This window comes from Streptomyces sp. NPDC091282 (genome assembly GCF_044757385.1).
In the GTDB taxonomy this organism is placed as follows: Bacteria; Actinomycetota; Actinomycetes; order Streptomycetales; family Streptomycetaceae; genus Streptomyces; species Streptomyces gramineus.
Genome location: NZ_JBIVUX010000003.1, coordinates 348,014 through 569,854, shown reverse-complemented (window position 1 = coordinate 569,854; position 221,841 = coordinate 348,014). Strand labels below are relative to the sequence as shown.

The window sequence follows — 221,841 nt, the reverse complement described above, 5'->3', positions numbered from 1 at the left end:
CCGCGCGCTGCTCGGGCAGCAGCCCGGCGATCCGCACGTAGGCGCCGCGCAGCTTGAACGAACCGGTCCGCTGGAGGTTCTCGCACTTGAGGTACACCGGGGAGCCGACCAGCTGGGACAGGTGCCTGCTGGTCTCCATCGCGGTCACCCGCGCCACGCCCGTGAGCATCTTCTGGGCGCCTCGTACGTCGTCGAGGGTGACAGGGCGCAAGGAGTCAGCCGTGCTGTAGCTCATGACTCAAGTCTCGCAGTTCACAGGCCAAAGCCCTGGGTGTGACCAAGCTCCGAGACCGGTTTGCGCAGCGCCGGTACGGCCCGACCCCTGTCCGCGTACTCTGTCCCCCACACCAGCACTCTTCCTGAAGTGAGCCCCCGGCCATGCCCACAACACCTGAAATGTCGATGGACATGACGACCGTCGGTGACACCGGTCTCCTCGACACGCTGCAGCACGAGGTGGCGGTGTTCGCGCGCCGTGCCGAACAGACCCGGCTCGGCGGCGTCGGGCAGGTGCGCAACTCCATGGACCGCGCCGCGTATCTGCTGCTCAACCGCCTGGACAAGGAAGGCCCCATGGGGGTCAAGGCGCTCGCCGCGAGCATGGGGATCGACTCCTCCACGGTCACCCGGCAGGTGGCTCCGCTGGTCGACACCGGGCTCGTCAAGCGCACCTCGCACCCCGAGGACGGACGGGCGGTGGTCCTCCAGCTGTCCCCGCGCGGACTGTCACGGCTGGACGAAGTACGGTCCTCGCGGCGGCAGTTGATGGCGGAGCTGACCCGTGACTGGGAGCCGGAGGAGCGCGAGACGTTCTGCGCGCTGCTGACGCGCTTCAACACCGCCCTGTCCGCCCGGATGACCGTCCAGCCGGCCTCGGACACCCCGCCGGCCACCTGACCCCGCCCGGCGCCTCGACCACGCGCCGAGCCCCGTCACCCGCTCCCGCTTCCGCTTCCGCTCCGAGCCACTTCGGCTCCCGGTCCCGTCCCGGCTCCGGGCCGCTGCCGAAGGTGTCCCCGTTTCCGTCCCGATCCGTCCCGCCGGACATCCGGTACGCGCGCGTGCCGCCCGGCTCTTGACGTGGGGGCACCCCTGGCCTCATATGAGACCGGGCCTCGGTCGCATCCGAATCCGTGTCCGTATCCGGCCCCCCGTCCGGACCTGGACGCGGTGGGGCCCGTGGAGGGGGAGGTACGGTGCGAGATCGGCAGGCGTTCCAGGACGCCCGCCGGGCCCGGGAGTTCGAGGCGTTCGTCGCGGGCGCGGCAGGCCGGCTGCTGCATGCCGCGACCCTGCTCACCGCGGAGGCCCCGGACGCCAACCCGCGCGCACGGCGCCTGCTGGCCCTCGCGCTCGCGCACACGTACGCGAGCTGGGACCGGCTGCGCGGCGAGGACCCGTACGACCGGGCCCGCCAGCACCTGGCCCTGCGCTTCGCGAACTCCGTCTGGCACCGGTACGCCGGGCCGCTGAGCCGCACCCGCCCGCACCCGGACAGTGCCCTCGCCGTCCTGACGGCCCAGGAACGCCTGATCCTGGTGCTGCGGCTGTACGAAGGGGTCGCCGAGGAGCAGACCGCGGCCCTGCTGGGCCTGCCCACGGAGCGCGTGCACGCCATCTGCGACCGGGCCACCGCCACCCTGCTGCACCCGCCGGCGAAGGCGGCGCCCACTGTCATGGGAGCGAAGGTGGCACCGTCGTGAACCGCGTCCAACGCGAGGCCGCCGCCCGGCGGATCATGGACCAGCGGCCGCCGCGGGTGCCGCCCGACCTGCACGGCGAGGTGCTGCGCCGGGGCGGCCGCCTGCTGCGCCGCCGGCGCACCGCCCGCCGCGTGCTGTGGCTGCTGCTGAGCGCGGCGGCGGTGGCGTTCATCTGGTGGGCGGCGGTGGTCCGGCCGTGGGCGCAGCCGCCGTCCACGACGACTCCGCCCATCGTCGGCTGGTGACCGGGACCTAGCCGAGCGCCTGCTGCAGGTCCTCCAGCAGGTCGTCGACGTTCTCGATGCCCACGGACAGGCGCACCAGGTCGGCGGGCACCTCCAGCGCGGAACCGGCCGCCGAGGCGTGGGTCATCCGGCCCGGGTGCTCGATCAGCGACTCGACACCGCCCAGGGACTCGCCGAGCGTGAACACCTTGGCGCGGTCGCAGACCGCGACCGCCGCCTCCTCGCCGCCCGTGACCTGGAAGGAGATCATGCCGCCGAAGGCCTTCATCTGCTTGGCGGCGGTCTCGTGACCGGGGTGGTCGGGCAGGCCCGGGTACAGCACGCGCGTCACGCGCGGGTGCCGGGTCAGCATGTCGGCGATCCGTGTGGCGTTCTCGCTGTGCCGGTCCATGCGGACCGCGAGCGTCTTGGTGCCGCGCAGCACCAGCCACGAGTCGAACGGTCCGGCGACCGCGCCCATCGCGTTCTGGTGGTACGCCAGCTCCTCGCCCAGCGCCTGGTCCGACACGATCAGCGCGCCGCCGACCACGTCCGAGTGACCGCCCATGTACTTCGTCAGCGAGTGCACGACGACGTCCGCGCCGAGCGAGAGCGGCTGCTGGAGGTAGGGCGTGGCGAAGGTGTTGTCGACGACGAGCCGGGCGCCCGCGTCGTGGGCGACCTGCGCGACCGCGGCGATGTCGGTGATGCCGAGCAGCGGGTTGGACGGGGTCTCCACCCAGACCGCCTTGGTCTGCGGGGTGATCGCGGCGCGCACGGCCGACGGGTCGCTGGTGTCGGCGACCGACCACTCCACGCCCCACCGGGAGACGACCTTCGCGAACAGCCGGAACGTGCCGCCGTAGGCGTCGTTCGGGATGACCACGTGGTCGCCCGGGCTGAGCAGCGTGCGCAGCAGGGCGTCCTCGGCCGCCAGTCCGGACGCGAACGCGAGTCCGCGGCGGCCGCCCTCCAGCGCGGCGAGGTTCTCTTCCAGGGCGGTCCTGGTGGGGTTGGCGCTACGGCTGTACTCGTAGCCGCCGCGCAGACCGCCGACGCCGTCCTGCTTGTAGGTCGAGACCTGGTAGATCGGCGGTACGACCGCACCGGTGAGGGGGTCCGCCGTGTTGCCCGCGTGGATGGCGAGGGTCTCGAAATGCTGACTGATGTGCCTGTCGCTCATAGGTCATGAGCCTAGTGCTCACCTCCCGGCTCACGCGTCCCGAAGGCCCGCGGCCCTGGCATGTACCGCGCACCTCGGCCTGCGGGAAGGTGCCGCCGCCGTTCCTCCGCCCCTCGTTGTCCACAGGCCGCGACGACCGGTTGGCCAATTGTCGGCGCCGTCTGGTTCGCTTGACGCATGGCGATTCTCTGGGCCCTGATGGCGCTGCTCCTGCTGAGCTTCGTGCTGCTCCCCGTCCTGCGGCGGCGGCGCGGCATGATCGAGCAGGTCCACCCGAGCCACCCGGACGCCGCCGACCCGGCGGACTACGGATTCGTGCGCGAGGAGGACCTGGACATCCGCATGCCCGGGCCCGACCACGACCTGCTCGACGTCCTGGACGTGGTGCAGCGCACGCACGACTACCACGCGGCGGCCCAGCTGCTGGCGGGCACGGAGATCGCGGGCGAGCTGCGCTGGCAGCGGGTGCAGGCCTTCGCCGGCGCGGCGGCGCTGGAGCTCCAGCAGCGCCCCGGCGGGGTCAGCGAGACGCCGGGCGGGCAGTGGCTGCGGGTGTGGCGGGCCGAGCAGCCCAAGGACGCGGGCGGCGCGGCCGTGCACGCGGAGTTCCTGGTGCAGCAGGCGTGGCGGACGTCGACGCCGGGCACGGACGACTTCCGGATCATCATGGAGGAGGCCAGGGACGCTTGCGGGCAGGCAGCGCTGCTGTCCCCCGGCGACCCGGTGCCGTACGTCATCGAGCTGTCGGTGGCCCGCGGGCTGAAGTACACGCAGCAGGAGTTCGAGCAGCTCTGGCTGAAGATCCTGGACCGCGCGCCCGCGCACATGGGGGCGCACCTCGCGGCCCTGCACTACTGGTGCGAGAAGTGGCACGGCTCGCGCGAGACGGCGTACTCCTTCGCCGAGGCCGCCGCCGCACGCGCTCCGCGCGGCTCGCTGCTGGCCGCGATGCCGCTGTTCGCGGTCTTCGAGCACCTCCCCGAGGTCAACCTGGTGGCGAGCTTCTACCAGAGCGAGGTCGTCACCAAGGCGGTCCACGGCGCCCTGCACGCGGTGCACTCGGCCCGCGAGGACGACCCGATGCTCGCCCACGTCCGGCACCTGCTGGTCTTCTTCCTGGTCCGCTCCGAACGCTGGTCGGAAGCCATGGCCGAGCTGATACACGTCGACGGACACGTCGGAGCCCTGCCGTGGACCCTGTCCGCGAACCCGGCCGCCGAGTTCGCCCTGTACCGCGCACTGGCGGTCGCGGGCTACGAGGCGAACGGCGGCAGCCCGGCCACCCTGCCCGGCTGAGCAACCGGCCACCCACGGCCCTCGGAAATTCGGTGGCCGCCTGAACGGGCCCGCCCGCACCCTGTACGCCATGGAAGAACCGCAACGCAGGATCCGCGCGGCCCACTCGGAATCCACGATCACCGTCTACCAGGCGTACTCCCCGGAGATCGGCGGCCCGGCCGTCCGCGACGGCCGCTTTCCCGGTGCGTGGAAGCGGGACCGGATGACGTGGATCAAGCCGTCGTTCCTGTGGATGATGTACCGCTGCGGCTGGGGCGCCAAGGAAGGACAGGAGACCGTCCTGGCCGTGGAGATCAGCCGTGCGGGCTTCGACTGGGCGGTGCGCAACGCCTGTCTGTCGAGCTACACCCGCGGGGTCCACCCCGACCGGGCCACCTGGCAGCGGCAGTTGAAGCACGCGCCGACCCGGGTGCAGTGGGACCCGGAGCGCGACCTGCACCTGCGGCCCCTGCCGTACCGGTCCCTGCAGCTCGGCCTGTCCGGCGAGGCCGCACGACGCTACGCGGACGAGTGGACCCTCGCCATCCGTGACGTGACCCCGCTCGCCCACGAGATCCACGCCCTCGTCAGCGCCGGCGACCTGACCTCCGCAGCCCGCCTGCTGCCGGAGGAACGCCCCTATCCCGTCGAGGAGGAGTCGCTCGCCCGCCTCGACGGGTGAAGGGCCGGTCCGCCCGGCAGACCGTTCCGGCCCTCAGCGGGCGGAAGGTGTCGATCGCGGTAACGACTCGGCAGGTGCCCTGAGCCGACGCGGCCGGGCAGGCAACCGCCGTTCGGATCAGCCGGGGCGGCCCTTCGGATGATTGCCGGGCGCCTCGTGGGCCGGGCGGCTTCCGCCGGGATACCTCGTCCCAGCAAGGGACGAACCCCGTACGCCGTGAGGAGCTTGGGGATGTACGTAGCAGTCCGGCGGTACGAAGGAGTGACCGATCCGGCCGAGGCGGCACGTCTCGTGGGCGAGGGGTTCGTGCCGCTCATGCGTCAGGTGTCCGGCTTCGTGGCCTACTACTGGATCGACGCGGGAAACGGTGTGATGGTCTCGACGAGCGTCTTCAGGGACCGGGCCGGTGCCGAGGAGTCGATCTCGGTCGCTGCGGACTTCGTACGGGACAACCTCGCGTCGCTGCTCCCCAACCCGCCCGAGGTCATGGCCGGCGAGGTGGTGGCTTCCGCGTGACCGCGTTCGGTCCGGCCGGGCCGGTCCCTCCCCTGAGGCCGGTTCTCCGAACGAGGCCGGACGTGAGAGTTCGAGACGCCTTCACGGACCCCGGCCGGTGAGCCGGTCCCGGCACCCTGCCCCTAGTCGAACGCCACGACCAGGCGGACACCGTCGCCGCCGAAGCGGTCGGCGAGGGCCTTCATGACGGCGAAGACGTGTGGCCAGTGTGTCTGTGGGCCCAGGACGGCGCCGGCCGTCAGCGGCTCGTAGGCGCAGATCAGTTCACCGGTGGTCCACTCGACGCGTTCCGCCGTGGTGTCCGGGGCGCACGGGGGTACGCCGACGGCGGCCGGCACGTCCGGCGGCCAGGGCCGGGAGACGAGTCGGGTACGCCGTAGCCACGGTTGCGACCGCTGATGCCAGGTCACACGGCCGACGTGGTGCTCGGGTGCCGTCGCCGGATCGACGGAGGCGATCTCGGCCCAGCTGATCCAGCTCACGCCGTCCAGCTCGCCCCGGTCGATCCAGGGGCCGAGCTGTGCGCGTATGCCGCTCGACGCGTCGGCGGGAAGACCGCGACCGGGTGCGAGCGGCCGGAACCCCGCGTGGTTGCGGACGCCGAAGAGGAGGCCGAAGGACGTGTAGTCGGTCTCGTCGTACAGCGGCCACAGGTCCATGGCGGTCACCCACGGCTCGCCGTCGTAGTCCTCGGTCCCGGCGTAGGGATGACGGAACTCGATCCCGCCGTGGATGTCCGTGCCCATGGTGAGGGACCTTAACGATCCTGGCCCGCAGGTCGCACCGTACTTTCGGCCGTCGCCGACCTGGTTCGCCATGAAGCACCGCACAGAGGACAATGGGTACTCCGCGCCGGGTGAGGTGGTGGCGATGCCCGCTTGGCATCTGCGTGACTATCACGACGACGATCTCGACCAGGCCATCCAGATCTGGGACCAGAGCCGGCAGGCCGACGAGCACCGGGTGTTCCCCGTCTCCGAGGTGATGGCCGCGGCGAAGGCCGGGCAGACGGCGGTGGTCGCGGTGGTCGGCGGGCAGCTGGTCGGCATGGCCGTGGCCCAGGCCGCCGACAAGCGGGGATGGATCCTGCTGGTGGCGCTGGCCTCGCGCTGGCGCGAGCGCGGGATCGGCAGCGCGCTCCTCACCGAGCTGGAACGGCGGCTGCGGGCGCTGGGGGTGCGCCATGTCAGCGCGCTGCTGCCGGCCGGGGCCGCCGGGACGAAGGCCCTGGAGAACTCGGGCTACCGGTCGCGGTCCGGCCTGACCTACTACGAGAAGCAGGAACCGCCCGGCACCGCGAACGCCGACGTCCTCGCCGCGCTGGGCGGCCGCATGCTGCCCGAGGGGCTCTGGGACGCCATGGCCGGCATGGAGCGCGAGAAGGAGATCGTCGAACGCCGTGTCGTGCTGCCGCTGACCGAGCCGGCGCTGGCGGACCGCTACGGCGTCGTCCCGCCCAAGTCGATCATCCTGTTCGGGCCGCCGGGCACCGGGAAGACCAGTTTCGCCAAGGCGGTGGCCTCGCGGCTCGGCTGGCCGTTCGTGGAGCTGTTCCCCTCCCGGCTGGCGGCCGACACGAACGAGGGGCTGGCCGTGGCGCTGCGGGAGGCCTTCGCGGACCTGGCGGAGCTGGACTCCGTGCTGCTCTTCATCGACGAGGTCGAGGAGATCGCCGGTGTGCGCTCCGGGAAGGCGGTCGACCCGGGGCACGGCGTGACCAACGAGCTGCTCAAGCTGATCCCCGTCTTCCGCGAGCACGACGCACGGCTGCTGGCCTGCGCCACCAACTCGGTGCGTTCGCTGGACGCGGCGTTCCTGCGACCGGGCCGGTTCGACTACGTCATCCCCATCGGGCCGCCGGACCCCACCGCCCGCGCGGCGATCTGGGCCCGCTATCTCACGGCCTCGGACAGCTCGGTGGATCTCGGCCGACTGGTGCAGGCCAGCGAGCTGTTCACCCCGGCGGACATCGAATTCGCCGCCCGCAAGGGGGCCCAGGCGGCGTTCGAGTACGAGGTGACGCATCGCGAGGGGCGCGCGGCCACCACCGAGGACTACATGGCGGCCATCGGTGAGACCCGGCCGACTCTGACCCCGCACACGATCGAGGAGTTCGCCGAGGACATCGACACCTACAGCCGGCTCTGAACCGTAGGGTGGGCGCGTGTCCCGTCGCAGAGGCGGCCGTGCCGCGGACGTCCCCGGCATCGTGGCCGGGCGGTTGCCCGGCTACCGGATCGCGTCCGTGGTGCCGCTCGGCGAGGGCCTGGACAACCTGGCGTACGAGGTGAACGGCGAGCTGGTCGTGCGCTTCGCCAAGGAGCCCGACCCGGTACGGCGCGGCGCCCAGGTGGACCGCGAGGCGCGCCTGCTCGCCGCCGTCGCCGGCATCTCGCCGCTGCCCGTCCCCGAACCGGTGTTCACGGTCGCGGAGCAGGGATGCATGGCCTACCCGAAGCTCCCGGGCGTCCCGCTGCTGGAGCTGCCGCGGCACGGACGTGCGGCGCACGCCGCGTCGATCGGGGCCGGGCTCGGCGACTTCCTCGCCGCGCTGCACGCGGTGCCGGCCGGGCGGCTGGCCGGTCTGGTGGACGCGGACCGCCGGCCGACCGCCGAGTGGCGCCGGCAGGCCGCTGCGGACCACGCGTCGGTGGCCGGGCGGATACCGGCGGAACACCGGCGGCCCGTCGAGGCGTTCCTGGCCGCCGCGCCGCCGGACGACGACCACACCCCGGTGTTCTCCCACAACGATCTGGGCATCGAGCACGTCCTCGTCGACCCGGTCACGTGGACGGTGACGGGCGTCGTCGACTGGAGCGACGCGGCGGTCGTCGATCCGGCCCGCGACTTCGGGCTGCTCCACCGCGATCTCGGCCCGGCTGCCACCCGCGCCGCCGTCCACCGCTACCGAACCGGCACCGCGGACCCGGCGGCTCTCGTCGAACGCGCCGTGTTCTACGCCAGATGCGGCGTCTTCGAGGACCTGGCCCACGGCATCGGGACGGGACAGCACCGGTACGTCGACAAGAGCCTCACCGCACTGGAGTGGCTGTTCGCGTCCTAGGAGCCGACCTGGCCGGGGCCCAGGTGGTGCCATGCGTGAGAGCAGCCGTCGGCGCAGAAGCGCGCCCGTCGGCGGGCGTCGGCAACGGCCAGCAGAGCGACGAGCAGCCGGAACGCCCTGGGAAGGTCGTAGGAAGGGAGTCCGGTCATGTGCAGCCGCCACCGTGTCAGCATCACCGCCGGTGAGTACGTCGGACGCACGCCGGAGCGCGCGATGGCCTCGGGGACGTCGGCCTCCGTGGCACTGGCCTGCACACAGAACTGCTCCAGAGCCCTCAGCACAAGACGTCGGTCGTCCTCCGCGAGGCCGGCGAACCATGCCACGCCGTCCGCCGTAGGACGCAGTCCCTGGGCGAGCTGGTTGATCATCAGCTCGTGCTGGTGCATGTCCGCCTCCCGCCGGACCGAGCGAGCCGTTCGCACCGTCATGGTGCCCGGTGATGGTCTCCGGCCGCTCGACGTTTTCCGTCCGGCGGGCCCGGCGGGAGGAACGGCACGCGACGGCCTTCCGGTTCAACGAGCCGGTGGAGACGGGCTCCGAGGAGGACGTCGTCCGCGGCGACCTCGGCGACCTCGGCGACCTCGGCGACGACAGCTTCGAACCGGCCAGCGCCGGAGTGGTCCTCCCCCGCTGACGGCCACCACCCGATCGCGGGACCTTCAGTCCCCGCCCCGATGCCGGGACACCTGTTCGCGGGCCGTGTGCCATCGGGATCTGGCCTGGGCGACCACGAGGTCCCACTCGCGGCGGATCTCGTGGTCGGACGGGCGGTGGCCCTGGCGGATCCGGCCGAGTTCGTCGCGTACCTCCCGGCCCAGGGCCGCCGACGCGACGAGGACGAGGGCGACCGCGAACAGGGCGGAGACCATCGCGAAGACGGCGCCGACCACGCCGTAGCGTTCGACGGAGGAGTTGAACAGGCGCGGCATGTACAGCTTCGCGCCGGTCGAGCAGGCCGCCGTCAGGACGGCGCCCGCGACGGCGAAGGGCAGCAGGTCCCGGCGGCCGATCCGTCGCGCGGACAGGATCCGGCCGCTCCAGACCAGGAAGGCGGCGGTCACCGGTACCTCGCACAGCGAGGCGGCCACCCGCGGCACGGTCCCGCCGCTAGGCGCGGAGAGCAGCGCGGTCACCACCGCGTAGCCGCCGAAGCCGAGGATCCACCACAGGCCGTTGCGGGTGTTGCGCACGCTGAGCGGCTTGAGTTCCCAGGTCTGTTCGAAGAGCCGCTGGGCCGCTCGCGCGAAACTCAGCACCGAGATCACCAGGAACACGGCCCCGAAGACGCCGACGCTCGCGCTGGTGCCCTCGGCGGGCGAGAAAAGGGAGTTGACGGCGGTGGCACCCGCTCCGGTGAGGTGGTAGCGCCTGATGATCCGTGCCGCGGCGTCGGCGTGCACGAAGGTGCCGAGGACGGCGCCGAGCAGGATGGAGAGCGGGATCAGCGTCGTCAGCGCGCTGGAGGCCAGGGCCATCGAGCGGTCGAAGCCGACGATCCGCTGGAACCGGTTGACGACCCGCAGCGCGAAGGCGGGACGAAGCCAGAACGTCAGTGTCCTGACGAGGCGTTCGCGGTTGATCCCCGCCGTACTGCCCTCCGTGAAGATCAGGAATCGGGTTCGGGAGCCGGGTTCTCGGCCTCCGCGGCGACCAGAGCCTAGGGGACGGCCACCGGTCGGCCGGAGAGCGACACGGGAAGCGTCGGCCCGGGTCCCGGACGGGATCCGCCGCCGCGGACGCCTCGGCCGGGCGGACGGCGCTACGCTGCCGTGCCATGCAGGGGACGCGCCTCGACACCGGCCGGATCCGGGCGGCTCGCCGGGTGATCGACCCGGTGTTCCTGGACACCCCGCTCTACCGCTGCGAGGCGCTGGAGCCCGGCCTCGGATGCGCGGTGAGCATCAAGCTCGAAACGGCGAACCCGGTACGCAGCTTCAAGGGCCGCGGTACCGAACTGGCCGCGAGCCTCCTCGCGGCCAGTGGCTCGACGGCCGTGGTGTGCGCCAGCGCGGGCAACCTCGGCCAGGCCCTCGCCTGGTCCGGGCGGAACCGGGGACTCGACGTGACCGTCGTCGCGTCCCGCTCGGCGACGGCGGCCAAGCTGGACCGGATCCGCGCGCTGGGCGCCCGGCTCGAACTGGTCGACGGCGACCACGAGTCGGCCCGCGACCGCGCGGCGGCCATCGCGCGGTACGACGGCGTCCGGCTGCTGGAGGACAGCCTGGACGTGGAGACCTGTGAGGGCGCGGCCACCATCGGCCTGGAACTGGCCGGTGCCGTACCGTCGTTCGACGCCGTCCTGATCGCGCTCGGCGGCGGGGCGCTGGCCACCGGGGTCGGTCACGTGCTGAAGGCCCTGGCGCCGGAGGTCGAGGTGATCTGCGTCCAGCCGCTGGGCGCACCGGCGATGACCCGCTCGTGGCACGCGCGGCGCGTCGTCACGACCGGCCCGGTCCGCACCATCGCCGACGGCGTCGCGGGCCGCCGTCCCCTGAAGGCCGTCCTGGACGACCTGCTCCTGGTCGCCGACGACGCGGTCCTGGTCCGGGAGGCGTCGATCGTCGCCAGCATGCGCATGCTCCTGGAGCACGCCGGGCTGGTCGTGGAGCCGTCGGCCGCGCTCGGTGTCGCGGCGGTCCTCGAGGACCGCGACCGTTTCGCCGGCCGGCACGTGGTCACCGTCGTGTGCGGCGGCAACGTCGACGCGGACGCCTACCGGGGCTGGGTCGGCGGCTGACGCGGACACCTACCGGGGCTGGGTCGGCGGGTGACGCGGCCACGGGTCCCGCCGCCGGACGTCGGGCCGGCCGGTGTCACACGGTCGGCCTCCCGTGAACTCGTCCGCCGCACGGCGCTAGCCCGGATGCCCTGTCCGGGATGCGTGCCGGGGGCAAACCGCCACAGGATCCGGTCATGCGGACATCAACTCTCATACGCTCCAGTTCCTCGTCGGCGCGGCGCGGTGGCGCACGTCATGTCATATCCGCGGCCGTCGCCTGCTCGGTCGTGCTGGCCGCGACCGCGGCGTGCGCCGGACCGGGCGGCCACAGCAGTCACGTCGGCGCCCCGGGCGTGAACATCCCGTCCGTGTCGCACTCGCCCGCCCCGAAGAAGGCTCCGCCCCTGCCGGGCGTCGGAAGCGTCATGTCCAAGCGCGTACCGGCCCAGGCCCAGCAGGCCGTGGTCGTCTACGGCGACGGCCGGGACTCCGACGAGGGCACCGTCGTGCTCTACCAGAAGCAGAACAACGCCTGGAAGATCAAGGGCAGTTGGCCCGCGCACAACGGCAGGGCGGGCTGGACGACCGCGCACCGCCTGGACGACGACCGCAGTCCCGTCGGCGTCTTCTCCCTGACCGACGCGGGAGGGTCGCTGGAGGATCCGGGCAGCCACCTGCGCTACTGGTACGACGACAACGCCTTCACGTCGATGATCGACGAGGACGTGGACGAGGACACCGCCCACCAGTTCGACTACGTCATCGCCATCGACTACAACCGGCTCAAGGGCGTACCGCCGTTCGACTGGACCCGTCCGCAGGGAGTGGAGAAGGGCGGCGGCATATGGCTGCACCTGGACCACGGTGACGGCACGTCCGCCTGTGTCACCGTTCCCGAGTCCGGCATGAAGACCCTGCTGCACACCCTGGATCCGCGCCTTCACCCGGTCGTGGTGATGGGCGACCGGGCCCGGCTGAAGGCCTGACCCGCGGCCCGCGGAGCCACCGCGGGCGGCCGCCCGTCCGGCGAGGGCCGGCCCTCGCCTTACCGGTGAAGGCGAGCAGCAGGACGGCCCGCCAGGCGCCCTCCCGGCCGAGTCCTCGGGTCGTTCCGGACCCGCGGGTGCTTCCGTCTCCGTCCGCCACGGTGGGGATCGTGGCGCCGGGGCACGCGGCCGGGGGCGTGGTGACGTGCCCCCGGCCCCGGCGCGGGCCGGCCGCGGTCAGCTCTCGGCGCGGGCCGGCAGACGCCAGCCCGGGCGCGGGAAGTGGCAGGTGTAGCCGTCCGGGTAGCGCTCCAGGTAGTCCTGGTGCTCGGGCTCGGCCTCCCAGAACGGGCCGACCGGCTCGACCTCGGTGACGACCTTGCCCGGCCACAGTCCGGACGCGTCCACGTCCGCGATCGTGTCCTCGGCGATCCGCTTCTGCTCGTCGTCGACGTAGTAGATCGCCGAACGGTAGCTGAGGCCGATGTCGTTGCCCTGGCGGTTCTTGGTGCTCGGGTCGTGGATCTGGAAGAAGAACTCCAGGATCGCCCGGTAGTCGGTCTTCTCCGGGTCGAAGAGGATCTCGATGGCCTCCGCGTGCGTGCCGTGGTTGCGGTACGTCGCGTTCGGCACGTCCCCACCGGTGTACCCGACCCGGGTCCCGGTCACGCCCGGAAGCCGGCGGATCAGGTCCTGCATCCCCCAGAAGCATCCGCCCGCCAGCACGGCCCTCTGCGTCTGCCCAGCCATTACGGACCCTCCAATTTCTCTCAGCTCGGTCACTCGGGCTGTTCGGCCCGTCCATCGCCGGCCTCCCGCGCCCACTCCCCACAACACGCGAGGGCCCCGGGCGATTCCGCGTCCCGTCCGCAAGGGTCCGGTGGTGATCGCGTACGGCGGCGCACCGGGCGCGATCACCTGCCCGCCGGGGCTCCGGCGGGCCGCCGCTCCGCACCACCGCCGCCGGCAAGCCGCCGCGAAAGGGGTTGCGTCCGCCGGGCAGCACGGGCTGAATGGCTCCCATGGCCGAGATCCGAGGCTCCTGGGACGAGTTGTTCGCCGCCGTGCCCACCATGCTCTCCGGGCTGCTGGACGAGGGGGACGTGGGAGGTGCCGTCGCCGTCTTCGTGGACGGACGGCCCGTGGTCGACGCGTGGGGCGGGTTCGCCGACGCGGGCCGGACCGTGCCGTGGGAGCGGGACACGATCGTCAACGTGTACTCCGTGACCAAGACGATGACGGCCCTGTGCGCGCTCGTCCTGATCGACCGGGGCGAGCTGGATCCCGACGCGCCGGTGGCCCGGTACTGGCCGGAGTTCGCCGCGGCGGGCAAGGCGGGCGTGCTGGTGCGGCACGTGCTCTCGCACACCGCCGGGCTGCCCGACTGGGAGGGGCCGGTGGAGGAGCTGTACGACTGGACGACGGCCACGGCGCGGCTCGCCGGGCAGGCTCCGCAGTGGGAGCCGGGGACGGCGGCCGGGTACCACTCCCTGACCCAGGGGTTCCTCGTCGGCGAGGTCGTGCGCCGGATCACCGGGCTCAGCGTGGGCGAGTTCTTCGCGGCCGAGGTGGCCGGACCGCTGGGCGCGGACTTCCACATCGGGCTGGGCGGCGAGGACGACCGGAGGGTGGCGCTCACGGTGCCGCCGCCGGGCCGGGACGAGGACTACGCGGCCGGGGCCCGGGACGGCGACGCGTCCCGTGCCGGTGTGGCCGTCCTGCGCGTCCGGGACGGCAACTCCCTCGCGTGGCGGCGCGCCCAGATCCCCGCCGCGAGCGGGTTCGGCAACGCCCGCTCCGTCGCCCTCGTGCAGTCCCTGCTCGCCTGCGGCGGAACGGTCGGCGGAGCGCGGGTGCTGTCGCCGCAAGGTGCCGCAAGGGCGCGGGAGGAGCAGTTCGACGGTGTCGACCGGATCCTCGGCATGCCCTCCCGGTACGGCCTGGGCTACGGCCTGTTCGGCAGCGCCCTCGGCTGGGGCGGCTGGGGCGGCGCGCTGGTCTGGGTCGACCCGGACGAGCGGATGGCGATCGCCTACGTCACCAACCAGATGCGTGAGCCGGCGGCCGACAACCGCGCGGTCGAACTGGTGATGGCCGCGCAGGACGGGATCAAGGGCCTGCGGGGGTGACCGGGTGCGCGCGGCGAGGGCTCAGCCGCCGCTGCCGTAGGGGCGGGTGAGGATTTCCAGGCGGTGGCCGTTGGGGTCGTCGAAGTAGGTGCCGCGGCCGCCGTCGTTGGTGTTGATCTCGCCGGGCCGGCTGTGGTGCGGGTCGGCCCAGTAGTCCAGGCCCGCGTCCCGGACGCGGCCGAAGATCTCGTCGAAGTCGTCCTCGGAGACCAGGAAGGCGTAGTGCTGCGGCGGGATCTCCCCGGGGCTCTCCATGTAGTCGAGGGTCACGCCGTTGGGCAGCGCCACCGGGACGAACGGGCCGTACTCCGGGCTGACGCGGAGACCGAGGATGTCGGCCAGGAACCTCGCCGACGCGTGGGTGTCGTGTGCGGCGACGATGGTGTGGTTCAGGTTCACGGTCATCGTGGGACCTCCTCCTCTCCAACGTACTCCCGACAGCAGCTAAGGTAAGCCTTGCCTTACTAAACGATGGCTCGTCCTGCCGACGGCCGCCGACCCGGCGGCCCGCACCCTGGTGCCTCCGCTGGAGATCCCGGTGGGTGCGCACCTCCCTGGTCGGCGGCCCCTGTCTGCTCCGGCTGCTCGGCCGGGGGCAGCGGCGGTGACTCAGATGGTCGCCGTGTCGATCACGAAGCGGTAGCGGACGTCGCTGTTGACGACCCGCTCGTACGCCTCGTTGATCTGGTTCGCGTCGATCAGTTCGATCTCCGCGCCCAGCTGGTGCTCGGCGCAGAAGTCCAGCATCTCCTGGGTCTCCTGGATGCCGCCGATGCCGGAGCTGCTGAGGGAGCGGCGGTTACCGAAGACGGAGGAGAGCAGGATGTGCACCGGCTCCTCCGGGATGCCGACGTTCACCATCGCGCCGTCGGTGCGCAGCAGCGACAGGTAGGCGTCGAAGTCGAGCGGCGCCGACACCGTGTTCAGGATGATGTCGAACGTGCCCTTGAGGTCCTCGAAGGTCTTCGGGTCGCTGGTCGCCCGGTAGTCGGTGGCGCCCAGCTTCAGGCCGTCGTCCTTCTTGCGCAGCGACTGGGACAGGACGGTGACCTCCGCGCCGAGAGCGGCGGCGATCTTGACGCCCATGTGCCCGAGACCGCCGAGCCCCACCACGGCGACCTTCTTGCCGGGACCGGCGTTCCAGTGCTTCAGCGGCGAGTAGGTGGTGATGCCGGCGCACAGCAGCGGGGCGGCGACGTCGAGGGAGAGGCCGTCCGGGATGCGGACGACGTAGTTCTCGTCGACGACGACCTTCTGCGAGTAGCCGCCGTAGGTCGGCTGCCCGTCCTTGCCGACGCCGTTGTAGGTGAAGGTCGGGCCGCCGCCGGTGCAGTACTGCTCGAGACCGGCCTTGCAGTTGTCGCACTCGCGGCAGGAGTCGACCATGCAGCCGACGCCCACGCGGTCCCCCACCGCGTAGCGGGTGACACCCGGGCCGACCTCGGAGACGACGCCCGCGATCTCGTGACCGGGCACCATCGGGAAGATCGCCGTACCCCAGCCCTCGCGGGCCTGGTGGATGTCGGAGTGACAGATACCGGCGAACTCGATGTCGATGAGGACGTCGAATTCGCCGACCGCGCGCCGCTCGATCGTGGTCCGCTCCAGCGGGGCCTTCGCGGCGGGCGCGGCGTAAGCAGCAACAGTGGTCATGAGGGGGGTTCTCCTAGGGGTGTGGTCGTGTCCGGTCACCTTCTTCCCCGGGCACGCATCCAGCCTCCTCCACGCTACGTCCGCCACCCAGCCCCCGCCTCTGCGTACGTCCGCCGTGCCTACCACTGGCGGGGTCAGGTTCGCGTGCGTACGACCGTGAATACTGGACGTATGGAAGAGCAGTCCCCGACCTCCCCCGCCTCCCCGCCCCTGGACCGGCGTGCCGAGCTGAGCGAGTTCCTGCGCACCCGGCGGGCCCGGCTGCTCCCCGGCGACGTGGGGCTGCCGGACTTCGGGCGGCACCGCAGGGTGCCGGGGCTGCGGCGCGAGGAGCTGGCGCAGCTGGCCGGGGTGTCGGTGGCGTACTACACGCGCCTGGAGCAGGGCAACGGGCGGAACGTGTCGGCGGAGGTGCTGGACGCGATCGCGCGGGCGCTGCGGCTCACCGACGCCGAGCACGCGCACCTCATGCACCTCGCCAAGGGCAAGCAGCACAAGAAGAGGACGTCGGCGCGGCCGCAGCAGGTGCGGCCGGCGCTGGGGCAGCTGCTGGAGGCGATGGAGGGCGTGCCGGCGTACATCAGCGGGCGCCGCTCGGACATCCTGGCGTGGAACGGGATGGCGGCCGCGGTCTTCGGGGACTGGTCGGAGCTGCCGGCCGCGGAGCGCAACTGGGCGCGGCTGGTGTTCCTGCGGCCCGAGTACCGGGATCTCTTCGTCGAGTGGGAGCAGAAGGCGATCGACATCGTCTGTCTGCTGCGCATGGACGCGGGCTGTTTCCCCGACGACACCCGGCTCTCGGCGCTGGTCGGCGAGCTGTCGGTGAAGAGCGAGGAGTTCCGGCGGCTGTGGGCGACGCACGACGTCAAGGAGAAGAGCCACGGCCTGAAGCGCCTGCACCATCCGCTGGTGGGTGAGCTGTCCCTCAGCTACGAGTCGTTCCGGATGCCGGACGACCCGGACCAGTCACTGGTCACGTATCACGCGGAGCCGGGCTCCGCGTCGGCTCAGGCGCTGCGGCTGCTGGCCAGCTGGGGCACGGACGCGACCCGCGTCGCCGCGCCCTGAGCCGGCCCCCGAGGCGCGGAACGGCCCGCCGGAAGCATGGCTTCCGGCGGGCCGTTCGCCGTGCGGGGTGCTCAGCGGCCGCGGCTCACTTGGCGTAGTACGCGTTGTAGACCGAGAGCGTGGACTTGTTGCCCTTCTTGTCGGCGATCTTGGCGTGGAACGAGACGGCCTTGCCCTTGGCCGGGTTCTTGACGGTGATCCTGCCGTGGACGACCGTCAGCTTCTTCCAGGTCTTGCCGTAGTCGTACGACACGTAGACCGCGAGGGACTTCAGGTTGCGGCCGGCGGCGGCGCCCTCGACGGTGACCGGGAAGGAGACCGTCGAGCCCGCCGCGACACGGCTGTCCGAGCCGGTGGCGGCGCCGAAGCGGACGGTCGACGCCGGGAGCAGGACCGGGGCGGGGCCGGTCGCCTTCTTCGAGCGGAAGGTCCAGCTCGCGTCGATCCGGGTGGAGGCGGCGGCGACCTTGACCGAGCGGATGACCGAGGTGGTCAGCCGGTACTCGGCGTCGGCGGACGGCACGGTGAAGACGCCGTCGCCGAACAGCGGGTCCTTGTTGGAGCCCGCCTTGGCGCCGTTGCGGTACAGGGTGGTGTTCACCGACAGGAAGTCCGAGGAACCGGCGTGCCTGCCGCTGTCGGAGAACAGCGGGACGACGCCCGAGATCTGGTTCCCGTAGCGGTACAGGCCGAACTCGGCGGTCAGGTGCGGGCCGAAGACCGCCCTGTTGAAGGTGTTCCGGTAGCTCCGGCCGGCCTTGTAGGGCTGCGGGTCGCTCGTGTAGAAGGCGTCGGCGACCGGCAGCCCCTGGGCGTCGTGGCCGCTGAACTGGGCGAAGTCGAAGCCCCACCGGGCGCCGTCGACGGTGGAGACGTGGACGGTGCGGCTGCCGGGCAGCTTCTGCTCCGTGTAACCGCCCATCACCATGTCCTCGCCGACGATGCCCCACGGGCTGACCGCGCCGGTCTTGCCGGAGGCGGCGGCGCCGAGGCTGTTCACCACCGTGGCGAACTCGCCGGCCTTGAAGTGCCGGACCTTGTCGCCCTGGATCCTCTTGACCTGGGCGCTGGTGGCGACGTCGTACTCCTCGCCGGCGCCCTTGGTGAACTGGCCGCTCCAGGTCTGGAACAGACCGCTCGCGACCTCGCCGCCCAGCGGCGCCATCCGGATCTTGTCGAAGGTGTCGAGGCCGATTCCGAACCCGACGCCGACCGGGTCGTACATGTAGTCGATCGTCGCGAAGCCGGGCTTGGCCCGGGCGTCCGGCACCGTGATGTCGGCGGCCCTGGTGGTGCGGGCGTCGAGGGTGAGGGTGAGGTTCCTGGTGACGCTGAGCCTGGGCTGGACCAGCCAGTCGACACCGCCCTCGAAGGTGGTGAGGTCCTTGGCGATCAGGGCGTCGAGCAGGTACGTGCCCTTCGGCACCCGGATCGTGACGGTCCCGGAGGCGTCGGCGGGCACCGCGTAGTCCCGGCCCTCGCCGAGGCCCGAGGAGCCCACCAGGTCGGTGCTGTAGACACCGGCCGGGGTGCCGTCGCGCCCGATGTGCCTGAGGGTGACGCTGTACGACTGGACCTCACGCTGGACCGCGGCGGCCGTCCGGACGCTCTGGCCGTCGCCGGTGGCCGTGACGTAGGCCGAGTAGGCGCCGTCGAGGGTGCCGCCCAGCCGGGTGTCGACGGTGACGCCGACGGCGGCCGTGGAGCCGGCCGGGACGGTCACCTTGTCCGCGCCCAGCTTGAAGAAGCCGGCCGGGGCCGCCGCGCCCCGCGGGCCGGTGCCGCTCACCGAGAGGCCGAGGGTGACGTCCTTGGTGCCGAGGTTGCGGTAGGTGAGCTGCCGGGTGACCGGGGTGTCGTCGGAGTGCGGCCACTGCTGCACGCCGAAGTCGACCGACACCGGGTCGGCGACCACGGTCTGCTTGACGGCCCTGTCGACCTGGATCCGGCCCGCACCCTGCTCGAACGGCGTGTACCTGCCGCCCTTGGCGGAGCCGGTCAGCGCGGCCTTCAGCTGCTGGTAGCCCCAGTCCGGGTGCTCCTGCTTCAGGATCGCGGCGGCGCCGGCGACGTGCGGGGTCGCCATCGACGTGCCCGAGATGGTCAGGTAGCCGGGCGGGTTCTCGCCGACCTCCCGGTCGATGACGCTGCCCTTGGCGGCGGCCGCGGTGATGTCGACTCCGGGCGCGGTGACGTCCGGCTTGATGGTGCCCTCGGCGGTGGGTCCTGTGGAGGAGAAGTCGGCGAGCCGGTCGGCGCCGTCGACGGCGCCGACGGTGAGCGCGGCGGCCGCGCTGCCCGGTGAACCGACCGACTCGGGGCCCTCGTTGCCCGCGGCGATCGCGAACAGGATGCCCTTCTCGGCGGAGAGCTTGTTCACCTCGGCTTCCAGCGGGTCGATCTGCGGGGTGTCGTAGCCGCCCAGGCTGAGGTTGACGACGTCGGCGCCCTGGGCCGCGGCCCACTCCATGCCGGCCAGGATGCCGGAGTCGTCACCGGAGCCGGTGTCGTCCAGGACCTTGCCGTTGAGGATCTTCGCGCCGGGTGCGACGCCGGTGTACGTGCCGTGCGACCTGGCGCCGGTGCCGGCCGCGATGGACGCGACGTGCGTGCCGTGGCCGAAGTGGTCGAAGGCGTCGGCGGCGGCGGTGAAGTTCCTGGACCCGATCACCTGGTCCTTGAGGTCCGGGTGGGTCGTGTCGACACCGGTGTCCAGGACGGCGATCTTGACGCCCTTGCCGTTGTACCCGGCCGCCCACGCCTTGGGGGCGCCGATCTGCGGCACGGACTTGTCGAGGCTGGCCTTGCGGACGCCGTCGAGCCAGACGTGGGCGATGCCGGAGGCGGCCCTGTCCCCGTCGGTGACGGCGTCCCACAGCTCCGGCGCGTCCTTGACCGGGGTCTGCACGGCGTCGGCGTCGAGCGTGCGCAGGCTGTGCCGCAGGGTGCCGGCGTCGCGGACCTCGGCCCTCGCGGTGCCGGCGGCGCCCCGGTAGCCGACGATGACCTTCAGGCCGCCTCGCTGCGCCTTGCGGGTCGCGGCCTTGTCCAGCTCGGTGACGTCGAAGAGCCGCCGGTCCAGCGTGCCGGAGGCGACCAGCCGAAGGGCGTCACCGGGGACGACGAGGGTGTGCCCGCCGGCCTTGCGGATCTGGAAGGGTATGTGGTCGCGTCCCGCGGCCCGCTCCAGGCCGACGACCCGGCCCTTGGCGTCCAGGGTGATCCGGTCGCCGGTGATCAGGGTGACGTGGTGCCGGCCGGCGACCGAGGCCGCCGCGGCGGCGGCCGGGGCGCGCCCTTCCGGCTTCGCCGACGCCGGGCCGGTCATGCCCGCGGCGAGGGCGACGGCCGCCGCCGTGGCCACCGTGGCCGCGGCAGCCCTTCTCAGTTGTCTGCGCAAGACTCCCCCTGGAGACGGTGTCCCGGGCGAATTCCCCGTTCACCCGGCCGAGGGAAGCCTCGTACGCACGTACGCCGACCCCCCGGAACACGGAGTATGCCGGGGGGTGATCAGCGGGCTCAATAGATGAGAGACCGGTAAGAGAAGGGCCGCGGAAGTGTTACCCGCCGGGGCGGACACTGTTACGCAACTGCGCGGTCAGGCAAGGGAGTTCAGTGCTAGACGCCACCAGGTGACGCGCCTCACGCGCCCGCGTTCTCCTTGACGGTGATCTTGCCCTTGCGGATGGTGGCCAGGCGCGGGGCCTTCTTCGCGATCGCGGAGTCGTGGGTGACCATGATGAAGGTCAGCCCGTGCTCCTTCCACATGCGCTCCAGCACGTCCATGATCTCGTCGCGCATGCTCTCGTCGAGGTTGCCGGTGGGCTCGTCGGCGAGCAGCACCTTGGGCTGCTTGACGAGGGCCCGGGCGATGGCGACGCGCTGCTGCTGGCCGCCGGACATCTCGGAGGGCAGGTGCCCGAGGCGCTCGCCGAGGCCGACCGAGGTCAGCGCCTCGGCGGCCCGCTCGCGGCGCTCCTTCGCCTTGACGCCGAGCGGGACGAGGGCGGTCTCGACGTTCTCCTGCGCGGTGAGCGTCGGGATCAGGTTGAACGACTGGAACACGAAACCGATGTTCTCGCTGCGGACCCGGGTCAGCTTGGTCTCGGAGAGCCTGGCCAGGTCGGTGCCGTCCAGGACGACCTCGCCCGAGGTCGGCCGGTCCAGGCCGCCGAGCATCTGCAGGAGGGTGGACTTGCCGCCGCCGGTGGGGCCCTGGATGACCAGGCGGTCGCCGTCCGCGATGGTGAGGTCGACGCCGTCGAGGGCACGGACGGTGTCCTTGCCGCGGGAGTAGAGCTTGGTGACGTTTCTGAGTTCGTACATGGGGACTCCTGAGAGGGTTCGGGGTGGGGCGGTTCGGTAGCCGCCCCCGGCGCCGCGTGCGGACCGCTACTCGACGCGCCGCAGCGCGTCCGCGGGCCGCAGCCTCGACGCCCGCCAGCCGCCGAACGCGCCCGCGATCAGGCCGCCGGCCACCGCGAGGCCGACCGCCACCGCGATCGTCGTCACGCTGACCGGTGCCGTCAGGGCGACCTCCAGGGTCTTCGCGGTCTGGCGGCCGGGACCGCCGCCGAAGCCGCCGCCACCGCCGCCGAAGCCGCCACCGCCGCCGGGACCGCGGACCGCGCTGCCGCCACCGCCGCCGCCGCCGAGCGAGGCGTCCAGCGTCGGGCTTATCTCGGTGACGACGTAGGCGCCCGCGAGACCGAGCGCGATGCCGAGCGCGCCGCCGACCAGGCCGTTGACCATGGCCTCACCGATGACCTGCCCGGTGACCCGGCGGGACTTCCAGCCCAGCGCCTTCAGCGTGCCGAACTCGCGGACCCGGCGGGAGACCGCCGAGGAGGTCAGCAGACCGGCGACCAGGAACGCGGCCACGAGCACCGCGATGGACAGCCACTTGCCGACGTTGGTGGCGAGCGAGGACGCCGTGGACAGGGAGCCGGAGACGGTGTCCGCGAGGTCGGCGGACGTGGTGACCGTGGTACCCGAGACGTTCTTCTGGATGGTCGACTTGACGGCCGCGATCTGCTGGGAGTCGGTCGCCTTGACGTAGATCGTGGTGACCTTGTCCTTCTCGTCGGCCAGCGTCTGCGCCTGCTTCAGCGGCATGTACAGGTTGGCCGCCGCGTCACCGCTGTCGGCGGTCGCGATGCCGATGATCGTGTACTTGACCTTGTTGACGGTGACGGTCGAACCGACCTTGTACTTCTTCTCCTTGGCGAACGCCGAGTCCGCGACCAGCACCTTGGCGTCGGTCTCGGTCGTCTTGAAGGTACGGCCGCTGGTGATCTTCGACGAGGTCAGCGGGCCGATGTCCGTCCGGCTGACGTCGGTGCCGTAGACCGTGTACGAGTTGACGTCGAAGTTGGCGCCGCCGCCGCGGACCTCGCCCTGCGGCTGGCCGCTGCCGCCGCCGTTGCGGCCGAATCCGCCGCCGTTGCCGCCGGAACCCGGGTTCTGCTGGAACTGGCCGCGGGTGAACTGGCCGCTGATCTTCACCACGTTGAGGTTCAGGCCGCCGACCGCGGTCGCGACGCCCTTCTGGTCGCCGACCTTGGTGACGGTGGTGGAGGCGAGCGTGGTGAAGCCCTGCACCATGACGCGGTCGCTGCTCTGCGTGCCCGACGAGCCGTTGTTCTGCGCGTCGAAGTTGAAGCGGGGGCGCTGGGAGTCGCCCGTGGAGGCCGAGGCGGCCTTGGTGACGGTCATGTCCGTACCCAGGCCGTACAGCGACTGGAGGACCTTGTCCTGCGCCTTCCCCATGCCGTTGGACACGGAGTTGACCACGATGACCAGTGCGATGCCCAGCGCGAGGCCGGAGGCGACGACGAGAGCCGCCTTTCTGCGGCGGCGCAGTTCGCGCCTCAGGTAGGTGAAGAACATGACGGCAAGGTAGGGACGCACCGTGATGGCTCGATAAGGCCGAAATAAGAGAAGCATGAGAACGCTGTGGCCGGCGCAGGAAAAACCGATGCCGCCCCTGGGGGCGGCATCGGCGGTGCTGTGCGGCGGCTGTGCGTCAGACGGCCGAACCGGCCTTCCAGGCGGACCAGTCGAGGTTCCAGCCGTTGAGGCCGTTGTCCGGGGAGACGGTCTTGTCCCCGGTGTTGGAGATGACCACCACGTCACCGACGATCGAGTGGCTGTACATCCAGTAGGCCGGCGTGCTGGTGTCGTCGGCGCCCTTGGTGTCGGACAGGCCGACGCAGCCGTGGCTGGTGTTCACGGCACCGAAGATGGACTTCGCGCCCCAGTAGTTGCCGTGCAGGAAGGTGCCGGAGCTGGTGAGGCGGATGGCGTGCGGCACGTCCTTGATGTCGTACTCGCCCTTGCCGTCGCTGTCGGTGAAGCCCACGGTCGCGCCGTTCATGCGCGTCTCCTTGAACTTCTCGGACATCACCATGACGCCGTTGTACGTCTTGTTCTCGGGCGAACCCGCCGAGATCGGGATGGTCTTGATGGTCTTGCCGTCCTGGGTGATCCGCATCTCCTTCGTCTTGGCGTCGACGTAGGAGACCTGGTTGCGGCCGATGTGGAAGGTGACCGTCTTCTGCTGGACGCCGTAGACACCGGAGGCGCCCTGCACACCGTCGAGCGCCAGCTTCAGCGTGACGGTGGAGTTCTCCTTCCAGTAGTCGTCGGGACGGCAGTCCATGCGCTGGGTGGAGAACCAGTGGCAGGCGACCTCCTGGCCGCTGCTGGACGTGACCGTGATGCCCTTCTGGACGGCGGCCTTGTCGGTGATCTGCTTGTCGAAGTTGATCGAGACGGGCATTCCCACGCCGACGGTCGAGCCGTCCTCCGGCGTGAAGCTGCCTATGAAGCTGTTGGCCGGGGAGACCGTGGTGAAGGACGCGTTCTCGTGGGCGACCAGACCGGCGGAGTCCTTGGCCTCGGCGGCGACCTTGTAGGTGGTGGACCGCTCCAGCTGCGCGGAGGGCTTCCAGGTCGTCTTGTCGGCGGACAGGGCGCCCGCGACCGCGGTGCCGTCGGCGGTGGTCATGGTCACGCCGGTGAGCGTGCCCTTGCTCACGGTGACGGCGGCGGAGTTGTTGATGGACGCGTTGTCCGAGCCGTCCTTGGGTGTGATCGTGATGTCGGCCTTGGACGACTTCTTCGCCGCCGCCTGGTCCGACTGGGCCTGCGAGCTCTCGCCGCCGCCGGACGCCTTGTCGTCGCCGCCGGAACACGCCGTGAGCACCAGCACACCGCCGAGCAGTGCGGACGCGGCCATCAGGCCCTTGCGCCGCTTACTGTCCGTCATCACACGCTTCTCCATCGTTGCCGAGTACGCGAACACACCGGGAGTCCCCGTCAAGAACCTTCAACGCTACGGCCGCTTGATCCCGTTCCACATGCCGGGGAGGTGTGGGGCACACCACGTCCGCCGGGGCGGGCGGTGCGGCGGGGGCCGGTCCGTGCACTGCCAGGACGACGAGACCCCGGACGGCGGTCGCCGTCCGGGGTCACTGGTTCCCCGGAACGCTCAGCCGATGCGGTCCTCTTCGTCGTCGTCCTCGCCATCATCCCCGTCGAGGTCCCAGTCCGGTGAATCAGGGTCGTAGGAAACGTACTCGCTGGACCAGGAGGCCTGCTGGAGTTCGACGCCGGGCACCTCGCCGACCAGGTCGAACGGGTCGACGAGGTAGGCGAGGGCCTCGGCGGTGTCCTCCGTCACAGCGGTCTCGGCGTGCGCACGCTCCTCGCCGGGCAGCTCGGGATCCTCGGCGATCCGCCGCAGTGCGGTCTTCGTGATCTCGTCGGCGTCCTCGACCTCGAGGACCAGCTCCACGCGAAGGCGCACAAAACGTGATGTCTCTGGAGTGCTCATGCCGGGAGCGTACGGCCGAAACCTCCCGTGACTTTCCCGTGACCCGCGATTTTCACTAACATCGCCTCACACGGCCAATTCGCCAGCGCCACAAGGGGATCGATATTCCGTGTCATCCGCTCGCCGCCCGTTGCTGACCGCCACCGCCGCAGGCACCCTCCTGTGCGCGCTGTGGTTCGTCCCGTCCGCCAACGCGTCGCAGAACACCCCGGCGAGAACCGGCACGTCGGAGGGGACGACGGCGCAGGTCACCCAGCAGGCCCGGGCGCTGACCGAGGCGACCGGGGACACCGGGCAACTCGCCGACACCGGAAGCCCGGACACCACGCCGTACGTCGTCGGCGGCACCCTCTTCCTCGCCGTCGGCGCCGGGTTCGTGGTGTATTCGGTGCGCCGGGAACGGCTGGAATTTTAAACACTTGACCGGTCCTTGACCCAGGGCCGACAGTCCTGTCATGAAGAGATCATCGGGCGGGCCGATGTGCGCCCTCGCCGTCGGCGGCGCGCTGTCCCTCGCCCTCATCACGGGCTGCTCCGACGGGAGTTCGAAGGACCCGGCCACGTCCGCCGGTCCCGCCGCCGCCGTCAAGGCGCTGAGCGCCGCGGAGTTGAAGCAGCGGATCCTCGCGCAGGGCGAGGTGGACGGCTACAAGGTCAACGCCGTCGGGGCGGCCGGGCCGACCCGGAGCCGGATCAAGACGAGCGAGGAGAAGTGCCGTCCGCTGGCCTACGTCCTCACCGGCCTCGCACCGGCCGACGCGGCGGCGGAGATCGGCCGCACGGTCCGCGAGGACAAGAAGGACCCGACCGACGACGCGACCTCGCTCGACGACATGGCCGACGGGAAGTTCGAGGCCGCGATCAAGGACTCGCTGGACCTGGACATCACGTCCCTGGACCTGTCGTCGTACGACGGGAACGGCGCGCGGCAGGCCATGAAGGACCTCTCGGCGGCCGTCGAGGACTGCGCGGCCGGCTTCACCGGCGGCTCCGCCGGCGACGAGCAGAAGGTCACGAAGGTCACGGCGACCGAGCCCACCGGCATCGGTGACGAAGCGGTCGCGTTCACCGCGGTCACCGACATGGACGGCGACAAGGGCCCGCTGCACGTGGAGGTGGTGCGGCACGGCAACACGCTCGCGACGTACTTCTCGATGAACATCGGCGCGATGATGTCCGGCAAGCCCTATACGGTCCCGGCCCCGGTCATCAAGGCCCAGTCGGCGAAGCTGAAGTGACGCGGGGAACCGCGCGACCAGCCTCCGCGCGCCCGTACCAGGCGGTCTAGCGCAGTGGCCCGGTCACCTTCTCGGCCGCCGCCACCAGTGCCCCGCCGCGCACGAACTCCTCCGCCGCGGCGAGGTCGGGAGCCAGGAACCGGTCGGGTCCGGGCCCCCGCACCCCGGCGGCGCGCGCCGCCTCGATCACGGCGGCGGAGGCCGGCGCAGGGGTCAGCCCTTCGCGCAGCTCGACGCCCCGGGACGCCGCGTACAGCTCGACGGCGATGATCCGCGCCAGGTTGCCCACGGCGGTCCGCAGCTTGCGCGCCGCCGACCAGCCCATGGAGACGTGGTCCTCCTGCATCGCGGAGGAGGGGATCGAGTCGGCCGACGCCGGGACGGCGAGCCGCTTCAGCTCGCTGACCAGCGCCGCCTGCGTGTACTGGGCGATCATCAGGCCGGAGTCGACGCCGGCGTCGTCCGCCAGGAACGGCGGCAGTCCGTGGCTGCGGTTCTTGTCCAGCAGCCGGTCGGTGCGCCGCTCGGCGATGGACCCGAGGTCGGCGACCGCGATGGCGAGGAAGTCGAGGACGTAGGCGACCGGCGCGCCGTGGAAGTTGCCGTTGGACTCGACCCGCCCGTCGGGGAGGACCACGGGGTTGTCGACGGCCGCGGCCAGCTCCCGTTCGGCGACCAGGCGCGCGTGCGCGAGCGTGTCCCTCCCGGCGCCTGCGACCTGCGGGGCGCACCGCACCGAGTAGGCGTCCTGGACGCGCGGCGCGTCGTCCTGGTGGTGCCCGGTGAGCTGGGAGCCCTTGAGCACGGCGAGCATGTTGGCGGCGCTGTCGCCCTGGCCGGGGTGCGGGCGGATCGCGTGCAGCTCGGGGGCCAGCACCTTGTCCGTGCCGAGCAGCGCCTCCAGGCTCAGCGCGGCGGTGACGTCGGCGGACTTGTACAGCATGTCCAGGTCGGCGAGGGCCATGACCAGCATGCCGAGCATGCCGTCGGTGCCGTTGAGGAGCGCGAGGCCTTCCTTCTCGCGCAGTTCGACGGGCGCGATGCCGTGCGCGGCGAGCAGCTCGCCGGCGGGGCGGACGACGCCGTCCGGGCCCTCCGCGTCGCCCTCGCCCATCAGCGTGAGCGCGCAGTGGGACAGCGGGGCCAGGTCGCCGGAGCAGCCGAGGGAGCCGTACTCGTGCACGACCGGGGTGATGCCGGCGTTCAGCACGTCGGCCATGGTCCGAGCGACCTCGGGGCGCACACCGGTGTGTCCGGAGCAGAGGGTCTTCAGCCGCAGGAACATCAGGGCCCGTACGACCTCGCGTTCCACCCGCGGGCCCATGCCGGCGGCGTGCGAGCGCACGATGTTGCGCTGCAGCTGGGCGCGGAGCTCCGGGCTGATGTGCCGGCTCGCGAGCGCGCCGAAGCCGGTGCTGACGCCGTAGACCGGCTCGGGCTTGGCCGCCAGCGCGTCCACGATCTCGCGGGCCGCCGCGAGTGCCGCGACCGCCTCCGCCGACAGTTCGACGCGGGCGCCGCCGCGTGCCACGGCGAGAACGTCGGACGCGGTGACGCCGGACGTCCCCACCACCACAGTGTGCATATCCATATTCAGGAGCGTACGCAGTGAAAGCGGCAGCTGTCACTAGTGGAGTACGGGGTTGCCCCTTACGTCCTCGTCACGTCGAGGTCACGGCCGTACGGGCGCGGCCGTACCGTCACCGCCGCGCTCACGGCCGGCGGCCCCGGAAGCTGCGCCGCTCGGCGTGTTCCGGCGGCGGCGCGTCGGCCAGCCGCAGGACCGGGTCGTCCGGGCCCTCCCGTCCGGCCACCACCGGCCGGTCCGCGCGCAGCGCCTTGGCACGGTACTGCGCGGCGTCGGCGAGCCGGAACAGGCGGCGGGCCGAGCGCACCGGCCCGATCGGGTCCGCGGTGGAGGCCACCCCGCACGCCACGCCCTCCCCCAGTTCCAGCCGCCCGGCCCGGCGGCAGAGCTGGCCGGCCGCCTCGACCACGTCGTCGGCCGGCGGACCGACCGCCAGCAGGCAGAACTCGTCGCCGCCGAGGCGTGCGGCGAGGGCGCCGGGGAGCATCGCCCCGCACAGCGACAGGACCGAGCCGAACCGTTCGAGGAGACGGTCGCCGACGGCGTGACCCTGGGTGTCGTTGACCCGCTTGAGGCCGTTCAGGTCGCAGACGACGAGGCTGACCACGGTGCCGTCCGCGCGGTGCCGGTCGATCGCCTCGTCCAGGTGGGCGTCCACGGCCCGGCGGTTGGCGAGCCCGGTGAGCGCGTCGGTGAACGCCAGCCGCCGGGCCTCCTCCAGCCGCTCGGTCTGGGCGATGCCGGCGGCGACGACGGAGGCCAGCACGGTGGCGAAGTCGGCGTCGCCGCGGGCGAAGACGGGAGCCCGGACGGCGCGGGCTATGTACAGCTCGCCCCAGGCCCTGCCGTGCAGCAGCACCGGCGCGACCAGGCAGCAGCCGCGGCCCCTGCGGCGCAGGGCGTCGACCCGCCGGTGCGAGTAGCCGGGGCGGCCGGCGGCGGTGCCCTCGGCCGTCTCCACCCAGGCGTTGGGGCCGCCGCCGCCCGCCCAGCGCTCGTGCAGGAACTCGGTGATCTCCGGGAACTGGTGCACCGGGTAGGCCTCGGCCTCCGGGAACTCCTCCTCGTCGGGGGCGCGCCGCCCGACGTTCACGAGGACCCGCAGCCGGCCCAGGTCGCGCTCCCAGACGGAGAGCGCGGCGAAACTGCCGTCCAGGGCCCGGCACGCACCGGCCGCGGCGGCGTGCCAGCACTCCTGAGGGGTGTGCGCCGCAGCCATGCCCTGGGCCAGCGCCACGACGGCGGCGAGCCGGATGTCCTCACCCATTACTCCAGGTTAGGGAGGATTTAACGCATTCGGGACGTTGGTGCGGCGAACAGGTGTCGCAGCGGGCCGCCCCGACGCGGGCCGCGGCCGGGCACGGACGCCCGCCTCACTCACCCGGCCACTGCGGCCTGCGCTTCTCGTTGAAGGCCGCGACACCCTCCGCTCGGTCCCCCGAGAAGGCCACCGACCGCCAGGCGGCGTCCTCGACCTCCAGGCCCGCCCGCAGGTCCAGCCCCTGCCCGAGCCGCAGCGCCCGCTTCGCCGCCCGCAGGCCCACCGGCGAGTTCGCCGCCATCCGGGCCGCCAGCGCCAGGGCCTCCTCCCGGTCCCGGCCGTCCGCCACCAGCCGGTCGACCAGGCCCAGCTCGTGCGCCTCCGGCGCCTCCACCCGGCGGGCCGAGAAGATCAGCTCGGCCGCACGGGCCGCGCCGACCCGGCGGGGCAGCAGCTGGGTGCCGCCGCCGCCCGGGATCACGCCCACCGACACCTCGGGCAGGCCCACCACGGCCGTGCCGTCGGCCACGATCACGTCGCAGGACAGCGCCAGCTCGAAGCCGCCGCCGAGCGCGTAGCCGTGCACGGCGGCGACGGTCGGCATCGGCAGCTCCAGCACGCCGGTGTACGCGCCGCGCGACAGCGGCCGGGCCCGGACCAGCTCCGCGTCGGTCATGGAGTTGCGCTCCTTGAGGTCGGCGCCGACGCAGAACGCCCGCTCGTGCGAGGAGGTCAGCACCACCACCCGGGCCTCCCGGTCGGCGCCCAGCGCGGCGCACGCGGTCACGATCGAGCGGGCCATCTCCGCCGACACCGCGTTCATCGCCTTGGGCCGGTCCAGCACCAGCTCCGCGACCTGGCCGTGCCGTCGTACCAGCACGAACTCCCCGTAGCGCTCCTCGCTCACGACACATCCTCCGGTTAACGCGGGTTAACAGCCTGGGTCCGATCATCGCAGTCGAGCCGCGAACGGGAAAGAGCGGCCGTCCGGTTCCCGTACCGAGGCCCGGCAACCCGTTCGAGTGACATCCCGCCCAACTCCCACCGCACCGCCCAGGGGAGCGCATAACGTGCGCTCGCCACGGCGCATCGGGGGCGCGAGCGCAGCGGGGAGGGATCGTGATGACCGAGACATCGACGCGGCCGACGGAGGATGCCGGCCCCACGTCCACGGAGCAGGCACCGGAACCGGCCCCCGTCGAGGTGCGGGCGGGCGGGCGCGGCGGGGCCGTGCGGGCGGGAGCGTTCGGGTACCGGCGGCGGGGGCGGCACCGTCGTCCGCGGCCCCGCCGGGTCCTGCTCGTCGCGGGCGGGATCGCGCTGGCCGCCGGGGCGCTGAGTCTGGTCCGGGTGGGTGTCGAGCCGGCGCCCGGCGGTCCCGGCGCGGCCGAGGCGGTGCCGCGGCCGGCACCGGGCACCGGTGCGGGCCCGTCGGCCCCCGTCGCCGCCGTCACCGTCGCGAGCGCCACCACCATCCCCCGGACGATCCCCTCCCCGACCCCGCCGCGGGACGGAGCGAGCGGCACACCGGCCGCGGCCCCCACCGCCGGATCCACGCCCGGCGCGGCCCCGCCCGCCGCGCACGCCACCCCGGGCACGACCACGATCCCCGAGTCCCCGAACCCGCCGGCACCCCCGGCCACCCCGCGTCCGGGCCCGACAGCGACCCGGACGGCGCCTCCCGCGACGCCCGCTCCCGCACCCGAGCAGTCCGCCCCCGCCGATCCGGGCCTGTGCGTCCCGATCATCGGTCTGTGCGTCACGCCCTAGGGAGGGTCCGCGGGCGCGTGTGCCGCGCGGGTCACGGCGTGACCGGCGGGGCCTCCCTGCGGGTGAGCAGCCACGGCTCCACCACGCCCAGGCCGCGCACCGGGCGCTGCCACATGGGCTGGAGCGCGAAGCGGTACGTCGGCGGTTCCTCGCCCTCTTTCTCGGCGGTGGCCGCGGCTTCGGCGGCCTCCGCCTCCGAGGCGGGCGCCTCCCCGGAGCGGATCAGTTCCTCGGCGAACGCCGAGTCGACGAGGACGGCGTCCCGCGGGGCTATGGAGGTCAGCCGGGAGGCCAGGTTCACGGTCGTACCGAAGACATCGCCCATGCGGGTGGTCACGGTGCCGAAGGCCATGCCGACGCGCAGCTCCGGCATCGTCTCGTCGTGCGCCATGGTCTCCACCAGGCGCAGGGCGATGTCGGCGGCCGTACCGGCGTCGTCGGCGGCGTACAGGACCTCGTCGCCGAGGGTCTTGATGAGCCGGCCGCCGCGGGCGGCGACCAGGTCGGCGGCGGTGGTCTCGAAGGCCTCGACCAGTTCGCCGAGTTCCTCCTCCTCCATGCGGCGGGTCAGCCGGGTGAACCCGACGAGGTCGGCGAAGCCGACGGCCAGCCGCCGGTCGACCATCTCCTCGTCGTCGGCCGACTGCACGACCCGGCCGGCCGACGCGGCGAGCTGCCGGCGCCAGACGTAGACCAGGAACTCCTCCAGCTCGGGCAGGAGCAGTTCGACGATCGGGTAGGTGACCTCGGTGCGGGTCATGCCCGGCTCCGGGGGCTCGGTCAGGCCCTCCAGGAAGGAATCCATCTGCCACTCCGCCAGACGGGCGGTGGTCTGCCCGGTCGAGCGGGCCACCTGCACGGCCATGGCCTCGCTGAGCAGGCCCGCCTCGACGAGACCGGCGAGCCGGCGCAGGGCCAGCACGTCGGCCTCGGTGAGCGCCTTGGCCTGCCCGATGTCGGCGAAGCCCATGGCCCGCCAGAACCTCGACGCCAGCTCCATGGAGACACCGGCGCTGCGCGCCGCCTGGAACGGGGTGTAGCGGCGCTCGGCACCGAGGATCAGGCCTTCGAGGCGCAGGGCGAGCGGGTCCTCGCCGGAGTCGGCGGCGTCCGCGCCCTCGCCGGAGCCCGTGTCGTCGACGGTCACGCCTGCTGCCCTTCCGATCTGCCGCGGTCGCATACCGACCGGCCTCAACTCTACGGCAGGTGTGCGGTACCTCACTTCGTGAGGTGGGCGGATGTCGGGGGTGCGGGGGGCCGTCGGCCGGATGTCGGCTGCGGGACGGTGGGGGCTTGGCGCGCAGTTCCCCGCGCCCCTGACAGGGGCGGCGGTCGGATGTCGGCTGCAGGATGGTGGGGGCTTGGCGCGCAGTTCCCCGCGCCCCTGACAGGGGCGGCGGTCGGATGTCGGCTGCGGGGCGGTGGGGGCTTGGCGCGCGGTTCCCCGCGCCCCTGACGGGGGCGGCGGTCGGGTGTCGGCTGTGGGGCGGTGCGCAGTTGGTCGCGCCCCTGACGGGGTCAGGCCGGGCGTAGGTGGACGATGTCGCCTGCTCCCACCGGCTCCTGGACGCCTTCCTTCGTGGCGATCACCAGCCGTCCGTCGCCGTCGACGGCGACCGCCTCGCCCACCAGCGACCGGTCGCCCGGCAGCTCGGCCCGGACCGTCCGGCCCAGCGTCGCGCAGCCGGCCGCGTAGGTCTCCTGGAGCCCGCTGGCCGCCGGGTCGCCGTCCGCCGCGCGCCAGCGGCCGTACCAGTCCTCCAGCGACCGCAGCACGGCCCGCAGCAGCGGATCGCGGTCCGTGCTCACCGCCCCGGCCAGCGCCAGCGACCCGGCCTGCGGCACCGGCAGCTCCGCCGCGCCGAGCGAGACGTTGATGCCGACGCCGACCACCACGGCGTCCTCGCCGGCCCGCTCCGCGAGGATGCCGCCGGCCTTGCGCTCCTCGCCGCCGACGGTGACCAGCAGGTCGTTGGGCCACTTCAGGGCCGTGTCGACACCGGCCACCCGCGCCAGGCCCGTCGCCACCGCCACCCCGGTCAGCAGCGGCAGCCAGCCCCAGCGGGCCACCGGCACGCCGGACGGCCTCAGCAGCACCGAGAAGAACAGGCCCGAGCGGGGCGGCGCCGTCCACCTGCGGTCCAGCCGTCCCCGTCCGGACGTCTGTTCCTCGGCGACGAGGACGGTGCCCTCGGCGGCGTCCTCCGCCTCGGCCCGCGCCACCAGGTCGGAATTGGTGGAGCCGGTGCGCGCCACCACCTCGATGTCGCGGTAGAGGCCGCCCTCCCGCACCAGGGACCTGCGCAGTCCCGCCGCGCCGAGCGGTGGACGGTCCAGGTCGGACCAGCGATTGTTGTTCTCGTCTGCTGCATCTCGCGGCGTCATGCAAGCCACCCTAGGTGTGTCGTACGCCGCACTGCCGTTTGGTAGGTGCCCCACTACGCTACGGATGAGTAACCGTCCCCCCTTTTGAGCAGGCAGGGAGCCGCATCCCGATGTCCGAGCCGGAAGAGATCGACATCCACACGACCGCGGGGAAGCTCGCGGATCTCCAGCGCCGTGTCCACGAGGCGACACACGCCGGTTCGGAGCGTGCCGTCGAAAAGCAGCACGCCAAGGGCAAGTTGACGGCCCGTGAGCGGATCGAGCTGCTTCTCGACGAGGGCTCCTTCGTCGAACTGGACGAGTTCACCCGCCATCGCTCCACCGACTTCGGCCTGGAGAAGAACCGCCCGTACGGCGACGGCGTCGTCACCGGGTACGGCACGGTGGACGGCCGTCCGATCGCCGTCTTCTCCCAGGACTTCACCGTCTTCGGCGGCGCCCTCGGCGAGGTCTACGGCCAGAAGATCGTCAAGGTGATGGACTTCGCCCTGAAGACCGGCTGCCCGGTCATCGGCATCAACGACTCCGGCGGCGCCCGGATCCAGGAGGGCGTCGCCTCCCTCGGCGCGTACGGCGAGATCTTCCGCCGCAACACGCACGCGAGCGGGGTGATCCCGCAGATCAGCCTCGTCGTGGGGCCCTGCGCCGGCGGCGCCGTGTACTCCCCGGCCATCACCGACTTCACGGTCATGGTCGACCAGACGTCCCACATGTTCATCACCGGCCCGGACGTCATCAAGACGGTCACCGGCGAGGACGTCGGCTTCGAGGAGCTGGGCGGCGCCCGTACCCACAACTCGTTCTCCGGCGTGGCCCACCACATGGCCGGCGACGAGAAGGACGCCATCGAGTACATCAAGCAGCTGCTGTCGTACCTGCCGTCCAACAACCTCTCCGAGGCCCCGGTCTTCCCCGAGGAGGCCGAGCTGTCGGTCACCGACGAGGACCGCGAGCTGGACACCCTGGTCCCGGACAGCGCGAACCAGCCGTACGACATCCACACGGTGATCGAACACGTTCTCGACGACAGCGAGTTCTTCGAGACGCAGGCCCTGTTCGCGCCGAACATCGTCACCGGCTTCGGACGCGTCGAGGGCCACCCGGTCGGCATCGTCGCCAACCAGCCGATGCAGTTCGCGGGCTGCCTCGACATCAAGGCGAGCGAGAAGGCGGCCCGCTTCGTCCGCACCTGCGACGCCTTCAACGTCCCGGTCATCACCTTCGTCGACGTCCCCGGCTTCCTCCCCGGCGTCGGCCAGGAGCACGACGGCATCATCCGGCGCGGCGCCAAGCTGATCTACGCGTACGCCGAGGCGACGGTCCCGCTGATCACGGTCATCACCCGCAAGGCCTTCGGCGGCGCCTACGACGTCATGGGCTCCAAGCACCTGGGTGCCGACCTCAACCTCGCCTGGCCGACCGCCCAGATCGCCGTCATGGGCGCCCAGGGCGCCGTCAACATCCTGCACCGCCGCACCATCGCCGAGGCGGAGGCGTCCGGCGCGGACGTCGAGGCCGTCCGCGCCCGCCTGATCCAGGAGTACGAGGACCACCTCCTCAACCCCTACACGGCCGCCGAACGCGGGTACATCGACGCGGTGGTCATGCCGTCGGACACCCGTCGGCACGTCGTGCGGGGCCTGCGCCAGCTCCGTACCAAGCGCGAGTCCCTGCCGCCGAAGAAGCACGGCAACATCCCCCTCTAAGGAGCCGCTGTGACGATCAAGGTCATACGGGGCAACCCGACCCCGGAGGAGCTGGCCGCCGCCCTGGCGGTGGTCAGGGCGCGGGCGGCGGCCGCGGCGGCCGCCCCGTCCGGCGGCCCGGCCGCGCGGGCCGCCTGGTCCGACCCGTCCCGCATCGCCCGGCAGCGGCTCCCGCACCCGGGCCCGACCGCCTGGACCCGCACCTACTGGCCGGGCTGAGCCCCGGCCCCGCATCCCGGGGCGCCGATCTGAGTACGGCTACTCAGGCGCCCGGCCCGGCCGGGCGCCACGCTGGTGGCATGCTCTGGTCGGACCCCGAAGACGAGCCGCCGAAGGACCTGCAGGACATGCAGCACACCCTCCGGCGGCTCGGTGTCTTCCTGGCCGTGGTCATGCTGCTGCTGATGATCGTGCTGGGCGTCCGATAGCAGCCACTAGGCTGACGCCATGCGCCGACTCGTCCTCGCCTCCCAGTCCCCCGCCCGGCTGAATCTCCTGCGCCAGGCGGGTCTGGCACCCGAGGTGATCGTCAGCGGTGTCGACGAGGACGCCGTCACCGCCCCCACCCCGGCCGAACTGGCCCTGGCCCTCGCGGAGGCCAAGGCGTCCGTGGTCGCCGCCCGCCCCGACGTCCAGGGCGCGCTCGTGATCGGCTGCGACTCGGTGCTGGACCTCGACGGCCGGGCGCTCGGCAAGCCCGCGGACGCCGCGGAGGCGACCGCCCGCTGGCAGGCGATGCGCGGCCGGGCCGGGACCCTGCAGACCGGGCACTGCGTGTGGGACACGGCGAGCAACCGGCACGTGTCGGCCACCGCCTCCACCGTCGTCCGGTTCGGCCGGCCCACCGACGCGGAGGTCGCCGCGTACGTCGCCTCCGGCGAACCCCTCTACGTGGCGGGCGCGTTCACCCTGGACGGCCGCAGCGCGCCGTTCATCGACGGCATCGAGGGCGACCACGGCAACGTGATCGGCATCAGCCTGCCGCTGGTGCGCCGCCTGCTCGGGGAGCTGGGCACCGGCATCACGGAGTTGTGGGCGCCGGCGGAGTGACAGGGCCGACGGCCGGCGTGTCCTTCCTCGGCCCGGGTTCCGGTTCCGGCCCGGGTTCCGGTTCCGGCCCGGGTTCCGGTTCCGGCCCGGGTTCCGGTTCCGGCTCGGGCCGCGTGCCGTCGCCCTGAGGGCCGGGACCCGCGCCGCCTCCCGCGGCCGCCCCGGCGCCCTCCGCACGGTCGTACGTCATCAACAGCAGCACGACGAGGGCGAGGACGAGGATCATGAACAGGAACGCCTGCCAGCCGATCAGCCCCCAGGCCACGGCGCCCAGCAGGCCGTGCACGACCGCGACGCTGATCAGCAGGATCCGGCCGAGGCCGGCGGGCGCCCGGTCGCGTATCGCCACCAGCAGGGCCACCAGGGCGCACAGGGCGAAGTAGAGGCCGAAGACGACGGCGCCGATCTTCGCCGTCATCGACATGTGGTGGGGGTCGAGCCCGGCCAGGGACATGTCCTGACGGTCGACCACCACTCCCATGAACCAGTTGAGCGCGGCGACGCCGAACGCCTCCGCCAGGAGTACGACCGCCACGACCCACGCCACCGGTCTGCGCACCACCGGCCCCCACCCACTTTCGGTCACGACCCGCCGAGAGCCGCTGTTACTTGAAGTACGTTCAAGACATCGCGAACGCTACTAACGGGTAAACCCGGGGACAAGGGGCCGGGCGTCGGCAAAGATTCGTTGGGCCATTCGTAGGGACTCGACAAAGAAACACTGTGGGGCGCGGCACGCTCTCACAGAGACCTTGAGCACATCGCGGGGCTAGGGTTTTCCGAAGGAGTCCTGCGTACCTCGGTGCGACAAGGGCTTTCGCGGGTCGGGCGAGCCTCGCATCACGCTCCGTGTGGGCAAGCTCACCATTGGGGACGGGTCGATGTGCCGTGTCGGCCTTCCCTAAACTCGGCTTGTTTCAAGGAGGGAGCCTCAATCGTGCGCAAGGTGCTCATCGCCAACCGTGGCGAAATCGCTGTCCGCGTGGCCCGGGCCTGCCGGGACGCTGGGATCGCGAGCGTGGCCGTCTACGCGGATCCGGACCGGGACGCTCTGCATGTCCGCGCCGCGGATGAGGCGTTCGCCCTGGGCGGTGACACCCCGGCCACCAGTTACCTGGACATCGACAAGGTCCTGAACGCGGCACGCGAGGCGGGGGCCGACGCCGTCCACCCGGGCTACGGTTTCCTGTCCGAGAACGCGGAGTTCGCCCAGGCCGTGCTGGACGCGGGCCTGACGTGGATCGGACCGCCGCCGCAGGCCATCCGCGACCTCGGTGACAAGGTCGCCGCCCGGCACATCGCCCAGCGGGCCGGTGCGCCGCTGGTCGCCGGCACCCCGGACCCGGTCTCGGGCTCGGACGAGGTCGTGGCCTTCGCGGAGGAACACGGCCTGCCGATCGCCATCAAGGCCGCCTTCGGCGGCGGCGGGCGCGGCCTGAAGGTCGCCCGCACCCTCGAAGAGGTGCCGGAGCTGTACGACTCCGCCGTCCGTGAGGCGGTGGCCGCCTTCGGGCGCGGGGAGTGCTTCGTGGAGCGCTACCTGGACCGGCCGCGGCACGTGGAGACCCAGTGCCTGGCCGACAAGCACGGCAACGTGGTCGTCGTGTCCACGCGTGACTGCTCGCTCCAGCGCCGCCACCAGAAGCTCGTGGAGGAGGCCCCGGCCCCCTTCCTGTCCGACGCCCAGATGGCGGAGCTGTACCGCGCCTCCAAGGCCATCCTCAAGGAGGCCGCCTACGAGGGCGCCGGCACCTGTGAGTTCCTGGTCGGCCAGGACGGCACGATCTCCTTCCTGGAGGTCAACACCCGGCTCCAGGTCGAGCACCCGGTGACCGAGGAGGTCGCCGGCATCGACCTGGTCCGCGAGATGTTCCGGATCGCCGACGGCGAGGAACTCGGCTACGACGACCCCGAGCTGCGCGGTCATTCGTTCGAGTTCCGGATCAACGGCGAGGACCCGGGCCGCAACTTCCTGCCCGCCCCCGGTTCCGTCACCGTGTTCGACGCGCCCTCGGGCCCCGGTGTCCGGCTGGACGCGGGCGTGGAGGCCGGCTCGGTCATCGGCCCCGCCTGGGACTCGCTGCTGGCCAAGCTGATCGTCACCGGCCGGACCCGCAAGGAGGCCCTGGAGCGGGCCGCGCGCGCCCTGGACGAGTTCCAGGTCGAGGGCATGGCCACGGCCATCCCGTTCCACCGGGTCGTCGTCCGGGACCCGGCGTTCGCCCCGGAGCTGACCGGCTCCGCAGACCCCTTCACGGTCCACACCCGCTGGATCGAGACGGAGTTCGTCAACGAGATCAAGCCCTTCGCCGCCCCGGCCGACACCGAGGCGGACGAGGAGGCCGGCCGCGAGACGGTCGTCGTCGAGGTCGGCGGCAAGCGTCTGGAGGTCTCCCTCCCGTCGTCGCTGGGCATGAGCCTGGCCCGTACCGGTCTCGCCGCCGGTGCCCGGCCGAAGCGCCGCGCCGCGAAGAAGTCCGGCCCGGTCGCCTCCGGTGACACCCTCGCCTCGCCCATGCAGGGCACGATCGTCAAGATCGCGGTCGAGGAGGGCCAGGAGGTCAAGGAGGGCGATCTGATCGTCGTCCTGGAGGCCATGAAGATGGAGCAGCCGCTGAACGCGCACAAGGCGGGCACCATCAAGGGTCTGGCCGCCGAGGTCGGCGCGTCCCTCACCTCGGGCGCCGTGATCTGCGAGATCAAGGACTGACGACGCCCCGGTCCGCATCGCCCGGCGAACGGCAGCCGCCCGTTCGCCGGGCACCCGACGTTCTGGAACGGCCCATGCGCGCCGACGCCCGCCGCAACCACGACCGGCTGCTCGCCGAGGCGCGTGCCGTCTTCGCCGAGCACGGCACCGACGCCTCGCTGGAGGACGTGGCCCGCCGGGCGGGCGTGGGCATCGGCACCCTGTACCGCCACTTCCCGAACCGGCACGCGCTGATGAGCGCGGTCTTCGAGGACGCGGTGAACGAACTCCTGGCCAGGGCGGAGGAGTTGCAGTCCGCTCCCGACCCCTGCCGGGCCCTGCTGACCTGGCTGCACGAGGTGGTCGCGCACGCGGCGGCCTACCGGGGCCTGTCGAGGGCCCTGATGTCGGCCTCGCCGGCCTCCGCCCTGTCCCGCTGCGGCACTCCGATGCAGGAGGCGGGTGCGGCCCTGCTGGCCCGCGCCCAGGAAGCGGGCTCGGTGCGGGCCGACGTACGGATCGGCGACCTGCTCCGACTCACCCACGCCATCGCCCTGGCGGTGGAGGAGTCACCCGGAGACCCGGATCTGGCGGACAGACTGCTGGAACTGACGTTGCGTGGACTCACCTGAGGGCGCCGGAGGAACCGCGCGGGCGACCCCGCCAGGACCGCACCCCGCCCACCCGGGTGGACCGGCCGCGGCGCCCGGACCGGCTCAGCGCCGCCGCATGTCGGCGACCCGGCCGCGCTCGCTTCCCGTCGGCGGTTCCCCGTTCAGCATCGCGGCGGACCGCAGTCCCGCTCCGGGGACCTGACCCCGGCGCGGCCCCGGAAGGGAGACGTCCCGACGCTGTTGATGCTGTTGCTGGCGCGCCGGGACCTGATCACCCCCCGGGCTTCCCGACGCCCCGGCCACGGCGATCTGCACCCCCTGATCGGCGAGGGCCTGGAGCTCCGTGCCGGCCCGGTCGTCGTGAGCGGGCGGCTCGTCGGTCACCAGGCGGGTGATGACGTCCGTCGGCACGGTCTGGAACATCGTGTCGGTACCGAGCTTGGTGTGGTCGGCGAGGACGACCACCTCCGCGGCGGCCTGCACCAGCGCCCGGTCGACGGACGCCGAGAGCATGTTGGACGTGGACAGCCCCCGCTCGGCGGTCAGGCCGCTGCCCGACAGGAAGGCCTTGGACACGCGCAGCCCCTGGAGGGACTGCTCCGCGCCGGAGCCGACGAGGGCGTAGTTGGACCCGCGCAGGGTGCCGCCGGTCATGACGACCTCGACCCGGTTGGCATGGGCCAACGCCTGCGCCACGAGCAGGGAATTGGTGACGACGGTGAGTCCGGGGACCCGCGCCAGGCGGCGCGCGAGTTCCTGGGTGGTGGTACCCGCCCCGACCACGATGGCCTCGCCCTCTTCGACGAGACCCGCGGCGAGATCGGCGATGGCCGTCTTCTCGGCGGTCGCGAGATGTGACTTCTGCGGAAAGCCGGACTCCCGCGTGAACCCGCCCGGCAATACCGCACCGCCATGCCGGCGGTCGAGGAGTCCTTCTGCCTCCAGTGCGCGCACGTCCCGCCGTACGGTCACTTCTGAGGTCTGGACGACGCGGGCGAGCTCACGGAGCGATACGGCTCCGTTGGCACGCACCATTTCGAGGATCAATTGACGACGTTCTGCAGCGAACACGAAACTGACAGTAACCCCAACGACCGTCTGCTTTCAGCAGTTTGCGCCGAATAGCAGAAGTTGTTCGCACGGCAGGGTCGGAAGTGGTATAGGAGCTATCCCGGCCGACTATGCCGTACGCATGCCCGACAACTCCCCGTGACCAGCGGGGAGTCGGTTGTGGCCGTCAGAGATCGCTGCCGATCTTCCGCGTGTGCAGCTGCCGCGCGACCTCCGCGATCGACCCCGAAAGAGACGGGTACACGGTGAACGCGTTCGCGATCTGTTCGACCGTCAGATTGTTGTCGACGGCGATCGAGATGGGGTGGATCAGCTCCGAGGCGCGCGGCGAGACCACCACACCGCCGACCACGATCTCCGTGCCCGGCCGGCAGAACAGCTTCACGAAGCCGTCCCGGATGCCCTGCATCTTCGCGCGCGGGTTGCGCAGCAGCGGCAGCTTCACGACCCGGGCGTCGATCCGGCCCGCGTCCACGTCCGCCTGGGTGTAGCCGACGGTCGCGATCTCCGGGTCGGTGAAGACGTTGGACGAGACGGTCTTCAGGTTCAGCGGGGCCACCGCGTCGCCGAGGAAGTGGTACATGGCGATCCGGCCCTGCATGGCGGCCACCGACGCCAGAGCGAAGACGCCCGTCACGTCACCGGCGGCGTACACGCCGGGGGCCGTCGTCCGCGACACCTTGTCGGTCCAGATGTGCCCGGAGTCGCGCAGCTTGACGCCCGCCTCCTCCAGCCCCAGCCCGGCGCTGTTCGGGATCGCGCCGACGGCCATCAGGCAGTGCGAGCCGCCGATGACCCGGCCGTCCGCGAGCGTCACCTCGACGCGGTCGCCGACCCGCTTGACGGCGGCGGCCCGCGACCGCGCCATGACGTTCATGCCACGGCGGCGGAAGACGTCCTCCAGGACGGCGGCCGCGTCCGGGTCCTCGCCCGGCAGCACGCGGTCCCGGGACGACACGAGCGTCACCTTGGAGCCCAGCGCCTGGTAGGCGCCGGCGAACTCGGCGCCCGTCACGCCGGACCCGACCACGACGAGTTCCTCGGGCAGCTCGGTGAGGTCGTAGACCTGGGTCCAGTTCAGGATGCGCTCGCCGTCCGGCTGCGCGTCGGGCAGCTCACGGGGATGCCCGCCGGTCGCGATCAGCACCGCGTCCGCGACGAGGGTCTCCTCGCTGCCGTCCGCGGCCGCGACCACGACCTTCCGCGACCCGTCCAGGGCCTGCATGCCCTCCAGGCGGCCGCGCCCGCGCACGACCCGGGCGCCGGCCCGGGTCACCGAGGCCGTGATGTCGTGCGACTGCGCCAGCGCGAGGCGCTTCACCCGCCGGTTGACCTTGCCCAGGTCGACACCCACCACACGGGCCGCCTGCTCCAGCGGCGGGGTGTCGTCGGCGACGATGATCCCCAGCTCCTCGTAGGAGGAGTCGAAGTTGGTCATCACCTCGGCCGTGGCGATGAGGGTCTTCGAGGGCACGCAGTCGGTCAGCACCGACGCACCGCCCAGACCGTCGCAGTCGACGACGGTCACCTCCGCGCCGAGCTGCGCGGCCGCCAGCGCCGCTTCATATCCGCCGGGTCCGCCACCGATGATCACGATCCGAGTCACGTACTCCATTGTCCCGCACCCCTCAAGGTGCTACTGCCCGGGGGCGGCACCCTGTGGTTCCCGGGACGGGAGAGGCGGCCGTGACGGCTGCCGTACCCTCTCTCCATGTCGTCGCTCTACGCCGCGTACGCCGGCAATCTCGACGCACGGCTGATGTCCCGCCGCGCCCCGCACTCCCCCCTCCGCGCCACCGGCTGGCTGAACGGATGGCGGCTGACCTTCGGCGGCGAGCAGATGGGCTGGGAGGGCGCGCTGGCGACGATCGTCGAGGACCCGCTCTCCCAGGTCTTCGTCGGCCTGTACGACCTGGCCGCGATGGACGAGGAGTCCCTGGACCGGTGGGAGGGCGTCGGCCTGGGCGTCTACCGGCGGGCACGCGTGCGCGTGCACACGCTGGACGGCGAGGAGGCGGCCTGGCTGTACGTCCTCAACGGCTACGAGGGCGGCCTCCCCTCGGCCCGCTACCTCGGCGAGATCGCCGACGCGGCGGAGTCCGCGGGCGCCCCGCACGACTACGTGATGGAACTGCGCAAGCGTCCCTGCTGAGCCGCCAACCCGCACAGACCGCCCACAGCCCCCGCAAAAGTTATCTGCGTCACACCGCTCGTTGGAAACGACAAGACAACGATCGCCATCCCGTGAGCTCAGTCATCTACGCGCGTAGGCCCAGACCGGCTACTCTCGTCCGCGTGAACGCATCTCTTCTTCCGGACGACATCCAGGGCGACCCCCATGCCGCAGCCGGGGCGGCCGCCGCGCGCCTGCGCGAACTCACGGGCGCCGAGACCCACGACGTCGCCCTCGTGATGGGCTCCGGCTGGGCTCCGGCCGTCGACGCCCTCGGGGCCCCCTACGCCGAGTTCCAGGTCACCGAGCTGCCGGGCTTCCCGCCGCCGGCCGTCGAGGGCCACGGCGGCAAGATCCGCTCGTACTCCTTCGGTGACAAGCGCGCACTGGTCTTCCTGGGCCGCACGCACTACTACGAGGGCCGCGGTGTCGCCGCCGTCGCGCACGGCGTCCGCACCGCCGTCACCGCCGGCTGCAAGACCATCGTCCTCACCAACGGCTGCGGCGGCCTGCGCGAGGGCATGCGACCCGGCCAGCCGGTCCTCATCAGCGACCACATCAACCTGACGGCCACCTCCCCGATCGTCGGCGCGAACTTCGTCGACCTGACGGACCTCTACTCGCCCCGCCTGCGCGCCCTGTGCAAGGAGATCGACCCCAGCCTCGAAGAGGGCGTCTACGCGCAGTTCCCCGGCCCGCACTACGAGACCCCGGCCGAGATCCGCATGGCCCGCGCCATCGGCGCCGACCTGGTGGGCATGTCGACGGTGCTCGAAGCGATCGCCGCGCGCGAGGCGGGCGCCGAGGTGCTGGGCATCTCCCTGGTGACGAACCTGGCTGCGGGCATGACCGGCGAGCCCCTCAACCACGAGGAGGTCCTCCAGGCGGGCCGCGACTCGGCGGCACGGATGGGCGAGCTGCTCGGGCAGGTACTGGGCCGGCTGTAACCGTCGCCGCGACGGGGGTGTCACGGCCGTTCGCGCGGTTCCCCGCGCCCCCGGGCCGGGGAGTCCCCGCCCGCGGCGGCCGGCGCCCGTCCCCCCGTACGGCACAGGAGACGGCACCGCCGGTCCGAGGACGGAGACTTCCCGCACCGGCCCCGAACCGCGGGCGCTCCGCGCACCCCCACCGAAGCCGCGGACGCGCCGCGGGCACACACCGAGAGGTTGGACGACGACCGTGCACGACGATCTCATCGCCCGGGCCAGGACCTGGCTGGCCGAGGACCCCGACCCGGACACCCGCGACGAGCTGGCCAAGCTCATCGACGCCGGTGACGTCGCCGAACTGTCGGCCCGCTTCGCCGGCACCCTCCAGTTCGGCACCGCCGGCCTGCGCGGCGAACTCGGCGCCGGCCCGATGCGCATGAACCGCGCCGTCGTCATCCGCGCCGCCGCCGGCCTCGCCGCCCACCTCAAGCGGCACGGCCACGCCGGCGGGACCGTCGTCGTCGGCTACGACGCCCGGCACAAGTCCGCCGACTTCGCCCGCGACACCGCGGCGGTCATGACGGGCGCCGGCCTGCGCGCCGTCGTCCTCCCCCGCCCGCTGCCCACCCCGGTCCTGGCGTTCGCCGTACGGCACCTGGGCGCGGTCGCCGGCGTGGAGGTCACCGCCAGCCACAACCCGCCCCGCGACAACGGCTACAAGGTCTACCTCGGCGACGGCTCCCAGATCGTGCCGCCCGCCGACGCGGAGATCGCCGCCGAGATCGACGCGATCGCGGCCCTGCACGACGTGCCCCGGCCCGACGCCGGCTGGGAGACCCTCGACGACGCCGTCCTGGAGGCCTACCTGGCCCGTACGGACGCCGTCCTGGCCCCCGGCTCCCCGCGCACCGCGCGGACCGTCTACACGGCCATGCACGGCGTCGGCAAGGACACCCTCCTCGCCGCCTTCGCCCGCGCCGGCTTCCCCGCGCCGGTGCTCGTCGCCGAACAGGCCGAACCGGACCCGGACTTCCCGACCGTCGACTTCCCCAACCCGGAGGAGCCCGGCGCGATGGACCTGTCCTTCGCGCAGGCCCGCGCCACCGACCCGGACCTGGTCATCGCCAACGACCCGGACGCCGACCGCTGCGCCGCGGCCGTCAAGGACGGCGGCGCGTGGCGCATGCTGCGCGGCGACGAGGTCGGCGCCCTGCTCGCCGCCCACCTGGTCCGGCGCGGCGCCACCGGCGTGTTCGCCGAGTCGATCGTCTCCTCCTCCCTGCTCGGCCGGATCGCCGAGAAGGCGGGGCTGCCGTACGAGGAGACCCTCACCGGCTTCAAGTGGATCGCCCGCGTCGACGGCCTGCGCTACGGCTACGAGGAGGCCCTCGGCTACTGCGTCGACCCCGAGGGCGTCCGCGACAAGGACGGCATCACCGCCGCGCTCCTGATCACCGAGCTGGCGTCGGTCCTCAAGGAGGAGGGCCGCACCCTCCTCGACCTCCTCGACGACCTCGCCGTCGAGCACGGCCTGCACGCCACCGACCAGCTCTCGGTCCGCGTCGAGGACCTCTCCGTCATCGCGGACGCCATGCGCAGGCTCCGCGAGCGCCCCCCGGCCGCCCTCGCGGGCCTGCCCGTCACCCGCGCGGAGGACCTGACCCTGGGCACGGACCGGCTCCCGCCGACCGACGGCCTGCGCTACACGCTCACCGGTGCCCGGGTCGTCGTCCGCCCCAGCGGCACCGAGCCGAAGCTGAAGTGCTACCTGGAGGTCGTCGTGCCGGTGGCCGCGCACGCCGGTCTTCCGGCGGCCCGCGCCGAGGCGGCCGAGACCCTGGCCGCGATCAAGCGGGACCTGTCGGCGGCGGCCGGCATCTGACCCGAGGGGGCGCCCCACCGGACTCCCCCAGCGGCTCGGACGCGGATCCGTAGCACCCCATCGGGTGATTTCCCGGCGGCAGTTGACCCGGGCTCCACGCGCTGCCCCGGCGGCCGGGAAACGGTGGTCGGGTAACGCCCGCCACCGCCGTACCGGAGTCTGGAGCCGCCGCCGTGTCCTCGACCGCCCCCGACACCGCCCCCAGCGGACACATCCCGGGCTCCCGACGGCCCCTGCTGCCCGCCGCGGCCGTCCCGCGGCACGCGCTGCGCCGGGCGGCACCGGCGCTCGCCGCGTATCTCGGGGTACGGCTCACCGGGCTGCTGTTCCTCGCCGTGTGGGCGCACCGGCGGCACCACGGGGTGTGGCCGATGCTGGCCACGCAGTGGGACTCCCGCTGGTACCTGGGGATCGCCGACCACGGCTACACGCACGCCCTGGGGACCGCCTTCGACCACAACAACCTCGCGTTCTTCCCGCTGTACCCGCTGCTCGTCAAGGCCGTGGCGGTGCTGACCCCGGGCACCCGGGCCAGTACCGGGCTGGGCATCGCCTGGGTGGCGTCGCTGGTCGCGGCGTGGGGCGTGTTCGCGGTGGGCGACCGGCTGGCCGGGCGGCGGGTCGGGGTGCTGCTGACCGTGCTGTGGGCGGCGTACCCGGTGGGGCTGGTCCAGTGGATGGGCTACACCGAGTCGCTGTTCACGGCGTTCGCCGCGTGGACGCTGTACGCGGTGCTGGACGAGCGCTGGCTGTGGGCGGCGGCGGGCTCGGTCCTGGCCGGGCTGACCAGGCCGACCGGCGTCGCGGTGGCCGCCGCGGTCACGGTCACCGCGCTGCTCTCGCTGCGCACCCGCTTCTCGGCCCGTGCCCTGGCGGCGGCGCTGGCGGCCCCGCTCGGCTGGTGCGCCTACGTCGGCTGGGTGGGGCTCAGGCTCGGCCGCTGGGACGGCTACTTCGCGGTGCAGCGGATGTGGCACAACGAGCTGGACGGCGGCGCGGAGACCGTGCGGTGGCTGCGGCACCTGTTCGGGCAGGTGCCGCGGCCCGAGCTGTTCCTGGTGGTGGTGAGCCTGACCGTGCTGGCGTCCGTCGTCCTGTTCGGGCTCGCGGTCGCGGACCGGCAGCCGGTGCCGCTGCTGGTGTACGGCGCGGTCCTGCTGGTGATCGTGGTGGCCAGCGGGGGCGTGTACTTCCCGCGGGCCCGTTTCCTCCTGCCCGGCTTCCCGCTGCTGCTGCCCGTCGCCGGCTGGCTGGCCCGCGCGTCACGGCGGTCGCGGGTGCTCGTGCTGGCGGCCGCGGTGGCCGGGTCGGCGTACTGCGGTGCGTACATGCTGCTGGTGTGGCCGAGCGCGCCGTGAGCCGCGCGGCGCCGGGCCGCGGCCTGCCTCCCGGGCGTACCCGGACCCGCGCGGGCCCGGCACGCGGCCGGACCCGGCGCCGGGTGCCTATCCGAAGCGGCCGTTCACGTAGTCCGTGGTGCGCGGGTCCTGCGGGTTGCCGAACATGTCGTCGGTCGGGCCGTGTTCGACGATCGCGCCCGGCGTGCCCTGCTCGGCGAGGAAGAAGGCGCACTGCTGGGAGACGCGGGCCGCCTGCTGCATGTTGTGGGTGACGATCACGATGGTGACCTCGTCGGTCAGCTCGTGGATGGTCTCCTCGATACGGCGCGTGGAGGTCGGGTCGAGGGCCGAGCACGGCTCGTCCATCAGCAGCACCCGGGGCCGGACCGCCAGCGAGCGCGCGATGCACAGGCGCTGCTGCTGGCCGCCGGAGAGCGCGCCGCCGGGCTGCCGGAGCCGGTCCTTGACCTCCTTCCACAGGCCCGCCTTGGTGAGGCACTCCTCGACGAGCCCGTCCTTGTCGTCGCGGCCCGCCCGGACCCCCGCCAGTTTCAGTCCCGCGGTGACGTTGTCGTAGATGGACATCGCCGGGAACGGGTTGGGCTTCTGGAAGACCATGCCGATCTCGCGGCGGGCGTGCGTGATGCGGCGGCCCCGGTCGTAGATGTCCTCGCCGTCGAGGAGCACCCGTCCGGACAGGGACGCGGAGCCGACCAGTTCGTGCATGCGGTTCAGGATCCGCAGGAACGTGGACTTGCCGCAGCCGGACGGGCCGATGAGCGCGGTGACCTTGCGGGCGGGCATGGTCAGCGAGACCTGTTCCAGCACCTTGTGGTCGCCGAACCAGGCGGAGACGGCGTCGGCCTCCAGCGTCGCCGGGTTGCCCGGCGCGCCCGCCGGGCCGGGACGGGGCGCCTCGACGGCCGTGATCCGCCGGGTCGGGTCCAGGATCTCGTCGACGAGGGTGCCGGACGGGTCGGTGGTGTCGGACATGGTGGTGGACTCCTCGTCGTTCAGAGCAGGTTGGGCAGCAGGCGGGTGACGGCGCCGGAGACGGCGAGGCCGAGGGCGGCCAGGACGGGGGCGCCGACGATCCAGGTCTGCCAGCGGCCCCACACCCGGTGGGCGGCCACGGTCAGCAGCGCGGCCAGCAGCAGCGCCTGCGACCAGAGGAAGACCGGGAGCCAGGCGGCGCCCTCGCTGCCCATGGCCTGCTCGGAGCCGCTGATCCAGCCGAGGCCCAGCGGACGGGGCGGGCTCGGCTGGACGGCGCTGGTCAGGGCCGCGTCGACGCGGATCGTGCCGGACGGGGTGTAGGGCCCGCCCTCGGCGGTGATGAGCGTGAGCCGCCCCTGGTCCGCGGTGAGGACGGGCGGCAGCGGGTCGCCCTCGCGGCGGACGTCCGTGACCCGGTAGGTGGCGGTGCCCTGACCGGTCGTCACCCGGATGTCGCTGCCGACGGGCAGTTCGTGCAGGTGGTTGAACGGGCTGCCGTAGCCCCACTGGCGGCCCATGATCACGCTGGTGCCGGCCTGGCCTGGCAGCGGGGTGTCCCGGCGGTGGCCAGGTCCCGCCATCAGCACACCGGAGGTGGTGCTCTCGCCGACGACCTGCTTCAGGCCGAGCGCCGGGATGCGCAGCAGGGCGACCGGCGCGCCCGGCTCCAGCATCAGGCCGTCGTACGTCCGCTGGCCCACCGGGGCGACGCCCAGGGCGAGCTCCCGGCGGAACTCGTCGTAGGCCGTCTCCTGGTCGCGGCTGTGCTGGAGGTGCCCGACGATCGTGAGGTTGGCGGCGAAGCCGAGGAGCAGGGCGGAGAGCAGGCACAGCGCGACCCCCGCGAAGGCGAAGCCGGGTCGCTCGGCCCGCGGTGCCGCCGCACGGGGCTCGGGTGCGGGCGCCGGCGCCGGCGGCGCCTGGGCCGGCGGGGGCGGGGACAGAACGGTCACGGGGCGCGCTCCTGTGGAGAGGTGTGTGGTGGAGACACGGCGGCGCGGGCGGCGGGGTGGGGCCCGCCGCCCGCGGTGCCGGGGGCGGTCAGGCCCGGGGCTCGCCGAAGGTCAGCAGTCCGTTGCGGCGGCCGTACCGGACGAAGCCGATGCCGGCCGCGGTGAGGACGACGGCGCCGATGCCGGAGAACAGCGCGATCTGGCTGCCGGTGGAGGCGAGACCGCCACCGCCGCCGGAGGTGCCCGAGCCGCCGGAGGTGCCGCCGGTGGATCCGCCGGAGGTGCCGTCGCCGCCGGTGGTGCCGGCCGTGTCACCGGAGGACCCGTCGGTCGGCCCGTCGGAGGGACCGTCCGTGGGCTCGTCGGAGGGGTCGCCGCCCGGGTCGTCGGACGGGGTCGCCGAGGGGGACTCGGAGGAGGGTTCGGCGAGGGTGAAGTCGACCGCTCCCACGGCGTTCACGCCGCCGGTGCAGTCGGGGCTGTAGTCCCAGTTGGTCGGCCCGGCCACGGCGTCGTCAGGGACGGTCAGCGCGTCCCAGGTCAGCGTGCCGCTCGCGTCGGCCGTGGCGTCCGGGAACCGGGCGTCGTTGCCGCGCAGGGCCATCGCGTGCGTGGTTCCCGACACGCACCCGCGGATGACGACCTTCACCGACTGGCCGCGCTCCAGCTGCGGGTTGTAGCCGAGCAGGGTCCCGGAGTCCTTGTCGTACATCTCGTACCTCGGCAGCTGCGCGGTGACCCGGGCGGGCGTGGATTCCGAGGAGCCCCACTCGGCGGCGCTGGCCGGGGTGAACCGGGCGACGATGTCGTGCGTCCCCTCGGCCAGCGCCGGGGTGGTGAACTCGGCCTTCCCGCCCGTGACCGTGGCCTGGCCCAGGGTCGTGGCGCCGTCCACGAAGGCGACGGTGCCGGTCGCCTCCGCGGGGGAGAGCGTCGCGGTGAGCTTCGACGTCCCGTCGGGCGCGACCACGGCGGGGTCGGCGGCGAGCGCGACGCCGGTGGCCGTGGCGCCCTCACCGACCGCCCAGTGGTCGCCGGTGACGGTGATCTTCTGGGACCAGTACGGGTCGCCCGGCACGATCGACGAGGGCGGGATGGACCAGTCGTCGTTCTCGACGCACCGCAGCCGCAGTTCGTAGGTGCCGTCGCCCGCGATGATGTCGGACAGGCTCCTGACGTCCACGCCCGGATTGTCCGCCGCGGCCAGCGAGACCGTCGAGGACGCCGCGGTGTAGGGCGCCTGGTCGGTGATGCCGGTCACGGCCACCGCCTCGGTGCCGTCGGGCCTGACCACGTACAGGGCCAGCACGCTGTTCCAGTTGATGTCCTCGATGGCGGCGTCGGGACACGCGCCGGAGAACCCGGCGGAGCCGGCGATCGGCTGTGCGTCGGTCAGGCTGCCGCTGCCGGGCGTCAGGGTGAAGTCACCGACCGAGGCCGCCCGGGCAGGCGGGGACTGTGAGGTGATCAGGGCCACCAGGCCCAGGGCCACCAGAGCACAGGCGGCCGCGAGGGCGGCCGCTCTTCGGAACGGATGTGGCACGGTCATTGCTTGGCCCCCCGGGGGACGGTCGGACGGATGTACCGGAACAGCGCGTGGGGCCGGGCACCCGAGGGTGCCCGGCCGTCGCGCGGGGATCAGACGGTGCGCACGGGTCAGCGCTCGGCCTTGGTGGTGGTGTCACCGCAGAGGGTGCCGAGGGTGCCGAAGCCGTACTTGGTGATCGTGGTGGTGTCGGAGCAGACCTTCGAGGCGGAGCCGACGAAGGTCTGCGCGACGACGCTGTTGGTGAGGCTGGCGGTCGGGACGACGTTGTAGACGTTCCGCAGGAAGGCGGGGGTGAAGGCGGTGTTGAGCGCGATCGCCGAGCCCGAACCGGTGGTCGGGGCGGTGCCGTTGATGTTGCGCAGACGCGACTCGCCGCGGCGGTTGGGGACGTCCGAGAGGCCCTTGCCCTGGGCGATCCACTGGGCGATCGAGTACGGCATCAGCTGGTTGGCGTTGGCGATCGCCTCGCCGTTGTGCTCCTGGATGGTGCCGTTGACGCAGCTGCCGAGGTCGGACTCGGTGAGGCCCAGGGCCTGCAGCCAGAACGAGCGGGTGCCGGAGCCGGACTGCGGCAGCAGCGGCTGCGCGTTCGGGAACTCGGTGGAGGTGCACTTGTAGATCGCGGCGAGCTGCGCCGTGGTCAGGTTCGTCGGCAGCGTGCTGCCCAGGTCGGTGGCGTAGGTGACACCGTCCTTGGCGAACGGGACGAAGGTCAGGTCGGTGGTGCTGGTGTCCGCCGGGCCACGCGAGGAACGGGCGAAGTCGATGCAGTGGGTGCCCGCGTCCAGGTCGGCGTTGAGCGCGTTGATGCCGGCCGACGAGCCGTCGGGGCGCGCGACGGTGGCACAGCCGGACGCCTTGGTCTTGATGGTGGACGTGCCGGTCGCGTTCCACGACGCGATGATCTTGCCGCTGGCGTTGGTCACCGTGGAGGACTCGCTGAGGCCGTTCATCACGTACTGCGTGGTGTCCGAGCCGACACCCGCGAGCTGGCGGTAGTCGGTGAGCGGCGTCGGGTCGGCGACGGCCGGGGAGGTGAGGATTCCGAGACCGAGAGCCGCGGCACCGAAAACAGCGCCGACCTTGGCGTAGGACTTGACGTTCACTTCTGAACCCCTTGTTTTCCGGTTTTCGAAGACTGGACGTTCAAGCTGAATCCGGAAGGCCGAAAAAAGAATCCGGATTTCCGTGCTGCCGACCCGCCGGCCGGCCACCGCATACGCTTCCATCAATTCCGTACGGTGACCAACCAATTCCCGACGAGGGAAAGGTTACGGGGAGGCTTCCTAGGTGCCTCCTAGGGAATTCTCCGATGGGCGAGGCGAAGCAGGACGGGACCCGAAAGCCCTGCCGCACCGCCGAGGAACAGAACGGCGAGCAGAATCCAGCGGACGATTCCCATGACCTCCGCGGGGGTCACGCCGCCGCGGCTGTCCGCCACGGGCTGCTGCGGCCCCGCGGAGGGCGGCGCGGAACCGTGCGCCGCGGCCGCCCGCGACGGGCCGGAGGTGCCGCCCGCACCGGCTGTGCCCGCGGTCCCTGCGCCGCCGTCCGTGGAGCCGGAGACCCCTCCGGCGGCGGAACCGGAACCGGATCCGGCTCCACCGGAGCCGCCGTCGCCCGGCGGGCCGGACGGGGAGCCGCCCGTGGCGCCGCCCTGCTCCAGGGCGTTCGCGGCGGTCACGGCCTGCGCGCGCTGCTCGGCGGGCAGCGGCGCGTAGCCGTAGGGAAGCTGACCGGCCGCCAGGCCCTGGGTCTGGCCCGCGCCGGCCACGTACCTGATGAACTTCGCGTACGCCGTGCGGGTCGCGGCGTCCTGGTTCGTCGAGGCCGCGGCGTAGGCGACGGCCGTCAGCGGGTAGGCCTGGCCCTTGGCCCGCGCCGGGTCGGGATCGAGCACGGTGGCGTCCACCGGCGACGGCTTCATGGCCTCGACCGCGGCCGTGAGCGTGCCGGCCGAGGGCTTGACGAAGGTTCCGTCCGCGTTGCGCAGGGCCGCCGTCTTCAGTCCGTAGCGCTCGGCCGACGCGGTGTCGACGAGCGCCAGGACGGCGCGCCTGCCCGGCGGGGACACGTCGTTGCCGAGCTTGGCCGGGGATCCGTTGCCTCCCGGCTGCCATACGACGGTCCGGTTGTTGTTGCCCCGGAGGGTGCGCACGGCCCCGTCGTGCAGGTCCGCCGTGTACGGGTCCAGGTCGGTCAGGGCGTAGGTCAGCGGCGGGGTGCTGTTGTTGGCGAGGGCGACCGGCGTCGTCGGGTCCACCTTCGGGTAGTCGGTCAGCTCGGTGCTCTTCGCCAGGTCCAGATCCTTGAAGTAGGGATTCACCTTCGTGCCCCAGGGATCCGGTTTTCCGGACAGGAAATCCCGGGCGTCCGGATCGGACTGGAGCCAGTTCCAGACCAGGCGGGTCGTGTCGGAACTCTGCAGCGGAACCATCAGACTTCTCGGTGATCCCTGGAGCTGCGGAAAGCCCGGATTCAGCTCCTGGAACTCCTTGTCGTCGACGAAACTGCTCGGATTCCCTTTCAGATGGTCCGGCGTCGTGAGGAGGGACACGTCCTTCACATAGGAATGCGTGAGCATCTTGGCGACGAGCCGTGGGGTCAGTCTCATGTCCTGGACGACACCGTCGGGGCCCTCGAAGAAGAACGCGACCGCCACTCCCGACACCGCGACCGGTGCCTCGACGACCTTCGCCGCGGCGTCCCGCTGGTCCACCGGGTCGACGGTGAAGCCGAGCAGCGGCTGGTCGGACGTCGTGTTCAGCACCTGGCTCCTGGCCACCTCCTCCCCGCCCTGGGTGAAGGCGAAGGTGCTCCCCGTGACCGAGCACAGTTTCGGCTGCCAGGACGTGACGGCGTCCGTCGCCAGTTCGGAGCCGGCCGTGGGCCGCTCCGGCTGGCCGGTCGGGCAGAACTCGTCGACCGGCTGGAAGGAGAGCGGGACGACCATCCGCTGGGCCCAGTTGGAGGCGGACAGCGGCGAGGTGGCGAGGTTGGGGGTGCGTCCGTCGCCTGCGTTCAGGACATCCGTGCCGTCGGCCTCGTGCGTGCCGCGCGGCACGACGACCAGCCAGCACGCCCGCGGGGCCGGGTCGCTGCCCGAGGGCGCGGTGTTGGCGCCGCATCCGAGGTGCGGGGCCTCCACGGCGTCCTGCACCTCGAAGTTCACCTCTCCGGTGCCGTTGGCGAACGTACGGTTGGCGACCTGCTCGTTCGTGTCCAGCGGGCCGAAGTAGGTGGTGTCCGTGGCCGACGTGGTGGCCGGGAGGCCGCCGACGGGCTGGAACGGAACGAAGGCGTTCGCACCGGTGTATCGCGTCTCCGCCGGGTCGTAGACCTGGGAGGCCGCGGGATCGGCGCTGACCATCCGCCGCCCGGAGAAGGCACCCTTGATCACGTCGTCGCCGACGCCCGAGCTGCCGAACTCGCACTGCTCGCGGCTGGGTCCGGCCGGGTCGTCGCCCCAGCACTGCATGATCTGCAGGTAGTTGTACTGGTAGACGTTGTCCGAGGTGGGAGCCCCGCCCGTCCAGCTGACCCGGACGCCCTGTGAGCGCAGGTCCTTCGTCTGGTGGACGGTCACCTTCAGCCGGGAGAAGTCGTCGTACGGGCCTTTCCTCCCCGTCACCGTCACCGCGGAGTCCGCCGCCCCGCCGTCCGCGGCCGCGGCGGGGGGCGTGACGGGCGGGAGCGGGAGCAGGGCCAGGGCAAGGGCGGCCAGCAGGGCTCCCACGGCGGCGACGACGCGCGGCCCCGGCCGCCGGTCCGGTGCGGTGTTCATGCCGCACCGCCCTTGCGGCGGCTCCGGCCGGCCATCAGCCGGGCGACCACGGGCGGGCCCACGACGACGCCGACCAGGAGCACGGCCGACAGTGCCATCAGCGCGGTGCGCAGGCCCATGGAGTCGTCCGAGGCGAGCGAGACGGGGCTCGCGGCGACCGAGGTGTCGCCGGTGTTCTGGCCGCCGCCGAGCGCCTCACCCGTGTCCGGGTCGACGCCGCCGCCCGTCGTACCGCCCGCGCCGGTGCCGCCCGCGGCGGAGCCGGCCGAGCCGCCCGTCGCCGTACCCCCCGAACCGCCCGTCGTGCCCGAGCCGCCCGTCGAGGCCGTGCCGCCGCCGGTTCCGGAGCCGCCCGAGGCGGAGCCGCCGCCGGAGCCCGAGCCGCCCGCGGCGGAGCCGTTGCCGACCTGCGTGGGCGTCTTGTTGCCGCCGGTGCCGGTCGCGCACTGGTCGGACCCCTTCTTGTCGCAGGCCTGCGGGTAGGGGGCGTTCTCCAGCAGGACGTTCCTGCCGCCGGAGAAGGTCGGGTTGTTGCACGTGCCGATGTCGATGTTCGCGGCCACCGCGCCCGGGATCTTCTTCGTCTGGTCCATGGCCGCCTGCACCAGGTTCTTCGGCAGCGGCGAGTAGCCGAGCCGGTCCGCCAGTTGCTGGCCCTCGCAGAGGAAGTAGTCGTTGAAGGTGCTCAGCGTGGCGCCCTTGGCCTTGGTGAAGCCCATCTCCTCCTTCGTCGGGATGATCATGTAGCTGTAGGAGGAGAGCGGGTAGGTGCGCTTGTCTCCGTAGGTGTAGACGGAGTCCAGGTTCTGGGTGAGGTAGTTCGCGGAGCGCGGGTCGTCGTTGATCCTGGCCTGGGTCAGTGCGACGGCGACGCTGGAGGCGGTCGGCTCGATGTAGTAGCCGGCCCGGTTGAGGACCTTGGCGACCGGGAAGCCCGCGTTGCGCGCGTAGGAGTACTCGACGTAGGTGATGGCGCCCTCGGCCTGCGGCTGCTTGGTGTAGCCGGCGACGCCGAGCGACTGCGACTGGGCGACGAAGCCCGAACCGGGGATCACCGGGAAGTACGACGTCAGACCGCAGGGCGTGGGCTTGCCCGCCCGGCGGCAGTAGTCGTTCCAGAGGGAGCCGTACTCCTTGGACATCCACAGGCTGAACTGCGCGGTCGTACCGGAGCCGTCGGAGCGGACGACGGGGACGATGCGGCGGGCGGGCAGGTTCAGGCCGGGGTTGTCGGCCTTGATCTCCGGCGCGTTCCACTGGGTGAGTCCGCCGGTGAAGATCTTGGTGATGACGGAGCCGGACAGCCGCAGGTTGGTGACCTGCCGGCCGCCGATCTTCAGGTTGTACATGAACGACGTGCCGCCGGCCACGATCGGCATGTACGCGTACTTGCGCTGCGGCGGGGCCTCGGTGGTGCCGAACTCGGTGAGGCCGTAGGGGATCTCCGAGACGCCGAAGTCGGAGGTGCCGTTGGCGAACTGGGTCCGGCCGACCGACGAGCCGACCGCCGAGTAGTTGACGGTCAGGCCCTGCTGCTTGACGTTGCGGCGCCACTGCTCGATGGCGTTGGAGCTCCACGTCGAACCGGATCCGCTGATCTTGACGTAGGTGGCGGCGAAGGCGCCCGGCGGGTGCAGCGCCAGCAGCACGCAGACCAGGGCGACGCAGACGGCCAGCGCCTGGTGCACGCGCGTAGCGCGCGGGCGTCGGACAGGGGCGGGTATCACGGGGTGCTCCTCGTCGGTGCGGGTCTGACGGACGGCTGGTCGGTGACGGCACGGGCCGCGAAGCGCCGGGTGTCGCGGCGGGACGCCTTGACCCGGCGGTGTTCCTGGCGGCGGGTCAGCTGCCCGGGTCCGCGGCCGCCGATGACGCGGGCGACGACGAACAGGACGAGCACCAGCAGCAGGAGCACCGCGGCGGTGCCGAAGCCGCGCGCGATGTAGGTGGGCTCGGGGGACTTGACCAGTTCGAAGGTGGCCAGCGGGAGCGACACCATCGGGTCGTGCAGCGGATCGGTGTTGAGTTCCGCGGTGTAGCCGGCGGTCAGCAGCACCGGCGAGGTCTCCCCGACCCCGCGGGCGGTGCCCAGGATGATCGCGGTCATCAGTCCGGACCGCGAGGTGGGCAGCACCACGTGCCACACGGTGCGCCACCGCGAGGTGCCGAGCGCGTACGACGCCTCCCGCAGCGTGCCCGGGACCAGCCGGATCACCACGTCCGAGGCCCGGATGATGATCGGCAGCATCATCACGGAGATCGCCAGCGCGGCGGCGAGCCCGGAGCGGTCGAAGCCGAGCGCGAGGATGAAGGTCGCGTAGATGAACAGGCCCGCGACGATGGACGGCAGCGCGGTCATCGCCTCGACGATGGTGCGGACGAACCGGCTGAAGGCGCCCGGCACCTCGTTGAGGAAGACCGCGCAGACCAGCCCGGTCGGGATGCAGATCACCAGGGCGATGGAGATCTGCCACAGGGTGCCGACGATCGCGTGCAGGATGCCGCCGACGCTGAGCGGTTCGATCGGGCCCGCGTCGGCCATCGACTGGGTGTAGAAGTTCAGGTGCGGCAGCGCGTCGCGGCCCTCGTAGATGGTGTAGACGATCACGAAGGCCAGCACGGCGATCATCACGACGCCGAGGCTCTGGACGACGGCGGCGGCCACCCGGTCGCGGACCGCGGGCCCGTCCTCGTCGAAGGAGACCAGCAGCGCGTACAGGCCGAGGAAGAGCGCGTAGGCGATCACGACGAAGCCCAGGGCGCCGTTGAAGGGCAGCAGCCGGTCGAACATCACCCAGGTGATCGCGAGGGCCGCGGCGGCGGCGCCGAGCATGGCGTACACGTCGGTCGCGCGCAGCGTGGAGAGGTTGCGGCGGGACTCGGTGAGTCCGGTGCGGCGCGCGGGCAGCCGGGTGCGCGGTGCCCGCGCCTCGGCGGGCGGTGTCTGCGGTCCCTGGTCGCCGGGTGGGCTCTGGGCGGTGGTGACGGTCATCGGGGCGGGGTCTCCTCAGGAGTCGCTGGTCGCGCCGGAGCGGCTGCGGGCGACGATCGACGACGCGACGAAGTTGACGACGAGGGTCATCAGGAACAGCGCGAGGCCCGCGGCCATCAGCGCCGACATGCCGATCTCGCTCGCCTCGCCGTAGCGCAGGGCGATCAGCGAGGAGACCGAGCTGGTGCCGTTCTGCAGGATGTGCGGCTGGATCGCGAAGACCGGCGAGATGATCAGGTAGACGGCGATGGTCTCGCCGAGCGCCCGGCCCAGGCCCAGCATGGTGCCGCCGATGACGCCGCCCTTGCCGAAGGGCAGCACGACGCTGCGGATCATGCCCCAGCGGTTGGCGCCGAGCGCGTACGCGCCCTCCCGTTCGCCGACCGGGGCCTGCGAGAACACCTCGCGCATCACCGAGCAGATGATCGGCGCGACCATCAGGGAGACGACCATGCCGGCGATGAAGGTGGAGGAGGTGTAGACGGTGGCGGTGGCGAGCGGGTCGTGCGGGTCGGCGCCGTCGACCTCGAAGAGCGGGATCCACCCGAGGTACGTGGAGATCCAGCGCGACAGGGAGACCACGTGCCCCTGGAAGAAGAACAGCCCCCACAGGCCGTAGACGACCGACGGCACGGCCGCCATCAGGTCGACGATGCTGACGAGGGTGCGGCGCAGCCGCGGCGGCGCGTACTCGGAGATGTACAGCGCCGTGCCGAGCGCCAGCGGTACGGCGAACGCGATGGCGACGAGCGCGATGAGGACGGTGCCGACCAGGACGGCCGCGATGCCGAAGTGGCCGCCGTCGGGCTCCCAGGTCTCGGTGGTGAGGAAGGCCCACTTCGCGACCGTCAGGGCCTGCCAGGCCCGGTAGGTGAGGAAGCCGCCGACGAGCAGCATGATGGCCAGCACCAGGGCGCCGCCGCCGCGCAGCGCGCCCCTGAACACCCGGTCCGGGACGCCTGGATCGGCGTACAGGCGTCTCGGCGGGTCGTCGGCCGGACCCCACGGTCGCTCGTCTCTTCGCGTCGTCACATGGGCCGACGCTCCTGAGGCCGGATGGACTTCGGCACACGCGGAAGTGAACGAGGTGACCCCGAGAGGCAACTTCCGGGATTGACGTGAACGCGGCGACGTGGAGAACGTAAAAGGGCCCGAACCCACCGTCGCGGCGGGTTCAGACCCCTGCACAGAAATAACGGGCCGGACGACCGGGTTCGCCCGTCAGTCCATGTCCTCCCAGGCGATCATGCCGCCCGCCCCGATATCGACCAGGAGGCCCCGGAAACGCTCATAGGCGGCCTGGCAGGTCGAATGCCGTTCGTAGGCGCGCGACGACACCGCCAGCGCGCCGCCGGCCGGATCACGCAACCGCCAGACCCAGCCATTGCCCTCGGAGGTGTGGTGCACACCCCCGGGTAATGCGAGGACATCGGCGCACATGCGCTCGAACGCCGTCCGGCACTCCTCGTAGCTCCGGTACGTCAGGGCCGCCACCGCGACGACCCGTCCATTGGTGGCCGTGAGCCGCCACAGGTAACTCCCGTCTGCGGATATGTCTATGTGACAGCGCGTGCCGGGTACGGCCGCGCCCCCCTGTCTTGCCGCCATCCATCCCCACCCCTGCGGTTCCCGTTGTCAGGAAAGCCGCACGTTCGGACGCTGGTTCGCCCGCCGTGCGGCACCCGCAGGGTAGTGAGACACAAGTGACAACGATTGCCCACTCTTTAATGTACCGAGCATGCTTCACCCAATGGTTGCCCCTCGTTCACATGGCTGCCGCACAGGGCCGAAAACCGGGCGCGGTACGCGTAGGTGGCCGCCAGGTCCGCTGAAATTAGGGTCGAGTTCTCCCTTCGGTTTTCCATGGAATCGACGCAGCCGATATTCGCCCGTACTTCTCTTTACCGGGAAATCCCCGATGCCGTGGGACAAGCATCGAAAGCGTTCCAAAATCTCCACGCGATGAGTACGCTGCACACGTCAATTCGGGCCCGGCTGACGGGAATTGGCCGGCCATGGCATTCAACTTGGGGAATTCGCATGCGCATGTACTCTGCCGTCGCCGCCGCGTGCGGCGTCGTGGCCCTGTCCGCCCTCGCCGTTCCGGCCGCACACGCGGACGAGCAGTACGGCGACACCTATGTCACCGGCGTCGTCGTCAACAGCGGTGACCCCGTGGTCGTCGGTACGGGCGCGAGAACCGTCTCGGTCGCGGTCACCGCGACCGACCCGACCGGCCTCTCGGAGATCAACGCCACGCTGTACCACGGCGCGTACGCCGCCCAGGACAGCACGGTCGCGGCGGCGACGGACTGCGCCCCGACCGCCGACGCCACCACCACCTGCGTCCTGACCTTCGACCTCGCACCGGGCACCGCCCCGGCCGCCAGTGCGCTGGCGGGCACCTGGAGCGTCAGCGCCTACGCGATCGCGGCCGACGGCGACGCCCAGTTCCTGGAGCGGGCGGCCACGTTCACCATGAAGCGCGACACCCGGCTGACCGCCGACGCCACCCCCGAGCCGGTGAAATGGGGCAAGCTCCTCACGGTCAAGGGCACGGTGCAGAACGCCGACTGGGCGACCGCCTCGTTCGCCGCGGCCGCGGCCGGCCAGTCGGCGCGGCTCCAGTTCCGGCCGTCGGGCTGCGCCACCTGGAGCACCCTGAAGACCGCCGTCACCGCCGCCGACGGCACCCTGTCGACCGCCGTCCGCGCCTACGCCGACGGCGACTACCGCTGGTCCTACGCCGGTACGGCCACGACCGCCGCCGCGGTCTCCCCGGCCGACCACGTCGACGTCCGCTGACCCCGCGTCCGGCCCTGCGCTGAAACAACGGTGCCGGGCCTCCGTCACGGAGGCCCGGCACCACGCGCTCAGGAAAAATCCCGACACCGGGCGCACAGGGACAAGCCCGACGGCCGGCCCGAGACCTGGCGCCCGACCGCCGACCCGAGACCTGGCGCCCGACGGCCGACCCGGCACCGCACCCGCGAGGAGCAGCCCGACCGCCGACCCGAGACCCGGCGCCCGACGGTCCTCACGAGACCTGGCGCCCGACGGCCGACCCGGCACCGCGCGCCTCACGACCAGCCCGGCACCGCCCGCCTCCGGATCATCACGGCGCCCCGGCACGCACTGCCCGCCCCCTCACCGGCAGGCGGCCGTGGAGCGGGCCCGCCCGTCGTCCGGCGGCCGCCCGGGAGCCGCGCCGCGGTCAGCCCGTCGCCAGCAGGATCGCCAGGAGGACGGCTCCGGCGATCGCGGGCGCGGCCACCTCGTACGCCCAGCGCACCGTGATCTCGCCCTGCGCGGACTCGGCCTTCCCCCGGTTCTCCAGCGTCTCCCGCAGGTCGTCCATGACCTTGTCGGTGGCCGCGCGCGCCGGGCCCGAGTCCTCGGCGGGCTCGTGCAGGCCGCGGGACGCGCCACCGCCCAGGCCGAAGCCGCCGTAGCCGCCCCCGGTGGGCTCCGTCCGGCCGCGCCGCGCGTCCGACGCCGCCTTGGCCTGCGCCTTCGCCTGCCGTCCCGCCGCCCTCTTGCGGCCGCGCAGCGAGACCGGGATCGCCCACAGCTGGTACTTCGCGCCCGAGGTGACGAGCACCTCGTTCGAGTAGCCCGAGCGCAGGACCTCGATCTCTCCCCACGGAAGCGTGATCACACGGAACGGGTTGCGCACCCGCAGCCGGTCCTCGCCCGCGAACACCGCGGGGCGCAGCGTGAAGGCCACCACCAGCGGCACGATCAGGATCATGAGGGCCAGGGCGAGCCAGGGCGTGCGGCCGTGGCCCCGGATCAACGCGTCGATCCCGAGCCAGCCGATGATGCCGAGCAGGAGCACGCCACCGACCAGCGCCTGCGGCGAGCGGTAGATGCGGTCCTTGACGAGGGGCGAGGTCATGCCGCCGATTGTGCCTCAGGTGTGCGCCGGGACGCCGTGGGGTGTGCGTCCGGTGCGCGGTCCGGCCCGCCGAGGGCCCGCCGCACGGTGCCCGCCGCGCCGCGGAGAGAAGAACCGCGCCCTCGGGGTGTACAGCCGCTACGCGCGTAGATATGCTCGGGTGGTGACCATGCCCACCACCGCACCCCACGCACTTGCTGACGTCACCGCGTCCGACAGCACGCTGCGCCGCTTCCTCCACGGGCTGCCCGGCGTCGACGCGGTCGGCCTGGAGGCGCGTGCCGCCTCCCTCGGCACCCGTTCCATCAAGACCACCGCGAAGGCGTACGCCATCGACCTCGCCATCTCGATGGTCGACCTGACGACGCTGGAAGGCGCGGACACCCCGGGCAAGGTCCGGGCGCTCGGCGCCAAGGCGGTCCACCCGGACCCGACGGACCGGACGACCCCCGCCACGGCCGCCGTCTGCGTCTATCCCGACATGGTGGCCACCGCCAAGGAGGCCGTCGCCGGCTCGTCCGTCAAGGTCGCCTCGGTCGCCACCGCCTTCCCGGCGGGCCGCGCCGCGCTGCCGGTCAAGCTCGCCGACGTGCGGGACGCCGTGGCCGCGGGTGCCGACGAGATCGACATGGTCATCGACCGCGGGGCGTTCCTCGCGGGGAACTACGCCAAGGTGCACGAGGAGATCGTCGCCGTGAAGGAGGCCTCGGGCGCCGCCCGGCTCAAGGTCATCTTCGAGACGGGCGAGCTGTCGACGTACGACAACATCCGCCGGGCCTCCTGGCTCGGCATGCTCGCGGGCGCCGACTTCATCAAGACCTCCACCGGCAAGGTCGCGGTGAACGCGACCCCGGCGAACACCCTGCTCATGCTGGAGGCCGTGCGCGACTTCCGCGCGCAGACCGGTGTCCAGGTCGGCGTCAAGCCGGCCGGCGGCATCCGCACCAGCAAGGACGCGATCAAGTTCCTCGTCCTGGTGAACGAGACGGCGGGCACGGACTGGCTGGACAACCACTGGTTCCGGTTCGGCGCCTCCTCGCTCCTGAACGACCTGCTGATGCAGCGTCAGAAGCTGGCCACCGGCCGCTACTCCGGCCCCGACTACGTGACGGTGGACTGATCACCATGGCCAAGGAAAAGATGACCACCGCATTCGAGTACGCACCGGCGCCCGAGTCCCGCTCCGTCGTCGACATCGCCCCTTCCTACGGCCTCTTCATCGACGGCGAGTTCACCGACGCCGCCGACGGGAAGGTCTTCAAGACGGTCAGCCCCAGCACCGAGGAGGTGCTGTCCGAGGTCGCGCGGGCCGGCGCCGAGGACGTCGACCGGGCCGTCGGGGCGGCCCGCAAGGCGTTCGAGAAGTGGTCCGCGCTGCCGGGCTCGGAGCGCGCCAAGTACCTCTTCCGCATCGCCCGCATCATCCAGGAGCGCAGCCGCGAGCTGGCCGTCCTGGAGACGCTGGACAACGGCAAGCCGATCAAGGAGACCCGCGACGCTGACCTCCCGCTGGTCGCCGCGCACTTCTTCTACTACGCGGGCTGGGCCGACAAGCTGGACCACGCCGGCTACGGCGCGAACCCGCGGCCCCTCGGCGTCGCCGGCCAGGTCATCCCCTGGAACTTCCCGCTCCTGATGCTGGCCTGGAAGATCGCCCCGGCGCTCGCCACCGGCAACACGGTGGTCCTCAAGCCCGCCGAGACGACTCCGCTGTCCGCGCTCTTCTTCGCGGACATTTGCCGCCAGGCGGGCCTGCCCAAGGGCGTCGTCAACATCCTGCCCGGCTACGGCGACGCGGGCGCCGCGCTCGTCGCCCACCCGGACGTCGACAAGGTCGCGTTCACCGGCTCCACCGCCGTCGGCAAGGAGATCGCGCGCACGGTCGCGGGCAGCCGCAAGAAGCTCACCCTCGAACTGGGCGGCAAGGGCGCGAACATCGTCTTCGACGACGCGCCGATCGACCAGGCCGTCGAGGGCATCGTCACCGGGATCTTCTTCAACCAGGGCCAGGTCTGCTGCGCGGGCTCCCGGCTCCTGGTCCAGGAGTCGATCCACGACGAGCTGCTCGACTCCCTCAAGCGCCGCCTGTCCACGCTCCGCCTCGGCGACCCGCTGGACAAGAACACCGACATCGGCGCGATCAACTCCGCGGAGCAGCTCGCGCGGATCACCTCGCTCGTCGAGCAGGGCGAGACCGAGGGCGCCGAGCGCTGGTCCCCGGCCTGCGAACTCCCCTCCTCCGGCTACTGGTTCGCCCCGACGCTGTTCACGAACGTCACCCAGGCGCACACCATCGCCCGCGACGAGATCTTCGGCCCTGTCCTGTCGGTCCTGACCTTCCGCACCCCGGACGAGGCCGTCGCCAAGGCCAACAACACGCAGTACGGCCTGTCGGCCGGCATCTGGACCGAGAAGGGCTCGCGGATCCTCGCCGTGGCGAACAAGCTGCGCGCGGGCGTGATCTGGTCCAACACGTTCAACAAGTTCGACCCGACCTCGCCGTTCGGCGGGTACAAGGAGTCGGGCTTCGGCCGCGAGGGCGGCCGCCACGGCCTGGAGGCATACCTCGATGTCTGATCGCACCAACGAGCGTCTGTCTGTCTTCAAGACCTACAAGCTGTACGTCGGCGGGAAGTTCCCGCGTTCCGAGAGCGGCCGGGTGTACGAGGTGACGGACTCGAAGAACAACTGGCTGGCCAACGCGCCGCAGTCGAGCCGCAAGGACGCCCGGGACGCGGTCGTCGCCGCCCGCAAGGCCTTCGGCGGCTGGTCCGGGGCGACCGCGTACAACCGCGGCCAGGTCCTGTACCGCGTCGCGGAGATGCTGGAGGGCCGCCGGGACCAGTTCGTGCGCGAGGTCGCCGACGCGGAGGGCCTCGGCAAGTCCAAGGCCGCCGCGGTCGTGGACGCGGCCGTGGACCGCTGGGTCTGGTACGCGGGCTGGACGGACAAGATCGCCCAGGTGGCCGGCGGCGGCAACCCGGTCGCGGGCCCGTTCTTCAACCTCTCCTCGCCGGAGCCGACCGGTGTGGTGGCCGTCCTGGCCCCGCAGGAGTCGTCGTTCCTCGGCCTGGTGTCCGTGGTCGCGCCGGTGATCGCGACCGGCAACACGGCGGTCGTCGTGGCCAGCGAGAAGGCGCCGCTCCCGGCCCTCTCGCTCGCCGAGGTGCTCGCCACCTCCGACGTCCCCGGCGGAGTCGTCAACGTCCTCTCCGGCCGTACGGCGGAGATCGCGGCGCCGCTCGCCGCCCACCAGGACGTCAACGCGATCGACCTCGCGGGCGCCGACGAGGCGCTGGCCAAGGAGCTGGAGATCGCGGCGGCCGACAACCTCAAGCGGGTCCTTCGTCCACAGCCTGTGGATTACACCGCGACCCCGGGGACCGAGCGCCTGACGGCCTTCCTGGAGACGAAGACGGTCTGGCACCCGACGGGCGCGCTGGGCGCGTCCGGCTCCTCCTACTGAGGCCGGCCGAACCGCCCCGTCAGGGGCCGGGGAACCGCGCGTCCGCCGCCACGGACCCGCGGTTCCCCGTCGGCCGTCAGCCGCCCGCGGTGCCCAGCGCCTGCCCCAGCAGCGGCAGCGACCCGACCGACGACGCCTGCGCCACCGGTCCGGTCAGCATCTTCGACGACACCGGCTGGAAGTCGGCCACCTGCGTCCCCACCCCGTTGTCCAGCGGGTCGACGCCGGTACCCGCCAGCGGGTTGGGCTTCAGCCCCGTCACCGAGCCCGTGACGTAGGGCAGCGCGGCACCCAGCGCCTGGAGACCCGTGGTCGGGTCGGCGTGGCCGAGCCCGGCGGGCGCGGTCCGCACCAGGGAGTCCGCGACGTGCTGGGGGGCCGCGGCGGCCGTCGCGGCGCCCGCGCCGAGCGCGACTCCCGCCGTGGCGAGTGCGACCAGGGCACGCTGAGCGGTCGGATGCGGGGAGGACGCGGTTCGGGCCATGAGAGGTGCCACCTTCGAGTGCTCAGGGTAAGCGTATGGGCACTCAGGGTAGTTGAGGTGTGAGTCACGCTCCAAAGCCGACCCGCGGGGTCGGCAGCGGGCGCCCCATGCGTCAAACTGGTGTTCCGTGAGCATTCATCCGCCGTCCCCCGCCCGTGTCGTGCTGCTGTGCGGCCCCTCCGGCTCCGGCAAGTCCCTCGTCGCCGCCCGCTCCGGGCTGCCCGTGCTGCGCCTCGACGACTTCTACAAGGAGGGCGACGATCCCACGCTGCCGCTGGTGGCGGAGAGTTCGGACATCGACTGGGACCACCCGGAGTCCTGGGACGCGGAGATCGCCGTCGAGGCCATCGCCCGGCTCTGCGCGACGGGTTCGACGCCGGTCCCGGTGTACGACATCTCGCTGAGCGCCCGTACCGGCGAGGAACCGCTGCACATCGGCCGCACCCCGCTGTTCATCGCGGAGGGCATCTTCGCCGCCGAGATCGTGGAGCGCTGCCGGGAACTCGGCCTGCTGGCCGACGCGCTCTGCCTCAGCCGGGGGCCGGTGCGGACGTTCCGGCGGCGCTTCCTGCGCGACCTCAGGGAGGGCCGCAAGTCGGTGCCGTTCCTGGTGCGCCGCGGCTGGCGGCTGATGCGCGCGGAGCGGGCGATCGTGGCCCGCCAGGTGTCGCTGGGCGCGCACCCGTGCGACCGGGACGAGGCGCTGGGCCGGCTGGCTGCGGCAGCGGTGGGCCGGCAGACCCGGGACCGGGCCGCGGCCTGACCGCGCGGCACCCGCGGGCGAAACGAAGAAGCGGGACCGGACGGACCCCCCGGCCCTCCGGTCCCGCTCCCCGTCGCTCCGCCGAACACCCCCGTGTCCCCCGTGGCGGAGCTCCCCCGTGCTTTCCCCCGCGAGTCCCCCCGGACCCGCTTTCCCCCTGGGCCCCGACTCGCGTCCCCCGTGAGTCCCCCCGGGCCCTCCCCGTCGGGATCCCCCCGGATCCCCTCACCTTCAGGCGACGAGCTCCCCGAAGGCGTCCTCCTCGTCACGGCCGAAGCTGAGGACCTCGTCCTCGCGCAGCCGGCGGAGCGACCGCCAGATGCTGGACTTCACCGTGCCGACACTGATGTCGAGGATCTCCGCGATCTCCGGGTCCGTGCGGCCCTCGTAGTAGCGCAGGACCAGCATGGTGCGCTGGAGTTCGGGCAGCCGGGCGAGCGCCTGCCACAGGACCGCGCGCAGCTCGGTGCCGCTCATCGCGTCCGTGTCGCCGGGCGTCTCCGGCAGTTCCTCGGTCGGGTACTCGTTGAGCTTGCGGCGCCGCCAGGCGCTGATGTGCAGGTTGGTCATCGTGCGCCGCAGGTAACCGCCGACGGCGGCCTTGTCGCTGATCCGGTCCCAGGCCCGGTACGTCGAGAACAGCGCGCTCTGCAGCAGGTCCTCGGCCTCGAAGCGGTCACCGGTCAGGTGGTAGGCGGTCGCGTACAGGGAGGCGCGGCGCTCCTGGACGTAGGCGGTGAACTCCGCCTCGGTCAGCGAGCGCTGCTCCCCCGTGTCCTCCCCGTGCGCCTCCCCCGTGAGGCCCTCGACCACCGTCATGTAACCGGTGTGCTGACGTCCGGTGCCGCGAGCGCACCCCCGCGCTCCCCCACGCTCGAATCCGCTCGCGCGGGAGGGACCACCCTCACCACCGGACTTCTCGGAACCCCGGTGCACGTCGTGCAGACGCGTGATCACTGCGCTGGTGCTGTGACCGATCAGCGTGTTCATCTCGCGCCCCCCGTCGTGGACTTCCGGTAGTTCGGCTTGCCGGGGCGGTCTCGCTTGCCCGTGCCGAGAACTCTGCCGGGTCACCTTCACGGCCGTATCCGCCGACTGTCACAGACCTGTCACAGGGATCCGGCACAGAGCGTCCACACGTGATGCACAGGTGGTGGTGCTCGTGCGGTTCGCGCACGGCTACGAGCCGCACAGGTCGTACGACAGGCCTCTCATGGGCCAGAATGAGCCCGTGCCTTCCCTGTTGCTGATCGAGGACGACGACGCCATCCGTACGGCCCTGGAGCTCTCTCTGACGCGCCAGGGGCACCGGGTGGCCACCGCTGCGACCGGTGAGGACGGTCTGAAGCTGTTGCGTGAGCAGCGGCCCGATCTGATCGTCCTCGACGTCATGCTGCCCGGCATCGACGGGTTCGAGGTGTGCCGGCGGATCCGGCGCACGGACCAGCTGCCGATCATCCTGCTGACCGCGCGCAGCGACGACATCGACGTGGTGGTCGGGCTGGAGTCCGGCGCCGACGACTACGTCGTCAAACCCGTCCAGGGCCGGGTGCTCGACGCCCGGATCCGGGCCGTGCTGCGCCGCGGGGAGCGCGAGTCCACCGACTCGGCGACTTTCGGCAACGTCGTCATCGACCGGTCGGCGATGACCGTGACGAAGAACGGCGAGGACCTCCAGCTGACGCCGACCGAGCTGCGGCTGCTGCTCGAACTGAGCCGGCGGCCGGGGCAGGCGCTGTCCCGGCAGCAGTTGCTGCGGCTGGTGTGGGAGCACGACTACCTCGGCGACTCCCGGCTCGTGGACGCCTGCGTGCAGCGGCTGCGCGCCAAGGTGGAGGACGTGCCCTCCTCGCCGACCCTGATCCGTACCGTCCGTGGTGTCGGCTACCGCCTGGACGCCCCTCAGTGACGGACCGGCAAGGGGGATTGCGCGGCTGGGCCGCGGATCGCAAGGGGGCCGTGTCCCGGCTGCGCTTCACCAGCCTGCGGCTGCGGCTCGTGGTGGTCTTCGGGCTCGTCGCGCTGACCGCGGCCGTGTCCGCGTCCGGCATCGCGTACTGGCTGAACCGCGAGGCCGTGCTCACCCGCACCCAGGACGCGGTGCTGCGCGACTTCCAGCAGGAGATGCAGAACCGGGCCGGCGCGCTGCCCGTCCATCCCACCCAGGACGAACTCCAGCGCACGGCCGGGCAGATGGCGGGCAGCAGCCAGCGGTTCAGTGTGTTACTGGTCGGCCAGGACCCCGACGGCAAGACGGTGTACGGCAGTTCGGACGGGCTGAGCGCGTTCGCGCTCGACGACGTGCCCCGCCCGCTGCGGCACGCCGTCGACAAGCAGCAGAAGCTGACCGATTCCGACAAGTCGGCCTACCACCTGTACTGGCAGCGGGTCGTCGACCACGGCACGCCGTACCTGGTGGCCGGGACGCGGCTGATCGGCGGCGGGCCGACCGGCTACATGATGAAGTCGCTGGAGCCGGAGGCGAAGGACCTCAACTCGCTGGCGTGGTCGCTGGGCATCGCCACCGGGCTCGCGCTCATCGGTTCGGCGCTGCTCGCGCAGGCCGCCGCGACGACCGTGCTGAAGCCGGTGCACCGGCTGGGCGTCGCCGCCCGGCGGCTCGGCGAGGGCAAGCTGGACACCCGGCTGCGGGTGTCCGGCACGGACGAACTCGCCGATCTGTCACGGACGTTCAACGACGCGGCCGAGGCGCTGGAGAAACGGGTCGACGACATGGCCGCGCGGGACGACGCCTCGCGCCGGTTCGTCGCCGACATGAGCCATGAACTGCGGACGCCGCTGACCGCGATCACCGCCGTGACCGAGATCCTGGAGGAGGAACTGGAGGCGGAGTCCGGGTCGGTGGACCCGATGATCGAGCCCGCCGTCCGGCTGGTCGTCAGCGAGACGCGCCGCCTCAACGACCTCGTCGAGAACCTGATGGAGGTCACCCGCTTCGACGCCGGCACGGCCCGGCTGGTCCTCGACGACGTGGACATCGCCGACCAGATCACCGCGTGCATCGACGCGCGGGCCTGGCTGGACGCGGTCGACCTGGACGCCGAGCGCGGCATCCACGCCCGTCTCGACCCGCGCCGCCTCGACGTGATCCTCGCCAACCTGATCGGCAACGCGCTCAAGCACGGCGGTTCGCCGGTGCGGGTGTCGGTGCGGATGGACCAGGAGGAGGGCGGCGACCTGGTGATCGCGGTGCGCGACCACGGTCCCGGCATCCCCGAGGACGTGCTGCCGCACGTCTTCGACCGGTTCTACAAGGCGAGCGCCTCCCGGCCGCGCTCCGAGGGCAGCGGCCTGGGCCTGTCCATCGCGACGGAGAACGCCCGGATCCACGGCGGTTCGATCACCGCCGCCAACTCCCCCGAGGGCGGCGCGGTGTTCACCCTGCGGCTGCCGCGGGACGCCTCGACGCTGACCGCGGAGAGCCAGGACGCCGCGGAGAAGGACGCCTGATGCACGTACGAAGACTCCTGGGGGCCGCCGGGCTGGTGCTGACGCTCGGCGGGTGCGGGATCCGGGCCACCGAGGTGCCGACCGACTTCGGCGGCGCGCCCTCGCGGGTGCCGTGCTCGATGACGCAGCCTGACGTGCCGGCGCAGTCCGCGCGCGGGGTGCCGGTGCAGGTGTTCCTGCTGTGCGGCTCCTCGCTGGTGACCGTGGACCGGGAGGTGCTGGTGCCCGAGGGCACGGCGGACGCGCAGCGGCGCGTGATCGTCGCCCAGGGGCTCCTCGACCAGCTCGCGGAGACGCCCACCGCCGCCGAGAAGGCGGCGGGCTACACGACGTACGTGCGCGGCGGGATGTCGGTCGTCGGGCCCCGGCCCGGGGATCCGGAGGACACGCTGCGGCTGAGCACGCCGCCGGCCCAGCTGACGTCGTACGCGCTGGGCCAGATCGTGTGCACGCTCTCCGACTCGGCGGCGGCCGAGGGCGACGGCTCGGTGATCCTGGGCGGGCCCGGACGCGAGCCGCTGCTGCGGTACGAGTGCACGGACGCGGTGCGCAACGCGCCGAGCGGGAACCGGCCGCCGTCCAGCGGGGTCACCTCCGGGTGAGGGGCGCTTCGGCGCCCGACGGGGTCCCGGGCGCCGCCGCACGGCGGGTGCGGGCCGGTGCGGGCTTGTCGCGCGGTTCCCCGCGGCCCTCGCGGGGCGCGTCCTGACCGGCCTGTGTCCGAGGCCTCACTGCCGTATCCGGAACCGTTCGTGTGCGGGTGGGCGTCTTGGGGGGCGTGCAGCGTCAAGGCTCCATCGGCGACAGCGCCGCGATCCGCGTCCGTGCGACAGGGGGTGTCCTCCTCGTCGCCCATCTCGCGCTCGTCGCCTGGCTGATGCTGCGGCCCCTGGACGTGCCGTGGGTGATGCCCCCCAACCTGCACCCGTTCGCCGGGATCCGCGCGGACCTGGCGCTCGGCCCGCGTGAGGCGGCGCACCGGATCGGCGAGGGCCTCGCGCTGCTCGCGCCACTGGGCGTGCTGCTCCCGGCGGTGCACGGCCGGCTCCGTGTCTCGCCGCTCGCCTCCCTGGTCCGTACGGCGACCGCGGGCGCGCTGCTCTCGCTCGGCATCGCCCTGCTGCAGACCGGCGTGCCGGGACGGGTGGTGGACGTCGACTCGGTCCTGCTGAACACGGCCGGTGTGGTCCTCGCGCATCTGGCGGTGGTCCCGGCGGCCCGCGCCCGGTTCCGCCGGCGCGGTGCCCGGCGGTGGCCCGCGGCCCTCCCCCAGGAGGACGCCGCTCAGGGTCGTACCCCGACGATTCCCAGGGTCGGGATCGCTCCGTAGAGCGACGCTTCGACCCGGTTCGTCTCCGTACCTTGGGAAGGGACGAGGGGCCGCAGGGGCCGCCTCGAACCGGTCGCCCACCGCACCGGACCCTCACGAAGGAGACGCGGATGTCCAGCCTCGCCCGCCCCACCCATGGCCGCATGATCGGCGGAGTGTGCGCCGCGCTGGCCCGCCGCTTCGGCACCTCCGCGACCACCATGCGGGTCGTCTTCCTGCTGTCCTGCCTGCTGCCGGGCCCACAGTTCCTGCTCTACATCGCGCTGTGGATCCTCCTCCCCTCGGAGGAGAAGGCCTCCACCGCCTGGTGACGGCCGGGCACGGCGACGCCGTCGGGGCGCACCGAAGCGTTCCGGTGCGCCCCGACGGCGTTGCCGGCCGGCCCGGGGGGGGGAGGGGTCAGCCGATCGGGATCCCGTTCACCGGCAGCCCGTGGGTGGGCATGCCCTGGACGGGCAGACCGCCGAGGAGACCGGCGACGGGCTTGGTCGGGCCTGCGGAGAGGACCTGCTGGGCGGCCGGCTGGGCGGCGGCGAGACCGGCGGAGAGAGCGGTCCGCCCCTGCGCGAGGGCCTCACCGGCGCCCGGCAGGGCCTTGGCGGCGTTCTCGGCCGGCAGCGTCCTGGTGACGGTGTCCAGGGCCTGCGTGGAGTCCGGGACGGCGGGGGCCGCGTTGGCCGCACCGGCGCCGGCGGCGGCGAAGGCGGCGCCGAGCGCGGCGACACCGAGGGTCTTGGCAGCAGACTGCTTCATCGTTGATGCGTCCTTGGAATACGGTGACGGGGAATCACAAAAAAGTGCTGAGCGGTCCACGACCGTAAACATGCCGGACCGCCCTCCGCAAACACCGAAATGCGGACGGCCGGTGAGAGCGCGTCCGCATTCCGGGCCCCGCCGAATCCTCCGGTCAGTCCTGCCGGTCGGCAGAACCGCTGGTGGAGGCCGTCTGCCGGAACAGCCATTCGGATTTCAGCTCCGCATAACCGGGCTTGATGACGTCATTGATCATGGCGAGTCGTTCATCGAAAGGAATGAACGCTGATTTCATCGCATTGACGGAGAACCACTGGATGTCGTCGAGTGTGCAGCCGAACGCCTCGACAAGGTGCTCGAATTCCCGGCTCATGCTGGTCCCGGACATCAGGCGGTTGTCCGTGTTCACGGTGGCCCGGAAGTGCAGCCGCCGCAGCAGCCCGATCGGGTGCTCGGCGTAGGAGGCGGCGGCCCCGGTCTGCAGGTTGGAGCTGGGGCACAGCTCCAGCGGGATCCGCTTGTCGCGGACGTAGGAGGCGAGCCGGCCGAGTTCGACCGTGCCGTCCTCGCGGACCTGGATGTCGTCGATGATCCGCACGCCGTGCCCGAGCCGGTCGGCGCCGCACCACTGGAGGGCCTGCCAGATGGACGGCAGCCCGAAGGCCTCGCCGGCGTGGATGGTGAAGTGGTTGTTCTCGCGCTTGAGGTACTCGAACGCGTCGAGGTGCCGGGTGGGCGGGAAGCCGGCCTCGGCGCCCGCGATGTCGAAGCCGACGACGCCCAGGTCCCGGTAGCGGTTGGCGAGTTCGGCGATCTCCAGGGAGCGGGCCGCGTGCCGCATGGCGGTGAGCAGGGCGCCGACCCGGATCCGGCGGCCGTTCTCGCGGGCGAGCGCCTCGCCCTGCCGGAAGCCCTCGTTGACGGCCTCGACGACGTCTTCGAGGGAGAGGCCCCGGTCGAGGTGCTGCTCGGGCGCGTACCGCACCTCGGCGTAGACGACGCCGTCCTCGGCGAGGTCCTCCGCGCACTCACGCGCGACCCGCACCAGGGCGTCCCGGGTCTGCATGACGCCGACGGTGTGCGAGAAGGTCTCCAGGTACCGCTCCAGCGAGCCGGAGTCGGCGGCCTCCCGGAACCAGAGACCGAGCTTGTCGGGGTCGGCCTCGGGAAGCTGGGCGTAGCCGGTCTCCCGGGCCAGGTCGGCGACGGTGCCGGGGCGCAGGCCGCCGTCGAGGTGGTCGTGCAGCAGAACCTTCGGTGCCCGGCGGATCTGCTCCGGCGTCGGGGTGTTCGCGATGCTCTGGCTCGTCATTTCCGCACTGTAACTCCTACGCGCGTAGATCGCCCGGTACTCTGCGCATTCCCCTTCCCGTCGATACGCAACGGTGACCGCACCGACGGGTCGCGTACACCGCTTCTTCTGACACTGTTCTGTCATGGCACAGCAAGCGACGCCGGTCCGAACGGCCAGGCTGGGCAGAGCAGTCGGTCAGGAGCCGACGACGGTGAGCGGAGCGGTCCTGCTGCTCCCGGGCGGCGAGGAGGTCTCCGCCCGCAGACCGTCCCCCGTTTGGGCGACGCCCTTCGTCCGCGCACTCGGACGCCGGCTCGCCCGGGACGGCCGCCGGGAGGGACTGGCCGCACACCTCGTCCACTACCGCTACCGCGGCTGGAACGGCGACGAGGCACATCTGGCGGCAGACGCGAACTGGGCCGCCGACGAGATCGTACGGCGGTACGGCGACGTCCCGGTGTGCCTGGTCGGGCTCGGCATGGGCGGCCGGGCGGCATTGCGCGCGGGCGGCCACGAGGCCGTGAACTCCGTGGTCTCCATCGCCCCTTGGCTGCCGGAGACGGACGTGGCGGCGCCCGAGGAGCCGGTACGGCAGCTGGTGGGGCGCCGGGTGCTGATCGTGCACGGCACGAACGACGAACGCACCGACCCGGAGCTGTCGTTCCAGCTGGCGGCGCGGGCCAAGAAGGCGAACCGGGAGGTGTGCCGGTTCGAGGTGCACTCCGACGGGCACGGGCTGCACCAGCACCGGGACGAAGTCCTCGCCCTCGCCGCGGACTTCGTCATGGGCGCGGTGTACGGGCACGTGGTGTCGCGGCCGGTGGAGGACGCGCTGGCGGCGCCGCCGCCGATCGGCCTGCGGATGCCGCTCGCCGCGGGGTTCGGGCGGTCGCTCCGCAAGGGGTGAGGTCCGGGGCGCGGCGCGGCGGGCGCCCCCCTAGGCAGGGAGCAGCGTCCCCCTCCTCGACAGCAGGAACTTCTTGAAGGCGGCCACCGGCGGGGTGTCCGGATGGCCGCGGAGCCAGGCCACGCCGATCTCCCGCGCCGCCCTCGGAGCCGTGACCGTCAGTTCCACGACGCCGGGGCGGGGAAAGGCGGGCGGCGGCAGCAGCGCGACCCCGAGCCCCGCCGCCACCAGGCCCCGCAGCGTCTCCGCCTCCTCCCCCTCGAAGGCGATCCGGGGCCGGAACCCGGCCTCCTTGCACAGGTCGTCGGTGATGCGGCGCAGGCCGTACCCCGGCTCCAGGGTCACGAACGTCTCGTCGGCCGCCTCGGCGAGACGGACCCGCTTGCGGACGGCCAGCGCGTGGTCGGCGGGGACCACCAGGCGGAGCTTCTGTTCGTCCAGGCGCCTGGCCACCAGGTCGGGGGCGTCCGGCACCGGCGAGGTCAGGCACAGGTCCAGCTCGCCCGCGCGGAGCTTCTCGATCATGGCCTCGCCGTAGTTCTGGACGAGGCCGAAGCGGACCCCGGGATGGTCCACGCGGAAGGCCTGGAGCAGGCCCGGTACGGTCTCCGCGCCCATCGTGTGCAGGAAGCCGAAGGCGACCTTGCCGGTGGCGGGGTGGGCGTCGGCGCGCACCTCGTCGGCGGCGCGCTGCACCTCGGCGAGGGCGCGTTCGACCGAGGCGAGGAACGTGCGGCCGGCCGGGGTGAGCGAGACGGTGCGGCCGTGCCGGGTGAACAGGTCGACACCGAGGTCCTCCTCCAGGCGGGCCATCGCGCGCGAGAGCGTGGACTGCGGGACCTCGATCTCCTGCGCGGCCCTGGTGACGTGCTCGGTCCGGGCCACGCCGGCGAAGTACGCGAGGCGGGGCGCCAGCAACATCGTCATGTCTTCTGTGTCACTGTCCGGTGACAGGCGCTTCGCTGACCTCCGTTGATGCTCCATGGGAACGATTATGGCGATTCCGTGCATTGGACGGATCAAAGGGGGGCTCCGTACGTTCGAGGCATGTCTCCCGCCAGTACCGGGGCGTCCACCGCCATGGACGCCGCAGCGCCCGTCCCCGCCTCCGACACACCCGACTCCCGGATGGCTCCGGGCGGCCCCGGCTACCGCCGGATGAGCTTCGCCCTCTTCCTCTCCGGTGTCGCGACCTTCGCCCTCCTCTACTCCACGCAGGCCCTGCTGCCGCTGATCTCGGACGGCTTCGGGGTGAGCGCGAGCGACGCGAGCTGGACGGTGGCGGCGGCGACCGGCGGTCTGGCGCTGTTCGTCATCCCGATGAGCGCCCTGTCCGAGCGGTTCGGGCGCCGTACGGTCATGACCGCGTCGCTGGCGGTGGCGGTGACCGTGGGCCTCCTGGTCCCCTTCGCGCCGTCGCTGGGCGCGCTGGTGGTGCTGCGGGCCGTCCAGGGCGCCGCGCTGGCCGGGCTGCCGGCCTCCGCGCAGGCCTACCTGGCCGAGGAGGTCCGCCCGAGGGCGCTGGTCACGGCGATCGGCCTGTTCGTGGCGGGCAACAGCGTCGGCGGCATGAGCGGCCGGGTCATCACCGGCTGGGTCGCCCAGGAGTGGGGCTGGCGGGTCGCGGTGGGCGCCATCGGCCTGGTCGCGGTCGGCTGCGCGGTGGCCTTCCGGCTGCTCCTCCCCGCCCCGCGCCACTTCAAGGCCGGCTCGCTGCACCCGCGGCGGCTGCTCGGCACGGTCCGCGACCACCTCGCCAACCCGCTGCTGCGCCGCCTGTACGCGATCGGCGCGCTGTTCATGACCGTCTTCGGCGGCGTCTACACGGTGATCGGCTACCGGCTGACCGAGGAGCCGTTCTCGCTCCCGCAGGGCATCGTCGGCTCGATCTTCCTGGTCTACCTGGTCGGCACGGTCTCCGCGTCCACGGCCGGACGCCTGGTCGGCCGCCTCGGCCGCCGGGGCGCCCTCTACCTGGGCGGCGGCACGACGGCAGCGGGTCTGCTGCTCTCCCTGGCCGACTCGCTCCCGCTGGTCCTGCTGGGCCTGGTCCTGATCACCGCGGGCTTCTTCGCGGGCCACGCGGTGGCGTCCTCCGCGGTCAGCAAGACGGCCGCCCACGGCCGGGCCCAGGCCTCCGCCCTCTACCAGTCCGCTTACTACATCGGCTCCAGCGCGGGCAGCACGGTGGGCGCGCTCGCCTTCCACGCGAGCGGCTGGGCGGGGACGGTCGGCGTGGGCCTGCTCGCGATCCTGGGCGTGGTGACCCTCACGGTCCTGGGCACGGTGGCGGCCCGCCGCCGGATCCCGGCCCACGCTCACTGACGCGCCTCGGGAGGGGCGCCGGGGACAGCCCCGGCGCCCCTTCGGCGCACCCCTGCTCACCAGCACGTTTCCCCACTCCGGGCGCCACTGTCAGTCCCCTGCGGTAGCTTCCAGGTGCTGGAGCGCGACGGCGCGCGAACAGGAACGGCCACAGGGGTGGGTGGACGGCAATGACCGACAGCACGGCGACGGCGGAACTCGACGTCGCACTGGAGAAGTACCGGACCGAGCTGACCGGCTACTGCTACCGGATGCTCGGCTCCTCGTTCGAGGCCGAGGACGCCGTGCAGGACACGCTGGTGCGGGCCTGGCGGAGCTACGACAAGTTCGAGGGCCGCTCCAGCCTGCGGTCGTGGCTGTACCGGATCGCGACCAACGTGTGCCTGGACCTGCTCAGCGCGGGCAACAAGCGGGCCCGGCCGATGGACCTCAGCGAGTCGACGCCGCTCGCCCGCGCCGCGCTCGCCCCGCGGCCCGACAACACCTGGCTGGAGCCGGTGCCGGACGCGCGCGTGCTGCCGACCGTGGACGACCCGGCGGAGGCGGCCGTCGCCAAGGAGTCGGTCCGCCTCGCCTTCATGGCCGCGCTGCAGCAGCTGCCGCCCAAGCAGCGGGCGGTGCTGATCCTGCGCGAGGTGCTGGCCTGGAAGGCCGGCGAGGTGGCCGAGCTGCTCGGCACCACCGTCGCGTCGGTCAACAGCGCGCTGCAGCGGGCCCGGGCCACGCTGGCCGAGCAGCAGCAGTCGGGCGCCGCCGCCGAGGTCTCCGACCCGCTCGACGAGGAGCAGCAGAAGCTCCTGGAGCGTTACGTGGCGGCGTTCGAGGGCTACGACATGACCGCGCTGACGGCGCTCCTGCACGAGGACGCCATCATGACGATGCCGCCGTTCGACCTGTGGCTGGTCGGCCACGAGGACATCGCGGGCTTCATGACCACGATCGGCTCCGCCTGCGAGGGCTCCCGGCTGTTCCCGGTCCAGGTCAACGGCCTGCCCGGGTTCGCCCAGTACAAGCCCGACCCGGACACCGGCGGCTGGACCCCCTGGTCGATCCAGGTCCTGGAGATCTCAGACGGCCGGCTGACCGGGTTCCACTTCTTCCTCGACACCAAGCGCTGGTTCCCGCTCTTCGGCTTCCCCCTCCACCTGGATGCCGAGGCCGACGAACCGGAGCAGGGAGCGTAAGGCGGGGTCGGGGTCGCGCAGCCGTATCCGTCCGCCGGCCCGGCGGGCGGTCAGCTCCAGCCGGGCCAGCAGGTCGACGGCCGCAAGGCCCGGCGGCCCGATCCCGGCGACATCGCAGACGACGGTCCGGGCCGTGCCGCCCGCCAGCAGGGCCCGCGTCCGCGCGCACAGCCCGGCCACCGCGTCCTGGGTGACGGGGCCGGGCACCACGAGCACGGCGGGGGTCTTGGCATCCACGGACCGGTAGACCGCCGCGGGTGCGACAACTCATCGGCGGGGTGCCGGGTTTCCGCGCTGCCGTCGCGCAGATCACAAGGACCACAACGTTGACCTGCACCTGACCGCCCCCGAGGGTTTGCTGTATGCCCCACGTATCAGCGAGATCCCGGACAGCGCCCTTCGGTCCCCCGCCGCGCGAGGAGGTCCCGTGCAAGGGGTGCTGAGCGGCTTCGCGGTCATCGCGATCGTCATCGGGGTGGGATACGTCCTCGGCCGCGGCGGCCACCTCGGGGTCAACGGCCGCGAGGTGCTCACCAAGCTGGCCTTCCACGTCGCCTCGCCCGCCCTGCTGTTCACCACCCTCGCCAGGGCCGACCTGGCGGTGGTCTTCTCCAGCCGCCTCCTGGTGACGGCCCTGTCCACGGCAGCGGCGGCGGGCGCGTTCGTGGCGGTGGGCGTCGTACGGCGCTGGGGCGTGGGCCGCACCACGATCGGCGCGCTGAGCTCCAGCTACGTCAACTCCGGGAACCTCGGCATCCCGATCGCCGTGTACGTGCTGGGCGACGCGTCGCTGGTGGCTCCGGTGCTGCTCTTCCAGGTGGTGATCCTGACCCCGGTCGCCCTGACGGTCCTCGACCTGTCGGGCATGGGCGAGAAGGGGCCCTGGTGGCGGCGGCTGCTGACCCCGCTCCGCAACCCGATAGCCGTCGGCTCCCTGGCCGGTGTCCTGGTCGCGGCGCTCGGCGTCCGCCTTCCCGGACCGGTGATGGACCCGCTGACCCTGATCGGGAACATGTCGGTCCCGGCGGTGCTGCTCGCCTTCGGCATCTCCCTGCACGGCAGCACCCCGCCCGGCCGGGGCCGCGACCGGCACCCGGTGTTCCTGTCCGTGGCGCTGAAGTCGGTGGGCCAGCCGCTGGTCGCCTGGGCCCTGGCGTCGGCGGTCTTCGGCCTGCGCGGAGCCCCGCTCCTGGACGTGACGGTGACCTCGGCCCTCCCGGCCGCCCAGAACCTCTACACCTACGCCAGCACCTACCGCGTGGGCGAGGAACTGGCCCGCGACTCGATCCTGCTCTCCACGGTGCTGGCGGTACCGGTACTGGTCCTCGTGGCGGCGCTGCTGGGGTGAGGAACCGTCAGCCGACGGGGAACTCGGCGGTGTCGATCGTGAGGCCGAAGGGCTCGGGCAGCTTGATGGGGTCGCCGAACTTCACCGCGCTGAGCACCCGGTAGACGTCTCCCTTGGGTTCGCCGTAGAGCGTGGCGGTGGGGCCGCCGGGGGCCCAGCGGTCGATCAGCAGGTACAGCGGGATGCCCGCGGTGGCGTAGGCGGCGGGCTTGCTGACACGGTCGTGCCGGGCGTTGGACTTGGAGGTGACCTCGACGACGAGTTCGGCGAGGGCGGCGGGGATGTGGGATTCCGCCTCGGGGTGCTCGGGCAGTTGGGTCACCACCAGATCCGGGATCAGCATGCCCAGCCGGGACGGCACGGAGATCGCCAGGGTCTGGAACACCTCCCACTCTTCCGGGATCACCGAGTAAAGGCGACGATGGACCCGGGCCGCGATCACGTTGTGGCGGACGGCGGGAGCAGGTGACACGGTGATGATCCCCTCGATGATCTCCACCTTGCTGCCCTCGGGCCATTCCATCTCCTCCCAGTACCGGACGAGCTCGTCCCAGTTCTGGTCGGGGTCCTGGCCCACGGTGAGTGCGCTCATGGCGGTCTCCTTCGGCTGCGTCACCAATCCCAGCATGCCGAACGGGACCGGTGGAGGTCCACCGGTCCCGTTCACTCGTACGAGGCGTGACACCAGCGGCCCGCGGCCGCGGGCCCAGGTCAGGCGATGCGTTCCCGCACGACCGGGGGCGCCGTGAACTCCGTGCCGGGCGCCGCGATGTCGTAGGAGCCCTCGACCGACTGGAGCGCGTACGCGAAGCGGTCCGGGGTGTCGGTGTGGAGGGTCAGCAGGGGCTGGCCCGCGGTGACCGTGTCGCCGGGCTTGGCGTGCAGCTCGACGCCCGCGCCCGCCTGCACCGGGTCCTCCTTGCGGGCACGGCCGGCGCCCAGGCGCCAGGCGGCGACGCCGATGTCGTAGGCGTCGAGACGGGTCAGGACGCCGGACGACGGCGCCTTGATCACGTGCTGCTCCTTCGCCACCGGGAGGACCGCGTCCGGGTCGCCGCCCTGGGCCGCGATCATCCGGCGCCAGACGTCCATCGCCGAGCCGTCGGCCAGCGCCTTCGCCGGGTCGGCGTCCTTGAGGCCGGCCGCGTCGAGCATCTCGCGGGCCAGGGCGAGGGTCAGCTCCACGACGTCGGACGGACCGCCGCCGGCCAGCACCTCGACGGACTCGCGGACCTCCAGGGCGTTGCCCGCGGTGAGGCCGAGGGGCGTGGACATGTCGGTGAGGAGCGCGACCGTCCGCACGCCGTGGTCGGTGCCGAGGCCGACCATGGTCGAGGCCAGCTCGCGGGCGTCCTCGATGGTCTTCATGAAGGCGCCGGTGCCGACCTTCACGTCCAGGACGAGCGAGCCGGTGCCCTCGGCGATCTTCTTGGACATGATCGAGGAGGCGATCAGCGGGATCGCCTCGACCGTGCCGGTGACGTCACGGAGCGCGTAGAGCTTCTTGTCGGCGGGGGCCAGGCCGTCGCCCGCCGCGCAGATCACCGCGCCGGTGGTGTCCAGGACGTCCAGCATCTCCTCGTTGGAGAGCAGGGCGCGCCAGCCGGGGATGGACTCCAGCTTGTCCAGGGTGCCGCCGGTGTGGCCGAGGCCGCGGCCGGAGAGCTGCGGGACGGCCGCGCCGCAGGCCGCGACGAGGGGGGCCAGCGGGAGGGTGATCTTGTCGCCGACGCCGCCGGTGGAGTGCTTGTCGGCGGTCGGGCGGGACAGCGAGGAGAAGTCCATGCGCTCGCCGGAGGCGATCATCGCCGCGGTCCAGCGGGCGATCTCGCGGCGGTTCATGCCGTTGAGGAGGATGGCCATCGCGAGCGACGACATCTGCTCGTCGGCGACCTCGCCGCGTGTGTACGCGTCGATGACCCAGTCGATCTGGTCGTCGCCGAGTTCACCGCGGTCCCGCTTGGTGCGGATGACGGAGATGGCGTCCATGGCCATGACGTTCCCTTCGATGCATTGCGAAGCCGTACGGCCCCTCCCGGCGAGGAGGGGCCGTACGGGAGTTACTTGGTGAGATGGTCCGGGCCGAAGGCCTGGGGCAGCATCTCGGAGAGCGGCAGGACGCCCGCCGGGGTGTCCAGCAGGAGGTCGGGGCCGCCGAACTCGTAGAGCAGCTGGCGGCACCGCCCGCACGGGACGAGCAGCCCGCCCGTGCCGTCCACGCAGGTGAAGTGGGTCAGCCGGCCGCCGCCGGTGCGCTGCAGCTCGGAGACCAGTCCGCACTCGGCGCACAGGCCGAGGCCGTAGGACGCGTTCTCCACGTTGCAGCCGGAGACCGTGCGGCCGTCGTCGACCAGGGCGGCGGCGCCGACCGGGAACCCGGAGTACGGGGCGTAGGCGTGGGACATGGCCGCCCGCGCCCCGGCCCGCAGGGTCTCCCAGTCGAAGCCGGCGGCGTCGGCCGTCACTTGCCCTGTCCCTTCCGGTACGGCAGGCCGTCCGCCTTCGGCATCCGCAGGGACTGCGCGGACAGCGAGAGCACCAGCAGGGTGACGAGGTACGGGGTCGCGGTCACCAGCTGGCGCGGGACCTCGTCGGTGGTCGCGTACCAGATGAACATCAGGACCGAGATGACGATCGTGATGACGGCCGGGACGTACTTCTTGCGCCAGGCGAGGTAGACCGCGCCGACCACCAGCAGGATCGCGAGCAGCAGGATCAGCGCGTGCACGTTGACCGTGCCGCCGCGCAGGTTGAGGCTGTCGGTGTAGCCGAACAGGCCCGCGCCGAGCGCCAGTCCGCCCGGCATCCAGTTGCCGAAGATCATCGCGGCGAGGCCGATGTAACCGCGGCCGGCCGTCTGGCCGTCCAGGTAGACGTTGGAGGCCACGATCGACAGGAAGGCGCCGCCGAGGCCGGCGAAGCCACCGCTGATGATCACCGCGATGTACTTGTACTTGTAGACGTTGACGCCGAGGGACTCGGCCGCGACCGGGTTCTCGCCGCAGGAGCGCAGGCGCAGGCCGAAGGCGGTGCGCCACAGCACCCACCAGGTGACCGGGACGAGGGCGACGGCGATGACCGTCAGCGGGGAGAGGTCGGTGAGCAGACCGCCGACCAGGCCGCCGATGTCCGAGATCAGGAACCAGTGCTTCTCGTTGAGCGTGTTCAGCCAGTCGGACAGGCCCGGGACGCTGAACGTGCCGAGCGAGTCGATCGGCGGGGACTGCTTGGAGGAGCCGCCGGGAGCGTCCTCGAAGGTGAACTTCGAGAGGTAGCGGGTGGCGCCCAGGGCGAGGATGTTCAGGGCCACACCGGAGACGATGTGGTTGACGTTGAAGGTGACGGTCGCGACGGCGTGCAGCAGGGCGCCGAGCGCGCCGCCGATGATGCCGAACAGGACGCCGGCCCAGGGACCCCACTGGTAGCCGGCCCAGGCACCGAACCAGGTGCCGAGGATCATCATGCCTTCGAGGCCGATGTTGACGACGCCCGCGCGCTCGGCCCACAGACCGCCGAGACCGGCGAGGCCGATCGGGACGGCCAGGCGCAGCGCGGTGGACATCTGGCCGGTCGAGGTGATGCCGTCGGCGCCGGTGATCAGGCGGACGGCCGAGGTGAGGATCAGTACGCCGGCGATGACCAGCAGGAGTACCGGGAGCGACATTCGGCGGCCGCCCTTGCCGGGCTGCTTCGCCTGCGGCTTGGCGATGGTCGCGGTGGACATCAGGCCGCCACCTCCTTCTTGGTGTTCTGGGCGGCGGCCGCGGCGAGCTCCGCGCCGACCTGGCGCTGCTGGCGGCGCAGGCCCCACTGGCGTACGGCTTCGTAGGAGATGACCACGGAGAAGACGATCAGGCCCTGCATGATCGTGGCGATCTCCTTCTCGTACGCCACCGGGGTCGCGTAGTCGAGGGCGGGCGAGGCCTTGTCGAGGAAGGCCCACAGCAGGGCGGCGAAGGCGATGCCGCCGGGGTTGTTGCGGCCGAGCAGGGCGATGCCGATGGCGGTGAAGCCGAGGCCGGCCGGGAAGCTCAGGCTGTAGGTGTGGGTGTCGCCGAGCAGCAGCGGCAGGCCCGCGAGGCCGGAGACCGCGCCGGAGATCAGCATGGAGATCAGGACCATGCGCTTGGCGTCGACGCCGGAGGCGGCCGCGGCGGACTCGGAGGCGCCGGTGGCGCGCAGGTCGAAGCCGAAGCGGGTGCGGTTGAGGACCACCCAGTAGGCGATGCCGAGGGCGATGGCGACGAAGACCATGCCGTAGATCTCGCCGACGTCCGAGCCCAGGTCGATGCCGGGGAACCAGCCGGACTTCTTCATGTCGCCGGTCGTCATGTTGTTGCCGACCTGCACGCCCCACACGTTGGCGAGGGTGACGTAGCCGATGACGCTGGTGGCGATGGCGTTCAGCATGATCGTGGCGACGACCTCGCTGACCCCTCGGGTGACCTTGAGGACGCCCGCGATGCCGGCCCAGAAGGCGCCGGTGAACATGGCGACCAGGAGCAGCACCGGGATCTGCAGGAAGGCGGGGAGACCGATGTGGGCGCCGACCACGGCCGTCATCACGGCGGCGAGGCGGTACTGGCCGTCGACGCCGATGTTGAAGAGGTTCATCCGGAAGCCGAGGGCGACCGCGATGGCCGCGATGTAGTACATCGCCGCCTGGTTGACGATCAGCACCTGGATGTCCGAGTACGGCAGCTGCTGGAGCATCAGGGAGTACGGCTCGAACGGGTTGCGGTTCGAGGCGAGCAGCACGATCGACGTCAGCGCGATCGCGAGGACGAGCGCGATGACCGGGCCGGCCAGCGCGAGGAGCACCCGCTCCTTGTCGAACTTCTTCATCGGGCCTCGTCCTCCGGACCAGCGGCGCCCTCGTGTGCTTCCGGGGCGGTGTCTACGTGTTCCAGGTGACCGGACGCGGCGCCGGTCATGGCGGAGCCCAGCTCCTCCGGGGTGATGGTGGCCGGGTCGGCGTCGGCGACGAGCTTTCCGTCGAAGATCACCCGCAGGGTGTCCGACAGGCCGATCAGCTCGTCGAGGTCGGCGGAGATCAGCAGCACGGCCAGGCCCTCACGGCGGGCCTCCCGGATGCGGTCCCAGATCTGCGCCTGCGCGCCGACGTCCACACCGCGGGTGGGGTGGGCGGCGATCAGGAACTTCGGGTGGTGGCTCATCTCGCGGCCGACGATCAGCTTCTGCTGGTTGCCGCCGGAGAGGGAGGCGGCGGTGACGTCGATGCCGGGGGTGCGGACGTCGTACTCCTCGACGATCCGGCGGGTGTCGGCCTGGGCGCCCTTGATGTCCAGCCAGAAGCCCTTGGCGTTGGGCTTCTCGGTGACGTGGCCGAGGATGCGGTTCTCCCAGAGCGGCGACTCCAGGAGCAGGCCCTGGCGGTGCCGGTCCTCGGGGATGTACCCGACGCCCTGCCGGCGGCGCTTGCGGGTGGCCCACGGGGTGATGTCCTCGCCGAGGAACTCGATCGTGCCCGAGTCGGCGTTGCGGGTGCCGATCAGCGCGTCGATCAGCTCGGTCTGGCCGTTGCCCTCGACTCCGGCGATGCCCATGACCTCGCCGGCGTGGATGGTGAAGGTGACGTCGTCCAGGACCCGCTTGGCCGCGCCGGCGGTGCCGGCCTCGGTGAGGACGTCGGCGCCGGCCGTGGCGCCGGACGAGCCGGGGGTCGCGGTCTCGGGCTGCGCGCCGAGTTCGCCGAGGGAGGCGCCGGCGGCGTAGACGGTGAGGCCGCGGACGGTGATGACCGGCCGGTCGGTGACCGTGGACTCGGCGGTCTCCGGGGTGGGCAGCTCGCTGCCGACCATCAGTTCGGCGAGCTGGCGCGGGGTGGTCTCGGAGGGGACCGCGGTCCCGACCGTCGTACCGCGGCGGATGACGGTGATGTCGTCGGCCACCGACAGCACCTCGCCGAGCTTGTGCGAGATGAAGATGACCGACAGGCCCTCGGACTTCAGCTCCCGCAGGTTGTCGAAGAGCGCGTCGACCTCCTGCGGGACGAGGACGGCGGTGGGCTCGTCGAGGATCAGGGTCCTGGCACCGCGGTAGAGGACCTTGAGGATCTCCACGCGCTGGCGGTCGGCGACGCCGAGGTCCTCGACCAGGGCGTCGGGGCGGATGCCGAGGCCGTACCGGTCGGAGATCTCGCGGATCTTCTTGCGGGCGTTGCCGCCGATGCCGTACAGCTTCTCGCTGCCGAGGACCACGTTCTCGAGGACGGTCAGGTTGTCGGCGAGCATGAAGTGCTGGTGGACCATGCCGATGCCGCGCGCGATGGCGTCGGCCGGGGACGAGAAGGTGACCTGCTCGCCGTCGACGGTGATGGTGCCCTCGTCCGGCTTCTGCATGCCGTAGAGGATCTTCATCAGGGTCGACTTGCCGGCGCCGTTCTCACCGACCAGGGCATGGACGGTGCCCTTGCGGACGGACAGGTGGATGTCGTGGTTGGCCACGACTCCGGGGAATCGCTTGGTGATCCCCGCCAGCTCGACCGCGGCTGTCGTCTCTGCGGTGAGCGGAGGGCTGCTGGACGCGTCGATGGCGCACTCTCCTCGGGAACGGGGCCATCTACGCGCGTAGCGCCCCTGCTTTAAATAGTGCCCGGACCTGACCGAGCTTTTTTGACTCTCGATCCGTTCCGAGCATTCTGCCGCGCGAACGAGGGACTTCCCGCCGCAGCCCGTAGGGATCCGGGTCTACGGCAGGGGCACGGGAGGAAGATCCTGCCCGCACCCCGTTCCGTGGCCGTAACGCTGCCATTACAGCGTCTTTTTGGCCATGCCTACGGCATGATCATGACCGTCGGGTCAGGAGGTCTTGACCACGATCGAGCCGTCCTTGATGCCCGCCTCGGCCTTCTTGAGCGCGGCCTGGATGGCGGCGTTGTTCTTGAAGACCGGGTTGGAGTCGGCCAGGCCGACGCCGCCGTTGTCCAGCGCGCCGCGGACGACGCCCGACAGCGGCTTCTTGTCCTTGATGACGGACTTGGCGAGGTCGTACACCGCACCCTCGACGTTCTTCAGGGCCGAGGTCAGGATGTACTTCTTGTACTGCGCCAGCGGGCTCTGGTTGTACTGGTCGGAGTCCACGCCGATGGCCCACACCTTGTGGCCGGCGGCGGACTTGATGACACCCTGGCCGGACAGACCGGCGGCGGCGTAGAGCACGTCGGCGCCGGCGCTGATCTGGCCATCGGCGGCGGCCTCGCCCTTGTCGGGGCTGGAGAAGCCGCCCTCCTGGGCCGTCTGGGTCAGGTACTGCGACTCGACCTTGATCTTCGGGTTCACCGACTGGGCGCCCTGGACGAAGCCCGCCTGGAACTTGTGGATCAGCGGGACGTCCACGCCGCCGATGAAGCCGATGTGGTTCTTCTTGGTCACCTTGGCCGCGGCGACGCCGGCCAGGTACGAGGACTCCTCCTCGTGGAAGACCATGTCGGCGACGTTGGACGCCTGGGTCTTGTCGTCGTCGATGATGCCGAAGGAGACCTTCGGGAACTTCGCCGCGGCCTCCTTGACGGCCGGGGCGTAGGCGAAGCCGACGCCGATGACCGGGTTGTAGCCGGAGCGGGCCAGCGTCTCCAGGCGCTGCACCTTGTCCGCGTCGGACTCGCCGTCCTGGGGCTCCACGTCCCGGCCGCCGACGCCGAAGTCCTTCTCGGCCTTCTGGAAGCCGGCGTAGGCGGCATCATTGAAGGACTGGTCACCCTTGCCGCCGACGTCGTAGGCGAGACCGACGCCCTTGGACTTGGCGCTGCCGCCGGTGGACTCGGTGGACGAGCCGCCACAGGCGGAGACGGTGACGGCAAGAGCTGCGGTTGCAACGCCTGCAACCGCTATACGGGACACCCGGCGCATGGAACGAGACTCCTTCGTGCAAGCGCCCATTCCAGGCGCTGGTTCCGCCGCAGCGTAACGCGCGTAGACATATCAGAGAACCCCAAATTGCCAGAGCGTTATGCGACCGTTTTGAACCTTCGCCACCGCACGCACCCGTGTCATGTACCAGTCCAACGCGGACGGAAGATCCGCCCACGGAGGGATCTTTCACCGGAGGTCCTGCGGCAGGATCGATGATCGAAACAAGCATTTCCGCAGGCAGACCACCTGCGGAAGCCTTTTGGATCCTTGGGGAGGATCATGAAACTGCGTAAGCTCGCGGCCGCTTCGGCGGGTGTCGGAATCGTGCTGTCCGCCGCCGTGGTGGGGGTGGCGACGCCCGCGATGGCGTCGACGAACTGCAGCACCTGGACGTCCGCGGACCGGGCGACCGGCTACGGCAAGTGCACCGGGGGAGACACCCGCTTCGACACGCACCGGGTCAAGGTCGTCTGCATCGGCCCGACCGGCAATACCTTCAACGTCTACGGCAAGTGGGTCAACACCCGCGACGGCGAGACCTCCAAGGGTGTCTGCACCACGGACACCAAGAAGTCCGGCGTCGAGGTGTACAAGATGAGCGTCGAGACGGACCGGCTCTGACCTTCGGGTACCGGTGAACGCGTGAGGCCCGGCCGGGACGTCCCGGCCGGGCCTCACGCCGTACTCAGGCGGTGCTCACTTGGTGTTGACGGTGACCTTGCCGTCGATGATGTCCTGCTTGGCCTTGTCGACGGCCGCGACGACCTTGGTCATGGCCTTGTACTTCGGGTTGGTGTCCGCGAAGCCGACGCCGCCGGTCTTGAGGGTGCCGTTGACGACACCGGCCTCGGGCTTGCCCTCGTGGACCGACTTCACCAGGTCGTAGACCGCGCCGCCGACGTTCTTCAGTGCCGAGCCGAGGATGTAGTCCTTGTACTTGGCGAGCGCGTCCTGCGCGTACTGGTCCGAGTCGACGCCGATCGCCCACACCTTGGCGGTGGCGGCGGCCTCGATCACGCCCTGACCGGAGAGGCCGGCCGCGTGGTAGATGACGTCGGCGCCGGCGTCGATCTGCCCCTGCGCGGCGGCCTTGCCCTTGTCGGGGCTGGAGAAGCCGCCCTCCTGGGCCGTCTGGGTCAGGTACTGCGACTCGATCTTGATCTTCGGGTTGACCGACTTGGCGCCCTGGTCGAAACCGGCCTCGAAGGTGTGGATGAGCGGGACGTCGACGCCGCCGATGAAGCCGATGTGGTCCTTCTTGGTGGCGGACGCCGCGGCGACGCCGGCGAGGTACGAGGACTGCTCCGCCGCGAACACCATGTCCACGACGTTGTCGGCCTTCACCTCGTTGTCGTCGATGACGCCGAAGGTGATCTTCGGGTACTTGGCGGCGACTTCCTTGACCGCGGGGGCGTACACGAAGCCGACGCCGATGATCGGGTTGTAGCCGGCCTTGGCGAGTTCGTCGAGGCGCTGGATCTTGTCGGCGTCGGTCTCGTTGTCGGCGGGCTCGATGTCCCGGCCGCCTATGCCGAAGTCCTTCTCCGCCTTCTGGAAACCGGAGTACGCGGCGTCGTTGAAGGACTGGTCGCCCTTGCCGCCGATGTCGTACGCGAGACCGATGCCCTTGCCGTTGTACTTGCCGGACGAGCTGGTGTCGCCGGCACTGTCCGAGCTGGACTTGCCGCACCCGGCGGCCGCGAGGGCGATGACGGCAACGGTCACCGCAGTCTGGGAGAACCGAGTCCTCCGACCCGAGATATGACGCACAGCAAGCACCCCTTCGTCCCCACGGCACCGTCACCGGCCCGCTTGCCCAACCGTCCACCCACGGTGGCGATTTCGGCGCACAGTAACGCGCGTAGAAGGGAAGGGGAACGGGGTTTCTCCTGGCCGTTATCGAACCGTGCCGACCCCGGGTTACAAGAAGAGATCATCGGTTACGCCGGGGTGACACAAGGGGACGAAGGGGTGCCGATCGGGCACCCTCCTCCTCCAGGGCGGAGCGGCCGTTCCGCGGCGGCCCGGTGGGGCGTGCGTCGACGGGGCGCCGGTCCGGCGGATCGCGTCGACGAGGGCGCCGGTCTAGCGGGTCGCGTCGATGAGGGCGGCGGCCGTGAACAGCTCGACCCCGACGGTGATCGCGTGCTCGTCGGCGTCGAAGTCGCCCTGGTGCAGGTCGCGTACGGTCCGCTCGCCCGGCGTGCGCACCCCGAGCCGCGCCAGCGCGCCCGGCACCCGCTCCAGGTACCAGGAGAAGTCCTCGCCGCCGAGGCTCTGCTCGGTGGTCTCGATCGAGTCGGTGCCGCGCCGGGCGGTCATCGCGTCCCGGAGCAGTTCGGTGACGACCGCGTCGTTGACGACCGGCGGCACCCCGCGCACGTAGTTGATCTCCGACTTGGCCCGGTGCAGGGTGGCGACCTCGTCGATCGCCGCGTGCACCACGTCCGGCGCCTGCCGCCAGGCGGCCAGGTCCAGGCACCGCACGGTCCCGGAGAGCTCGGCGTGCTGCGGGATGACGTTGGGCGCGTGCCCGGACTCGATCCGGCCCCAGGTCACGGCGAGCCCGCTGCGGCTGTCCACGCGCCGCGCGATGAGCGCAGGCACGTCGACGGCGACCCGGGCGGCCGCGGTGACCATGTCGGTGGTGAGGTGCGGCCGCGCGGTGTGCCCGCCGGGCCCGTCCAGCGCCACCTCGATGCGGTCGCAGGCGCTGGTGATGGCGCCGGTGCGCAGCCCGATCCGCCCCGCGTCCACGCGCGGGTCGCAGTGCACGGCGATGATCCGGCCCACGCCGTCCAGCACGCCGGACTCGATGGCGTCGGCGGCACCGCCGGGCAGCACCTCCTCGGCGGGCTGGAAGAGCAGCCGTACCGGCCGCGGCAGCAGCCCCCGCTCGTGCAGCTCGGCGAGGACGAGCCCGGCGCCCAGCACCACGGCGGTGTGCACGTCGTGGCCGCAGGCGTGCGCCCGGTCCGGCACGGTGGAGCGGTAGGCGCACTCGGTCTTCATGTCCGGGATGGGCAGCGCGTCGATGTCGGCGCGCAGGGCGAGCACGGGCAGCCCGTCGGCCTCGGGCCCGATGTCACAGACGAGCCCGGTTCCCATGGCGAGCACCCGGGGCCGCAGACCGGCCTTTTCCAGCCGTTCCTTGATCGCGGCGGTGGTGCGGAACTCCTGGTTGCCCAGCTCGGGATGCATGTGCAGGTCGCGGCGGAAGGCTACGAGTTCGGCGTGCAGTTCCGCACTGAGCACACCGGGGAGCACATCCCCTGGGAGGTCGGCCTCGGTCTCTAGGGACATCAATTGGTTCACCCTCTGAAGGGTAGGACGCCCGAGGGGTCAACTGCCCCGAGATCAACAAAAGTTCAGCCCGTTAGGGGGAGAAAATCTGACCGCGATGGCATGACCTCGGACGTGGCTGGGTAAAACCTATGTTTCCTCTTCCACGGATACCACGCCTGACGGCAATCACGCCGTTTCTGTCCACCGTCCGGGACGGGCACCGGGCCGCGGCGGCCACTTCGGTACGCCCGGCCACGCCTGGCCGGTAGCGTGCGCGAGCGTGACCGACTCGGAGACGACCGACTTCATAGAAACCACCCGTACGTCCTACGACGCGATCGCCAAGGACTACTCCGCCGCGTACCCGGGCCTCCCGGAACGACCCGTGGACATGTCGCTGGTCGGCGCGTTCGCCCAGCTGGTCAGGGCGAACGGCGCCGCCCCCGTGGCCGACCTGGGCAGCGGCCCCGGCCACATCACCGCCCACCTGCACGAACTGGGGGTCCCGGCCTTCGGCGTCGACCTCTCCCCCGCCATGGTCTCGCTGGCCCGCGAGGCGTATCCGGCGCTGCGCTTCCACCGGGGGTCGATGACGTCCCTGGACCTGCCGGACGGGACGCTCGGCGGCATCCTCGCCCTCTACTCGATCATCCACGTGCCGGACGCCCACCTCCCGGCGACCTTCGCCGGCTTCCACCGCGCCCTGGTCCCCGGCGGCCATGTCCTGCTGGCGTTCCAGAAGAGCGAGCGGCCCGGCCTCCACCTCACCGAACGCTTCGGCCACCGCATCGACCTGCACTACCACTGGCGCCCGGCGTACGTGGTGAGCGACATGCTCGTCAAGGCGGGCCTGGAGGTGACGGCCACCCTGATCCGCGAACCGCAGGACGAGGAGAAATGGCCCCGCGCCTTCGTCCTGGCCCGCAAGCCGGGGTGAGGGGGGCGCGCGGACCGGGGCGACGGGTCCGCGCTCAGGTCTGAGTACGGCGGGCACACTCCGTGACGACGTCGCGCAGGCTGCCCGTGTCCTCGAACACGTGGCGTTGTTCGTCGGCGCCGGTGCCGTCCCGCAGCAGCCGGTGCAGGCCCTCCTCGGCCAGTTCCAGGTCGCCGGTGGCGGTCAGCGCGTCCCGGGTGTGGTCCAGGAGGGCGTTCAGGACCGCCTCGGCCGGACCGGGGCGCAGGGTGACGGGGTCGAGCAGGTCGCCGCCGAGGCCCGAGCGGGCGGCGCGCCAGCCGGCCATCCGGGCCGGGCCGACGCCGTGGTCGACGGGTTCGCGTCCGGCCCGCCACTCCCGGGCGGCGGTCTCCACGAGCGCGCGTGCCAGGGCGGCCACGAGCACGGCGGTCCCGGCGCGCAGGCAGACGTCGGCGACCCGGATCTCGACGGTGGGGTAGCGCTGGGCGAGCCGGGCGTCGAAGTAGACCATGCCCTCGTCCAGGATGACGCCGGTGGCGACCATGTCCGCGACCAGCCGGTGGTAGCGCTCCGCGGACCCGAACAGCTCGGCCGGCCCGGCGGACGGCCAGCGGGCCCAGACCCGGCTGCGGTAGCTGGCGTATCCGGAGTCGCGGCCCTGCCAGAAGGGTGAATTGGCGCTGACGGCGGTGAGCACGGGCAGCCAGGTCCGCACCCGGTCCAGGACGGCGACGCCCTCCTCGTCCGACTCCACCGAAACGTGCACATGACATCCGCAGACGAGCTGTTCCCGGGTGGCGATCCCGTACTGCTCGGCCATCCACCGGTAGCGGCGGTTCGCGCTGAAGGAGGGGCTGACGGGCAGCGGGGAGCTGGCGAGCGCGGCGACGGTGCAGCCGAGGTCGCCGGCGAGCCGCGCGGCCTCCTTGCGGCACCGCACGATCTCCTGGCCGAGGTCCGCCATCTCCGACTGCGGCCGGGTGGCGAACTCCAGCATCTGCCCGTAGAGCTCCTTCTCGAACACGTCCTGCCCGGGATCCGCCAGCGCGGCCCGGGCCAGCACCGCGGCCGCCGACGCCTTGGGCTCCCCCGACTCGGGGTCGACGAGCAGAAGCTCCTCCTCCACGCCGACGGTACGCACCCGCACCCACCCTCCACCCGTGCCACCACCGAACGCGGCGGCCTCCGCCCTCCGACTTCCCCGGGCGGCCGGGAGGACACCTGTGCCCCTCACTCGGGGGCGAACAGCTCCGCCGCGTCCGTGACGTGCATGGCCCGCTGGGCCCAGCTCTCCAGCCGGTCCAGATCACCGCAGGCGTACACCTGCCGGCGCACGGCGTCGCCCACCGGGACGCCCCGCCACTCCAGGAGCCGCAGCACCATGTCGGCCCGCTCCTGCACGCGGCCTTCCTCCCGCCCTTCCTCGCGTCCTTCCTCACGCACCTGCTCCGCCAGCGGGTGGCGCCAGAAGTACTGGATCGCCGTCATCAGGTCCCAGCACCAGCGGACGCACTGTCAGCGACTCCCAGCCCCGCAGCCCCAGCTGAATCGGCCGGGCCGCCCACCGCGCCGTCGTGCTGCTTCTGGAAGATCCGGTGCAACGCCTCGTGCGTCGACCCCACCATCACGCCACCCCCAGCTCACACCACACGTACTTGCCCCGGTTCCCGAACCGCGCGGACGGCTGCCAGCCCCAGCAGTCGGCGCACGCCGCCACCAGCCCCAGTCCCCGCCCCGCTTCGCGATCCGTCACCGTCTCCAACGACCCCGGCGGTTCCGGAGGCACGGGATCCGCGTCCCACGCCCCGATCCACACGACGCCCTCCGGGGAGCGCCGGACCCTCAGTGCGGCGGCGCCCTTCGTGTGCCGTACGGCGTTGGACACCAGCTCCGCCGCGAGCAGCTCGGCGGTGTCGGCGAGGCCGATCAGGCCGTGCATCGTCAGGATCAGGCGCAGGGTGCGGCGGCAGATCGTGACCGCTCTCAGGTCGTTCGGGACGGACAGCGTGTAGTCCCAGGTTTCGGGCATGCGTCATCAACTCCGGTCAGTTGAGGGGGATTTCACGCACGGTGGCATCGCCGCACGGTCGTGCGGTGCACTTCCGCATCGTGTTCAGTGCGTCACCGACGGTAGACATAACTGTTAATGCGAAGCAACCCGGTCGCGTAATCTGGCACCCGAACGAGTCGACTTCCCCGAAGTGTTGAGAGGACCGGCCGATGGCGTTGAGGGCCGAACCGACAGCACGTCAGATGCGTCTGGCCGGCGAGCTGCGCAAGCTTCGAGATGCAGCGGGCCTCAGCGCTCGGGAGGCGGCGAAACTGCTCGGCGTGAGCCCTCCGCACATCAGTCAGATCGAGTCCGGCCTGTCAGGGGTGAGCGAGAACCGGCTGCGCCGCCTCGCGTCCAACTACTCCTGCTCGGACCACGAACTCATCGAGGCACTGGTGACCATGGCGACCGACCGCACGCGAGGCTGGTGGGAGGAGTACCGGGAACTGCTGCCGACGTCATTCCTCGACCTCGCCGAGCTGGAACACCACGCGACGTACCGGCGGGATGTGGAGTTCCTGGTCGTGCCGGGCCTGCTCCAGACGGAGGACTACGCCCGCGCGGCGTTCTCTTCGAGGATTCCCGAACTGCCCGAGGAGGAGCTGGAGCTACGGGTGCGGCACCGCATGCGACGCAAGGTCGTGCTCGGCGGGCCCGGCCCCCTCCCCTACGAGGCAGTCGTCCATGAAGCCGCGCTCCGCATCAAGGTCGGTGATCGCCTCACTTCGCGAACGCAGCTCGCCCAGGTCCTGGAACTGTCCGAGGCCGACCACATCACTGTGCGCGTCATCACCTTCGAACTGGACGGCTTCGGCGGGGCCTGGAGCCCGATGATGCTTGCGGGAGGTGCCGTACCCAAGCTGGACACCGCCGTCCGTGACCATCCCGACGGCACCGGGCTCATCGACTCCGAGGCTCAACTGGGCGTACTGCGAACGCTCTTTCGTAGAGTGGAAGCCGCGTCGCTCGACCCCGTCCGATCCCGTGACTTCATCCACGGACTGGCCAAGGAACTGTGAGACTCACCGTGACCGCTCCCGACACCTGGCAGAAGTCGTCCTACTCCGGTGGCGGCGACGGCAACAACTGCCTGGAGATCACCACTCGCCCCACCCACATATCCATCCGCGACTCCAAGGCCCCCACCGCCACCCTCACCTTCCCGTCCGCCTCCTTCGCCGTGTTCCTCGACGCGCTCAAAGGCTCTCCAGGCCGCTGGTGAACCCGTGCTGCGCCGTCCAGCCACGTCAAGGGGCGGGTGATGTGGTCCGAGGAGCAGTTCCCGGTCGCCGAGCCGGCGTACCAGCCGGCGCTTGGCTGCGGGCTCCGTCCGCCCGCCGGCCTTCCGGTCCGCGCCCGTCGGCTGGGCCGACCTCGTGTCGGAGATCAGGCGCTTCGACCGTCGCGTGCGCGAGGGCGTGGCCGCGCTGGGCGTCGACCCCGCCTTCGTCCCGGCGCCCTGACCCCGGGTCCCCGGCGGGGGCGCACCCCGCCGGAGGCCTCCGGCTACACCGGACTGGCCACCGTCGTCAGGCGGTGGACGTCCTTTGCCGTGCCGGTGACGCCGGAGAGGAAGCCCTGGGCTCGGGGGGAGGCGTTCTCCGTCAGCCAGGCCGGGTCGATGTCGCAGACGGCGACGCGGACGCCGGTGCCGGCCAGGGCCAGCGGGAGGGTGTGGACGACCGTGGAGGGGAAGCTCAGGATCGTGCGGCCGATCGGGCCGCGGCGGGCGATCAGTTCGAGGGGGAGGTCCGGGCGGACTATCTCCAGGCCCGTCTCGGCGGCCAGGCGGTGGAGCTTGTCGGTGCTCTCGCGGCGGTGCGCGAAGTAGCGGGTCGCGCCGTGCGCCTTCGCCAGGGTCTGGACGGCCTGGAGGTAGCGCTCGCCGTCCACGACGCCGGTCTCCACCAGCGAGGTGCCGACCATGTCGGCGCCCTTGGTGATGCGCGGCGGGCCGAAGCGGGCGCGGGTCCAGCCGAAGTCGTTCGCGGTGACCGTCACGCCCGCCGGGGTCTCGGTCACCGGCATGGAGGAGAAGACCTCCACCCGGCGGCGGTCGCTCGGCGTGAGGCGGCGGCGCGCGGAGGAGGAGACGGGCGCGAAGAGCAGGTCCCGGGCGCCCGGCCGGCCGCCCTTGCGGTGCCAGCGGACCAGGCGTTCGCCGCGTGCCAGCTGGGCGACAAACTCCATCGTGGCCGTGCCGTCGTCGACGACGACCAGGTCACGGGCGCGGGTGATGGTCAGGAGCAGCTGCACGTAGCGGGAGAAGGGGTCTCCCATCACGATGCGGTCGGCCCGGCGGAGCGAGCCCGCCAGGCCGCCGATCGTGTGGAAGGGAGCGGCGGTGCCGCCCCGTGCTTCCTCCCAGCGGACCCGGTAGCCCTCGTCACGGGCCAGGTCCGCCATCCGGCGCAGCTGGCCCCGGGTCATGGGGTCCGTCGGGGACAGGACGACGATCGTGAGTTCCGCGCCGGGTGCCGCCGCCGCTATGGCGACCGATGCGCGACGGCCCTGCGAGGGCACCGTCGGCACCGGCTCCACCGCCCCGCGCAGGGCGTGGACATGGGCCCACTCCAGCACGTTCAGCAGCTGCACCGGACTCTCGACGAACGCGAGTGTGTGGGGGCCGGGGTTCCCGGCGCGGAGGCTCATCGACGTACGACCGTCCCGTCGTCGTAACACAACAGACGTAACTTCAGGTTCTCGGCGGGGTCAGACCTGGACCGGCTCGCCGGCGGCCGCGGCGATCTCCGCCTCGGCGACGACACCGGGAACGCGGCGCAGCTTCTTCATCGGGCCGAGCTCGGAGTCGTAGACCTTCTTGACGCCGTCACCGAGGGACTCGGAGATGATGCGGATGTCGCGGACCAGACGGGTCAGGCCCTGCGGCTCCACGGAGGCGGCCTGGTCGGAGCCCCACATGGCGCGGTCGAGGGTGATGTGACGCTCGACGAAGGTGGCGCCGAGCGCGACCGCGGCGAGGGTGGTCTGCAGACCCGTCTCGTGGCCGGAGTAGCCGATCGGCACGTTCGGGTACTCCTTCTCCAGCGTGTTGATCACGCGGAGGTTCAGCTCGTCGGCCTTCGCCGGGTACGTCGAGGTGGCGTGGCACATGAGGATGTTCTCGGAACCGAGGACCTCGACCGCGTGGCGGATCTGCTTCGGGGTCGACATGCCGGTGGAGAGGATGACCGAACGGCCGGTGGCGCGCAGCGCCTTCAGCAGCTCGTCGTCCGTCAGGGACGCGGAGGCCACCTTGTGGGCCGGGACGTCGAACTTCTCCAGGAAGGCGACGGCCTCGGTGTCCCACGGGGAGGCGAACCAGGCGATGTTCTTGCTCTTGCAGTACTCGTCGATCTGACGGTACTCGTCCTCGCCGAACTCCACGCGGTGGCGGTAGTCGATGTAGGTCATGCGGCCCCAGGGGGTGTCCCGCTCGATGTCCCACTGGTCGCGCGGGGTGCAGATCTCCGGGGTGCGCTTCTGGAACTTGACGGCGTCACAGCCGGCCTCGGCGGCGACGTCGATCAGCTTGAAGGCGTTCTCCAGCTCACCGTTGTGGTTGATGCCGATCTCGCCGCAGATGTAGACGGGCTTGCCGGGACCGACCTCACGGGAACCGAACTGGCGCAGGCGGGAGTTGCTCATGACTGTGGGGTGTCCTTACTTCGGGAGGGAATCGAGAGAGGGGCCGAGGATCCAGCTGGCGATCTCTCGGATCGCGCCGTCGCCACCCGGGACGGTGGTGACCGCGCGTGCGGCGCCGCGTACGACGTCGTGGGCGCTCGCGACCGCCACGGGCCAGCCCACGAGGGCGAAGCACGGGAGGTCATTGACGTCGTTTCCGACGTAGAGCACGCGCTCGGGAGCGATGCCCTGCTCCTCGCACCACTGCTTGAGTGCGAGGTCCTTGCGGTCGATGCCGTGCAGGACCGGGATCTGTAGCTTCCGGGCCCGGGCGGCGACGACCGGGTTCTGCTCCGTGGAGAGGATCAGCATCTTGAGCCCGCTCTTTCGCAGGGCGGCGATGCCGAGTCCGTCGCCGCGGTGCACGGAGACGAACTCCTTTCCATCGGCGTCGATCAGCACCCGGTCGTCGGTCTGGGTGCCGTCGAAGTCCAGTACGACCGCGTCGATGTCGTCGGCGGTCGGCAGCGAACCGGGGCGGTCCGCGTCGAAGAGGCCGGCCAGCGCGCGGGCGCGGGCCAGGTCGTGCGGGTCGTCGATCTCCAGCACGCGGGCCGGGTCGGTGCGCACCAGCTCGGTGTGGCCGAAGAAGCGGTGCCGGTGCTCGCGAAAGCCGCCGGCACGCATCGCGTAGGCGGCGCCGGTCTCCAGGAAGTCCTGCGGGCGGTCCTGGCGGCGGGGGCGGAACGACTTGTCGTGGTTGACGCCGAAGCCGCCACTGGCCGCGGAGCCGCCGTCCGCCGAGGCCGCGCCGGCACCGGCCGGCACCGGGGCGTCCACCTCGTCGCGCCAGACGAAGCCGTGGAAGGGAGCCACGGTCAGGGCGGTGTCGGCGCCGTTCTCGACGATCGCGCCGGCCACGCCGTCGATGTCCTCGCGGATGATGAACGGGCTGGTGCACTGCACGAGCAGCACCACGTCGACCGGGGCGCCGTGCAGCGCCTCGTGGGCGTCCATGGCGTGCAGGACGGCGGCCTCGGAGGTGGCGGTGTCACCGGCGATGGCGGCGGGGCGCAGCACCACCTCGGCGCCGGCGGACCGGGCGGCAGCGGCGATCGCCTGGTCGTCCGTGGAGACGACGACGTCGGTCACCAGGCGGGAGGCCCGGCACTCGCGGACGGCGCGGGCGACCAGCGGGACGCCGCCGACCGGCAGCAGGTTCTTCGCGGGCACGCCCTTGGATCCGCCGCGCGCGGGGATCACGGCCAGTACCCGGGGTACGACGGCCTTCTCGGGGTGGGGCATCGGCTCTGTTCCTTCGAGTCCGTCAGGCGCCGACGACGCCTGGGTCGGGATCCGGTCGCTCACAGCTCTCCCATTCGTCGGATCACGGGGGCCACCCGCTGGACGCCGTGGCGGTAGGCGCCGCGTGCGGCCCGGCGCACGATCTGTCGGACGGGTCCCGGCGCCTTGTCGGCGGCGGGCGCACCGGGCAGCGGTACGCCGTCGGGGCCGAGGTGGTGGCGGGCCAGGATGCCGGGCAGGTAGCCGGGCGCGGTCTCGGGTGTGTAGTACGGGTTCAGGGGCGGCAGGCCGCCGGGCCGGGCGAGCAGCTTGGCGATCCGCTCGCGGCCGGCGTCGAACGCGGTGGCGTACGAGCCGTCGGCGGCGACCCCCTGCCGGGCGACCCACTCGGCGTCGGGCACCGGGCGGTGTCCGGCGTCGAGCTGGTCCCAGGAGGCGAGGCAGCCGGAGCCGACGAAGTGGTGGTTGCCGAGCGTCTCGCGGACCCCGAGGTCGGTGAGGACCACGGTGGGGATCCGCCGGTGCAGGGCCTCCAGGGCGGCCGTCGAGCTGACGGTGACGAGGAGGTCCGTGCGGTCGAGCACCTCGCCCATGTGCCCGTACACCAGGCGGAAGTTGGCGGGCACGTCCTTGCCCTGGACCAGCTTCTGGTACGGCAGTTCCTCGATGTGGGTGGTGTGCTCGCCGGGCTTGGAGCGCAGCTTGAGCAGCACCTCCCGCGCCGGGTGCCGGCGGGCGTGCTGGATGAGGCGGTCGAGCAGGTAGGCACGGTCCTTGCGGCTCTCGGGGACCGAGGGCTGGGCCGCGAACACCACGGTGTAGGGCTCGTGTTCGCCCTCGTAGGGCTCGCCGCCGAGGAACGGCAGCGCGACCTCGGTCACCGAGGAGGAGTCGGCGCCGACCCCGTCGTACACGGCCCGGAACCGGTCCGCGTCCTGGCGGGAGTTGGCGAGGACCAGGTCCGCGCCGTGCCGCAGCAGCAGGCCGTCGGCGAGCTTCTCGTAGACGACGCCGACGTAGCCGGTGACGACGACGGGCCGCTTGGCACGGCCGGCGAAGACGCCGCGCAGTCCGTGCAGCATCGCCTGCACCCCGCCGCCGACGAGCGAGAGGACGAGGACGTCGTACGACTCCGTGCCCTCGGAGCCCTCGGGGCCCCGCTCCATGGCACGCAGGAACTCGACGGCCGTCACTTCGCGGAGCGAGTCCGCGTGGACGCCGACCTCCTGGAGCTGGCGGGCGGTGGGGGTGGCACGGCCCCGCAGGAGGTAGCCGTCGAGCCGGACCTCCGTACGGTCGGTTTCGTCGGGAACGAGGCGCTTCGCGGTGAGCGCTCCCCACTTCCACCGAGTGTCGGAGTCCGCCAGGACGGCCACCCGCAGGGTCTTCGTTGCACTTGCTGGCACATCCCAGACGCTAGGAAGCCATTCCAAGGATCTCCCGAACCCGAATCCAACAAAGGGTTAACAACACATCGCCGAATGGCGAATCAGCCCGGGATAAGGCTCGAAAAAGCCCTGATTCATAGCTTCGACACACGTCGTTCACCTGGTGTCAAGACAACAGACAAGACGGATGACGGGCACCCCTCTAACGTCCCTCACGTGGTCAAGCTCTCCGTCATCGTGCCGTTCTACAACGTGCAGCAATACGCGCCCGACACCCTGAGGAGCCTGCGCGCGAACGCGCGTGAGGACTTCGAATTCATTCTCGTCGACGACTGCTCGACCGACGGGACACCCGAGATTCTCGCGCGAGCAGAGCGCGAGCTGCCAGGCGCGGTCCATGTCAGACACGAGCTGAACGGGGGGCTGGCCACCGCGCGCAACACCGGCATCGACAAAGCGCGCGGCGAGTACGTCACCTTCCTGGACGGCGACGACTGGCTCGCGCCCGGCTACTACCCGGACCTGGTGGCCGCCATCGAGTCGCTGGGCTGCGACTTCGTCCGCACCGACCATGTGCAGTGCACGGCGCGCGCCCGGGTCGTGCACCGGGTTCCGGTCGGCCGCCGCAACACCGTCCTGAACCCCCGGGAGGCGATCCTGCCGGCCGACCGGTCGACCTCCGTCGACTACGCGTACGCGTGGGCGGGGATCTACCACCGCCGCCTGGTGGACAAGGGCCTCGTCCACTTCACGGACGGGCTGCGCACGGCCGAGGACCGGCCGTGGATCTGGAAACTGCACCGGGAGGCCGAGTCCTTCGCCGCGGTGAACCTGCTCGGCGTCTTCTATCGGCGTGGCGTAGCCTCGTCACTCACGCAGATCGGCGACGTCCGTCAGCTCGATTTCATTCGCGCGTTCGACCAGGTGATCGAGGAAACCGCACAGGACGCGGACGCGAAGGAACTCCTGCCGAAGGCCGTCCGCACCTACTGCGCCATCATTTCCCATCACCTGGGATCCATCGAAAGGTTCGAGCCCGCGGTGGCGAAAAAGCTGAAATCCATGAGTGCCGCAGCACTGCGGCGCATGCCGCAGGACGTGCTGGACGAGGCCCTGGACTCCATGGACCTCCAGCGCGCCACCAAGCTGCGCCGGCTGCGCCGCCGTCCCGCTCCCGCGGGAGCCGCCGCGTGACCACCCAGATCTTCCAGGCGTCCACCCTCTACGGCACGGCCACCCTCGCCGCCGCCCTGGACTCCGGCGCCTTCGGCCCGGCCGACCGGCGCATCCTGCTGGTCTGCAACAACGCGGCCACCCCGGAGACCACCCCGGGGCTGGACGCGGCGCCGGGCTTCGAGCGGCTGCGCGACCGCTTCGACGAGGTGATCTCGTACAACGAGACGATCTTCCCGTTCCACCCGGGCGGCTGGGCCCCGCGCCTGGAGGACTTCCCGCTGTGGGAACGCTTCCTGCGCCACGAGTGGCGGCTCGGTGACGACGACGTCGAGTTCGCCGTCGAGTCGATCCAGGTAAACCCCTCGCTCAGCCTCACCCAGATCTTCACCGGCGCCCCGGTCACGGTCTACGCCGACGGCCTGATGAGCTACGGCCCGACCCGCAACAAGATCGACCCGCTGGTCGGCACCCGCGTGGACCGGGTCCTCCACCTGGACCTGGTGCCGGGCCTGAAGCCGATGCTGCTCACCGAGTTCGGCGTCCCCGCCGAGGTCGTGCCGACCGCCGCCTTCACCAAGGTGCTGGCCGAACTCGCGCCCGGCGGCGACGAGTTGCCGCAGATCGAGGAACCGGCCCTGCTGCTCGGCCAGTACCTCTCCGCGCTCGGCATCCTCTCCCCCGAACAGGAGGAGGACCTGCACGTGCGGATGTTGCGGGGCGCCGTCGAACTCGGCCACACCAAGGTCGTGTTCAAGCCGCACCCCTCCGCACCGGCCCGCTTCGCGCGGACCCTGGAGCAGGAGGCCGAGAAGCTCAAGGTCGAGCTCACCGTCCTGGACACCACGGTCCTCGCCGAGGTGCTGTACCAGCGGATGCGCCCCGCGCTGGTCGTCGGCTGCTTCTCGACCGCGCTGCTGACCGCGTCCGCGCTGTACGGCCTGCCGACCGCCCGGGTCGGCACCGACACGCTGCTGGACAAGCTCGTCCCGTACGAGAACAGCAACCGCGTCCCGGTCACCGTCGTGGACGCGCTGCTGCCCTCGCTCACCGACCGCAAGGCCGTCGAGGAGCAGCGCGCGCTGCTGACGGTCGAGGAGCTGAGCGCGCTGCTCCGTGCGATGAGCTTCGCGATGCAGCCGAAGATCTATCCGCAGCTGCGCCGGGAGACCGAGCGTTATCTGTCCAAGCACCTCAACGACACCACCATCCGGTACTTCAAGCGCAAGCGCCTGACCTCGCTCGCGCTGCCCGGCGGGGTTCCGGCCCAGCTGGGCTTCCTGCCGCGCAACGCGACGGTGCGGCGGATGGCGCGCAGGGCGCGGAATCTGCGGCGGGTGGTGCGGCGGTAGCTCCGCCGGTAGCGCCGAATCACTTCGTCTGCGGCGCCGTTGTGGCTGGTCGCGCAGTTCCCCGCGCCCCTGTGGGGCGCGCTGTCGAACCGCTTCTCGAAGGGGCGGGTCCGGATCTCCGGACCCGCCCCTTCGGGTTTACCGGCCCAGGATCTTCTTGATCGTGGCGGCGTTGTCCTCGGTCACCTTCCACAGCTGCTGCTGGCGGTCGTGCACGTCGGCGACGGTCCGGCTGTGGTCGTCGAGGATGCCGATCGCGCGCTCGGTGAGGATGTCGCCGAGGTCCCGCTCGTGCACCGAGACGCCCCACTCGGGCCGCTGGATGTCGTTCAGGAAGTACGCCATCTTCGGGTGCGAGATCAGCGAGATGATCGGCGTGCCGACCCCGAACGGGATCATGCCCGCGTGTCCGCGCATGCCGATGACCAGGCGGGTCTTGGCGTACGTCTCGCGGATCTCGTCGTTGGAGAAGTCGTACATCGGGATCACCGGCAGCGAGATGCCGTGCTCGCGGCGCAGGTCGAAGGCGATCTTCTCGTCGTCGAGCGAGTGCGCCACGCACTTGACCTCGGTGTGCGCGCCGATCTTGCGCACGGCCTTGGCCATCTCGGCGAGGAAGTGCGCGTAGTCGTGGCCGAAGCGCAGCCCCGCGCGGTCGTAGGCCGCGTTGAGCAGCACCGTGTCCTCGCGGTAGGACGGGTCGGTCCAGCCGGCCACCAGCTGGCGCATGACCGTGGTGGGACAGGGCTGGAAGACGACCTTGTCCTGGAGCTCCGGCGGGAGCATGCCGCGGACCTTGGCGATGGAGCCGTGGTTGCGCAGGCCGAAGAAGGAGGCCTTCTCGACCAGCAGCCGCAGGCTCTCGTTGAAGCGGCCGGCCCGGTAGGACTGGCCGTCGAAGGCGTTGAAGCCGACCGCGTAGACCATGATCGGCACGTCGACGGCCCGCAGGTGCTCGTCGGGGACGTTCCACTGCCAGGCGCTGTTGCCGTTGGGCATGGTGTCCGGGATGAACAGGCCGCCGCCGCCGATGACCAGACCCCGGCGGGCGTTGACCCGCTCCAGGGCGGCCCGGTCGAAGTAGCGGTGGGCGTGCACCGAGTGCCAGCGCCGGGAGGTGGTGTCCGGGCCGAAGCCGAGCCGGACGGTCTCCGGGAGCAGCTTGTCGCCCGCGTTGCCCTGCCGGTCCATGTAGAACGCGACGTGCGCCAGCTGGTCCTCGGCGCTGCCCTGCTCCTGGGAGGGGACGGCGGCCGCGCGCTGGGCCCACAGGCGGCTGGAGCGGTGGGTCGGGTCGACGGTGAGGCCGGCGGTGGCGTACCGCAGGGCCTCGGTGTTGTCGCCGTGCACCCAGGCCATCTGGGCGAGCCGGGAGAAGGCGGTCGCGGCCCGGTTGGGGGCGGCGGCGGCGAGCAGCAGCTGGGTCTTGGCCTCCTCGTAGCGCGAGACGCTCATCAGCGCGTGGCCGAGGACCTCGTGCGGCCAGGCCTCGTCCAGCGGGATGCGGACGCTGGTGAGGACGTCGACGGCGTCCTGGTAGTCGCCGGAGGCGATGTGCGCGGCGGCCACCTTGCGGGCGATCTCCACGTCACCGGTGCGCTTGACGTGCGGGGTGCCGAAGTGCACGACCAGGTCGTGGTGGAGGCCGCCGGGAGAGTCGAAGTAGGCCGCGTGGAACTCGGCGTCGGTCATCTCGAACTCGCGCCAGCGGTCCTCGGCCTGCGCGTAGCCCATCTCGCCGCCCTGCCAGGGCTTGTGACGGCCGGTGAAGTGCAGGATCTTCGTGTCCTCCGGGACCGGGAGGTCGCCGGAGAGCCGCCGCTTGACGAAGTTGTACTTGGCGTCGAGGCGGACGAAGTCGCCGTCCAGGACGGCGTTCAGGATGCCCTGGTCGTGCTTGTCCAGCTCGTACTCGCCGCTGCGGCCGGCCTTGTCGATCTTCGCGCAGAACTCGTCGGACAGGTACTCCTTCTGGATCACCAGAAGGCCGGAGTTGAGCTTGTGCTGCCCGTAGAAGAACTGCGGCACGGCCGCGAGTCCCTCGCGCAGCTCCAGCAGTTCGCCGAGACCGCCGAGGACCACCATGTCGGTGTCCAGCGTGATGACCGTGTCGTAGTCGCGCAGCCGGAAGATGTCGAGGATGAAGTACGCCTTGCGGACCAGGTAGTTGTCCTGGTCGCCCTTGACGTAGGAGTCGTAGTGCGTGTCGTTGACCCGCTGGAGCACGATGCGCGGGTGCAGGGCGCGGATCTTCGCGACGGAGGCCGGGCGCAGGTCGTCGTAGAGCACGACGAAGTCCTCGCAGACGGCCGGGTTGGACAGGGCGAGGCTGCGCAGCAGGACGAGGAAGCCGGGGAGGTAGTTCTCGTCCACGTAGGACGCGAAGGCGATCCGGCGCTTCTTGGTGAGCGCGCTCGCGTCGGTGTTCGGTATCGCGGAGGTGAAGGTCGTCGTCATCGCAGGGAGATCCTCATGTCGCTCACGCTCTGGGCCCGCTGCATGACCCAGTCCTTCTCGCTGGTGTATTCGTGCACGGAGGTGATGGCCAGCTTCATGGCCTCCTGCACGCGGTAGGCGCCGCTCTCGTAGAAGTCGAAGCCGATCAGGTCCAGGGTCGGGCTGACGTCCAGGAAGTCCAGCAGCCACAGCATGTTGAAGCCGGACGTCGGGATGCCCGACCAGGTCTCGGGGCCGATCTGCCCGATGTTGCGCATGGGCCAGCGCAGCGACTCGTCGCCGAGGTACTGCTGGGCGCCGGGCACCAGCTTGTTGCGCAGCGAGTGCTTCCAGTCACCGGAGACGCCGCCGAAGATCAGCCGGGTGGTCACCGGCTGCTCCCAGTTGAAGGCGTGCTTGTGGATGCTGACGTGGATGTCGGTGCGCTCGCCGGTGTTCTTCGGGTCGATCTTGTACGAGTTGAAGCGCACGACCAGGTCGTAGCCGTCGATCTCCTTGCCCATGCCGCCGGCGCCCACCCGGCCGGAGTTGGCGATCAGGCAGACCGACTTGCCTGCGATCTGGTTGCGGAACTCGCCGAGGGTGATCCACTGCACGCCGTCGAAGGTCGGGTTGCCGACCGGTCCGCGCATCCGGTTGCGGCGCTGCTCGGAGTAGAGCGCGACGGCCTCGGCGAGACCGGGGTCGTTGCCCTCGGCGATCCTGAGGTCCAGGTACTGGCTGAGCAGCTCCTGGCGGTCGTCGACCGGGGCCTCGTCCTCGGCGAGGGCCAGCAGGGCGCCGACCAGGCGGGGCTCGGCGGCCTTCCAGTCGCCGGCGGCCCGGAGGGCCAGGCCCTCGGCCCAGACGGCGGTGGCGCTCTCGCGCCGGTACTCGGCGGCGGCCGGCACCTGGCGCCCGAGGAGGGCGAGGAGTTCGTTCTCGCGCTCTCCGGCGCGGCGCATGCCGCTGATCCGGTTGGCGACGCCGAAGCCGTCGTCCTTGGTGAGTTCGAGGTAGCGCTCGTAGGCCTCCACGGCCTCGGCCTCCTCGCCCAGGCCCTCCAGGATGCGGGCGCGCAGCCGCCAGCCGGCCCGGGAGTTCTTGCGCTGGGCGAGCACGGTGTCGCTGATGACCAGGGCCAGGTTCAGCTCGTCGCCGTAGCCGCACTCCAGAGCCTTGTTGGCGACGGCGAGCAGGGCGTCCAGCAGGTCGTTGTTGATGCCGCCGGACGGGGTCGCGGCGCCCTTGACGGCACGCTTGAGGAGAGCGGTGGCACCCCCGGACGGGGCCGGCGCGGGGGTGGTGGTGCCCTCGGTTGCCACCACCACGAGCAGCTTGCGCAGCTGCTCGGCGAGTTCGCCGCGCCGACGGTCGAGGCTGCCGACGAGTTTGCCGCTGTGCACGGCGCAGGCGTGCAGGCACTCGTCGAGATCCCCTCCGCGTGCAGGTGCCCGCCTGTTCTGGACCCTCGTCATAGCTCTCCTGATTTTGCCAAGCGAAGCCTGGGTTTGCCTGCTGCGTGTGATGGATTTACCCGCACCTAGGGGGCGGATGGAGAAACTAGGAAGCTAAAACGACCATAGGGTTAACAAGTCGGGACGCACGGGGGAATCATTGGGCTGTCAACCAAGCCATTCCTGTGATTCGCCCAGGTGCAGGACTCGTACCCCCCTCTTACCGGGGTCTTGAGAAACAGATCTGATGATTAACTGCCCAGGTCCGGGTAAGCTCCCCGAACCATGCCTCCCGTGACCACCACCCTGGCGCCCCCGCCTGCGAAAATCCCGGCCGTCACGGCTCCGCCCGGACGGCCCCGCCCCCGACTCCAGGCCCTCGACGGCCTGCGCCTGCTGGCCGCCCTGATGGTCTGCCTGTACCACTACACCGGCCGCGGCGGAACCGTCTCCGAGTCCTGGCACCAGAACCCCGGCCAGATCTTCCCGACCCTCCACAGGGCGGCCGTCTACGGCTGCCTCGGCGTCGAGTTCTTCTTCGTGATCAGCGGCTTCGTGATCTGCATGAGCAGCTGGGGCCGGTCCCTCGGCGACTTCTTCCGCTCCCGCGTCGCCCGCCTCTACCCCGCCTACTGGGTCGCGCTGGTGCTGGTCACCGCGGCGTCCGTGCTGCTGCCCGCCGTCGTGCACCCGGTGCGCGCCGACGAGTTCCTGGTCAACCTCACCATGCTCCAGCAGCCGATGGGCGTGCCGCGCGTGCTGGGCGTCTGCTGGACGCTCTGGGTCGAGGTGCGGTTCTACGCGCTGTTCGCGCTGACCGTCGTCCTGCCGGGCGTCACCTACCGCCGGGTCGTGCTGTTCTGCTCGGTCTGGACCCTGGCGACCGTCCTGTCCACCGCCGCAGGCGGCCCGTGGACCGAGCTGGTCGTGATGCCGCAGTACGCCCCGTACTTCATCGGCGGACTGGCCCTCTACCTGGTCCACCGCTTCGGCAGCCGGCCGCTGTCGTGGGGCATCGTGGCGTGCTCCTGGATCCTCGGGATGCGGCTGACCACCGAGGGCCTGTGGCACCACGGCAGCCCCCGGAACCCGTACGTGGCGATGGCCGTGATCACCCTCGCGTTCGCCGCCGTGGCGGCCGTGGCGGCGGGCTGGACGCGCCGGGCGACCTGGTCCTGGCTGACCACGGCCGGAGCGCTCACGTACCCGTTCTACCTGGTCCACGAGCACCTGGGCTGGTTCGTGATCCGGGTGCTGCACCGGGGCTGGGGGGTGCCGCCGTGGGCCACGCTGGCGCTGACGATCCTCTCCATGCTGGGGCTGGCCTGGCTGATCAACCGGCAGGTCGAGAACCGGTTCGGACCGAGATTGAAAAGGTCCTTGAAAAACTCCTAGTTCCCTTCCATTTCATATTCCGTTAACCATGCGATGTTGGCCCGCCGTTCATTTCTCCGTGGGTTTCGGAGCGGTGCGGCGGGCAGGCACCTTGGGACCTCGCGGTGCACAGGTTTTCCGCAGGTTTCCCACAGACCTCCGTCCCGAGGGAGTGCCTTCTCCGCATGGCCACCACCACTCAGGAAACGATCCGACCGCCCCGCCGCCTCGACGACGTCCCGGGCTGGTTCCCGGTGCTCGACCAGATGCTGTTCGACTGGTTCCTCGACCGCCAGGAGGGTTCCGGCGTCGGCGGCGACCTGCTGGAGGTCGGCGTCTACATGGGCAAGAGCGCGATCTTCACGGGGCGGCACCGCCGGCCCGGCGAGACCTTCACGGTCTGCGACCTGTTCGAGGGCGACGCGCCGGACGCGGCCAACCGGGCCGAGTCGACGAAGTCCTACGCCCGGCTGACCGGGCAGCTCTTCGAGGAGAACTACCTCGCCTTCCACGACGAGCTGCCCCGCGTGCTGCAGGGCCCCAGCTCGCTCGTCCGCGGCGAGGTGGCGCCGGACACCTGCCGGTTCGTGCACGTCGACGCCTCGCACCTGTACGAGCACGTGCACGACGACATAGGGACCGCCCGGGACCTGCTGCTGCCGGACGGGATCGTGGTCCTCGACGACTTCCGCTCCGAGCACACCCCCGGCGTCTCCATAGCCACCTGGGAGGCCGTGCTCAACCGCGGGCTGCGCCCCGTCTGCATCAGCACGCAGAAGCTGTACGGGACGTGGGAAGACCCGCGGCCGGTGCAGGAGGAGCTGATCGCGATGGCGCGGGGGCGCGACGACTGCCATCTGAGCGTGCAGGAGGCCGCGGGGCACCGGATCGTACGGCTGAAGTCGAAGGGCATGCGGGGGCCGGACTTCCCGGAGTCGCGGTACGCGAGCACGGCCGGCGAGCCGGAGGAGCCCGAGGCGGTGGCACCGGCGCCCGCGGCGGCGGGGAACGGCGGGCGGCGGCGCGGCCGGGTGCGGCGGGTGGCGGTGGATCTGCTTCCGCCGGTGCTGACGCGGGCCCTCCGGAGGGCCATGCGCTAGGCCGGGGCGGCCCGCGACGGGTCGGGCCGGGTGTCGGGCCGTTGCGGGCCCGTCGTGGCCGCTCGCGCAGTTCCCCGCGCCCCTGGGGAGCGCCTAGCGGTAGCGGGCCTCCACGCCCGCGATGATGATCTCCAGGCCCGTCCCGAACCGGCTGTCGTAGTCGGTGAACAGGTCCCGGCCCGCCGCCGCCGACAGGGGGAAGTCGGCCAGCCGGCGGGCCCGTTCCGCCATGTCGTAGCCCTCCCTGCGTTCGCCGGGCAGCGGCTCGACGCCCTGTTCCTCCGTCACGAAGCCGACGGTGTACGACGTCACCGTCGTGCCGATCACGGCCGCCTCGGCGAGGGTGAAGCCGGCCTCCGTCATGACGCGCAGGTACGCCTCCTGCTCGGGGGCGTGGTCGATGCCCGTGAAGCGTGAGCCGCTGTAGACCTTGGCGCCGTCGCGGTAGCCGAGCAGGGCCGCGCGCAGGCCGCCGCTCATGGTGCGCAGCAGGTCCTGCCAGGTGCCGGAGGGGTCCACGCCGGCGTCCGCGACCATCCGGCGGTACATCTCCGTCGCCATCTCGTCGAGCAGCGCCTGCTTGTCCTTGAAGTGCCAGTACAGGGCCGGTGCCTTGACGTCCAGCTCCTTGGCGATGGCCCGCAGGGTCAGCCCGTCCAGGCCGGTCTCGTTCAGCAGGCGCAGGGCCGTGTCGGCGACCCGGCGGCGGTCGAGGGGGGCGCGTCTCTCCGTACTCACGCTTGACAGCTTAACAGCGTTAAGGGCAGCCTTGTCGCCGACGGCACTTAACGACGTTAAGGAGATGTGGGATGGACGTTCTGATCGTGGGCGCGGGCCCCACCGGACTGACCCTCGGGATCGACCTCGCCCGGCGCGGCGTGGACGCCCTGGTCGTGGAGGCGGCCGGGAAGCTGTTCCCCGGCTCGCGCGGCAAGGGGATCCAGCCCCGCACCCAGGAGGTCTTCGACGACCTCGGGGTGCGCGAGGCGCTGCGCGCGGTGGGCGGCCCCTACCCGCCGCAGCTGTTCTGGAAGGACGGCGAACGGCTGAAGACGCAGCCGATGTTCGACGCGGTGCCCGCCGACGAGGGCGCGCCGTACACCGACCCGCTGATGGTCGCGCAGTGGCGGACCCAGGAAGTGCTGTACGCGCGGCTGCTGGACGTGGGCGGCCGGGTCGCGTTCGGGCAGACGCTGACCGGCCTGGAGCAGGACGCGGAGGGGGTCACCGCCCGGTTCGCCGACGGCTCCGCCGCCCGGACGCGGTACGTGGTGGCGGCGGACGGCGGACGGTCGGCCGTACGGCGGGCGGTGGGCGTCGGGATGACCGGCGAGTCGGTCGACCCGAGCCCCTTCCTCGTGGCCGACCTGCGGGTGCGCGGCCTCGACCGGGACCACTGGCACGTCTTCGTCGGCGACGACGGCAACGGCGTGGCCCTGTGCCCGCTGGCCGGCACGGACGACTTCCAGCTGGGCGCCAAGCTGCCCGAGGGCACCGAGCCCGACCTGTCCCTGGCGGGCCTGCGGCGCCTGGTGTCGGCGTACAGCCACCTCGACGCCGCCGACGTCACCGAGGTGCGCTGGGCCTCCGACTTCCGTCCCCGCGCCGCGCTGGCCGACCGGTTCCGGGTGGGCCGGGTCTTCCTGGCCGGAGACGCCGCCCACGTCCACTCGCCGGCCGGCGGCCAGGGCCTGAACACCAGCGTCCAGGACGGCTACAACCTGGGCTGGAAGCTGGCCGCGGTGCTGGCGGGCGACGCCCCCCACGCGCTGCTGGACACCTACGAGGAGGAGCGCCGCGCGAACGCCGCCGCCATGCTGGACCTCTCGACGGGCGTGCACCGCGGCGAGGTCCGGCGCGGCGAGGCGACGGTCCAGCTGGGCATCGGCTACCGGGAGTCCTCGCTGACGGCGGAGACCCGGCCGCAGCCCGGCCCGGTGCGGGCGGGCGACCGCGCGCCGGACGGCCGCAACGCGGACGGGACGCGGATGTTCGACGCCTTCCGCGGACCGCACTGGACCCTGCTGGCCCCGGAGCCGGTGAAGGGTTTCCGGAGCCTGCCGGCCCCTGAGTCGTACGGCCCCGGCCTGTTCCTGGTCCGCCCGGACGGCTACGTGGGCTGGGCGGGCGAAAGCGCCGAGGGGCTGCGGGAGTACGCGGCACGTGCCGGGGCGCCGGGCGGCGCGTAGACCGCCGGAGGCCGGGCCCGGCGGGCGGCACCGGGCCGCCGTCCCGGGCCCGCGGGCCGGCCGGTCAGGCGCTCGCCAGCGTCAGCTTCACCGCGAAGCCCAGGAACAGCGCCCCCGCGGCCGAGGTCGCCGTCGCCGCCAGCCGCTTGCGGCGCCGGAAGGCCGCGGCCAGCCGGGTGCCGCTGAATATCAGGGCGGTCAGGTAGAGGAAGCTGGCCAGCTGGGCGAAGGCGCCGAGGACGACGAAGGACAGCGCCGGATAGGCGTACCCGGGGTCGACGAACTGCACGAAGAAGGCGACGAAGAACAGGATCGCCTTCGGGTTGAAGAGGCTGATCACCAGGGCGCGGCGGTAGGGCCTCTCCTGCGCGGCCGCGTCCGGCGCCTGGCCGGCGGCCTCGGCGGCGCGCTCCCGCCGGGTCCGCCACATCGAGCGGGCCGCGCGCAGCATCCCGACGGCGAGCCAGGTCAGGTAGCCGGCGCCCGCGTACTTGACGATCGCGAAGAGCACGGCGTTGGCCTGGAGCAGCGAGGCCACACCGGCCGCGGACAGCGTCATCAGCACCGTGTCGCCGCACCACACGCCCGCGGCGGCGGTGTACCCGGCGCGTACGCCCTGCCGGGCGGCGACCGAGAGCACGTACAGCGAGTTGGGGCCGGGCAGCAGCACGATCAGGACGAGGCCCGCCAGGTAGGTGGGGAGGTCGATGACACCGAACATGCGGAGAAGTCTCGCACGGGGGTACGACAGTGGCGGGGGCCGCGGTCAGAAGGCGTCGGCCGGGACGTACACGCCCCAGACCTCGCGCAGCGCGTCGCACACCTCGCCGACCGTCGCGCGGGCCCGCAGGGCCCTCCGCATCGGCGGGAGGACGTTGTCGTCGCCCTCGGCGGCCCTCCTCAGCGCGGTCAGGGCCGAGCCGACGGCCCGGCTCTCCCGTGCGGCGCGCAGCCGCGCGAGCCGTTCCGCCTGCCGGGCCTCGACGGCCGGGTCGAGGCGCAGCGGTTCGTACGGCTCCTCCTCGTCGGTCCGGAAGCGGTTGACGCCGACCACCACCCGCTCCCCCGCCTCCGTCTCCCGCGCGATGCGGTAGGCGTTGCGTTCGATCTCGGCCTTCTGGAATCCCGCCTCGATCGCGGCCACCGCGCCGCCGAGTTCCTCGATCCGGCGCATCAGGACGAGCACCGCCGCCTCCACGTCGTCCGTCATCCGCTCCACCGCCCAGGACCCGGCGAAGGGGTCCACCGTCGCCGTCACGTCGGTCTCGTGGGCGAGGACCTGCTGGGTGCGCAGGGCGAGCCGGGCACTGCGGTCCGTCGGCAGCGCGATCGCCTCGTCGTAGGCGTTGGTGTGCAGCGACTGGGTGCCGCCGAGGACCGCGGCCAGGGCCTGGACGGCCACCCGGACCAGGTTCACCTCCGGCTGCTGGGCGGTCAGCTGGACGCCCGCCGTCTGGGTGTGGAAGCGCAGCATCATCGACCTGGGGTCGCGGGCGCCGAACTCGTTCCGCATCACCCGGGCCCAGATCCGGCGCGCCGCGCGGAACTTGGCGACCTCCTCCAGGAGCGTCGTACGGGCCACGAAGAAGAAGGACAGGCGGGGCGCGAAGTCGTCGACGTCCATGCCGGCGGCCAGCGCGGTTTGCACGTACGCGATGCCGTCGGCGAGGGTGAAGGCGATCTCCTGTACGGGCGAGGCCCCGGCCTCCGCCATGTGGTAGCCGGAGATCGAGATCGTGTTCCACCTCGGCATCCGGGCCCGGCAGTAGCGGAAGACGTCCGCGGTGAGCCGCAGGGACGGTCCTGGCGGATAGATGTAGGTGCCCCGCGCGATGTACTCCTTGAGGACGTCGTTCTGCACGGTCCCGGTCAGCAGGCCGGCGTCCACGCCCTGTTCCTCCGCGACCAGCTCGTACAGCAGCAGGAGCACGGCCGCGGGCGCGTTGATCGTCATCGACGTCGACACCCGGTCCAGCGGGATCCCGTCGAACAGGACCCGCATGTCGTCGACCGAGTCGATCGCCACGCCCACCCTGCCGACCTCGCCGTGCGCCGGCCGGGCGTCGGAGTCGTGGCCCATCTGGGTGGGCAGGTCGAAGGCGACGGACAGGCCGGTGGTGCCGTGGGCGGTCAGCCGCCGGTAGCGGGCGTTGGACTCGGCCGCGGTGCCGAAGCCGGCGTACTGGCGCATGGTCCACAGGCGGCCGGTGTACATCGTCGGGCGGACGCCCCTGGTGAAGGGGTACGCGCCCGGGTCGCCGAGCTGTTCGGCGGGGTTCCAGCCCGCGAGGGCCGACGGGCCGTAGACCGGCTCGACGGGCAGTCGGGACTCCGACTCTCGGACCATGGCGGCTGACCTCCGCGGGCGCGCCGGAGCGGTGCGCCCGCCACTTCCCACCATGCTCCGTTGTTCGGCGGCGGTCACGCGGGGAAGCATCCTCGGCATGAAGGTCTCGGGGTACTCAGGGATCGTGGGGCGGCCCGTCGGGGCGCTCGCCTCGGCCGCCGTCCTCGCGGCGCTCACCGCGCTCTGCGGCTGCACCGTGCAGCCGCCGGACACCGCGGACGGCAAGGGGAACTCGCCCGTCCACATCCGGCTTCCGTCCGGCCCGACGGCCGGCGCGACCGACGGCACGACGACGGACCGGCCGTCGGCCACGGCCGCCGCCACCCCGTCCGCCGTCGAGACCACCCCGCCGCACATCGTCTTCACCCGCGGCGACACCGGTACCGGCGTGCGGGAGCTGCAGGCCCGGCTGCGCCAGGTCGCCTGGCTCTTCGACGGGCCGACCGGGACGTACGACGACCTCACCGCCGAGGCCGTCAAGGGGTTCCAGGGCAAGCGCGGACTGCCGCGGACGGGTGAGACCGACGCCGTGACCTGGCAGCGGCTGCGCCGGATGACGCACACGCCGGGGAAGTGGGAGCTGTACCTGATGGGCGGTCAGCCGGCCGCCGCGCCCGATCCGCGGTGCCTGACCGGGCGGGTGCTGTGCATCGACAAGACCAGCCGGACGCTGCGCTGGATGATCGACGGGCGCACGGTGTCCACGATGTCGGTGCGCTTCGGGGCCCAGTACACCCCGACCCGCGAGGGCGTCTTCCACGTCTACTGGAAGTCGCTCCACCACGTGTCGACGCTCTACCACTCGCCGATGCCGTACGCGATGTTCTTCAGCGGAGGGCAGGCGGTGCACTACTCGTACGACTTCGCGGCCCGGGGCTACGCGGGCGGCTCGCACGGCTGCGTCAACGTCCGCGACGAGGCGGCGGTGTCGGCCCTCTTCGCGCAGGTCCGTAACGGCGACAAGGTCGTCGTCTCCTGGTGAGCACCGGGACGGGGAGTGGGGGCGCGGGCGGGACCGGGGGAACGTGTCCCGCCCGCGCCGAGTGCACGAGCCACGGGTACGGGGGGAACCCCGGCTCTGTGCAACGGCCGATGACCAGTCGGCTCACCCACTACTGCGCCGCCACGGCCGAAAACGTCACACCCTGCCGGGAAAAAGTTCAGTGGGTTTCAAAACTGCAGGTCACAGCGGTACGTAAAGGTCACAGCGCGCTGTAGCCGGGGCGGGGCGCGGGGACGGTCCGGTCCGGCCTCGACGGTGCGAAGGCCGTCGGGGCGGGCGCGGCGGCGCCGTCCTGGCGGTGGTGGCGGCCGCCGCCCCAGCCGCCGTGGCGGCCGGGACGGCCGTCGTCGTCACCGCCCTGGCCGTTGCCGTTGCCGCCCGCGCCCTTGTCCGGGCCGCCCTGCCCGTTGCCGTTGCCGCCGCCCTTGCCGTCACCCTTGCCGTCGCCCTTGTCCGCGCCGGAGGCGCCGTCGCGTCCGGTCGCGCCGGCGCCGAGGAGGACCTTGCAGAACCGGTGGACGCGGGCGGATCCGCCCGCCATCCCCTCCAGGGCCCGCCTGCGGTCCGCGCCCAGGGACTTGCCGTCCTGCACGTCACGGCAGAAGGCCAGGGCGCGGTTCCACCGGGTCCCGGAGGTGCTGTCCGACCCGGTGGCCCGCTCCCGCGTCCCGCCGGACGGGTCGGGCGAGGGCCGGACGGGGGCGTGCGGGGTGGCACCGGCGGTGGGCGCGCCGGACTCGCCGCCGAGCAGCGACTCGGTCGAGGGCGAGTCCTGCGGGCGCACGGGCGTGCCCGCGGCCGAGACGGAGGCTCCCGGCGCCGGGTGACCGCCGTCGAACGGCGACGGCAGCACCCCGGTGCCGGCGGCCACCGCGACGCCGCCGAGCATGCCGGCGGTCAGCACGGCGGCCAGCGCGAAGCGCGCGGGACGGGCCCAGGCGGGGACCCGGAGCGGGCGCGGACCGGCTCCGATGCGGATGAGGCCCGCGTCGGAGCCCCGCACCGGCCCGTCCGGCTGCCGCGCCACGGAGGTCCACTGGTCCCCGGCGGATTCGCGCGCTTTGCGGAAGGCAGCCAGCGCGGCTTCCTCGCCGGGGAGTTCGTCGGTGGCGGGGACGGCTCGCGCGGCCAGCGCCTCCAGCGTCCCGGCGAGGCGTTTTGCCTGGTCACGGGCGGATTCGTCGACGGCTTCCAGCGACTCACCGCGCAGCAGACGTTCCGCCGTCACCCGGTCCAGCCACGTGTCCTGCTCGTCGGCCATCACATGTCCTTCTGCGTCCGCGAACGCGTATGCGTCACAGTGGCGGACGTCACCGCACGATCCTTCGGTTCTCTCTGGGGCGGAAGGGCCTCCAGGACGACGCCGGCCTGCTCCGCGTCGCCGCCGAGCAGTTCGGCGAGTTTCTTCAGGCCGCGGTGGGCCGCCGTGCGGACGGCACCGGCGCGTTTGCCGAGGGTGTCGGCGGCGGTCTTGGCGTCCAGGCCCATGACGACCCTCAGGACGACGGCCTCGGCCTGGTCCTGGGGCAGCCGGGCGATGAGGGAGAGGGCGGAGTCGGTGGTCAGCGCCTCGATGGCCTCGCCCGCGGTGTCCGACTCCGCGGCGCGGCCGGTCAGTTCCGTCTCGTCGCCGCCGATCGCGGGGCGGCGGCCGCGCATCCGTATGTGGTCGAGGGCTCGGTTGCGGGCTATCCGGGCGGCCCAGCCGCGGAACCGGTCCGCGTCGCCCTCGAACCGGTCGAGGTCGCGGGCTATCTGCAGCCAGGCCTCGGAGGCGACGTCCTCCGCGTCCGGGTCGCCGACCAGTGTGCGCACGTACCCGAGCAGGCGGGGCTGTACCGCGCGATAGACGACGCGGAAGGCGGTTTCGTCCCCGTCCTGTGCCGCACGCACCGCGGCGGTCAACTCCGCGTCGTCCCCCAGCACCCGTCGTTCCCCAGTAAGTGGTCGGTCGCGGCTGTGACGCAGCCGCCGATCCTTGCAGTGATCATGCACTCGCGCTCGACGCGAAAGGCACGTTACGGCGTGAAACCGCTCGGCGTCCACGCCAGTACAAAGTGCAACTAACTCGTGACGCCCCGGGGTGTGACAGAAAACGCACTCATGGCGCTGAACGGAGTACGGGCCGCCGCGCGGTCCGTACCGCGCGACGGCCGGGGCCTCTCCTGTGGGGGGTGGCGGCCTCGGCCGTTGCCCCGGTGCCGGCACACCGGCGCCCCACGGCGGCCGGCCTCCCGGCCCCGGTTCCCGGACGCCCGCCGCGCCGCCCGGCGTGTGCCGCCCCGCCCGGACCGGTTGCGCACCGCCCGCGGATACCTGGGGTTTCATCGTGTCCGGACCAATCCGCCGCCCCGTGGGGACCGGATTACGTCCGGAGATGTCCCAACCGCGGAGGGCCTTGTGCGAGAAGCCGTGCATATCGGCAGAAATCCAGCGTCGGAGCCGGATCTGGAGGAGCTGGTGGGCCGGGTGGCCCTCGGCGACGAGGACGCCTTCGGCTCCGTCTACGACGCCGTGGCCGGTCCGGTCCTCGGTGTCGTGCGTGCCGTCCTGCGGGACCAGGCGCAGTCCGAGGAGGTCGCGCAGGAGGTGCTGGTCGAGGTGTGGCGGACGGCTCCGCGGTACCGGCCCGACCGTGGCACGGCCGTCAACTGGATCCTCACCCTCGCGCACCGCCGCGCGGTCGACCGGGTCCGCTCGGTGGAGGCCGCGGCGGCCCGGGACCACAAGGCCGCGCTGCTGGACCGGACTCCCGAGTTCGACGAGGTCACCGAGCAGGTCGAGGCCAGGCTGGAGCGGGAGCAGGTGCGGCGCTGCCTGCGCACGCTGACCGAGATCCAGCGGCAGGCGGTCACGCTCGCGTACTACCGGGGGCTGACCTACCGGCAGGTGGCGGAGGCCCTCGCGCTGCCGCTCGGCACGGTCAAGACCCGGCTGCGGGACGGACTCATCCGGATGCGCGACTGCCTGGGGGTGACGGCATGAGAGCCACGGCCGATCTGCACCGGATGACGGGCGCCTACGCCCTGCACGCCCTGTCCGACGACGAACTCCGCGCCTTCGAGAGCCATCTGACGGGCTGCGAACCGTGCGTCCAGGAGACCAAGGAGCTGTCCGCGACCGCGGCCCGGCTGGGGCTGGCCGCCACGGTGACGCCTCCGGCGGTCATGCGCGAGCAGGTGCTGCGCCGGGTCTCCTCGGTCCGGCAGGAGACGCCGGGCGGAGCGACGGCGACCCGTGCCGCGCGGGCCGCGGGCGTACGGGCCCGCCTGCTCTCCCGGTGGGCCCTGGCCGCGTGCGTGGCGGTGGCCGCCGCCCTCGGCGGTACGACGGTGTGGCAGCACCAGCGGGCCGAGGACGCCCTCGACCAGGCGCACCGGGCCCAGCAGGGCGCGGACGGGATCGCCGCCGTCCTCGCCGCGCCGGACGCCAGGACGCGGACCGCCGCGCTCGGCGACGGGGCCACCGGCACGGTCGTCGTCTCGCACGACCGGGACCGGGCGGTGTTCGTCGTCTCCGGGATGGCAAGGCCGGCCTCCGGCAAGGTCTACCAGCTGTGGTTCGACGACGCGGGCACCATGCGGTCGGCGGGCCTGATGGATCCCGGCCGCACCGACCAGAGCGTCCTGCTGGCGGGCGGGGTCGACGGCGCCTCCGGCATGGGAGTCACCGTGGAACCGGCGGGCGGCTCCACGAGCCCGACCTCCGCGCCGCTCGCGCTGCTGGGCTTCCCGGCCTGAGGACCGGGGTGGCGGACCCGGCCGGGCCGTTCAGACCTGGCCGGTGACCGTCACCGTCACCGTCGGCACCGGCCCGCCCGTGAGGGGCGGCGCCAGGTGTTCCTGCACGGCGGCGCGGACCGCGCGGGCCACGTCCAGCGCGCGGGCCCGGCGCACCGTGACCACCTGGATGTCGACGTGCCAGGCGTCGGTGCCGTCCGGTCCTGGTGCCATGCGCACCCCGGACGCGGGCGCCGTCCGGCCGGCACCGGGGCCGGGCGCGGACAGCGCGGAGCGCAGGCGGTCGGCCAGCCCCGGCCTCAGGAAGGCGACGCCCGGCACGTTCTCCACCACGCCGGCCACGTCCTCGACGAGTGCGGCGGGCGCCGTGCGCGCGGTCATGACGTACTCCCTTCCCGGCCGTCGGCCGGGGATGCGACGAGGTCCGTGATCCGGATGTCCACGGACGCTATGTCCATGCCCACCCGGTGTTCTGCTGCCTCCAGGACCCGCTGCCGCACCCGCTCCGCGAGCTCCGGCAGGGCGGTGCCGGCGGGGGCGTGGATGTCGAGCCGTACGGAGACGGCACCGCCGTCCGGGGCACCGGCGGCCGTGACGCGGCAGGAGCCCGCGCGTACCCCGTCGACCGTCTCGGCCGCCGCGCGCAGGGCGCGCGCCGCGACCGTCTCCATGATCCACAGGTCCTCGGCGGGCTCGCCGAGCGGCAGCGGGCGGCCGGGTCGCAGTTCGAGGCGGACGAGTTCCATGACCCGCCGGGTGAGCGGCTCGGGGTCGTACGCCGAGGCGTCCGGCGTCTCCTCGCGCAGGCCGCGCACGGCGCTCTCCAGCAGGTCGAGTTCCCCGGTGGCGCGCCCGCAGTGCGGGCAGGAGGCCAGGTGGGGGTCGTCCGCCTGCCGTTCCCAGTCGGCCCAGACCGCGGACAGCAGCCGTCCGCACGGCAGCCGTTCCTCGTCGTCGGCCCCGGCGCGGGGGTCCTCGGGCGGATCGGTGTGGGTGGTCATCGCCAGGCTCCCAGGGCTTGTGTCAGACAGCGGCGTGCGCGGAAGACGCGGGCGCGGACGGCCTCCTGGCTGATGCCGACCGCCTCCGCGATGAACTCGTAGGACCTGCCGTCCAGTTCCCGCAGCACCCAGCAGGCGCGCTGTTCGGCGGAGAGCAGGCCGAGGGCCTCCCGCAGTTCGCGGACCGCGTCGCGGCCCTCGGTGATCCGGGCGGGCGAGGTGGCGTGCTCGGCGGCGGCCACCTCGCCGGCCGCCTCCAGCGGTGCCACCGGTCTGCGGGCCCGCAGCACGTTGAGGCACCGGTTGGTGACGATCCGGTACATCCAGGTGCCGAAGGACGCCTGGCCGTGGAACTCGGGCAGCCGGCGCCAGGCGCTGAGGAAGGCGTCCTGCACCGCGTCCTCCGCCTCCGCGGGCGTGCCCAGCAGCCGGGTGGCCAGCCGGATCAGCACGGGTGCGTGCCGTTGCACGAGCGCCGCGAAGGCGTCCTCGTCGCCCTCGGCGGCCCGGACCGCGAGCAGCGTGTCGTCGGTGCCGGCCCCGGCGTCCGGCGGTGCGGTCGGTCTGCTGGCCCCCGCCACTGGGCTGCTCCTCTCGTCCGGTCTCTGCATGTTGGACACCCGCGCGCGGTGCCCGTTACGCACGACTTCGGCGGCGGGGCCCTGCCCGGACGCACGGCGCGCTCCGTGCGTCCGGGCACGGAATCCGGCCGTCCGGAAAAAGGTGCGTCACAGCGGCGGGCGGGGCGGGTCTGACCCTGCGAGAGGCACTTCGGGAACGAGCCGAACCGGAAGGACATGACCATGGCCACGCAGACCGTGAGCACCGCCAAGGACGCCCCCGCACCCCGCACGGGTGACAGGACGGCGGGCACCACGGACCTCCCGGGCGGCGTCCGCGGCGCCGACCAGCCTGCCGCCGACCGCGGCAGGACCTCGATCGCCGACCTGGTCGTCGTGAAGGTGGCGGGCATCGCCGCCCGCGAGATCCCCGGCGTGTACGACATGGGCGGCGGGCTCTCCCGCACCATCGGCGCCGTCCGCGACCGGGTGCCCGGCGGCCGGCCCAACGTCGGCCGCGGCGTGAAGGTCGAGGTGGGCGAACGGCAGACCGCCGTCGACCTCGACCTGGTCGTCGAGTACGGCGTGTCCATCACCGACGTGTCCCGTGACGTCCGCGAGAACGTGATCTCGGCCGTGGAGCGCGTCACCGGGCTGGAGGTCGTCGAGGTGAACATCACCGTCAACGACGTCCGGCTGCCCGACGACGAGGAGCCGTCCGCAGGTGCCGAGGCACGGGTGGCCTAGGCCCTGCAGCAGACGGCAGGAACGGCAGCGGATCCGGTGGGAGGTGGACGGGCGTGCGCGCACCGTTCGTGGGGATGATCGCGGGAATGGCCCTGGCGTTCGCCGGATACTTCGGCGGCTTCGGCGCGTTCCTGCTGGTGGCCGCGCTCGGCGGCCTTGGCTGGGCGGCGGGCCGCTGGGTCGAGGGCGGCGGCACGGTCCAGGACGTGCGGGACGCCTTCGAGCGGAGGAACCGATGACCGCCGCCGCGCAGCGGGGCACCACCACGGTCGCCGACCGGGTGGTGCGCAGGATCGCGGAGCGGGCGGCCGGCGAGGCGCTCGCGGACGGGCCCGCCGCACGGCCGGCGACGGGCGCGGCGTCCGTGCGCGGCGGCCGGGCCCGGGTGGCGCTCGCCGTGACGCTGCCCTACCCGGCCCCGCTGGGCGAGACGGTCCGCGAGGTGCAGCGGCACGTGGCCGGGCGGACCCGGGAGCTGACCGGGCTCGACCTGTCCGTGCCGCGGATCACGGTCACCGCGCTGGAGCCGGCCGCGGTCCGGGACAGGGCGCCGGCCGGGTCCGCGGCGCCGCCCGAGGGCCGTGCGCCGCGCCGCGTGTGGTCGACGCGCGGGGTGCCGGTCGCCCTGCAGGCCGCGGTGGCCACGGCGGCCTGCGCCGCCCTCGCCCTGGATCTGGTCCTGGTGCACGTCGGGCACCGTCCGGCCGCGGCCTGGCGGATCGCGGCGGTGCACTGGCTCGCGGGGCACCGGCCGGGCGACCCGTCGGTGGTCGCGCTGGGCGCCCTGGCGGCGCTGCTCGGCCTGTGGGCGGTCGTGCTCGCCGTCACCCCCGGGCTGCGCGGGCGGTCCACGGTGTGCGCGCCGGCGCCGCGGGTCGTCGCGTCCGTGGACCGTCCGGCCGTGGAGGCCCTGGTCCGGGACGCGGTGGGCGCGGTGCCCGGGGTCGGCGCGGTACGTGTCCGGGCGCGCCGCCGGGTCCGCGTGCGGGTCACGCTGTCGTACGGCGACCGGGCCAGGACCCGGGCCGACGTCGTGGCCGCGGCCGAGGAGGCCCTCGCGTCCTGCGCCCTGCGCCGGCACCGCGCGGTACGCGCCCGCGTCACCCCGGCCACCGCCTGGCGCCCCCCGGAGCCCTCGCCCGAGGCACCGGAACCGGTCCCGGCTCCCTCTCCTGACGCCGTCCTGGAAGGAGGCCTGTGATGTGGCGGGCCCGTGCCGTCGTCAACCGGTGTGTCCTCGCCGGGTCGGGTCTCGCGGTGCTGGCGGTGGGCGGGTGGCTCACGGTCACCGGGACCGGCGCCGGGCGGCGGCTGCCGTCGTGGTGGCCCGCGCCCGGGGCCGTCGACCGGGCTCTGCTCGCCGTGGCCCGGCAGCGCGGCGAGGGCTGGTGGACCCCCGTGACCGTGGGCGCGGCGGTCGTCCTCACCGTGCTCCTCGCCCATTGGTTCCGCACCCGGATCCGCGGCGGCCCGTCCCGCCCGCTGTCGCCGGCCGCCCCGGAGTGCACCGTGCGTCCCCAGGCGCTGGCCGAGGCCCTCGCCCTGCGCGCGGCCACGGTCCCCGGCGTCGCCCGCAGCCGGGCCCGCGTGCTGCCCGGCACCCGGCTCCGGCTGGAGGTACGGCTACGGGTCTGGCTCCGGCCGGGGGTCTCCCCGCAGGCCGTGCTGCCCGCCCTGTGCGCGGTGACCGCCGAGGCCGGCGAGTCGGCCGCCCCGTACACCGCGCACACCCGGCTCAGGCTCAGCGCCGTGTCGCACCGCGTGCCCCGGGTCCGCTGACCGGGGGCCGCGGCGGGCGGGGGAAGAAGCCGCTGGTGCGGGCGCGGTACTCGGCGAAGCCCGGCCGGTCGGCCATGTGGCGCTCCAGGAGCCGTTTCCCGCTGCCCCCGATCAGCAGGAAGCTCATCACGAGCGGCGAGAGCGCGGAGACGGCGGCGGCCTGCGGCGCGTCGCAGGCGAGCAGGAACAGGCCCCACCAGACGCAGAAGTCCCCGAAGTAGTTGGGGTGCCGGGTCCAGGACCACAGGCCCCGGTCCATGATCCGTCCGCGGTTGGCGGGGTCCGCCTTGAAGCGGGCGAGCTGGGCGTCGCCGACCGCCTCGAAGCCGATCCCGAGGGCCCACAGCGCGACCCCGGCCCAGGCGAGCGGGGACGGCCCGCCGGGCACGTACTGCGCGGCCTGGACGGGCAGCGAGACCAGCCAGACGAGGGCGCCCTGGAGCAGGTAGACCATGCGGAAGGCGTAGGCGTTGCGGTTGCCGGGGGCCTTGGCGAGCATCGCCTCGTAGCGCGGGTCCTCGCCGTGACCGCGGCCGCGGCGGGCGATGTGGACGGCCAGCCGCAGCCCCCACACCACGGTCAGCGCCGTGACCAGGACCCGCCGCACGAGGTCGCCGTGCCCGGCGGAGGCCGCGAGGGTCGCGACGGCGACGGCGGCGAATCCGACGCCCCAGGCCACGTCCACGATCCGGTGCAGGCCCGCGCGGACCGCGACGGCGAAGGTGACGAGCATGACGGCGAGGGCCGCGGCGGCGCCCCAGGCCAGGTTGACGGCGAACGCGCTCCACGGGAATCCGGTCACGGCCGGTCCAGCCCCTCGTACCAGCGGTGCGGGGTGAGCGGCATGGCGCTGTCACCGCCGGGACCGGGCCGCACGCTCAGGATCTGGTCGACGCCCATGCGTCCCTCCTCGAAGGCGAGCGCCCCGCCGACCAGGTACAGCCGCCACACGCGTGCGGTCTCCTCGCCGGTGAGGCGGACGAACGACGCCCAGCGGTCCTCCAGGGTGCGGTGCCAGGCGCGGATCGTGCGGGCGTAGTGCTCGCGCAGCGACTCGGTGTGCCGGACCTCCAGGCGCGCCCTCTCCAGGAGGGCCACGGTCTCGCCGAGCGGCCGCATGTGCATGTCGGGCGCGATGTACGCCTCGATGAAGGGGCCGCCGCCGGGGTTGCCGGCGCCGCGTGACATCTGCTGCACGAGGACCCGTCCGCGCGGGCGGACGAGCCGGTGCAGGGCGGCGGCGAACGCCGGGTACTCGGCGTCGCCGACGTGCTCGCCCATCTCGACGGAGGAGACGGCGTCGTAGTCGCCGCCGTCGATGTCCCGGTAGTCCTGGCACACCACCGTCACCCGCTCGGCCAGGCCGCGCTCGGCGACCCGCTCGCGGACGTACGCGGCCTGTTCCGCGGCCAGCGTGACGGCGGTGACCACGGCCCCGTGGTGTTCGGCCGCGTGCAGGGTGAGCGAGCCCCAGCCGCAGCCGATGTCCAGCAGCCGGGAGCCGGGCCGCAGGTCGAGCTTGCGGCAGATCAGCTCCAGTTTGGCCCGCTGCGCGTCGGCGGGGCCGTGTCCGGGGTCCTCGCTCGTCCAGTAGCCGCAGGAGTAGGCCATGGTCTCGTCGAGGAGCAGGCCGTAGAAGTCGTTGGACAGGTCGTAGTGGTGGCTGATCGCGGCCCGGTCGCGGGAGCGGCTGTGCAGGCGGCCGCGGAGCCGGGCCTGCGCGGCGGGGGCGGCGGGGCGGGGGCCGAGCACGCCGAGGCGGGCGGCGGTGGCGAGGACGCGGGTCCGGTCGGCGGGGCCGAGCCGCGGCGGGCGCAGTCCCCGGTCGCGCTGGGCGGCCCACACGGTCCGCAGGCCCTGCGCGAGGTCGCCCTCGATGTCGAGTTCGCCGGTGACGTAGGCCTGCGCCAGGCCGAGTTCGCCGGGCTGCCACAGCAGGCGGCGCAGGGCGCGCCGGGACCGCAGGACCACCACGGGGGCGTCGGCCGGACCGCTCTCGCTGCCGTCCCAGGCGCGCAGCCGCACCGGCAGCGGGCCGCCCAGGAAGTCCTCGGCGAGAGCGGTGAGCCGGTGGGCGGCGCCCGGGGCCTCGACGGGTGCGGTGCTGGTCATGGGGCGGGGTTCTCCTTGGTGAAGAGGTACTGCTGCACGTCGAGGTAGCCGGCGCGGAACCCGGCCTCGGAGTAGGCGAGGTAGAAGGTCCACAGGCGGCGGAAGGTCTCGTCGAAGCCGAGTGCCGCGACGTCGTCCGCGCGTTCGGTGAAGCGCTCCCGCCACAGGCGCAGGGTCTCGGCGTAGTGGCCGCCGAACGCGTCGCGGCGGGTCAGGCGCAGCCCGGTGTGGTCGCGGACGCTCTCCTCGACGGCCCGCGTGGAGGGGATGAGGCCGCCGGGGAAGACGTACTTGTGGATCCAGGTGAAGGTGTCCAGGGAGGCGAGCATCCGCTCGTGCGGCATGGTGATGGCCTGGATCGCCGCCCGGCCGCCGGGGACCAGCCGTTCGTCCAGGGTGCGGAAGTACACCGGCCAGAACTCGGCGCCGACCGCCTCGATCATCTCCACGCTGACCACGGCGTCGTACGTGCCGCGCGCCTCGCGGTAGTCGCACAGCTCGACGGCGACCCGGTCGCCGAGGCCCGCCGCGCGCACCCGGTCCAGGGCCAGCGCGCGCTGCTCCCGGGAGAGGGTGAGCGAGGTGACCCGGGCGCCGCGGGCGGCGGCCCGCAGGGCCAGTTCGCCCCAACCGGTGCCGATCTCCAGCAGCCGGGTGCCCGCGCCGACACCGGCCAGGTCGAGCAGCCGGTCGATCTTGCGGTGCTGGGCGGCGGCGAGCCGGTCCCAGGCGGCCGGGAAGCCCCGGAAGACGGCCGACGAGTAGGTCAGCGTGTCGTCGAGGAAGAGGGCGAAGAGGTCGTTGGAGAGGTCGTAGTGGCGGCTGATGTTGGCGCGGGAGCCGTCGGGGGTGTTGCGCTCGTCGTGCGGGTGGCGCAGCGCCCACAGGCGGCGCAGCCGTTGCAGCGGGGCCGGGACGAGGTCGGCGGCGTGCGCGGCGAGCACCGTGAGGACGGCGACCGGGTCGGGGGCGTCCCACTCGCCGGCCATGTACGACTCGCCGAACCCGACCAGGCCGCCGGTGCCGATGCGGGCGTGGAAGGCGGCCGGGTCCCGCACCTCCAGCAGCGGCCCGCCGCGCCCGACGGGCTCGGCACCGGCGAACTCCGCCCGCAGCGGCAGCCCGTCCAGCGCCCGGCGGACCACGGCGCGGGCTATGGCGGTGCGGGCCCGGGAGGAGGCGGGCACCCGGGCGACGTCGGGCCAGCGGGCGGCGTCGGGGCGGGCGGGGCGGCCTTCGGGAGCGGGCGGGGCGGGTTCGCCGGGGGCCGGCCGGGCGGCGGGTACGCCGGTGGTGGTGGGGGCGGGGTCTGCTGCCCTCATGTGGTCTTCTCCGGGGTGCGGTGGTGGTCGGGCCGGGGCTGGACGGGCAGTCCGCGCAGGTAGAGGCGGATGCCGTGGAATCTGATGGCGGCCGAGACGGCGAGCGTGGACCAGGGGCGGCGCAGGGCCAGCCGCAGCAGGGCCGCCGGGGTCGCCGCCCGCCGGGTTCCCCGTACCGTCGCGGTGAAAGCACGGCCGCCCTCGCGGTCCAGGTGCACGGTCAGGTCGAGCCGCTGTCCCGGCGGCGGCAGCCGCATCCGGTAGCCGCCGTCGACCGGGAAGAACGGCGAGACGTAGAACCGCTTGTCGGCGCGGGCGGTGCCGGTCCCGTCCGGGCGCAGCAGGTAGCCGTGCCGTCCGCCGTAGGTGTTGTGCACCTCGGCGACCACGCAGCGCAGCTCGCCGCCGGGGCCGTGGCACCAGTACAGCGTGAGGGGGTTGAAGACGTGGCCGAAGACCCGGGCGTGGCCGAGCATGAGCACGTGTCCGCCGTCCAGGGACACCCCGTGCCCGGCGAGGAAGTCCTCCAGTGCGGCCCGGATGGTCGGCCGGTCGCCGGTGAAGTGGTCGCGGGGGTCGAACCGGGCGAGCGGCCGCAGCGGGCGCGGGAGGACGGGCGGCCGGTCCGGGTCGATCAGCCACAGGTAGGTGCGGTGCCGCAGCGCGTACCGCCGGGGTGCGGTGCGCACGTGGGCGACGGTGCACGGGTAGAGGGCGGGTACGGCGCTCACCAGCGCGCTCCCAGGGCGGCGGCGGCCTCGGCGCCGGAACGGCAGCCGTCCTCGTGGAATCCCCAGCCGTGGTAGGCGCCCGCGAACGCGCAGACGGAACTGTTCAGTTCGGGCAGCCGGCGCTGCGCGGCCAGCGACTCGGGCGTGTAGAGGGGGTGTTCGTAGACCATGCGGGCCAGGACCCGGCCGGGGTCGACACGGTCCTCGCCGCCCAGGGTGACCACGAACGTCTCGGTGGCGTCCAGGCGTTGCAGCCGGTTCATGTCGTAGCTGACCCGGACCCGGTCGGCGCCGGCCGCGCAGGACGGCATCAGGTAGTTCCAGGAGGCGCGGGCGCCCGCGGCCCTCGGCAGCAGCCGGGTGTCGGTGTGCAGGAGCGTCTCGTTGCGCGTGTAGGGCAGCGCGCCGAGCACCGCGCGTTCGGTGTCGGTGGGGTCGGCGAGCAGCCGCAGGGCCTGGTCCGGGTGGACGGCGATCACCACGGCGTCGTAGGACCGGCTCGTCCCGTCAGCGGTGGTCACCTCGGCGCCCCGGTCGTGGCGGCGTACGGCCCGTACGGGGGTGCCGGTGAGGACCTCGGGGAGCTGCTTCGCGATCCGGTCGACGTACTCGCGCGAGCCGCCGCGCACCGTGCGCCACACCGGCGATCCGCTCACCGAGAGCATCCCGTGGTGCTCCAGGAACCTGAACAGGTAGGCGGCCGGGTAGCGCTGGGCGGTCGCGGCGTCGCAGGACCACACGGCCGACACCACCGGGGTCACGAAGTGGGCGCGGAAGTAGCCGGAGAAGCCCTCCCGGTCCAGGAACGCGCCGAGCGTGAGCGTGTCCTCGCCGCCCGCCGCGAGCAGCCGCCGGGCCGCGCGGTGGAAGGCGGGCACCTCGGCCAGCAGCCGCAGGTACCGGCCGCGCAGCAGGTTGCGGGGCTGGGCGAACAGTCCGGCCGGGCCGCGGGCGCCCGCGTACTCCAGGCCGCACCCCTCGCACCGCACCGACATGCTCATCTCCGACTCCTGCGTGGGGACGCCGAGTTCGTCGAAGAGCCGCAGCAGATGCGGATAGGTGCGCCGGTTGTGCACGATGAACCCGGAGTCGACCCGGTGCACCCGCCCGTCGTGCGGCGAGGTCAGCTCGTGCGTGTGCGCGTGGCCGCCGAGCCGGTCGTCGGCCTCGTACAGCGTGACGTGGTGAGTACGGCCGAGGACGTGCGCGGCGGTCAGCCCCGCCACTCCGGATCCCACCACGGCCGTCCGCGGCGTCCGCTCCATCGTTGTGTCTCCCGCGCTCGACGATCAGCTTCCACGCGTAATCCGGAGCAGGTCGGACGATGGATTGGCCGCGGTCGCGGGCCGGTGTGCCCGCGACCGCGGGCAGCGGCGGCACGCACCCTCCGCCGCGCCCCGCGCGGGCGGTGGAACAGCTGGTCGGAGGCGGTTCGGTCGGTGCGCGGACGGCACCGGCGGCGGCGGTCGGCGCCGCCGGTCGGTGCCGGTGGCCCGCTATCTCGTCGCGTCCCGGCACAGCAGCCGCAGCGAGCCGTGGCCGCCGTAGCACCGCCGGGCCTCCTCCGCGGGGTCCCAGAGCCGGCCGTCGGGGGTGCGGACCCAGTGGTCGCCGCCGGACGACCACCACTCGGCGCCGGTGTGACGGACGATCACCTCACCGGCGTAGCACCCGAGGCCGCGCAGCATCTCCCGTACCGCCTCGTACGGCGCGCCCTCGCGGCGTATCTCCTCGATCACCCGGTCGACCCGCCACAGGCTCTGCGCGGAGTAGTCGAGCCGGACCCGTGCGCCCTCGCGCATCATGGCCACCGCGTCCGCCGCCCGGCGGGCCGGTTTCGTGGCGGCGTGCGGCCTGGTCTGCTGCTGTGCTGTCACGTAGTGAACTGTCACACAGGGAAAAGCGAGGTCAGCAAGGGTTTCGTCACTCTGTTCCGGGGTGTTCCGACAACCGGCGCAGGACCCCCGCAAGTCCGCCGCAGCACCCTCGCAGAGTGCTCACAGGAACCCGGTCCGTCGCCCCGGTTCAGCCGGTCTGGCGGGCCCGGCGGGACACCACCGCGCGCAGCACGCGGCGGCCCTCGGTCGAGACGTCCAGGGCGTGGCGCAGCCCGGCCGCGCCGTGACCGGCGACCAGTTCGAGGACGGTGACCTGGCGGCGCAGTTCGGCGGCCACCAGCGGGGACATGTCCTCGCTGCCGCCCTCGCGGCGGCTGTCGACGGAGGCGGCCGGTGCCGGGGCCTCGGCGGGGTCCAGGAGCCGGTGGATGTGCAGCGAGGCGACGGAACAGGCGTCGGCCCACCGCCGCATCTCGTCGGGGGCACGGTCCGCGGGCGCGCCGTCGAGCATCCGGCGGGCGAGCAGTTCGGCCTCGGCCTCGCCGGTGTCGAGGGCGTCCCGGGCCTGCGCCAGGCCCGCGCTCCATCCGGAGCCGTCGGCCAGGCTCGTCCACAGCGGCCGCAGCACCAGGTCGTCGCCGCCGAGCAGCGGCACGCACCGATCCAAACAAGCCAGTCCGCTGGCGGCCAGTCCGCGCTCATCGGCCTGAGCGATCAGCTCAACCAGGCTCATCCCACGCCTCCCACAACGGTATGTACCAAGGCGCCGACCTGTACGGAGCCCGCACTTCCCCTTACAGCGTGCGAGCGCCCGGGAGTGTCACAGCGACGTCGGACCCGGCGGACCGGGCGGGCGGGAGAAAGGGTTTTCGGCCAACTGCGGCGGCCTAGGGCACCGGTCAGCGCGCGGCCGGGACGGCTGCCGCACGGGTCCTCTCGTGCTGCATCCGGGTCAGCCGCACCACGACGAGGATCGCGAGGACGGCGGCGACGATGTCGACGGCGTCCCGGACCATCATCTCGCCGGTGGCGGCGTGCACCAGGGCCGCGTCCTCGGCGTCGTCGTAGGCGGCCTCCGCCAGGCGGCCGACGAGGAGCGTGAGCAGCCACGCCGTCCACCATGCGTTGACCAGGAGGTGCGTACGGGGGGTCCCCCGCGGGGCGCCGGCGTGCCAGATGTCGAGGGTGATCCGGCGCGGGAACCAGAGGCTCACCACCGGCACGAACCATCCGGCGACCGCCCAGCCCCGCGCCATGCTCTGCGCGGCCGGGTCGAAGACCTCGGCGTTGGCGCGCACCCGGTGGAACCAGCACAGGTACACGACCACGCAGGCGACCATCGTGACGGAGCGGCCCTCGGCGGCGAGAGAGACCAGCCGGCCGGCGAGATCGGCGCGCCGGAACGCCTCGGCGCCGGCCCCGTCGTCCATCAGGTCGCCGACGGCGTCGTACTGCAGGAGGTCCGCCGCGAGGGCGAACAGGTCGGCGGCGACGACCGCGCCGAGCAGCACGGCGGCGGCCCAGCCGAGGCCCACGGGCGAGCGCGGCCGGGGCCCCGGCACGCCGACGGGTGCGGGCGGGGCGGCCCGGCACCGGTCGCACAGCGTGGTGCCGGGCGCGGCGGCGAAGTGGCGGCAGCGGGCGCAGATCACGGCGGTCCCCCCGGGGCAGGGCACGCGGCCCTCCCCTGGTCCGCGCGCGGAAGCGGAACATACGGCCCGGCACCGCCGCACGTCCACCTCCCGGGCGCCTTCCGGAGGGTGTCAGCCCAGCCGGCCGGCCAGGGCCGTGAAGTCCGTCCAGGACAGGGCCGGGGTGCCGGGGTCCCAGAGTTTCTGGATCACGGCCCGCAGCGGCATCCGGATGCCGGCGGCGACCTGGTCCTGGGTCTGGGAGCCGGCGAGGTCGCACCAGACGGCGAAGGAGCCGCCGAGGATCTGCGGGTCGTAGCGCGCGGCCACGGCGGTGGTGCCGCGCAGCACGCGCGGGGTCCACTGCTGGTAGATCCGCTGCCCGGTCGGATAGACGAAGGTGTTGGGCTCTCCGAGGACGTAGTAGAGGTACTCGTCGTTGTAGTTGATGACGTCCCGTCCCGCGCTCAGGTACTCGGACGGCGGCCGGGCGCCGATCTCCTTGCCGGTCCAGTAGGCGACCTGGAGGTCCTTGGCGGGCTGCACGGAGGTGTCCCGGAAGAAGCCGTCGTTCCAGGCCCGCAGGGTGCGGTCGTGGGCGCGGACGGTGTCGGCGCGGTCGTTCAGCCAGTTGGCGGTCAGGTCGGCGACGGTGCCCGAGGCGCCGTAGGCCTCCCGGGCGGCGTCCGCCAGCTGCGGGTAGGAGGCCTGCGGGTCGGCGGCGGTGAGCGCCTGGTACTCGTCGCCGCCGAGGTTCCAGGAGGGGCCGGGGAACAGGTCGGCGTACTCGTCGAGGAGGTCGTCGACGATCTTCGCCGAGGCGTCCTGGGAGATGTCGACGGCGCCCCTGGTGGCCACGCCCCGGGCGTTACGCAGCTGGAGGTCCGGGTGGGCGGCGAGGACGGCGCCGAGGTGGCCGGGCGAGTCGATCTCGGGCACCACCTGGATGTGCCGGCCGGCGGCGAGGTCGACGATCTGCTTGACCTGGGCCTTGGTCAGATGGTCGCGGGAGACGATCTCGGGGTGGGTGGTGGACTCGATCCGGAACCCCTGGTCGTCGGAGAAGTGCAGCCCGAGCTGGTTGAACTTCAGGTCGCCCAGTTCCTTTATCCGGCTCTCGATCCAGTCGGCCGTGAAGGGCTTGCGGGCGATGTCCAGCATGAAGCCGCGCACCGGCTTGGCCGGCTGGTCCTTCACGACGCCCTCCGGCGCGCCGCCGGCGCCCCGCACCTCCTGCTTGAGCGTCCGGGTGCCGTAGAAGACCCCCGCGTCACCGGGCCCGGTGATCCGCACCGCGCCGCCGCGCACGGTCATCGTGTACGACTCCGGGTCGCCCGAACCGCCGAGGTCGAGCCGCAGGTCACCGGGTCTGACGTCCTCGTTCGCCGCCTTCTGGCCCGCGTACGTCAGTCCCAGCTCGCCCGCGGTCAGCCGTCCCTCGTCCGCGAGCGCCGCGTCGCTCACCACGACCCGCTCGCCGCGTACCGGCCGCCAGCCGGGGCCGCGGGCGGCGGTGTGGGAGCGCACGGCGGGGATGGTGCGCGGGGCCTGGGACAGGGGGTAGCTGCGGGTCGGCGTCGGGGTCGCCGGCGAGGAGTCCGCCGCGCCGGCCGAGGAGCTCCGGGCGCCCCGCCCGGCCGTGGCGCCGCCGTCGCCGCCCGAGGTGGCGGCCCACACGCCGATGCCGGTGCCGAGAGCGACCGTCACCACGAAGGCCGTGGCGATCAACGCCCGCTTCCGTGCCGCCTGGCGCGCCGAGGGCCTGCGCTTGTGCTGGCTCACCGCTCCAACCTATGGCCCTTCCACCCCTCAGGCGTCATCCAACCGCTCGGAAACTCTCTCGTTCGGGTGAAATTGAGGCAACCAACCGACACATCGTGAACGTCCTCGATAACGTCTACGACACATCTCTCACAGCATCCCCTGCCACACCACATGTGACGCGAGGACCCACGCTGGCCGCCCACCGTCTGCCCCACCTCCCCACTCCGCTGGACGCGTTCAACGCCGCCCCGGACGCGGAGGTCGGCGCCCTGCTCCTGCACTGCCTGCGCAGCCCGCGCTGGTCCCGGCGGCTCGCCGACCACCGCCCCTACCCGGACGTGGAGTCCCTGCTGGCGGCGGCCGACGAGGCGGCCTACGACCTGTCCAGGTCGGACCTCACCGACGCGCTGGCCGGCGAGTCGCTCCCCGAGCTGCCCGAGGACACCTACTCGGCGGCGCACACGGCCCTGACCGCGGCCCACGCCGCCTACGAGGCCAAGTTCGGACACGTGTTCGTCATCCACCTGGGCGGCACCCCGCCCGAGGAGCGCCTGGACCGCGTGCTGGAAGGCATCTACTCACGCCTGAAGAACGATCCGGAGGACGAGCGGGTGACGTCCGCCGAGCAACTGAGGCGTCTGGCGCAGGGCCGTCTGGCGGACCTGCTCAGGGGCACCGGGCCGCACCCGGCGGCGTGCCCGCCGCGCGGAGCGGCCAGCCCGAACGCACCCGCATCCGGGAAATAACCGAACAAGCCGCCCCGGACGCCGCCCGGCTAACCCATAAGCGTGCCACTTTGATCACACCGGTAGGCCCGGCGTAAGCCCGGCGGCGGCGCATCGCTACGATGCTGGGGGCCGGTGGACCGTACCCGGCCGGGCCCGACCGACACCAAGCCGGCGCGGCCCCAATCCCCGCTCCCGGAGGGACTTCCGTGCCGGCTGGAACGCTGTACCGCGGCCGGGAAGGAATGTGGTCCTGGGTGGCTCACCGAGTCACCGGCGTCCTCATTTTCTTCTTCCTGTTCGTTCACGTGCTGGACACCGCTCTCGTCCGTGTCTCGCCCGAGGACTACGACAAGGTCGTAGCCACGTACAAGACGCCGATCGTCGCGCTGCTGGAGTACGGCCTCGTCGCCGCCATCCTCTTCCACGCGCTCAACGGCCTGCGCGTCATCGCCGTCGACTTCTGGTCGAAGGGCCCGCGCTACCAGAAGCAGATGCTCTGGACGGTCGTCGGTGTCTGGGTCGTCCTGATGGCCGGGGCCATTTACCCCGTTCTCGGCCACGCCGCTCGTGTCCTGTTCGGGAGCTGACGCAGATGTCGACCACTGAATCCACCGCAGCCGGCGTCGGCCCCGTCGAGGGCGCCCCCCTCTTCAACGTCGACAACCCGGCCCCCCTCATCGAGGCCCCGCGCCGGCGCACCGCGAAGACCCCGCGTTCCACCCGGGGCAACTTCGAGATGGCCGCGTGGCTGTTCATGCGGCTGTCCGGCGTCGTGCTGGTCGTCCTGGTCCTCGGCCACCTGCTGATCCAGCTCGTGCTCGACGGCGGCGTGTCGAAGATCGGCTTCGCCTTCGTGGCCGGCCGCTGGGCGAGCCCCTTCTGGCAGGTCTGGGACCTGCTGATGCTCTGGCTCGCGATGCTGCACGGCGCCAACGGTCTGCGCACGGTCATCAACGACTACGCGGAGCGCGCGAACACCCGGCTGTGGCTGAAGGGCCTGCTCTACACCGCCACGGTGTTCACCATCCTGCTGGGCACGCTGGTGATCTTCACCTTCGACCCGAACATCCGCTAGGCACGGGGCTGCGAGAATCATGAAGATCCACAAGTACGACACCGTCATCGTCGGCGCCGGCGGCGCGGGCATGCGCGCGGCCATCGAGTCCACCAAGCGCAGCCGCACCGCGGTCCTGACCAAGCTCTACCCCACCCGCTCCCACACGGGCGCCGCGCAGGGCGGCATGGCCGCCGCGCTGGCCAACGTGGAGGAGGACAACTGGGAGTGGCACACCTTCGACACGGTCAAGGGCGGTGACTACCTGGTCGACCAGGACGCCGCCGAGATCCTGGCGAAGGAGGCCATCGACGCCGTCCTCGACCTGGAGAAGATGGGCCTGCCGTTCAACCGGACGCCCGACGGCACGATCGACCAGCGCCGGTTCGGCGGTCACTCCCGCAACCACGGCGAGGCGCCGGTCCGCCGCTCCTGCTACGCGGCCGACCGCACCGGCCACATGATCCTCCAGACGCTGTACCAGAACTGCGTCAAGGAGGGCGTGGAGTTCTTCAACGAGTTCTACGTCCTGGACCAGCTGATCACCGAGGTCGACGGCGTCAAGAAGTCGTCCGGCGTGGTCGCCTACGAGCTGGCCACCGGCGAGATCCACATCTTCCAGGCGAAGGCGGTCATCTACGCCTCCGGCGGCACCGGCAAGTTCTTCCGGGTGACGTCCAACGCCCACACGCTGACCGGTGACGGACAGGCGGCGGTCTACCGGCGCGGCCTGCCGCTGGAGGACATGGAGTTCTTCCAGTTCCACCCGACCGGCATCTGGCGCATGGGCATCCTGCTGACGGAGGGCGCCCGCGGTGAGGGCGGCATCCTCCGCAACAAGGACGGCGAGCGCTTCATGGAGAAGTACGCGCCGGTCATGAAGGACCTCGCCTCCCGTGACGTCGTCTCGCGCTCCATCTACACGGAGATCCGGGAGGGCCGCGGCTGCGGTCCCGAGGGCGACCACGTCTACCTCGACCTCACCCACCTCCCGCCGGAGCAGCTGGACGCCAAGCTCCCGGACATCACCGAGTTCGCGCGGACCTACCTCGGTATCGAGCCGTACACGGACCCGATCCCGATCCAGCCCACCGCGCACTACGCCATGGGCGGCATCCCGACGAACGTCGAGGGTGAGGTCCTGATCGACAACACCACGGTCGTCCCGGGCCTGTACGCGGCCGGCGAGGTCGCCTGCGTGTCGGTGCACGGCGCCAACCGCCTGGGCACCAACAGCCTGCTGGACATCAACGTGTTCGGCCGCCGGGCGGGCATCGCGGCCGCCGACTACAGCCACACCGTGGACTACACGGACCTGCCGGAGGACCCGGCCGGTTTCGTCGTCTCGCAGATCGAGCGGCTGCGCACCTCGACGGGCAACGAGCGGGTCGCCACGCTCCGCCGGGAGCTGCAGGACACGATGGACGCCAACGTCATGGTGTTCCGTACCGAGCAGACCATCAAGACGGCCGTGGAGAAGATCGCGGAGCTGCGCGAGCGCTACCGCAACGTCTCGATCCAGGACAAGGGCAAGCGGTTCAACACCGACCTGCTGGAGGCCATCGAGCTGGGCAACCTGCTGGACCTGGCCGAGGTCATGGCGGTCTCCGCGCTGGCCCGCAAGGAGTCGCGCGGCGGTCACTACCGCGAGGACTACCCCAACCGCGACGACGTCAACTTCATGCGCCACACGATGGCGTACCGCGAGGTGGGCGACGACGGCACGGAGTCCATCCGTCTCGATTACAAGCCGGTCGTCCAGACCCGCTACCAGCCGATGGAGCGTAAGTACTGATGGCAACCCCCGTTCTGGACAAGGCGGACGAGGCCGGCCGGCCGGAGCCCGGCTTCGCCGACTCCCCGTACATCACGGTCACCTTCCGGATCCGCCGCTTCAACCCCGAGGTCTCCGCGGACGCCGTCTGGGAGGACTTCCAGCTGGAGATCGACCCGAAGGAGCGTGTGCTCGACGGTCTCCACAAGATCAAGTGGGACGTCGACGGCACGCTGACCTTCCGCCGTTCCTGCGCGCACGGCATCTGCGGCTCGGACGCGATGCGGATCAACGGCAAGAACCGCCTCGCCTGCAAGACGCTGATCAAGGACATCAACCCCGAGAAGCCGATCACGGTCGAGCCCATCAAGGGCCTGACGGTCCTCAAGGACCTGGTCGTCGACATGGAGCCGTTCTTCCAGGCGTACCGGGACGTGATGCCGTTCCTCATCACGAACGACACCAACGAGCCGACGCGCGAGCGGCTGCAGACCGCCGAGGACCGCGAGCGCTTCGACGACACCACGAAGTGCATCCTGTGCGCCGCGTGCACCTCGTCCTGCCCGGTCTTCTGGAACGACGGGCAGTACTTCGGCCCGGCCGCGATCGTCAACGCGCACCGCTTCATCTTCGACTCGCGTGACGACGCGGGCGAGCAGCGCCTGGAGATCCTCAACGACCGCGACGGCGTGTGGCGCTGCCGCACGACCTTCAACTGCACGGACGCCTGCCCGCGCGGTATCGAGGTCACCAAGGCGATCCAGGAGGTGAAGCGGGCGCTCATCACGCGCCGCTTCTGACCTGCGCCGCCCCGCCGCGGGCCCCGTCTCCCCCACCCGGGGAGGCGGGGCCCGCTCCGTTCGGGGCCGGCACCGCCGCGGCGGCCTCATCCCGCGGCGGGCCTGCGCCACTCGCGGGCACCGGCCGCGCGCATCAGGGCGAGGGCCGGATCCGACGGGCCCGACACCAGCGGGTGGACGAGTTCGACGTACCGGATCTGGCCGCTCAGGGACCTGCGCAGCTGCCGGAGGCTGCGCGCGCCGAAGGAGACGGCGCTGCGGCGGTCCACGACGCCCGCCGTGAGGGCCAGTTCCTCGACGCCCACCTTGCACTCGGTCGAGGCGGTCTCCCGGCAGGCGTGGATCCCGACGTCGCCCTGCCACAGGCCGAGGACCACCTTGTAGGTCACCGAGCACCCGAGGTAGGTCGCCACGGCCAGATGCCGGCCCGGCTCGTGGGTGCCCGGCCCGTCCAGCCCGAGCCGCTCCGCGACGTCGGCGAAGGCCGTCCGTACCTCGCCGAAGAAGGCCTCTGTCCCCGGAGTCATGTCCGCCCCCTGTGCGTGCGCCGTGCCGAGCGCCCAGAGTAGCGACGCGGCGGGCGCCGTCTCGGCCCATTGAGTGACCCCGCGGTCAGCCCGCCGGGCAAGCGACATCTCCGCACCTAATCTGATCGCATGTCAGATGACGAGTCGTACGAACTGCTCGGTTTCGACCATGTTCTGCTCCCCGTCGGGGACCTCGCGGACGCCGTCGCCTTCTACGAGCGGGCCGGGTTCACGGTCGGGTTCCGGTTCGACGAGGGCGGCATCGCCCAGCTGAAGGTCGGCGGCGAGACGCCCGGCATCCTGCTGCGGGCCGAGGCGGGGCTCGGCCGGCGCACGCCGGTGTGGGCCGCGCCGCGGCTGTGGCTGGAGGTGCCGGACGCCCGGGTGGCGGCGCGGCGGCTGACGGAGGCCGGGATCGCCGTGCTCGACGCGCCGTTCTCCGTCGCCACCGGATGGACCGTCGAGATCGCCGACCCGTGGGGCAACGTCCTCGGTTTCACCGACTACGGCAAGCGGCCGGAGCTGGCCCGCCGGACGTGAACGCGGTCACCCCGCAGACGAGTTGAACACGTTCAAAAGTAGGTCTACAGTCATCCCTGTCAGCGTTTTGAACGCGTTCAAGAAGGGGTGGGGCATGGACCGCACGGTCATCACCTACGTGATCTACCTGCTCGTCAGCATCGGACTGACCATCTGGGTGGCCCGCACGCTCAGCCGCAACGGACGGATCTTCCTCTCCGACGTGCTGCACGGCAACGAACAGCTCGCCGAGGCCGTCAACCACCTCCTGGTGGTCGGCTTCTACCTCGTCAACCTCGGCTTCGTCGCGCTGTACCTGCACACCAGCGACACCGTCGAGGACACCCGGGGCATCTTCGAGGCCCTGTCGACCAAGCTCGGCGTCGTCCTGCTGGTGCTCGGCGTGATGCACCTCGGCAACGTGTACGTCCTCAACCGGATACGGCGCCGCGGGGTCATGGAGAAGGAACAGCTGCCGCCCGTCCCGCCGCAGGGCTGGACCGCACCGGCGGCCGGGGCGTGAGCACCGTGCCGGTCACCGGCGACCGGGACGCCACGCGCGTCCCGGTCCGCGGGCTCACCGTCCTGTACGACGCCGAGTGCTCGCTCTGCACCCACCTGCGGGGCTGGCTCGTCCGGCAGCCGCAGCTGGTGCCGCTCACCCTGCTCCCGGCGGCCTCGGACGAGGCCCGCGCCCGCTTCCCCGGCCTCGACCACTCCGCCACCCTCGACGAGGTCACCGTCGTCGGCGACTCGGGCCAGGTCTACCGGGAGACGGCCGCCTGGATCGTGGTCCTGTGGGCGCTGCGGGAGCACCGGCCGCTGGCCCACAGGCTGAGCACACCGGCCGGAGCCCGGCTGGCCCGGGGCGCGGTGCTCGCCGCCGCCCGGTGGCGTGGCGCCCAGTGGGGCGGCCGGGTCTACCGGCGCGGCGACGGCTGGACGTACGACCCGGGGCTCGGCTGGACGTACGACCCCCCGGGCTGTGCGGGCGACGCCTGCGCCACTGGTTAGGCTCTGTCCGTGTCCGCGAAGAACGACGGTCCCGTCGAGGCCGGTACGCCGAGCAAGTCCGAGCAGACCCGCGCCCTGATCCTGGAGACGGCGATGCGGCTGTTCCGGGAGCGCGGCTACGAGAAGACCACGATGCGGGCCATCGCGACGGAGGCCGGGGTCTCCGTCGGCAACGCGTACTACTACTTCGCCGGCAAGGAGCACCTGATCCAGGGCTTCTACGACCAGCTCGCTGCCGAGCACCGGGTGGCGGTCCGCGAGGTCCTGGACCGGGAGACCGACCTGGAGGCGCGGCTCGCGGGCGTCCTCAAGGTCTGGCTGGACATCGCCCTGCCGTACCACGAGTTCGCGGTCCACTTCTTCAAGAACGCCGCCGACCCCGACAGCCCGCTCAGCCCGTTCTCGCCGGAGAGCGAGCACGCGCGCGCGGAGGCGATCAGCGTGCACCGGGAGGTGCTGGCCGGTGCGAAGACCAAGGTCGCGCCCGAACTCCGGGACGTCCTGCCCGAGCTGATGTGGCTCTCGCAGATGGGCCTGGTCCTGTACTGGATCTTCGACAGGACCGAGGGCCGGGAACGCAGCTACCGGCTCGCCGAACGCGGGGCCCGGCTGACCGCGCGAGGCGTCTCCCTCGCGCGGTTCCGGGTGCTGCGGCCGCTCGTGCTGGAGGTGCACGAGCTGTTCACCGACTTCCTGCCGGGCATGACCCGGGTGCTGCCGGACCCGGCGGCACAGGCGCGCCGCGCTACGTGACGGCGTCCACCTCGTCGCCGGTCAGCTCCACGTCGTACACCAGCGGCCCCTCCGTCACCGTCAGGTGCCGGGCCTTGGAGCCGTACGACGGCGACGTCACCGCCAGCAGGTAGGCGCCCGGCGCCGGGACGGACACGATGTAGGAGCCGTCGGCCAGGGCCGTGACGCGGTCCAGCTGGCGGCCGCCCGTGGACATCAGGGTCACCGAGGCGTCCTCGACCGGGTCGCCGTCCGCCGTGCGGACGAACCCGTGGACCGCCGTGGCCGGACCGGACGGAACGGACGGAGCCTGCGGCGCGGCGGCCGCGGGCTCCTCCTGCGGCTCCACCGCGAGGTGCGGGAGCCGCCGCTCCAGCCAGCCGGGCAGCCACCAGTTCGACGTGCCGAACAGGTGCATCGCCGCCGGGACCAGCGCGGTGCGGAGGATGAACGCGTCGAGCGCCACCGCCGCCGCCAGGCCCACGCCCGCCATCGCCGCGCCCGAGTCGCCGCTCAGCACGAAGGCCAGGAAGACGCAGACCATGATCAGGGCCGCGCTGTTGATGACCCGGCTGGTCTCGGCGAGGCCCACCCGGACCGCCCGCGCGTTGTCCCTGGTGTGCACCCACTCCTCGTGCATCCGGCTCACCAGGAACACCTGGTAGTCCATCGAGAGGCCGAAGAGCAGGGACAGCATGATGACGGGGAGGAAGGCGTTGATCGGGCCTTCCTTGCCGAGGCCCAGCAGGTCCAGGCCCCAGCCCCACTGGAACACCGCGACCAGCACGCCGAAGGAGGCCGCCGCGGCGATCAGGTTCATCACCGCGGCGGTCAGCGGGACCACCAGGGAGCGGAAGGCGACCAGCAGGAGCAGGAAGCCGAGGCCGATGATCGTGGCGACGAACAGCGGCAGCCGGTCGCCGGTCACCGCGGCGAAGTCCTTGGAGACCGCCGTCACGCCGCCCACATGGGCGTCCGCGCCCGCCTTCGGGATCACCCGGTCCCGGAGGGTGTCGATGAGGTCGTCGGTCTCCTTGGACTGCGGCGAGGTGGTCGGGACGACCTGGATCACGGTCACGCCCCGCGCGGGCGGCAGCGCGGCGGCCCGGGCGACTCCGGAGGTCGCCCGGATGTCCTCGACGAGCGTCGCCGTGTCACCGCCCGCGCTGACCACCTGGAGCGGTCCGTTGAAGCCGGGTCCGAAGCCCTCGGCGAGCAGGTCGTAGGCCTTCCTGGTGGTCGTGGCCGCGTCGTCGTTGCCCTGGTCGGTGGCGCCCAGGCGCAGCGAGAGCACCGGGACGGCGAGGACCGCCATGACGACCACGGCGAGCGCGGCGATCCGCCTCGGGCGCTTCTCCACGTTCGCCGACCAGCGGGCCGCCAGGCCGCTCGCCCGCTCCGGCGCGGGGCCCTCGGCGGCCAGCCGGCGGCGCTGGCGGCGGCTGAGGACGCGCGGGCCGAGGAAGCCCAGCAGGGCGGGGAGCAGGGTGACGGCGGCCAGGACGCTGAGCACCACCGTCAGGGAGGTGCCGATGACCACGCCGTCCAGGAAGCGGAGCCGGGTGACCAGCATGCCGGCCAGCGCGATGCAGACCGTGCCGCCCGCGAACAGCACCGCCCGGCCCGAGGTGTTGAGGGCGGTAACCGCCGCCTCCTCGGGGTCCATGCCGCGCAGGATGCCCCGGCGGTGCCGGGTGACGATGAACAGGGCGTAGTCGATGCCGACGCCGAGGCCGATCAGGGACGCGAGCAGCGGGGCGATGTCGGGGATGTTCGTGGTGTGGCTCAGCAGCTGGGTGGAGAACAGGCCCATGCCGACACCGAAGACGGCGATCGCGATCGGGAGGGTCATCGCGAAGAACGAGCCGAACGCCAGGAAGAGCACGACGGCCGCCGCGACGATGCCGACCATCTCGGACAGGCCCTGCGGCGGCTCCTGGACGCGCTGGATCGCCTGGCCGCCCAACTCGATCTCCAGTCCGCCGCGTTCGGCGCCCTGGGCGGTGTCGAGCACCTGCTGGACGACGTCCTTCGGGATCTCGTTCGCGCGCTGGACGAAGGTGAGCTGGGCGTAGGCGATGGTGCCGTCCCGGCTGATCTGCGCGGCGCCCCCGGGGCCGTCGTAGGGGCCGGCGACCGCGCCGACGCCCCGCACCTTCGCGATGGCGTCGAGGGCCGGCTGCACGCGGTCGCGGACCGCGGCGTCCCGGACGGAGCCCCGGTCGGCCTTCCAGACCACGGTGTCCGTGTCGCCCGAGGTGTTCGGGAAGGCCTTCTGCATCAGGTCGTAGGCGCTCTTGGAGTCCGTGTCCGGGAGGGAGAAGACGTTCGCGTAGTCCGTGCCCGCCGACGAGGCCGAGAAGCCCACGCCGAACAGCGCCCCCACCCACACCAACAGGACCACCAGCCGGTGCCGATAGCACCACCGTGCCAATGCCGTCACGCTCAACAGCTCCTTGAATCAGATGAGTTCGGTCGGTCGGTCCCCCAGGTCCTGGGCACCAGGATTGGCGGCGGGACCCGCGCGGGGACACGGGGCGCGCATGACTCTCAAGGAACTCCAAAGCTGTGCGCCCCCCGCCGTCGGCACCCGTGCGGATACTGGGGACATGACGGCTCCAGGCAGCACCGTGCTGGTCGTGGAGGACGAGCCGAGCATCGCGGACGTCCTCGCCATCGCCCTGCGCTACCACCGGTTCGAGGTGATGACCGCCGGCACGGTCCGGGACGCCCTCGCGCTGGCCGAACGCACCCGCCCCGACGCCGCCCTGCTGGACGTGATGCTGCCGGACGGGGACGGCCGGGCCCTGGCCCGTGAACTGCGCGCCCGGCAACCGGACCTGGCGCTGGTCTTCCTGACCGCCCGGGACGCGCCGGCCGAGATAGTCGGCGCGCTCGGCTACGGCGACGACTACATCACCAAGCCGTTCAACATCGACGAGGTCGTCGCGCGGATCGGGGCGGTGCTGCGCCGCACCCGTCCGGCCGACGTCATCCAGCAGCGCCCGCCGCTGCGCTACGGCGACCTCGAACTGGACGAGACGACGTACTCGGTGCACCGGGCCGGCCGCTCGGTCGAGCTGACCCCGACCGAGTACGCGCTGCTGCGCTTCCTGGTGCGCAACGGCGGCCGGATCGTCCCCAAGGACCAACTCCTGCGGCACGTCTGGCAGTACGAGCACGCGCCGTCCGAGTCGACCGTCGTGGAGACCTACATCAGCTATCTGCGGCGCAAACTGGACGCCCTGGGCGCGCCGGTGATCACCACCCGGCGGGGCGTCGGGTACGGGCTGGCATGAAGGTCGCGAAGCGGCACCGCCACCGGCACGGCATGCACTCGCTGCGCGGCAAGCTGACCCTCGCCAACGTCGGCCTGCTCGCCGTCGGCATCGTGGCGGCCACCACGGTCAGCATCATGGGCATGCGGCTGTACCTCCTGGACCAGGTCGACTCCTCCCTGCTCAAGATGCGCACCTCGCTGGGCAGTTCGGGCCTCACCCTGCGCCAGGTCGACTCGCTCGGCACGCTCGGGGTGATCCGCGACCGGGTGGTGCCCTCGGAGTCCGACCCGGCACCGGGCTCGATCTTCGCCGTGGTCGACGGCAGGGGCGGCGCCGTCGAGGTGTTCGACATGGCGCCGACCCAGGCCCAGCGCGGGCTGGCGGCCGCCGTGCACGACCCGCGCGCCCTCGCCGCGGGCACCGAACCGGGCGACGTCACCGTGCACGGCGCGATGTACCGGGTGACGGCGACCCGGCTCGCCGACGGCCCCTACATCCTGCTGGCGACCTCGACCGAGCTGCTGCACGAGGGCATCGCCAAGGCGCTCCGGCTCGACTTCGCGGTCGGCGCGCTGCTGCTGGCGCTGCTGGCCTGTCTGACCATGTTCAGCTCGCGGCGCTGCCTGCTGCCGCTGGAGGGCATGGTGGAGACGTCGTCGGCGATCGCCGAGGGCGACCTGACCCGGCGGGTGCCCTCCAGCCGGCATCCCACGGAGGAGGTCGAGCAGCTGCGCCTCGCCCTCAACTCGATGCTGCACCAGGTGGAGACGGCGTACCGGACCCGTGAGCGCAGCGCGGCCCAGCTGCGCCGGTTCGTCGCCGACGCCTCGCACGAGCTGCGCACGCCGCTCGCCGCCATCCGCGGCTACCTCCAGCTCTACGACAAGGGGATGCTGCGCGAGCCCGGGGAGCGGCGGCGGGCCTGGGACCGGATGCACGGCGAGGTGGACCGGATGGGACGGCTCGTCGACGAACTGCTGCTGCTGGCGCGGCTCGACCAGCGGCCCGAGATCCGGTTCCGGAACGTCGACGTGAGCCGGCTGGTCCGGGACGCGGCGGAGGACCTGCGGGCCCAGCAGCCGGCGCGGCGGGTCGCGGTGAGCGCCGAGGGGGCGGTCCTGGTCCGGGCCGACGAGTCGGGTCTGCGGCAGGTGCTGGGGAACCTGGTGGCCAACGTCCGTACCCACACACCGGTGGACGCGGCGGTACGGCTGGGGGTGGAGCGGTCGGACGGGGTGGTGCGGGTGTGCGTCGCCGACGAGGGGCCGGGGCTGGCGGAGGAGGACGCGGCGCGGATCTTCGACCGGTTCTTCCGGGTGGGCAGCGCGGAGGGCAGCGGGCTCGGGATGGCGATCGTGCAGGGCGTGGTGGACGCGCACGGCGGCGAGGTGTGGGTGCGGACGGCGCCCGGTCGGGGCCTGGCCGTCACCGTGTCCCTGCGGTCCGCCTGAGCGCGGCGGTTTCCGCCGCCCGGACGCGCCGCACCCCACGACCGCCTGCCTGTCGGGGCGGTGCGTGGGGTGCGGGGTGCGGGTCCGTCAGATCCAGTCCAGGCTCCACAGGCGGAACAGGCCGGTGCTGTCCGTGAGGTACTGGGTGCCGCCGACGTCCTCGATGCTGACGACGTAGTCCGTGCGCTGCCAGAGCGGGATCAGCGGCACGTCGTTGGCCACGTCCGTCTGGATGGTGCGGAAGTCCGCGTCGACGCGGGCCCGGTCGGCGTACCGCTGGCTGTCCTTGATGAGCCCGTCGACGGCCTGGTTGCTGTAGCCGGTGCTCATCGTGGAGTCGCTGCCGACCAGGGAGGCGCCGAAGGTGTCCGGGTCCGGGTAGTCGGCGACCCAGCCGACCGCCCAGGCGTCCATCTTGCCGGTGGCCCAGGACTTCTGGAAGTCGGTCCACTCGTATCCCTTGACGTCGACCTTGAACAGGCCGCCCGCCTCCAGCTGCTTCTTCAGCGCGGCGGCCTCCTCGGCTCCGGCGCCGTGGCCGATGCCGTAGCCGAAGGTGAACTCGACCGGGGTGCTGACGCCGGCCTGCTCCAGCAGCGCCTTCGCCTTGGCGACGCTCTGCGAGGGGTAGGAGTCGAAGAAGGACGTGGTGTGGCCCGTGAGACCGGTCGGGATCAGCGAGTACAGCGGCTCCACCGTCCCGTCGTACACGCCTGCGGCCAGCTCCTCGCGGTTGACCAGCCAGGCCAGTGCGCGCCGGACCAGGACGTCGTGCAGGGCCGAGTTCTTGCGGGTGTTGAAGTACAGGTTGCGGGTCTCGGCGCTGTCGGACTCCGAGACGCGCTGGTCGGGGTCGCTCGGCGAGAGCTTGGAGACCATGTCCGGCGGCAGCGTCCGGGTGGCGACGTCGATCTCCTTCGCCTTGTAGGCGCTGCTGAGCTTGGCCGAGTCCTTGTAGTAGTCCAGGGTGATGGGCCGGCCGGTGCCGTCGAGGCCGCCCTTGTAGGCGCCGTTGGGCTGGAGGTCGGCCCGCTTGCCCTGGGTGTAGGACGTCAGGCGGTACGGGCCGGTGCCGTCCACCGAGTCGCCGGTGCGCAGGCTGTCCGCCGGGTAGCTGTCCTTGTCCACGATCGAACCGGCGCCGGTCGCCACCTTGAACGGGAACGTGGCGTCCGGGGACGCCAGGTGGAAGGTCACGGTCTTGCCGGAGGCGGTGACCGAGGACAGCGTCGAGAACAGCGAGGACGGACCGACGTCGGAGTTGATCTTCTTGACGCGGTCGAAGGAGAACTTCACGTCCTCGGCGGTCATCTCCCGGCCGCTCGGGAAGGTGATCCCGTCCCGCAGCACGCACCGGTACGTCTGCAGACCGGTGTCGGTGAAGTCGCACTTCTGCGCCGCGTCCGGGACCGGCTGGACGCCGCCCGGCTCGAAGGTCAGCAGCGACTGGAAGACGTTGTTGAACAGAGCCCAGGATCCGGCGTCGTAGGCGCCGGCCGGGTCGAGCGAGGTGACGGCGTCGGTCGTACCGACGATGATCGTCTTGTTCTTGTCGCCCTGCGACGGCAGTAGCTGCCAGCCGCCGATCCCCACGATCGCCAGGACGAGAAGCGTCACGAGAATCCGCATGCGAACAGATCGCACGGTGGTGCCCTCCCCAGGACCCGCACGGGCCCGTTCCAGGCCCTGCCCAGGCCCTCCACAAGTGCCACTCCCCTAAGTGACGCGGCTCACCTAACCACAGGTGTTTCATGTGGGGGAAGAGTGATCGGACCAGATGAGAAAGAACTTACCGAGCGCCTGTTTCTCCCGTATTTCACAGCGCCCGCACAGGCACCCGGCGTTCACGCCCGCTTCGACGCCAGTTCGACGACCGTGATGTCCGAGGGCGCGCCGACGCGGGTGGGCGGCCCCCAGGCGCCGGCGCCCCGGGAGACGTACAGCTGGGTGTCGCCGTAGCGGTCGAGGCCGGCGACGGTCGGGTTGGCGGCGGCCGCCACGAGGTCGCCGGGCCAGAGCTGGCCGCCGTGGGTGTGGCCGGAGAGCTGCAGGTCGACGTGGTGGCGGACGGCCTCGTGGATCTGGACGGGCTGGTGGGCGAGGAGCACGCAGGCGCGGGCCGGGTCGCGGTCGCCGAGCGCCCGGTCGAAGTCGGGGCCCTGGCCGGAGCTCTCGCCCGCGATGTCGTTCACCCCGGCCAGGTCGAAGCCGGCCAGTTCGGTCCTGGCGTTCTGCAGCGGCCGCAGGCCGAGCCGGCGCACCTCCGCCACCCACTGCTCGGCACCGGAGAAGTACTCGTGGTTGCCGGTGACGAAGTAGGCGCCGTGCCGTGCCGACAGCCCGGCGAGCGGGGCGGCGGCGGGGCCGAGGTCCTTGACGCTGCCGTCGACGAGGTCGCCGACGACCGCGATCAGGTCGGGCTGCGTGGCGTTGATCGTGTCCACCACCCGCTGGGCGAAGCCGCGGCCGAGGACCGGACCGAGGTGGATGTCGCTCACCACGGCGATGCGGTAACCGTGGGCGGACCGGGGGAGCTTGGCGAGGGGGACGGTGACGCGTCTCACCGCGGGGCCGCGCAGGACGCCGTAGGTGCCCAGGCCGACGGTGGCGACCGCGGCGGTGGCGGCCGCGCCGCCGACGAACCGGGAGACCACGAGACGGCGGGACGGGTTTGTATTACTTGGGGCGGTTTCGGTAGGTTGCGACGGTTGTTCGTCGCGGACCTCCGCGGCGCGGCTCTCCGCCTCCTTGGCGGGGCACTCCGTACCGGGATGTCCGGGAGCGGGCCGCTCGGGAGAGAGGCGTCGCCACAGGCGGGTGACCACGGGCCGGACGGCCTCCCCCGCCACCACCGCCAGCAGCAGGTACAGCGACAGGGCCATCCACAGGAAGCCCGGCCAGGCCAGGGTCCGCTGGAGGGCGAAGGGGGCGTGGCCGACCTCGGCGAACAGCGCCGCGAACATCAGGACCGGGCCGACGACGAAGACGGCCGTGCCGGTCCGCCGGGCCGCCCCCGGGCCCGACGTCGTGTCCCGCACCAGGCGGCGCCACAGGTACCCGTACAGGCCCGCCACCACGGCCAGGGCGAGGAGCGCGAAGACGATGATCACCCCGGGGTGCCTCTCCCTATGACGTACGGCGCAGTGCGCGCACTCCGCGCAACCCGATGCCCCCGATGACCGTCCCCAATACGAAGGAAACGACGGCCAGCGTCAGGTGGACCCAGAAGTACGCGGTCGGACGGCCGTCGTCGAAGGCCAGCCCGCTGCCGTCCTTGACCAAGTTCTTGACGAAAGTGATCCAGATGAACCAAGACCACACTCCGAACGCGAGCAGGAACCAGGACACCGGGCGGCTGAGCTTCATGGGTCCAGTATCGCCGTCGGCTGTCCGGTTCCGTGCCCGGGGTGGGGTCGGCGGCGGGACTTCGCCGTCCGTGCCGGGTACGTTCTCGTCCGTGCCCGCACCGAAGTCCCCGGCCGGCCGGTCCCTGCTGGTCGCCTCCGCCGCCCTGCTGTCCCTGTCGCTCACCGCGCCGGCCGCGCTCGCCGCGCCCACGCCCTCGACCAGTCCGTCGGCCACGCCGCCGGCGCGCATGTCGTCGGTCGGCGGCGCCCGGCTGGGACAGCCCGGCACCCAGGTCGATCCGGCCGCCGGCGCCCCGGTGCTGCCGAAGGACCTCACGGCCCGTTCCTGGATCGTCTCCGACGCCGAGTCCGGCGAGGTGCTGGCCGCGCACAACGCGCACTGGCGGCTGCCCCCGGCGAGCACCCTGAAGATGCTGTTCGCGGACACCGTGCTGCCGAGGTTCCCGAAGTCGACCCCGCACAAGGTGGCGGCGACCGACCTCGCGGGCATGGGCGCGGGCTCCAGCCTGGTGGGGATAAAGGAGGGCCAGACCTACACGGTCCACGACCTGTGGCTCGGCGTCTTCCTGCGCTCCGGCAACGACGCCGTGCACGTGCTGTCCGCGATGAACGGCGGTGTCGGGCGGACCGTCGAGGACATGCAGGCGCACGCCGACGACCTCCAGGCGCTGGACACGCACGTGGTGAGTCCGGACGGGTACGACGCCCCCGGACAGGTGTCCTCGGCGTACGACCTGTCGCTGTTCGCCCGCTCCGGACTGCAGAAGAAGGACTTCCGGGAGTACTGCTCGACCGTGCGGGCCGCGTTCCCGGGCGAGACGACGAAGAACGCCAAGGGCAAGTCGGTGCGGGAGTCCTTCGAGATCCAGAACACCAACCGGCTGCTGAGCGGCGACACCGACGTGCCGGTCTACCAGGGCATCGCGGGGGTGAAGAACGGCAACACCACCAACGCGGGCGCCACCTTCACCGGGGTCGCGGAGCGGGGCGGCAAGGTGCTGCTGGTCACCGTCATGAACCCGGAGAAGAAGGAGCACAACGAGGTCTACAAGGAGACCGCGCAGCTCTTCGACTGGGGCTTCCAGGCGGCCGGCAAGGTGACCCCGGTGGGCGAACTGGTCCCGCCGAAGGGAACCGCGGACACCGGTGCGCGGACCGGGGCGAGCCCGTCCTCCTCCGCGCCCGCCACCGGTTCCGGCAAGGACTCCGGGTCGTCCCCGGTGGCCGCCGCCTCCGCCGACGGCTCCGGCGGGGTCGGGATCGCGCTGGGGATCGCGGGCGGCGTGGTGGTGCTGCTGGTGGGCGCGGCGTTCCTGGTCAACCGCCGTTGGCCGCTGCCGGATCTGGTACGCCGGCGGCCTCGTCCGTGATCTCCTCGCCGCTCTCGGTGGCCGTCCAGGCGGCGCAGAACAGAACGAGTTTCGAGGTGAAGTTGATCCACAGCAGCAGGGCGACCGGCACGCCGAACGCGCCGTACATGCTCTTCGTGGCCACGCCCTGGATGTAGCCGCTGAGCAGCAGTTTGAGGAGTTCGAAGCCGACCGCGCCGATCAGCGCCGCGACCAGCAGGCGGCGGCGCGACGGCTCCACCCCGGGCAGCAGGGTGAGGACGTAGAGCAGGACCAGGAAGTCGGCGACCACCGCGACGAGGAACGCGATGATCCGCAGCAGCAGGCTGCCCCAGCTGTGCTGGTCGATGCCGAACTGCCCCGCCGTCCAGCCGACCGCCGCCGAGGCGACCGTGGACACGGCGAGGGTGATCAGCAGGGCGCCGCCGAGGCCGATCAGGATGCCGGCGTCCTTGCCCTTGGCGACGATCGGGTTCTGCTCCTTGTCGGGCAGCTCCCACACCGTGCGCAGGCAGTCCCGCATCTGGCCGACCCAGCCGATGCCGGTGAACAGCAGCAGGGCACCGGCGATGAGGCCGACGGTCCCGGCGTTCTGCACCAGCGAGTTGATGTCCAGCTGGTCGGAGATGCCGGGGAACTGGTCGGCGATCTTGCCTTCCAGGGTGTGCTGCCGTGACTCGCTGAGCGTGGCGGCGGCGACCGCGGCGGCCACGGTCAGCAGGGGGAAGAGCGAGATGAAGCTGATGAACGTCATGGCGGCGGCGAGCCGGGTCCATTTCACCCGGTCCAGCCGCTCGTACGACCGCCACGCGTGCGTCTGCATCAGCCACCCGACGAGCGGGCCTACGACGGGAAGCTTTCTCAGCCAGTCCATGATCCGACTCTGCCCTCCGCACGGAATACCAATGTACGGGTACCCCAGAAGCGCAGAACTGTGGCGAGCGCCATGCCGACGACCGCGCCGGAGACGGTGTCGGCACGCTGCGAGGTGAGACCGAGGCCGTAGTGGCTGACGGCGAGGCAGAGCAGCTGGACCAGGGCGCCGGCGAGGTTCACCGCCACGAAGACGGCGAACGCGCGCACCCCGGGCAGGCGCGCGCCCCGGTAGGTGCCGCGCGCGTTGCCGAGGTAGGCGACCGTGCAGCCGGCCAGGAAGGACAGGGACTTGGCGGTGAGCGGGTCCAGGCCGGCCGGCCCGCGCAGCCAGCTGAAGAGGGAGAGGTCCGTGGCGTAGGCGAGCAGGCCGACGGCAGCGAACCCGATCAGCTCGCGCTGGTGAGCGCTCACCAGTGGGCCACCGCGAGCCCGTACATCGCGAGCCAGGCCAGGCCGATCAGGGCGAGGGCGCGGTCGCGCAGGACGACGTCCTCGGGTTCGCCCGCGGTGCCCCGGTCGGCGAAGACGGCGTAGCGCAGGATCGCCAGGATGAAGGCGACCATGGACAGCTGACGCCACGGCAGCAGGCCCGGCGCCGGGGTGCGGTGGCCCTCAAGGGCCCACAGGCAGTAGGCGAGGACGGCGACGCCGGCGGCGAGCTGCCAGACGAAGCGGAGGTAGCCGGTGGTGTATTCGGTGAGCAGCGCGCGCGTGGCGCCCGCCTTGCCGGCCAGCTGGACGGCCTCGGAGTAGCGCTTGGCCGCCACCATGAAGAGCGCGCCGAAGCCGGTGGTGATCAGGAACCAGCGGGACAGCGGGATGCCGAGCGCGACCCCGCCGATCACCGCCCGCATCAGGAATCCGGTGGTGACGACGACGAGGTCGACGACCAGGACGTGCTTCAGCAGGACGCAGTACGCCAGCTGCATGCCGAGGTAGGCGATCAGCAGGGCCGCGACCAGCGGCGGGGTCAGCCAGGCCGCGAGCGCCGGTCCGAGGACGGCCAGCACGCCTCCGGCCGCGTAGGCGACGGGGACGGGGAGCGTGCCGGCGGCGACCGGGCGGCGGCACTTGGTGGGATGGGCGCGGTCGGCGTCCGCGTCGCGGGCGTCGTTGATCAGGTAGACGGCGGCGGCACAGGCCGTGAAGAGGGCGAAGGTGAGGCCGAGGGTCGCGAGCGCGGGCACGGAGAAGAGCCGGCCGGCGGCGGCCGGTGCGGCGATGACGAGGGTGTTCTTGACCCACTGCTTGGGCCGGGTGGTCCTGAGCAGGCCCAGGAGGAGGCCGCCGGGGGTGACGCGGACGCGTGCCGGTCCGTGCGGCCGGGCGGAGTGGGCGCGCTGCTCGCGCAGATTCGTTTCCGCAATCGCTTCCCCGGCGGCGTGCGCGGTCTCGGTCACGCCGGCCTCCCCGGGTACGAGACGTCCGGCACTCCCCCGCGCATCCACCGCGCCCCGGCACGCGCCGTGAGCGCGCCGAGGGCCGCGCCCGCCGCGACGTCCGACGGGTAGTGCACGCCGGCCACCAGCCGGGACACGCACATGGCGGCCGCCAGGGGCGCGAGGGCGGGCGCGCCGAGCGCGCCGAAGGCGACGGCGGCGGCGACCGCGGAGGTGGCGTGCGAACTGGGGAAGGAGTGCCGGCCCGCGGTGCGCACCAGGGGCCGTACGTGGCTGGGGCGCGCCCGGCGCACGAGCCGTTTGACGCCGATGCTGCCGAGGTGCGCGCCCGCGACCAGCGCCGTGCCACGCAGCCAGGTACGCCGTCGCGCGCCGTCCGCGGCGGCACCGGCGAGGCCCGCCGCGAGCCAGAGCGCACCGTGCTCACCGGCGAGGGAGAGACCGCGCGCGGCCGACGCGACGCGTGGATCGGCACCGCAGGCGTGCAGCGCGGAGAGGATCCGGTGGTCCATGTCGTCCATTGGACTCACTGTTCACCTCGACTCCCCAAAAGCTACGACCCTATTGATCGACATTCCGATAATCACCCGTTTCGGGGAGTCAGGTGATCTTCCGTAACGCTGGGGCATACCGCACGCATCACACCCATACGGGGGCGATACGGTCGGCCTCATGCCTGGAATGCCTGGAGGGTCCGCAGATCCCGCCGCGTCCGCACCTCCCGGAACCGCCGTCCCCGTCACGGGCTGGGGCCGCACCGCCCCCACCGTCGCCCGCCTGATCCGTCCCCGGACGTACCAGGAGGCGGCGGACGTGATCCGGAACTGCGGGGCCCGCGGGGGTATCGCGCGCGGGCTGGGGCGCGCGTACGGGGACGCGGCGCAGAACGCCGGCGGCGCCGTGCTCGACATGACGGGCCTCGACCGCATCCACGCCATCGACGCCGACGGCGGCATCCTGCTCTGCGACGCCGGGGTCTCCCTGCACCGCCTGACGGAGGTGCTGCTGCCGCTCGGCTGGTTCGTCCCGGTGACCCCGGGGACCCGCCAGGTGACGGTGGGCGGCGCGATCGGCGCCGACATCCACGGCAAGAACCACCATGTCTCGGGATCCTTCTCCCGTCACGTGCTGTCCTTCGAACTCCTCACCGCGGACGGCCAGGTCCGCACGGTGAGCCGCGACACCCCGCTGTTCGACGCGACGGCCGGCGGCATGGGTCTGACCGGAGTGATCCTCACGGCGACCGTCCGCCTCCTCCCGGTCGAGACGTCGTACCTGACGGTCGACACCGAACGCGCCGACGACCTCGACGACCTGATGTACCGCCTGACCACCACGGACCACCGCTACCGCTACTCGGTCGCCTGGATCGACCTGCTGGCCCGCGGGGCGGCGACCGGGCGCGCGGTGCTCACGCGCGGCGACCACGCGCCCCTGGAGGCGCTCGGTGCGGGCACACGCGCCGGGCGTGCACCACTCGCCTTCCGCTCCCGTCAGCTTCCGGCCGCCCCCGCCTTCGTCCCGGAGGGCCTCCTGGGCCGCACCACGGTCGGGCTCTTCAACGAACTCTGGTACCGCAAGGCGCCCCGCGCGCGCACCGGCCAGCTCCAGCGCGTCTCCACGTTCTTCCACCCCCTGGACGGCGTCCCGCACTGGAACCGCGTCTACGGCCGCGGCGGCTTCGTGCAGTACCAGTTCGTCGTCGGATACGGCCAGGAGGAGGCGCTGCGCCGGATCGTGGCCCGGATCTCCGAGCGCCGCTGCCCGTCCTTCCTCGCCGTCCTCAAGCGCTTCGGCGACGCCGACCCCGGCTGGCTCTCCTTCCCCGTGCCCGGCTGGACCCTCGCGCTCGACATCCCGGCCTCGCTGCCCGGCCTCGGCGCGTTCCTCGACGAACTCGACGAGGAGGTGGCGTCCGCCGGCGGCCGGGTCTACCTCGCCAAGGACGCCCGGCTCCGCCCCGACCTGCTCGCCGCGATGTACCCGCGGCTCGCCGACTTCCGCGCGCTGCGCGCGGAGTTGGACCCGCGCGGGGTGTTCGTCTCCGACCTGTCCCGCCGCCTCGGCCTCTAGGAGCTGTCATGAAGGACGCCTTCGGAATGCCCCAGTCCCTGCTCGTGCTCGGCGGTACGTCCGAGATCGCGCTGGCCACCGCGCGCCGGCTGATCGCCCGCCGCACCCGCACGGTCTGGCTGGCCGGCCGCCCCTCGCCCGCCCTCGGCGCCGCCACCGAGCAACTGCGCGCCCTGGGCGCCGAGGTCCGCACCGTCCCCTTCGACGCGCTCGACCCCGAGTCCCACGAGGAGGCCCTCGGCAAGGTCTTCGCCGAGGGCGACATCGACATGGTGCTGCTGGCCTTCGGCGTCCTGGGCGACCAGGCCACCGACGAGCGCGAGCCGGTGCAGGCCGTGCGGGTGGCGCAGACCAACTACACGGGCGCCGTCTCGGCCGGGCTGGTCTGCGCGCGGGAGCTGCAGACGCAGGGGCACGGCTCCCTGGTGGTCCTGTCGTCGGTCGCCGGTGAGCGGGCCCGGCGCTCGAACTTCATCTACGGCTCCAGCAAGGCGGGCCTCGACGCGTTCGCGCAGGGCCTCGGCGACGCGCTGCACGGCACCGGCGTGCACGTGATGGTCGTACGGCCGGGCTTCGTGCGGTCGCGGATGACCGCGGGGCTGGCCGAGGCGCCCCTGGCGACGACCCCGGAGGCGGTGGCGACGGCGATCGAGACGGGGCTGCGCAGGCGCTCGGAGCTGGTGTGGGTGCCGGGGGCGCTGCGGGTGGTGATGGCGGCGCTGCGGCACGCGCCGCGGCCGCTGTTCCGGCGGCTGCCGATCTGAGGGACGGCCGGGGGCAGCGGCTACCGGCTGGCGATGGTGTCCCGTTCCGAGTGCCCGGCCTGCGGCGGCACGACGGCGCCGCCGAAGACGTACTCGCGCAGCTTGCGCCACACGCCGTCGAGCCCCTGCTCGTACAGCGCGAAGCCGGTGCACGGCCACGCGGCCTCGTACTCGGCCAGCTCGGCGAACGCCCGGTCCATCGCGGCCTCGTCGATGCCGTGCGCGACGGTCACGTGCGGGTGGTAGGGGAACTGCAGCTCGCGGTCGAGCGGCCCGGAGGATTCCCGGACCCGCTGCTGGAGCCAGGAGCAGTCGTCCGCCCCCTGCACGACCCGGACGTACACCACCGGCGACAGCGGCCGGAAGGTGCCGGTGCCGGACAGCCGCATCGGGAAGGGCCGGCCGGCCGCGGCGACCTCGCCGAGGTGCGCCTCCACGGCGGCCAGTGACTCCGCGGCGATCTCCGTGGGCGGCAGCAGCGTGACGTGCGTCGGGATGCCGTGCGCCGCGGCGTCGCCGAAGCCCGCGCGCCGCTCCTGGAGCAGGCTGCCGTGAGGCTCCGGGACCGCGATCGAGACGCCGATCGTTACGGTCCCCACGTCATCTCCTGTCGGTCGTGATGATCGGACGTGTGCCGGGTTCGTACACTGCCGTCCGGCTATCGACTGTACGGCCACGGCCGCCTTCCGGGCAGCCGTGGCCGAAGTGATGTGCAGCGCTCCCGTGCGCTCCCCGGGGCGCCCCGAGCGCCCCTGGCGCTCCGCTCGGCGCGGTCGGTACCGCGCTCAGTGCTTGGCGGGCAGGAAACCGACCCGCTCGTAGGCCTGGGACAGGGTCTCCGCGGCGACCGCGCGGGCCTTCTCCGCGCCCTTGGCGAGGATCGAGTCCAGCGTCTCCGAGTCGTCCAGGTACTGCTGGGTGCGCTCCCGGAACGGGGTGACGAAGTCCACCATGACGTCGGCGAGGTCCGTCTTGAGCGCGCCGTACATCTTGCCCTCGTACTCCTGCTCCAGCTCGGCGATCGTGCGGCCGGTGAGGGTGGAGTAGATGGTGAGCAGGTTGGAGACGCCCGGCTTGTGCTCGGCGTCGTAGCGGATCACGGTGTCCGTGTCGGTGACCGCGCTCTTGACCTTCTTCGCCGTCGCCTTCGGCTCGTCGAGCAGGTTGATGAGGCCCTTCGGCGTGGACGCCGACTTGCTCATCTTGATCGCCGGGTCCTGGAGGTCGTAGATCTTCGCCGTCTCCTTGAGGATGTACGGCTTGGGGACGGTGAAGGTCGCGCCGAAGCGGCCGTTGAAGCGCTCCGCGAGGTCGCGGGTCAGCTCCACGTGCTGGCGCTGGTCCTCGCCGACGGGCACCTCGTTGGCCTGGTAGAGCAGGATGTCGGCGACCTGGAGGATCGGGTACGTGAACAGGCCGACGCTGGCGCGGTCCGCGCCCTGCTTGGCCGCCTTGTCCTTGAACTGGGTCATCCGGCTGGCCTCGCCGAAGCCGGTCAGGCAGTTCATGACCCAGGCGAGCTGGGCGTGCTCCGGGACGTGGCTCTGCACGAAGAGGGTGCAGCGGTCCGGGTCCAGGCCGGCCGCGAGCAGCTGGGCCGCGGCGAGCCGGGTGTTGGCGCGCAGGTCGGCGGGGTCCTGCGGGACCGTGATCGCGTGCAGGTCGACGACCATGTAGAAGGCGTCGTGGGACTCCTGGAGGGCCACCCACTGGCGGACGGCGCCGAGGTAGTTGCCGAGGTGGAACGAGCCGGCGGTGGGCTGGATGCCGGAGAGCACGCGGGGTCGGTCAGAGGCCATGCTCACCATTCTCTCAGAGGGTGAGGGCGGGATCGGCCCGGTGGTGGGGGTGGTTCCGGAGCGCGGGGGCCGCGGGCCCGGCGGGGGCCCGTCGCGCGGTTCCCCGCGCTCCTTCAGGGGCGCTGCCCCGACCGGCGTCGATCAGCCGAGGTCGATCTCCGGGTACAGCGGGAAGCCGGCGACGAGATCCGTCGCCCGCTGAGCGATCTCCGCCGAGACCTTCTCGTCCAGGACGTGGGAGGCCTTGGACGGGGCGCCGGACTTCGTCGTGCCCGGCTCGGCGGCGGTCAGCACGCGGTCGATCAGGCCCGCGACCTCGTCCATCTCGGCGGTGCCGAGGCCGCGGGTGGTGAGCGCGGGCGTGCCGATGCGGATGCCGGAGGTGTACCAGGCGCCGTTCGGGTCGGCCGGGATCGCGTTGCGGTTGGTGACGATGCCGGAGTCGAGCAGCGCCGTCTCGGCCTGCCGGCCGGTGAGGCCGTACGACGACTCGACGTCGATCAGGTTGAGGTGGTTGTCCGTGCCGCCGGTCACCAGCGTGGCGCCGCGGCGCATCAGGCCGTCGGCCAGCGCGCGGGAGTTGTCCACGATCCGCCGGGCGTAGTCCTGGAAGGAGGGCTGCCGGGCCTCGGCCAGGGCGACGGCCTTGGCGGCCATGACGTGCGGGAGCGGGCCGCCGAGGACCATCGGGCAGCCCCGGTCGACCTGGTCCTTGAGCGAGTCGTCGCACAGGACCATGCCGCCGCGCGGGCCGCGCAGCGACTTGTGGGTGGTCGTGGTGACGATCTGGGCGTGCGGGACCGGGTCGAAGTCGCCGGTCAGGACCTTGCCGGCGACCAGGCCCGCGAAGTGCGCCATGTCGACCATGAGGGTCGCGCCGACCTCGTCGGCGATCTCCCGCATGATCCGGAAGTTCACCAGCCGCGGGTAGGCGGAGTAGCCGGCCACCAGGATCAGCGGCTTGAAGTCACGGGCCTGGGCGCGCAGCGCGTCGTAGTCGATCAGGCCGGTCGCCGGGTCGGTGCCGTAGGACCGCTGGTCGAACATCTTGCCGGAGATGTTGGGGCGGAAGCCGTGGGTGAGGTGGCCGCCCGCGTCCAGGGACATGCCGAGCATCCGCTGGTTGCCGAAGGCCTGCCGCAGCTCGGCCCAGTCGGCCTCGGTCAGGTCGTTGATCTGGCGGACGCCGGTCCTCTGGAGGAACGGCGCCTCGACGCGGTCGGCGAGGACGGCCCAGAAGGCGACCAGGTTGGCGTCGATGCCGGAGTGCGGCTGGACGTAGGCGTGCCGGGCGCCGAACAGCTCGCGGGCGTGCTCGGCGGCAAGCGCCTCGACGGTGTCGACGTTGCGGCAGCCGGCGTAGAAGCGGCGGCCGACGGTGCCCTCCGCGTACTTGTCGCTGAACCAGTTGCCCATCGCGAGCAGGGTCGCCGGGGAGGCGTAGTTCTCCGAGGCGATCAGCTTGAGCATCTCGCGCTGGTCGTGGACCTCCTGGCCGATGGCGTCGGCGACGCGCGGCTCGACCGCGCGGATCACGTCGAGGGCGGATCGGAACGCGGTGGACTCGGTGGACAGGGGCGCGGACTTGTCAGTCATTCGGGACCTCCGGACATGTCGTTCGGCACTCACGGTTCGGCCCAGGCGCACGGCACTCGGTCAGTCGCGGGCCGCTCCCCGATGGTCGGTCCCATCCCAGCGCGCCAGTCACGGCCCGCTGGTCACACTACCCGGCGGGCCCGTCCCGGGGGGCTGGACGTCCACCAGTCGGGCGGCCCTGCCCGTCAGAGGATCACGTGGGGCAGGAAGCGGGCCTGGTCGTCCGTGACCAGGCCCCGGGACTCGCGGATGCCCAGGCCCGCCGCCTCCTCCCCCACCACCCACGCGCCCAGCACCACGTGGTTGCCGTCGAAGGCCGGCAGGGGAGCCAACTCCTGGTAGCAGCAGGCCTCTTGGCGTACGACGGGGGCCTCGCCCGGCGGATGCACCCGCACGCCGTCGCCCTCCCGGCCCAGCAGCGGCTTGCTGACGTAGCCCTGGCCGGCCGCCAGCTCCCGCGGGCCGTCGACGTAGGCCGGCAGCAGGTTCGGGTGCCCCGGGTACAGCTCCCAGAGGATCGCCAGCAGGGCCTTGTTGCTCAGAAGCATCTTCCAGGCCGGTTCGATCCACATCGTGGTTCCGGTGCCGCCGCCGTTGTCCAGGGTGTCCAGGACGTGGCCGGCGAAGGCGTCCGTGGTGAGCCATTCCCAGGGGTAGAGCTTGAAGCAGCTGCGGATGAACCGGAGACCGTTGTCCACGAAGCGCCCGGACAGGGTGTCCCAGCCGATCTCCTCCATGGAGATCCACTCGGTGTCCAGGCCCGCCTGCTCGGCGGTCTCCTTCAGGTAGGCGACCGTCATGAGGTCCTCGCCGAGTTCGTCGGCGGCGGAGTGGGCGAAGTGCAGGGGCGCGCCGGGCGGGAGCAGCCGGGCCTGCCGCCGCCAGGCTGCGACGAGGCGTTCGTGGAGGCTGTTCCACTGGTCGGCGCCGGGGAAGCGGTCCTCCATCCAGAACCACTGGGCCGAGGCGGCCTCCACCAGGGAGGTGGGGGTGTCGGCGTTGTACTCCAGGAGCTTCGGCGGGCCGCAGCCGTCGTGGCGGAGGTCGAAACGGCCGTAGAGGGAGGGGAGTTCGGCGCGGCGGTGCCAGGACTCGGTGACGGCGGCGCGTATCCGGGGATCGGTGAGGCCCAGTTCGGCGAAACGATCCTGCGCCACGATGTGCCCGGCCGCCGCCAGACACATGGCGTGCAGTTCGCCGACCACGTCCTCCAGCGCCTCCACCTCCTCCAGGGTGAAGGCGTAGTACGCGCTCTCGTCCCAGTAGGGGTGCAGGGTCCCGTCGGGACGGCGGGTGAGGGGGTAGATCACCCCCTGGCTCTCGACGGTCCGCTGCCAGCCGGGGCGGGGTTCGACGGTACGGCGCTCCATCGCGGGATCAGCCGCCCGAGCCGCCGTGACCGCCGCCGTGACCGAAGCCGCCGCGGTGGACGCCGTGGCCGCCGGACGAGCCGCCCGACCCCTTGGCCGGCACGGTGAACGAGCCGCCGCTGACCCAGCCGCTCTTCTTCTTGCCGCCGTAGTAGTAGGCGCCGTCGGCCGAGGACTTCGCGGAGCGGCAGTTCTGGTCGGAGACGACCCGGTAGCCCCTGGCCGCGGTGTAGCTGTCGCGGTCGACGCAGCGCTTGTCGGGCTCGGAGGAGCAGGCGGTGAGGGCGGCGGCCAGCAGGCCCATTCCGCCGAGGACCACCGTGCCCGAGCGGAGCTGTCCGCGTGCGTCGGCCATGTTCGTCTCTCCCCCGTCGGCCCGATGTCCGGCGCCAGCTTAGACGAGCGGCCCGACGGCCCCCGCGCCGCCGGCCGCCCGGTCGCCGCACCCCCCGCTCCCCTCCCCTACAGTCCCTGTGTGCTCTTCGGAATGGTGTGCGCTCTCGCCGCGGCGCTCTGCTTCGGTACCGCGACGGTTCTTCAGGCGGTGGCCGCGCGGGCGGCCGGTGACGGCGGCGGCGGGGAGGCCGCGCTGCTGCTGCGGGCGGTCCGCCAGTGGCGGTACGTCGCCGGACTGGGGCTGGACGGGCTGGGGTTCGTCTTCCAGATCCTGGCGCTGTGCTCGCTCCCCATCTACGCGGTGAGCGCGGCGCTGGCGTCCAGTCTCGCGGTGACCGCGGTGGTCGCGGCCCGGCTGCTGCGGGTGCGGCTGAGCGGGCTGGAGTGGGGCGCGGTCGGGGTCGTGTGCGCGGGGCTCGCCATGCTGGGGCTGGCGTCGGGACCGGAGGGCGGCCGGGCCGGTTCGGACGCGCTGAAGTGGGCCATGCTCGCGACCGCGGTGGGCGTGCTGCTGCTCGGGCTCGCGGGCGGCCGGCTGTCGGGGCGCGGGCGGGCGCTGCTGCTGGGCCTCGGCGCCGGGTTCGGGTTCGGGGTGGTGGAGGTGTCGGTGCGGCTCGTCGACACCCTGCGTCCGGCCGGTCTGTTCACCGACCCGGCGCTCTACGCGCTGCTGGTCGGCGGCGGCGGCGCCTTCCTGCTGCTGACCTCGGCGCTGCAGCGCGGCTCGGTGACCACGGCGACGGCGGGGATGGTGATCGGCGAGACGATCGGCCCGGCGGCGGTCGGCGTGGTCTGGCTCGGCGACCGCACCCGCGAGGGGCTCGCCTGGCTCGGGGTGCTCGGCTTCACGGTGGCCGTGGCGGGGGCCCTGGCGCTGGCCCGGTTCGGCGAGGCACCGGAGGACGAGGCGGAGGCCTGAGCCGCGCACACCCTTGCCCGACCTATCGAATTTCGATAGATTCCCATCGAAAGACGATGGGAGGACGGGTCGTGGGGAAGCTGACAACGTGCGCGTTGCGCGCCGTGCTCGCGGTGGTGCTCGCCGGCACCGTGTGCGTGCAGGCCGGGATGGTGTGGGCGCTGGTCACCGGGAACGACCCGGAGGACGGCTCGGTCCCGCTGACCGCGTTCCGCGTGATCACGGTGCTGGGGATGGTGACGGCCCAGGTGGCCGTGGTCTGCGTGTGGCGGCTGGTGACGATGGTGCGCCGCGGGACCGTCTTCTCCCACGCGGCCTTCCGGTACGTCGACACGGTGATCGGCGCGATCGTGGCGGCCGCCCTGCTGTGGTTCACGGTCACGGGCATCAACGCGCCCGGCCAGCGGGACGACCCGGGCGTCAGCGTCATCATGGCCGGGATCGGCCTCGCCGTCCTCGGGGTCGCGCTCGTCGTGCTCGTCCTGCGGATGCTGCTGGCCCAGGCCGTCGCGCGCGACGTCGAGGCCGCCGGGATGCGGGCCGAGCTGGACGAGGTGATCTGATGCCCATCACCGTCGACATCGACGTGATGCTGGCCAGGCGGAAGATGTCCGTGGGCGAGCTGGCGGAGCGGGTCGGGATCACGCCCGCCAACCTCGCCGTGCTCAAGAACGGCCGCGCCAAGGCGGTGCGGTTCGCGACGCTCGCCGCGCTCTGCGAGGCGCTGGAGTGCCAGCCCGGCGACCTGCTGCGCTGGGAGGCCGAGGAGGCCGCGGGCGGCTGAGCCGCCCGGGTTCAGCCGGTGCCGGTCACGGCCGGGTCCGACAGCACCGTGCACAGCAGGTCCAGCGCACCCGACCAGGCATGGTCGGCGGGGGTGCCGTAGCCGAGGACGAGGGCGTCCAGGGGTGCGGCGGCCGTGTCGGGATGCCGGTGGCGCGGGGTGAGGCCGTCGAGGGCGAGGCCGAGGCCGGCGGCGGCACCGATCACCCGGCGCTCGGTGCCGGGCGGCAGCCGCAGCAGCATGTGCAGGCCGGCCGCGATGCCGGTGACCTCGATCCGCGGGGCGTGCTCGGCGAGGGCCGCGACCAGGGCGTCCCGGCGGCGCCGGTAGCGCGAACGGGACGCGCGCACATGCCGGTCGTACGCGCCGGAGGTGATGAACTCGGCGAGGGTCAGCTGGTCCGGCGTCCCGCAGACGTCCACGGCACCCTTGACCGCCACCGCCTCCCGGACCAGTCCCGTCGGCAGCACCATCCAGGCCAGCCGCAGCCCGGGTGCCAGGGACTTGCTGGCCGTGCCCAGGTAGACGACCTCGTCGGGGGCCAGGCCCTGGAGCGCGCCGACCGGACGGCGGTCGTAGCGGAACTCCCCGTCGTAGTCGTCCTCCAGGACCAGACCGCCGGTGCGCCGCGCCCAGTCCACGACGGCGGCCCGCCGGTCGCGGTGCAGCGGCACGCCCATCGGGAACTGGTGGGCCGGGGTCAGCAGCACCGCCGCCGGCCCCCGGGACAGCCGTGTGGTGTCGGTGCCGAGCCGGTCGAAGGGCAGCGGGCGGGTGCGCAGTCCGGCCGCGCTCAGCAGCCGCCAGTGCTCGTCGAGGCCGTACGACTCCACCGCGACCGTGTCCGCCCCGCGGGCCCGCAGCAGTTGGCCGAGCAGGCCGAGGCCGTGGGCGAACCCGGCGCAGATCACGATGCGTTCGGGGTCGGCGCGCACGCCCCGGGCGCGGGCGAGGTAGGCGGCGAGCGCGGTGCGCAGTTCGACGCGGCCGCGCGGATCGCCGTAGCCGAAGGCCTCGTTGGGGGCTGCGGTGAGGGCGCGGCGGGCCGCCCTGAGCCACTCCGTGCGCGGGAAGGCGGAGACGTCGGGGTGGCCGGCGCGCAGGTCGTAGGCGGGAAGGCGGGCGCTCGCGCCGGGCGCGGGCGCCGGTGCGCGGGGCCCGTCGGGCGAGGGTGTCGGCTCCCTGGCCGCGACCCGCGTGCCGGAGCCCTGGCGGGCGGTGAGCCAGCCCTCGGCGACCAGGTCGGCGTAGGCGTCGGCGACGGTGTTGCGGGCGATCCCGAGGTCGGCGGCGAGGGACCGCGAGGAGGGCAGCCGGGTGCCGGGGACCAGCCGGCCGCCGCGGACGGCTTCCCGCAGGGCGTCGGTCAGCCCCCGGCGCAGCCCCGGACCGGCCGGCTCCAGATGGAGGTCGATTCCCAGAGTGGCCCATGTTCTCGCCATGGAAATGGACCATACTCCTGGGCTGCCTGACTCCTAGGGTCGAGATATGACCACAGAACAACCGTCCGAGTACGCACCCGAACACACCCCCCGTCTGCCCTGGTCGGAGCTGGTGCCCGACGTCTTCCGGGCGATGGTCCGGCTGGACACCGCCGCCCGCAGGGGCCTGGACCCGAAGCTCCTGGAGCTGGTGAAGATCCGGGCCTCGCAGCTCAACCGCTGCGCGCTCTGCGTGGACATGCACAGCAAGGACGCGCTCGCGCAGGGCGAGAGCGTCGAGCGGATCATCCAGCTCAGCGCCTGGGAGGAGTCCGAGCACTTCTACACCGAGAAGGAGCTGGCGGCGCTGGGGCTGACGGAGGCCGTGACCGTCCTGACGGACGGCTTCGTGCCGGACGCCGTCTACGAGCGGGCCGCCAAGCACTTCGGCGAGACGGAGCTGGCGCAGCTGATCGCCGCGATCACGGTGATCAACGCCTGGAACCGGTTCGGGGTGACCTGCCGCCTGGTGCCGGGGCACTACACGCCGGGGCAGCACGCGTAGGCAGGGCCGCCGACCGTCCGGGCCGGGGCGTCGGCGGCGGTCCTGAAGGGCGCCGCCGGGCTCCGTCTGACGGGCGGGCGCGGATCACGCCACGTGGCCGGCCCCCGGCCGGAAGCGGCGGTAGAGCAGCACACCGGCCGTCAGCGACGCGAGGCTCGCGGCGGCCGGCGCCCAGGGGTTGCCCGTTCCGGTGTGCGCGAGCATGCCGCCCGCGTGGTGGTGGACGGGGGCGGGCGGCTCGGGCGCGGGGTGCGCCTTGACCGGGTGGGACGGCGTGTGCCGGACCGGAGGCGTGGAGGGGGCGGGCTCGTCCGGCGTGCCGGCGGAGTTGCCGAAGACGGGGTTGCCGACACCCACCGCGTTCACGCTGTTGCCGACGACGTTCACCGGGACGTCGACCGGGAGCTGAAGGGCGTTGCCGGACAGGACGCCCGGCGAGTCGTGCGCGGTGCCGGAGGCCGCCGCGCCCTCCTTCTCCTTGTCCTTGTGCGCGGACTTTCCGCCCTCGTTGGAGCAGCGGTTGCCCATCGCGGGGTTGAGGAGCCCGACCACGTCGACGGTGTTCCCGCACACGTTCACCGGGATGTTCACCGGCAACTGGATGTCGTTGCCGGACAGCACGCCGGGCGAGCCCGTCGCGGAACCGTCCGCGGCGGAGTCGGCCCACGCGGGCCCCGCGACCGCCATCGCACCAGACGCGACGGCGAAGGCGATCACACTGTTCCGGGTAGCCCGTTTCATGGGTTCCCTGCCCTTCCAGACACGTCGCGGGCACTCACCCGCGATCGGCGAAAATCCAAGCAAAACGATGGAGAAAACGGCTCTGTTCGCCGGTATCGCGTCGATACGGGCGTACGGGACCGGAGGCCGCGGGCCGGCCCCGCCGACGTCTCGCCGTGCCGGCCCCGGACTCGGGCGGCGGATCGGCACACGACGGCGGGGTGCGCGGCCGGGGCCGTCAGAGGGCCTGGTTGTTGCAGCCCATGTCCGAGCCGAGGTGGCTCTGCTGCGCGCCCGGGTTGCCCTCGCCGTTGAGCAGGTTGCCCGCCAGGCCGGTGAGCGCGCCGACGCTGCCGAGCACCTCGATGTTCATGTCGTGCGAACGGCACTCGGTGGCCTGGGTGATGTCCAGGTCGCGGCCGAGGTCGTCGTGGGCGGAGGCGGTGCCGGCGCCGAACGAGCCGACGCTGCCGAGCATGGCGGCGCCCACGAGGACCGCCTTGTGGAACTTGCGCATGGGTACTCCAGATTTCGGTACGGAGGGAATCTGCGGGAGATGGTGCGGGTGGTGCGGAGGTCCGGCGGCGCCGCGGTCAGCCGAGCCGGGGAAGGCCGAGCTGGCCGACCGGAGGCGCGGCGACCTGTCCGAGGCCGACCGGGGAGAGCTGCGGCACGCCCGGCTGCCCCAGCTGCGGGCTGAGCAGCGGGTTCACCTGGGGGTTGATCTGCGGGTTCACCTGCGGGGCGACGATCGCCGGGGGCTGGCCTCCGACGCTCTGCGGGACCTGCGGCACCGCCAGTTGCGGGGCGACCTGCGGCATGACCTGGGGCATGACCTGCGGCACCACCTGGGCGGGCTGCGCGGGGGCGGCCTGCTGCTGGTACTGCGGGGCGGGCTGCTGGTACTGCGGCGCCGGCTGCTGGTACTGCGCAGGGGCCTGCTGCGGGTACTGCGGGGCGGCCTGCTGCGGGTACGGCGTCGTGGCGGCCTGCGCGACTCCCTGCGAGGAGGCCGTGCTGGAGGCGTAACCGGTCTGCGGCGCGGGCACGGCCTGCTGGACCGGCTGCGGAGCGGGCGCCGGGGCCGCCTGGGGAGCGAATTGCTCGGGAGCGGGAGCCGGAGCCGGGGCGGGACTGCCCGGTGCCATCTCGGCGGCGTGACTGACACCGCCGCCGAGCGCGGACAGACCGCCGGCCGCCACTGCAAAGAGCGCGGCCTTGTGAAGCTTGCGCATGAAACCCTCGGCCCTTCGATACCTGAATAGGGAAGTCCATTGCATTCAGCGCCGTCACACGTGCCGTCGGTGTGATGTTCGTACCGCACCGCCGGCAGCGGTAATTCCGATAAGCACGCGGACTTCGCATTCGGAGCCGGCAGCGATTGCCTCACCTCGTCAGGTCCACGGTCGCTGCCCTCTCCTCGTCGGAACGAGGAACGCCCGGCCGCGGTCACGGCAATTGCTGGCCCGTCACCCATTTGCCGTGCCATGGGCGGGACTTCACGATCCGCACACCCTGCGGCAAATGGGTGACCACACCCCGGCGGCCGTTTCTGGCTCCGCGCGCGTCTCGTTCCCCACGGGGCAAGGACGATGGTTCACCGCAGCCGCACAGGACGCCGGCACAGCGACAACTGCGCTGCCTCATTCAGCATTTCATCAGATTCCGTGCACAGGTCAATTGAAGGGCCGAGAATTCCATGCGCAAGCTTCGTAAGGTCGCGCTCGTCGTCGCAGCAGCCGGAGGTCTCACCGCCGTCGGCGCCGGCCCCAGCTCCGCCGCCACCCCCGCCGCCTACAACGGGGCTGTGCCGCCGCCCGTTTCGCAGCCGGACGCCCAGGCCGCCTCGCTCTCCTCGGCCCAGGCGACCGCGCAGTCCTACGGTTCGCCGGCCGTGCAGCAGGCGCCCCCGCAGCGCGCCACCGAGGTCGCCCCGCAGATCAACCCGCAGCTGAACCCGCAGATCAACCCGCAGCTGTCGTCGCCGGCCCCGCAGCAGGCGCAGGGCCAGGCCGCCCCGGTGAGCCAGACCAACATGTTCCGCCCGTCGCAGGAATGCAGCCCGCAGACCCTGCTCGACGCGAACGTCCCGGTCGCGCTGCTCGCCGCCTCCCAGACCCGCGGCGTCGACTGCTCCCAGGCCAACAGCCAGTCGAACGCGCTCGCCAACGCGCGCCAGGGATGACGGTCAACTGTCGGCACGCGATGGGCAATTGCCGGTAATCGCGGCCGAGGTGTCCGCAGCGACGCGATACGGCTTTCGGGTGCTTTCACTTAATGATCGCGAAATCGGCGCGTCGTTGCCATCTTTGGAGTATTTCGTACTAATCTCCCGTAACTGTAACAAGTCGATCCCCCCACAGATCGCACCCACTCACTCCCCGGAGATGACATGCGTAAGCTTCGCAACGTTGCCGTCCTGGTCGCCGCTATCGGCAGCATCGGACTCGTCGGCGGCACGGCCCACGCCGACCAGGGCGGCAGGGGCGGCGAGCACGGCGACAAGTTCAACATCACTCAGAGCTCCAACTGCAAGTCGCACGACCTGAACCTGGACGTCCTCGGCGAGGTCGGCCTGCTCAACGGCCTTCTGGGCAACGCGCTGAACGGCGAGGGCAACCCGGGCGCCCAGGCCACCGACATCGGCTCCACCATGGGCTGCAACAACAGCGCCTTCTGAAACACCTGATCGGCACGCAGACGCCGGTCGACACAATGGTCCCGGTGCCGGGCGCAAAACCCGGCACCGGGACCATTCGTATGTACCGGCGGAACCCAGAGGTGGTGAAAATCAACGGAGTTCGGCGCGCCGCTGGAATATCTCGGTTATTTCGTATCAATCTTCAGCTCAAGGAGGCCGGTCTTTGGAAGATCGCCTCTACCCCACCTCAGCGGAGATGAAATGCACAAGGTACGTATGGCCGCCGTCCTCTTCGCCGCGTTCGGGAGCATCGGGCTCCTGGGCGCCGGCGCCGCCCACGCCGACCAGGGCGGCGGGAAGCGGGGCGACAGCTTCGACATCCGGCAGAGCAGCACCTGCAGGTCGCACGACCTGAACCTGGACGTCCTCGGCGAGGTCGGCATCCTCAACGGCCTGGGCGGCAACCTGCTGAACGGCGAGGGCAACGCCGGCGCCCAGCAGAGCCACCTCGGTTCGGACATGGGCTGCAACAACAGCTTCGGCAGGTAGGCACAGACGACGGATCCCGGTACCCGGCGACAAGCCGGGTACCGGGATCCGTCGTTCGGCGCTCAGAACTCGAAGTGCGGCTTCTTGAAGCCCTTGGGCAGCTCCGCCTTGTTGGAGCAGTCCACCTCGGGACCGGCGCTCGTGGAGCCGCTGCCCAGCAGTCCGTCCTCCGGATACACCACGCTGGGCCGGTCGACCGTCGTGCAGTCCTGCGTCTGCTTGATGACGTGCGTGCCGTCCTTGTCGCTGTGGATCTCGCTCTTGCGGATGCAGACGGTGTCGCCCTGCGCGTTGGTCTTGCAGTCGCCGGAGCGCCCGTCCGCGTACGCGGAGGCGTGTCCCGCGCCGACGCAGATCGCCGCGAGACTCCCGACGAGCCCCGTGACGGTGGCAATCTTCTGCCGAGTCAACATGTGGTGCTTTCCTTTGCGAGAAGGGCCCGTCCGCATGCCGTCGCCGGCGCGCGTCGGGCCCGAGAAGGTCGGATACGACAGGACGACGGCAGCCCGGACGCATGCCCCGAGGGAGCAGTGCGTCCGGGCTGCCGTCGCCACGGGACACCCCTCGGCAAGTCGCCGAGAGGAACCCGGAGTTCGTGCGATGTTCCCCGGTACGTCGTTACTCGCCCTCGCCGCCCTGCTGCTCGCCGTAGCCCTGCTCGGGGCCCTCGGGACCCTCGGGACCGGCCTTCTGCTCCTCGGGCTGGCCCTCCGGCTGACCCTGCGGCTGGACCTGCGGGCCGTAGTAACCGCTGCCCACGGCAACGGCGTTGGCCGACGAGTTGGCCACGGCGGTGACGCCCTGGCCCGCGTCCCCGCCACCGGCGGCGAAGCTCGCCCCGGCACCGACGAAGGACAGACCGGCAACGGCCGCCGCTACGACCGCGGCACGCTGAAACTTACGCATGATGTGACCCTTTCTTCTCCGGGCAGGACAGCCCGGTTCGACTACGCAGTGTGAGCATATACACACATTACGTAGTCATTCAGGATCTACACTCGCTCATGTCGCGTCGTCTTCGTGCGCCGTCGTCGCCTGCCAGTGCCGGGCATGCCGGTCCTCGCGGGTGCCGTTCGATCCCCAAGTGGTCGGGGAACAGGTCACCTCGGGTCCCAGGCGCGCCCGGCCGTTGCCGAGCACGGCGGGCACCGTCAGGGGCTGCACCGGCTGGCAGGTGTCCTGGTGGGGCGGCAACTCACCCTCGGGCACCTCGCCCTTGAACCGCTGGGAGCAGCTGAGGTTGCCCAGGAGGTCACGGGTGCACGCCCCCGGGGCCGCCGCGGCATGCGCCTGGGCGATGCCCGCACCGGTCGCCAGGAGGCCGCCGACGACCACCGAGAGAGCCGCGATCTTCTTCCGGTTCACCATGCCGGACTCAGCCGGTGAAGGCGTTGTTGTACTGACCGCAGGTGGTGTCCGTGGTGCCCGCGAGACCGAGCACGGCGACCGGGATGTCGTTCTCGGCCACCGTCTGCGGGCTGCACTCCTGGTAGGGGCGGTAGAGGTCGGCCACCTGCAGCCCGTTGCCCGAGCTGTCGGCGACAGCGGTGCCGGCGCCGAGGGCAGACAGGCCGCCGGCCGCCGCCACCGCCGCGAACACGACCTTCTGAAGCTTGCGCATGGAAACCTCGATTCTTTTCCTGTACATCGAGACCGATTGCCTAGCGTGACCGCGCAAACACTAGCAGTAGCGGCATGCGACGTACCGCACCCAATGGGTCGATGAGTTGACGTTCGCCGCATAATGCCGCGATTCCAATACGGTCGTATCAGAGGGAAGTTGACTCAGAGCAGTTCGGGCTGCGCGGTGCGCAGGTGACCGGTCGCCGGTACGGAGGCGATCACGTCCCGCAGTCTCTCGGCGTACCGGCGCACGTTCTTGTAGGCGATCTCGGTGTCCGGGTACCGGCAGGCGAACCACAGGCCCTCGTGGAGGCGGCTGACCCAGGCGCACACCTGGTCGCCGTAGGACACCCGGATCAGGCCGTACGTCTTCTGCTCGGTCCAGCCGTCCGAGCCGGGGGTCGGGCGGGCGTCCGTGTACGAGACGATCGAGTACAGGTCGGGCGAGGTCGGGCGGAAGTCCGTGCCGAGCAGCCGCAGTACGCGGGCCAGCGGGATGCGGGCCAGCGAGCGGTTGGCCCGCAGTTCGGAGCGGACCGTGGCGAGCGCGCCGTCGAAGTCCCGGGCCGCCGGCACCTCGATCGGCGCGCCGCCGACGTACCAGCCCACGGAGTCCGACCACTCGGACTTCAGCCGGGTGTGGAACGGCACGACCGTCCGGTAGACCGGCCCGCCGCCCAGTTCGTGGACGATCAGGCTGGTCGCGGCCAGGATGCCCACCAGGCTGCCGCCGTAGGGCCGGCAGTACGCCTCGAACGCGGCCGCGGTGTCGGCGTCGACGAGCGGCTCGCACATCAGCTTCTGGGCGGGCAGCGCGCCGCCGGGCCGCAGACCGAGGTCGACCGGGAACTCCGGGAGCCTCCCGTCGCACCGGCCGATGAACTCGCGCCAGCGCCCGACGATCGCGTGGGTGTCGTCGATCCCGTCCGCGTTCGCCCGCTCCTGCCGGCAGAAGTCCACGTAACTCCCCACCGGCGCACCGGTGACGGGCCGACCCGCGCGGGAGGCCGTGTACAGCCCGTGGATCTCGTTCGAGGTGAGCTGGAGGGAGTAGGCGTCGACGTTGGTGTGGTCGAAGGCCATGTACACGCTGGTGGAGTCGTCGCGGACGACCGCCGCGTAGATGAGGTTCGGCCAGCCGAGCGCGTCCGCGGCGACGTCGAACCGGTCCTGGAGGTACCGGGTCAGCACGTCCGCGTCGGCGAAGTCGCCGACCTCCTCGCGGTGCAGCGCCACGTCGTCGGCGTCCAGGGTGAACCGGCGCATCTCCTCGTCCACCATCCGGAAGCCGCTGCGCAGCGTCTCGTGCCGCAACGTCCAGCCGCGCAGGGCCTCTTCGAGCGCGTCGAGGTCGGCCCGGCCCGGCAGGTCGAACGCCGTGCCGAGCCAGGTCGGCACGAACAGGCCGTCCTCGCGCACCGCCCGCGCCGTCCTGATGTGCGACTCCTGGATGTAGGCCGGCGGCCGTGGATCCGGTGGGAGCGCTGTCGCCGCCGCGACGGTCGCCGGGCTGAACGTCCACTCCACTAGCCGTCCGGGCCGGACCTCGCAGCGCTGAATGTCAGAAATTCGCACGATGGCGTCTCCTTCACAGAAGACACCAGCTTGATCAAGTCCCGGCCGTGCGCGAGCGACGGCCGCTGTGTCGCCCGGTTTTCAGCGGGACGTGTGACACCTCGAACGAGTTGGCGGGGCGGTTCAGGAGAGCCACTTCTTCCACACCGAAGGGTGAGTGCGCACCCACTTCTCGGCGGCCTTCTGAGGGCTCAGCTTCTGGTCGGCGATCATCAGCGAGACCTGGTTCTGGTCCTCGGTCGTCCACCTGAACTTCTTCAGGAAGGCCGCCGCCCGGCCGCCGTCCTTCGCGAAGTCCGCGTTGAGGTACTTCTGCAGCGGGGTGTGCGGGTAGGCGCAGGCGATCTCGGCCGCGTCGGCGTCGCACCCCTCCTTGTACGCGGGCAGCTTCACCTCGGTCATCGGCACCTTCTCGAACAGCCACTGGGGCGAGTACCAGTAGGTCAGGAAGGGCTTCTTCTCCTTGGCGAACTGTTTCATCTGGGTGATCTGGGCGGCCTCCGAACCGGCGAAGACCACCTGGTAGTCCAGCTTCAGGTTCTTCACCAGCGCCTTGTCGTTGGTGACGTACGAGGGTGAGCCGTCCAGGAGTTGGCCCTTGCCGCCGCTCTCCGCGGTGCGGAAGAGGGAGGCGTACTTGTTGAGGTTCTTCCAGTTCGTGATGTCGGGGTGCTGCTTGACCAGGTAGGTCGGCACGAACCAGCCGATGTGCCCGGTGACCCCGAGGTCCCCGCCGCGCCCGATGGTCTTCTTGTCCTGGACGTAGCGCTTCTCCTGGTCCGGGTGGCCCCAGTCCTCCAGGATTGCGTCGACGCGGCCCTGGCTGAGCGCGTCCCAGGCGGGCACCTCGTCCACCTGCACGGTGTCGACGCGGTAGCCGAGTTCGTGTTCCAGCAGGTACTGGGCGACGGCGACGTTGGACTGCGCGCCGACCCAGGACTGCACGGACAGGGTCACGGTCTTCGACCCCTGCGCGTTGGCGAAGGGCGAGGCCTGCTTGGTCATGTCGGCGGCACCGCAGCCGGTCGCGAGGACCAGCACGCAGGCGGTGGCCGCCAGAGGCGTGCGGCGCATGGTCAGGCTCCCTTCGTCGTACGGCGGTCGGTGGGCTGGGTGACCCGGTCGAGCATCAGGCCCAGGCAGACGATGGCGGCACCGGCCACCAGTCCGGTCGCCAGGTCGCCCTGGGCGAGACCGAAGGCGACGTCGTAGCCGAGCGCACCGCCGCCGACCAGGCCGCCGATGATGACGACGGCGAGGACCAGCACCACGCCCTGGTTGACGGCGAGCAGCAACGCGGGCCGGGCGAGCGGGAGCTGGACCTGCCACAGCTGCTGCCGGCCGGTCGCGCCCAGGGACCGCGCGGACTCCAGGGCGGCGGGGTCGACCTGCCGCAGGCCCTGCGCGGTGATCCGTACGACGGCGGGCAGCGCGTAGACGACGGCGGCCGCGACGGCCGGGGCGCGGCCGACGCCGAACAGCGCGACGACCGGGATCAGGTACACGAACTGCGGCATGGTCTGGAACACGTCCAGGACCGGGCGCAGGGCGCGTTCGACGCGGTCGCTGCGGGCGGCCGCGATGCCGGTGGCGATGCCGATGACGAGCGTGACGGCGACGGCCGCGAGGACCTGGGACAGCGTGTCGAGCGACTCCTCCCACACGCCCAGTACGCCGATCGCGGCCATCGCGAGGACGGCGGTGAGCGCGGTGCGCCAGGTGCCGATCAGCCAGGCCAGGGCGGCGACGACGAGCAGCACCGACCACCAGGGCAGCCACTGCAGGCCGGACCGGACGGGGTCCAGGATCCAGGTGGTGAAGTGGGCCGCCCAGTCGGCGGTGCCGCCCACGACCGGGACGCCCGAGTACAGGTGGGCGGTCATCCAGTCGACGGCGCGGTTGACCGGTTCGGCGAAGTTCAGGGTCCAGCCCGCGGGCCAGTCAAGGCCCCCGAGGAGACGGGCGGCGACGGCGACCGCGACGGTGGCGGCGAGGGCGTAGAGGAGGCCGGCCCTGCCGGGGCGGGTGTCGTCCCGGTCGCCGGCCGCGGCGGTGATGCGGTCCAGGACGACCGCGAGGAGCACGATCGGGATGCCGGCGGCGAGGGCCGCGCCGACGTCGACGGAGGCCAGCGCCTGGTAGACGCGGTCCCCGAGGCCGCCGGCGCCGATGACGGAGGCGATGACGGCCATCGACAGCGCCATCATGATCGTCTGGTTGAGGCCGAGCAGCAGTTCCTTGCGGGCCAGCGGGATGCGCGCGGTCAGCAGCCGCTGCCGGCGGGTGGCGCCGAGGGACTCGACGGCCTCCAGGACCTCCGGGTCGGCGCCGCGCAGGCCGAGGGCGGTGAGCCGGGCCATCGGCGGGGCGGCGTAGACGACGGTGGCGAGGACGGCCGCGGGCACGCCGATGCCGAAGACCAGGACCACCGGGAGCAGGTAGGCGAAGGCGGGCAGCACCTGCATGGTGTCCAGGACCGGGCGCAGGGCGCGGTGCAGCCGGTCGGAGAGACCGGCGCCGAGGCCGAGGACCAGGCCGACGGCGACGGACGCGAGGACGGCCACGACCATCAGCGCGAGGGTCTGCATCGTCGGCACCCACATGCCGAGGAGACCGCAGGCGAGGAACGCGGCGGCCGTGCCGGCGGCGAGCCGGAGGCCGGCGACGCGGTGCGCGACGGCGGCGGCCAGCACGGTGACGCCGGGCCAGCCCGCGGCGAGCAGCGCGAGGTAGACGACCCGGACGGTCAGCACGACGGCGTTGCTGATGTAGCCGAGGAAGTAGAGGAAGAGGGGGTGGGTGTCGCGGTTGTCGATGACCCAGTTGCTGGCGGAGGTCAGCGGCTTGGAGAGGTCGACGGTGAGGCCGTGCGGCCAGGCGGCGGACGCCCAGTGGGAGTGCGCGAGCGGCACGAGGACGGCCGCCACCACGGCCAGGGCGAGCAGCTTGCGCACGGCCTGGCTGGCGGGCAGCGGTATTCGACGGGGCGTCGGGACGGTGACGGTCGCCATCACACACCCTCCGGGCTGGTGCGGGGCGCCGGGGGCTGCGCTTCCCCGCGCTCGTGGGGTGCCGCCATGGCCGCCTGTGCCGCGCCGGTGGCAGGGCCGACCGGTCCCCGCTCGCCCGCGGACGGGCCACCGCCCGCGTCGCCCTTCGCCACGACGCCGAGCAGCGTGTCCGCGTCGACGACGCCGACGCACCGGTCCCCGTCCACGACCCGCGCCGGAGCGCCCTCCGCGGCCACCAGGTCGATCGCCTCGGAGACCGTCGCCGCCGGGCTGACCACGGGTCCGGCCGAGGCCTCCCCGTCCACCGCCGGCCTCATCGCGGAGCCGACCGTCAGGACCTGCTCGCGCGGGACGTCCCGTACGAACTCCCGGACGTAGTCGTCGGCCGGGGAACCGACGATCTCCTCCGGCGTGCCGAGCTGCACCACCCGGCCGTCCCGCATCAGCGCGATGCGGTCACCGAGCTTGAGCGCCTCGCTCAGGTCGTGCGTGATGAAGACCATCGTGCGGCCCTCCTCCTGGTGCAGGCGGACCACCTCCTCCTGCATGTCCCGTCTGATCAGCGGGTCGAGCGCGCTGAACGGCTCGTCGAAGAGGAGGACCTCGGGGTCGACGGCGAGCGCCCGCGCCAGTCCGACCCGCTGGCGCTGGCCACCGGAGAGCTGGGCGGGGCGGCGCTGCTCCATGCCGTCGAGTCCGACCTTGGCGACGACCTCCGCGGCCCGTGCGCGCCGCTCGGACCTGCCTACGCCCTGGATCTCCAGGCCGTAGGCGACGTTGTCGAGGACGGAGCGGTGCGGCAGCAGTCCGAAGTGCTGGAAGACCATCGCCGCGCGGTGCCGGCGCAGCTCGCGCAGCCGGCCCTTGTCCATGGCCCGGACGTCCTCGCCGTCGATGGCGATCGTGCCGGAGGTGGGCTCGATGAGCCGGGTCAGGCAGCGGACCAGCGTCGACTTCCCGGAGCCGGACAGGCCCATCACGACGAAGACCTCGCCCTTGCGCACGTCGAAGGAGACGTCACGGACGGCCGCCGTGCAGCCGGTGCGGGCCCGCAGCTCGGCGGGCGCGAGGGCGGCGAGTTCGGGGTCGCCGGGGATCTGGCCGGCCTTCGGGCCGAACACCTTCCACAGGCCGTCGACGGAGAAGACGGGGGTCGAGGCGGGGGGTGTGGCGGAGGCCGCCACCGGGGTCGTACTGGTCATCACGCACCGCCCTTCAGCAGGTCCACGGCCCTCTCGCCGACCATCAGCACTCCGATCATCGGGTTCACGGCCGGCATGGTCGGGAAGACGGAGGCGTCGGCGATCCGGATGCCGTCCAGGCCGCGGATCCGCAGCTCCGGGTCGACGACGGCCCCTGCGTCGTCCGCCGCGCCCATCCGGCAGGTGCCGGCCGGGTGGTACACGGTGTGCGCCACCTTGCGGGCGTACTCGCCGAGTTCGGCGTCGCCGAGGATCTCCGGACCCGGGCACACCTCGCGCTTCAGCCAGCCGGCCAGCGGCTCGGTCTTCGCGATCTCGCGGGCGATGCGGATGCCGTCGACGAGGGTGCGGCCGTCGTAGTCGTCCTCGTCGGTGAAGTAGCGGAAGTCCAGGGCGGGCTTCTCCGCCGGGTCGGCGCTCTTGAGGTAGAGCCGGCCGCGGCTGCGCGGCTTGGGGATGTTCGGGGTCATCGAGACGCCGAACTCCGGCCGCTCGTAGCCCAGTCGCTCCGGGTTGTCGGTGAACGGGATCTGGTAGAAGTGGAACATCAGGTCCGGGCCCGCGTGTTCGGGGTCGCGGCGCACGAACAGGCCCGCGTCGGAGTCCATCGCGGAGTTGTCGGGGATCGGTCCGTTCGTCTCCCAGACGATGACCGACTCGGGGTGGTCGAGGAGGTTCTCGCCGACGCCCGGCAGGTCGAGCACGGCCGGGATGCCGAGCGCTCGAAGGTCCTCGGCCGGGCCGATGCCCGAGTGCAGGAGCAGCCGCGGGGAGTCGACGGCGCCCGCGCACAGCACGACCTCGTTGCGGGCCCGTATCAGCAGTTCCTCGCCGTCCTTGGTGCGCACGTGCACGCCCTCGGCGCGGGTGCCGTCCAGCTGGAGCCGGTAGGCCCAGGTCTCCAGCAGGAGCGTCAGGTTGGGCCGCTCGTCCATCACCGGGTGGAGGTAGGCCACCGAGGCGCTGGAGCGCTTGTTGTCCTCGGGGTGGTAGGCGAGGTCGAAGAAGCCGGCGCCTTCGGTGAACGGCTTCTGGTTGAAGCCCTCCACGCGCGGGACGCCCAGCGCCTCCTGGGCCGCGTCGACGAAGTCGCGGGCGATGGCGTTCCGGTCCTTCTCGTCGACCGGGACGATGTTGTTCAGGAGGCGGGCGTAGTACGCCTCCATCGGGACCGCGCCCCAGCCGTCGGCGCCGGCCGCCTCCCACTCGTCCCAGTCGGAGGGCAGCGGCTTGAAGGCGATGAGCGTGTTGTGGGACGAGCAGCCGCCCAGGACGCGGGCCCGGCTGTGCCGGATGTGGGAGTTGCCGCGCGGCTGCTCGGTGGTCGGGTAGTCGTAGTCCAGCTCGCCGCCGAGCAGGCCCATCCAGCGGCGCAGGGTGAGGACGTCGTCGCGGCCGACGTCGCTGGGGCCGCCCTCGATCACGGCGACCGTGACGTCGGGGTTCTCGGTGAGACGGGAGGCTATGACGGAACCGGCGGTTCCGCCGCCTATGACGACGTAGTCGTAGGTGTGGGACTGGGACATCGGGGGTGCTCCAAAAGCTTCCGGGACCTCGGTGAGGCAGCCGCGTACGGCGGTCGGGTGAGGGCTCAGCCGGCGAACCAGCGCACCGGCCGTGGCGCGAGGTTCTGGTAGATGTGCTTGGTCTCGCGGTACTCGGCGAGTCCGGCGGGCCCCAGCTCGCGGCCGGTGCCGCTCTTCCCGAAGCCGCCCCACTCCGCCTGCGGGAGGTAGGGGTGGAAGTCGTTGATCCAGACGGTGCCGTGCCGCAGCCGCGCCGCGACCCGGCGGGCGCGTCCGGCGTCGGCGGTCCAGACGGCACCGGCCAGGCCGTACTCGGTGTCGTTGGCGAGGGCGACCGCCTCGTCCTCGGTGCGGAAGGTCTCCACGGTGAGGACCGGCCCGAAGACCTCCTCGCGGACCACCCGCATCTCCCGGTGGCACTGGTCCAGGACCGTCGGCTCGTAGAAGTAGCCGCCCTCGGGGCGGTCGGCGGACGGTTCGGGGCGCTTGCCGCCGGAGCGCAGGACTGCGCCCTCGGCGAGCGCCGACGCCACGTACTCCTCGGTCTTGGCGCGCTGCTGCTCGGAGACGAGCGGTCCGCACTCGACGCCGTCGGCCGTTCCGCGGCCGAGGCGGATCCGGGCGGCGCGGCGGGCGAGTTCGGCGACGAACCGTTCCCGCAGCGGCTCCTCGACGATCAGCCGGGCGCCGGCCGAGCAGACCTGGCCGCTGTGGATGAAGGCGGCGTTGAGGGCCTGGTCGACGGCGGTGTCGAAGCCTTCCTCGGTGGCGCAGGCGTCGGCGAAGACCACGTTGGGGTTCTTGCCGCCGAGTTCGAGGGCCACCTTCTTGACCGACACGGCGGCCGCCTGGGCGACCTTGACGCCGCTGACCAGTCCGCCGGTGAAGGAGACCAGGTCGACGTCGGGGTGGTCGGCGAGGCGGGCGCCGACGCTGTGCCCGGGGCCGGTGACGATGTTGGCGGCTCCGGCCGGCAGCCCGGCCTCCGCCAGCAGTCCGATCAGCGCGACGGTCGTCAGCGGGGTGATCTCGCTCGGCTTGATCACGAAGGTGTTGCCCGCCGCGAGGGCCGGAGCGATCTTCCAGCTCGCCTGCAGCAGCGGGTAGTTCCAGGGCGTGATCAGGGCGCAGACACCGACCGGCTCGTGGACGACGACGCTGTGGATGTCGGGCGAGCCCGCGTCCACCACCCGGCCCGCGCCCTCCGCCGCCACCAGGTCGGCGAAGTAGCGGAAGGCGTCGGCGACGCAGTCGATGTCGACGCGGCCCTCCTCGACGGTCTTGCCCGCGTCCCGGCTCTCCAGCAGGCCCAGCTTCTCGCGGTCGCGAACGAGCAGGTCGGCCACCCGGCGCAGCAGGGCGGCCCGCTCGGCGAGAGCGGTGCGCGGCCAGTCGCCGGTGTCGAAGGCGCGCCGGGCGGCGGCCACCGCCGCCTCCGCGTCCTTCTCGTCACCCTCGGCGACCACGGCGAAGGGCAGGCCGTCCGCGGGGTCGATGATCTCGCGCGTCGCGCCGGAGACGGCTGCCAGCCACTCGCCTCCGACCTGGATGGTCGCTTGTGCCGTTCGGTCCGCCATGATCGGTATTGCCTTCCGTTCCTGTTCAGTGCCCCTGCGTGACAGAGGGGTCACCCTCGGGGACCGTCACCGCATGCCCTCGGACGGGGATTGCATGCGCAATCGGCGGCCGAAAGTGCGCTGTCTCACTGAACAGCCGGACGTACCGGCACAAAAGGGCCTCTCTCAGGCCGCGGAATCCGCCGACTCGGTGTGCGTGGCGTGCCGGGGCCTGCTCTTGGCCGAGATCTGGCCGACGAGTTCCCAGAAACACACGAGTGCAGTCACGGGCGGAATCCCGAAAATGACTAACGACAACAACGCGTGGGACGAGTGGCTGACGCAGAGCACCACGGCCAGGACGGAGGCGGCCAGCACCACGCACCAGGACCGGCGGGCGCTGCGGCGCTGCGCGGTGGCGCGCAGGACGGACAGGGCCGCCACGAACCACGGGCCGTACACCGTCAGCGGCCAGTACTGGGCGAGCCCCGCGGGGAGCATCGACGACGCGATCCCGCGCAACTGCCCGTACGAGTAGCACAGGGACCAGGTCAGCATGCAGACCGCGCACAGCGAGACCGCCGCGATCAGGAACGTGATGTGGGTGACGCTCCGGCCGCCGTCGAGCAGGTGCGAGTCGTGGCGGCGGACCCGCCGGCGGCTGCTCCTGCGCTGCGCCGGCACGTCCAGCAGGGTGGGAGCCGAGCTGACGCTCACGGTCGGCGCGGACAGCATCTGCGCCAGTTCCTCGACCGGGTCCCAGTCGCTCGGCGCGGTGTCCTGCTCCGGAGCGGCCCAGGTGTGGTCGTACAGGCCCGGATGGTCGTAGAGGCCGGGGTGCTCGTAGCGCCCGGGGTGCTCATGGAGACCCGGGTGGTCGTAGAGACCGGGATGGTCGTAGAGACCAGCGTCGCGCTGCATCCCGTCCATCGATAAAACCTCCGCACCCTGCTTCAGAACGCTGCGTACAGATCCGCCAAGGTCCGCCGATAATCATTTTCCAGCACTTTGATTCTCGTCAGGAAATCATCGAGCAGGTCCGAACATGAAGTGATTTCCATATTGCCGGGCCAGCGGAGCGCGGTGGTCGGGTGGTCTTCGGCGGTGATCCAGTCCAATCGCGTCACAGTCACCTAACGACCGTCGATCGGAGCAGGATTTGGAGCGTTCGGGGGAATTGAGTCACCCGGAAGAGGAACCGCGGAATACAGGCAGGCAATTACATTCCGCGGATACTGGAATTAAATGAACGAAGCCCCGGACGTGCGCCGGCCGGGTGGTCACGGACCGGCCAGCAGTTCCCGCACGCGGTCCCGGAGCCAGGCGTGCGCCGGGTCGGCGTCGTGGCGGGGGTGCCAGGCCAGGCCGATGCCGATCGGCGGCAGGTCCAGCGGCACCTCGAAGGTGACCAGGCCGAGCGCGGCGGCCAGCGGCGCGCTCCAGGCGGCGATCAGACCGATCAGGTCGCAGTCACGGAACGTGAACAGGGAGGCGGGGAAGGTGCCGACGGTGCCCACCACCCGTCGCTCCAGGCCGAGTTCGGCCAGCCGGGTGTCCACAGGACCGTGCAGCCTGCCGCGCCGGGAGACATTCAGGTGACCGGCCGCGGTGGCGTACCGCGCGGGCGTCAGCTCGCCGTCCAGGAGCGGGTGACCGGCCCGTACGACACCGATCATGCGGTCCTCGCGGAGGTACTCCACGCGCACCTCGGGCAGGTCGGTGTCGACCACCCCGACCTCCAGGTCGGCGGTGCCGTGCCGCAGGACCGGCACGTCGACGTGGCTCTCGGCGAGGAACCGGATGCGGATGCCAGGGGCCTCGGCGGCGGCCCGGGCGAAGAGCGTCGCGCCATGGGTGGCGGCGAACGCGTCGTGGCCGATGATCGTGAACGTCCGCGAGACGGTCCGCAGGTCGGTGTCCCGGCCCGGCGCGAACAGCGCCCGCGCCCGCTCCACCACCGCGCTCACCTCGGCACGCACGGCCAGCGCGTGCGGGGTCGGCACCATCGCGCGGCCGGCCCGCACCAGCACCGGATCGCCGAGCGCCTTCCTGATCCGGCCGAGGGTGCGGCTCATGGCCGGTTCGGACAGGTGCAGCCGCCGCGCGGCCCCCTGCACGCTCTGCTCCTCCAGCAGCACGTCCAGCGCCACCAGCAGATTCAGGTCGAGGCCGCCGGACGCCCCGGTGGATTGCGTCATACGCAGTCGTCCCTTGCAAAGCTTGCACTGGAAAGCAGGTCAGTGCCGACCCTACGGTGACAGGGCACCCCACACCACCACCGAGCTCCCGGGAGGAGCCGTGCCCACGCACGCCCTGAAACGCCTGACCCTGCTCACCCTGTGCGCCTGCGTGCTGGTCGCGCAGAGCATGGTCGCCGCCGTCAACCTGCTCATCCCGCAGCTGACGTCGTCGTCCCTGCACCCCTCGCACAGCGCGGTCCTGTGGACGGTCGACGCCTACGTCATCGCCTTCGCCGGGCTGCTGATACCGGCCGGCGCGCTCGGCGACCGGTACGGCCGCAAGGGCGCCCTGCTCGCCGGCCTCGCCCTCTTCGCGGCGGGCGCCGCCACCAGCGCGTCGGCGCCGGACGCCGCCGTCCTGATCGCGGGCCGCGGCCTGTCCGGTGCCGGAGCCGCCCTGATCACCCCGGCCACCCTGTCGATCCTGGTCCAGCTCTCCGCCCCCGAGCGGCGCGCTCACGCCCTGGCCTCCTGGACCCTGGCGATCGGCCTCGGCGGCGCGGCCGGCAACATCGGCGGCGGCCTGGTCGGCCAGTTCCTGTCCTGGCGGGCCCTGTTCGTCGCCATGGTCCCGCTCGCGGCCCTGCTCGCCCTGGCCGTCGCCGTCACCACCCCGCGCACCGAGCGCTCCGCGCGCAGCAACCTGGACCCGCTGGGCACCCTGTTCCTGACGACGGGCCTGCTGGCGGTGCTGTTCGGCATCATCGAGGGCCCGGCCCACGGCTGGACGTCCGCGCCCATCCTCGGCTCCTTCGCGGCCGGCGCCGCCCTGACCGCCCTGTTCACCGGGCACGCCCTGCGCTCGCCGAAGCCCCTCTTCGATCCGCGCGTCTTCGCCTCCTCCCGGCTGCGCGCCGCCTCCCTCGGCACCGCGACCGGCTTCTTCGGCCTGTTCTCGCTCTTCTTCCTCAACTCGCAGTACCTGCAAGGCGTCAAGGGCTACGACGCCGCCGTCACCGGTGTCGCGATCATGCCGCTGACCGTCGGCATGGCCCTGGTCCCGAAGCTCGCCGCCCGCTGGGCCGGCCGGCCGCGCCCGGTGGTCGGCGCCGGGCTCGCGCTGATCGGCCTCGGCCTGCTCGGCGCCTCCACCGTCGACGCGTCCACACCGTACGGGGTGTACGCCTGCTGGCTGCTGGTCATCTCGGCCGGCACCGGCCTGTCCATGCCCGCCCTGACCCTGGGCGTCGTCACCTCGCTCCCGCCCCACCAGGCGGGCCTGGGCTCGGGCCTCGGCACCACGGCCCGCGAGACCGGCGCGGCCCTCGGTGTCGCGGTCACCGGCACGATCCTGTCCGCCCACGCCGACCTGGCCTCCGGCATGGGCCCGGCGCTGCGCACCGTCTCGCTGCTGGTGCTCGCGGCGACCGTGCTCGTGGTGGCCGGTTACCGCGACCGCACCCCGACACGTACTATCGCGTCCGACCGGGAACGCGTACTGTCGCGTTCATCCGGTGCCTGAGCAACTCCCCTCACCACACGGCCCGTTGAGGAGCCCTCCATGCCCGCCCTGCTGAATCCCGTCCTCGACCTGCTGACCCTGCGCGGCACCGTCACCGAGACCGAGCAGATCACCGCGCGCATCCGCCGGCTGCGCGTCGACGGCGACCAGCTCGCCGGTCTCGACGTGCGGCCCGGCCAGCAGGTGCGGGTCCTGGTCACCGGCCTGACCCTGCGCACGTACTCCGTGTGGCACTACGACCCCTCCGGCGTCGTCGAGCTGTGCGTGCTGGACCATTCCGAGGGCGGCCCGGGAGCGCGCTGGGGACGCACGGTCGCCGCCGGCGAACAGGTGCGGCTGCGCAGGCCCGAGGGCACCTTCACGCTGCGCCCCGACGCCTCCCACCACGTCTTCGTCGGCGACGAGACGGCCTCGGTCGCCTTCGGCGCGATGCTCGCCGCGCTGCCCGAGGAGGCCGCCGTCTCCGGCTGCGTGGAGACGGCCACCGCGGCGGACCGGCTGCCCCTCGCGCACGGGGAGCGCCTCGACTGGGTGCTGCGCGGCGAGACCTCGCTGCCCCGGGCGGTCCGCCGGCTCGCGCCCGAACCCGGCGGGATCGCGTACGTCGCCGGGGAGGCGCGGGCCGTGCAGGCGGTGCGCAAGGTGCTCGTCCAGGAGGCGGGCTGGGACCGCCGGGCGGTGCTCACCAAGCCGTTCTGGACGCCGGGCAAGAAGGGGATGGAGTGACGGCGGCGGTCAGGAGCAACCGGCGCCGGCCGGGCAGAAGGAGTCGAGCGCCGCGGTGAGCGGACCCCTGACCAGACCGGCGGCGAGGGCGGCGGGACCGCTGGAGCGGATCGCGTACAGGGTGCCGTCGGCGGCCTGGAAGCGGTGGTCGATCACCTGGCGGGTGCCCTTGTCCCGGTCGTCGTAGCGGTACGACAGCTCGGCCCAGCCGGCACCGGAGGCGCGGACGCCCGGCCGGTAGCCGGGCTGCTTCGCGTACCCGAACCCGGGGTCGTTCTCGGCGAGGTCCAGGGACTCCGCCGGGGTGGCCTCGGAGAGCGCGAAGATCTGCAACTGGCGCCCGTCGGACGGGGAGTCGTAGTACACCACCGGCGCCTTCTCCCCCTGCTGCTGCCGCCGGGTCCACCCCTTGGGCACGTCGAGCGTGTACCCGACGGGATCGTGCGCGACGCGGTAGCCGGCGGCGGCCGAGGGAGCGGAGGCGGAGGCGGCCGCGGGAGAGCCGGGCGTCCGCGACGCCGGGCCGGTGCCCGTGTGCGCGGACGGCGAGGCCGCTCCGGCTTCGGAGCGACCGCCGTCGTCCCGGCCGAGGTACCAGACCCCCAGCCCGGCGAGACCCGCCACCAGGATCAGGGCGAGGACCGCGGCGAGCGCCCGCCCGGAACGCCGCCGCGGCGGCGGCGCGAGCCGGTACCCGGTCGAGGTCGGGGCACCGGACCAGGGCGGCGGCGTGTAGTCCCGCCGGGCCTCGGGCGGCGGCGCGGACGGCAGCGCGGGACGGCCGCCGGGAGGCGGGGACTGCGCCCACGGGGCGGGCGGTGCCGGGGACCGCGGCCCGGTACCGGCCGGTGCGGCGGGCAGCGTCGGCGGCCAGGACGCGGACCGCGCCGGCGGGGCCGGGGGCCGGGCCGAGGGGTCCGGGTCCGGCGCGCGGCCCGGACCGTACGGGCCGTCACCGGCGGGCGGCCACCCGGGCGGCACGGCGGGCCCGGCCTGCCGCGGCTTGTCCAGGGACACCGGCCACGCGGACCGCGGCGGGCCCGGCGGCGCCGGGGACCGGTCCGGCCGCCCGGTGGGCTCCGCGGGCCACGGGCTCTCCGGGACCCCGGTGTGTCCCGGGGTCACCGTCGGCCATCTCTGGGTGCCCGGCTGCTCCGGATCCGGCCGCCGCGGGCCCTCCCGCCGCCCGTCGTCCGTCCCGTCCCCGGACCGGCCACTCCTGTCGCTCATCGCGAACCCCCCGATTCACTGCACGGCTTGCCTCTTCCGACGGTAGCGGCGGAAACGGGAACGGGCCCCGTTCCGGACGAAACCGGATCGGGGCCCGTGGGCGCGAAAGGCTCAGATGAGGCCGAGGGCGCGGACCGCGTCGCGCTCCTCCGCCAGCTCCTGCACCGAGGCGTCGATGCGGGCGCGGGAGAACTCGCTGATCTCCAGGCCCTGCACGATCTCGTACACGCCGTCCTTGGTGGTGACCGGGAAGGAGGAGATCAGGCCCTCCGGGACGCCGTAGGAGCCGTCCGACGGGATGCCCATGGAGGTCCAGTCGCCGTCCGCGGTGCCGTTGACCCAGGTGTGGACGTGGTCGATGGCGGCGTTCGCGGCGGAGGCGGCGGAGGACGCGCCACGGGCCTCGATGATGGCGGCGCCGCGCTTGGCGACGGTCGGGATGAACTCCTCGGCCAGCCACTTCTCGTCGTTGACGACCTCGGCCGCGTTCTTGCCGGCGACCGTGGCGTGGAAGATGTCCGGGTACTGGGTGGCGGAGTGGTTGCCCCAGATGGTCAGGCGCTTGATGTCGGCGACCGTGGAGCCCGTCTTCTTCGCCAGCTGGGTCAGCGCGCGGTTGTGGTCGAGGCGGGTCATCGCGGTGAACCGCTCGGCCGGTACGTCCGGCGCGGCGGCCTGCGCGATCAGCGCGTTCGTGTTGGCCGGGTTGCCGACGACCAGGACCTTGATGTCGTCCGCCGCGTGGTCGTTGATGGCCTTGCCCTGCGGCTTGAAGATGCCGCCGTTGGCCTCCAGGAGGTCACCGCGCTCCATGCCCTTGGTACGCGGGCGGGCGCCCACGAGGAGGGCCACGTTGGTGCCGTCGAAGGCGACGTTCGGGTCGTCGGTGATGTCGATGCCCGACAGGAGCGGGAAGGCGCAGTCGTCGAGCTCCATGGCGGTGCCCTCGGCGGCCTTGAGCGCGGGGGTGATCTCCAGGAGGCGGAGCCGGACCGGCACGTCCGCGCCGAGCAGCTGGCCGGAGGCGATGCGGAAGAGCAGGGCGTAACCGATCTGGCCGGCCGCGCCGGTGACGGTGACGTTCACGGGAGTGCGGGTCATGGCGTTCTCCGTAGACAGCTGGCGGTGGGCGTCCTTGCCCTGGGGTGCGGACGTACGAATGATCGATCTCTTGGCATCAAGAGATCCACCGGTCAGGCTATCGCGCATTCCGCATGCCGGACGTGGAGGGGTGGGTGTGGCCCACCCCACAACGGCCCTCCGCCGGCCGTGCGCGGGGCCGGACATGAGGCGGCCGCCCGTCCGGGAGAGGGTGGGAGGGGCGGCCGCCGCCGGGGGTGCCGGAATCCGGACTCCCGTGGGGGGATACAGGTTCACGTGCCCGGGAATCGCGACGGCATTCCAGGGCCCGCGGAGTTTCTACGGGGTGCACCCCGTCGGGCCCGACGCCAGCGTCGCGCACGCCTTGGCCTGGGCCGCGTCCCTTACCGCCACCATCGGTGTGTAGGCGATGGTGTCGCCGTCGGCCGTGATGTTCCCGGTCCTGCTGGTGGTGCCCGCGGTGACGCGCACCGAGTCGCCCCGGGCGGCACCGGTGATACGGCCCCAGGCGGCGCCGCAGGTGCTGCTGTAGCGGACCTCCAGGGTGACCGCGCCGACCGCCGCCGACCTGGTGGTGGACACGAGGTCGCCGCTGCACCCCATGGCCTCCGCGTCCTTGCCCGTGCAGCCGGCGCCCGCGCACTTCACCCCGGCCGGCAGGGCGGTGGCCGCGGCGCCGGCCGGGGCGGAGGAGGCGGCACCGCCCGGGTGCTTCTTGCCGCCGCCGTCGCCGCCGGTCAGGAGGAAGACGCCGGCGACGATCACGGCGGCACCGGCGGCGCCCGCCAGGAACATGGTCAGCCGCCGCCTGCCGCCACCGCCCGCACCGGCCGCCGGGGCCTCGGGCGCGGCCGGCCCGCGCGGCCCCGCGCCCGCCCGCCGGTCGGCGTCGGGCGCCGTCGGCTGGGCGGGGACGGTGGGCGAGACGCCCGCGGGACCGGCGACCCCGGGCGTCGCCACGGCACCGCCCGGCCGGCGCGGCGTCCTGCCCCCGCCGGCCGCCGTCCTGGACACGACCGGCGGCTCTCCGAACTCCCCGAGCGCGGCGCGCGCCTGGGAGATCCGGATCGCCTCCATCGTCATGTCGTGGCGCTGCTCCGACCTGCTCCACGCCCGTTCCGCCAGCTCCCACATGGTGGTGAGGTGGACGGGATCGGTGCCGGTAGCCTCGGCGAGCGCGACGACCGCGCCCTTGGGTGCCAGCAGCCGCCCGCCCAGGTACCGCTCCCAGGACGTCCTGCTGTAGCCGGTGCGGTCGGACAGTGCCGCGGCACTCAGCCCGCCGCGGTCCACGAGCCGCCGCAGCTGGGTCGTGAACTCCTTGACCTGCGGATCCAGTTCATCCGGCAGGGCCTTCCAACGAGGCATCGCTTCCCCCCTCTTCCCCCGCGTTCCCCTGGCACGCGGCGCCCCCGCGCCGGTCCCCGTTCTCGTCACCCAGCGGACCACGGCGCCTGTGGAACCCCGCCCCCGGACAGGGGGCGCACGGGAGCACTGCCCGGCCCGCGCGCGCCGCCGCACACCGACCGCGAAGCGGTCAACGGGCCTGCGGCGTCTCCCGGTTGACCACGGTAGCCGGGCCGGGCGTCGGCTCCGCAACCCGTCCGCGAACTCGCCGGCACATCGGCACTCCGGCCATGACCTCACAGGTCACGGCGGACCCGGCTCACCCGAGGGCCACGGCACCGACGACCGCCACGAGGAGCAGCACGAGCAGCAGCACCACCGCGGCCGGCAGCAGCCTGCCGGGCGGGCGGGGCGCCCGCTCCGGCTCCGGGCTGTCCCACCAGGGAAGGGTGGGGTCGTCCTCGTACTCCCCCGCACCGGGCGGCGGTTCCGGCGCGTTCGCCGGGCGCGGCCAGGCCTGGACGGCCAGTTCCCAGCGCACGGTGTGCCGTTCGGCGTCGGCACCGGTGAGGCCCGCGACCCGGCACAGCGCGGCGACGGCCTGCCGGGGCGGCGGCTGCACGGCGTTGAGGTAGCGCTGCCAGGAGGACTTGCTGTAGGCGGTACGGGCGCCCAAGGCGACCAGACTGAGACCGGTGTCGTCCTTGAGGAGCCGTAACTGCTCCACGAAGTGCCGCACCTCCGCCGGAAGTTCCTCCGGCAGCGGCTGCCAGCCGCCCATCACGCACCTCCGGCCGTCCCGCGTTGCCAGTTCGTTGCCAGTCCAGAGCGGGTGACGACGGCGGGCGGTCCGACGGTTCCCGCAGGCTGTGGCAGTGCGGACGGTACGTAGCGGAACGGTCACCTCTGTGCCACAGCCGGCGGACAGGCGTTGAACGGCCGCCGCGCGACGGGAAGGCTGAAACCCGACGGCGGTCCGTCCCGCTCGGGGGAGGGGACGGGCCGCCTTTCGACCGCTCGCCGCGACGGCCGGGCGGACCCGCTAGCTCTTCATCGTGAAGTGCAGCGTGTCCTTCAGGAACGGGATCACCAGCCACGGCTTCGGCTGCGCCATCAGCGCCAGCAGGACGATCGCGACGCCCAGCACCCCGTACGTCACGATGTCCGTGAACCGGGAGCGCACCGCGAGCATCCCGACGCTCGGCACCACCCACCGTATCGCCGCTCCCGCGAGCAGCCCCGCCCCGATCAGCAGCGCACCCACCCGGAACTGGTCGAGCGAGGTGAGCAGCAGTCCCACCGCGACGGTCGCCAGCACCACCAGGATCGGCCACTGCCGGGCCGGCGCCGGGAGGTCGCCCGACGCGGCCCTGCCGCCGCCCTCGGGGCGTGCCGTGTCCCGTGTGAACAGCGGGAAGCGCCGGGTCGCCCGGCGTCCCGCACCCTGTCCGTGACCGCCGTCAGCCGACACTGCGCTCCGCCGCCTCGACCACGTTGACGAGCAGCTGGGCACGGGTCATCGGTCCGACGCCGCCGGGGTTCGGGGAGAGCCAGCCGGCGACCTCGGCGACGTCGGGGTGGACGTCGCCGACGATCTTGCCTTCCGCGTTGCGGGAGACGCCGATGTCGAGGACGGCCGCGCCCGGCTTGACGTCCTCGGCGCGGATCAGGTGCGGCGAGCCGGCCGCGGCGACGATGATGTCGGCGCGCCGGAGGTGGGCGGAGAGGTCACGGGTGCCGGTGTGGCACTGGGTGACGGTCGCGTTCTCGCTGCGCCGGGTGAGCAGCAGCGGCATCGGGCGGCCGATGGTCACGCCGCGGCCGACGACCACGACCTCGGCGCCCTTGATCTCGACGCCGTGGCGGCGCAGCAGGGTGAGCACGCCGTTGGGGGTGCAGGGCAGCGGCGCGGGCTCACCGAGCACCAGCCGGCCCAGGTTCATCGGGTGCAGGCCGTCCGCGTCCTTGTGCGGGTCCATCAGCTCCAGGATGCGGTTCTCGTCGATGCCCTTGGGCAGCGGGAGCTGGACGATGTAGCCGGTGCAGGCGGGGTCGTCGTTGAGTTCGCGGACGACGGCCTCGATCTCCTCCTGGGTCGCGGTGGCGGGCAGCTCGCGCTGGATGGAGGCGATGCCGACCTGCGCGCAGTCGCGGTGCTTGCCCGCGACGTACTTCTGGCTGCCGGGGTCGTCCCCGACCAGGATCGTGCCGAGGCCGGGCGTGACGCCCTTCTCCTTCAGCGCCGCCACGCGGGCGGTCAGATCGGACTTGATCGCGGCTGCGGTGGCCTTGCCATCGAGAATCTGGGCGGTCATGGCTCCATCCTCGCGGATGCCGGCCTCCCGGTTCCAGTCGGGTGTGCGGTCATGATCGATGATGTTGCACTTGCACAACACCTCGCTAATCGGACTGGACAACAACTCGCCCTTACTAAACGATGAGCGGCGCAGTATCGCGGTCCGGTTGGGGGGCAAACCGCTCAGAACATGACGTACCTCCGTCCCTGTCCGCGTCGTCCCCGCAGGATCAACGGAGGAAAACGGCCATGAGTTTCGGCGCGCCCAACAACCCCTACGGTCAGCCGCAGGACCCGCAGCAGGGTCAGCCCGGCTACGGCTACCCGCAGCAGGGCCAGCCCGGCTACCAGCAGGCCCCGCAGGGCGTGCCTCCGCAGCAGGGCTACGGCTACCCGCAGCAGCCCGGTTTCCCGCAGCAGGCCGGTTACGGCTACCCGCCCCAGGGCTACGGCGCGACGCCGCCGTACGCGAACTGGGGCCAGCGTTTCCTCGGCACCCTCGTCGACGGCCTGGTCTTCCTGGTGCCGTACATCCTGGTGCTCGTCGGCGCCAAGGTGAAGGCGCTGCTGTTCATCGGCGTCCTGGCCATCATCGCCGTCGCCATCTGGCAGCTGATCCAGGAGGGCCGCACCGGTCAGACGGTCGGCAAGAAGGCGCTGGGCATCCGCCTGGTCAAGGAGGCCACCGGCCAGCCGATCGGCGTCGGCATGGCCTTCGTGCGCCGCATCGCGCACGCCCTGGACAGCATCGCCTGCTACCTGGGCTGGCTGTGGCCGGCGTGGGACGCCAAGCGCCAGACCTTCGCCGACAAGGTCTGCGGCACGATCGTGATCCGCAGCAACTGATCACCGCTCCGCATTCCAAGGGCCGTGTTCCCCCGCGGGGGAACACGGCCCTGGTATGTGCGGCCCCGGCACCGCGGCTCAGTGGAAGAAGTGCCGCGTCCCCGTGAAGTACATCGTCACGCCCGCCTTCTTCGCGGCCTCCACGACGAGTTCGTCACGCATCGAACCGCCCGGCTGCGCCACCGCCCGCACGCCGGCCGCGGTGAGGATCTCCAGGCCGTCGGGGAAGGGGAAGAAGGCGTCGGAGGCGGCGTAGGAGCCGCGCGCCCGCTCCTCCCCGGCCCGCTCGACGGCGAGCTTCGCGGAGTCGACGCGGTTGACCTGGCCCATGCCGACACCGACCGAGGCGCCGTCCTTGGCGAGCAGGATGGCGTTGGACTTCACGGCCCGGCAGGCCTTCCAGGCGAAGGCGAGTTCGCGCAGTTCCGCGGGGCTCAGCGCCTCGCCGGTGGCCAGGGTCCAGTGCGCCGGGTCGTCGCCTTCGGCCTGCAGCCGGTCGGTGACCTGGAGCAGCACCCCGCCGTCGACGGGCTTGACCTCCACCGGGTTCGCGGGCGCACCCGGAGCCTTCAGCACCCGGATGTTCTTCTTCCGGGCGAGGGCCTCGAGCGCCCCCTCCTCGTAGTCCGGCGCCACGATGACCTCGGTGAAGATCTCCGCGACCTGCTCGGCCATCTCCTTGCTGACCGGCCGGTTCACCGCGATGACCCCGCCGAACGCGGACAGCGGGTCGCAGGCGTGCGCCTTGCGGTGCGCCTCGGCGACGTCCGAACCGATCGCGATGCCGCAGGGGTTGGCGTGCTTGATGATCGCGACGCACGGCTCGTCGTGGTCGTACGCGGCACGGCGCGCGGCGTCCGTGTCCGTGTAGTTGTTGTACGACATCTCCTTGCCGTGCAGCTGCTCGGCCTTGGCGAGGCCGCCGCCGCTCGCGTCGACGTACAGCGCGGCGGGCTGGTGCGGGTTCTCGCCGTAGCGCAGGGTGTTCTCGCGCTCCCAGGTGGCGCCGAGGAAGTCGGGGAACCGCCCCGCGGCGGAGCCGCTGGTGGATGCAGCGTCGACCGGGGCGTACTCGGAGGCGAACCAGGAGGCCACCGCCACGTCGTAGGACGCGGTGTGCTGGAACGCCTCGGCGGCCAGCCGCTTGCGGGCGGCGAGGTCGAAGCCGCCCTCGGCGACGGCGGCGAGCACGTCGGCGTACCGCGCGGGGCTGGTGACCACGGCGACCGAGGGGTGGTTCTTGGCGGCGGCGCGGACCATCGAGGGGCCGCCGATGTCGATCTGCTCGACGCACTCGTCCGGCGAGGCGCCGGAGGCGACGGTCTCGCGGAACGGGTAGAGGTTGACGACGACGAGGTCGAAGGGGGCCACACCGAGTTCTTCGAGCTGCTCGCGGTGGCTCTCCAGGCGCAGGTCGGCGAGGATGCCGGCGTGCACCTTGGGATGCAGGGTCTTGACCCGGCCGTCGAGGCACTCCGGGAAGCCGGTCAGCTCCTCCACCTTGGTCACGGGGACACCGGCGGCGGCGATGCGGGAGGCGGTGGAGCCGGTGGAGACGAGTTCGACGCCCGCCTCGTGCAGCCCGCGCGCGAGGTCTTCGAGACCCGACTTGTCGTAGACGCTGACGAGCGCCCGTCGGATGGGCCGCTTGTTGCTCTCGGCGGTCACTGGATAAACACCTTTCGTCCCTCGATGCGATGGCCGTTGCGGGCGATCCGCCCCACGACCTCGACGAGCAGGCTTCGCTCGACTTCCTTGATGCGCTCGTGCAGAGCGCCCTCGTCGTCCTCGTCCCGGACCTCCACCACGCCCTGCGCGATGATCGGCCCGGTGTCGACGCCGTCGTCGACGAAGTGGACGGTGCAGCCGGTGACCTTGGCGCCGTACGCGAGCGCGTCCCGCACACCGTGGGCCCCAGGGAAACTGGGCAGCAGGGCCGGATGCGTGTTCACGGTCCGGCCGCCGAACCGCGCCAGGAACTCCTTCCCGAGGATCTTCATGAACCCGGCGGAGACCACGAGGTCGGGCTCGTGGGCGGCGACCGCCTCGGCGAGGGCGCGGTCCCACTCCTGCCGCGTCCCGAAGTCCTTCACGCGGGTCACGAAGGTCGCGATCCCGGCGCGCTCGGCGCGGGCGAGCCCCTCGATGCCGTCGCGGTCGGCTCCTACGGCGACGACCTCGGCGCCGTAGTCGCTGGCGCCGGTCTCGGCGATCGCGTCGAGCAGCGCCTGGAGGTTGGTGCCGGATCCGGAGACCAGCACGACGAGGCGCTTGGCCACGGGCTTGGCGGCCACGGCGGGGCCCTTTCTCGGGGGAGCGTCGGTACGGCGGCCGGACCGGCACCCGCTTCGTGCGTTCCTACGAGTGCTTCGCGCCCCGGGATACGGGGAAGTCTACGAAGCGGCCGACCGTCAGCAACGATACCGGCACACCGGACGGCCCCCACGGGACGGGGGCGTGGCCGGAAGGTAGCGTCTGGGAGGTACCGAGGCGGGAACGCGTGCGGGAGCCGACGCGTTGACCGGGTAACCAGCCGTTTCGTTGTCCATCTCGATCCAAGGGAAGACGCTCACTTGATGCCGGACCGCAGCCTGGGACTTCGTATGCTCCCCCCGCATTCCGTCCAGGGAGGGCCGAGTTTCGCCGTGCTGCTGCGGGAGCGGCCGGCCTCGCCGCCGGAGGCGCCCTCGGACCGGCCGCAGGGCGACCAGCAGGACGACAACCCCTTCGCCCCGCCGCCCGAGGGCACGCCGGACAAGCCGTGGCAGCCGCGCCGCCCGGCCGGTGACGGCGACCAGGATCCGCCCTGGGGCAGTCAGTGGAGCGACCGCCAGCCCGGCCCGGGGTCCGGCGGCTTCGGCCGGCGTCCCGACGAGAGCGGCCAGGGCGGCGGCGGTCAGGGCGGCCCCGGTCCGGGGATGCGCTGGGACCCGACGGACCCCGTCCAGCGCCGGGCGCGGTACGCCCTGCTGAGCGGCATGTGGGCCTTCCTCTTCGCCCTCTTCGGCTGGCCCTACGTGGCGCTGCTGCTGGGCGCGCTCGGCATCTACTGGGGAGTGAGTTCGCTCCGCGCCAGGCCGCGCAGCCCGGAGGAGGCGGCGGCCGCGGCCAACGCAGGCCGGCCGCAGACCACGGCGGCGATCAGCGGCCTGGTCACGGCGTCGCTGGCGCTGGCGCTGGTGGCGGCGACCTTCACGGCCCAGCTGGTCTACCGCGACTACTACACCTGCGTCTCGGACTCGCTCACCAACGAGGCCAAGCACTCCTGCGACCACCTGCTCCCGAAGGAGCTGCGGACCGTCCTGGGCACCGCGAACAGCTGACCGGAGCGGCGCCCGTCACGTCCCCTCGGGACCGTCGGGCGGGTCGGCCGCCTCGCGCGGTGCCGCCCACCCCGTCGTGCGGGCGACCTCCTCCTGCCAGGCCTCGGACGGCGACTGGGCGGCCCGCCGCACCTCGTAGGGCTCGGCGGGCAGCACCTCGTACGGCTCGAACGTGTCGCCGTCGCCCTGGTCGGGCAGGACGACGGCCACCGGGGCCGGGGCCTGCGGCGTCTCGTTCTTCAGCTCCGCCTTCTTCTCCTTCTCGGCCTTCTCCGCCTTCTTCTCCGCCGCGGTCTCCTCGGCCGGCCGGGGTCCGCCGAAGCCCAGCCAGGCCGCGAGCGACAGCGGGCCGAGTCCCCGCCAGGCCCGCAGCACCAGGGCCGCCGGCACACCGGACACGAGGAGCCAGGCACCGGCCGCCGCGCCCGTCTGCCACCAGACGGGGCCGAAGCCGCTGAGCGCGGCGACGCCCAGCGGGCCGCCCGCCAGCCCGGCCAGGGCCGCGAGCAGCAGCGCGCACAGCAGGGCCGCCAGCACCATCACCCCGGCCGTGCGCCCGGCCGCCCAGCGCCGGCGGGCCGCCCGGCCCACCACGAACCAGGCCATCGTGCACCCGGCCGCCAGCGGCACCGCACCGGCCAGCCAGTTCAGGGACGTGCCGGGCCCGTGCGCGGGTACGGCCGCGAGCAGCGGGAAGGGCGGCAGCAGCGGAGCCGGGTGTGCGGCGAGCGGGCTCACGACGTGCCCGGCGCCGAGCACGAAGCCGGGCCCGACGGCGTACGACGCGGCCCACACCGCCGCGTTCGGGATCAGCGCGACACAGAGCAGCAGGACCGCGAACCGTCCGGTCCAGCCCTCCGTCAGCTGCAGGAACGACGTCCGGGCCGGCTCTCCGTGCAGCACCAGCGAGACCGCCAGCAGCAGCGTCCCGCCGCCGAGGAACACGGTCGCGCCGGCGAGGGCGGCGCGGACCGCCGTGCCCCACCGCACCCGGGTGTCGCGGCCGAGCAGCAGGCGCCGTACCGGGCCGGGCAGGACGGCGGCCGGCCGCAGCAGCGGCTCGCGGGGGCGGCCGTACGCCGACCACACCCCGGCGCCCGCGGCGGCCGTCGCGAGCAGCGGCAGACACACCGCCACCCATCCCCACACGGGCCGCAGTTCGCCGCCGGAGGCGTACAACGCGGCGCAGCCGCCCACGCCGAGGTAGCCGGCCACCACGCCGGTCCACGCCGTACGGGCCCGGACCGGCGGCGGCACGTCGAGGCCGTCAGCGCCGTCGTCGGTGTCCGGGGCGTCGACCACCTCCCGCGCCCCCCGGTACACCAGCAGCGCGGGCAGCACCAGGAGCAGCAGCGGTGTCACCCCGACCGGGGCCGGCACCCCGGACAGCGTGTCGGTGCGGACCAGTTCGATTCCGTGGGCGAGCAGCCACAGCGCCGCCGCGAGGTGCAGTGCGCCGCCCGGCCCGCTGTCGGGGTAGGGCGAGCTGACCCACAGGGCCATCACCAGCACGGCGAAGCAGGCGAGTCCGAGGCCGGCCGCGATCGCGCCGCCCAGGAGGCTCGCGGCCAGCCCCGGGGACCGGTCGCGCAGGCGGTCGAGCAGCTGCGGCAGGAGCGGCGGGCGCGACGGGCGGGGCCCTCGGGACGAAGGTGCCGACGTCGGTCGGTGAGCGGGCATCCGAATCACGACGGCCATGCTCCCAACGACACGCGCTTTCCCGTCGTAACGGGCGAACCACCGAAGTGTCGCCCAATATATGTTTATGTGTTTTTTCGAAGGAGGGTACGCCAGGTGACACAGCAGAGCCCTGTCCCCGCCGACGAGGCCGTACCGTCCGCGGCCCTGACGCCCACTCAGGCCTTCGACGCGCTCTACGCGTTCTGCGCCCCCGCCCTGGTACGGCAGACCTACCTGCTCACCGGGCGCCGGGAACTGGCGCGGGAAGCCGTCGAACGGGCCTTCCAACTCGCCTGGCAGAACTGGCCGCAGGTGGCCCGCGACCGGGACCCGGCCGGCTGGGTGCGGGCGGTCGCGCACGAGTGCGCGCTCTCCCCCTGGCACCGGTTCCGGCTGCGCTACCGCCAGCCCGAGGCCCCGCCGGCCGGCGCGGCGGACCGCGCGCTGCTGGAGGCGCTCCTCCAGCTCCCGCCGACCTACCGCCGCACGCTGCTCCTGTACGACGGTGTCGGCCTGGACCTGCCGGAGACGGCCGCGGAGACGGAGGCGAGCACTCCGGCGGCGGCGCGGCGGCTGACCCACGCCCGGCAGGCCGTCGCCGATCAGCTGCCCGAACTGGCGGACCCGGCCGCGCTGAACCGCCGGATGGCCGAACTGGCGTCGGCGGAGATCCTGCGGTCGGCCCAGCCGCCGGCGGTGCGGGGCTGCGCCGAACGGCAGACCCGGTTCTGGACCCGGTCCGCGCTCGCCTTCACGGCGACGATCATCGCGGCGACGACCCTCACGCTGCGGACGGCGCCGACCCACTACGAGGCGCCGATCGGCCCCGCGCAGGCGATCAGCGGGGTGCCGGCCGAGGTGGGGCTGGGACCGCTGTCCGCGGGCGAGCGGGCGCTGGAGGCGAAGCTGCGGAGGTCGGCCGAGAACGGACCGGAGAGGGTGGTGCCGCTGGCAAGGTAGCGGGTGGGCGGGGGTTGCTCGCGCAGTTCCCCGCGCCCCCTACGGGGCCGGTGCAGACGCCGGTATGCCCGCCCCCACCCGGGGACGGGCCTACCGGCGTACGGTCAGGCGGTCGTTCAGCCGGCGAGCAGCTCGCGGGCCAGCTTCGCCGTCTCGGTCGGGGTCTTGCCGACCTTGACGCCCGCGGCCTCCAGGGCCTCCTTCTTCGCCTGGGCGGTGCCCGACGAACCGGAGACGATGGCGCCGGCGTGACCCATGGTCTTGCCCTCGGGCGCGGTGAAGCCCGCGACGTAGCCGACGACCGGCTTGGTCACGTTCTCCTTGATGAACGCGGCCGCGCGCTCCTCGGCGTCGCCGCCGATCTCACCGATCATCACGATCAGGTCGGTGTCGGGGTCGTCCTGGAACGCGGCCAGCGCGTCGATGTGCGTGGTGCCGATGATCGGGTCGCCACCGATGCCGACGGCGGTCGAGAAGCCGATGTCACGCAGCTCGTACATCATCTGGTACGTCAGCGTGCCGGACTTCGAGACCAGACCGATGCGGCCCGGCTTGGTGATGTCGCCCGGGATGATGCCGACGTTCGACTGGCCCGGCGTGATGATGCCGGGGCAGTTCGGGCCGATGATCCGGGTCTTGTTGCCCTTCTTGCCGGCGTACGCCCAGAAGGCGGCCGAGTCGTGCACGGCGATGCCCTCGGTGATCACGACGGCCAGCGGGATCTCGGCGTCGATGGCCTCGTCGACGGCGGCCTTGGTGAACTTCTCCGGCACGAAGATGACGGAGACGTTGGCGCCGGTGGCCTCGATGGCCTCCTTGACGGTGCCGAAGACCGGTACCTCGGTGCCGTCGAAGTCGACCTTCTGACCGGCCTTGCGCGGGTTGACGCCGCCCACGACGTTGGTGCCGTCGCCCAGCATGAGCTTGGTGTGCTTCATGCCCGTGGCGCCGGTCATGCCCTGGACGATGACCTTGCTGTCCTTGTTGAGCCAGATAGCCATGGTGTGTTCTGTCCTCGTCCTGAGTGCTTACTTGGCGGCGTGGGCCAGCTCGGCGGCCTTGTCGGCCGCGCCGTCCATGGTGTCGACGCGCTGCACCAGCGGGTGGTTGGCGTCGGTGAGGATCTTGCGACCCAGTTCGGCGTTGTTGCCGTCGAGACGGACGACCAGCGGCTTGGAGACGTTCTCGCCGCGGTCCTCCAGGAGCTTCAGCGCCTGCACGATGCCGTTGGCGACCTCGTCGCAGGCGGTGATGCCGCCGAAGACGTTCACGAACACGGAACGGACGTCCGGGTCGCCGAGGATGATCTCCAGGCCGTTCGCCATCACCTGGGCGGAGGCGCCGCCGCCGATGTCGAGGAAGTTGGCGGGCTTCACGCCGCCGTGCTTCTCACCGGCGTACGCGACGACGTCCAGGGTGCTCATGACGAGACCCGCGCCGTTGCCGATGATGCCGACCTCGCCGTCGAGCTTGACGTAGTTGAGGTTCTTCTCCTTGGCGGCGGCCTCCAGCGGGTTGGCCGCGGCCTTGTCGTGCAGCTCGTCCCAGTCGTGACGGAACTCGGCGTTGTCGTCGAGCGACACCTTGCCGTCCAGGGCGAGGACGTCACCGGAGACGACCTTCGCGAGCGGGTTGACCTCGACGAGGAGGGCGTCCGACTTGATGAAGGTGTCCCACAGCTTGACCAGGATGTCGGCGACCTTGTCGGCGACGTCGGCCGGGAACTTCGCGGCGGCGACGATCTCCTTGGCCTTGGCCAGGTCCACACCGTCGATCGCGTCGATCGGGGTCTTGGCGACGGCCTCCGGACGGGTGGCCGCCACCTCCTCGATCTCCATGCCGCCCTCGACGGAGGCGATGGAGAGGAAGGTGCGGTTGGCACGGTCGAGGAGGAAGGAGACGTAGTACTCCTCGACGATCTCCGGGGCGGTCTCGGCGATCATCACCTTGTGGACCGTGTGGCCCTTGATGTCCATGCCGAGGATGTCCGTCGCGCGGGCGACGGCCTCGTCCGCGGAGGCGGCCAGCTTGACGCCACCGGCCTTGCCACGACCACCGACCTTCACCTGCGCCTTGACGACGGACTTGCCGCCCAGACGCTCGGTGATCTCGCGCGCCGCCTCAGGCGTGTCGATGACTTCACCGGCCAGCACCGGTACATCGTGCTTGGCGAAGAGGTCCCTCGCCTGGTACTCGAACAGGTCCACGCGCTTCCGTCCCTATCAGTGATCTCGCGGTTCGTTGGATGCGTGGGCGTGCCGCGAAGGGCAACGTGACGTCCGCAATGTGTCACAAGGGGGGCGCACACGGTGTCCGAGCGCGCGGCATGTCCGTCTCGCAGATTATCGCCGCTCGCGGGGGGTCTCTAAATCAGGGGTCACACCTGAGCGGTGATACCTGTCACATGATGCCGGGTATCCGGCGTTTCGGTGGCACGGCGTGCCGCCTCGGGGACGATGCGCGAGGCATGTGCGAGGCGGGTGCAGGCGGGTGCAAGGCGGGTGCGAGGCCTCACCGGACTGGGGTCGGCCCGGTGAGGCCTCCGCCCGGAGGCTGCGCGCCTCCGGGGCGGACCGCCGTTCCCCACCCCATGGGGAGCGGCCGGTCCGTACCGCGGGGCTCCGGCGCGGGCGCACCGACGGTGTTCGGCCGCCCGCCCCCGGTCACCCCGCGGAGTCAGGCGGGGCAGGCCCCGGCCTGCGGGGCGGCCCGGTGCCGCGAGGGCATGGGTGCGGGGCCGGCGAAGAGGGGCGCGGCCACGTCGGCGACCGGGTCGGAGCCGATCATGGTGGCCGCCCGTCTCTGCAGGGCCTGGGCGTGCGCCTTGGCGGTGGCCTGGGCCTTGGCGGTGGCCCGCGCGGCCCGTGCCGCCCGGGCGCCCTGGATGGCCTGCGCGGCGCGGGCACCGGCCACGGCGGTGACGGGGAGGGCGCTGATGTTCTCGTTCATGGCGTACGTCAGTCCTTCGGCGCTCCGCTGCGTGGGTCACGCATGCGCGGAGCCGGGAGTGCCTCCGGTGGGCCGGAAGCGCGGCTGGGGACATCGCCGTCCGGAGGATCGGGTGTTCCGGACGGGCAGACCTGTTCGGCCTCCGCGCGGCGCGGCCGCGGCGGGGCGTGGGGCGGCCGTCCTAGCCGGGGAAGACGGGGATGTCCCGGTACCGGTCCGGGGTCCCGGCCGCGTCGGTGTGCGCGGCGGTACCGGGCACGAGCCGCAGCGGCGCCCGGTCGGCGAAGGTCACGGCGTACGCGTCGGCGTGCCGGGCGGAACCGCCGTCGACCACCGACTTGCCCAGCGCGCCGTCCGGGTCTCCCGCGGGCGCGGGGCGGTTCGGTCCGTCGACGGCGTGGGCGGCGCGGTGGCCGGTGTGCGGGTGCGCCGCGGTCGCGGAGACGGGTGCGGCGGCGAGCACGGTGCCCCGCGGCCCGTACGGCACGGCGGGCGTCGCCGCCGTCCTCGCACGGGGGCTCTGCTGCCGGCCCTCCTCCGGTGCGGCGGGGCGTGCCGGGGCGGTGCCGGGCGCCGAGGTGACCGGCGCCGGGGCGGAACCGACGGGCGGTACCGGCATCGGCAGGGTGCTGGGGGTGCCCGGCGGCACCGGAAGCGTGGGCAGCTGTCCGGGCAGCGTGGTCGCTTCCCCCGGGAGCTGCGATATCTGCCGCACCACCTCACCGAGGCCCCGCGTCACGACCGTGTCCAGGGTCCCGGTCACCGTGCCGGTCACCGTCGTGGTCACGGCCCCGGTCACCGAGCGAACCGTTTCGCCGACTACCGGCACGACCGACAGCACCGGCAGAGCGGGCGGCTTCGGGGCCGCCGACGCCGCCGTGGAGGTCCGGGGAGCCGTGCGAGGCAGACCCTGCGGGGACGTCGCCCGGCGGGTCGCCGACGTGTCGGACGGGGACGGAGACGAGGTCGCGGTCGCGGCCGTGGATGCGGTCGCGTTCGCGTTCACGGTCGTGGTCGCGCGAGGAGCGTCGGTGCCAGGCGTCGTGGCGGTGAGTGGTGTGGTGGTGAGCGGTGTGGTGGTGCGCGGTGCCTCCGGAGGTGCCGCTCCGGCGGGCTTCGCTCGGGCGGGCGCCGCTTGGGCGGGCTTCGCTTGGGCGGGCTTCGCTTGGGCGGGCGTCGGCCGTTCGTCCCTCGCCCGGTCGTCCGTGGCCGTACCGGCGGACGGGAGGACCCTCTCCACATCCAGCGGGCTCACCAGGGACGCCGGCGCCGACGTCGACGGCACCGCGGGTGCCCCGTCCGCCGCGTGCGCCCGGCCCCCGCACAGGAGGGCGAGCGCGAACAGTCCACCGGTCAGCACGGCCAGTCGCAGCGCGCGCCGGCCCGCCGCCGTGCGCGACGGACGCGCGGCGGGAGCGGGCAGAACGGCTGACGGGGTCAAGGCGGGGAGGACCCTCCGGTGCGGCGGAACGCGGGTGCGAAGCGGGAACGCGGCGCGCGGCCGGGGAACATGGACCGCCGCGCGGGCGTCGATCCTCGCACGCCCGGCCCGCCGTCGCGCAAGCCCCCCTTACCGACGGGTCATCATGTCCGGTTCACAAGTCCTCTTTGACTCGATGCGGTCTCCTTCACACTGTGTCCGGAACGGGAACGGGCCGCTTCTCGATCGCCGCCGCCATCACCTCCGGGAAGAGGTCGGGCGTACAGGCGAACGCCGGTGCCCCCAGCGCGGCGAGCGCGGCCGCGTGCTCCCGGTCGTAGGCCGGCGCCCCCTCGTCCGACAGCGCGAGCAGCGCCACGAACTGCACTCCCGAGGCCTTCATCGCCGCGACCCGCTTCAGCATCTCGTCGCGTATCCCGCCCTCGTAAAGGTCGCTGATGAGCACGACGACGGTCTCGGCGGGCCGGGTGATCTGCGACTGGCAGTACGCCAGCGCCCGGTTGATGTCCGTACCGCCGCCCAGCTGGGTGCCGAACAGGACGTCCACCGGATCGTCGAGCTGGTCGGTGAGGTCGACGACCGCCGTGTCGAAGACGACGAGCCGGGTGTCGATGGACCGCATGGACGCCAGCACCGCCCCGAACACCGACGCGTACACCACCGAGGCCGCCATCGACCCGGACTGGTCGATGCAGAGCACCACTTCCTTCTTCACCGACTGGGAGGCCCGCCCGTACCCGACGAGCCGCTCCGGCACGATCGTCCGGTACTCGGGCAGGTAGTGCTTGAGGTTGGCCGCGATCGTGCGGTTCCAGTCGATGTCGTGGTGGCGCGGCCGGCTGATCCGGGCGCTGCGGTCCAGGGCGCCGGTGAGGGTGGCCCGGGTGCGGGTGGCGAGCCGCTTCTCCAGGTCCTCGACGACCTTGCGGACGACCGCCCGTGCCGTCTCCTTCGTCGTCTCCGGCATCGCCTTGTTCAGCGAGAGCAGCGTGCCGACCAGATGCACGTCGGCCTCCACCGCCTCCAGCATCTCCGGCTCCAGCAGCAGCGCGGCCAGCCCCAGCCGGTCGATGGCGTCCCGCTGCATGACCTGGACGACGGAGGACGGGAAGTACGTCCGGATGTCGCCGAGCCAGCGCGCCACCGACGGCGCCGACGCGCCCAGCCCCGCCGCACGCTCCCGCCCCGACACCGGTCCGTCCCGCTTGCCGTAGAGCGCGGCCAGCGTCCCGTCCATCGCCGCGTCCCGCCCGGACAGCGCGCAGCCCGTCCCCTCGGCGGCCTCGCCGCCGAGCACCAGCCGCCAGCGCCGCAGCCGTTCCCGCGCCTCGTCGTCGAGGCCGGTGCCGCCGCCCGTCGGGTCCGCTGTCATCTCCCCACCCCCGTCAGGTCGTCGTCCGGTGTCCTGTCGCCCGTCCTGTCGTCGAGGCCGAGCAGCAGCCGCAGCACCGGCAGGACGGCGGCGGCGCGCTCCTCGTCGGCCTCGGCGGCGAAGCCCGGCGTCCGGCCGGCCGCACCGGGCGCCTCGGCCCGCCGCCCCGGACCGCGGCGCACCAGCTCGCCGATCGTCCTGCGCACCCCCGCGTCGTACGCGGAGAACGTCCGCCGCAGCAAAGGCAGTACGTCCGTGAACGCGTCCGGCGGCACTCCGGTGAGCCAGGTGTCGACGAGGCCGAGCAGCCGCTCGTCGTGCACGAGCAGCATTCCGCCGCCGCCACCCCCGACGAACCCCTCGACCCAGGCGGCCGCCGCCGCGGGCGGTGTCCCCGGCGAGAGCACCAGCCCCATCAGCCGGGCGGCCTCCGCCGGCTCCAGCTCCCCCTCGTCCAGCAGGATGCGCACGGCCCGTCCGCGCAGCACCCCGGGCACGGTGTCCCGCCCGGACAGCGTGCGCAGCACCGCCCGCCAGCGGTCCCGCAGCCCGCGGCCGCCCGGAACGTCCCCGGCCCCGGGCTCCGCGAGCAGCCCCACCGCCGTGTGCACCGCGTCCACGTGGCCCCGCATCTCCTCCGCCGCGTCCGCGTCGAGGGCGGCGCAGGCCGGCGGGAGCCCGACGAAGATCCGCTCGGCGAGGCCCGCGGCCACCTCGGCGAGCGCCCGGGTGTCCGTCCCGCGCACGTCGCCGTAGCGCAGGGAACGGACCAGGGCCGGGAGTGCCTGGGCGAGCCGGCCGACGTCCGTGTCCAGCGCGGCCCGGTCGGCGAGGGCCCGCATCACGACGGGCAGCGCCTCCGGCAGGCCGGCGAGCAGGCAGAGTTCGGCGAGCGCCGTGACGTCGGCGAGCGCGGTCGCCTGCCCCGCGTCGGCCTCGGCCCTGGCCGTCGCCGCGCCCTCGACGGTCGTCCCCCACACCCCGGCCTCGGCGATCCGCACCGACAGCTCCGGCTCCCAGCGCAGCCGCCAGGTCTCCCGGAACGTGCCCGTGCTCCCCCGCGACTGCGCCTGCTCGCCCCACCCGATGCCGAGCAGCCGCAGCCGGTGCAGCAGCAGGCTGCGCCCGGCGTCGGTCTCCTTGCGCAGGTCGAGCTCCAGCTCCCGCTCCAGCGCCTCCGGCTTGAGCCGGAGCCGGCGCTGTTCCCGGGTCAGGTCGCGCTGCAACGGCACCGCGGGCGCCGTCTCGGGCACCTCCCCCAGCACGTCCCCGACCACCAGCCGGTCGTGCACGAGCGCCAGTGGAACGTCCGAGCCCTCGCAGAGCACCGCCCGCACCGCGTCGGTGGTCTCGCCGAGGCCGGGGACCGGGCGGCCGCGCATCACCGCGAGGGTCTCGGCCAGCCGTACCGCCTCGATGACGTGGGCCGAGGAGACGATCCGGTCCTCCTCGCGCAGCAGCCCGGCGACCTTGGTGAGCCACCGCTCCACCGGCCGGTCCGGGGCCCGGAACAGGTGTCCGTACCAGCCGGGCGAGTCGATGCCCGCGCCGTATCCGCTCGACCGTGCCAGCCGCCGGTTGGTCCACGGCACCCAGGTCATGTCCGTCCTGACCTTGGGCAGTCCCTTCAGCAGGTCCCGGTCGGCCGCGACGGTGCTCCGCGCGCTCAGGGCCGGCACGTGCCAGGCCCCGCACACCACCGCCACGTCCTCGCCGAACTCCCGCCGGGCCGCCCGCAGCCGGAGCCGCATGTGGGCCTCGCGCACCGGGTCCCGGTCGCGCCCCGTGGTGCCGTAGGTCTCCCGGAGCACCGCCATCGCCTCCGCGACCGCGGTGAACGGCGCGAGCGCGTCCTGCTCCCGCGTCCCGCTCCGGTGCTCGACGACGTCCTCCCACCAGCGCTCGGGGTCGTCGTAGCCGGCGGCTTCGGCGAGGGCGGCGAGAGGGTCGACGCGCAGCCGCCGGGCGGCGTCCGGCGCACCGCCCTCGGCGCGGGGTGCGTCGGCGTCGACGGGTGCGGACGGTGTCTCCTGCTCCGTCTCCCACGCCAGCGTGTGCGCGGCCGGCAGGTCGATGAACCGGGCCGGGACCCCGTGCTCCAGCGCCCAGCGGAGCGCCACCCACTCGGGGCTGAAGTCGGCCAGCGGCCAGAAGGCCGAGCGGCCGGGCTCGTCCACGGCGTGCGCCAGCAGGGCGACCGGGGGCCGCATCCGCGGGTCGGCGGCCAGCGGGATCAGCGCGTCGGCCTCGGGCGGCCCCTCGATGAGCACGGCCTTCGGCCGGCGGTCCCGCAGCACGGCCCGTACCGCGCGCGCGGAGCCGGGTCCGTGGTGGCGCACCCCGAGGAGCAGCGGCCCGCCGCGCCGCCGCGCGGCCTCGCTCACGCGCTCACCTCCCGGCAGGCGCGGTAGAAGTCCTTCCAGCCGTCCCGCTCGCGGACGACCGTCTCCAGGTACTCCTGCCAGATGACCCGGTCGGCGGCCGGGTCGCGGACGACCGCGCCGAGGAGGCCGGCCGCGACGTCGCCGGCGCGCAGCACGCCGTCGCCGAAGTGGGCTGCCAGGGCGAGCCCGTTGGTGACGACGGAGATCGCCTCGGCGGTGGAGAGCGTGCCGCTCGGCGACTTGAGCTTGGTCCGGCCGTCGGCGGTGACGCCGTCGCGCAGCTCCCGGAAGACGGTGACGACCCGGCGGATCTCCTCGATGCCGTCGGGCACGGCCGGCAGGTCCAGGGAGCGGCCGATCTGGTCGACCCGGCGCGCGACGATGTCGACCTCGGCGTCCGGGCTCTCCGGCAGCGGCAGGACGACGGTGTTGAAGCGCCGGCGCAGGGCGCTGGAGAGGTCGTTGACTCCGCGGTCGCGGTCGTTGGCGGTGGCGATCAGGTTGAAGCCGCGGACCGCCTGCACCTCCTGCCCCAGCTCCGGGATCGGCAGGGTCTTCTCGGACAGGATCGTGATCAGGGTGTCCTGCACGTCGGCCGGGATCCGGGTCAGCTCCTCGACCCTGGCCGTCATGCCCTCCGCCATGGCACGCATGACCGGGCTCGGCACCAGGGCGTGCCGGCTCGGCCCGGCGGCCAGCAGCTGGGCGTAGTTCCACCCGTAGCGGATGGCCTCCTCCGGGGTGCCGGCGGTGCCCTGCACCAGCAGGGTGGAGTCACCGCTGACGGCGGCGGCCAGGTGCTCGGAGACCCAGGTCTTGGCGGTGCCGGGCACGCCGAGCAGGAGCAGGGCGCGGTCCGTGGCGAGCGTGGTGACGGCGACCTCGACGATGCGGCGCGGGCCGACGTACTTGGGCGTGATCACCGTGCCGTCCGGCAGCACGCCGCCCAGCAGGTAGGTGGCCACCGCCCAGGGCGACATCCGCCAGCGGGCCGGGCGGGGCCGGTCGTCCTGCGCGGCCAGCGCGGCGAGTTCGTCGGCGAAGGCGTGCTCGGCGTGCGGTCGCAGCACGCTCCCGTCGGTCGTCGGGTCGGTCGGTTCCACGGACACAGTCATGGCTGAGGCCCCCTCCAGCTCGGCCGGTTCGGATCTGGTGTCCACCGTGCACCACACCACTGACAATCGCTCTGACCTGCGCGGTTGTGCTCGCCGGGCCGATTGTCAGTGGCGGGATCTACCGTCGGTGGCATGACTCAGCAGGGGGTGCGCTGGAGTGCGGACCAGGTGCTGGAACTGGCTCCTGACGCCGCGTCACGCAAGGCGGGAAGCAAGCTCGGAGCGGCGGGGCCGTGGTCCGGGGCGGGGAGTTGCGAGGAGGGGACTGTATGGGGACTGTGCAAGGGCAGCGGCAGCAAGCCGTACCAGACGATCGTGGACCTCGCGGACCCGGCCGGGCTCGCGTACAAGTGCAGTTGTCCCAGCCGGAAGTTCCCCTGCAAGCACGCCCTCGGGCTGCTCCTGCTGTGGGCGGGCGAGGACGACACGGTGCCGACGGTGGCGGAGCCGCCGGACTGGGCCGGGCAGTGGATCGCGGGCCGGCGCAAGCGCGCGGAGGGCAAACGGCCGGCGGACGGCGGGAGTTCCCCGGCCGCCGCTGATCCCGAGGCGGCCCGGCGGCGCGCGGAGCGGCGTGCCGAGCGGATCACGGCGGGCGCCACGGAGCTGGAGCAGCGCCTGGCCGACCTGCTGCGCGGCGGCCTGGCCGCGGCGGAGCAGGCGGGGTACGGGCTGTGGGAGGAGACCGCGGCCCGCATGGTCGACGCGCAGGCGCCCGGACTTGCGGCGCGGGTGCGGGAGCTGGGCGCGATACCGGGTTCCGGGCCCGGCTGGCCGGTGCGGCTGCTGGAGGAGTGCGCCCTGCTGCACCTCCTGGACCAGGGCTGGCTGCGCCGCGACCGGCTGCCGGAGGACCTCGCCGCCACGGTCCGCTCCCGTACCGGCCTGCCCGCTTCGGCGGACGGCCCGGCGGTGCGCGACCGCTGGCTGGTCCTCGCCCAGTACGACACGGCGGACGCGAAGCTGACGACCCGCCGGATCTGGCTGCACGGCGCCGGTTCGGGCCGCACGGCGCTGCTGCTCTCCTACGGCGCGGCCGGCCGTGCCCCGGAGCTGGCCCTGCCGGTCGGTCTCGCCCTGGACGCGGAGCTGTCCGCCTACCCCGGCGCGGGTGAGCACCGGGCGGCCCTGGGCGAGCGGTTCGCCGCGCCCGCGCCCCTGCCGGTCCGGCCGCCCGGCATGACGACGGCCCGGGCGGCGGCCCGGTACGGGGAGGCGCTGCGCGCGGACCCGTGGCTGGACGCGGTGCCGGTGACCCTGGGCCGGGTGGTGCCGGTGCCGGACGGCGACTCCTGGCAGCTGGCCGACGCGGAAGGGGAGTGGGCGCTCCCGCTGTCGCCGCACGCCCGCTCCCGGCCCGGTCTGTGGCGGCTGGTCGCGCTCTCCGGCGGGGCGCCGGTCACCGTCTTCGGCGAGTGCGGCCACCGCGGCTTCACCCCGCTGACGGCCTGGCCCGAGCACCCGGGCGACGCGGTGCCGCTGTGCTGACCCGGCCGGCCCGCACGTTCCGACCCGACCCGAATCCGCAGAGGAGATCCCGGTGACCGCTTGGGAAGATCTCGTCACCACGGCCCTGCTGGGCACCGACCGGCGTCCGCCCGCGGCCGGCGGCTCCGGTCGGGCGGCTCCGGTGGCCGTGCTGGACGAGGCCGCCGTGGCGACCGTGCGCCGCCGGGCCGGGCTGCGGCCCGCGCGGGCCGCGGCCCGGCCGGAACCGGCTCCCGGGGACCCGCGGCCCGCGCTGCCGGCCGCGGCGGCGCGCAGGCTGGCGATGCTGCTGTCCGACCGGCCCGGCACCGGCAGCGGCGGTCGCCGGGGCACCTCGCCCGACCTCATGGAGCTGCTGCCCCAGTGGCTCGCGGCGGCCAATGCGCGCGGGTTCGCCGCGCCCCCGCAGACGCTGCCCGCGCTGCTGGACGCGGCCCGCGGCCGTACCGACCTGCGGCCCGCCGCGCTGGCCTTCGCGGGGCCGCGCGCGCTGTGGCTGGCCCGGTTCAACCAGGACTGGCGGTTCGCCCTGCGCGCGGCCCCGGGCGGCGGCGCGAGCCTGCCCGGGGCCGAGGACACCGACGGGATACGGCAGCTGTGGCAGGAGGGGCTGTTCGCCGAGCGGGTGGCGCTGCTGGCGGCGCTGCGGGCCCGTGCGCCGGAGGCGGCGCGCGAGCTGCTGGCCGGGACCTGGGCCACGGAGCGGGCGGAGGACCGGCTGATGTTCCTGGACTCGCTGCGCGCCGGACTGGCCGCCGGGGACGAGCCGTTCCTGGAGCTGGCGCTGTCGGACCGGAGCCGCAACGTGCGGACGACGGCCGCGGAACTGCTGTCCACGCTCCCGGACTCGGCGCTGGCGGGGCGGATGGCGGTGCGGGCCGCGGCGTGCGTGGCGGTCGACCGGACGGGGGACGGCCCGGTGATCGCGGTGGAGGCGCCGCCGGAGTGCGACCCGGGCATGGAGCGGGACGGAGTGGTGGCGAGACCGCCGACCGGACGCGGGGAACGGTCGTGGTGGCTGGGCCAGTTGGTGGAGGCGGCGCCGCTCGCGACCTGGCCGGTGCGGCTCGGCGGCCGTACTCCCGGGGAGATCGTGGCGCTGCCGGTCGCGGACGGCTGGCAGGGCGAGCTGCACGCGGCCTGGTGCCGGGCCGCCGTACGGCAGGGGGACGCCGAGTGGGCCAGGGCGCTGCTCGGGGTGCCGGCGGCGCCGGAGGCGGGGGGTCCCGGCGCGGTGTCGCTGGCCGAGCGGGCCAAGCTGCTGGGGACGCTGGGGGGTGCCGAGCGGGCCGGGTGGGTGGCCGGTTTCATCGCGGCGCACGGTCTGTCGGAGGCCTTCCAGCTGCTCGGGGTGTGCGTCGTCCCGTGGTCGGCGCCGCTCGGCCGGTCCGTGGTGGACGCGCTGAACATCGCGCGGGACGCCGGGAGTTACCCCTGGAGCTTCAGCGGGGTCATGGGCCTGGCCGAGCGCTGCCTGGATCCCGCGGAGGCGGGCCGGCTGGACGCGCTGCTGGCGGTGCCGGACGAGGGCGAGGACGCGTCTCCGGGTGCCGGCGGGTACTGGGCGGAGGCGTTCCAGCGGCTCGCGACGACGCTGCGGCTGCGGGCGGTGATGCTGGCGGAGCTGGGCCCGCTCGCCGGCTGAGTCTCCGGCCGCGGCTCCCCGGCGGATGTGCCGGAGGGAGCCGTGGCGCGGACGCGGCTCATGCCTGCGAGGGCTGCCGGACGTTCTCCCGTACCCACTCGACGATCGACGTCGTGGTCGCGCCGGGCGTGAAGATCGCGGCGACGCCCTTGTCCTTGAGGGGGGCGATGTCGTCCTCGGGGATGATGCCGCCGCCGAAGACGAGGATGTCCTCGGCCTCGCGCTCCCTGAGGAGGTCGAGCACCGCGGCGAACAGGGTGTTGTGGGCGCCGGAGAGGATGGACAGGCCGATCGCGTCGGCGTCCTCCTGGATGGCCGTGTCGACGATCTGCTCCGGCGTCTGGTGGAGCCCGGTGTAGATGACCTCCATGCCCGCGTCGCGCAGCGCCCGCGCGATGACCTTGGCCCCGCGGTCGTGGCCGTCGAGCCCCGGTTTGGCCACCACCACGCGGATCGGACCGGCTGCCACACCCATCACTGCCTCCATGACCACGAAACGAACACGCCAGCATGCGTGCGTACCGAGAAGTACCGCACATTTGACGCGTTCCGCCACCCGTCTCCAGTGAACGAACGTTATCTCCAGCATCCCGCAACCGGCAGTTTCGCGGAGGTTACCGAGGGGGAAATCACACAGTGTGGGACACGTCGGGGAGCCGCAGCGTGGTCCGCGGGGGCGACTGGGGCACGCGATGCGGCCCGTCGTCGTACCCTCGCCGCCTCCGCTCGGCCTCCCATAAGGGCACACAGGGGACAGAGCCGTCCCCCGTGCGCCGACAGGAGGTCGGCCGATGAAGGTCACCGGGGTGATCGAGCCCTTGCTCCCGCTCTGCCGCCGCCTGCTGCCGGACCGGCTCGCCGGTCTGTCGCTGGCCCTGCTGAAGTCGACCGCGCTGGAAGCCGCCATCCTGGCCGGGCACCTGCTCCTGTATCCGACCGGCCTCACCCCGGAGCGCCGCTCCCCCGCCCTGCCGGTACCGCGTGACGGCACGGCCGTGCTGCCGGTCCGCGCGGCCCCGCCGGTCGTGCTGCTGCACGGTTTCATCGACAACCGCTCGGTGTTCGTCCTGCTGCGCCGCGCGCTCGCCCAGCACGGCGGCCAGCGCGTGGAATCGCTGAACTACTCGCCGCTGACCTGCGACATCCGTACCGCCGCGGGCCTGCTGGGCCGGCACATCGAGGAGATCTGCCAGCGCACCGGCAGCCGCCGGGTCGACATCGTCGGGCACAGCCTGGGCGGCCTGATCGCCCGCTACTACGTGCAGCGGCTCGGCGGCGACTACCGCGTCCGCACCCTGGTGACCCTCGGCACCCCGCACTCCGGGACCCGGGTCGTGCCGCTCGCGGACGCGCACCCGATCGTGCGGCAGATGCGTCCGGGCTCGGAGGTCATCGAGGAGCTGGCGCTGCCCGCGCCCGGCTGCCGCACCCGGTTCGTCGGCTTCTGGAGCGACCTCGACTCGGTGATGGAACCGGTTGAGACGGCCCGGATCGACCACCCGGACCTCATGGCGACGAACGTGCGGGTGACCGGCGTCGGCCACCTCGCACTGCCGGTCCATCCGGCGGTCGCGACCGGCATACGGCAGGCGCTGGACGAGGCGCATCCACAGGAGCGGGTCGCGGGCGGTCTGACGGTGGCCTGACGGCAACTGGAGGGCGAACCAGACGAGGCCGGGCATTCGGGTCGGTTCGGGCGGGCAATGACGGCCGGGCAACCCCGATATGGACCCGCCAAACGTCGAACACTCCTCGAACACAAGGCCAAACCCGCGCCCGTCGTCCCCCGAAACACGGCCGAATGCCCGTTTCCCGAAACCACGAAACCTGCGGAAGATTGTCGCGCCCGTATACCGCCGGGTACAGTCGCCGCACTGCTCTGGCAGCCCCTGTTGTCGAGGCGAAAGAGAAGTTGGTGAACGACCGTCACCCGTCGGGGACCATGACCACCCCGGCCCCGGCTTCCGACGCCGGCCAGGCGCACTACGCGCCGTACGGCACCCAGGAAGCCCAGTACGGCGACTTCACCACGTACGGCGACCACACCGCCACCGGCACCGCGTTCCACAGCGACCCGCTCTTCGGGCATCTCCCGGGCGAGGCCCAAGCCACCGGCGCGTACGACACCACGCAGTGGCAGACGGCCGGCGACCACACCCTGAACTACGACCCGTACGCGGCCCAGCACCAGGCCGCCTACGACTCCGGCGCCTACGACAGCACCACCTGGACCGTCCCGCCGCAGGCGGCACACCCGGCCCAGGCGACGACGGGCGACGGCAGCGGCCACTGGGACGCGAGCGCCTGGCACCAGCCCGACCAGTCGACCATGGCCGGCGCGACCCAGCAGTGGGAGTGGGGCACCCAGGTCTTCGACACCGGCGCCTACGACGCCACGCAGTGGAACTCCGACGGCACCCCGGCGCAGCAGCCCGAGCCGGACCCCCGGCACGAGCCGCACCCGGCCGACTTCGACACGTCGGCGACCCAGATGTTCGAGCACGTCGGCTACGACGAGTTCGAGGAGTTCACGGCGGCTGCGGAGGACCCCGCGGAGGCCGGGGAGCCGGCCGCGACCGGCGAACTGCCCGTGGTGACGCCCCTCCTGGAGGACCAGGAGGAGATGACTCCGGCCGCGACACGCTCCGGCGCCCGCGCCGGGTCTCGTTCCCGCCGCCGTACGCCCCCCAAGCGCTCCGCGCTGCTGACCATCGCCGTCCCGTCGGCCTGCGTGATGGGGGTCGCCGGGATCGCGGCCGCGTCCGTGGGCAACCTGACCGGCGACGGCCAGGACACCGCCGCCGCCGCATCGGACGCGCACTCGGTGAAGCCGTCCGCCGCCAACAGCAAGCTGGACGCCCAGCTGAGGACGCTCTCGGCCGGTGCCGACGACTTCGCCGACCGGGCCAGCCGGACCCAGGAGCGCATCGACCTCAAGACCCAGCAGGAGGCCGAGAAGAAGAAGGCGGCGGCGGAAGCGGCCCGCAAGGAGCGGCTGCGCCCCAAGTACGTCCTCCCGGTCACCCAGCGAGGACTCAGCGCCTACTTCGGCCAGGCCGGCGTGAACTGGATGTCCGTCCACACGGGCATCGACTTCCCCGTCTCCTACGGCACCACCGTCATGGCCGCGACCGACGGCGTCGTCTCCACCAAGTGGAACAGCGCCTACGGCAACATGATGATCGTGACGGCGAAGGACGGCACGGAGACCTGGTACTGCCACCTCTCCTCGTACCGCGTCGCCTCCGGCACCGTCGTGAAGGCCGGCGACCCGGTCGCGTACTCCGGGAACTCCGGGAACTCGACCGGCCCGCACCTGCACTTCGAGGTCAGGCCGGCGGGCGGCGCCGCCATAGACCCGCTGCCGTGGCTGCGCAGCCACGGACTCGACCCGACCTGACCCTCCCGGTCCCCGGCCGACGAGCCCCGCTCGTCGGCGGCGGGGCCCGGCGTCCGCGCGGCTCGCGCGGTTACAGCTTCTCGACCGGCGCGTACCGCAGCAGCAGCCGCTTCGGCTTGGTGTCGCCGAAGTCGATCGTCGCCTCCTCGTTGCCGCCCGTGCCCTTCACCCCGACGACCGTGCCGAGACCGAACTGGTCGTGGGTGACGCGGTCGCCGACGGCCAGCGAGACCACCGGCTTCTCCGCGCTCCGCCGGGTGGCGAAACCGGAGCCGCCGGACGCCGAGGAGCGCGAACGGGTCGAGGAGAGCGAGGACGCCACGCCGGACACGGGCCCGGAGGAGACCGGCGCCGTCGCACCGGTCCGCTTCCACTCCAGATACCCGGCCGGGATCTCCTCCAGGAAGCGCGAGGGCGGGTTGTACGACGGCTGCCCCCAGGCGCTGCGCATCGTCGACCGCGTGAGGTACAGCCGCTCCCGCGCGCGCGTGATGCCGACGTACGCGAGGCGCCGCTCCTCCTCCAGCTCCTTGGTCTGGCCGAGGGCGCGCATGTGCGGGAAGACGCCGTCCTCCATGCCGGTCAGGAAGACCACCGGGAATTCGAGGCCCTTGGCGGTGTGCAGGGTCATCAGCGTGATGACGCCCGAGCCGTCCTCGTCCTCGTCGGGGATCTGGTCGGAGTCGGCGACCAACGCCACCCGCTCCAGGAAGTCCGACAGTCCGACGGAGGCCTCGTCCGCCCCGGACTCCTGCTCGAACTCCAGTGCCACGGAGGCGAGTTCCTGGAGGTTCTCGATCCGGGTCTCGTCCTGCGGGTCGGTGGAGGCCTGCAGCTCGGCGAGGTAGCCGGTGCGCTCCAGGATCGCCTCCAGGACCGTGGCCGGTCCGGCGCCGGACTCCACGACCGTACGGAGGTCCTCCATCAGCGTGTTGAACCGCTTGACCGCGTTGGTGGAGCGCGCGGCCATGCCGTACGCCTCGTCGACGCGCTTGAGCGCCTGCGGGAAGCTGATCTTCTCGCGCTGGGCGAGGGCGTCGATCATCGCCTCCGCGCGGTCGCCGATACCGCGCTTGGGCACGTTGAGGATCCGGCGCAGCGGGACGGAGTCCTCCGGGTTGGCCAGCACCCGCAGGTAGGCCAGGACGTCCCGGACCTCCTTGCGCTCGTAGAAGCGGACGCCGCCGACGACCTTGTAGGGCAGGCCGACCCGGATGAAGATCTCCTCGAAGACACGGGACTGGGCGTTGGTGCGGTAGAAGACGGCGACGTCGCCGGCCTTCGCCTCGCCCGCGTCGGTCAGACGGTCTATCTCCTCGGCGACGAACTGGGCCTCGTCGTGCTCGGTGTCGGCGACGTAACCGGTGATCTGCGCGCCCGCGCCCGCGTTGGTCCACAGATTCTTCGGGCGGCGGGACTCGTTGCGCTCGATGACCGCGTTGGCGGCGGAGAGGATCGTCTGGGTGGAGCGGTAGTTCTGCTCCAGGAGGATCGTCGTCGCGTTCGGGTAGTCCTCCTCGAACTGGAGGATGTTGCGGATCGTCGCGCCCCGGAAGGCGTAGATCGACTGGTCGGCGTCGCCGACGACGCACAGCTCGGCGGGCGGCAGGTCGTGCTCGGCGGGTGGTACGTCCTCGGCGTGGCCGCCGGTGCCGACCAGCTCGCGCACGAGCGCGTACTGGGCGTGGTTGGTGTCCTGGTACTCGTCGACCAGGACGTGCCGGAAGCGGCGGCGGTAGTGCTCGGCGACGTCCGGGAAGGCCCGCAGCAGGTTGACCGTCGTCATGATCAGGTCGTCGAAGTCGAGGGCGTTCGCCTCGCGCAGCCGCGACTGGTAGAGCGCGTAGGCCTGGGCGAGGGTCTTCTCGAAGCCGTCGGTGGCCTGCGCGGCGAAGTCCTCCTCGTCGATCAGCTCGTTCTTGAGGTTGCTGATCTTGGCGCTGAAGGACTTGGGCGGGAAGCGCTTGGGGTCGAGGTCCAGGTCGCGGCAGACCAGGGCCATCAGGCGCTTGGAGTCGGCAGCGTCGTAGATCGAGAAGGAGGAGGTGAAGCCGAGCTTCTTGCTCTCCCTGCGCAGGATCCGCACGCACGCGCTGTGGAAGGTCATGACCCACATCGCGTTCGCGCGCGGGCCGACGAGGTGCTCGACGCGCTCCTTCATCTCGCCCGCGGCCTTGTTGGTGAAGGTGATCGCGAGGATCTGGCCGGGGTGCACCTGCCGGGCGCCCAGCAGGTGCGCGATGCGGTGGGTGAGCACGCGCGTCTTGCCGGAACCGGCACCGGCCACGATGAGCAGCGGGGTGCCGGCGTGCACGACGGCGGCCCGCTGGTTCTCGTTCAGCCCCTCCAGGAGGGTGGCCGGGTCCTGGGCGGGGCGGGCGGCGCCGTCGCGGTAGTAGGCGTCCCGGTCCGGGGGCGCGTCGAACCGCCCGCCGAACAGATCGTCCGGAATCGGCTCCGGTACGTGCTCGTCCTCGGGCGGCGGGGGTTCCTCCTCGTGGCCGCGCGGGGGCTGGAGGCTCGCCAGGAAGCTGTCGTCAAAGAGGCTGCTCATCGCTCTCCGAGTCTAGGGCGCCCCACTGACAACCGGTCCCCACCCCGCAAACTCGCCCCCGTCACCCACCAGAACCGGCCGCTCACGATCAGCGATGACGCACCGTGAGCGGAGGCGCGCCCGCCGGGCGGCGGGACGGGCCGGTCGACTCCTGCGGACACGTCGCGCCATATCCGGACGAATGCACCGATCTCTTGAGCCACCGAGGCCAAGGTCACGAAAATGTATCGGGCATATCGCACATCAACCTTCACACAGAGCACACGAGTTGGCTAGCGTGCGGGCAGGCCGTACGACCCCCACCGGCGAACGTCGCCGGGCCGCACGGCCTCCGCCGAGTCCAGGGTGCCGCCGCGCATCCGGAGCCGGGGACCCACCGAACCCGGGGTGAATCGGTCCCGACTTCCCTCCGGGGAGCGGACCGTAGGGCAACCCTTCCGAGTCATCCGCCCGAACCCGACAGCTAACCCGGTAGGCGGAGCACGGAAGGAGTCGCCCCCGTTGGCGTCGCACCGCAAGTCGCGTCCGTCCGCAACGCGCGTAGCAGGCATACGCACCCCCGCCCTGGCCACCGCCGCCCTCACCTCCGTGGCCCTGCTCTCCCAGACGGCCAACGCCGCGCCCTCCGAGGACGGCAAGCCCAGCCTGGAGGAGGTCGAGAAGAAGGTCGACGCCCTCTACCGGCAGGCGGAGTCGGCGACCGAGAAGTACAACGCGGCCAAGGAGAGGACGGGCAAGCAGCGCAAGCAGGTCGACACCCTGCTCGACGACGTCGCCCAGCGCACGGACCGGCTGAACAAGGCGCGTGAGGAGCTGGGTTCGTTCGCCGCGGCCCAGTACCGGACGGGGGCCAGCGCGCCCGACACGTCGACCTTCCTGCTCGCGGACACCCCGCAGGACTACTTCGACCAGACGCAGCTGATGAACCGGCTGACCTCGCGCCAGAAGGGCGCGGTCGACGACTACGCCACCCAGCAGTCCGCGACCATGGCGAAGCGGCAGGAGGCCGCCAAGAGCCTGGAGACCCTCACCGAGACCCAGGACGACCTGAAGACCGCCAAGAGCACCGTCCAGGCGAAGCTGGCGTCCGCGCGGGAGCTGCTGTCACAGCTGAACGCCCAGGAGAAGGCGCGGCTGGCGGAGATCGAGAAGAAGCAGCGGGCAGCGGCGGCGGCCAAGGCGGCGGAGCTGGCGAAGCAGCAGGCGGCGGCCGAGCGGAAGGACGCCCCGCCGTCGTCCGCGCCGTCCTCGGGCGGCTCCTCCTCGTCCTCCGGCTCCGCCTACGGGACGAAGGCCGCCAAGGCGATCGCCTTCGCCCGCGCGCAGATCGGCAAGCCGTACGTCTGGGGCGCCACCGGCCCCGGCTCCTACGACTGCTCCGGCCTGTCCCAGGCCGCCTGGAAGGCCGCGGGCGTCTCGCTGCCGCGCACCACGTACGACCAGGTGAACGCCGGCACCACCGTCTCCCTCGCCGACGCCCGCCCCGGCGACCTGGTCTTCTTCTACGACGACGTCACCCACGTCGGCATCTACATCGGCGACGGCATGATGATCCACGCCCCGAAGCCCGGCGCCTACGTCCGGGAGGAGTCGATCTACTACGGCGGCGAGTCGATCATCCACAGCGTGGTACGCCCGGCCTGAACCGGGCGGACCCGCGCCTTTCGCACCGCACGCGCGCGTGCCCCGTTCGCACGGCGGCCGGGGCCGCGCCCGGGCCGGCTTCCCCGGACGTCCCCCGGATCACGTCCACAGCACGGCGATGAAGATGTTCGCCATGGTCAGCAGGCCGACCGCGCCGAACGCGCCCTTCTCCACCTTCTCCTCGTCCCGCTTCACGTAGACGAGCCCGAGGATCACGATCAGCAGCGCGAGCTTCACACCGATCTTGACGGTGTTGACGTGGTGGTCGTCGGCCTCGTTGAGACCGACCAGGATCACGCCCGTGGCGAGCATGGTGAACGCGCCGTGCAGCATTCCGGGGACGAACCGGGCCGTGCCCTGGCCCATCGCCTTCATCTGGGTGAGGAAGCCGCCGAGGAGCGCGGCGATGCCGATGATGTGCAGGCCGACGAAGAGATGGATGAGTACGCCCATGGCTCCGGAGCCTAACCAGCCGCCCCCGGAGCACCGCTCACCGGCCCCTGTCCGGGCGCCTTCTCCTGTCCGGACACCGGCTTTCCGCGACATCCGCTCCGGCACCCGGCATCGCATATATGCGCCATAGCAGCCCGCGCACCCCGGCCGCCCCGGAACCGGCGCTTCGGTCATCCCGCCCCGTGAAGCCGACGGCTCCGGACCGGAATTCCGGTCACATACCGTCAGGTAACGATCCGGTCACACCAATTCCGTGCATCACGTTACCGACCCGACACACTCCGTCCTAGCGTCCTCCCCCAGGTGACCGACTCCCCACCGCCGCCCGGGCCAGGGGCGGCAGTCGGACACCACCGCCGAGAAAGTCCGGCGGCGGCCCGTTCCCCTGTGCGGGCCGCCGCCGGACGCGTACACCGCGGTCGCACACACGCTCCCCCGGCCTGTGTACGGACGGTCCGGCGGCCTACGAAAGGACGTGAGCAGTCCAGGTGGCAGCGCACCGCAAGCCCCGACAGCGCTCGCTCGGCGGCAACACGGCCCGCACGGCCGTCACCCTCGCCCTGGCGGGCGCGGCCACCGCGACGGGCTTCGAAGGGACCGGCAACGCCGAGCCGCAACTGACACCGGCGCAGGTGAAGGCCAAGGTGGACCAGCTGTACCAGCAGGCCGAGACGGCCACCGAGAAGTACGACGGGGCGAAGGAGAAGGCCGACACGGCCCAGCGGCGGATCAAGGCGCTCCAGGACCAGACCGCCCGCAAGCAGGAGAATCTCAACTCCGCGCGGGACGCGCTCGGTCTGGCCGCGGCCGCGCAGTACCGCGACGGCGGTATCGACCCGGCGTGGCAGCTGGCGCTCTCCAGCGATCCCGACCGGTACCTGGACAACGCCGCGTTCGCCGAACGGGCCGGCGCCGCTCAGGCCGGCGCGGTCACACGGGTGCGCCGGCAGCTGCGGGAGATCGAGCAACTGCGCGGCGCGGCACACGTGGAGCTGGCCTCGCTGCGCTCCCGGCAGGCCGAGCTGGAACGGCAGAGGACCACCATCACCGGCAAACTCGCCGAGGCCCGGCGGCTGCTGGACCGGCTCTCGCCGCAGCAGCAGGCGGTGGTCACCGCGGACGGCTCGCCCGCGCGCGCCTCCCGCTCGGCCTCCGACGGCCGCGCCGCGCTCGCCTCGGCCACCGCCCCGGCGACCGCCTCCGACTCCCGGGCCGCGGCCGCCGTGGCGTACGCCTACTCCAAGCTCGGCAGCCCCTACGTCTGGGGCGCGACCGGCCCGAACGCCTTCGACTGCTCAGGACTCGCCCAGGCCGCCTACCGCTCCGCCGGTGTCTCCCTCCCCCGCACCACCTACGCCCAGATCAACGCAGGCCGCCGGGTGTCCCGCTCCGAACTCCAGCCGGGCGACCTGGTGTTCTTCTACTCGGGCATCAGCCACGTCGGCATCTACATCGGCAACGGCCAGATGATCCACGCGCCCAACCCCTCGGCGCCGGTGCGGATCGCCCCGGTCGACGAGATGCCGTTCGCGGGGGCGACGCGGGTGGTGTGAGGGCGGACCGCGTCAGACCAGCCGACGGGCCGTCGCCCAGCGGGTCAGCTCGTGCCGGTTGGACAGCTGCAGCTTGCGCAGGACCGCCGACACATGGGACTCGACCGTCTTGACGGAGATGAACAGCTGCTTGGCGATCTCCTTGTAGGCGTAGCCGCGGGCGATCAGGCGCAGCACCTCGCGCTCGCGCTGGGTGAGACGGTCGAGGTCCTCGTCGACCGGCGGGGCGTCGGTGGAGGCGAAGGCGTCCAGGACGAACCCGGCCAGGCGCGGGGAGAAGACCGCGTCGCCCTCCTGGACACGGAAGATCGAGTCGACCAGGTCGGTGCCGGTGATCGTCTTGGTGACGTAGCCACGGGCCCCGCCGCGGATCACCCCGATCACGTCCTCGGCCGCGTCCGACACGGACAGCGCGAGGAAACGCACCGGCCGTTCGGCGTCCGCCGCCAGCGGGGCGCACCGGCGCAGCACCTCGACCCCGCCGCCGCCCGGCAGGTGCACGTCGAGGAGCACCACCTCGGGCCGGGTCGCGGTGATCACCGAGACCGCCTGGTCGACGTCGGCGGCCTCCCCGACCACCTCCACGCCGGTCTGCTCGGTCTGGCCGATCTCGGCCTGCACTCCGGTACGGAACATCCGGTGGTCGTCGACGAGGACCACGCGCACCCGACGCCCGGCCTTCTCCGTGCCTTCCGCCGGGCCGTTCGCCTCGGTCGCGTCGCTCATGACGTGTTCTCCGCCCTCTCCATCTCCAGCTCGACCTCCGTGCCGCCGCCCGGCACGGACCGCAGCCGCGCGGTGCCGCCATGGCGCTCCATTCGGCCGATGATCGATTCTCTGACACCCATGCGGTCGGCGGGTATCGAGTCGAGGTCGAAACCGGGACCGCGGTCGCGGACGGACACGAAGACCGTCCTGCCCTCGGCCTCGGCGTAGACCTGGACGGCGCCGCCCTCGCCACCGTACTTGGCGGCGTTGACCATTGCCTCACGCGCGGCCTGCATCTGCGCGCCCAACCGCTCGTCGAGCGGGCAGTCGCCGACCACCACGACCTCGATGGGGACGCCGTGCTTGTCCTCGACCTCCGCGGCACTGCGGCGGACCGCCTCGGCGAGGGTGGTCGGTTCGTCGGCCTCGTCCTTGCCGGTGCCCTCCGGCTTGTACAGCCAGGTGCGCAGGTCGCGCTCCTGCGCGCGGGCGAGGCGGCGCACCTCGTTCGCATTCTCCGCGTTGCGCTGGATCAGGGTCAGGGTGTGCAGCACGGAGTCGTGGACGTGGGCGGCGACCTCGGCGCGCTCCTGGGCGCGGATGCGCATCAGCCGCTCCTCGGAGAGGTCCTGGGTCATCCGCACGAGATAGGGGCCGGCGAGCAGGGTGATGCCGACGAGCACGGCGAGCGAGGCCTGGAGCACCGCACCGATGTGCGCGGCGGAGCCCTGCATGACGAAGACGCCGGAGACGCCCGCCGTGACGAGCAGGACACCGACGCCCGCGCGCAGCAGCGAGAGCGTGCGGCGGCGCCTGCCGACCTCGACCCAGCGGGCCCGGCGGGCGTTGTCCGCCTGCCGCCAGACCAGCGCCACGCCGGCGGCCACCAGGACCGCGGGCAGGAGATAGGCCTTGGCGCCGTTGGTGAGGTTGACGCTGCCCACGAACACCATGGACACGACGACCATGAGGAGCAGCGCGACGATCTGGCCCCTGTCGGGCCTGCGGGCGACGAGTCTGCGCCGGCCGTCCGCCGAGGTCTCGGTGGTGACCAGGGAAGGCGGCTTCTGACCGCCGACGCCGCCGAGGCCGAGCGGTACGAAGAACCAGAACGCGGCGTAGAGCAGCGCGCCGAGGCCGTTGGCCATGAACAGGCCGACGAAGACGAGCCGCACCCACACGACGGGCAGGCCGAGGTGCCCGGCGAGGCCCCGCGCCACTCCACCGAGCCACCGTCCGTCGCTGCTGCGGTAGAGCTTGCGCGGCGGCCGCGGGTCGTCGAGGGGCACTGCTGCGGCTTCCGGCATGCCATCGATGTTCACACGCCGGGGATCCCCGGGCATCAGGGTCTGCCCCCGATACTCCCCTGATCTTCGGATTTCCCCGCGGCGGACCGTCGGGGGCGGGTTCGAACGCGTCCCGGTCCGGGCTCGGGGCCGATCTCAGGGTTCGGCCAGGGTCATCCCGACTGCCGTCGCGGCTCCTCGCCCGTCACCATTGACTCATGACTGATCACGAGCACGCCGCGACGGGTCCGGGACCCGGCCCCGGCCCGCGGCCCGCCCAGGGCCCCGGGCCGTCGGATGCCGCGCCCGCCGCGGCGGAGACCGCCGGGACGGGGGCGCCGGACACGGAGGCCGGCGCCACCGGCGCCGGGACGCTCCCCCGGTTCCGGCGCGACCGCCGGCACAAGATGATCGCGGGCGTGTGCGCGGGACTGGGACGTCACACCGACCTGGACCCGGTGATCTTCCGCATCACCCTCGCGGTGCTGGCCGCGACCGGCGGCATCGGTCTCCTCTTCTACGGTTTCGCCTGGCTCTTCGTTCCCTACGAGGACGACGAGGAGAACGAGGTCCGCAAGCTGCTCACCGGCCGGGTCGACGGACAGGCCCTGGCGGCGGTGCTGTTCGCCCTGGTCGGCTGCGGAGTCCTGCTGACGATGATCAGGAACGGCGGGGTGCTGACGTTCGCGGTCGTCCTGTCCGTGCTGCTGGCCGGCGCCGGGTACTGGTCGCGACGGCGGGGCGCCCCCGACCCCGATCCGCTGGCCGCGCAGACGGTCGCCGACGCCCCTCCGGAGGCCCAGGCGCCGCCGATCTCGATCACCTACCCCTCGTGGTGGCGCGACCCGATCGTGAAGGACGGCACGCACGTCGGCGGCACCGGATACCTGTGGGGTCCGGGCGAGGCCCGCGGCCGGGAGGCTCCCGGCCTCGACTTCCGCCTGAGTTCTCCGTGGGTCCACGGCCAGGACACGGCCGCCCGGCGGAGCACGCCCGCGGCGCCGCGCGGTCCGCGCTGGATCGGCGGCTGGATCTTCCTGTTCGCGCTGCTGGCGGGCGGCCTCGGCACGGGCCTGACGTGGGACACGCACCCGCTCGGCACCAGCCTGCAGACCGGTCTGGCCGGCGCGCTGATCGTGTTCGGCCTGGGCACGGCGGTCAGCTCGTTTTTGGGGCGCACGGGCGCCGGCTCGCTGTTCCTGGCGCTCGTCACGGCGGCCCTGCTGGCGGCGTCGACGGCCCTGCCGTCCGACATCGGCACCCACTGGACGCGCCGGTCCTGGACCCCTGCGACGGCGGCCCAGGTGAAGCCGGGTTACGACCTGGGGACCGGCGTCGCCACCCTGGACCTGGGGCACATACGCGTCGCCGAGGGACGGACGGTCTCGACGGCCGCCGAGGTCGGTGCGGGCCGGCTGCGGATCGTCGTGCCGGCCGACGTGACCGTGCGGATGAGCATCCACGTGGGGCTGGGCGACATCCAGTTGCCCGGCGACGGCCAGAAGGACGTGGACGTGGCACCGGGCAAGCACGAAGACGTGACGCTGCGGCCGGCCGCCGGAGCGAAGCACACGGGCACGCTCGACCTGGACCTCCAGGTCGGCGCGGGACAGGTGGAGGTGAGCCGTGCTGCGGCATGAGTTCCAGCCGGGTCGGCTGGTCGTGGGTGTCTTCCTGACGGCGACGGGGATCGCCTACGCCGGTGACGCGGCGGGCCTGTGGAGGACCGAGTGGTTCGCGGCCATCCCCTTGACGGTGGCCGGCCTGTTCCTGGCAGGCGTGACCGCGGCTCTGACCCGGGCGATACGCAGGCGCCGCCGCGCACCGGAGAGTTAGCGAGGAGCGGAGGTCAGCGCAGGCCGCCGGAGCGTCGCCTGCGCCTGGCATGCAGCATCGCGTCCAGGGAGAGGTAGGGGGCACCGGCCAGGACCAGGGGCAGCCAGGCCATCAGGTAGGCGAGGTCGTTGCCGTAGTAGTACGGGGAGTTGGCCCAGCTGATGGTCAGCCAGAGGCTGAGCGAGATGAGCGCACCGCCGAGGGCGGCCACCCGGGCCAGCAGACCGAAGAGGGTCCCGAGGCCCACGGCGAGTTCACCGAGGGCGATCGCCGTGCCGAAGCCGACCGGATTCTTCAGAGCCAGGTCGATCAGGGCCGGGATGGCGGCGGAGTCCCGGACCCCGCGCATGGTGTCGCCGATCGAACCGGCGCCGCCGGACTTCAGGAACTCGCTGCTGGTCAGTTTGTCCAGACCGGCATAGATGAAAGTGACGCCCAGGAAGATCCGCAAAGGAAGGAGGGCGTATCGGGTGGCGGTCTCCCGCAGACCACCACGATCGCCATCGAGATACGGGGGATGCGTGTCCGTACGAATGCCGTGAGTCATCGCCACTAGCCGCCTCTCGCCGGTGTGCCCAGGGCCCCTCAACAGACCATACGTACGACAACCGCGGGCGGCTCAATCCTCTCGCGGACGTTTTTCCGAATTTCGGCGGCTCTTCGTCACCCGCACGGCCACACACCCGTGGGTGCCGTCGCCGGAACGGCCGTTCCGGCACCCGGTCACCTCGGCCGCGTCACTCGGTCACCTCGACCACGCACCGGTTGGTGGCCGTCCCGGCGGCCGTCACCACCTGGATCTCCACCGGTCCCGGCTCCACCTCGACGGGTACGGGGACGGTGAGGACGCCGTCCGTGGGATTGCTGAAGCCGCCGGCGACGGGGACCAGCGGGACGTGGACGTTGACCGCGCCGACCCGCACGACCATGCGGGCCAGGCGGTCGGCGGTCTCGGCGCCGGGAGGCACGAAGCCGGTGCCGCGGATCTCGATGTCGTCGCCGGTGCGGATGGGCGCGTCCAGGTCACCGGCCTCGCGGGCCCGGACGACGGAGAGGATGACCGGCCGGCCGCCCTCGGCGTACTTGCCGGCGAGGTAGGTCGCGGCGGAGATCAGGACCACGGTCGCCAGACCCCAGGGCAGGTCCGGCAGCTGGTCGGGGCGGCGGGCGAGGCGCACGGCGGCGAAGACCAGGGCGACGGCGCCGATCACGACGTACTGGATGTCGGCGAAGGTGCCCCGGCCGGAGTCGTCGGTGAGCAGGTCGGCCGCGCGGGGGCGGTGTGCGGGCACCTTCTGCAGGCGCTGGCCGAGGATGCGCAGCCCGACCACCCGGCGCACCAGGACGGCGATGCCGCAGACCACGGCAAGGACGGTCACCACGCCGGCGCCGCGGGCGAGGTCGAGGCCGGAGATCAGGGCGTCCCGGTCGGCGGGAGAGGAGGCGACGGCCAGACGGCCGGCGAGGACGAGCACGGCGTAGGCGACGAAGAGGACCCAGGAGGCGGCCACGGTGCGGGAGGTGGACATGCGGTTGTCCTCGCCGATCACGGGGGCGAGCACTCCGCCGCGCGAGCGGTGGAACCAGGAGCCGGCGGTCAGCGCGAGGGCCACGGCCACGGCGGCGGCCAGTCCGGCGGTGCGGGCGCTGGTCCAGCCGGCACCGATCGCGGTGAGGGACTGGACCAGGAGCATGATCACGACGGTGGCCCAGACCGTCACGACGGTGCGCAGCCAGAGCCGGGCGAGCCACGCCCCGCCCTCGGCACGGCCGCGTTCGGCGACGACCTCGGCGGACTGGGAGAGTTCCTCGGAGACCCACTGCCGGGAGGCGGAGGCGGAGTGGGCCACCGCCGCCGGCAGGCCCTGTCCGGCCGCGAACTCCTCGCGTTTGAGCAGGAATTCGGCGACCGCCCGCCGGTGCCCCTCGCGTGCCCCGTGCGGACAGTCCCCGCACGCGCAGCCGCCGCCGTGGACACCCGAACCGGCGCCCTGCCTCGCCTCCTGCACCGCCACGCCCGACGCCCGCCTTCCCCACGCCCGGGGCACGACGCCCAGGGCCCTCCCCGGGGCCGTACGACGCCGTGCAACTCCCTTGTGTCGAGGACGAATTGTGCCCTACGCCACGCTGTCCGCGTTCAGCGGCCCGGTCACCACGGGTGAAGGTACGGCCGACAGGTTGACCCGGCTGCGAGAATTCCCCCATGGCCGAGATCATCCAGCGGGACGGGACCTGGGCCTTCGACGGCAGCACGGTCCGGATCACGCCGGGGCGCCACCGCTCCGTGCCGCTGTTCCGGCAGACGTACGGGGAGATCGCCGTGCCGCTGGAGGCGGTGGCGGGGGTGGTGCACGAGCCGGAGCGCAAGCACGGGAGGCTGAGGCTGCGGCTGCGCGAGGGGGCGGATCCGCTGCTCCAGGCGACCGGCGGGAGGCTTCCGGAGGCGGCGGATCCGTATCTGCTGACGGTGGACGGGGACCGGTCCGGGGTGGCGGAGTACGTCGTGGCGGAGATCCGGCAGTCGCTGCTGCTGGACCAGGTCCCGATGGAGCCGACGAAGGCGTACCTGCTGCCGGGGCCGCCGGTGCCGGTGTCGGTGCGGTCCTCGGACGGCACGGTGTCCTTCGACGGTACGCAGGTGCGGATCGACTGGGCCGACACCTCCGACCGGGTCAAGCGGGCGACCGGCCCGCGGATCATCGGCGTCGGCGACCTGGTGCAGGTGGAATGGCTGCCCAACTCGGGCTACGAGGACGGCTTCCTGCGGTTCGTGACCCGGGAGACGGCGTTCTCGAAGCTGCCCGCGGAGCGCGACCCCTATGCGCTGGACCTGTGGGGCAGTGTCCGCCGCGATCTGCTGACGGCGCTGGTCGCTGCCGCGGTCACGGCCCGGCTGCCGCACCCCTCGACCCGCGCGGGCGCGGAGCACGCCGACCGGGACCGGCCGCCGGCCGTGCCGCGCCGGTCGCCCGACCACCACGACGTCCTGCTGCGCAGGCTCCGGGAGCTGGGCGAGCTGCACCGCGACGGCGTGCTGACCGACGAGGAGTTCGCGGTGACGAAGGCGGCGGTGCTGCGCAGCTTCTGAACCGACGGCCCGGCAGCGCCCCGGCAGGGACGCGGCGGCCTCTAGCTCAGCAGGTCCGGTTCGGCGCGGCTGATGTCCTGCCACAGGGGCTGGTAGTTGATCCAGGCCACCAGGTCGCCGCCGAGCTGTTCGCGGGTGGCGACGGCGAGTTTGTGGTCGATGAGCAGCGGGCGTCCGGCCGCCTTCGCGGTCAGCTGGACCTGCGCGGACTTCTCCATGGACAGGAACCACCAGGCGGCCGCGTCGACCGAGTCGCCGACGGTCAGCAGCCCGTGGTTGCGCAGCACCAGTGCCTTGTGGGAGCCGAGCGCGTCGGCGATCCGCCGGCCCTCCTCGGCGTCGACGGCGACGCCGGTGTAGGCGTCGTAGAGGGCGTGGTCCTCGTAGAAGGCGCAGCTCTCCTGGCTGA

218 protein-coding genes, 1 pseudogene and 2 riboswitches (2 of these 221 only partly in view) are annotated in these 221,841 nt (G+C 72.5%); of the genes and pseudogenes, 92 read left to right on the top strand and 127 right to left on the bottom strand.

The window, feature by feature from the left end:
• On the bottom strand, positions 1–235 hold the start of the coding sequence (gene ilvA, locus ACIQOE_RS16515) for a threonine ammonia-lyase (RefSeq protein ID WP_365563338.1). The gene continues 995 nt to the left of window position 1, outside the view; only the first 235 of its 1,230 coding nucleotides appear in the window; the start codon lies at positions 233–235; the stop codon falls past the left edge of the window.
• A gap of 167 nt (positions 236–402) precedes the next feature.
• Here ilvA and ACIQOE_RS16510 point away from each other — a divergent pair, with 167 nt between their 5' ends.
• The 3 genes from ACIQOE_RS16510 (at position 403) to ACIQOE_RS16500 (ending at position 1,948) form a co-directional block, all read left to right on the top strand.
• Entirely contained in the window at positions 403–897 is a 495-nt protein-coding gene (locus ACIQOE_RS16510; protein WP_351319010.1) for a MarR family transcriptional regulator, read from the top strand.
• A gap of 299 nt (positions 898–1,196) precedes the next feature.
• Positions 1,197–1,703: a sigma factor-like helix-turn-helix DNA-binding protein gene (locus ACIQOE_RS16505; protein ID WP_351318670.1), complete on the top strand. Its 507-nt coding sequence runs from the start codon at positions 1,197–1,199 to the stop codon at positions 1,701–1,703.
• Positions 1,700–1,948, top strand: a complete 249-nt coding sequence (locus ACIQOE_RS16500) for a hypothetical protein (protein WP_351318668.1) — start codon at positions 1,700–1,702, stop codon at positions 1,946–1,948. The genes ACIQOE_RS16505 and ACIQOE_RS16500 overlap by 4 nt, the downstream gene beginning before the upstream one ends.
• 7 nt (positions 1,949–1,955) lie before the next feature.
• Here the strand turns inward: ACIQOE_RS16500 and ACIQOE_RS16495 are convergent, their stop codons facing one another.
• Entirely contained in the window at positions 1,956–3,110 is a 1,155-nt protein-coding gene (locus ACIQOE_RS16495; RefSeq protein ID WP_365563346.1) for a cystathionine gamma-synthase, read from the bottom strand.
• A 177-nt stretch (positions 3,111–3,287) separates the two neighbouring features.
• Here ACIQOE_RS16495 and ACIQOE_RS16490 point away from each other — a divergent pair, with 177 nt between their 5' ends.
• The 3 genes from ACIQOE_RS16490 (at position 3,288) to ACIQOE_RS16480 (ending at position 5,586) form a co-directional block, all read left to right on the top strand.
• A complete protein-coding gene (locus ACIQOE_RS16490) occupies positions 3,288–4,406 on the top strand; it encodes a hypothetical protein (protein ID WP_365570875.1) in 1,119 nt (372 codons plus the stop codon).
• A 70-nt stretch (positions 4,407–4,476) separates the two neighbouring features.
• Positions 4,477–5,070, top strand: a complete 594-nt coding sequence (locus ACIQOE_RS16485) for a DUF4291 domain-containing protein (RefSeq protein WP_401412059.1) — start codon at positions 4,477–4,479, stop codon at positions 5,068–5,070.
• A 231-nt stretch (positions 5,071–5,301) separates the two neighbouring features.
• The gene (locus tag ACIQOE_RS16480) at positions 5,302–5,586 is read left to right on the top strand and encodes a hypothetical protein (RefSeq protein ID WP_362643955.1); all 285 of its coding nucleotides are present in this window, start codon (positions 5,302–5,304) and stop codon (positions 5,584–5,586) included.
• 122 nt (positions 5,587–5,708) lie between these two features.
• Here the strand turns inward: ACIQOE_RS16480 and ACIQOE_RS16475 are convergent, their stop codons facing one another.
• Positions 5,709–6,332: a hypothetical protein gene (locus ACIQOE_RS16475; protein ID WP_401412057.1), complete on the bottom strand. Its 624-nt coding sequence runs from the start codon at positions 6,330–6,332 to the stop codon at positions 5,709–5,711.
• A 124-nt stretch (positions 6,333–6,456) separates the two neighbouring features.
• Between ACIQOE_RS16475 and ACIQOE_RS16470 the strand changes: the two genes are divergently transcribed.
• Positions 6,457–7,734: a bifunctional GNAT family N-acetyltransferase/ATP-binding protein gene (locus ACIQOE_RS16470; RefSeq protein WP_351318659.1), complete on the top strand. Its 1,278-nt coding sequence runs from the start codon at positions 6,457–6,459 to the stop codon at positions 7,732–7,734.
• Between the two features lie 16 nt (positions 7,735–7,750).
• Complete coding sequence (locus ACIQOE_RS16465) at positions 7,751–8,650, top strand: phosphotransferase family protein (protein WP_401412055.1); 900 nt, start codon at positions 7,751–7,753, stop codon at positions 8,648–8,650.
• On the opposite strand, the gene ACIQOE_RS16460 is transcribed toward ACIQOE_RS16465, so the two are convergent.
• The gene (locus tag ACIQOE_RS16460) at positions 8,647–9,036 is read right to left on the bottom strand and encodes a DUF5958 family protein (protein WP_401412053.1); all 390 of its coding nucleotides are present in this window, start codon (positions 9,034–9,036) and stop codon (positions 8,647–8,649) included. The two genes, ACIQOE_RS16465 and ACIQOE_RS16460, sit on opposite strands and share 4 nt — an antisense overlap.
• A 53-nt stretch (positions 9,037–9,089) precedes the next feature.
• Here ACIQOE_RS16460 and ACIQOE_RS16455 point away from each other — a divergent pair, with 53 nt between their 5' ends.
• A complete protein-coding gene (locus tag ACIQOE_RS16455) occupies positions 9,090–9,284 on the top strand; it encodes a hypothetical protein (protein WP_401412051.1) in 195 nt (64 codons plus the stop codon).
• Between the two features lie 25 nt (positions 9,285–9,309).
• Here the strand turns inward: ACIQOE_RS16455 and ACIQOE_RS16450 are convergent, their stop codons facing one another.
• Positions 9,310–10,125 carry a hypothetical protein gene (locus ACIQOE_RS16450; protein ID WP_401412049.1) on the bottom strand — a complete coding sequence of 272 codons (816 nt, stop codon included), beginning with the start codon at positions 10,123–10,125 and terminating at the stop codon, positions 9,310–9,312.
• 299 nt (positions 10,126–10,424) lie between these two features.
• Here ACIQOE_RS16450 and ACIQOE_RS16445 point away from each other — a divergent pair, with 299 nt between their 5' ends.
• The gene (locus tag ACIQOE_RS16445; RefSeq protein ID WP_401412047.1) at positions 10,425–11,387 is read left to right on the top strand and encodes a threonine/serine dehydratase; all 963 of its coding nucleotides are present in this window, start codon (positions 10,425–10,427) and stop codon (positions 11,385–11,387) included.
• A gap of 176 nt (positions 11,388–11,563) precedes the next feature.
• Positions 11,564–12,355, top strand: coding sequence for a hypothetical protein (locus ACIQOE_RS16440; RefSeq protein ID WP_351318651.1), 792 nt, complete (start codon positions 11,564–11,566; stop codon positions 12,353–12,355).
• Positions 12,356–12,592: 237 nt separating this feature from the next.
• Here ACIQOE_RS16440 and msrA read toward each other — a convergent pair whose 3' ends face one another.
• Positions 12,593–13,105 carry a peptide-methionine (S)-S-oxide reductase MsrA gene (msrA, locus tag ACIQOE_RS16435; RefSeq protein ID WP_351318649.1) on the bottom strand — a complete coding sequence of 171 codons (513 nt, stop codon included), beginning with the start codon at positions 13,103–13,105 and terminating at the stop codon, positions 12,593–12,595.
• Between the two features lie 272 nt (positions 13,106–13,377).
• Between msrA and ACIQOE_RS16430 the strand changes: the two genes are divergently transcribed.
• Positions 13,378–14,484 carry a serine hydrolase domain-containing protein gene (locus ACIQOE_RS16430; protein WP_401412045.1) on the top strand — a complete coding sequence of 369 codons (1,107 nt, stop codon included), beginning with the start codon at positions 13,378–13,380 and terminating at the stop codon, positions 14,482–14,484.
• A 21-nt stretch (positions 14,485–14,505) separates the two neighbouring features.
• Here ACIQOE_RS16430 and ACIQOE_RS16425 read toward each other — a convergent pair whose 3' ends face one another.
• Both ACIQOE_RS16425 and ACIQOE_RS16420 read right to left on the bottom strand, forming a co-directional pair.
• A complete protein-coding gene (locus ACIQOE_RS16425) occupies positions 14,506–14,889 on the bottom strand; it encodes a VOC family protein (RefSeq protein ID WP_351318645.1) in 384 nt (127 codons plus the stop codon).
• 204 nt (positions 14,890–15,093) lie between these two features.
• A complete protein-coding gene (locus ACIQOE_RS16420) occupies positions 15,094–16,137 on the bottom strand; it encodes an NAD(P)-dependent alcohol dehydrogenase (RefSeq protein WP_399012350.1) in 1,044 nt (347 codons plus the stop codon).
• A 171-nt stretch (positions 16,138–16,308) separates the two neighbouring features.
• Between ACIQOE_RS16420 and ACIQOE_RS16415 the strand changes: the two genes are divergently transcribed.
• A complete protein-coding gene (locus tag ACIQOE_RS16415) occupies positions 16,309–17,205 on the top strand; it encodes a helix-turn-helix transcriptional regulator (RefSeq protein WP_365563396.1) in 897 nt (298 codons plus the stop codon).
• 85 nt (positions 17,206–17,290) lie between these two features.
• Here ACIQOE_RS16415 and ACIQOE_RS16410 read toward each other — a convergent pair whose 3' ends face one another.
• The 5 genes from ACIQOE_RS16410 to ACIQOE_RS16390 form a co-directional block, all read right to left on the bottom strand.
• Positions 17,291–20,605 (bottom strand): S8 family peptidase, encoded by a 3,315-nt coding sequence (locus ACIQOE_RS16410; protein ID WP_401412042.1) that lies wholly within the window; start codon positions 20,603–20,605, stop codon positions 17,291–17,293.
• 242 nt (positions 20,606–20,847) lie between these two features.
• Positions 20,848–21,531, bottom strand: a complete 684-nt coding sequence (locus tag ACIQOE_RS16405) for an ABC transporter ATP-binding protein (protein ID WP_362643944.1) — start codon at positions 21,529–21,531, stop codon at positions 20,848–20,850.
• A 66-nt stretch (positions 21,532–21,597) separates the two neighbouring features.
• Complete coding sequence (locus tag ACIQOE_RS16400; RefSeq protein ID WP_401412040.1) at positions 21,598–23,094, bottom strand: ABC transporter permease; 1,497 nt, start codon at positions 23,092–23,094, stop codon at positions 21,598–21,600.
• Positions 23,095–23,230: 136 nt separating this feature from the next.
• On the bottom strand, positions 23,231–24,475 hold the full coding sequence (locus ACIQOE_RS16395; protein WP_351318634.1) for an Ig-like domain-containing protein: 1,245 nt from the start codon (positions 24,473–24,475) through the stop codon (positions 23,231–23,233).
• Between the two features lie 222 nt (positions 24,476–24,697).
• The gene (locus ACIQOE_RS16390; RefSeq protein WP_351318632.1) at positions 24,698–25,042 is read right to left on the bottom strand and encodes a hypothetical protein; all 345 of its coding nucleotides are present in this window, start codon (positions 25,040–25,042) and stop codon (positions 24,698–24,700) included.
• Between the two features lie 109 nt (positions 25,043–25,151).
• Here ACIQOE_RS16390 and ACIQOE_RS16385 point away from each other — a divergent pair, with 109 nt between their 5' ends.
• On the top strand, positions 25,152–25,457 hold the full coding sequence (locus tag ACIQOE_RS16385) for an LAETG motif-containing sortase-dependent surface protein (RefSeq protein ID WP_351318630.1): 306 nt from the start codon (positions 25,152–25,154) through the stop codon (positions 25,455–25,457).
• Between the two features lie 40 nt (positions 25,458–25,497).
• Positions 25,498–26,280: a hypothetical protein gene (locus ACIQOE_RS16380; protein WP_401412036.1), complete on the top strand. Its 783-nt coding sequence runs from the start codon at positions 25,498–25,500 to the stop codon at positions 26,278–26,280.
• A 46-nt stretch (positions 26,281–26,326) separates the two neighbouring features.
• Here the strand turns inward: ACIQOE_RS16380 and hutH are convergent, their stop codons facing one another.
• From hutH to ACIQOE_RS16365, 3 genes are all read right to left on the bottom strand, one after another.
• Positions 26,327–27,865, bottom strand: a complete 1,539-nt coding sequence (gene hutH / locus ACIQOE_RS16375; protein WP_399012465.1) for a histidine ammonia-lyase — start codon at positions 27,863–27,865, stop codon at positions 26,327–26,329.
• Positions 27,866–27,992: 127 nt separating this feature from the next.
• On the bottom strand, positions 27,993–29,135 hold the full coding sequence (locus ACIQOE_RS16370) for a diguanylate cyclase domain-containing protein (RefSeq protein ID WP_401412034.1): 1,143 nt from the start codon (positions 29,133–29,135) through the stop codon (positions 27,993–27,995).
• 106 nt (positions 29,136–29,241) lie between these two features.
• Positions 29,242–30,036 (bottom strand): enoyl-CoA hydratase-related protein, encoded by a 795-nt coding sequence (locus tag ACIQOE_RS16365; RefSeq protein ID WP_365565620.1) that lies wholly within the window; start codon positions 30,034–30,036, stop codon positions 29,242–29,244.
• Positions 30,037–30,251: 215 nt separating this feature from the next.
• On the opposite strand from ACIQOE_RS16365, the gene ACIQOE_RS16360 reads away from it, so the two are divergent.
• Positions 30,252–30,899 (top strand): hypothetical protein, encoded by a 648-nt coding sequence (locus tag ACIQOE_RS16360; protein ID WP_365565618.1) that lies wholly within the window; start codon positions 30,252–30,254, stop codon positions 30,897–30,899.
• A 31-nt stretch (positions 30,900–30,930) separates the two neighbouring features.
• Here ACIQOE_RS16360 and ACIQOE_RS16355 read toward each other — a convergent pair whose 3' ends face one another.
• Both ACIQOE_RS16355 and ACIQOE_RS16350 read right to left on the bottom strand, forming a co-directional pair.
• Entirely contained in the window at positions 30,931–32,046 is a 1,116-nt protein-coding gene (locus ACIQOE_RS16355; protein ID WP_365565614.1) for an adenylate/guanylate cyclase domain-containing protein, read from the bottom strand.
• A 371-nt stretch (positions 32,047–32,417) separates the two neighbouring features.
• Positions 32,418–33,284 (bottom strand): biotin--[acetyl-CoA-carboxylase] ligase, encoded by an 867-nt coding sequence (locus ACIQOE_RS16350; RefSeq protein WP_401412031.1) that lies wholly within the window; start codon positions 33,282–33,284, stop codon positions 32,418–32,420.
• Positions 33,285–33,394: 110 nt separating this feature from the next.
• On the opposite strand from ACIQOE_RS16350, the gene ACIQOE_RS16345 reads away from it, so the two are divergent.
• From ACIQOE_RS16345 to ACIQOE_RS16330, 4 genes are all read left to right on the top strand, one after another.
• Positions 33,395–34,990, top strand: a complete 1,596-nt coding sequence (locus ACIQOE_RS16345) for an acyl-CoA carboxylase subunit beta (RefSeq protein ID WP_351934583.1) — start codon at positions 33,395–33,397, stop codon at positions 34,988–34,990.
• Positions 34,991–34,999: 9 nt separating this feature from the next.
• Complete coding sequence (locus ACIQOE_RS16340) at positions 35,000–35,209, top strand: acyl-CoA carboxylase epsilon subunit (RefSeq protein ID WP_351318614.1); 210 nt, start codon at positions 35,000–35,002, stop codon at positions 35,207–35,209.
• An 80-nt stretch (positions 35,210–35,289) separates the two neighbouring features.
• Positions 35,290–35,418: a morphogenic membrane protein MmpB gene (gene mmpB / locus ACIQOE_RS16335; protein ID WP_351318612.1), complete on the top strand. Its 129-nt coding sequence runs from the start codon at positions 35,290–35,292 to the stop codon at positions 35,416–35,418.
• Positions 35,419–35,437: 19 nt separating this feature from the next.
• Positions 35,438–36,040 carry a nucleoside triphosphate pyrophosphatase gene (locus ACIQOE_RS16330; protein ID WP_351318610.1) on the top strand — a complete coding sequence of 201 codons (603 nt, stop codon included), beginning with the start codon at positions 35,438–35,440 and terminating at the stop codon, positions 36,038–36,040.
• Here ACIQOE_RS16330 and ACIQOE_RS16325 read toward each other — a convergent pair.
• On the bottom strand, positions 36,012–36,602 hold the full coding sequence (locus tag ACIQOE_RS16325; RefSeq protein ID WP_401412028.1) for a hypothetical protein: 591 nt from the start codon (positions 36,600–36,602) through the stop codon (positions 36,012–36,014). The genes ACIQOE_RS16330 and ACIQOE_RS16325 overlap by 29 nt on opposite strands.
• A 375-nt stretch (positions 36,603–36,977) precedes the next feature.
• Here ACIQOE_RS16325 and ACIQOE_RS16320 point away from each other — a divergent pair, with 375 nt between their 5' ends.
• The gene (locus ACIQOE_RS16320; RefSeq protein WP_365570817.1) at positions 36,978–38,750 is read left to right on the top strand and encodes a biotin carboxylase N-terminal domain-containing protein; all 1,773 of its coding nucleotides are present in this window, start codon (positions 36,978–36,980) and stop codon (positions 38,748–38,750) included.
• A complete protein-coding gene (locus ACIQOE_RS16315) occupies positions 38,747–39,361 on the top strand; it encodes a TetR/AcrR family transcriptional regulator (protein WP_390632290.1) in 615 nt (204 codons plus the stop codon). Before ACIQOE_RS16320 ends, ACIQOE_RS16315 begins: the two co-directional genes overlap by 4 nt.
• An 84-nt stretch (positions 39,362–39,445) precedes the next feature.
• Here the strand turns inward: ACIQOE_RS16315 and ACIQOE_RS16310 are convergent, their stop codons facing one another.
• The gene (locus tag ACIQOE_RS16310; RefSeq protein WP_362643931.1) at positions 39,446–40,414 is read right to left on the bottom strand and encodes a DeoR/GlpR family DNA-binding transcription regulator; all 969 of its coding nucleotides are present in this window, start codon (positions 40,412–40,414) and stop codon (positions 39,446–39,448) included.
• Between the two features lie 166 nt (positions 40,415–40,580).
• Positions 40,581–42,029: an NAD(P)H-quinone dehydrogenase gene (locus ACIQOE_RS16305; RefSeq protein WP_365565606.1), complete on the bottom strand. Its 1,449-nt coding sequence runs from the start codon at positions 42,027–42,029 to the stop codon at positions 40,581–40,583.
• A gap of 96 nt (positions 42,030–42,125) precedes the next feature.
• On the opposite strand from ACIQOE_RS16305, the gene ACIQOE_RS16300 reads away from it, so the two are divergent.
• From ACIQOE_RS16300 to ACIQOE_RS16285, 4 genes are all read left to right on the top strand, one after another.
• A complete protein-coding gene (locus ACIQOE_RS16300; RefSeq protein ID WP_401412025.1) occupies positions 42,126–42,566 on the top strand; it encodes a gamma-glutamylcyclotransferase in 441 nt (146 codons plus the stop codon).
• 143 nt (positions 42,567–42,709) lie between these two features.
• On the top strand, positions 42,710–43,534 hold the full coding sequence (locus ACIQOE_RS16295; RefSeq protein WP_401412023.1) for a purine-nucleoside phosphorylase: 825 nt from the start codon (positions 42,710–42,712) through the stop codon (positions 43,532–43,534).
• 232 nt (positions 43,535–43,766) lie between these two features.
• On the top strand, positions 43,767–45,398 hold the full coding sequence (locus tag ACIQOE_RS16290) for a phospho-sugar mutase (RefSeq protein ID WP_401412021.1): 1,632 nt from the start codon (positions 43,767–43,769) through the stop codon (positions 45,396–45,398).
• Between the two features lie 173 nt (positions 45,399–45,571).
• Complete coding sequence (locus ACIQOE_RS16285; RefSeq protein ID WP_399012357.1) at positions 45,572–46,756, top strand: hypothetical protein; 1,185 nt, start codon at positions 45,572–45,574, stop codon at positions 46,754–46,756.
• An 87-nt stretch (positions 46,757–46,843) separates the two neighbouring features.
• On the opposite strand, the gene ACIQOE_RS16280 is transcribed toward ACIQOE_RS16285, so the two are convergent.
• The 9 genes from ACIQOE_RS16280 to ACIQOE_RS16240 form a co-directional block, all read right to left on the bottom strand.
• On the bottom strand, positions 46,844–47,731 hold the full coding sequence (locus ACIQOE_RS16280) for a phosphate ABC transporter ATP-binding protein (protein ID WP_351318592.1): 888 nt from the start codon (positions 47,729–47,731) through the stop codon (positions 46,844–46,846).
• A 20-nt stretch (positions 47,732–47,751) separates the two neighbouring features.
• Complete coding sequence (locus ACIQOE_RS16275) at positions 47,752–48,687, bottom strand: class E sortase (RefSeq protein WP_351318590.1); 936 nt, start codon at positions 48,685–48,687, stop codon at positions 47,752–47,754.
• An 88-nt stretch (positions 48,688–48,775) separates the two neighbouring features.
• Positions 48,776–50,236 carry an Ig-like domain repeat protein gene (locus tag ACIQOE_RS16270; protein ID WP_401412018.1) on the bottom strand — a complete coding sequence of 487 codons (1,461 nt, stop codon included), beginning with the start codon at positions 50,234–50,236 and terminating at the stop codon, positions 48,776–48,778.
• 107 nt (positions 50,237–50,343) lie between these two features.
• Complete coding sequence (locus ACIQOE_RS16265; RefSeq protein ID WP_365554528.1) at positions 50,344–51,342, bottom strand: hypothetical protein; 999 nt, start codon at positions 51,340–51,342, stop codon at positions 50,344–50,346.
• Between the two features lie 191 nt (positions 51,343–51,533).
• Complete coding sequence (locus tag ACIQOE_RS16260; RefSeq protein WP_401412016.1) at positions 51,534–54,020, bottom strand: hypothetical protein; 2,487 nt, start codon at positions 54,018–54,020, stop codon at positions 51,534–51,536.
• Positions 54,017–55,747, bottom strand: a complete 1,731-nt coding sequence (gene pstS, locus ACIQOE_RS16255) for a phosphate ABC transporter substrate-binding protein PstS (RefSeq protein ID WP_401412014.1) — start codon at positions 55,745–55,747, stop codon at positions 54,017–54,019. Before pstS ends, ACIQOE_RS16260 begins: the two co-directional genes overlap by 4 nt.
• Positions 55,744–57,012 (bottom strand): phosphate ABC transporter permease PstA, encoded by a 1,269-nt coding sequence (gene pstA / locus ACIQOE_RS16250; protein WP_401412012.1) that lies wholly within the window; start codon positions 57,010–57,012, stop codon positions 55,744–55,746. The genes pstS and pstA overlap by 4 nt, the downstream gene beginning before the upstream one ends.
• Before the next feature lie 15 nt (positions 57,013–57,027).
• Positions 57,028–58,044 carry a phosphate ABC transporter permease subunit PstC gene (gene pstC / locus ACIQOE_RS16245; protein WP_351318578.1) on the bottom strand — a complete coding sequence of 339 codons (1,017 nt, stop codon included), beginning with the start codon at positions 58,042–58,044 and terminating at the stop codon, positions 57,028–57,030.
• Positions 58,045–58,233: 189 nt separating this feature from the next.
• The gene (locus ACIQOE_RS16240; RefSeq protein ID WP_351318576.1) at positions 58,234–58,506 is read right to left on the bottom strand and encodes a hypothetical protein; all 273 of its coding nucleotides are present in this window, start codon (positions 58,504–58,506) and stop codon (positions 58,234–58,236) included.
• A 546-nt stretch (positions 58,507–59,052) separates the two neighbouring features.
• On the opposite strand from ACIQOE_RS16240, the gene ACIQOE_RS16235 reads away from it, so the two are divergent.
• Positions 59,053–59,817 (top strand): calcium-binding protein, encoded by a 765-nt coding sequence (locus ACIQOE_RS16235; protein ID WP_401412010.1) that lies wholly within the window; start codon positions 59,053–59,055, stop codon positions 59,815–59,817.
• Positions 59,818–60,226: 409 nt separating this feature from the next.
• On the opposite strand, the gene ACIQOE_RS16230 is transcribed toward ACIQOE_RS16235, so the two are convergent.
• Positions 60,227–60,910 (bottom strand): PH domain-containing protein, encoded by a 684-nt coding sequence (locus ACIQOE_RS16230; RefSeq protein WP_351318572.1) that lies wholly within the window; start codon positions 60,908–60,910, stop codon positions 60,227–60,229.
• 169 nt (positions 60,911–61,079) lie between these two features.
• Here ACIQOE_RS16230 and deoC point away from each other — a divergent pair, with 169 nt between their 5' ends.
• From deoC to ACIQOE_RS16215, 3 genes are read left to right on the top strand one after another with little or no spacing between them, the layout of a single operon-like run.
• Positions 61,080–62,030, top strand: a complete 951-nt coding sequence (gene deoC, locus ACIQOE_RS16225; protein ID WP_351319004.1) for a deoxyribose-phosphate aldolase — start codon at positions 61,080–61,082, stop codon at positions 62,028–62,030.
• Between the two features lie 20 nt (positions 62,031–62,050).
• Positions 62,051–63,487, top strand: a complete 1,437-nt coding sequence (locus ACIQOE_RS16220) for an aldehyde dehydrogenase family protein (protein WP_351318570.1) — start codon at positions 62,051–62,053, stop codon at positions 63,485–63,487.
• A complete protein-coding gene (locus ACIQOE_RS16215) occupies positions 63,480–64,376 on the top strand; it encodes an aldehyde dehydrogenase family protein (RefSeq protein ID WP_351941481.1) in 897 nt (298 codons plus the stop codon). Before ACIQOE_RS16220 ends, ACIQOE_RS16215 begins: the two co-directional genes overlap by 8 nt.
• 76 nt (positions 64,377–64,452) lie before the next feature.
• Here ACIQOE_RS16215 and ACIQOE_RS16210 read toward each other — a convergent pair whose 3' ends face one another.
• Positions 64,453–64,860, bottom strand: a complete 408-nt coding sequence (locus ACIQOE_RS16210; RefSeq protein ID WP_365554543.1) for a hypothetical protein — start codon at positions 64,858–64,860, stop codon at positions 64,453–64,455.
• 127 nt (positions 64,861–64,987) lie between these two features.
• Here ACIQOE_RS16210 and ACIQOE_RS16205 point away from each other — a divergent pair, with 127 nt between their 5' ends.
• A complete protein-coding gene (locus ACIQOE_RS16205) occupies positions 64,988–65,623 on the top strand; it encodes a uridine kinase (protein WP_363016500.1) in 636 nt (211 codons plus the stop codon).
• Between the two features lie 231 nt (positions 65,624–65,854).
• Here the strand turns inward: ACIQOE_RS16205 and ACIQOE_RS16200 are convergent, their stop codons facing one another.
• Positions 65,855–66,613 carry a SigE family RNA polymerase sigma factor gene (locus ACIQOE_RS16200; RefSeq protein WP_351318562.1) on the bottom strand — a complete coding sequence of 253 codons (759 nt, stop codon included), beginning with the start codon at positions 66,611–66,613 and terminating at the stop codon, positions 65,855–65,857.
• Between the two features lie 241 nt (positions 66,614–66,854).
• On the opposite strand from ACIQOE_RS16200, the gene afsQ1 reads away from it, so the two are divergent.
• The 5 genes from afsQ1 to ACIQOE_RS16175 all read left to right on the top strand — a co-directional run bounded on the left by afsQ1 (position 66,855) and on the right by ACIQOE_RS16175 (position 70,735).
• On the top strand, positions 66,855–67,532 hold the full coding sequence (afsQ1, locus tag ACIQOE_RS16195; protein ID WP_177232965.1) for a two-component system response regulator AfsQ1: 678 nt from the start codon (positions 66,855–66,857) through the stop codon (positions 67,530–67,532).
• Entirely contained in the window at positions 67,529–69,094 is a 1,566-nt protein-coding gene (locus tag ACIQOE_RS16190; protein ID WP_351318560.1) for a HAMP domain-containing sensor histidine kinase, read from the top strand. Before afsQ1 ends, ACIQOE_RS16190 begins: the two co-directional genes overlap by 4 nt.
• Positions 69,094–69,696, top strand: a complete 603-nt coding sequence (locus ACIQOE_RS16185; protein ID WP_401412006.1) for a hypothetical protein — start codon at positions 69,094–69,096, stop codon at positions 69,694–69,696. Before ACIQOE_RS16190 ends, ACIQOE_RS16185 begins: the two co-directional genes overlap by 1 nt.
• 176 nt (positions 69,697–69,872) lie before the next feature.
• Complete coding sequence (locus tag ACIQOE_RS16180) at positions 69,873–70,424, top strand: VanZ family protein (protein WP_351941474.1); 552 nt, start codon at positions 69,873–69,875, stop codon at positions 70,422–70,424.
• Between the two features lie 110 nt (positions 70,425–70,534).
• Positions 70,535–70,735, top strand: a complete 201-nt coding sequence (locus ACIQOE_RS16175; protein WP_351318554.1) for a PspC domain-containing protein — start codon at positions 70,535–70,537, stop codon at positions 70,733–70,735.
• 88 nt (positions 70,736–70,823) lie between these two features.
• On the opposite strand, the gene ACIQOE_RS16170 is transcribed toward ACIQOE_RS16175, so the two are convergent.
• Positions 70,824–71,177, bottom strand: a complete 354-nt coding sequence (locus ACIQOE_RS16170; protein ID WP_365554550.1) for an ATP-binding protein — start codon at positions 71,175–71,177, stop codon at positions 70,824–70,826.
• Between the two features lie 154 nt (positions 71,178–71,331).
• Positions 71,332–72,489 (bottom strand): adenosine deaminase, encoded by a 1,158-nt coding sequence (locus tag ACIQOE_RS16165; RefSeq protein WP_401412003.1) that lies wholly within the window; start codon positions 72,487–72,489, stop codon positions 71,332–71,334.
• A 124-nt stretch (positions 72,490–72,613) separates the two neighbouring features.
• Here ACIQOE_RS16165 and ACIQOE_RS16160 point away from each other — a divergent pair, with 124 nt between their 5' ends.
• Positions 72,614–73,378 carry a prolyl oligopeptidase family serine peptidase gene (locus ACIQOE_RS16160; protein ID WP_365554556.1) on the top strand — a complete coding sequence of 255 codons (765 nt, stop codon included), beginning with the start codon at positions 72,614–72,616 and terminating at the stop codon, positions 73,376–73,378.
• 30 nt (positions 73,379–73,408) lie between these two features.
• Here ACIQOE_RS16160 and ACIQOE_RS16155 read toward each other — a convergent pair whose 3' ends face one another.
• Positions 73,409–74,362 (bottom strand): LysR family transcriptional regulator, encoded by a 954-nt coding sequence (locus ACIQOE_RS16155; RefSeq protein WP_351318546.1) that lies wholly within the window; start codon positions 74,360–74,362, stop codon positions 73,409–73,411.
• Positions 74,363–74,425: 63 nt separating this feature from the next.
• Between ACIQOE_RS16155 and ACIQOE_RS16150 the strand changes: the two genes are divergently transcribed.
• A complete protein-coding gene (locus tag ACIQOE_RS16150) occupies positions 74,426–75,703 on the top strand; it encodes an MFS transporter (protein ID WP_401412000.1) in 1,278 nt (425 codons plus the stop codon).
• A 170-nt stretch (positions 75,704–75,873) separates the two neighbouring features.
• Complete coding sequence (locus ACIQOE_RS16145) at positions 75,874–76,887, top strand: sigma-70 family RNA polymerase sigma factor (RefSeq protein ID WP_399012366.1); 1,014 nt, start codon at positions 75,874–75,876, stop codon at positions 76,885–76,887.
• On the opposite strand, the gene ACIQOE_RS16140 is transcribed toward ACIQOE_RS16145, so the two are convergent.
• Complete coding sequence (locus ACIQOE_RS16140; protein ID WP_399012367.1) at positions 76,771–77,124, bottom strand: STAS domain-containing protein; 354 nt, start codon at positions 77,122–77,124, stop codon at positions 76,771–76,773. The genes ACIQOE_RS16145 and ACIQOE_RS16140 overlap by 117 nt on opposite strands.
• Before the next feature lie 190 nt (positions 77,125–77,314).
• On the opposite strand from ACIQOE_RS16140, the gene ACIQOE_RS16135 reads away from it, so the two are divergent.
• Positions 77,315–78,235: an AEC family transporter gene (locus ACIQOE_RS16135; RefSeq protein WP_351318540.1), complete on the top strand. Its 921-nt coding sequence runs from the start codon at positions 77,315–77,317 to the stop codon at positions 78,233–78,235.
• Positions 78,236–78,242: 7 nt separating this feature from the next.
• On the opposite strand, the gene ACIQOE_RS16130 is transcribed toward ACIQOE_RS16135, so the two are convergent.
• From ACIQOE_RS16130 to ACIQOE_RS16100, 7 genes are all read right to left on the bottom strand, one after another.
• On the bottom strand, positions 78,243–78,827 hold the full coding sequence (locus ACIQOE_RS16130; protein WP_399012368.1) for a Uma2 family endonuclease: 585 nt from the start codon (positions 78,825–78,827) through the stop codon (positions 78,243–78,245).
• Between the two features lie 119 nt (positions 78,828–78,946).
• Entirely contained in the window at positions 78,947–80,224 is a 1,278-nt protein-coding gene (locus ACIQOE_RS16125; protein ID WP_362640245.1) for a thymidine phosphorylase, read from the bottom strand.
• 71 nt (positions 80,225–80,295) lie between these two features.
• On the bottom strand, positions 80,296–80,700 hold the full coding sequence (locus ACIQOE_RS16120) for a cytidine deaminase (RefSeq protein ID WP_351318536.1): 405 nt from the start codon (positions 80,698–80,700) through the stop codon (positions 80,296–80,298).
• Positions 80,697–81,959 (bottom strand): ABC transporter permease, encoded by a 1,263-nt coding sequence (locus ACIQOE_RS16115; protein ID WP_401411996.1) that lies wholly within the window; start codon positions 81,957–81,959, stop codon positions 80,697–80,699. The genes ACIQOE_RS16120 and ACIQOE_RS16115 overlap by 4 nt, the downstream gene beginning before the upstream one ends.
• Positions 81,959–83,080: an ABC transporter permease gene (locus tag ACIQOE_RS16110; RefSeq protein WP_351318532.1), complete on the bottom strand. Its 1,122-nt coding sequence runs from the start codon at positions 83,078–83,080 to the stop codon at positions 81,959–81,961. Before ACIQOE_RS16110 ends, ACIQOE_RS16115 begins: the two co-directional genes overlap by 1 nt.
• Positions 83,077–84,789, bottom strand: a complete 1,713-nt coding sequence (locus ACIQOE_RS16105; protein WP_401412532.1) for an ABC transporter ATP-binding protein — start codon at positions 84,787–84,789, stop codon at positions 83,077–83,079. Before ACIQOE_RS16105 ends, ACIQOE_RS16110 begins: the two co-directional genes overlap by 4 nt.
• A 267-nt stretch (positions 84,790–85,056) precedes the next feature.
• A complete protein-coding gene (locus tag ACIQOE_RS16100; protein WP_401411994.1) occupies positions 85,057–86,106 on the bottom strand; it encodes a BMP family protein in 1,050 nt (349 codons plus the stop codon).
• A 282-nt stretch (positions 86,107–86,388) separates the two neighbouring features.
• On the opposite strand from ACIQOE_RS16100, the gene ACIQOE_RS16095 reads away from it, so the two are divergent.
• On the top strand, positions 86,389–86,730 hold the full coding sequence (locus ACIQOE_RS16095) for a hypothetical protein (RefSeq protein ID WP_365554577.1): 342 nt from the start codon (positions 86,389–86,391) through the stop codon (positions 86,728–86,730).
• A 75-nt stretch (positions 86,731–86,805) separates the two neighbouring features.
• On the opposite strand, the gene ACIQOE_RS16090 is transcribed toward ACIQOE_RS16095, so the two are convergent.
• Positions 86,806–87,834, bottom strand: coding sequence for a BMP family ABC transporter substrate-binding protein (locus tag ACIQOE_RS16090; protein ID WP_365554580.1), 1,029 nt, complete (start codon positions 87,832–87,834; stop codon positions 86,806–86,808).
• A gap of 360 nt (positions 87,835–88,194) precedes the next feature.
• On the bottom strand, positions 88,195–89,412 hold the full coding sequence (locus ACIQOE_RS16085; RefSeq protein ID WP_351318998.1) for a M20 family metallopeptidase: 1,218 nt from the start codon (positions 89,410–89,412) through the stop codon (positions 88,195–88,197).
• A 262-nt stretch (positions 89,413–89,674) separates the two neighbouring features.
• Here ACIQOE_RS16085 and ACIQOE_RS16080 point away from each other — a divergent pair, with 262 nt between their 5' ends.
• The gene (locus tag ACIQOE_RS16080) at positions 89,675–90,331 is read left to right on the top strand and encodes a class I SAM-dependent methyltransferase (RefSeq protein ID WP_351318526.1); all 657 of its coding nucleotides are present in this window, start codon (positions 89,675–89,677) and stop codon (positions 90,329–90,331) included.
• 34 nt (positions 90,332–90,365) lie between these two features.
• Here the strand turns inward: ACIQOE_RS16080 and ACIQOE_RS16075 are convergent, their stop codons facing one another.
• The 3 genes and pseudogenes from ACIQOE_RS16075 to ACIQOE_RS16065 all read right to left on the bottom strand — a co-directional run bounded on the left by ACIQOE_RS16075 (position 90,366) and on the right by ACIQOE_RS16065 (position 92,342).
• On the bottom strand, positions 90,366–91,454 hold the full coding sequence (locus ACIQOE_RS16075; RefSeq protein WP_401412530.1) for a glutamate--cysteine ligase: 1,089 nt from the start codon (positions 91,452–91,454) through the stop codon (positions 90,366–90,368).
• Between the two features lie 89 nt (positions 91,455–91,543).
• Positions 91,544–91,901 (bottom strand): annotated as a pseudogene (locus ACIQOE_RS16070) (hypothetical protein); the annotation flags it as partial.
• 36 nt (positions 91,902–91,937) lie between these two features.
• The gene (locus ACIQOE_RS16065; RefSeq protein WP_351318524.1) at positions 91,938–92,342 is read right to left on the bottom strand and encodes an ATP-binding protein; all 405 of its coding nucleotides are present in this window, start codon (positions 92,340–92,342) and stop codon (positions 91,938–91,940) included.
• Positions 92,343–92,533: 191 nt separating this feature from the next.
• Between ACIQOE_RS16065 and ACIQOE_RS16060 the strand changes: the two genes are divergently transcribed.
• The 3 genes from ACIQOE_RS16060 (at position 92,534) to ACIQOE_RS16050 (ending at position 93,829) form a co-directional block, all read left to right on the top strand.
• On the top strand, positions 92,534–93,385 hold the full coding sequence (locus ACIQOE_RS16060; RefSeq protein ID WP_351932865.1) for a helix-turn-helix transcriptional regulator: 852 nt from the start codon (positions 92,534–92,536) through the stop codon (positions 93,383–93,385).
• An 8-nt stretch (positions 93,386–93,393) separates the two neighbouring features.
• Positions 93,394–93,588, top strand: coding sequence for a DUF397 domain-containing protein (locus ACIQOE_RS16055; RefSeq protein ID WP_365555114.1), 195 nt, complete (start codon positions 93,394–93,396; stop codon positions 93,586–93,588).
• 91 nt (positions 93,589–93,679) lie between these two features.
• Positions 93,680–93,829, top strand: coding sequence for a hypothetical protein (locus ACIQOE_RS16050; protein ID WP_365554591.1), 150 nt, complete (start codon positions 93,680–93,682; stop codon positions 93,827–93,829).
• A 43-nt stretch (positions 93,830–93,872) separates the two neighbouring features.
• Here ACIQOE_RS16050 and ACIQOE_RS16045 read toward each other — a convergent pair whose 3' ends face one another.
• The 4 genes from ACIQOE_RS16045 to ACIQOE_RS16030 are packed head-to-tail and all read right to left on the bottom strand — an operon-like array spanning position 93,873 to position 98,704.
• Positions 93,873–95,018: a hypothetical protein gene (locus ACIQOE_RS16045; RefSeq protein ID WP_351318516.1), complete on the bottom strand. Its 1,146-nt coding sequence runs from the start codon at positions 95,016–95,018 to the stop codon at positions 93,873–93,875.
• 60 nt (positions 95,019–95,078) lie between these two features.
• Positions 95,079–96,014, bottom strand: coding sequence for an N-acetylneuraminate synthase family protein (locus ACIQOE_RS16040; protein WP_351318514.1), 936 nt, complete (start codon positions 96,012–96,014; stop codon positions 95,079–95,081).
• Between the two features lie 15 nt (positions 96,015–96,029).
• Positions 96,030–97,298, bottom strand: a complete 1,269-nt coding sequence (locus tag ACIQOE_RS16035) for an N-acylneuraminate cytidylyltransferase (protein WP_351318512.1) — start codon at positions 97,296–97,298, stop codon at positions 96,030–96,032.
• Positions 97,299–97,357: 59 nt separating this feature from the next.
• Positions 97,358–98,704 carry a DUF6716 putative glycosyltransferase gene (locus ACIQOE_RS16030; RefSeq protein WP_351318510.1) on the bottom strand — a complete coding sequence of 449 codons (1,347 nt, stop codon included), beginning with the start codon at positions 98,702–98,704 and terminating at the stop codon, positions 97,358–97,360.
• 198 nt (positions 98,705–98,902) lie between these two features.
• Between ACIQOE_RS16030 and ACIQOE_RS16025 the strand changes: the two genes are divergently transcribed.
• Complete coding sequence (locus ACIQOE_RS16025; protein ID WP_351318994.1) at positions 98,903–99,880, top strand: glycosyltransferase family 2 protein; 978 nt, start codon at positions 98,903–98,905, stop codon at positions 99,878–99,880.
• Positions 99,877–101,211, top strand: a complete 1,335-nt coding sequence (locus ACIQOE_RS16020) for an alpha-2,8-polysialyltransferase family protein (protein ID WP_401411989.1) — start codon at positions 99,877–99,879, stop codon at positions 101,209–101,211. The genes ACIQOE_RS16025 and ACIQOE_RS16020 overlap by 4 nt, the downstream gene beginning before the upstream one ends.
• Positions 101,212–101,349: 138 nt before the next feature.
• On the opposite strand, the gene ACIQOE_RS16015 is transcribed toward ACIQOE_RS16020, so the two are convergent.
• Together ACIQOE_RS16015 and ACIQOE_RS16010 are read right to left on the bottom strand one after the other, a co-directional pair.
• Positions 101,350–103,668, bottom strand: a complete 2,319-nt coding sequence (locus ACIQOE_RS16015; protein ID WP_401411987.1) for a glycosyltransferase — start codon at positions 103,666–103,668, stop codon at positions 101,350–101,352.
• Positions 103,665–105,125 (bottom strand): hypothetical protein, encoded by a 1,461-nt coding sequence (locus ACIQOE_RS16010; RefSeq protein WP_351318504.1) that lies wholly within the window; start codon positions 105,123–105,125, stop codon positions 103,665–103,667. Before ACIQOE_RS16010 ends, ACIQOE_RS16015 begins: the two co-directional genes overlap by 4 nt.
• Before the next feature lie 264 nt (positions 105,126–105,389).
• Here ACIQOE_RS16010 and ACIQOE_RS16005 point away from each other — a divergent pair, with 264 nt between their 5' ends.
• Complete coding sequence (locus ACIQOE_RS16005) at positions 105,390–106,499, top strand: acyltransferase family protein (RefSeq protein ID WP_401411985.1); 1,110 nt, start codon at positions 105,390–105,392, stop codon at positions 106,497–106,499.
• A gap of 164 nt (positions 106,500–106,663) precedes the next feature.
• The gene (locus tag ACIQOE_RS16000) at positions 106,664–107,578 is read left to right on the top strand and encodes a class I SAM-dependent methyltransferase (RefSeq protein WP_401411983.1); all 915 of its coding nucleotides are present in this window, start codon (positions 106,664–106,666) and stop codon (positions 107,576–107,578) included.
• A gap of 93 nt (positions 107,579–107,671) precedes the next feature.
• Here the strand turns inward: ACIQOE_RS16000 and ACIQOE_RS15995 are convergent, their stop codons facing one another.
• Entirely contained in the window at positions 107,672–108,316 is a 645-nt protein-coding gene (locus ACIQOE_RS15995) for a TetR/AcrR family transcriptional regulator C-terminal domain-containing protein (RefSeq protein ID WP_365554609.1), read from the bottom strand.
• 71 nt (positions 108,317–108,387) lie between these two features.
• Here ACIQOE_RS15995 and ACIQOE_RS15990 point away from each other — a divergent pair, with 71 nt between their 5' ends.
• Entirely contained in the window at positions 108,388–109,767 is a 1,380-nt protein-coding gene (locus tag ACIQOE_RS15990) for an FAD-dependent monooxygenase (RefSeq protein WP_401411981.1), read from the top strand.
• A 64-nt stretch (positions 109,768–109,831) separates the two neighbouring features.
• Here the strand turns inward: ACIQOE_RS15990 and leuE are convergent, their stop codons facing one another.
• Together leuE and ACIQOE_RS15980 are read right to left on the bottom strand one after the other, a co-directional pair.
• Positions 109,832–110,488 carry a leucine efflux protein LeuE gene (gene leuE, locus ACIQOE_RS15985; protein WP_365570775.1) on the bottom strand — a complete coding sequence of 219 codons (657 nt, stop codon included), beginning with the start codon at positions 110,486–110,488 and terminating at the stop codon, positions 109,832–109,834.
• Between the two features lie 45 nt (positions 110,489–110,533).
• A complete protein-coding gene (locus ACIQOE_RS15980) occupies positions 110,534–112,114 on the bottom strand; it encodes a methylmalonyl-CoA mutase family protein (RefSeq protein ID WP_365554615.1) in 1,581 nt (526 codons plus the stop codon).
• Positions 112,115–112,211: 97 nt separating this feature from the next.
• Between ACIQOE_RS15980 and ACIQOE_RS15975 the strand changes: the two genes are divergently transcribed.
• Positions 112,212–113,096, top strand: coding sequence for a L,D-transpeptidase family protein (locus ACIQOE_RS15975; RefSeq protein ID WP_365554618.1), 885 nt, complete (start codon positions 112,212–112,214; stop codon positions 113,094–113,096).
• A gap of 220 nt (positions 113,097–113,316) precedes the next feature.
• On the opposite strand, the gene ACIQOE_RS15970 is transcribed toward ACIQOE_RS15975, so the two are convergent.
• Together ACIQOE_RS15970 and ACIQOE_RS15965 are read right to left on the bottom strand one after the other, a co-directional pair.
• Positions 113,317–114,378: a hypothetical protein gene (locus ACIQOE_RS15970; protein WP_401411978.1), complete on the bottom strand. Its 1,062-nt coding sequence runs from the start codon at positions 114,376–114,378 to the stop codon at positions 113,317–113,319.
• Positions 114,378–115,043 (bottom strand): RNA polymerase sigma factor, encoded by a 666-nt coding sequence (locus ACIQOE_RS15965; protein WP_351318486.1) that lies wholly within the window; start codon positions 115,041–115,043, stop codon positions 114,378–114,380. Before ACIQOE_RS15965 ends, ACIQOE_RS15970 begins: the two co-directional genes overlap by 1 nt.
• A 474-nt stretch (positions 115,044–115,517) precedes the next feature.
• On the opposite strand from ACIQOE_RS15965, the gene ACIQOE_RS15960 reads away from it, so the two are divergent.
• Positions 115,518–116,102: a sigma-70 family RNA polymerase sigma factor gene (locus ACIQOE_RS15960; protein ID WP_351318484.1), complete on the top strand. Its 585-nt coding sequence runs from the start codon at positions 115,518–115,520 to the stop codon at positions 116,100–116,102.
• On the top strand, positions 116,099–116,857 hold the full coding sequence (locus tag ACIQOE_RS15955; protein WP_401411975.1) for an anti-sigma factor domain-containing protein: 759 nt from the start codon (positions 116,099–116,101) through the stop codon (positions 116,855–116,857). Before ACIQOE_RS15960 ends, ACIQOE_RS15955 begins: the two co-directional genes overlap by 4 nt.
• A 30-nt stretch (positions 116,858–116,887) precedes the next feature.
• Here ACIQOE_RS15955 and ACIQOE_RS15950 read toward each other — a convergent pair whose 3' ends face one another.
• The 3 genes from ACIQOE_RS15950 to ACIQOE_RS15940 are packed head-to-tail and all read right to left on the bottom strand — an operon-like array spanning position 116,888 to position 118,439.
• The gene (locus ACIQOE_RS15950; RefSeq protein ID WP_362640282.1) at positions 116,888–117,238 is read right to left on the bottom strand and encodes a hypothetical protein; all 351 of its coding nucleotides are present in this window, start codon (positions 117,236–117,238) and stop codon (positions 116,888–116,890) included.
• Positions 117,235–117,858, bottom strand: coding sequence for an Asp23/Gls24 family envelope stress response protein (locus ACIQOE_RS15945; protein ID WP_401411973.1), 624 nt, complete (start codon positions 117,856–117,858; stop codon positions 117,235–117,237). The genes ACIQOE_RS15950 and ACIQOE_RS15945 overlap by 4 nt, the downstream gene beginning before the upstream one ends.
• Positions 117,855–118,439: a sigma-70 family RNA polymerase sigma factor gene (locus tag ACIQOE_RS15940; protein WP_351318476.1), complete on the bottom strand. Its 585-nt coding sequence runs from the start codon at positions 118,437–118,439 to the stop codon at positions 117,855–117,857. Before ACIQOE_RS15940 ends, ACIQOE_RS15945 begins: the two co-directional genes overlap by 4 nt.
• Positions 118,440–118,661: 222 nt before the next feature.
• Between ACIQOE_RS15940 and ACIQOE_RS15935 the strand changes: the two genes are divergently transcribed.
• From ACIQOE_RS15935 to ACIQOE_RS15920, 4 genes are read left to right on the top strand one after another with little or no spacing between them, the layout of a single operon-like run.
• Positions 118,662–119,165 (top strand): Asp23/Gls24 family envelope stress response protein, encoded by a 504-nt coding sequence (locus tag ACIQOE_RS15935; protein WP_351318474.1) that lies wholly within the window; start codon positions 118,662–118,664, stop codon positions 119,163–119,165.
• Positions 119,166–119,218: 53 nt separating this feature from the next.
• Positions 119,219–119,404: a hypothetical protein gene (locus tag ACIQOE_RS15930; RefSeq protein ID WP_351319030.1), complete on the top strand. Its 186-nt coding sequence runs from the start codon at positions 119,219–119,221 to the stop codon at positions 119,402–119,404.
• Positions 119,401–120,366 (top strand): DUF6286 domain-containing protein, encoded by a 966-nt coding sequence (locus ACIQOE_RS15925; protein ID WP_401411971.1) that lies wholly within the window; start codon positions 119,401–119,403, stop codon positions 120,364–120,366. Before ACIQOE_RS15930 ends, ACIQOE_RS15925 begins: the two co-directional genes overlap by 4 nt.
• The gene (locus ACIQOE_RS15920; RefSeq protein ID WP_401411969.1) at positions 120,366–120,944 is read left to right on the top strand and encodes a hypothetical protein; all 579 of its coding nucleotides are present in this window, start codon (positions 120,366–120,368) and stop codon (positions 120,942–120,944) included. The genes ACIQOE_RS15925 and ACIQOE_RS15920 overlap by 1 nt, the downstream gene beginning before the upstream one ends.
• Here the strand turns inward: ACIQOE_RS15920 and ACIQOE_RS15915 are convergent.
• From ACIQOE_RS15915 to ACIQOE_RS15875, 9 genes are all read right to left on the bottom strand, one after another.
• On the bottom strand, positions 120,907–121,746 hold the full coding sequence (locus tag ACIQOE_RS15915; protein WP_401411967.1) for a DUF1295 domain-containing protein: 840 nt from the start codon (positions 121,744–121,746) through the stop codon (positions 120,907–120,909). The two genes, ACIQOE_RS15920 and ACIQOE_RS15915, sit on opposite strands and share 38 nt — an antisense overlap.
• Complete coding sequence (locus ACIQOE_RS15910) at positions 121,743–123,056, bottom strand: class I SAM-dependent methyltransferase (protein ID WP_401411965.1); 1,314 nt, start codon at positions 123,054–123,056, stop codon at positions 121,743–121,745. The genes ACIQOE_RS15915 and ACIQOE_RS15910 overlap by 4 nt, the downstream gene beginning before the upstream one ends.
• The gene (locus ACIQOE_RS15905; RefSeq protein ID WP_401411963.1) at positions 123,053–124,378 is read right to left on the bottom strand and encodes a class I SAM-dependent methyltransferase; all 1,326 of its coding nucleotides are present in this window, start codon (positions 124,376–124,378) and stop codon (positions 123,053–123,055) included. Before ACIQOE_RS15905 ends, ACIQOE_RS15910 begins: the two co-directional genes overlap by 4 nt.
• Positions 124,375–125,109 carry a DUF1365 domain-containing protein gene (locus tag ACIQOE_RS15900; protein WP_401411961.1) on the bottom strand — a complete coding sequence of 245 codons (735 nt, stop codon included), beginning with the start codon at positions 125,107–125,109 and terminating at the stop codon, positions 124,375–124,377. Before ACIQOE_RS15900 ends, ACIQOE_RS15905 begins: the two co-directional genes overlap by 4 nt.
• Positions 125,106–126,374: an NAD(P)/FAD-dependent oxidoreductase gene (locus ACIQOE_RS15895; protein WP_401411959.1), complete on the bottom strand. Its 1,269-nt coding sequence runs from the start codon at positions 126,372–126,374 to the stop codon at positions 125,106–125,108. The genes ACIQOE_RS15900 and ACIQOE_RS15895 overlap by 4 nt, the downstream gene beginning before the upstream one ends.
• Before the next feature lie 231 nt (positions 126,375–126,605).
• Complete coding sequence (locus ACIQOE_RS15890; protein WP_362640294.1) at positions 126,606–126,986, bottom strand: hypothetical protein; 381 nt, start codon at positions 126,984–126,986, stop codon at positions 126,606–126,608.
• Between the two features lie 148 nt (positions 126,987–127,134).
• Positions 127,135–127,680, bottom strand: a complete 546-nt coding sequence (locus ACIQOE_RS15885) for a hypothetical protein (RefSeq protein WP_362640296.1) — start codon at positions 127,678–127,680, stop codon at positions 127,135–127,137.
• 166 nt (positions 127,681–127,846) lie between these two features.
• A complete protein-coding gene (locus tag ACIQOE_RS15880) occupies positions 127,847–128,623 on the bottom strand; it encodes a DUF4328 domain-containing protein (RefSeq protein ID WP_401411957.1) in 777 nt (258 codons plus the stop codon).
• 87 nt (positions 128,624–128,710) lie between these two features.
• Positions 128,711–130,360, bottom strand: coding sequence for a glycoside hydrolase family 20 protein (locus tag ACIQOE_RS15875; RefSeq protein ID WP_401411955.1), 1,650 nt, complete (start codon positions 130,358–130,360; stop codon positions 128,711–128,713).
• 155 nt (positions 130,361–130,515) lie between these two features.
• On the opposite strand from ACIQOE_RS15875, the gene ACIQOE_RS15870 reads away from it, so the two are divergent.
• From ACIQOE_RS15870 to ACIQOE_RS15850, 5 genes are all read left to right on the top strand, one after another.
• The gene (locus ACIQOE_RS15870; protein ID WP_401411953.1) at positions 130,516–131,088 is read left to right on the top strand and encodes a 2-oxo-4-hydroxy-4-carboxy-5-ureidoimidazoline decarboxylase; all 573 of its coding nucleotides are present in this window, start codon (positions 130,516–130,518) and stop codon (positions 131,086–131,088) included.
• 188 nt (positions 131,089–131,276) lie between these two features.
• Positions 131,277–131,657 carry a succinate dehydrogenase, cytochrome b556 subunit gene (gene sdhC, locus ACIQOE_RS15865; protein ID WP_043406142.1) on the top strand — a complete coding sequence of 127 codons (381 nt, stop codon included), beginning with the start codon at positions 131,277–131,279 and terminating at the stop codon, positions 131,655–131,657.
• Positions 131,658–131,662: 5 nt separating this feature from the next.
• The gene (locus ACIQOE_RS15860; protein WP_351318448.1) at positions 131,663–132,145 is read left to right on the top strand and encodes a succinate dehydrogenase hydrophobic membrane anchor subunit; all 483 of its coding nucleotides are present in this window, start codon (positions 131,663–131,665) and stop codon (positions 132,143–132,145) included.
• A gap of 19 nt (positions 132,146–132,164) precedes the next feature.
• A complete protein-coding gene (gene sdhA, locus ACIQOE_RS15855; protein ID WP_351318446.1) occupies positions 132,165–133,919 on the top strand; it encodes a succinate dehydrogenase flavoprotein subunit in 1,755 nt (584 codons plus the stop codon).
• Positions 133,919–134,698, top strand: coding sequence for a succinate dehydrogenase iron-sulfur subunit (locus ACIQOE_RS15850; protein WP_351318444.1), 780 nt, complete (start codon positions 133,919–133,921; stop codon positions 134,696–134,698). Before sdhA ends, ACIQOE_RS15850 begins: the two co-directional genes overlap by 1 nt.
• Before the next feature lie 86 nt (positions 134,699–134,784).
• Here ACIQOE_RS15850 and ACIQOE_RS15845 read toward each other — a convergent pair whose 3' ends face one another.
• Positions 134,785–135,225, bottom strand: coding sequence for a hypothetical protein (locus ACIQOE_RS15845; RefSeq protein WP_399012389.1), 441 nt, complete (start codon positions 135,223–135,225; stop codon positions 134,785–134,787).
• A gap of 129 nt (positions 135,226–135,354) precedes the next feature.
• Here ACIQOE_RS15845 and ACIQOE_RS15840 point away from each other — a divergent pair, with 129 nt between their 5' ends.
• The 4 genes from ACIQOE_RS15840 (at position 135,355) to ACIQOE_RS15825 (ending at position 137,511) form a co-directional block, all read left to right on the top strand.
• Positions 135,355–135,765, top strand: coding sequence for a VOC family protein (locus ACIQOE_RS15840; protein ID WP_401411950.1), 411 nt, complete (start codon positions 135,355–135,357; stop codon positions 135,763–135,765).
• Positions 135,766–135,859: 94 nt separating this feature from the next.
• Positions 135,860–136,267: a hypothetical protein gene (locus ACIQOE_RS15835; protein WP_365554663.1), complete on the top strand. Its 408-nt coding sequence runs from the start codon at positions 135,860–135,862 to the stop codon at positions 136,265–136,267.
• On the top strand, positions 136,264–136,758 hold the full coding sequence (locus tag ACIQOE_RS15830; protein ID WP_399012390.1) for a thiol-disulfide oxidoreductase DCC family protein: 495 nt from the start codon (positions 136,264–136,266) through the stop codon (positions 136,756–136,758). The genes ACIQOE_RS15835 and ACIQOE_RS15830 overlap by 4 nt, the downstream gene beginning before the upstream one ends.
• 9 nt (positions 136,759–136,767) lie before the next feature.
• Positions 136,768–137,511, top strand: a complete 744-nt coding sequence (locus ACIQOE_RS15825) for a TetR family transcriptional regulator (protein ID WP_351318435.1) — start codon at positions 136,768–136,770, stop codon at positions 137,509–137,511.
• On the opposite strand, the gene ACIQOE_RS15820 is transcribed toward ACIQOE_RS15825, so the two are convergent.
• Positions 137,504–139,924: an MMPL family transporter gene (locus tag ACIQOE_RS15820; RefSeq protein WP_401412528.1), complete on the bottom strand. Its 2,421-nt coding sequence runs from the start codon at positions 139,922–139,924 to the stop codon at positions 137,504–137,506. The genes ACIQOE_RS15825 and ACIQOE_RS15820 overlap by 8 nt on opposite strands.
• Positions 139,925–140,099: 175 nt before the next feature.
• Between ACIQOE_RS15820 and ACIQOE_RS15815 the strand changes: the two genes are divergently transcribed.
• Both ACIQOE_RS15815 and ACIQOE_RS15810 read left to right on the top strand, forming a co-directional pair.
• On the top strand, positions 140,100–140,789 hold the full coding sequence (locus ACIQOE_RS15815; protein ID WP_351318433.1) for a response regulator transcription factor: 690 nt from the start codon (positions 140,100–140,102) through the stop codon (positions 140,787–140,789).
• On the top strand, positions 140,786–142,222 hold the full coding sequence (locus ACIQOE_RS15810; protein WP_351318431.1) for a HAMP domain-containing sensor histidine kinase: 1,437 nt from the start codon (positions 140,786–140,788) through the stop codon (positions 142,220–142,222). The genes ACIQOE_RS15815 and ACIQOE_RS15810 overlap by 4 nt, the downstream gene beginning before the upstream one ends.
• Positions 142,223–142,309: 87 nt before the next feature.
• Here the strand turns inward: ACIQOE_RS15810 and ACIQOE_RS15805 are convergent, their stop codons facing one another.
• The 3 genes from ACIQOE_RS15805 to ACIQOE_RS15795 all read right to left on the bottom strand — a co-directional run bounded on the left by ACIQOE_RS15805 (position 142,310) and on the right by ACIQOE_RS15795 (position 145,588).
• Complete coding sequence (locus tag ACIQOE_RS15805; RefSeq protein WP_365554670.1) at positions 142,310–143,851, bottom strand: ABC transporter substrate-binding protein; 1,542 nt, start codon at positions 143,849–143,851, stop codon at positions 142,310–142,312.
• Positions 143,852–144,066: 215 nt separating this feature from the next.
• A complete protein-coding gene (locus ACIQOE_RS15800; RefSeq protein ID WP_401411946.1) occupies positions 144,067–145,332 on the bottom strand; it encodes a metallophosphoesterase in 1,266 nt (421 codons plus the stop codon).
• Positions 145,333–145,348: 16 nt separating this feature from the next.
• Entirely contained in the window at positions 145,349–145,588 is a 240-nt protein-coding gene (locus tag ACIQOE_RS15795; RefSeq protein ID WP_351318425.1) for an SCO4848 family membrane protein, read from the bottom strand.
• Positions 145,589–145,679: 91 nt separating this feature from the next.
• Between ACIQOE_RS15795 and ACIQOE_RS15790 the strand changes: the two genes are divergently transcribed.
• Positions 145,680–146,960 (top strand): D-alanyl-D-alanine carboxypeptidase family protein, encoded by a 1,281-nt coding sequence (locus ACIQOE_RS15790; RefSeq protein ID WP_401411944.1) that lies wholly within the window; start codon positions 145,680–145,682, stop codon positions 146,958–146,960.
• On the opposite strand, the gene ACIQOE_RS15785 is transcribed toward ACIQOE_RS15790, so the two are convergent.
• From ACIQOE_RS15785 to ACIQOE_RS15770, 4 genes are read right to left on the bottom strand one after another with little or no spacing between them, the layout of a single operon-like run.
• On the bottom strand, positions 146,908–147,813 hold the full coding sequence (locus ACIQOE_RS15785) for a YihY/virulence factor BrkB family protein (RefSeq protein ID WP_351318421.1): 906 nt from the start codon (positions 147,811–147,813) through the stop codon (positions 146,908–146,910). The genes ACIQOE_RS15790 and ACIQOE_RS15785 overlap by 53 nt on opposite strands.
• Entirely contained in the window at positions 147,801–148,226 is a 426-nt protein-coding gene (locus ACIQOE_RS15780; protein WP_351318419.1) for a GtrA family protein, read from the bottom strand. The genes ACIQOE_RS15785 and ACIQOE_RS15780 overlap by 13 nt, the downstream gene beginning before the upstream one ends.
• On the bottom strand, positions 148,223–149,182 hold the full coding sequence (locus ACIQOE_RS15775) for a decaprenyl-phosphate phosphoribosyltransferase (protein ID WP_401412526.1): 960 nt from the start codon (positions 149,180–149,182) through the stop codon (positions 148,223–148,225). Before ACIQOE_RS15775 ends, ACIQOE_RS15780 begins: the two co-directional genes overlap by 4 nt.
• 29 nt (positions 149,183–149,211) lie before the next feature.
• Positions 149,212–149,736 carry a phosphatase PAP2 family protein gene (locus ACIQOE_RS15770; RefSeq protein WP_365554682.1) on the bottom strand — a complete coding sequence of 175 codons (525 nt, stop codon included), beginning with the start codon at positions 149,734–149,736 and terminating at the stop codon, positions 149,212–149,214.
• A 160-nt stretch (positions 149,737–149,896) separates the two neighbouring features.
• Here ACIQOE_RS15770 and ACIQOE_RS15765 point away from each other — a divergent pair, with 160 nt between their 5' ends.
• Both ACIQOE_RS15765 and ACIQOE_RS15760 read left to right on the top strand, forming a co-directional pair.
• Entirely contained in the window at positions 149,897–151,288 is a 1,392-nt protein-coding gene (locus tag ACIQOE_RS15765) for an FAD-binding oxidoreductase (protein ID WP_351318988.1), read from the top strand.
• An 8-nt stretch (positions 151,289–151,296) separates the two neighbouring features.
• Positions 151,297–152,052: a decaprenylphospho-beta-D-erythro-pentofuranosid-2-ulose 2-reductase gene (locus tag ACIQOE_RS15760; protein ID WP_351318415.1), complete on the top strand. Its 756-nt coding sequence runs from the start codon at positions 151,297–151,299 to the stop codon at positions 152,050–152,052.
• Positions 152,053–152,072: 20 nt separating this feature from the next.
• Here the strand turns inward: ACIQOE_RS15760 and ACIQOE_RS15755 are convergent, their stop codons facing one another.
• From ACIQOE_RS15755 to ACIQOE_RS15735, 5 genes are all read right to left on the bottom strand, one after another.
• Complete coding sequence (locus ACIQOE_RS15755) at positions 152,073–152,651, bottom strand: 2'-5' RNA ligase family protein (protein ID WP_365554686.1); 579 nt, start codon at positions 152,649–152,651, stop codon at positions 152,073–152,075.
• A 186-nt stretch (positions 152,652–152,837) separates the two neighbouring features.
• Entirely contained in the window at positions 152,838–153,851 is a 1,014-nt protein-coding gene (gene trpS, locus ACIQOE_RS15750) for a tryptophan--tRNA ligase (RefSeq protein ID WP_351318411.1), read from the bottom strand.
• A gap of 141 nt (positions 153,852–153,992) precedes the next feature.
• The gene (locus ACIQOE_RS15745; RefSeq protein ID WP_351318409.1) at positions 153,993–155,447 is read right to left on the bottom strand and encodes a glycine hydroxymethyltransferase; all 1,455 of its coding nucleotides are present in this window, start codon (positions 155,445–155,447) and stop codon (positions 153,993–153,995) included.
• Between the two features lie 32 nt (positions 155,448–155,479).
• Positions 155,480–155,569, bottom strand: a riboswitch (ZMP/ZTP riboswitch).
• A gap of 63 nt (positions 155,570–155,632) precedes the next feature.
• On the bottom strand, positions 155,633–156,817 hold the full coding sequence (locus tag ACIQOE_RS15740; protein ID WP_401411939.1) for a glutathionylspermidine synthase family protein: 1,185 nt from the start codon (positions 156,815–156,817) through the stop codon (positions 155,633–155,635).
• A 7-nt stretch (positions 156,818–156,824) separates the two neighbouring features.
• Positions 156,825–157,172 carry a hypothetical protein gene (locus ACIQOE_RS15735; protein WP_365554692.1) on the bottom strand — a complete coding sequence of 116 codons (348 nt, stop codon included), beginning with the start codon at positions 157,170–157,172 and terminating at the stop codon, positions 156,825–156,827.
• Positions 157,173–157,304: 132 nt separating this feature from the next.
• On the opposite strand from ACIQOE_RS15735, the gene ACIQOE_RS15730 reads away from it, so the two are divergent.
• The 3 genes from ACIQOE_RS15730 to ACIQOE_RS15720 all read left to right on the top strand — a co-directional run bounded on the left by ACIQOE_RS15730 (position 157,305) and on the right by ACIQOE_RS15720 (position 158,916).
• Positions 157,305–158,132, top strand: coding sequence for a DMT family transporter (locus ACIQOE_RS15730; RefSeq protein ID WP_401412523.1), 828 nt, complete (start codon positions 157,305–157,307; stop codon positions 158,130–158,132).
• A 71-nt stretch (positions 158,133–158,203) separates the two neighbouring features.
• Positions 158,204–158,695, top strand: a complete 492-nt coding sequence (locus ACIQOE_RS15725; protein WP_401411937.1) for a DUF2975 domain-containing protein — start codon at positions 158,204–158,206, stop codon at positions 158,693–158,695.
• Positions 158,695–158,916, top strand: coding sequence for a helix-turn-helix domain-containing protein (locus ACIQOE_RS15720; RefSeq protein WP_401411935.1), 222 nt, complete (start codon positions 158,695–158,697; stop codon positions 158,914–158,916). Before ACIQOE_RS15725 ends, ACIQOE_RS15720 begins: the two co-directional genes overlap by 1 nt.
• An 11-nt stretch (positions 158,917–158,927) precedes the next feature.
• On the opposite strand, the gene ACIQOE_RS15715 is transcribed toward ACIQOE_RS15720, so the two are convergent.
• Entirely contained in the window at positions 158,928–160,358 is a 1,431-nt protein-coding gene (locus tag ACIQOE_RS15715) for a PLP-dependent aminotransferase family protein (protein WP_365554698.1), read from the bottom strand.
• A gap of 46 nt (positions 160,359–160,404) precedes the next feature.
• Here ACIQOE_RS15715 and ACIQOE_RS15710 point away from each other — a divergent pair, with 46 nt between their 5' ends.
• The gene (locus ACIQOE_RS15710) at positions 160,405–160,902 is read left to right on the top strand and encodes a carboxymuconolactone decarboxylase family protein (protein WP_362640325.1); all 498 of its coding nucleotides are present in this window, start codon (positions 160,405–160,407) and stop codon (positions 160,900–160,902) included.
• Positions 160,903–160,986: 84 nt separating this feature from the next.
• Here ACIQOE_RS15710 and ACIQOE_RS15705 read toward each other — a convergent pair whose 3' ends face one another.
• The 3 genes from ACIQOE_RS15705 to ACIQOE_RS15695 all read right to left on the bottom strand — a co-directional run bounded on the left by ACIQOE_RS15705 (position 160,987) and on the right by ACIQOE_RS15695 (position 162,857).
• Positions 160,987–161,643 (bottom strand): chaplin, encoded by a 657-nt coding sequence (locus tag ACIQOE_RS15705; RefSeq protein WP_365554701.1) that lies wholly within the window; start codon positions 161,641–161,643, stop codon positions 160,987–160,989.
• Positions 161,644–161,860: 217 nt separating this feature from the next.
• Positions 161,861–162,139, bottom strand: a complete 279-nt coding sequence (locus ACIQOE_RS15700; protein WP_351318394.1) for a hypothetical protein — start codon at positions 162,137–162,139, stop codon at positions 161,861–161,863.
• Between the two features lie 76 nt (positions 162,140–162,215).
• Positions 162,216–162,857 (bottom strand): hypothetical protein, encoded by a 642-nt coding sequence (locus ACIQOE_RS15695; protein ID WP_351318392.1) that lies wholly within the window; start codon positions 162,855–162,857, stop codon positions 162,216–162,218.
• A 464-nt stretch (positions 162,858–163,321) separates the two neighbouring features.
• Between ACIQOE_RS15695 and ACIQOE_RS15690 the strand changes: the two genes are divergently transcribed.
• The 3 genes from ACIQOE_RS15690 to ACIQOE_RS15680 all read left to right on the top strand — a co-directional run bounded on the left by ACIQOE_RS15690 (position 163,322) and on the right by ACIQOE_RS15680 (position 164,812).
• Complete coding sequence (locus ACIQOE_RS15690; RefSeq protein ID WP_365554706.1) at positions 163,322–163,807, top strand: hypothetical protein; 486 nt, start codon at positions 163,322–163,324, stop codon at positions 163,805–163,807.
• Positions 163,808–164,014: 207 nt separating this feature from the next.
• A complete protein-coding gene (locus ACIQOE_RS15685) occupies positions 164,015–164,302 on the top strand; it encodes a hypothetical protein (RefSeq protein WP_351318388.1) in 288 nt (95 codons plus the stop codon).
• 222 nt (positions 164,303–164,524) lie between these two features.
• A complete protein-coding gene (locus tag ACIQOE_RS15680) occupies positions 164,525–164,812 on the top strand; it encodes a hypothetical protein (protein WP_351318386.1) in 288 nt (95 codons plus the stop codon).
• Positions 164,813–164,874: 62 nt separating this feature from the next.
• Here the strand turns inward: ACIQOE_RS15680 and ACIQOE_RS15675 are convergent, their stop codons facing one another.
• From ACIQOE_RS15675 to ACIQOE_RS15615, 13 genes are all read right to left on the bottom strand, one after another.
• Positions 164,875–165,225: a hypothetical protein gene (locus tag ACIQOE_RS15675; protein ID WP_351318384.1), complete on the bottom strand. Its 351-nt coding sequence runs from the start codon at positions 165,223–165,225 to the stop codon at positions 164,875–164,877.
• A gap of 205 nt (positions 165,226–165,430) precedes the next feature.
• Positions 165,431–165,718 carry a hypothetical protein gene (locus tag ACIQOE_RS15670; protein WP_351318382.1) on the bottom strand — a complete coding sequence of 96 codons (288 nt, stop codon included), beginning with the start codon at positions 165,716–165,718 and terminating at the stop codon, positions 165,431–165,433.
• A 96-nt stretch (positions 165,719–165,814) separates the two neighbouring features.
• A complete protein-coding gene (locus ACIQOE_RS15665) occupies positions 165,815–166,180 on the bottom strand; it encodes a hypothetical protein (RefSeq protein WP_365554711.1) in 366 nt (121 codons plus the stop codon).
• Between the two features lie 7 nt (positions 166,181–166,187).
• Positions 166,188–166,433, bottom strand: a complete 246-nt coding sequence (locus ACIQOE_RS15660; RefSeq protein WP_351318378.1) for a hypothetical protein — start codon at positions 166,431–166,433, stop codon at positions 166,188–166,190.
• A gap of 164 nt (positions 166,434–166,597) precedes the next feature.
• Positions 166,598–168,010 carry a condensation domain-containing protein gene (locus ACIQOE_RS15655; RefSeq protein ID WP_365554714.1) on the bottom strand — a complete coding sequence of 471 codons (1,413 nt, stop codon included), beginning with the start codon at positions 168,008–168,010 and terminating at the stop codon, positions 166,598–166,600.
• A 123-nt stretch (positions 168,011–168,133) separates the two neighbouring features.
• Positions 168,134–169,084, bottom strand: coding sequence for an ABC transporter substrate-binding protein (locus ACIQOE_RS15650; protein WP_365570711.1), 951 nt, complete (start codon positions 169,082–169,084; stop codon positions 168,134–168,136).
• Between the two features lie 2 nt (positions 169,085–169,086).
• Positions 169,087–171,021, bottom strand: a complete 1,935-nt coding sequence (locus ACIQOE_RS15645; RefSeq protein WP_401411928.1) for an ABC transporter permease — start codon at positions 171,019–171,021, stop codon at positions 169,087–169,089.
• Positions 171,021–172,223, bottom strand: coding sequence for a glycine betaine/L-proline ABC transporter ATP-binding protein (locus tag ACIQOE_RS15640; protein ID WP_401411926.1), 1,203 nt, complete (start codon positions 172,221–172,223; stop codon positions 171,021–171,023). The genes ACIQOE_RS15645 and ACIQOE_RS15640 overlap by 1 nt, the downstream gene beginning before the upstream one ends.
• Positions 172,223–173,749, bottom strand: coding sequence for a GMC family oxidoreductase (locus ACIQOE_RS15635; RefSeq protein ID WP_401411924.1), 1,527 nt, complete (start codon positions 173,747–173,749; stop codon positions 172,223–172,225). Before ACIQOE_RS15635 ends, ACIQOE_RS15640 begins: the two co-directional genes overlap by 1 nt.
• Positions 173,750–173,814: 65 nt before the next feature.
• Entirely contained in the window at positions 173,815–175,326 is a 1,512-nt protein-coding gene (locus tag ACIQOE_RS15630; RefSeq protein ID WP_365554726.1) for an aldehyde dehydrogenase family protein, read from the bottom strand.
• A 165-nt stretch (positions 175,327–175,491) separates the two neighbouring features.
• On the bottom strand, positions 175,492–176,226 hold the full coding sequence (locus tag ACIQOE_RS15625) for a DUF2637 domain-containing protein (RefSeq protein WP_365570700.1): 735 nt from the start codon (positions 176,224–176,226) through the stop codon (positions 175,492–175,494).
• Between the two features lie 32 nt (positions 176,227–176,258).
• Entirely contained in the window at positions 176,259–176,423 is a 165-nt protein-coding gene (locus ACIQOE_RS15620; protein WP_351318362.1) for a hypothetical protein, read from the bottom strand.
• Positions 176,424–176,585: 162 nt separating this feature from the next.
• A complete protein-coding gene (locus ACIQOE_RS15615; protein WP_401411921.1) occupies positions 176,586–177,503 on the bottom strand; it encodes a LysR substrate-binding domain-containing protein in 918 nt (305 codons plus the stop codon).
• A 100-nt stretch (positions 177,504–177,603) separates the two neighbouring features.
• On the opposite strand from ACIQOE_RS15615, the gene ACIQOE_RS15610 reads away from it, so the two are divergent.
• Together ACIQOE_RS15610 and ACIQOE_RS15605 are read left to right on the top strand one after the other, a co-directional pair.
• Positions 177,604–179,007 (top strand): MFS transporter, encoded by a 1,404-nt coding sequence (locus tag ACIQOE_RS15610; RefSeq protein WP_401411919.1) that lies wholly within the window; start codon positions 177,604–177,606, stop codon positions 179,005–179,007.
• A 39-nt stretch (positions 179,008–179,046) separates the two neighbouring features.
• The gene (locus ACIQOE_RS15605; RefSeq protein ID WP_351318356.1) at positions 179,047–179,733 is read left to right on the top strand and encodes a siderophore-interacting protein; all 687 of its coding nucleotides are present in this window, start codon (positions 179,047–179,049) and stop codon (positions 179,731–179,733) included.
• Between the two features lie 9 nt (positions 179,734–179,742).
• On the opposite strand, the gene ACIQOE_RS15600 is transcribed toward ACIQOE_RS15605, so the two are convergent.
• From ACIQOE_RS15600 to ACIQOE_RS15575, 6 genes are all read right to left on the bottom strand, one after another.
• Positions 179,743–180,750 carry a hypothetical protein gene (locus ACIQOE_RS15600; protein ID WP_401411917.1) on the bottom strand — a complete coding sequence of 336 codons (1,008 nt, stop codon included), beginning with the start codon at positions 180,748–180,750 and terminating at the stop codon, positions 179,743–179,745.
• Positions 180,751–181,074: 324 nt separating this feature from the next.
• Positions 181,075–182,064 carry a malate dehydrogenase gene (locus tag ACIQOE_RS15595; RefSeq protein WP_351318352.1) on the bottom strand — a complete coding sequence of 330 codons (990 nt, stop codon included), beginning with the start codon at positions 182,062–182,064 and terminating at the stop codon, positions 181,075–181,077.
• A 318-nt stretch (positions 182,065–182,382) separates the two neighbouring features.
• The gene (locus tag ACIQOE_RS15590; protein WP_399012405.1) at positions 182,383–183,432 is read right to left on the bottom strand and encodes a DUF2690 domain-containing protein; all 1,050 of its coding nucleotides are present in this window, start codon (positions 183,430–183,432) and stop codon (positions 182,383–182,385) included.
• 298 nt (positions 183,433–183,730) lie between these two features.
• On the bottom strand, positions 183,731–184,192 hold the full coding sequence (locus tag ACIQOE_RS15585; RefSeq protein ID WP_365554740.1) for a helix-turn-helix transcriptional regulator: 462 nt from the start codon (positions 184,190–184,192) through the stop codon (positions 183,731–183,733).
• A gap of 261 nt (positions 184,193–184,453) precedes the next feature.
• Entirely contained in the window at positions 184,454–184,882 is a 429-nt protein-coding gene (locus tag ACIQOE_RS15580; RefSeq protein WP_351318346.1) for a DUF3017 domain-containing protein, read from the bottom strand.
• Complete coding sequence (locus ACIQOE_RS15575) at positions 184,872–185,726, bottom strand: bifunctional methylenetetrahydrofolate dehydrogenase/methenyltetrahydrofolate cyclohydrolase (protein WP_351318344.1); 855 nt, start codon at positions 185,724–185,726, stop codon at positions 184,872–184,874. Before ACIQOE_RS15575 ends, ACIQOE_RS15580 begins: the two co-directional genes overlap by 11 nt.
• Positions 185,727–185,956: 230 nt before the next feature.
• Here ACIQOE_RS15575 and ACIQOE_RS15570 point away from each other — a divergent pair, with 230 nt between their 5' ends.
• Positions 185,957–186,553, top strand: a complete 597-nt coding sequence (locus tag ACIQOE_RS15570) for an RDD family protein (protein ID WP_351318342.1) — start codon at positions 185,957–185,959, stop codon at positions 186,551–186,553.
• Between the two features lie 78 nt (positions 186,554–186,631).
• On the opposite strand, the gene purH is transcribed toward ACIQOE_RS15570, so the two are convergent.
• Both purH and purN read right to left on the bottom strand, forming a co-directional pair.
• Positions 186,632–188,221 (bottom strand): bifunctional phosphoribosylaminoimidazolecarboxamide formyltransferase/IMP cyclohydrolase, encoded by a 1,590-nt coding sequence (gene purH / locus ACIQOE_RS15565; RefSeq protein WP_401411913.1) that lies wholly within the window; start codon positions 188,219–188,221, stop codon positions 186,632–186,634.
• Positions 188,218–188,847, bottom strand: coding sequence for a phosphoribosylglycinamide formyltransferase (gene purN, locus ACIQOE_RS15560; RefSeq protein ID WP_365570683.1), 630 nt, complete (start codon positions 188,845–188,847; stop codon positions 188,218–188,220). The genes purH and purN overlap by 4 nt, the downstream gene beginning before the upstream one ends.
• 282 nt (positions 188,848–189,129) lie before the next feature.
• Here purN and ACIQOE_RS15555 point away from each other — a divergent pair, with 282 nt between their 5' ends.
• On the top strand, positions 189,130–189,876 hold the full coding sequence (locus ACIQOE_RS15555) for a hypothetical protein (protein ID WP_351318336.1): 747 nt from the start codon (positions 189,130–189,132) through the stop codon (positions 189,874–189,876).
• Positions 189,877–189,891: 15 nt separating this feature from the next.
• Here the strand turns inward: ACIQOE_RS15555 and ACIQOE_RS15550 are convergent, their stop codons facing one another.
• On the bottom strand, positions 189,892–191,574 hold the full coding sequence (locus tag ACIQOE_RS15550; RefSeq protein WP_401411910.1) for a DUF6350 family protein: 1,683 nt from the start codon (positions 191,572–191,574) through the stop codon (positions 189,892–189,894).
• 96 nt (positions 191,575–191,670) lie between these two features.
• Between ACIQOE_RS15550 and ACIQOE_RS15545 the strand changes: the two genes are divergently transcribed.
• A complete protein-coding gene (locus ACIQOE_RS15545) occupies positions 191,671–192,516 on the top strand; it encodes a sigma factor-like helix-turn-helix DNA-binding protein (RefSeq protein WP_365554751.1) in 846 nt (281 codons plus the stop codon).
• Between the two features lie 116 nt (positions 192,517–192,632).
• On the opposite strand, the gene sucD is transcribed toward ACIQOE_RS15545, so the two are convergent.
• The 7 genes from sucD to ACIQOE_RS15510 form a co-directional block, all read right to left on the bottom strand.
• Positions 192,633–193,517: a succinate--CoA ligase subunit alpha gene (gene sucD / locus ACIQOE_RS15540; protein ID WP_351318330.1), complete on the bottom strand. Its 885-nt coding sequence runs from the start codon at positions 193,515–193,517 to the stop codon at positions 192,633–192,635.
• A 27-nt stretch (positions 193,518–193,544) separates the two neighbouring features.
• The gene (gene sucC / locus ACIQOE_RS15535; protein ID WP_351318328.1) at positions 193,545–194,723 is read right to left on the bottom strand and encodes an ADP-forming succinate--CoA ligase subunit beta; all 1,179 of its coding nucleotides are present in this window, start codon (positions 194,721–194,723) and stop codon (positions 193,545–193,547) included.
• A gap of 469 nt (positions 194,724–195,192) precedes the next feature.
• Positions 195,193–195,465: a hypothetical protein gene (locus ACIQOE_RS15530; protein ID WP_401411907.1), complete on the bottom strand. Its 273-nt coding sequence runs from the start codon at positions 195,463–195,465 to the stop codon at positions 195,193–195,195.
• A 181-nt stretch (positions 195,466–195,646) separates the two neighbouring features.
• A complete protein-coding gene (locus tag ACIQOE_RS15525; RefSeq protein WP_401411905.1) occupies positions 195,647–196,264 on the bottom strand; it encodes a hypothetical protein in 618 nt (205 codons plus the stop codon).
• An 829-nt stretch (positions 196,265–197,093) separates the two neighbouring features.
• A complete protein-coding gene (locus tag ACIQOE_RS15520) occupies positions 197,094–198,278 on the bottom strand; it encodes a VWA domain-containing protein (RefSeq protein WP_365554757.1) in 1,185 nt (394 codons plus the stop codon).
• Positions 198,275–200,662: a DUF5682 family protein gene (locus ACIQOE_RS15515; RefSeq protein WP_401411902.1), complete on the bottom strand. Its 2,388-nt coding sequence runs from the start codon at positions 200,660–200,662 to the stop codon at positions 198,275–198,277. Before ACIQOE_RS15515 ends, ACIQOE_RS15520 begins: the two co-directional genes overlap by 4 nt.
• Positions 200,659–201,777, bottom strand: a complete 1,119-nt coding sequence (locus ACIQOE_RS15510) for an AAA family ATPase (protein ID WP_351318318.1) — start codon at positions 201,775–201,777, stop codon at positions 200,659–200,661. Before ACIQOE_RS15510 ends, ACIQOE_RS15515 begins: the two co-directional genes overlap by 4 nt.
• Positions 201,778–201,909: 132 nt before the next feature.
• Here ACIQOE_RS15510 and ACIQOE_RS15505 point away from each other — a divergent pair, with 132 nt between their 5' ends.
• Together ACIQOE_RS15505 and ACIQOE_RS15500 are read left to right on the top strand one after the other, a co-directional pair.
• The gene (locus ACIQOE_RS15505) at positions 201,910–203,265 is read left to right on the top strand and encodes an SWIM zinc finger family protein (protein WP_401411900.1); all 1,356 of its coding nucleotides are present in this window, start codon (positions 201,910–201,912) and stop codon (positions 203,263–203,265) included.
• A 52-nt stretch (positions 203,266–203,317) separates the two neighbouring features.
• Positions 203,318–204,910 (top strand): DUF5691 domain-containing protein, encoded by a 1,593-nt coding sequence (locus tag ACIQOE_RS15500; RefSeq protein WP_401411898.1) that lies wholly within the window; start codon positions 203,318–203,320, stop codon positions 204,908–204,910.
• A gap of 58 nt (positions 204,911–204,968) precedes the next feature.
• Here the strand turns inward: ACIQOE_RS15500 and ACIQOE_RS15495 are convergent, their stop codons facing one another.
• Positions 204,969–205,385 (bottom strand): cobalamin B12-binding domain-containing protein, encoded by a 417-nt coding sequence (locus tag ACIQOE_RS15495; protein WP_351318312.1) that lies wholly within the window; start codon positions 205,383–205,385, stop codon positions 204,969–204,971.
• 316 nt (positions 205,386–205,701) lie between these two features.
• Here ACIQOE_RS15495 and ACIQOE_RS15490 point away from each other — a divergent pair, with 316 nt between their 5' ends.
• Both ACIQOE_RS15490 and ACIQOE_RS15485 read left to right on the top strand, forming a co-directional pair.
• Entirely contained in the window at positions 205,702–206,556 is an 855-nt protein-coding gene (locus ACIQOE_RS15490) for an alpha/beta fold hydrolase (RefSeq protein WP_351318310.1), read from the top strand.
• Positions 206,557–206,825: 269 nt separating this feature from the next.
• Complete coding sequence (locus ACIQOE_RS15485; protein ID WP_401411895.1) at positions 206,826–208,310, top strand: M23 family metallopeptidase; 1,485 nt, start codon at positions 206,826–206,828, stop codon at positions 208,308–208,310.
• Between the two features lie 70 nt (positions 208,311–208,380).
• Here the strand turns inward: ACIQOE_RS15485 and pcrA are convergent, their stop codons facing one another.
• Entirely contained in the window at positions 208,381–210,864 is a 2,484-nt protein-coding gene (gene pcrA, locus ACIQOE_RS15480; protein ID WP_401411893.1) for a DNA helicase PcrA, read from the bottom strand.
• A 322-nt stretch (positions 210,865–211,186) separates the two neighbouring features.
• Positions 211,187–211,357, top strand: a riboswitch (cyclic di-AMP (ydaO/yuaA leader).
• Positions 211,358–211,365: 8 nt separating this feature from the next.
• Here pcrA and ACIQOE_RS15475 point away from each other — a divergent pair.
• Positions 211,366–212,508, top strand: coding sequence for an NlpC/P60 family protein (locus tag ACIQOE_RS15475; protein ID WP_401411891.1), 1,143 nt, complete (start codon positions 211,366–211,368; stop codon positions 212,506–212,508).
• A gap of 99 nt (positions 212,509–212,607) precedes the next feature.
• On the opposite strand, the gene ACIQOE_RS15470 is transcribed toward ACIQOE_RS15475, so the two are convergent.
• Entirely contained in the window at positions 212,608–212,961 is a 354-nt protein-coding gene (locus ACIQOE_RS15470) for a hypothetical protein (RefSeq protein WP_351318302.1), read from the bottom strand.
• 488 nt (positions 212,962–213,449) lie between these two features.
• On the opposite strand from ACIQOE_RS15470, the gene ACIQOE_RS15465 reads away from it, so the two are divergent.
• Positions 213,450–214,514, top strand: a complete 1,065-nt coding sequence (locus ACIQOE_RS15465) for an NlpC/P60 family protein (protein ID WP_401411889.1) — start codon at positions 213,450–213,452, stop codon at positions 214,512–214,514.
• 12 nt (positions 214,515–214,526) lie between these two features.
• On the opposite strand, the gene ACIQOE_RS15460 is transcribed toward ACIQOE_RS15465, so the two are convergent.
• Both ACIQOE_RS15460 and ACIQOE_RS15455 read right to left on the bottom strand, forming a co-directional pair.
• Positions 214,527–215,240: a response regulator transcription factor gene (locus tag ACIQOE_RS15460; RefSeq protein ID WP_351318292.1), complete on the bottom strand. Its 714-nt coding sequence runs from the start codon at positions 215,238–215,240 to the stop codon at positions 214,527–214,529.
• Positions 215,237–216,529, bottom strand: a complete 1,293-nt coding sequence (locus tag ACIQOE_RS15455) for a PspC domain-containing protein (RefSeq protein ID WP_401411887.1) — start codon at positions 216,527–216,529, stop codon at positions 215,237–215,239. The genes ACIQOE_RS15460 and ACIQOE_RS15455 overlap by 4 nt, the downstream gene beginning before the upstream one ends.
• A gap of 197 nt (positions 216,530–216,726) precedes the next feature.
• Between ACIQOE_RS15455 and ACIQOE_RS15450 the strand changes: the two genes are divergently transcribed.
• Positions 216,727–218,148 (top strand): PspC domain-containing protein, encoded by a 1,422-nt coding sequence (locus ACIQOE_RS15450; protein WP_401411885.1) that lies wholly within the window; start codon positions 216,727–216,729, stop codon positions 218,146–218,148.
• Entirely contained in the window at positions 218,135–218,344 is a 210-nt protein-coding gene (locus ACIQOE_RS15445; RefSeq protein WP_365570647.1) for a hypothetical protein, read from the top strand. Before ACIQOE_RS15450 ends, ACIQOE_RS15445 begins: the two co-directional genes overlap by 14 nt.
• 13 nt (positions 218,345–218,357) lie before the next feature.
• On the opposite strand, the gene ACIQOE_RS15440 is transcribed toward ACIQOE_RS15445, so the two are convergent.
• Both ACIQOE_RS15440 and ACIQOE_RS15435 read right to left on the bottom strand, forming a co-directional pair.
• Positions 218,358–218,891 (bottom strand): DoxX family protein, encoded by a 534-nt coding sequence (locus ACIQOE_RS15440; RefSeq protein ID WP_351318284.1) that lies wholly within the window; start codon positions 218,889–218,891, stop codon positions 218,358–218,360.
• A 190-nt stretch (positions 218,892–219,081) separates the two neighbouring features.
• A complete protein-coding gene (locus ACIQOE_RS15435) occupies positions 219,082–220,359 on the bottom strand; it encodes a hypothetical protein (RefSeq protein WP_351318282.1) in 1,278 nt (425 codons plus the stop codon).
• A 188-nt stretch (positions 220,360–220,547) separates the two neighbouring features.
• Between ACIQOE_RS15435 and ACIQOE_RS15430 the strand changes: the two genes are divergently transcribed.
• A complete protein-coding gene (locus ACIQOE_RS15430; RefSeq protein WP_401411882.1) occupies positions 220,548–221,432 on the top strand; it encodes a DUF4429 domain-containing protein in 885 nt (294 codons plus the stop codon).
• Positions 221,433–221,473: 41 nt separating this feature from the next.
• On the opposite strand, the gene ACIQOE_RS15425 is transcribed toward ACIQOE_RS15430, so the two are convergent.
• Positions 221,474–221,841, bottom strand: partial view of a class II aldolase/adducin family protein gene (locus ACIQOE_RS15425; RefSeq protein ID WP_351318278.1) — the 3' portion only. Its footprint extends 427 nt past the window's final position; the window shows 368 of its 795 coding nt (coding positions 428–795); its start codon lies off the right edge, out of view; the stop codon is at positions 221,474–221,476.

Bases quoted from the DNA above. Each gene is read 5' to 3' on its own strand.
- ACIQOE_RS16510 (WP_351319010.1), top strand. From the start codon at position 403: ATGGACATGACGACCGTCGGTGACACCGGTCTCCTCGACACGCTGCAG.
- ACIQOE_RS16495 (WP_365563346.1), bottom strand. From the start codon at position 3,110: ATGAGCGACAGGCACATCAGTCAGCATTTCGAGACCCTCGCCATCCAC.
- ACIQOE_RS16490 (WP_365570875.1), top strand. From the start codon at position 3,288: ATGGCGATTCTCTGGGCCCTGATGGCGCTGCTCCTGCTGAGCTTCGTG.
- ACIQOE_RS16485 (WP_401412059.1), top strand. From the start codon at position 4,477: ATGGAAGAACCGCAACGCAGGATCCGCGCGGCCCACTCGGAATCCACG.
- ACIQOE_RS16480 (WP_362643955.1), top strand. From the start codon at position 5,302: ATGTACGTAGCAGTCCGGCGGTACGAAGGAGTGACCGATCCGGCCGAG.
- ACIQOE_RS16475 (WP_401412057.1), bottom strand. From the start codon at position 6,332: ATGGGCACGGACATCCACGGCGGGATCGAGTTCCGTCATCCCTACGCC.
- ACIQOE_RS16470 (WP_351318659.1), top strand. From the start codon at position 6,457: ATGCCCGCTTGGCATCTGCGTGACTATCACGACGACGATCTCGACCAG.
- ACIQOE_RS16460 (WP_401412053.1), bottom strand. From the start codon at position 9,036: ATGCACCAGCACGAGCTGATGATCAACCAGCTCGCCCAGGGACTGCGT.
- ACIQOE_RS16455 (WP_401412051.1), top strand. From the start codon at position 9,090: ATGGTCTCCGGCCGCTCGACGTTTTCCGTCCGGCGGGCCCGGCGGGAG.
- ACIQOE_RS16450 (WP_401412049.1), bottom strand. From the start codon at position 10,125: ATGGCCCTGGCCTCCAGCGCGCTGACGACGCTGATCCCGCTCTCCATC.
- ACIQOE_RS16445 (WP_401412047.1), top strand. From the start codon at position 10,425: ATGCAGGGGACGCGCCTCGACACCGGCCGGATCCGGGCGGCTCGCCGG.
- ACIQOE_RS16440 (WP_351318651.1), top strand. From the start codon at position 11,564: ATGCGGACATCAACTCTCATACGCTCCAGTTCCTCGTCGGCGCGGCGC.
- msrA (WP_351318649.1), bottom strand. From the start codon at position 13,105: ATGGCTGGGCAGACGCAGAGGGCCGTGCTGGCGGGCGGATGCTTCTGG.
- ACIQOE_RS16430 (WP_401412045.1), top strand. From the start codon at position 13,378: ATGGCCGAGATCCGAGGCTCCTGGGACGAGTTGTTCGCCGCCGTGCCC.
- ACIQOE_RS16425 (WP_351318645.1), bottom strand. From the start codon at position 14,889: ATGACCGTGAACCTGAACCACACCATCGTCGCCGCACACGACACCCAC.
- ACIQOE_RS16420 (WP_399012350.1), bottom strand. From the start codon at position 16,137: ATGACCACTGTTGCTGCTTACGCCGCGCCCGCCGCGAAGGCCCCGCTG.
- ACIQOE_RS16415 (WP_365563396.1), top strand. From the start codon at position 16,309: ATGGAAGAGCAGTCCCCGACCTCCCCCGCCTCCCCGCCCCTGGACCGG.
- ACIQOE_RS16405 (WP_362643944.1), bottom strand. From the start codon at position 21,531: ATGTACGAACTCAGAAACGTCACCAAGCTCTACTCCCGCGGCAAGGAC.
- ACIQOE_RS16400 (WP_401412040.1), bottom strand. From the start codon at position 23,094: ATGTTCTTCACCTACCTGAGGCGCGAACTGCGCCGCCGCAGAAAGGCG.
- ACIQOE_RS16395 (WP_351318634.1), bottom strand. From the start codon at position 24,475: ATGACGGACAGTAAGCGGCGCAAGGGCCTGATGGCCGCGTCCGCACTG.
- ACIQOE_RS16390 (WP_351318632.1), bottom strand. From the start codon at position 25,042: ATGAGCACTCCAGAGACATCACGTTTTGTGCGCCTTCGCGTGGAGCTG.
- ACIQOE_RS16380 (WP_401412036.1), top strand. From the start codon at position 25,498: ATGAAGAGATCATCGGGCGGGCCGATGTGCGCCCTCGCCGTCGGCGGC.
- hutH (WP_399012465.1), bottom strand. From the start codon at position 27,865: ATGCACACTGTGGTGGTGGGGACGTCCGGCGTCACCGCGTCCGACGTT.
- ACIQOE_RS16370 (WP_401412034.1), bottom strand. From the start codon at position 29,135: ATGGGTGAGGACATCCGGCTCGCCGCCGTCGTGGCGCTGGCCCAGGGC.
- ACIQOE_RS16360 (WP_365565618.1), top strand. From the start codon at position 30,252: ATGACCGAGACATCGACGCGGCCGACGGAGGATGCCGGCCCCACGTCC.
- ACIQOE_RS16350 (WP_401412031.1), bottom strand. From the start codon at position 33,284: ATGACGCCGCGAGATGCAGCAGACGAGAACAACAATCGCTGGTCCGAC.
- ACIQOE_RS16345 (WP_351934583.1), top strand. From the start codon at position 33,395: ATGTCCGAGCCGGAAGAGATCGACATCCACACGACCGCGGGGAAGCTC.
- mmpB (WP_351318612.1), top strand. From the start codon at position 35,290: ATGCTCTGGTCGGACCCCGAAGACGAGCCGCCGAAGGACCTGCAGGAC.
- ACIQOE_RS16330 (WP_351318610.1), top strand. From the start codon at position 35,438: ATGCGCCGACTCGTCCTCGCCTCCCAGTCCCCCGCCCGGCTGAATCTC.
- ACIQOE_RS16305 (WP_365565606.1), bottom strand. From the start codon at position 42,029: ATGGAGTACGTGACTCGGATCGTGATCATCGGTGGCGGACCCGGCGGA.
- ACIQOE_RS16300 (WP_401412025.1), top strand. From the start codon at position 42,126: ATGTCGTCGCTCTACGCCGCGTACGCCGGCAATCTCGACGCACGGCTG.
- ACIQOE_RS16280 (WP_351318592.1), bottom strand. From the start codon at position 47,731: ATGTCCGACACCACCGACCCGTCCGGCACCCTCGTCGACGAGATCCTG.
- ACIQOE_RS16270 (WP_401412018.1), bottom strand. From the start codon at position 50,236: ATGACCGTGCCACATCCGTTCCGAAGAGCGGCCGCCCTCGCGGCCGCC.
- ACIQOE_RS16260 (WP_401412016.1), bottom strand. From the start codon at position 54,020: ATGAACACCGCACCGGACCGGCGGCCGGGGCCGCGCGTCGTCGCCGCC.
- pstA (WP_401412012.1), bottom strand. From the start codon at position 57,012: ATGACCGTCACCACCGCCCAGAGCCCACCCGGCGACCAGGGACCGCAG.
- ACIQOE_RS16235 (WP_401412010.1), top strand. From the start codon at position 59,053: ATGCGCATGTACTCTGCCGTCGCCGCCGCGTGCGGCGTCGTGGCCCTG.
- ACIQOE_RS16230 (WP_351318572.1), bottom strand. From the start codon at position 60,910: ATGACCTCGCCCCTCGTCAAGGACCGCATCTACCGCTCGCCGCAGGCG.
- deoC (WP_351319004.1), top strand. From the start codon at position 61,080: ATGCCCACCACCGCACCCCACGCACTTGCTGACGTCACCGCGTCCGAC.
- ACIQOE_RS16220 (WP_351318570.1), top strand. From the start codon at position 62,051: ATGACCACCGCATTCGAGTACGCACCGGCGCCCGAGTCCCGCTCCGTC.
- ACIQOE_RS16215 (WP_351941481.1), top strand. From the start codon at position 63,480: ATGTCTGATCGCACCAACGAGCGTCTGTCTGTCTTCAAGACCTACAAG.
- ACIQOE_RS16210 (WP_365554543.1), bottom strand. From the start codon at position 64,860: ATGGCCCGAACCGCGTCCTCCCCGCATCCGACCGCTCAGCGTGCCCTG.
- ACIQOE_RS16200 (WP_351318562.1), bottom strand. From the start codon at position 66,613: ATGAACACGCTGATCGGTCACAGCACCAGCGCAGTGATCACGCGTCTG.
- ACIQOE_RS16185 (WP_401412006.1), top strand. From the start codon at position 69,094: ATGCACGTACGAAGACTCCTGGGGGCCGCCGGGCTGGTGCTGACGCTC.
- ACIQOE_RS16175 (WP_351318554.1), top strand. From the start codon at position 70,535: ATGTCCAGCCTCGCCCGCCCCACCCATGGCCGCATGATCGGCGGAGTG.
- ACIQOE_RS16170 (WP_365554550.1), bottom strand. From the start codon at position 71,177: ATGAAGCAGTCTGCTGCCAAGACCCTCGGTGTCGCCGCGCTCGGCGCC.
- ACIQOE_RS16165 (WP_401412003.1), bottom strand. From the start codon at position 72,489: ATGACGAGCCAGAGCATCGCGAACACCCCGACGCCGGAGCAGATCCGC.
- ACIQOE_RS16160 (WP_365554556.1), top strand. From the start codon at position 72,614: ATGGCACAGCAAGCGACGCCGGTCCGAACGGCCAGGCTGGGCAGAGCA.
- ACIQOE_RS16155 (WP_351318546.1), bottom strand. From the start codon at position 74,362: ATGGAGCATCAACGGAGGTCAGCGAAGCGCCTGTCACCGGACAGTGAC.
- ACIQOE_RS16150 (WP_401412000.1), top strand. From the start codon at position 74,426: ATGTCTCCCGCCAGTACCGGGGCGTCCACCGCCATGGACGCCGCAGCG.
- ACIQOE_RS16145 (WP_399012366.1), top strand. From the start codon at position 75,874: ATGACCGACAGCACGGCGACGGCGGAACTCGACGTCGCACTGGAGAAG.
- ACIQOE_RS16130 (WP_399012368.1), bottom strand. From the start codon at position 78,827: ATGAGCGCACTCACCGTGGGCCAGGACCCCGACCAGAACTGGGACGAG.
- ACIQOE_RS16125 (WP_362640245.1), bottom strand. From the start codon at position 80,224: ATGGACGCCATCTCCGTCATCCGCACCAAGCGGGACCGCGGTGAACTC.
- ACIQOE_RS16115 (WP_401411996.1), bottom strand. From the start codon at position 81,959: ATGTCCACCGCGACCATCGCCAAGCCGCAGGCGAAGCAGCCCGGCAAG.
- ACIQOE_RS16110 (WP_351318532.1), bottom strand. From the start codon at position 83,080: ATGAAGAAGTTCGACAAGGAGCGGGTGCTCCTCGCGCTGGCCGGCCCG.
- ACIQOE_RS16100 (WP_401411994.1), bottom strand. From the start codon at position 86,106: ATGCGCCGGGTGTCCCGTATAGCGGTTGCAGGCGTTGCAACCGCAGCT.
- ACIQOE_RS16095 (WP_365554577.1), top strand. From the start codon at position 86,389: ATGAAACTGCGTAAGCTCGCGGCCGCTTCGGCGGGTGTCGGAATCGTG.
- ACIQOE_RS16085 (WP_351318998.1), bottom strand. From the start codon at position 89,412: ATGTCCCTAGAGACCGAGGCCGACCTCCCAGGGGATGTGCTCCCCGGT.
- ACIQOE_RS16065 (WP_351318524.1), bottom strand. From the start codon at position 92,342: ATGCCCGAAACCTGGGACTACACGCTGTCCGTCCCGAACGACCTGAGA.
- ACIQOE_RS16060 (WP_351932865.1), top strand. From the start codon at position 92,534: ATGGCGTTGAGGGCCGAACCGACAGCACGTCAGATGCGTCTGGCCGGC.
- ACIQOE_RS16045 (WP_351318516.1), bottom strand. From the start codon at position 95,018: ATGAGCCTCCGCGCCGGGAACCCCGGCCCCCACACACTCGCGTTCGTC.
- ACIQOE_RS16040 (WP_351318514.1), bottom strand. From the start codon at position 96,014: ATGAGCAACTCCCGCCTGCGCCAGTTCGGTTCCCGTGAGGTCGGTCCC.
- ACIQOE_RS16035 (WP_351318512.1), bottom strand. From the start codon at position 97,298: ATGCCCCACCCCGAGAAGGCCGTCGTACCCCGGGTACTGGCCGTGATC.
- ACIQOE_RS16015 (WP_401411987.1), bottom strand. From the start codon at position 103,668: ATGACGACGACCTTCACCTCCGCGATACCGAACACCGACGCGAGCGCG.
- ACIQOE_RS16010 (WP_351318504.1), bottom strand. From the start codon at position 105,125: ATGACGAGGGTCCAGAACAGGCGGGCACCTGCACGCGGAGGGGATCTC.
- ACIQOE_RS16005 (WP_401411985.1), top strand. From the start codon at position 105,390: ATGCCTCCCGTGACCACCACCCTGGCGCCCCCGCCTGCGAAAATCCCG.
- ACIQOE_RS16000 (WP_401411983.1), top strand. From the start codon at position 106,664: ATGGCCACCACCACTCAGGAAACGATCCGACCGCCCCGCCGCCTCGAC.
- ACIQOE_RS15990 (WP_401411981.1), top strand. From the start codon at position 108,388: ATGGACGTTCTGATCGTGGGCGCGGGCCCCACCGGACTGACCCTCGGG.
- leuE (WP_365570775.1), bottom strand. From the start codon at position 110,488: ATGTTCGGTGTCATCGACCTCCCCACCTACCTGGCGGGCCTCGTCCTG.
- ACIQOE_RS15980 (WP_365554615.1), bottom strand. From the start codon at position 112,114: ATGGTCCGAGAGTCGGAGTCCCGACTGCCCGTCGAGCCGGTCTACGGC.
- ACIQOE_RS15975 (WP_365554618.1), top strand. From the start codon at position 112,212: ATGAAGGTCTCGGGGTACTCAGGGATCGTGGGGCGGCCCGTCGGGGCG.
- ACIQOE_RS15970 (WP_401411978.1), bottom strand. From the start codon at position 114,378: ATGGCCGACGAGCAGGACACGTGGCTGGACCGGGTGACGGCGGAACGT.
- ACIQOE_RS15955 (WP_401411975.1), top strand. From the start codon at position 116,099: ATGAGAGCCACGGCCGATCTGCACCGGATGACGGGCGCCTACGCCCTG.
- ACIQOE_RS15950 (WP_362640282.1), bottom strand. From the start codon at position 117,238: ATGACCGCGCGCACGGCGCCCGCCGCACTCGTCGAGGACGTGGCCGGC.
- ACIQOE_RS15945 (WP_401411973.1), bottom strand. From the start codon at position 117,858: ATGACCACCCACACCGATCCGCCCGAGGACCCCCGCGCCGGGGCCGAC.
- ACIQOE_RS15935 (WP_351318474.1), top strand. From the start codon at position 118,662: ATGGCCACGCAGACCGTGAGCACCGCCAAGGACGCCCCCGCACCCCGC.
- ACIQOE_RS15925 (WP_401411971.1), top strand. From the start codon at position 119,401: ATGACCGCCGCCGCGCAGCGGGGCACCACCACGGTCGCCGACCGGGTG.
- ACIQOE_RS15920 (WP_401411969.1), top strand. From the start codon at position 120,366: ATGTGGCGGGCCCGTGCCGTCGTCAACCGGTGTGTCCTCGCCGGGTCG.
- ACIQOE_RS15910 (WP_401411965.1), bottom strand. From the start codon at position 123,056: ATGACCAGCACCGCACCCGTCGAGGCCCCGGGCGCCGCCCACCGGCTC.
- ACIQOE_RS15905 (WP_401411963.1), bottom strand. From the start codon at position 124,378: ATGAGGGCAGCAGACCCCGCCCCCACCACCACCGGCGTACCCGCCGCC.
- ACIQOE_RS15895 (WP_401411959.1), bottom strand. From the start codon at position 126,374: ATGGAGCGGACGCCGCGGACGGCCGTGGTGGGATCCGGAGTGGCGGGG.
- ACIQOE_RS15885 (WP_362640296.1), bottom strand. From the start codon at position 127,680: ATGAGCCTGGTTGAGCTGATCGCTCAGGCCGATGAGCGCGGACTGGCC.
- ACIQOE_RS15860 (WP_351318448.1), top strand. From the start codon at position 131,663: ATGTCGACCACTGAATCCACCGCAGCCGGCGTCGGCCCCGTCGAGGGC.
- sdhA (WP_351318446.1), top strand. From the start codon at position 132,165: ATGAAGATCCACAAGTACGACACCGTCATCGTCGGCGCCGGCGGCGCG.
- ACIQOE_RS15850 (WP_351318444.1), top strand. From the start codon at position 133,919: ATGGCAACCCCCGTTCTGGACAAGGCGGACGAGGCCGGCCGGCCGGAG.
- ACIQOE_RS15845 (WP_399012389.1), bottom strand. From the start codon at position 135,225: ATGACTCCGGGGACAGAGGCCTTCTTCGGCGAGGTACGGACGGCCTTC.
- ACIQOE_RS15840 (WP_401411950.1), top strand. From the start codon at position 135,355: ATGTCAGATGACGAGTCGTACGAACTGCTCGGTTTCGACCATGTTCTG.
- ACIQOE_RS15835 (WP_365554663.1), top strand. From the start codon at position 135,860: ATGGACCGCACGGTCATCACCTACGTGATCTACCTGCTCGTCAGCATC.
- ACIQOE_RS15815 (WP_351318433.1), top strand. From the start codon at position 140,100: ATGACGGCTCCAGGCAGCACCGTGCTGGTCGTGGAGGACGAGCCGAGC.
- ACIQOE_RS15810 (WP_351318431.1), top strand. From the start codon at position 140,786: ATGAAGGTCGCGAAGCGGCACCGCCACCGGCACGGCATGCACTCGCTG.
- ACIQOE_RS15805 (WP_365554670.1), bottom strand. From the start codon at position 143,851: ATGCGGATTCTCGTGACGCTTCTCGTCCTGGCGATCGTGGGGATCGGC.
- ACIQOE_RS15795 (WP_351318425.1), bottom strand. From the start codon at position 145,588: ATGAAGCTCAGCCGCCCGGTGTCCTGGTTCCTGCTCGCGTTCGGAGTG.
- ACIQOE_RS15785 (WP_351318421.1), bottom strand. From the start codon at position 147,813: ATGGACTGGCTGAGAAAGCTTCCCGTCGTAGGCCCGCTCGTCGGGTGG.
- ACIQOE_RS15770 (WP_365554682.1), bottom strand. From the start codon at position 149,736: ATGGACGACATGGACCACCGGATCCTCTCCGCGCTGCACGCCTGCGGT.
- ACIQOE_RS15765 (WP_351318988.1), top strand. From the start codon at position 149,897: ATGCCTGGAGGGTCCGCAGATCCCGCCGCGTCCGCACCTCCCGGAACC.
- ACIQOE_RS15760 (WP_351318415.1), top strand. From the start codon at position 151,297: ATGAAGGACGCCTTCGGAATGCCCCAGTCCCTGCTCGTGCTCGGCGGT.
- trpS (WP_351318411.1), bottom strand. From the start codon at position 153,851: ATGGCCTCTGACCGACCCCGCGTGCTCTCCGGCATCCAGCCCACCGCC.
- ACIQOE_RS15745 (WP_351318409.1), bottom strand. From the start codon at position 155,447: ATGACTGACAAGTCCGCGCCCCTGTCCACCGAGTCCACCGCGTTCCGA.
- ACIQOE_RS15740 (WP_401411939.1), bottom strand. From the start codon at position 156,817: ATGGAGCGCCGTACCGTCGAACCCCGCCCCGGCTGGCAGCGGACCGTC.
- ACIQOE_RS15735 (WP_365554692.1), bottom strand. From the start codon at position 157,172: ATGGCCGACGCACGCGGACAGCTCCGCTCGGGCACGGTGGTCCTCGGC.
- ACIQOE_RS15730 (WP_401412523.1), top strand. From the start codon at position 157,305: ATGGTGTGCGCTCTCGCCGCGGCGCTCTGCTTCGGTACCGCGACGGTT.
- ACIQOE_RS15720 (WP_401411935.1), top strand. From the start codon at position 158,695: ATGCCCATCACCGTCGACATCGACGTGATGCTGGCCAGGCGGAAGATG.
- ACIQOE_RS15715 (WP_365554698.1), bottom strand. From the start codon at position 160,358: ATGGCGAGAACATGGGCCACTCTGGGAATCGACCTCCATCTGGAGCCG.
- ACIQOE_RS15710 (WP_362640325.1), top strand. From the start codon at position 160,405: ATGACCACAGAACAACCGTCCGAGTACGCACCCGAACACACCCCCCGT.
- ACIQOE_RS15705 (WP_365554701.1), bottom strand. From the start codon at position 161,643: ATGAAACGGGCTACCCGGAACAGTGTGATCGCCTTCGCCGTCGCGTCT.
- ACIQOE_RS15700 (WP_351318394.1), bottom strand. From the start codon at position 162,139: ATGCGCAAGTTCCACAAGGCGGTCCTCGTGGGCGCCGCCATGCTCGGC.
- ACIQOE_RS15695 (WP_351318392.1), bottom strand. From the start codon at position 162,857: ATGCGCAAGCTTCACAAGGCCGCGCTCTTTGCAGTGGCGGCCGGCGGT.
- ACIQOE_RS15690 (WP_365554706.1), top strand. From the start codon at position 163,322: ATGCGCAAGCTTCGTAAGGTCGCGCTCGTCGTCGCAGCAGCCGGAGGT.
- ACIQOE_RS15685 (WP_351318388.1), top strand. From the start codon at position 164,015: ATGCGTAAGCTTCGCAACGTTGCCGTCCTGGTCGCCGCTATCGGCAGC.
- ACIQOE_RS15680 (WP_351318386.1), top strand. From the start codon at position 164,525: ATGCACAAGGTACGTATGGCCGCCGTCCTCTTCGCCGCGTTCGGGAGC.
- ACIQOE_RS15675 (WP_351318384.1), bottom strand. From the start codon at position 165,225: ATGTTGACTCGGCAGAAGATTGCCACCGTCACGGGGCTCGTCGGGAGT.
- ACIQOE_RS15670 (WP_351318382.1), bottom strand. From the start codon at position 165,718: ATGCGTAAGTTTCAGCGTGCCGCGGTCGTAGCGGCGGCCGTTGCCGGT.
- ACIQOE_RS15665 (WP_365554711.1), bottom strand. From the start codon at position 166,180: ATGGTGAACCGGAAGAAGATCGCGGCTCTCTCGGTGGTCGTCGGCGGC.
- ACIQOE_RS15660 (WP_351318378.1), bottom strand. From the start codon at position 166,433: ATGCGCAAGCTTCAGAAGGTCGTGTTCGCGGCGGTGGCGGCGGCCGGC.
- ACIQOE_RS15650 (WP_365570711.1), bottom strand. From the start codon at position 169,084: ATGCGCCGCACGCCTCTGGCGGCCACCGCCTGCGTGCTGGTCCTCGCG.
- ACIQOE_RS15645 (WP_401411928.1), bottom strand. From the start codon at position 171,021: ATGGCGACCGTCACCGTCCCGACGCCCCGTCGAATACCGCTGCCCGCC.
- ACIQOE_RS15640 (WP_401411926.1), bottom strand. From the start codon at position 172,223: ATGACCAGTACGACCCCGGTGGCGGCCTCCGCCACACCCCCCGCCTCG.
- ACIQOE_RS15635 (WP_401411924.1), bottom strand. From the start codon at position 173,749: ATGTCCCAGTCCCACACCTACGACTACGTCGTCATAGGCGGCGGAACC.
- ACIQOE_RS15630 (WP_365554726.1), bottom strand. From the start codon at position 175,326: ATGGCGGACCGAACGGCACAAGCGACCATCCAGGTCGGAGGCGAGTGG.
- ACIQOE_RS15625 (WP_365570700.1), bottom strand. From the start codon at position 176,226: ATGCAGCGCGACGCTGGTCTCTACGACCATCCCGGTCTCTACGACCAC.
- ACIQOE_RS15615 (WP_401411921.1), bottom strand. From the start codon at position 177,503: ATGACGCAATCCACCGGGGCGTCCGGCGGCCTCGACCTGAATCTGCTG.
- ACIQOE_RS15605 (WP_351318356.1), top strand. From the start codon at position 179,047: ATGCCCGCCCTGCTGAATCCCGTCCTCGACCTGCTGACCCTGCGCGGC.
- ACIQOE_RS15595 (WP_351318352.1), bottom strand. From the start codon at position 182,064: ATGACCCGCACTCCCGTGAACGTCACCGTCACCGGCGCGGCCGGCCAG.
- ACIQOE_RS15590 (WP_399012405.1), bottom strand. From the start codon at position 183,432: ATGCCTCGTTGGAAGGCCCTGCCGGATGAACTGGATCCGCAGGTCAAG.
- ACIQOE_RS15585 (WP_365554740.1), bottom strand. From the start codon at position 184,192: ATGGGCGGCTGGCAGCCGCTGCCGGAGGAACTTCCGGCGGAGGTGCGG.
- ACIQOE_RS15575 (WP_351318344.1), bottom strand. From the start codon at position 185,726: ATGACCGCCCAGATTCTCGATGGCAAGGCCACCGCAGCCGCGATCAAG.
- ACIQOE_RS15570 (WP_351318342.1), top strand. From the start codon at position 185,957: ATGAGTTTCGGCGCGCCCAACAACCCCTACGGTCAGCCGCAGGACCCG.
- ACIQOE_RS15555 (WP_351318336.1), top strand. From the start codon at position 189,130: ATGCCGGACCGCAGCCTGGGACTTCGTATGCTCCCCCCGCATTCCGTC.
- ACIQOE_RS15550 (WP_401411910.1), bottom strand. From the start codon at position 191,574: ATGGCCGTCGTGATTCGGATGCCCGCTCACCGACCGACGTCGGCACCT.
- sucD (WP_351318330.1), bottom strand. From the start codon at position 193,517: ATGGCTATCTGGCTCAACAAGGACAGCAAGGTCATCGTCCAGGGCATG.
- ACIQOE_RS15530 (WP_401411907.1), bottom strand. From the start codon at position 195,465: ATGAACGAGAACATCAGCGCCCTCCCCGTCACCGCCGTGGCCGGTGCC.
- ACIQOE_RS15520 (WP_365554757.1), bottom strand. From the start codon at position 198,278: ATGACAGCGGACCCGACGGGCGGCGGCACCGGCCTCGACGACGAGGCG.
- ACIQOE_RS15510 (WP_351318318.1), bottom strand. From the start codon at position 201,777: ATGACTGTGTCCGTGGAACCGACCGACCCGACGACCGACGGGAGCGTG.
- ACIQOE_RS15505 (WP_401411900.1), top strand. From the start codon at position 201,910: ATGACTCAGCAGGGGGTGCGCTGGAGTGCGGACCAGGTGCTGGAACTG.
- ACIQOE_RS15495 (WP_351318312.1), bottom strand. From the start codon at position 205,385: ATGGGTGTGGCAGCCGGTCCGATCCGCGTGGTGGTGGCCAAACCGGGG.
- ACIQOE_RS15490 (WP_351318310.1), top strand. From the start codon at position 205,702: ATGAAGGTCACCGGGGTGATCGAGCCCTTGCTCCCGCTCTGCCGCCGC.
- pcrA (WP_401411893.1), bottom strand. From the start codon at position 210,864: ATGAGCAGCCTCTTTGACGACAGCTTCCTGGCGAGCCTCCAGCCCCCG.
- ACIQOE_RS15470 (WP_351318302.1), bottom strand. From the start codon at position 212,961: ATGGGCGTACTCATCCATCTCTTCGTCGGCCTGCACATCATCGGCATC.
- ACIQOE_RS15460 (WP_351318292.1), bottom strand. From the start codon at position 215,240: ATGAGCGACGCGACCGAGGCGAACGGCCCGGCGGAAGGCACGGAGAAG.
- ACIQOE_RS15455 (WP_401411887.1), bottom strand. From the start codon at position 216,529: ATGCCGGAAGCCGCAGCAGTGCCCCTCGACGACCCGCGGCCGCCGCGC.
- ACIQOE_RS15450 (WP_401411885.1), top strand. From the start codon at position 216,727: ATGACTGATCACGAGCACGCCGCGACGGGTCCGGGACCCGGCCCCGGC.
- ACIQOE_RS15440 (WP_351318284.1), bottom strand. From the start codon at position 218,891: ATGACTCACGGCATTCGTACGGACACGCATCCCCCGTATCTCGATGGC.
- ACIQOE_RS15430 (WP_401411882.1), top strand. From the start codon at position 220,548: ATGGCCGAGATCATCCAGCGGGACGGGACCTGGGCCTTCGACGGCAGC.